The sequence below is a fragment of the Candidatus Hamiltonella defensa 5AT (Acyrthosiphon pisum) genome (assembly GCF_000021705.1).
Taxonomy (GTDB): domain Bacteria; phylum Pseudomonadota; class Gammaproteobacteria; order Enterobacterales; family Enterobacteriaceae; genus Hamiltonella; species Hamiltonella defendens.
The window spans coordinates 1,871,048-2,101,733 of record NC_012751.1 but is presented as its reverse complement, the minus strand read 5'-3'; the positions used below and the strand labels follow the sequence as shown (position 1 = coordinate 2,101,733).

The 230,686-nt window shown below is 40.0% G+C and carries 240 protein-coding genes, 4 tRNA genes, 1 other RNA gene and 19 pseudogenes (2 of these 264 cut by a window edge); 145 read left to right on the top strand and 119 right to left on the bottom strand.

Annotated elements, in window-relative coordinates:
• From atpD to gshA, 5 genes are all read left to right on the top strand, one after another.
• Positions 1-607, top strand: partial view of a F0F1 ATP synthase subunit beta gene (gene atpD / locus HDEF_RS10465; protein WP_015874591.1) — the 3' end only. 776 nt of this gene lie to the left of the window's left edge; 607 of the gene's 1,383 nt are visible here — the last part of the coding sequence; its start codon lies beyond the left edge, outside the window; its stop codon occupies positions 605-607.
• Between the two features lie 24 nt (positions 608-631).
• Positions 632-1,051 carry a F0F1 ATP synthase subunit epsilon gene (locus tag HDEF_RS10460; protein WP_015874590.1) on the top strand — a complete coding sequence of 140 codons (420 nt, stop codon included), beginning with the start codon at positions 632-634 and terminating at the stop codon, positions 1,049-1,051.
• Between the two features lie 279 nt (positions 1,052-1,330).
• Positions 1,331-1,642 (top strand): 50S ribosomal protein L21, encoded by a 312-nt coding sequence (gene rplU, locus HDEF_RS10455; RefSeq protein WP_015874589.1) that lies wholly within the window; start codon positions 1,331-1,333, stop codon positions 1,640-1,642.
• A gap of 20 nt (positions 1,643-1,662) precedes the next feature.
• Complete coding sequence (gene rpmA / locus HDEF_RS10450; RefSeq protein WP_015874588.1) at positions 1,663-1,920, top strand: 50S ribosomal protein L27; 258 nt, start codon at positions 1,663-1,665, stop codon at positions 1,918-1,920.
• Between the two features lie 109 nt (positions 1,921-2,029).
• Positions 2,030-3,592, top strand: coding sequence for a glutamate--cysteine ligase (gene gshA, locus HDEF_RS10445; protein WP_044612417.1), 1,563 nt, complete (start codon positions 2,030-2,032; stop codon positions 3,590-3,592).
• A 49-nt stretch (positions 3,593-3,641) separates the two neighbouring features.
• On the opposite strand, the gene HDEF_RS10440 is transcribed toward gshA, so the two are convergent.
• The 3 genes from HDEF_RS10440 to HDEF_RS10430 are packed head-to-tail and all read right to left on the bottom strand — an operon-like array spanning position 3,642 to position 6,068.
• Positions 3,642-3,941 carry a hypothetical protein gene (locus tag HDEF_RS10440; RefSeq protein WP_015874586.1) on the bottom strand — a complete coding sequence of 100 codons (300 nt, stop codon included), beginning with the start codon at positions 3,939-3,941 and terminating at the stop codon, positions 3,642-3,644.
• A 38-nt stretch (positions 3,942-3,979) separates the two neighbouring features.
• Positions 3,980-5,239 carry an HlyC/CorC family transporter gene (locus tag HDEF_RS10435; RefSeq protein WP_044612416.1) on the bottom strand — a complete coding sequence of 420 codons (1,260 nt, stop codon included), beginning with the start codon at positions 5,237-5,239 and terminating at the stop codon, positions 3,980-3,982.
• 46 nt (positions 5,240-5,285) lie between these two features.
• Positions 5,286-6,068 carry a cytochrome C assembly family protein gene (locus tag HDEF_RS10430; RefSeq protein ID WP_015874584.1) on the bottom strand — a complete coding sequence of 261 codons (783 nt, stop codon included), beginning with the start codon at positions 6,066-6,068 and terminating at the stop codon, positions 5,286-5,288.
• A 178-nt stretch (positions 6,069-6,246) separates the two neighbouring features.
• On the opposite strand from HDEF_RS10430, the gene ffh reads away from it, so the two are divergent.
• The 5 genes from ffh to rplS all read left to right on the top strand — a co-directional run bounded on the left by ffh (position 6,247) and on the right by rplS (position 9,776).
• Entirely contained in the window at positions 6,247-7,608 is a 1,362-nt protein-coding gene (ffh, locus tag HDEF_RS10425) for a signal recognition particle protein (RefSeq protein ID WP_015874583.1), read from the top strand.
• A gap of 141 nt (positions 7,609-7,749) precedes the next feature.
• The gene (rpsP, locus tag HDEF_RS10420) at positions 7,750-8,010 is read left to right on the top strand and encodes a 30S ribosomal protein S16 (RefSeq protein WP_015874582.1); all 261 of its coding nucleotides are present in this window, start codon (positions 7,750-7,752) and stop codon (positions 8,008-8,010) included.
• A 27-nt stretch (positions 8,011-8,037) separates the two neighbouring features.
• Positions 8,038-8,562, top strand: coding sequence for a ribosome maturation factor RimM (gene rimM, locus HDEF_RS10415; RefSeq protein WP_015874581.1), 525 nt, complete (start codon positions 8,038-8,040; stop codon positions 8,560-8,562).
• Positions 8,562-9,362 carry a tRNA (guanosine(37)-N1)-methyltransferase TrmD gene (gene trmD / locus HDEF_RS10410; protein WP_015874580.1) on the top strand — a complete coding sequence of 267 codons (801 nt, stop codon included), beginning with the start codon at positions 8,562-8,564 and terminating at the stop codon, positions 9,360-9,362. The genes rimM and trmD overlap by 1 nt, the downstream gene beginning before the upstream one ends.
• Before the next feature lie 66 nt (positions 9,363-9,428).
• Positions 9,429-9,776 carry a 50S ribosomal protein L19 gene (gene rplS / locus HDEF_RS10405; RefSeq protein WP_015874579.1) on the top strand — a complete coding sequence of 116 codons (348 nt, stop codon included), beginning with the start codon at positions 9,429-9,431 and terminating at the stop codon, positions 9,774-9,776.
• 74 nt (positions 9,777-9,850) lie between these two features.
• On the opposite strand, the gene HDEF_RS10400 is transcribed toward rplS, so the two are convergent.
• The 7 genes from HDEF_RS10400 to rapA form a co-directional block, all read right to left on the bottom strand.
• Positions 9,851-10,318, bottom strand: a complete 468-nt coding sequence (locus HDEF_RS10400) for a hypothetical protein (protein WP_044612415.1) — start codon at positions 10,316-10,318, stop codon at positions 9,851-9,853.
• A gap of 45 nt (positions 10,319-10,363) precedes the next feature.
• Entirely contained in the window at positions 10,364-12,046 is a 1,683-nt protein-coding gene (ltrA, locus tag HDEF_RS10395) for a group II intron reverse transcriptase/maturase (protein WP_015873279.1), read from the bottom strand.
• A gap of 545 nt (positions 12,047-12,591) precedes the next feature.
• Positions 12,592-14,157, bottom strand: a complete 1,566-nt coding sequence (locus HDEF_RS10390) for a glycosyltransferase family 32 protein (RefSeq protein WP_015874577.1) — start codon at positions 14,155-14,157, stop codon at positions 12,592-12,594.
• Positions 14,123-15,037 (bottom strand): dermonecrotic toxin domain-containing protein, encoded by a 915-nt coding sequence (locus tag HDEF_RS10385; protein ID WP_044612414.1) that lies wholly within the window; start codon positions 15,035-15,037, stop codon positions 14,123-14,125. The genes HDEF_RS10390 and HDEF_RS10385 overlap by 35 nt, the downstream gene beginning before the upstream one ends.
• 108 nt (positions 15,038-15,145) lie before the next feature.
• Complete coding sequence (dut, locus tag HDEF_RS10380) at positions 15,146-15,604, bottom strand: dUTP diphosphatase (RefSeq protein WP_044612413.1); 459 nt, start codon at positions 15,602-15,604, stop codon at positions 15,146-15,148.
• The gene (gene coaBC / locus HDEF_RS10375; RefSeq protein WP_015874574.1) at positions 15,588-16,793 is read right to left on the bottom strand and encodes a bifunctional phosphopantothenoylcysteine decarboxylase/phosphopantothenate--cysteine ligase CoaBC; all 1,206 of its coding nucleotides are present in this window, start codon (positions 16,791-16,793) and stop codon (positions 15,588-15,590) included. Before coaBC ends, dut begins: the two co-directional genes overlap by 17 nt.
• Before the next feature lie 45 nt (positions 16,794-16,838).
• Positions 16,839-19,772: an RNA polymerase-associated protein RapA gene (rapA, locus tag HDEF_RS10370; protein ID WP_015874573.1), complete on the bottom strand. Its 2,934-nt coding sequence runs from the start codon at positions 19,770-19,772 to the stop codon at positions 16,839-16,841.
• A gap of 841 nt (positions 19,773-20,613) precedes the next feature.
• Between rapA and HDEF_RS10360 the strand changes: the two genes are divergently transcribed.
• A complete protein-coding gene (locus HDEF_RS10360) occupies positions 20,614-20,904 on the top strand; it encodes a DNA-binding protein (RefSeq protein WP_015874571.1) in 291 nt (96 codons plus the stop codon).
• Positions 20,905-21,009: 105 nt separating this feature from the next.
• Complete coding sequence (locus tag HDEF_RS10355) at positions 21,010-21,693, top strand: helix-turn-helix transcriptional regulator (protein ID WP_015874570.1); 684 nt, start codon at positions 21,010-21,012, stop codon at positions 21,691-21,693.
• Between the two features lie 232 nt (positions 21,694-21,925).
• On the opposite strand, the gene HDEF_RS10350 is transcribed toward HDEF_RS10355, so the two are convergent.
• Together HDEF_RS10350 and HDEF_RS12350 are read right to left on the bottom strand one after the other, a co-directional pair.
• A complete protein-coding gene (locus HDEF_RS10350) occupies positions 21,926-23,371 on the bottom strand; it encodes a hypothetical protein (RefSeq protein ID WP_015874569.1) in 1,446 nt (481 codons plus the stop codon).
• Positions 23,372-23,650: 279 nt separating this feature from the next.
• Positions 23,651-23,848 (bottom strand): annotated as a pseudogene (locus tag HDEF_RS12350) (Tn3 family transposase); the annotation flags it as partial.
• Positions 23,849-24,091: 243 nt separating this feature from the next.
• On the opposite strand from HDEF_RS12350, the gene yigL reads away from it, so the two are divergent.
• Positions 24,092-24,904: a sugar/pyridoxal phosphate phosphatase YigL gene (yigL, locus tag HDEF_RS10340; protein ID WP_015874568.1), complete on the top strand. Its 813-nt coding sequence runs from the start codon at positions 24,092-24,094 to the stop codon at positions 24,902-24,904.
• Here the strand turns inward: yigL and rsmD are convergent.
• Complete coding sequence (gene rsmD, locus HDEF_RS10335) at positions 24,865-25,488, bottom strand: 16S rRNA (guanine(966)-N(2))-methyltransferase RsmD (protein ID WP_044612603.1); 624 nt, start codon at positions 25,486-25,488, stop codon at positions 24,865-24,867. The genes yigL and rsmD overlap by 40 nt on opposite strands.
• A gap of 302 nt (positions 25,489-25,790) precedes the next feature.
• Here rsmD and ftsY point away from each other — a divergent pair.
• From ftsY to ftsX, 3 genes and pseudogenes are all read left to right on the top strand, one after another.
• Positions 25,791-26,729, top strand: a pseudogene (gene ftsY, locus HDEF_RS10330) (signal recognition particle-docking protein FtsY); the annotation flags it as partial.
• Entirely contained in the window at positions 26,726-27,412 is a 687-nt protein-coding gene (gene ftsE / locus HDEF_RS10325; protein WP_015874565.1) for a cell division ATP-binding protein FtsE, read from the top strand. The pseudogene ftsY and the gene ftsE, both read left to right, overlap by 4 nt.
• Entirely contained in the window at positions 27,384-28,334 is a 951-nt protein-coding gene (ftsX, locus tag HDEF_RS10320) for a permease-like cell division protein FtsX (RefSeq protein WP_015874564.1), read from the top strand. Before ftsE ends, ftsX begins: the two co-directional genes overlap by 29 nt.
• A gap of 353 nt (positions 28,335-28,687) precedes the next feature.
• Here the strand turns inward: ftsX and icd are convergent, their stop codons facing one another.
• From icd to HDEF_RS10290, 6 genes are all read right to left on the bottom strand, one after another.
• Positions 28,688-29,941 carry an NADP-dependent isocitrate dehydrogenase gene (gene icd / locus HDEF_RS10315; protein ID WP_015874562.1) on the bottom strand — a complete coding sequence of 418 codons (1,254 nt, stop codon included), beginning with the start codon at positions 29,939-29,941 and terminating at the stop codon, positions 28,688-28,690.
• Positions 29,942-30,010: 69 nt separating this feature from the next.
• Positions 30,011-32,041, bottom strand: coding sequence for a DNA helicase Rep (gene rep, locus HDEF_RS10310; protein WP_015874561.1), 2,031 nt, complete (start codon positions 32,039-32,041; stop codon positions 30,011-30,013).
• A 115-nt stretch (positions 32,042-32,156) separates the two neighbouring features.
• Positions 32,157-32,867: a hypothetical protein gene (locus HDEF_RS10305; RefSeq protein ID WP_015874560.1), complete on the bottom strand. Its 711-nt coding sequence runs from the start codon at positions 32,865-32,867 to the stop codon at positions 32,157-32,159.
• Positions 32,868-32,976: 109 nt separating this feature from the next.
• Positions 32,977-33,987, bottom strand: coding sequence for a 16S rRNA (guanine(1207)-N(2))-methyltransferase RsmC (rsmC, locus tag HDEF_RS10300; RefSeq protein ID WP_015874559.1), 1,011 nt, complete (start codon positions 33,985-33,987; stop codon positions 32,977-32,979).
• A 29-nt stretch (positions 33,988-34,016) separates the two neighbouring features.
• Positions 34,017-34,532 carry a bifunctional 3-hydroxydecanoyl-ACP dehydratase/trans-2-decenoyl-ACP isomerase gene (gene fabA / locus HDEF_RS10295; RefSeq protein WP_015874558.1) on the bottom strand — a complete coding sequence of 172 codons (516 nt, stop codon included), beginning with the start codon at positions 34,530-34,532 and terminating at the stop codon, positions 34,017-34,019.
• Positions 34,533-34,602: 70 nt separating this feature from the next.
• Entirely contained in the window at positions 34,603-36,339 is a 1,737-nt protein-coding gene (locus HDEF_RS10290; RefSeq protein ID WP_171770489.1) for an AAA family ATPase, read from the bottom strand.
• 203 nt (positions 36,340-36,542) lie between these two features.
• Here HDEF_RS10290 and HDEF_RS13450 point away from each other — a divergent pair, with 203 nt between their 5' ends.
• From HDEF_RS13450 to HDEF_RS13440, 3 genes are all read left to right on the top strand, one after another.
• Positions 36,543-37,808: a C80 family cysteine peptidase gene (locus tag HDEF_RS13450; protein ID WP_015874556.1), complete on the top strand. Its 1,266-nt coding sequence runs from the start codon at positions 36,543-36,545 to the stop codon at positions 37,806-37,808.
• Positions 37,809-37,974: 166 nt separating this feature from the next.
• Entirely contained in the window at positions 37,975-39,885 is a 1,911-nt protein-coding gene (locus HDEF_RS13445; protein ID WP_015874554.1) for a hypothetical protein, read from the top strand.
• 448 nt (positions 39,886-40,333) lie between these two features.
• On the top strand, positions 40,334-41,857 hold the full coding sequence (locus tag HDEF_RS13440) for a calcium-binding protein (RefSeq protein ID WP_015874553.1): 1,524 nt from the start codon (positions 40,334-40,336) through the stop codon (positions 41,855-41,857).
• 110 nt (positions 41,858-41,967) lie between these two features.
• Here HDEF_RS13440 and HDEF_RS10280 read toward each other — a convergent pair whose 3' ends face one another.
• Complete coding sequence (locus tag HDEF_RS10280; RefSeq protein WP_015874552.1) at positions 41,968-42,459, bottom strand: hypothetical protein; 492 nt, start codon at positions 42,457-42,459, stop codon at positions 41,968-41,970.
• Positions 42,460-42,698: 239 nt separating this feature from the next.
• Between HDEF_RS10280 and pdxJ the strand changes: the two genes are divergently transcribed.
• The 3 genes from pdxJ (at position 42,699) to HDEF_RS10265 (ending at position 44,030) form a co-directional block, all read left to right on the top strand.
• Positions 42,699-43,427 (top strand): pyridoxine 5'-phosphate synthase, encoded by a 729-nt coding sequence (pdxJ, locus tag HDEF_RS10275; RefSeq protein ID WP_015874551.1) that lies wholly within the window; start codon positions 42,699-42,701, stop codon positions 43,425-43,427.
• A complete protein-coding gene (gene acpS / locus HDEF_RS10270) occupies positions 43,427-43,807 on the top strand; it encodes a holo-ACP synthase (protein WP_015874550.1) in 381 nt (126 codons plus the stop codon). Before pdxJ ends, acpS begins: the two co-directional genes overlap by 1 nt.
• 133 nt (positions 43,808-43,940) lie before the next feature.
• Positions 43,941-44,030 (top strand) — tRNA-Ser (locus tag HDEF_RS10265).
• Positions 44,031-44,228: 198 nt separating this feature from the next.
• Here HDEF_RS10265 and HDEF_RS10260 read toward each other — a convergent pair.
• The 6 genes from HDEF_RS10260 to HDEF_RS10235 all read right to left on the bottom strand — a co-directional run bounded on the left by HDEF_RS10260 (position 44,229) and on the right by HDEF_RS10235 (position 49,565).
• Positions 44,229-45,404, bottom strand: a complete 1,176-nt coding sequence (locus tag HDEF_RS10260) for a RhoGAP domain-containing protein (protein ID WP_015874549.1) — start codon at positions 45,402-45,404, stop codon at positions 44,229-44,231.
• 199 nt (positions 45,405-45,603) lie between these two features.
• The gene (gene fur / locus HDEF_RS10255) at positions 45,604-46,056 is read right to left on the bottom strand and encodes a ferric iron uptake transcriptional regulator (RefSeq protein WP_015874548.1); all 453 of its coding nucleotides are present in this window, start codon (positions 46,054-46,056) and stop codon (positions 45,604-45,606) included.
• 89 nt (positions 46,057-46,145) lie between these two features.
• Positions 46,146-46,682, bottom strand: a complete 537-nt coding sequence (gene fldA / locus HDEF_RS10250; RefSeq protein WP_015874547.1) for a flavodoxin FldA — start codon at positions 46,680-46,682, stop codon at positions 46,146-46,148.
• A 334-nt stretch (positions 46,683-47,016) separates the two neighbouring features.
• Positions 47,017-47,994 (bottom strand): TIGR01777 family oxidoreductase, encoded by a 978-nt coding sequence (locus HDEF_RS10245; protein WP_048901581.1) that lies wholly within the window; start codon positions 47,992-47,994, stop codon positions 47,017-47,019.
• A 653-nt stretch (positions 47,995-48,647) separates the two neighbouring features.
• Positions 48,648-49,049 carry an IS3 family transposase gene (locus HDEF_RS10240; RefSeq protein WP_015873612.1) on the bottom strand — a complete coding sequence of 134 codons (402 nt, stop codon included), beginning with the start codon at positions 49,047-49,049 and terminating at the stop codon, positions 48,648-48,650.
• 216 nt (positions 49,050-49,265) lie between these two features.
• Complete coding sequence (locus HDEF_RS10235) at positions 49,266-49,565, bottom strand: IS3 family transposase (protein WP_015873611.1); 300 nt, start codon at positions 49,563-49,565, stop codon at positions 49,266-49,268.
• A 117-nt stretch (positions 49,566-49,682) separates the two neighbouring features.
• Between HDEF_RS10235 and HDEF_RS13935 the strand changes: the two are divergent.
• Positions 49,683-49,799: pseudogene (locus tag HDEF_RS13935) on the top strand (BRO-N domain-containing protein); the annotation flags it as partial.
• Between the two features lie 217 nt (positions 49,800-50,016).
• On the top strand, positions 50,017-50,280 hold the full coding sequence (locus HDEF_RS12670) for a phage integrase Arm DNA-binding domain-containing protein (protein WP_015873964.1): 264 nt from the start codon (positions 50,017-50,019) through the stop codon (positions 50,278-50,280).
• 551 nt (positions 50,281-50,831) lie between these two features.
• Here the strand turns inward: HDEF_RS12670 and HDEF_RS13850 are convergent.
• Positions 50,832-51,489: pseudogene (locus HDEF_RS13850) on the bottom strand (IS5 family transposase); the annotation flags it as partial.
• Positions 51,490-51,751: 262 nt separating this feature from the next.
• On the opposite strand from HDEF_RS13850, the gene HDEF_RS10215 reads away from it, so the two are divergent.
• Entirely contained in the window at positions 51,752-52,858 is a 1,107-nt protein-coding gene (locus HDEF_RS10215) for a porin (protein WP_015874539.1), read from the top strand.
• A gap of 163 nt (positions 52,859-53,021) precedes the next feature.
• Entirely contained in the window at positions 53,022-54,092 is a 1,071-nt protein-coding gene (hemE, locus tag HDEF_RS10210) for a uroporphyrinogen decarboxylase (RefSeq protein ID WP_015874538.1), read from the top strand.
• An 87-nt stretch (positions 54,093-54,179) separates the two neighbouring features.
• Here the strand turns inward: hemE and prfC are convergent, their stop codons facing one another.
• The 4 genes from prfC to rnm form a co-directional block, all read right to left on the bottom strand.
• Positions 54,180-55,766, bottom strand: a complete 1,587-nt coding sequence (gene prfC, locus HDEF_RS10205) for a peptide chain release factor 3 (protein WP_015874537.1) — start codon at positions 55,764-55,766, stop codon at positions 54,180-54,182.
• 576 nt (positions 55,767-56,342) lie between these two features.
• Positions 56,343-57,209: a 23S rRNA pseudouridine(2605) synthase RluB gene (gene rluB / locus HDEF_RS10200; RefSeq protein ID WP_015874536.1), complete on the bottom strand. Its 867-nt coding sequence runs from the start codon at positions 57,207-57,209 to the stop codon at positions 56,343-56,345.
• A 68-nt stretch (positions 57,210-57,277) separates the two neighbouring features.
• Positions 57,278-57,898: an L-threonylcarbamoyladenylate synthase gene (locus tag HDEF_RS10195; protein WP_015874535.1), complete on the bottom strand. Its 621-nt coding sequence runs from the start codon at positions 57,896-57,898 to the stop codon at positions 57,278-57,280.
• A 7-nt stretch (positions 57,899-57,905) separates the two neighbouring features.
• On the bottom strand, positions 57,906-58,787 hold the full coding sequence (gene rnm, locus HDEF_RS10190; RefSeq protein ID WP_015874534.1) for an RNase RNM: 882 nt from the start codon (positions 58,785-58,787) through the stop codon (positions 57,906-57,908).
• Positions 58,788-59,089: 302 nt separating this feature from the next.
• Here rnm and HDEF_RS10185 point away from each other — a divergent pair, with 302 nt between their 5' ends.
• The 4 genes from HDEF_RS10185 to HDEF_RS10165 all read left to right on the top strand — a co-directional run bounded on the left by HDEF_RS10185 (position 59,090) and on the right by HDEF_RS10165 (position 66,536).
• Positions 59,090-59,404 carry a BON domain-containing protein gene (locus HDEF_RS10185; RefSeq protein WP_015874533.1) on the top strand — a complete coding sequence of 105 codons (315 nt, stop codon included), beginning with the start codon at positions 59,090-59,092 and terminating at the stop codon, positions 59,402-59,404.
• A 781-nt stretch (positions 59,405-60,185) separates the two neighbouring features.
• On the top strand, positions 60,186-63,035 hold the full coding sequence (locus HDEF_RS12795) for a C80 family cysteine peptidase (protein WP_015874532.1): 2,850 nt from the start codon (positions 60,186-60,188) through the stop codon (positions 63,033-63,035).
• Positions 63,032-65,275, top strand: coding sequence for an FG-GAP repeat domain-containing protein (locus HDEF_RS10170; protein ID WP_044612407.1), 2,244 nt, complete (start codon positions 63,032-63,034; stop codon positions 65,273-65,275). Before HDEF_RS12795 ends, HDEF_RS10170 begins: the two co-directional genes overlap by 4 nt.
• A 28-nt stretch (positions 65,276-65,303) precedes the next feature.
• Positions 65,304-66,536 (top strand): calcium-binding protein, encoded by a 1,233-nt coding sequence (locus tag HDEF_RS10165; RefSeq protein WP_015874530.1) that lies wholly within the window; start codon positions 65,304-65,306, stop codon positions 66,534-66,536.
• A 191-nt stretch (positions 66,537-66,727) separates the two neighbouring features.
• Here the strand turns inward: HDEF_RS10165 and hofQ are convergent, their stop codons facing one another.
• Genes hofQ through pilM form a run of 5 tightly spaced genes read right to left on the bottom strand, consistent with a single transcriptional unit; the run spans position 66,728 to position 70,417 of the window.
• A complete protein-coding gene (gene hofQ / locus HDEF_RS10160; protein WP_015874528.1) occupies positions 66,728-67,987 on the bottom strand; it encodes a DNA uptake porin HofQ in 1,260 nt (419 codons plus the stop codon).
• A gap of 46 nt (positions 67,988-68,033) precedes the next feature.
• Positions 68,034-68,441, bottom strand: coding sequence for a hypothetical protein (locus tag HDEF_RS10155; RefSeq protein WP_015874527.1), 408 nt, complete (start codon positions 68,439-68,441; stop codon positions 68,034-68,036).
• Positions 68,434-69,033: a hypothetical protein gene (locus HDEF_RS10150; protein WP_015874526.1), complete on the bottom strand. Its 600-nt coding sequence runs from the start codon at positions 69,031-69,033 to the stop codon at positions 68,434-68,436. The genes HDEF_RS10155 and HDEF_RS10150 overlap by 8 nt, the downstream gene beginning before the upstream one ends.
• A gap of 11 nt (positions 69,034-69,044) precedes the next feature.
• Positions 69,045-69,581 (bottom strand): PilN domain-containing protein, encoded by a 537-nt coding sequence (locus HDEF_RS10145; protein ID WP_015874525.1) that lies wholly within the window; start codon positions 69,579-69,581, stop codon positions 69,045-69,047.
• Entirely contained in the window at positions 69,581-70,417 is an 837-nt protein-coding gene (gene pilM / locus HDEF_RS10140; protein ID WP_015874524.1) for a type IV pilus biogenesis protein PilM, read from the bottom strand. Before pilM ends, HDEF_RS10145 begins: the two co-directional genes overlap by 1 nt.
• Before the next feature lie 390 nt (positions 70,418-70,807).
• Between pilM and pstS the strand changes: the two genes are divergently transcribed.
• The 9 genes from pstS to HDEF_RS10095 all read left to right on the top strand — a co-directional run bounded on the left by pstS (position 70,808) and on the right by HDEF_RS10095 (position 78,481).
• Positions 70,808-71,827, top strand: a complete 1,020-nt coding sequence (gene pstS, locus HDEF_RS10135) for a phosphate ABC transporter substrate-binding protein PstS (protein ID WP_015874520.1) — start codon at positions 70,808-70,810, stop codon at positions 71,825-71,827.
• Positions 71,828-72,067: 240 nt separating this feature from the next.
• Positions 72,068-73,024: a phosphate ABC transporter permease PstC gene (gene pstC, locus HDEF_RS10130; RefSeq protein ID WP_015874519.1), complete on the top strand. Its 957-nt coding sequence runs from the start codon at positions 72,068-72,070 to the stop codon at positions 73,022-73,024.
• Positions 73,025-73,927, top strand: a complete 903-nt coding sequence (gene pstA / locus HDEF_RS10125; RefSeq protein ID WP_015874518.1) for a phosphate ABC transporter permease PstA — start codon at positions 73,025-73,027, stop codon at positions 73,925-73,927.
• Positions 73,928-74,082: 155 nt separating this feature from the next.
• The gene (gene pstB, locus HDEF_RS10120) at positions 74,083-74,847 is read left to right on the top strand and encodes a phosphate ABC transporter ATP-binding protein PstB (RefSeq protein WP_015874517.1); all 765 of its coding nucleotides are present in this window, start codon (positions 74,083-74,085) and stop codon (positions 74,845-74,847) included.
• 13 nt (positions 74,848-74,860) lie between these two features.
• The gene (gene phoU, locus HDEF_RS10115) at positions 74,861-75,574 is read left to right on the top strand and encodes a phosphate signaling complex protein PhoU (RefSeq protein WP_015874516.1); all 714 of its coding nucleotides are present in this window, start codon (positions 74,861-74,863) and stop codon (positions 75,572-75,574) included.
• Between the two features lie 142 nt (positions 75,575-75,716).
• Positions 75,717-76,367: a type III secretion system export apparatus subunit SctR gene (sctR, locus tag HDEF_RS10110; RefSeq protein ID WP_015874515.1), complete on the top strand. Its 651-nt coding sequence runs from the start codon at positions 75,717-75,719 to the stop codon at positions 76,365-76,367.
• Complete coding sequence (locus HDEF_RS10105; RefSeq protein ID WP_015874514.1) at positions 76,364-76,633, top strand: EscS/YscS/HrcS family type III secretion system export apparatus protein; 270 nt, start codon at positions 76,364-76,366, stop codon at positions 76,631-76,633. The genes sctR and HDEF_RS10105 overlap by 4 nt, the downstream gene beginning before the upstream one ends.
• Position 76,634: 1 nt before the next feature.
• Positions 76,635-77,420 (top strand): type III secretion system export apparatus subunit SctT, encoded by a 786-nt coding sequence (gene sctT / locus HDEF_RS10100; protein ID WP_015874513.1) that lies wholly within the window; start codon positions 76,635-76,637, stop codon positions 77,418-77,420.
• A gap of 2 nt (positions 77,421-77,422) precedes the next feature.
• A complete protein-coding gene (locus tag HDEF_RS10095) occupies positions 77,423-78,481 on the top strand; it encodes an EscU/YscU/HrcU family type III secretion system export apparatus switch protein (protein WP_015874512.1) in 1,059 nt (352 codons plus the stop codon).
• A 71-nt stretch (positions 78,482-78,552) separates the two neighbouring features.
• On the opposite strand, the gene aspA is transcribed toward HDEF_RS10095, so the two are convergent.
• From aspA to HDEF_RS10065, 6 genes are all read right to left on the bottom strand, one after another.
• On the bottom strand, positions 78,553-79,983 hold the full coding sequence (gene aspA / locus HDEF_RS10090) for an aspartate ammonia-lyase (protein ID WP_015874511.1): 1,431 nt from the start codon (positions 79,981-79,983) through the stop codon (positions 78,553-78,555).
• A 266-nt stretch (positions 79,984-80,249) separates the two neighbouring features.
• Positions 80,250-80,326, bottom strand: a tRNA-Ile gene (locus tag HDEF_RS10085).
• Positions 80,327-80,468: 142 nt separating this feature from the next.
• Positions 80,469-80,978 (bottom strand): methylated-DNA--[protein]-cysteine S-methyltransferase, encoded by a 510-nt coding sequence (locus HDEF_RS10080; protein ID WP_015874510.1) that lies wholly within the window; start codon positions 80,976-80,978, stop codon positions 80,469-80,471.
• Between the two features lie 146 nt (positions 80,979-81,124).
• Positions 81,125-82,432, bottom strand: coding sequence for an AppA family phytase/histidine-type acid phosphatase (locus tag HDEF_RS10075; RefSeq protein WP_015874509.1), 1,308 nt, complete (start codon positions 82,430-82,432; stop codon positions 81,125-81,127).
• Positions 82,433-82,691: 259 nt separating this feature from the next.
• The gene (locus HDEF_RS10070; protein ID WP_302476659.1) at positions 82,692-83,213 is read right to left on the bottom strand and encodes an IS630 family transposase; all 522 of its coding nucleotides are present in this window, start codon (positions 83,211-83,213) and stop codon (positions 82,692-82,694) included.
• On the bottom strand, positions 83,137-83,514 hold the full coding sequence (locus HDEF_RS10065) for an IS630 transposase-related protein (protein ID WP_012737971.1): 378 nt from the start codon (positions 83,512-83,514) through the stop codon (positions 83,137-83,139). Before HDEF_RS10065 ends, HDEF_RS10070 begins: the two co-directional genes overlap by 77 nt.
• Positions 83,515-83,929: 415 nt before the next feature.
• Between HDEF_RS10065 and HDEF_RS10060 the strand changes: the two genes are divergently transcribed.
• Positions 83,930-85,195 carry a hypothetical protein gene (locus HDEF_RS10060; protein WP_044612404.1) on the top strand — a complete coding sequence of 422 codons (1,266 nt, stop codon included), beginning with the start codon at positions 83,930-83,932 and terminating at the stop codon, positions 85,193-85,195.
• A gap of 267 nt (positions 85,196-85,462) precedes the next feature.
• Here HDEF_RS10060 and HDEF_RS10055 read toward each other — a convergent pair whose 3' ends face one another.
• Complete coding sequence (locus HDEF_RS10055) at positions 85,463-85,969, bottom strand: ADP-ribosyltransferase (protein WP_015874505.1); 507 nt, start codon at positions 85,967-85,969, stop codon at positions 85,463-85,465.
• Positions 85,970-85,999: 30 nt separating this feature from the next.
• Positions 86,000-86,728, bottom strand: coding sequence for a hypothetical protein (locus tag HDEF_RS10050; RefSeq protein WP_015874504.1), 729 nt, complete (start codon positions 86,726-86,728; stop codon positions 86,000-86,002).
• A gap of 307 nt (positions 86,729-87,035) precedes the next feature.
• Between HDEF_RS10050 and HDEF_RS10045 the strand changes: the two genes are divergently transcribed.
• Positions 87,036-87,347 (top strand): hypothetical protein, encoded by a 312-nt coding sequence (locus HDEF_RS10045; protein ID WP_015874502.1) that lies wholly within the window; start codon positions 87,036-87,038, stop codon positions 87,345-87,347.
• 837 nt (positions 87,348-88,184) lie between these two features.
• Here HDEF_RS10045 and msrB read toward each other — a convergent pair.
• The gene (msrB, locus tag HDEF_RS10030) at positions 88,185-88,574 is read right to left on the bottom strand and encodes a peptide-methionine (R)-S-oxide reductase MsrB (protein ID WP_015874500.1); all 390 of its coding nucleotides are present in this window, start codon (positions 88,572-88,574) and stop codon (positions 88,185-88,187) included.
• A gap of 12 nt (positions 88,575-88,586) precedes the next feature.
• Here msrB and HDEF_RS10025 point away from each other — a divergent pair, with 12 nt between their 5' ends.
• On the top strand, positions 88,587-88,898 hold the full coding sequence (locus HDEF_RS10025; protein ID WP_015874499.1) for a DUF167 family protein: 312 nt from the start codon (positions 88,587-88,589) through the stop codon (positions 88,896-88,898).
• 372 nt (positions 88,899-89,270) lie between these two features.
• Here HDEF_RS10025 and HDEF_RS10020 read toward each other — a convergent pair whose 3' ends face one another.
• Entirely contained in the window at positions 89,271-89,459 is a 189-nt protein-coding gene (locus HDEF_RS10020; protein ID WP_234809502.1) for a DUF3955 domain-containing protein, read from the bottom strand.
• A gap of 201 nt (positions 89,460-89,660) precedes the next feature.
• On the opposite strand from HDEF_RS10020, the pseudogene HDEF_RS10015 reads away from it, so the two are divergent.
• Positions 89,661-89,987: pseudogene (locus HDEF_RS10015) on the top strand (helix-turn-helix transcriptional regulator); the annotation flags it as partial.
• Between the two features lie 161 nt (positions 89,988-90,148).
• On the opposite strand, the pseudogene HDEF_RS13845 reads toward HDEF_RS10015, so the two are convergent.
• The 5 genes and pseudogenes from HDEF_RS13845 to HDEF_RS09990 all read right to left on the bottom strand — a co-directional run.
• Positions 90,149-90,594 (bottom strand): annotated as a pseudogene (locus HDEF_RS13845) (transposase); the annotation flags it as partial.
• Positions 90,595-90,703: 109 nt separating this feature from the next.
• Positions 90,704-90,970 carry a helix-turn-helix transcriptional regulator gene (locus HDEF_RS10005; protein WP_015874496.1) on the bottom strand — a complete coding sequence of 89 codons (267 nt, stop codon included), beginning with the start codon at positions 90,968-90,970 and terminating at the stop codon, positions 90,704-90,706.
• Between the two features lie 472 nt (positions 90,971-91,442).
• Positions 91,443-91,929: pseudogene (locus HDEF_RS13430) on the bottom strand (transposase); the annotation flags it as partial.
• A gap of 27 nt (positions 91,930-91,956) precedes the next feature.
• A complete protein-coding gene (locus HDEF_RS09995) occupies positions 91,957-92,151 on the bottom strand; it encodes a hypothetical protein (protein ID WP_015874495.1) in 195 nt (64 codons plus the stop codon).
• Positions 92,152-92,321: 170 nt separating this feature from the next.
• Positions 92,322-92,570 (bottom strand): hypothetical protein, encoded by a 249-nt coding sequence (locus tag HDEF_RS09990; protein WP_015874494.1) that lies wholly within the window; start codon positions 92,568-92,570, stop codon positions 92,322-92,324.
• A gap of 695 nt (positions 92,571-93,265) precedes the next feature.
• Here HDEF_RS09990 and HDEF_RS09985 point away from each other — a divergent pair.
• Positions 93,266-93,697, top strand: coding sequence for an iron-containing alcohol dehydrogenase (locus HDEF_RS09985; protein WP_015874492.1), 432 nt, complete (start codon positions 93,266-93,268; stop codon positions 93,695-93,697).
• Between the two features lie 80 nt (positions 93,698-93,777).
• Positions 93,778-95,166 carry an MFS transporter gene (locus tag HDEF_RS09980; RefSeq protein WP_015874491.1) on the top strand — a complete coding sequence of 463 codons (1,389 nt, stop codon included), beginning with the start codon at positions 93,778-93,780 and terminating at the stop codon, positions 95,164-95,166.
• A 250-nt stretch (positions 95,167-95,416) separates the two neighbouring features.
• Here the strand turns inward: HDEF_RS09980 and HDEF_RS09975 are convergent, their stop codons facing one another.
• Positions 95,417-96,151, bottom strand: coding sequence for a class I SAM-dependent methyltransferase (locus tag HDEF_RS09975; RefSeq protein WP_015874490.1), 735 nt, complete (start codon positions 96,149-96,151; stop codon positions 95,417-95,419).
• Between the two features lie 894 nt (positions 96,152-97,045).
• Here HDEF_RS09975 and HDEF_RS09970 point away from each other — a divergent pair.
• From HDEF_RS09970 to HDEF_RS09890, 17 genes are all read left to right on the top strand, one after another.
• Positions 97,046-97,429, top strand: coding sequence for a phage portal protein family protein (locus HDEF_RS09970; protein ID WP_100103955.1), 384 nt, complete (start codon positions 97,046-97,048; stop codon positions 97,427-97,429).
• Positions 97,426-98,073: a phage head morphogenesis protein gene (locus HDEF_RS09965; RefSeq protein WP_202820383.1), complete on the top strand. Its 648-nt coding sequence runs from the start codon at positions 97,426-97,428 to the stop codon at positions 98,071-98,073. Before HDEF_RS09970 ends, HDEF_RS09965 begins: the two co-directional genes overlap by 4 nt.
• 154 nt (positions 98,074-98,227) lie before the next feature.
• Positions 98,228-98,524 carry a type II toxin-antitoxin system RelE/ParE family toxin gene (locus HDEF_RS09960; RefSeq protein ID WP_015874485.1) on the top strand — a complete coding sequence of 99 codons (297 nt, stop codon included), beginning with the start codon at positions 98,228-98,230 and terminating at the stop codon, positions 98,522-98,524.
• Positions 98,521-98,820 (top strand): addiction module antidote protein, encoded by a 300-nt coding sequence (locus HDEF_RS09955; RefSeq protein ID WP_015874484.1) that lies wholly within the window; start codon positions 98,521-98,523, stop codon positions 98,818-98,820. The genes HDEF_RS09960 and HDEF_RS09955 overlap by 4 nt, the downstream gene beginning before the upstream one ends.
• A gap of 213 nt (positions 98,821-99,033) precedes the next feature.
• A complete protein-coding gene (locus HDEF_RS09950) occupies positions 99,034-99,729 on the top strand; it encodes a phage protease (protein WP_202944089.1) in 696 nt (231 codons plus the stop codon).
• Position 99,730: 1 nt separating this feature from the next.
• On the top strand, positions 99,731-100,015 hold the full coding sequence (locus HDEF_RS09945) for an HI1506-related protein (protein ID WP_015874482.1): 285 nt from the start codon (positions 99,731-99,733) through the stop codon (positions 100,013-100,015).
• A 6-nt stretch (positions 100,016-100,021) separates the two neighbouring features.
• Complete coding sequence (locus HDEF_RS09940) at positions 100,022-100,450, top strand: gp436 family protein (protein ID WP_015874481.1); 429 nt, start codon at positions 100,022-100,024, stop codon at positions 100,448-100,450.
• Positions 100,450-100,899 carry a phage virion morphogenesis protein gene (locus tag HDEF_RS09935; protein WP_015874480.1) on the top strand — a complete coding sequence of 150 codons (450 nt, stop codon included), beginning with the start codon at positions 100,450-100,452 and terminating at the stop codon, positions 100,897-100,899. Before HDEF_RS09940 ends, HDEF_RS09935 begins: the two co-directional genes overlap by 1 nt.
• A 27-nt stretch (positions 100,900-100,926) precedes the next feature.
• A complete protein-coding gene (locus HDEF_RS09930; protein ID WP_015874479.1) occupies positions 100,927-101,430 on the top strand; it encodes a phage protein Gp37 in 504 nt (167 codons plus the stop codon).
• The gene (locus HDEF_RS09925) at positions 101,427-102,005 is read left to right on the top strand and encodes a phage baseplate assembly protein V (RefSeq protein WP_015874478.1); all 579 of its coding nucleotides are present in this window, start codon (positions 101,427-101,429) and stop codon (positions 102,003-102,005) included. The genes HDEF_RS09930 and HDEF_RS09925 overlap by 4 nt, the downstream gene beginning before the upstream one ends.
• Positions 102,002-102,337: a GPW/gp25 family protein gene (locus tag HDEF_RS09920; protein WP_015874477.1), complete on the top strand. Its 336-nt coding sequence runs from the start codon at positions 102,002-102,004 to the stop codon at positions 102,335-102,337. The genes HDEF_RS09925 and HDEF_RS09920 overlap by 4 nt, the downstream gene beginning before the upstream one ends.
• Positions 102,334-103,215, top strand: a complete 882-nt coding sequence (locus HDEF_RS09915; RefSeq protein WP_015874476.1) for a baseplate assembly protein — start codon at positions 102,334-102,336, stop codon at positions 103,213-103,215. The genes HDEF_RS09920 and HDEF_RS09915 overlap by 4 nt, the downstream gene beginning before the upstream one ends.
• A 1-nt stretch (position 103,216) precedes the next feature.
• On the top strand, positions 103,217-103,726 hold the full coding sequence (locus HDEF_RS09910) for a phage tail protein I (RefSeq protein WP_015874475.1): 510 nt from the start codon (positions 103,217-103,219) through the stop codon (positions 103,724-103,726).
• A gap of 50 nt (positions 103,727-103,776) precedes the next feature.
• Positions 103,777-104,154, top strand: a complete 378-nt coding sequence (locus tag HDEF_RS09905; RefSeq protein ID WP_012737971.1) for an IS630 transposase-related protein — start codon at positions 103,777-103,779, stop codon at positions 104,152-104,154.
• Positions 104,066-104,599: an IS630 family transposase gene (locus HDEF_RS09900; RefSeq protein ID WP_086934965.1), complete on the top strand. Its 534-nt coding sequence runs from the start codon at positions 104,066-104,068 to the stop codon at positions 104,597-104,599. The genes HDEF_RS09905 and HDEF_RS09900 overlap by 89 nt, the downstream gene beginning before the upstream one ends.
• A gap of 54 nt (positions 104,600-104,653) precedes the next feature.
• Positions 104,654-105,574 carry a hypothetical protein gene (locus HDEF_RS12790; protein WP_015874474.1) on the top strand — a complete coding sequence of 307 codons (921 nt, stop codon included), beginning with the start codon at positions 104,654-104,656 and terminating at the stop codon, positions 105,572-105,574.
• A gap of 95 nt (positions 105,575-105,669) precedes the next feature.
• On the top strand, positions 105,670-106,116 hold the full coding sequence (locus HDEF_RS09890) for a tail fiber assembly protein (RefSeq protein WP_086935017.1): 447 nt from the start codon (positions 105,670-105,672) through the stop codon (positions 106,114-106,116).
• Positions 106,117-106,201: 85 nt separating this feature from the next.
• Here the strand turns inward: HDEF_RS09890 and HDEF_RS09885 are convergent, their stop codons facing one another.
• The 3 genes and pseudogenes from HDEF_RS09885 to HDEF_RS09875 form a co-directional block, all read right to left on the bottom strand.
• A complete protein-coding gene (locus tag HDEF_RS09885) occupies positions 106,202-106,447 on the bottom strand; it encodes a BrnA antitoxin family protein (protein ID WP_234809406.1) in 246 nt (81 codons plus the stop codon).
• Positions 106,431-106,680, bottom strand: a pseudogene (locus tag HDEF_RS09880) (BrnT family toxin). The gene HDEF_RS09885 and the pseudogene HDEF_RS09880 overlap by 17 nt, the downstream one beginning before the upstream one ends.
• A gap of 238 nt (positions 106,681-106,918) precedes the next feature.
• Positions 106,919-107,641: a relaxase/mobilization nuclease domain-containing protein gene (locus tag HDEF_RS09875; protein WP_044612398.1), complete on the bottom strand. Its 723-nt coding sequence runs from the start codon at positions 107,639-107,641 to the stop codon at positions 106,919-106,921.
• A 75-nt stretch (positions 107,642-107,716) separates the two neighbouring features.
• Here HDEF_RS09875 and HDEF_RS09870 point away from each other — a divergent pair, with 75 nt between their 5' ends.
• From HDEF_RS09870 to HDEF_RS09855, 4 genes are all read left to right on the top strand, one after another.
• Positions 107,717-108,094 carry an IS630 transposase-related protein gene (locus HDEF_RS09870; RefSeq protein ID WP_012737971.1) on the top strand — a complete coding sequence of 126 codons (378 nt, stop codon included), beginning with the start codon at positions 107,717-107,719 and terminating at the stop codon, positions 108,092-108,094.
• A complete protein-coding gene (locus HDEF_RS09865; protein ID WP_086934965.1) occupies positions 108,006-108,539 on the top strand; it encodes an IS630 family transposase in 534 nt (177 codons plus the stop codon). Before HDEF_RS09870 ends, HDEF_RS09865 begins: the two co-directional genes overlap by 89 nt.
• Before the next feature lie 54 nt (positions 108,540-108,593).
• On the top strand, positions 108,594-109,514 hold the full coding sequence (locus tag HDEF_RS12785; protein ID WP_015874474.1) for a hypothetical protein: 921 nt from the start codon (positions 108,594-108,596) through the stop codon (positions 109,512-109,514).
• 95 nt (positions 109,515-109,609) lie between these two features.
• The gene (locus HDEF_RS09855; protein ID WP_086935017.1) at positions 109,610-110,056 is read left to right on the top strand and encodes a tail fiber assembly protein; all 447 of its coding nucleotides are present in this window, start codon (positions 109,610-109,612) and stop codon (positions 110,054-110,056) included.
• 85 nt (positions 110,057-110,141) lie between these two features.
• Here HDEF_RS09855 and HDEF_RS09850 read toward each other — a convergent pair whose 3' ends face one another.
• The 3 genes and pseudogenes from HDEF_RS09850 to HDEF_RS09840 all read right to left on the bottom strand — a co-directional run bounded on the left by HDEF_RS09850 (position 110,142) and on the right by HDEF_RS09840 (position 111,581).
• Positions 110,142-110,387 (bottom strand): BrnA antitoxin family protein, encoded by a 246-nt coding sequence (locus HDEF_RS09850; protein ID WP_234809406.1) that lies wholly within the window; start codon positions 110,385-110,387, stop codon positions 110,142-110,144.
• Positions 110,371-110,620, bottom strand: a pseudogene (locus tag HDEF_RS09845) (BrnT family toxin). Before HDEF_RS09845 ends, HDEF_RS09850 begins: the two are co-directional and overlap by 17 nt.
• 238 nt (positions 110,621-110,858) lie before the next feature.
• Complete coding sequence (locus tag HDEF_RS09840; protein ID WP_044612398.1) at positions 110,859-111,581, bottom strand: relaxase/mobilization nuclease domain-containing protein; 723 nt, start codon at positions 111,579-111,581, stop codon at positions 110,859-110,861.
• Positions 111,582-111,656: 75 nt separating this feature from the next.
• On the opposite strand from HDEF_RS09840, the gene HDEF_RS09835 reads away from it, so the two are divergent.
• The 4 genes from HDEF_RS09835 (at position 111,657) to HDEF_RS09820 (ending at position 113,996) form a co-directional block, all read left to right on the top strand.
• A complete protein-coding gene (locus HDEF_RS09835) occupies positions 111,657-112,034 on the top strand; it encodes an IS630 transposase-related protein (RefSeq protein WP_012737971.1) in 378 nt (125 codons plus the stop codon).
• Entirely contained in the window at positions 111,946-112,479 is a 534-nt protein-coding gene (locus HDEF_RS09830) for an IS630 family transposase (protein ID WP_086934965.1), read from the top strand. The genes HDEF_RS09835 and HDEF_RS09830 overlap by 89 nt, the downstream gene beginning before the upstream one ends.
• A 54-nt stretch (positions 112,480-112,533) precedes the next feature.
• Entirely contained in the window at positions 112,534-113,454 is a 921-nt protein-coding gene (locus HDEF_RS12780) for a hypothetical protein (protein ID WP_015874474.1), read from the top strand.
• Positions 113,455-113,549: 95 nt separating this feature from the next.
• On the top strand, positions 113,550-113,996 hold the full coding sequence (locus HDEF_RS09820; protein WP_086935017.1) for a tail fiber assembly protein: 447 nt from the start codon (positions 113,550-113,552) through the stop codon (positions 113,994-113,996).
• Between the two features lie 85 nt (positions 113,997-114,081).
• Here the strand turns inward: HDEF_RS09820 and HDEF_RS09815 are convergent, their stop codons facing one another.
• From HDEF_RS09815 to HDEF_RS09805, 3 genes and pseudogenes are all read right to left on the bottom strand, one after another.
• Positions 114,082-114,327: a BrnA antitoxin family protein gene (locus tag HDEF_RS09815; protein WP_234809406.1), complete on the bottom strand. Its 246-nt coding sequence runs from the start codon at positions 114,325-114,327 to the stop codon at positions 114,082-114,084.
• Positions 114,311-114,560 (bottom strand): annotated as a pseudogene (locus HDEF_RS09810) (BrnT family toxin). Before HDEF_RS09810 ends, HDEF_RS09815 begins: the two are co-directional and overlap by 17 nt.
• Before the next feature lie 238 nt (positions 114,561-114,798).
• Positions 114,799-115,521, bottom strand: coding sequence for a relaxase/mobilization nuclease domain-containing protein (locus HDEF_RS09805; protein ID WP_044612398.1), 723 nt, complete (start codon positions 115,519-115,521; stop codon positions 114,799-114,801).
• A 75-nt stretch (positions 115,522-115,596) separates the two neighbouring features.
• Here HDEF_RS09805 and HDEF_RS09800 point away from each other — a divergent pair, with 75 nt between their 5' ends.
• Both HDEF_RS09800 and HDEF_RS09795 read left to right on the top strand, forming a co-directional pair.
• On the top strand, positions 115,597-115,974 hold the full coding sequence (locus tag HDEF_RS09800; RefSeq protein ID WP_012737971.1) for an IS630 transposase-related protein: 378 nt from the start codon (positions 115,597-115,599) through the stop codon (positions 115,972-115,974).
• Positions 115,886-116,419, top strand: a complete 534-nt coding sequence (locus HDEF_RS09795) for an IS630 family transposase (RefSeq protein ID WP_086934965.1) — start codon at positions 115,886-115,888, stop codon at positions 116,417-116,419. Before HDEF_RS09800 ends, HDEF_RS09795 begins: the two co-directional genes overlap by 89 nt.
• Before the next feature lie 15 nt (positions 116,420-116,434).
• Here HDEF_RS09795 and HDEF_RS09790 read toward each other — a convergent pair whose 3' ends face one another.
• Both HDEF_RS09790 and mobA read right to left on the bottom strand, forming a co-directional pair.
• Entirely contained in the window at positions 116,435-116,989 is a 555-nt protein-coding gene (locus HDEF_RS09790) for a relaxase/mobilization nuclease domain-containing protein (protein ID WP_044612397.1), read from the bottom strand.
• A 3-nt stretch (positions 116,990-116,992) separates the two neighbouring features.
• Positions 116,993-117,301 carry a plasmid mobilization protein MobA gene (mobA, locus tag HDEF_RS09785; RefSeq protein ID WP_012738248.1) on the bottom strand — a complete coding sequence of 103 codons (309 nt, stop codon included), beginning with the start codon at positions 117,299-117,301 and terminating at the stop codon, positions 116,993-116,995.
• A 145-nt stretch (positions 117,302-117,446) separates the two neighbouring features.
• Between mobA and HDEF_RS09780 the strand changes: the two genes are divergently transcribed.
• A complete protein-coding gene (locus tag HDEF_RS09780) occupies positions 117,447-117,611 on the top strand; it encodes a hypothetical protein (RefSeq protein ID WP_234809405.1) in 165 nt (54 codons plus the stop codon).
• An 813-nt stretch (positions 117,612-118,424) separates the two neighbouring features.
• Here the strand turns inward: HDEF_RS09780 and HDEF_RS09775 are convergent.
• Together HDEF_RS09775 and HDEF_RS09770 are read right to left on the bottom strand one after the other, a co-directional pair.
• The gene (locus tag HDEF_RS09775; protein WP_015874472.1) at positions 118,425-118,661 is read right to left on the bottom strand and encodes a hypothetical protein; all 237 of its coding nucleotides are present in this window, start codon (positions 118,659-118,661) and stop codon (positions 118,425-118,427) included.
• On the bottom strand, positions 118,658-119,293 hold the full coding sequence (locus HDEF_RS09770) for a ParA family protein (protein ID WP_015874471.1): 636 nt from the start codon (positions 119,291-119,293) through the stop codon (positions 118,658-118,660). The genes HDEF_RS09775 and HDEF_RS09770 overlap by 4 nt, the downstream gene beginning before the upstream one ends.
• Before the next feature lie 290 nt (positions 119,294-119,583).
• Here HDEF_RS09770 and HDEF_RS09765 point away from each other — a divergent pair.
• A pseudogene (locus tag HDEF_RS09765) lies at positions 119,584-120,291 on the top strand (IS6 family transposase).
• Positions 120,292-120,369: 78 nt separating this feature from the next.
• Here HDEF_RS09765 and HDEF_RS09760 read toward each other — a convergent pair.
• The 5 genes and pseudogenes from HDEF_RS09760 to HDEF_RS13420 form a co-directional block, all read right to left on the bottom strand.
• Positions 120,370-122,505, bottom strand: coding sequence for a hypothetical protein (locus tag HDEF_RS09760; RefSeq protein ID WP_015874469.1), 2,136 nt, complete (start codon positions 122,503-122,505; stop codon positions 120,370-120,372).
• Entirely contained in the window at positions 122,429-123,337 is a 909-nt protein-coding gene (locus HDEF_RS09755; RefSeq protein ID WP_015874468.1) for a hypothetical protein, read from the bottom strand. Before HDEF_RS09755 ends, HDEF_RS09760 begins: the two co-directional genes overlap by 77 nt.
• A 1,204-nt stretch (positions 123,338-124,541) precedes the next feature.
• Positions 124,542-124,967 carry a type II toxin-antitoxin system VapC family toxin gene (locus HDEF_RS09750; protein ID WP_044612395.1) on the bottom strand — a complete coding sequence of 142 codons (426 nt, stop codon included), beginning with the start codon at positions 124,965-124,967 and terminating at the stop codon, positions 124,542-124,544.
• Positions 124,964-125,221: a FitA-like ribbon-helix-helix domain-containing protein gene (locus HDEF_RS09745; protein WP_015874465.1), complete on the bottom strand. Its 258-nt coding sequence runs from the start codon at positions 125,219-125,221 to the stop codon at positions 124,964-124,966. The genes HDEF_RS09750 and HDEF_RS09745 overlap by 4 nt, the downstream gene beginning before the upstream one ends.
• A gap of 108 nt (positions 125,222-125,329) precedes the next feature.
• Positions 125,330-125,971 (bottom strand): annotated as a pseudogene (locus HDEF_RS13420) (recombinase family protein).
• Positions 125,972-126,417: 446 nt separating this feature from the next.
• Between HDEF_RS13420 and HDEF_RS13415 the strand changes: the two are divergent.
• From HDEF_RS13415 to HDEF_RS09720, 4 genes are all read left to right on the top strand, one after another.
• Positions 126,418-127,032: a cupin domain-containing protein gene (locus tag HDEF_RS13415; protein WP_234809404.1), complete on the top strand. Its 615-nt coding sequence runs from the start codon at positions 126,418-126,420 to the stop codon at positions 127,030-127,032.
• The gene (locus tag HDEF_RS13410) at positions 127,029-127,541 is read left to right on the top strand and encodes a winged helix domain-containing protein (RefSeq protein WP_234809403.1); all 513 of its coding nucleotides are present in this window, start codon (positions 127,029-127,031) and stop codon (positions 127,539-127,541) included. The genes HDEF_RS13415 and HDEF_RS13410 overlap by 4 nt, the downstream gene beginning before the upstream one ends.
• A 488-nt stretch (positions 127,542-128,029) precedes the next feature.
• Positions 128,030-128,674: a glycerophosphodiester phosphodiesterase family protein gene (locus tag HDEF_RS11040; protein WP_048901577.1), complete on the top strand. Its 645-nt coding sequence runs from the start codon at positions 128,030-128,032 to the stop codon at positions 128,672-128,674.
• Between the two features lie 683 nt (positions 128,675-129,357).
• Positions 129,358-130,911 (top strand): phosphoethanolamine transferase, encoded by a 1,554-nt coding sequence (locus HDEF_RS09720; protein ID WP_015874461.1) that lies wholly within the window; start codon positions 129,358-129,360, stop codon positions 130,909-130,911.
• Between the two features lie 503 nt (positions 130,912-131,414).
• Here the strand turns inward: HDEF_RS09720 and HDEF_RS09715 are convergent.
• Positions 131,415-131,744, bottom strand: a complete 330-nt coding sequence (locus HDEF_RS09715; protein WP_015873791.1) for a type II toxin-antitoxin system RelE/ParE family toxin — start codon at positions 131,742-131,744, stop codon at positions 131,415-131,417.
• 1 nt (position 131,745) lies between these two features.
• Positions 131,746-131,973 (bottom strand): type II toxin-antitoxin system Phd/YefM family antitoxin, encoded by a 228-nt coding sequence (locus tag HDEF_RS09710; RefSeq protein WP_015873792.1) that lies wholly within the window; start codon positions 131,971-131,973, stop codon positions 131,746-131,748.
• Between the two features lie 182 nt (positions 131,974-132,155).
• Here HDEF_RS09710 and HDEF_RS09705 point away from each other — a divergent pair, with 182 nt between their 5' ends.
• Positions 132,156-132,476 (top strand): DUF7146 domain-containing protein, encoded by a 321-nt coding sequence (locus HDEF_RS09705; protein ID WP_407078888.1) that lies wholly within the window; start codon positions 132,156-132,158, stop codon positions 132,474-132,476.
• A 236-nt stretch (positions 132,477-132,712) separates the two neighbouring features.
• On the opposite strand, the gene HDEF_RS13840 is transcribed toward HDEF_RS09705, so the two are convergent.
• The 3 genes and pseudogenes from HDEF_RS13840 to HDEF_RS09695 all read right to left on the bottom strand — a co-directional run bounded on the left by HDEF_RS13840 (position 132,713) and on the right by HDEF_RS09695 (position 135,146).
• Positions 132,713-132,850, bottom strand: coding sequence for an EF-hand domain-containing protein (locus tag HDEF_RS13840; RefSeq protein WP_086935046.1), 138 nt, complete (start codon positions 132,848-132,850; stop codon positions 132,713-132,715).
• 632 nt (positions 132,851-133,482) lie between these two features.
• A pseudogene (locus HDEF_RS09700) lies at positions 133,483-134,508 on the bottom strand (IS110 family RNA-guided transposase).
• 146 nt (positions 134,509-134,654) lie between these two features.
• On the bottom strand, positions 134,655-135,146 hold the full coding sequence (locus HDEF_RS09695; protein ID WP_015874455.1) for a GNAT family N-acetyltransferase: 492 nt from the start codon (positions 135,144-135,146) through the stop codon (positions 134,655-134,657).
• Between the two features lie 148 nt (positions 135,147-135,294).
• Between HDEF_RS09695 and HDEF_RS09690 the strand changes: the two genes are divergently transcribed.
• The 3 genes from HDEF_RS09690 to HDEF_RS09680 all read left to right on the top strand — a co-directional run bounded on the left by HDEF_RS09690 (position 135,295) and on the right by HDEF_RS09680 (position 136,848).
• Entirely contained in the window at positions 135,295-135,855 is a 561-nt protein-coding gene (locus tag HDEF_RS09690; RefSeq protein ID WP_015874454.1) for a recombinase family protein, read from the top strand.
• A 364-nt stretch (positions 135,856-136,219) separates the two neighbouring features.
• Positions 136,220-136,456 carry an antitoxin gene (locus HDEF_RS09685; RefSeq protein WP_015874453.1) on the top strand — a complete coding sequence of 79 codons (237 nt, stop codon included), beginning with the start codon at positions 136,220-136,222 and terminating at the stop codon, positions 136,454-136,456.
• Positions 136,453-136,848, top strand: coding sequence for a type II toxin-antitoxin system VapC family toxin (locus HDEF_RS09680; RefSeq protein ID WP_012738245.1), 396 nt, complete (start codon positions 136,453-136,455; stop codon positions 136,846-136,848). Before HDEF_RS09685 ends, HDEF_RS09680 begins: the two co-directional genes overlap by 4 nt.
• Before the next feature lie 278 nt (positions 136,849-137,126).
• Here the strand turns inward: HDEF_RS09680 and HDEF_RS11225 are convergent.
• Positions 137,127-137,751 (bottom strand): annotated as a pseudogene (locus HDEF_RS11225) (recombinase family protein).
• Positions 137,752-138,222: 471 nt separating this feature from the next.
• Complete coding sequence (locus HDEF_RS09670) at positions 138,223-139,590, bottom strand: hypothetical protein (RefSeq protein ID WP_015874452.1); 1,368 nt, start codon at positions 139,588-139,590, stop codon at positions 138,223-138,225.
• A 588-nt stretch (positions 139,591-140,178) separates the two neighbouring features.
• On the opposite strand from HDEF_RS09670, the gene parA reads away from it, so the two are divergent.
• A complete protein-coding gene (gene parA, locus HDEF_RS09660; RefSeq protein WP_015874450.1) occupies positions 140,179-140,808 on the top strand; it encodes a ParA family partition ATPase in 630 nt (209 codons plus the stop codon).
• A complete protein-coding gene (locus HDEF_RS09655) occupies positions 140,805-141,056 on the top strand; it encodes a plasmid partition protein ParG (RefSeq protein ID WP_015874449.1) in 252 nt (83 codons plus the stop codon). The genes parA and HDEF_RS09655 overlap by 4 nt, the downstream gene beginning before the upstream one ends.
• Before the next feature lie 20 nt (positions 141,057-141,076).
• Here the strand turns inward: HDEF_RS09655 and HDEF_RS12315 are convergent, their stop codons facing one another.
• The 3 genes from HDEF_RS12315 to HDEF_RS11170 all read right to left on the bottom strand — a co-directional run bounded on the left by HDEF_RS12315 (position 141,077) and on the right by HDEF_RS11170 (position 141,872).
• Positions 141,077-141,319 carry a hypothetical protein gene (locus tag HDEF_RS12315; RefSeq protein ID WP_123875510.1) on the bottom strand — a complete coding sequence of 81 codons (243 nt, stop codon included), beginning with the start codon at positions 141,317-141,319 and terminating at the stop codon, positions 141,077-141,079.
• An 83-nt stretch (positions 141,320-141,402) separates the two neighbouring features.
• Positions 141,403-141,507, bottom strand: a complete 105-nt coding sequence (locus HDEF_RS13835; RefSeq protein WP_086935016.1) for an IS3 family transposase — start codon at positions 141,505-141,507, stop codon at positions 141,403-141,405.
• A gap of 56 nt (positions 141,508-141,563) precedes the next feature.
• The gene (locus HDEF_RS11170; protein ID WP_052543469.1) at positions 141,564-141,872 is read right to left on the bottom strand and encodes a DDE-type integrase/transposase/recombinase; all 309 of its coding nucleotides are present in this window, start codon (positions 141,870-141,872) and stop codon (positions 141,564-141,566) included.
• Between HDEF_RS11170 and HDEF_RS09640 the strand changes: the two genes are divergently transcribed.
• Positions 141,858-142,223, top strand: coding sequence for a transposase (locus HDEF_RS09640; protein WP_012737981.1), 366 nt, complete (start codon positions 141,858-141,860; stop codon positions 142,221-142,223). The genes HDEF_RS11170 and HDEF_RS09640 overlap by 15 nt on opposite strands.
• 17 nt (positions 142,224-142,240) lie before the next feature.
• A complete protein-coding gene (locus tag HDEF_RS09635; RefSeq protein WP_158530960.1) occupies positions 142,241-142,645 on the top strand; it encodes a transposase in 405 nt (134 codons plus the stop codon).
• Between the two features lie 30 nt (positions 142,646-142,675).
• Here the strand turns inward: HDEF_RS09635 and HDEF_RS09630 are convergent, their stop codons facing one another.
• On the bottom strand, positions 142,676-143,068 hold the full coding sequence (locus HDEF_RS09630) for a transposase (RefSeq protein WP_015874447.1): 393 nt from the start codon (positions 143,066-143,068) through the stop codon (positions 142,676-142,678).
• Positions 143,069-143,139: 71 nt separating this feature from the next.
• A complete protein-coding gene (locus HDEF_RS09625) occupies positions 143,140-143,499 on the bottom strand; it encodes an IS630 transposase-related protein (protein ID WP_015874446.1) in 360 nt (119 codons plus the stop codon).
• An 80-nt stretch (positions 143,500-143,579) separates the two neighbouring features.
• Here HDEF_RS09625 and HDEF_RS11790 point away from each other — a divergent pair.
• A pseudogene (locus HDEF_RS11790) lies at positions 143,580-143,780 on the top strand (BRO-N domain-containing protein); the annotation flags it as partial.
• A 282-nt stretch (positions 143,781-144,062) separates the two neighbouring features.
• Here the strand turns inward: HDEF_RS11790 and HDEF_RS09615 are convergent.
• The 6 genes from HDEF_RS09615 to HDEF_RS09590 all read right to left on the bottom strand — a co-directional run bounded on the left by HDEF_RS09615 (position 144,063) and on the right by HDEF_RS09590 (position 150,893).
• Positions 144,063-144,833 carry a heme ABC transporter ATP-binding protein gene (locus tag HDEF_RS09615; protein WP_425475051.1) on the bottom strand — a complete coding sequence of 257 codons (771 nt, stop codon included), beginning with the start codon at positions 144,831-144,833 and terminating at the stop codon, positions 144,063-144,065.
• Between the two features lie 50 nt (positions 144,834-144,883).
• Positions 144,884-145,882: a FecCD family ABC transporter permease gene (locus tag HDEF_RS09610; protein ID WP_015874442.1), complete on the bottom strand. Its 999-nt coding sequence runs from the start codon at positions 145,880-145,882 to the stop codon at positions 144,884-144,886.
• Complete coding sequence (locus tag HDEF_RS09605) at positions 145,879-146,700, bottom strand: heme/hemin ABC transporter substrate-binding protein (protein WP_015874441.1); 822 nt, start codon at positions 146,698-146,700, stop codon at positions 145,879-145,881. Before HDEF_RS09605 ends, HDEF_RS09610 begins: the two co-directional genes overlap by 4 nt.
• 16 nt (positions 146,701-146,716) lie before the next feature.
• On the bottom strand, positions 146,717-147,772 hold the full coding sequence (locus HDEF_RS09600; protein WP_015874440.1) for a hemin-degrading factor: 1,056 nt from the start codon (positions 147,770-147,772) through the stop codon (positions 146,717-146,719).
• 77 nt (positions 147,773-147,849) lie between these two features.
• A complete protein-coding gene (locus tag HDEF_RS09595; RefSeq protein WP_015874439.1) occupies positions 147,850-149,898 on the bottom strand; it encodes a TonB-dependent hemoglobin/transferrin/lactoferrin family receptor in 2,049 nt (682 codons plus the stop codon).
• Between the two features lie 287 nt (positions 149,899-150,185).
• A complete protein-coding gene (locus HDEF_RS09590) occupies positions 150,186-150,893 on the bottom strand; it encodes a class I SAM-dependent methyltransferase (protein WP_015874438.1) in 708 nt (235 codons plus the stop codon).
• Positions 150,894-150,946: 53 nt separating this feature from the next.
• Between HDEF_RS09590 and gloB the strand changes: the two genes are divergently transcribed.
• Positions 150,947-151,696 carry a hydroxyacylglutathione hydrolase gene (gloB, locus tag HDEF_RS09585; RefSeq protein WP_015874437.1) on the top strand — a complete coding sequence of 250 codons (750 nt, stop codon included), beginning with the start codon at positions 150,947-150,949 and terminating at the stop codon, positions 151,694-151,696.
• 172 nt (positions 151,697-151,868) lie between these two features.
• Complete coding sequence (locus HDEF_RS09580; protein WP_015874436.1) at positions 151,869-153,104, top strand: transglycosylase SLT domain-containing protein; 1,236 nt, start codon at positions 151,869-151,871, stop codon at positions 153,102-153,104.
• Between the two features lie 10 nt (positions 153,105-153,114).
• Here HDEF_RS09580 and HDEF_RS09575 read toward each other — a convergent pair whose 3' ends face one another.
• Positions 153,115-153,921: an endonuclease/exonuclease/phosphatase family protein gene (locus HDEF_RS09575; protein ID WP_015874435.1), complete on the bottom strand. Its 807-nt coding sequence runs from the start codon at positions 153,919-153,921 to the stop codon at positions 153,115-153,117.
• Positions 153,922-154,068: 147 nt separating this feature from the next.
• Here HDEF_RS09575 and HDEF_RS09570 point away from each other — a divergent pair, with 147 nt between their 5' ends.
• The 6 genes from HDEF_RS09570 to HDEF_RS09545 are packed head-to-tail and all read left to right on the top strand — an operon-like array spanning position 154,069 to position 159,548.
• A complete protein-coding gene (locus HDEF_RS09570; RefSeq protein WP_015874434.1) occupies positions 154,069-155,052 on the top strand; it encodes a metal ABC transporter substrate-binding protein in 984 nt (327 codons plus the stop codon).
• Positions 155,049-155,939: an ATP-binding cassette domain-containing protein gene (locus HDEF_RS09565; RefSeq protein ID WP_015874433.1), complete on the top strand. Its 891-nt coding sequence runs from the start codon at positions 155,049-155,051 to the stop codon at positions 155,937-155,939. Before HDEF_RS09570 ends, HDEF_RS09565 begins: the two co-directional genes overlap by 4 nt.
• A complete protein-coding gene (locus HDEF_RS09560) occupies positions 155,940-156,815 on the top strand; it encodes a metal ABC transporter permease (RefSeq protein WP_015874432.1) in 876 nt (291 codons plus the stop codon).
• Positions 156,815-157,645, top strand: coding sequence for a metal ABC transporter permease (locus tag HDEF_RS09555; protein ID WP_015874431.1), 831 nt, complete (start codon positions 156,815-156,817; stop codon positions 157,643-157,645). The genes HDEF_RS09560 and HDEF_RS09555 overlap by 1 nt, the downstream gene beginning before the upstream one ends.
• Entirely contained in the window at positions 157,642-158,193 is a 552-nt protein-coding gene (locus tag HDEF_RS09550; RefSeq protein ID WP_015874430.1) for a metal-dependent hydrolase, read from the top strand. The genes HDEF_RS09555 and HDEF_RS09550 overlap by 4 nt, the downstream gene beginning before the upstream one ends.
• Positions 158,193-159,548, top strand: a complete 1,356-nt coding sequence (locus HDEF_RS09545; RefSeq protein WP_015874429.1) for an L-cystine transporter — start codon at positions 158,193-158,195, stop codon at positions 159,546-159,548. The genes HDEF_RS09550 and HDEF_RS09545 overlap by 1 nt, the downstream gene beginning before the upstream one ends.
• A gap of 1 nt (position 159,549) precedes the next feature.
• Here the strand turns inward: HDEF_RS09545 and ispE are convergent, their stop codons facing one another.
• Together ispE and lolB are read right to left on the bottom strand one after the other, a co-directional pair.
• A complete protein-coding gene (ispE, locus tag HDEF_RS09540) occupies positions 159,550-160,425 on the bottom strand; it encodes a 4-(cytidine 5'-diphospho)-2-C-methyl-D-erythritol kinase (RefSeq protein ID WP_015874428.1) in 876 nt (291 codons plus the stop codon).
• A complete protein-coding gene (gene lolB, locus HDEF_RS09535) occupies positions 160,422-161,072 on the bottom strand; it encodes a lipoprotein insertase outer membrane protein LolB (RefSeq protein WP_015874427.1) in 651 nt (216 codons plus the stop codon). Before lolB ends, ispE begins: the two co-directional genes overlap by 4 nt.
• Positions 161,073-161,237: 165 nt before the next feature.
• Here lolB and hemA point away from each other — a divergent pair.
• From hemA to yjgA, 6 genes and pseudogenes are all read left to right on the top strand, one after another.
• Positions 161,238-162,541, top strand: a pseudogene (gene hemA, locus HDEF_RS09530) (glutamyl-tRNA reductase).
• A gap of 44 nt (positions 162,542-162,585) precedes the next feature.
• A complete protein-coding gene (gene prfA, locus HDEF_RS09525) occupies positions 162,586-163,668 on the top strand; it encodes a peptide chain release factor 1 (RefSeq protein ID WP_015874426.1) in 1,083 nt (360 codons plus the stop codon).
• 1 nt (position 163,669) lies between these two features.
• Positions 163,670-164,527: a peptide chain release factor N(5)-glutamine methyltransferase gene (prmC, locus tag HDEF_RS09520; RefSeq protein WP_015874425.1), complete on the top strand. Its 858-nt coding sequence runs from the start codon at positions 163,670-163,672 to the stop codon at positions 164,525-164,527.
• 105 nt (positions 164,528-164,632) lie between these two features.
• Entirely contained in the window at positions 164,633-165,325 is a 693-nt protein-coding gene (locus HDEF_RS09515; protein WP_015874424.1) for a DUF1190 family protein, read from the top strand.
• Between the two features lie 20 nt (positions 165,326-165,345).
• Positions 165,346-166,506 (top strand): glutathionylspermidine synthase family protein, encoded by a 1,161-nt coding sequence (locus HDEF_RS09510; protein ID WP_015874423.1) that lies wholly within the window; start codon positions 165,346-165,348, stop codon positions 166,504-166,506.
• Between the two features lie 31 nt (positions 166,507-166,537).
• A complete protein-coding gene (gene yjgA / locus HDEF_RS09505) occupies positions 166,538-167,089 on the top strand; it encodes a ribosome biogenesis factor YjgA (RefSeq protein WP_044612591.1) in 552 nt (183 codons plus the stop codon).
• A 56-nt stretch (positions 167,090-167,145) separates the two neighbouring features.
• On the opposite strand, the gene HDEF_RS09500 is transcribed toward yjgA, so the two are convergent.
• Positions 167,146-167,222 (bottom strand) — tRNA-Pro (locus HDEF_RS09500).
• A gap of 143 nt (positions 167,223-167,365) precedes the next feature.
• Here HDEF_RS09500 and hemB point away from each other — a divergent pair.
• A complete protein-coding gene (hemB, locus tag HDEF_RS09495; RefSeq protein WP_015874421.1) occupies positions 167,366-168,382 on the top strand; it encodes a porphobilinogen synthase in 1,017 nt (338 codons plus the stop codon).
• Positions 168,383-168,388: 6 nt separating this feature from the next.
• Here hemB and rfaH read toward each other — a convergent pair whose 3' ends face one another.
• Positions 168,389-168,877 carry a transcription/translation regulatory transformer protein RfaH gene (gene rfaH, locus HDEF_RS09490; protein WP_015874420.1) on the bottom strand — a complete coding sequence of 163 codons (489 nt, stop codon included), beginning with the start codon at positions 168,875-168,877 and terminating at the stop codon, positions 168,389-168,391.
• Positions 168,878-168,998: 121 nt separating this feature from the next.
• Between rfaH and ubiD the strand changes: the two genes are divergently transcribed.
• Together ubiD and fre are read left to right on the top strand one after the other, a co-directional pair.
• Positions 168,999-170,486, top strand: coding sequence for a 4-hydroxy-3-polyprenylbenzoate decarboxylase (ubiD, locus tag HDEF_RS09485; protein WP_015874419.1), 1,488 nt, complete (start codon positions 168,999-169,001; stop codon positions 170,484-170,486).
• Positions 170,487-171,209 (top strand): NAD(P)H-flavin reductase, encoded by a 723-nt coding sequence (gene fre / locus HDEF_RS09480; RefSeq protein WP_015874418.1) that lies wholly within the window; start codon positions 170,487-170,489, stop codon positions 171,207-171,209. It begins immediately after the preceding gene.
• A gap of 45 nt (positions 171,210-171,254) precedes the next feature.
• Here fre and rpoH read toward each other — a convergent pair whose 3' ends face one another.
• Complete coding sequence (gene rpoH / locus HDEF_RS09475; RefSeq protein WP_015874417.1) at positions 171,255-172,112, bottom strand: RNA polymerase sigma factor RpoH; 858 nt, start codon at positions 172,110-172,112, stop codon at positions 171,255-171,257.
• 197 nt (positions 172,113-172,309) lie between these two features.
• Between rpoH and lpcA the strand changes: the two genes are divergently transcribed.
• The 9 genes and pseudogenes from lpcA to asnB all read left to right on the top strand — a co-directional run bounded on the left by lpcA (position 172,310) and on the right by asnB (position 181,866).
• Positions 172,310-172,930: a D-sedoheptulose 7-phosphate isomerase gene (lpcA, locus tag HDEF_RS09470; protein WP_015874416.1), complete on the top strand. Its 621-nt coding sequence runs from the start codon at positions 172,310-172,312 to the stop codon at positions 172,928-172,930.
• Positions 172,923-173,712, top strand: a pseudogene (locus HDEF_RS09465) (class II glutamine amidotransferase). Before lpcA ends, HDEF_RS09465 begins: the two are co-directional and overlap by 8 nt.
• A complete protein-coding gene (locus HDEF_RS09460) occupies positions 173,709-174,671 on the top strand; it encodes an ABC transporter permease (RefSeq protein WP_015874415.1) in 963 nt (320 codons plus the stop codon). Before HDEF_RS09465 ends, HDEF_RS09460 begins: the two are co-directional and overlap by 4 nt.
• Positions 174,658-175,557: a putrescine export ABC transporter permease SapC gene (gene sapC, locus HDEF_RS09455; RefSeq protein ID WP_015874414.1), complete on the top strand. Its 900-nt coding sequence runs from the start codon at positions 174,658-174,660 to the stop codon at positions 175,555-175,557. Before HDEF_RS09460 ends, sapC begins: the two co-directional genes overlap by 14 nt.
• Positions 175,557-176,549 carry a putrescine export ABC transporter ATP-binding protein SapD gene (gene sapD / locus HDEF_RS09450; RefSeq protein WP_015874413.1) on the top strand — a complete coding sequence of 331 codons (993 nt, stop codon included), beginning with the start codon at positions 175,557-175,559 and terminating at the stop codon, positions 176,547-176,549. The genes sapC and sapD overlap by 1 nt, the downstream gene beginning before the upstream one ends.
• On the top strand, positions 176,549-177,364 hold the full coding sequence (locus HDEF_RS09445; RefSeq protein WP_015874412.1) for a peptide ABC transporter ATP-binding protein: 816 nt from the start codon (positions 176,549-176,551) through the stop codon (positions 177,362-177,364). Before sapD ends, HDEF_RS09445 begins: the two co-directional genes overlap by 1 nt.
• 94 nt (positions 177,365-177,458) lie before the next feature.
• Positions 177,459-178,238, top strand: a complete 780-nt coding sequence (gene fabI / locus HDEF_RS09440) for an enoyl-ACP reductase FabI (protein ID WP_015874411.1) — start codon at positions 177,459-177,461, stop codon at positions 178,236-178,238.
• A gap of 234 nt (positions 178,239-178,472) precedes the next feature.
• Positions 178,473-180,188: an LPS biosynthesis-modulating metalloenzyme YejM gene (gene yejM, locus HDEF_RS09435; protein WP_015874410.1), complete on the top strand. Its 1,716-nt coding sequence runs from the start codon at positions 178,473-178,475 to the stop codon at positions 180,186-180,188.
• A 13-nt stretch (positions 180,189-180,201) separates the two neighbouring features.
• A complete protein-coding gene (gene asnB, locus HDEF_RS09430; protein ID WP_015874409.1) occupies positions 180,202-181,866 on the top strand; it encodes an asparagine synthase B in 1,665 nt (554 codons plus the stop codon).
• A 50-nt stretch (positions 181,867-181,916) separates the two neighbouring features.
• On the opposite strand, the gene HDEF_RS09425 is transcribed toward asnB, so the two are convergent.
• A complete protein-coding gene (locus HDEF_RS09425) occupies positions 181,917-182,465 on the bottom strand; it encodes a DUF721 domain-containing protein (protein WP_015874408.1) in 549 nt (182 codons plus the stop codon).
• 104 nt (positions 182,466-182,569) lie between these two features.
• On the opposite strand from HDEF_RS09425, the gene secA reads away from it, so the two are divergent.
• Both secA and HDEF_RS09415 read left to right on the top strand, forming a co-directional pair.
• Positions 182,570-185,290, top strand: a complete 2,721-nt coding sequence (gene secA / locus HDEF_RS09420; RefSeq protein WP_015874407.1) for a preprotein translocase subunit SecA — start codon at positions 182,570-182,572, stop codon at positions 185,288-185,290.
• Between the two features lie 170 nt (positions 185,291-185,460).
• A complete protein-coding gene (locus HDEF_RS09415; RefSeq protein WP_044612393.1) occupies positions 185,461-185,811 on the top strand; it encodes a hypothetical protein in 351 nt (116 codons plus the stop codon).
• 4 nt (positions 185,812-185,815) lie between these two features.
• Here HDEF_RS09415 and HDEF_RS12650 read toward each other — a convergent pair whose 3' ends face one another.
• From HDEF_RS12650 to smrB, 11 genes are all read right to left on the bottom strand, one after another.
• Positions 185,816-185,953: a hypothetical protein gene (locus HDEF_RS12650; RefSeq protein WP_157791467.1), complete on the bottom strand. Its 138-nt coding sequence runs from the start codon at positions 185,951-185,953 to the stop codon at positions 185,816-185,818.
• Positions 185,954-185,961: 8 nt separating this feature from the next.
• Positions 185,962-186,612 (bottom strand): adenylate kinase, encoded by a 651-nt coding sequence (gene adk, locus HDEF_RS09410; protein ID WP_015874406.1) that lies wholly within the window; start codon positions 186,610-186,612, stop codon positions 185,962-185,964.
• Positions 186,613-186,781: 169 nt separating this feature from the next.
• Entirely contained in the window at positions 186,782-188,710 is a 1,929-nt protein-coding gene (gene htpG / locus HDEF_RS09405; protein ID WP_086935014.1) for a molecular chaperone HtpG, read from the bottom strand.
• Positions 188,711-189,882: 1,172 nt separating this feature from the next.
• Positions 189,883-190,491, bottom strand: a complete 609-nt coding sequence (gene recR / locus HDEF_RS09400; RefSeq protein WP_015874400.1) for a recombination mediator RecR — start codon at positions 190,489-190,491, stop codon at positions 189,883-189,885.
• 3 nt (positions 190,492-190,494) lie between these two features.
• The gene (locus HDEF_RS09395) at positions 190,495-190,821 is read right to left on the bottom strand and encodes a YbaB/EbfC family nucleoid-associated protein (RefSeq protein ID WP_015874399.1); all 327 of its coding nucleotides are present in this window, start codon (positions 190,819-190,821) and stop codon (positions 190,495-190,497) included.
• Positions 190,822-190,862: 41 nt separating this feature from the next.
• Positions 190,863-192,785 (bottom strand): DNA polymerase III subunit gamma/tau, encoded by a 1,923-nt coding sequence (gene dnaX / locus HDEF_RS09390; RefSeq protein WP_015874398.1) that lies wholly within the window; start codon positions 192,783-192,785, stop codon positions 190,863-190,865.
• 43 nt (positions 192,786-192,828) lie between these two features.
• On the bottom strand, positions 192,829-193,386 hold the full coding sequence (gene apt, locus HDEF_RS09385) for an adenine phosphoribosyltransferase (RefSeq protein ID WP_015874397.1): 558 nt from the start codon (positions 193,384-193,386) through the stop codon (positions 192,829-192,831).
• Between the two features lie 148 nt (positions 193,387-193,534).
• Positions 193,535-194,152, bottom strand: coding sequence for a TfoX/Sxy family DNA transformation protein (locus HDEF_RS09380; protein WP_015874396.1), 618 nt, complete (start codon positions 194,150-194,152; stop codon positions 193,535-193,537).
• Between the two features lie 272 nt (positions 194,153-194,424).
• Positions 194,425-195,018 (bottom strand): aminoacyl-tRNA hydrolase, encoded by a 594-nt coding sequence (pth, locus tag HDEF_RS09375; protein WP_015874395.1) that lies wholly within the window; start codon positions 195,016-195,018, stop codon positions 194,425-194,427.
• A 37-nt stretch (positions 195,019-195,055) separates the two neighbouring features.
• Positions 195,056-196,003, bottom strand: coding sequence for a ribose-phosphate pyrophosphokinase (locus HDEF_RS09370; RefSeq protein WP_015874394.1), 948 nt, complete (start codon positions 196,001-196,003; stop codon positions 195,056-195,058).
• 192 nt (positions 196,004-196,195) lie between these two features.
• Positions 196,196-196,717, bottom strand: coding sequence for an endonuclease SmrB (gene smrB, locus HDEF_RS09365; protein ID WP_015874392.1), 522 nt, complete (start codon positions 196,715-196,717; stop codon positions 196,196-196,198).
• Positions 196,718-196,925: 208 nt separating this feature from the next.
• On the opposite strand from smrB, the gene ubiI reads away from it, so the two are divergent.
• Positions 196,926-198,140 carry an FAD-dependent 2-octaprenylphenol hydroxylase gene (ubiI, locus tag HDEF_RS09360; protein ID WP_015874391.1) on the top strand — a complete coding sequence of 405 codons (1,215 nt, stop codon included), beginning with the start codon at positions 196,926-196,928 and terminating at the stop codon, positions 198,138-198,140.
• Here the strand turns inward: ubiI and ygfZ are convergent.
• Complete coding sequence (ygfZ, locus tag HDEF_RS09355) at positions 198,092-199,102, bottom strand: tRNA-modifying protein YgfZ (RefSeq protein ID WP_015874390.1); 1,011 nt, start codon at positions 199,100-199,102, stop codon at positions 198,092-198,094. The two genes, ubiI and ygfZ, sit on opposite strands and share 49 nt — an antisense overlap.
• A 121-nt stretch (positions 199,103-199,223) precedes the next feature.
• Here ygfZ and HDEF_RS09350 point away from each other — a divergent pair, with 121 nt between their 5' ends.
• The 4 genes from HDEF_RS09350 (at position 199,224) to HDEF_RS09340 (ending at position 201,140) form a co-directional block, all read left to right on the top strand.
• On the top strand, positions 199,224-199,547 hold the full coding sequence (locus tag HDEF_RS09350) for a hypothetical protein (RefSeq protein WP_015874389.1): 324 nt from the start codon (positions 199,224-199,226) through the stop codon (positions 199,545-199,547).
• 221 nt (positions 199,548-199,768) lie between these two features.
• Positions 199,769-200,104: a cell division protein ZapA gene (gene zapA, locus HDEF_RS09345; protein WP_015874387.1), complete on the top strand. Its 336-nt coding sequence runs from the start codon at positions 199,769-199,771 to the stop codon at positions 200,102-200,104.
• A 77-nt stretch (positions 200,105-200,181) separates the two neighbouring features.
• Positions 200,182-200,362: non-coding RNA, 6S RNA (gene ssrS / locus HDEF_RS11220), on the top strand.
• A gap of 166 nt (positions 200,363-200,528) precedes the next feature.
• Positions 200,529-201,140, top strand: a complete 612-nt coding sequence (locus HDEF_RS09340) for a 5-formyltetrahydrofolate cyclo-ligase (RefSeq protein WP_015874386.1) — start codon at positions 200,529-200,531, stop codon at positions 201,138-201,140.
• Positions 201,141-201,153: 13 nt separating this feature from the next.
• On the opposite strand, the gene serA is transcribed toward HDEF_RS09340, so the two are convergent.
• The 5 genes from serA to asd form a co-directional block, all read right to left on the bottom strand.
• Positions 201,154-202,395 carry a phosphoglycerate dehydrogenase gene (gene serA, locus HDEF_RS09335; RefSeq protein WP_015874385.1) on the bottom strand — a complete coding sequence of 414 codons (1,242 nt, stop codon included), beginning with the start codon at positions 202,393-202,395 and terminating at the stop codon, positions 201,154-201,156.
• Between the two features lie 6 nt (positions 202,396-202,401).
• On the bottom strand, positions 202,402-203,058 hold the full coding sequence (gene rpiA, locus HDEF_RS09330; RefSeq protein WP_015874384.1) for a ribose-5-phosphate isomerase RpiA: 657 nt from the start codon (positions 203,056-203,058) through the stop codon (positions 202,402-202,404).
• A 54-nt stretch (positions 203,059-203,112) separates the two neighbouring features.
• Positions 203,113-204,363, bottom strand: coding sequence for an O-antigen ligase family protein (locus HDEF_RS09325; protein ID WP_407078903.1), 1,251 nt, complete (start codon positions 204,361-204,363; stop codon positions 203,113-203,115).
• A 31-nt stretch (positions 204,364-204,394) separates the two neighbouring features.
• Complete coding sequence (locus HDEF_RS09320) at positions 204,395-205,252, bottom strand: glycosyltransferase family A protein (RefSeq protein ID WP_015874382.1); 858 nt, start codon at positions 205,250-205,252, stop codon at positions 204,395-204,397.
• A gap of 104 nt (positions 205,253-205,356) precedes the next feature.
• Complete coding sequence (asd, locus tag HDEF_RS09315) at positions 205,357-206,466, bottom strand: aspartate-semialdehyde dehydrogenase (RefSeq protein ID WP_015874381.1); 1,110 nt, start codon at positions 206,464-206,466, stop codon at positions 205,357-205,359.
• Positions 206,467-206,556: 90 nt separating this feature from the next.
• Between asd and HDEF_RS09310 the strand changes: the two genes are divergently transcribed.
• From HDEF_RS09310 to HDEF_RS09300, 3 genes are all read left to right on the top strand, one after another.
• A tRNA-Ser gene (locus HDEF_RS09310) sits at positions 206,557-206,644 on the top strand.
• Between the two features lie 359 nt (positions 206,645-207,003).
• Entirely contained in the window at positions 207,004-207,759 is a 756-nt protein-coding gene (locus tag HDEF_RS09305; protein WP_015874380.1) for a YciC family protein, read from the top strand.
• A 1-nt stretch (position 207,760) separates the two neighbouring features.
• Entirely contained in the window at positions 207,761-208,303 is a 543-nt protein-coding gene (locus tag HDEF_RS09300) for a septation protein A (protein WP_015874379.1), read from the top strand.
• Positions 208,304-208,355: 52 nt separating this feature from the next.
• On the opposite strand, the gene HDEF_RS09295 is transcribed toward HDEF_RS09300, so the two are convergent.
• Positions 208,356-209,078 (bottom strand): TonB family protein, encoded by a 723-nt coding sequence (locus HDEF_RS09295; RefSeq protein WP_015874378.1) that lies wholly within the window; start codon positions 209,076-209,078, stop codon positions 208,356-208,358.
• A 76-nt stretch (positions 209,079-209,154) separates the two neighbouring features.
• Positions 209,155-209,733 (bottom strand): Ail/Lom family outer membrane beta-barrel protein, encoded by a 579-nt coding sequence (locus HDEF_RS09285; protein WP_015874377.1) that lies wholly within the window; start codon positions 209,731-209,733, stop codon positions 209,155-209,157.
• 605 nt (positions 209,734-210,338) lie between these two features.
• Here HDEF_RS09285 and cls point away from each other — a divergent pair.
• The 4 genes from cls to HDEF_RS09265 all read left to right on the top strand — a co-directional run bounded on the left by cls (position 210,339) and on the right by HDEF_RS09265 (position 214,529).
• Positions 210,339-211,805 (top strand): cardiolipin synthase, encoded by a 1,467-nt coding sequence (cls, locus tag HDEF_RS09280; RefSeq protein ID WP_015874376.1) that lies wholly within the window; start codon positions 210,339-210,341, stop codon positions 211,803-211,805.
• Between the two features lie 489 nt (positions 211,806-212,294).
• Positions 212,295-212,717: an H-NS family histone-like protein gene (locus HDEF_RS09275; RefSeq protein ID WP_015874375.1), complete on the top strand. Its 423-nt coding sequence runs from the start codon at positions 212,295-212,297 to the stop codon at positions 212,715-212,717.
• A gap of 241 nt (positions 212,718-212,958) precedes the next feature.
• Positions 212,959-213,810 (top strand): formyltetrahydrofolate deformylase, encoded by an 852-nt coding sequence (gene purU, locus HDEF_RS09270; protein ID WP_015874373.1) that lies wholly within the window; start codon positions 212,959-212,961, stop codon positions 213,808-213,810.
• 95 nt (positions 213,811-213,905) lie between these two features.
• Positions 213,906-214,529 carry a response regulator gene (locus HDEF_RS09265; RefSeq protein WP_015874372.1) on the top strand — a complete coding sequence of 208 codons (624 nt, stop codon included), beginning with the start codon at positions 213,906-213,908 and terminating at the stop codon, positions 214,527-214,529.
• Between the two features lie 543 nt (positions 214,530-215,072).
• Here HDEF_RS09265 and HDEF_RS09260 read toward each other — a convergent pair.
• A complete protein-coding gene (locus HDEF_RS09260; RefSeq protein WP_487249503.1) occupies positions 215,073-215,636 on the bottom strand; it encodes a hypothetical protein in 564 nt (187 codons plus the stop codon).
• Between the two features lie 477 nt (positions 215,637-216,113).
• Between HDEF_RS09260 and HDEF_RS09255 the strand changes: the two genes are divergently transcribed.
• The 12 genes and pseudogenes from HDEF_RS09255 (at position 216,114) to HDEF_RS09215 (ending at position 221,833) form a co-directional block, all read left to right on the top strand.
• Entirely contained in the window at positions 216,114-216,629 is a 516-nt protein-coding gene (locus HDEF_RS09255; protein WP_015873970.1) for a thermonuclease family protein, read from the top strand.
• A gap of 30 nt (positions 216,630-216,659) precedes the next feature.
• Entirely contained in the window at positions 216,660-216,761 is a 102-nt protein-coding gene (locus HDEF_RS13830; RefSeq protein ID WP_095034718.1) for an excalibur calcium-binding domain-containing protein, read from the top strand.
• Between the two features lie 110 nt (positions 216,762-216,871).
• Positions 216,872-217,249, top strand: a complete 378-nt coding sequence (locus tag HDEF_RS12645) for a hypothetical protein (RefSeq protein WP_015873969.1) — start codon at positions 216,872-216,874, stop codon at positions 217,247-217,249.
• A gap of 187 nt (positions 217,250-217,436) precedes the next feature.
• On the top strand, positions 217,437-218,228 hold the full coding sequence (locus tag HDEF_RS09245) for a BRO-N domain-containing protein (protein ID WP_015873968.1): 792 nt from the start codon (positions 217,437-217,439) through the stop codon (positions 218,226-218,228).
• Positions 218,229-218,505: 277 nt separating this feature from the next.
• Complete coding sequence (locus tag HDEF_RS09240; RefSeq protein WP_015873966.1) at positions 218,506-219,276, top strand: BRO-N domain-containing protein; 771 nt, start codon at positions 218,506-218,508, stop codon at positions 219,274-219,276.
• Positions 219,277-219,393: 117 nt separating this feature from the next.
• Positions 219,394-219,711, top strand: coding sequence for a phage antirepressor Ant (locus HDEF_RS09235; protein WP_015873965.1), 318 nt, complete (start codon positions 219,394-219,396; stop codon positions 219,709-219,711).
• 101 nt (positions 219,712-219,812) lie between these two features.
• On the top strand, positions 219,813-220,040 hold the full coding sequence (locus tag HDEF_RS09230) for an excisionase (protein ID WP_044612359.1): 228 nt from the start codon (positions 219,813-219,815) through the stop codon (positions 220,038-220,040).
• A complete protein-coding gene (locus HDEF_RS12775; protein WP_174888364.1) occupies positions 220,015-220,269 on the top strand; it encodes a phage integrase Arm DNA-binding domain-containing protein in 255 nt (84 codons plus the stop codon). Before HDEF_RS09230 ends, HDEF_RS12775 begins: the two co-directional genes overlap by 26 nt.
• A 15-nt stretch (positions 220,270-220,284) precedes the next feature.
• A pseudogene (locus tag HDEF_RS13585) lies at positions 220,285-220,500 on the top strand (phage integrase central domain-containing protein); the annotation flags it as partial.
• A complete protein-coding gene (locus HDEF_RS12770; RefSeq protein ID WP_268802504.1) occupies positions 220,501-220,956 on the top strand; it encodes a tyrosine-type recombinase/integrase in 456 nt (151 codons plus the stop codon).
• A 54-nt stretch (positions 220,957-221,010) separates the two neighbouring features.
• Positions 221,011-221,388, top strand: a complete 378-nt coding sequence (locus HDEF_RS09220) for an IS630 transposase-related protein (RefSeq protein WP_012737971.1) — start codon at positions 221,011-221,013, stop codon at positions 221,386-221,388.
• Positions 221,300-221,833 (top strand): IS630 family transposase, encoded by a 534-nt coding sequence (locus HDEF_RS09215; protein WP_086934965.1) that lies wholly within the window; start codon positions 221,300-221,302, stop codon positions 221,831-221,833. The genes HDEF_RS09220 and HDEF_RS09215 overlap by 89 nt, the downstream gene beginning before the upstream one ends.
• Positions 221,834-222,061: 228 nt before the next feature.
• Here the strand turns inward: HDEF_RS09215 and HDEF_RS09210 are convergent, their stop codons facing one another.
• The 3 genes and pseudogenes from HDEF_RS09210 to HDEF_RS13825 form a co-directional block, all read right to left on the bottom strand.
• Positions 222,062-222,565, bottom strand: coding sequence for a reverse transcriptase domain-containing protein (locus HDEF_RS09210; RefSeq protein ID WP_048901576.1), 504 nt, complete (start codon positions 222,563-222,565; stop codon positions 222,062-222,064).
• A 68-nt stretch (positions 222,566-222,633) separates the two neighbouring features.
• Entirely contained in the window at positions 222,634-222,783 is a 150-nt protein-coding gene (locus HDEF_RS12640; RefSeq protein ID WP_015873581.1) for a hypothetical protein, read from the bottom strand.
• Positions 222,784-222,899: 116 nt separating this feature from the next.
• Positions 222,900-223,186 (bottom strand): annotated as a pseudogene (locus HDEF_RS13825) (transposase); the annotation flags it as partial.
• 154 nt (positions 223,187-223,340) lie between these two features.
• On the opposite strand from HDEF_RS13825, the gene HDEF_RS14005 reads away from it, so the two are divergent.
• From HDEF_RS14005 to lpdA, 6 genes are all read left to right on the top strand, one after another.
• A complete protein-coding gene (locus HDEF_RS14005; RefSeq protein WP_484484298.1) occupies positions 223,341-223,421 on the top strand; it encodes a hypothetical protein in 81 nt (26 codons plus the stop codon).
• Positions 223,415-223,597 carry a hypothetical protein gene (locus tag HDEF_RS13655; RefSeq protein ID WP_320408666.1) on the top strand — a complete coding sequence of 61 codons (183 nt, stop codon included), beginning with the start codon at positions 223,415-223,417 and terminating at the stop codon, positions 223,595-223,597. Before HDEF_RS14005 ends, HDEF_RS13655 begins: the two co-directional genes overlap by 7 nt.
• Positions 223,575-223,802, top strand: a complete 228-nt coding sequence (locus tag HDEF_RS13650) for a DUF1493 family protein (protein ID WP_320408665.1) — start codon at positions 223,575-223,577, stop codon at positions 223,800-223,802. The genes HDEF_RS13655 and HDEF_RS13650 overlap by 23 nt, the downstream gene beginning before the upstream one ends.
• 742 nt (positions 223,803-224,544) lie before the next feature.
• A complete protein-coding gene (gene aceE / locus HDEF_RS09190; protein ID WP_015874369.1) occupies positions 224,545-227,211 on the top strand; it encodes a pyruvate dehydrogenase (acetyl-transferring), homodimeric type in 2,667 nt (888 codons plus the stop codon).
• Between the two features lie 26 nt (positions 227,212-227,237).
• On the top strand, positions 227,238-228,833 hold the full coding sequence (gene aceF / locus HDEF_RS09185) for a pyruvate dehydrogenase complex dihydrolipoyllysine-residue acetyltransferase (protein ID WP_015874368.1): 1,596 nt from the start codon (positions 227,238-227,240) through the stop codon (positions 228,831-228,833).
• A 16-nt stretch (positions 228,834-228,849) separates the two neighbouring features.
• Positions 228,850-230,283 (top strand): dihydrolipoyl dehydrogenase, encoded by a 1,434-nt coding sequence (gene lpdA, locus HDEF_RS09180; protein WP_015874367.1) that lies wholly within the window; start codon positions 228,850-228,852, stop codon positions 230,281-230,283.
• 187 nt (positions 230,284-230,470) lie between these two features.
• On the opposite strand, the gene nadD is transcribed toward lpdA, so the two are convergent.
• Positions 230,471-230,686, bottom strand: partial view of a nicotinate-nucleotide adenylyltransferase gene (gene nadD / locus HDEF_RS09175; RefSeq protein WP_015874366.1) — the 3' end only. Its footprint extends 468 nt past the window's final position; 216 of the gene's 684 nt are visible here — the last part of the coding sequence; its start codon lies beyond the right edge, outside the window — the gene reads right to left on this strand; the stop codon is at positions 230,471-230,473.

The following is a 230,686-nucleotide window of genomic DNA, read 5'->3' as shown; positions in this document are numbered from 1 at the left end:
GGGGCGCATGCCTTCTGCGGTGGGTTATCAGCCGACTCTAGCGGAGGAAATGGGTGTCTTGCAAGAACGCATTACTTCCACCAAAAAAGGTTCGATTACTTCTGTTCAAGCCGTCTATGTTCCTGCAGATGATTTAACCGATCCTTCACCTGCCACGACATTTGCTCATTTAGATGCAACTGCGGTTTTAAGTCGTCAAATTGCATCTCTGGGGATTTACCCTGCCGTGGATCCATTAGATTCAACGAGCCGACAGCTTGATCCCTTAGTTGTGGGTCAAGAGCATTACGATGTTGCTCGAGGTGTACAATCGATTCTTCAACGTTATCAAGAACTCAAAGATATCATCGCGATTTTGGGGATGGATGAATTATCAGAAGAGGATAAACTGGCGGTTTCTCGGGCGCGTAAAATTCAGCGTTTTCTCTCTCAACCTTTCTTTGTCGCGGAAGTCTTTACGGGGGCGCCAGGGAAATTTGTCTCTCTCAAAGACACCATTTCTGGCTTTAAAGGGATAATGAACGGTGACTATGATCATTTACCGGAGCAGGCGTTCTATATGGTTGGCACCATTGAAGAAGCCTTGGAAAAAGCGAAAAAATTATAACGCACCGGATTGGAGATAAATATGATGACACCCACTTACCTTTTAAATGTTGTCAGCGTCGAGAAAAACATGTTTTCTGGTGTTGTACAAAAAATCCGGGTCACAGGCAGCGAGGGGGAATTGGGTATTTTCTCTGGACACGCCCCTTTATTGACTGCCTTGAAGCCAGGGATGGTGTGTATGATAAATGAGCAAGGCGAAGAAGAATTCATTTATTTATCAGGAGGGATCCTTGAAGTTCAGCCAAAGCTAGTCACTATCTTGGCGGACACCGCCATTCGAGGGGAAGATTTAGATGAAGAGAGGGTGTTAAAATCAAAATGCGATGCAGAGGCGAATCTCAACAAACCGCATGCTGATATTGATTACACTAAAGCCTCAATTGAATTATCCAAAGCACTTGCAAAGTTGAAAATTATAGAACTGATAAAGTTAAAAAAATAATTATTTTTTTAACTTTAAAGTTAATATATGGCACTGTTAATAAAGTCCATTAATTTATGCAGTTTGTTTCGGGCTGGAGACGGGGCTCTGGGAGTTTAAAAAAATAGGCAGTTCTCCTTACTCTATTCTTATTTACATTTCCAATAGATTTATGGCGCGATGGCTATGCCTTCTTTCGATTCTGTTCTTGTTATCTGTTTTATATTTGCGTAAAATGCCCGGCTTATTATTAATGTATGGGGCTTTTTTATTTTTTCGCTCAGAAATCGGGGCTTTAATATGTACGCAGTTTTTCAAAGTGGTGGTAAACAACATCGTGTAACTGAAGGCGAGACTGTTCGTTTGGAGAAGCTGAGCAATGTAACCGGTGAAAAAATTAATTTTAATCAAGTCTTGATGATCTCAGATGGTGAAACGATCAAAGTCGGCGCTCCTTTGATTAATGGAGGCTTGGTTCAGGCGGAAGTGATGGCACACGGTCGTGCTGATAAAATTAAAATCATTAAATTTCGTCGTCGTAAGCATTATCGCAAACAGCAGGGCCATCGCCAGTGGTTTACAGATGTGAAAATTATTGGAATTATAAGTTAATACTTCAAGAGGAGTGATGTATGGCACATAAAAAAGCGGGTGGGTCAACTCGTAACGGTCGCGACTCTGAAGGTAAACGTCTGGGCGTCAAGCGTTTTGGAGGAGAAAAAGTTCTGGCAGGTACTATTATTGTTCGTCAGCGCGGCACTAAATTTCACCCTGGGGTTAATGTAGGTTGTGGAAAAGATCATACATTGTTTGCTTTATCTCATGGCAAAGTGAAATTTGAAGTTAAAGGTACTAAGAACCGCAGTTTTGTCAGTATCGAAACGGAATAAAATTTTGAACCCTGATCCAGTAATGCTATAAAAAAGCCTCAAAAATTTTGAGGCTTTTTTATTAATGTGTTATCCGATCATATTTGTTTTTTCAAAAAGGTAGGTGAATGTGATCCCAGACGTATCACAAGCGCTTTCTTGGTTGGAAGCACATCCAAAGGTATTAAAAGGCATCCGACGAGGTATTGAAAGAGAAACACTAAGAGTGACACCCAATGGTCACTTGGCAATGACAATTCATCCTAAAGTGTTAGGGGCTCCTCTCACTCATCCATGGATCACCACTGATTTTTCTGAAGCCCTATTAGAATTTATTACTCCTGCTGATCAGGATATCCAAAAATCGTTGATGTTTTTACGCGATCTTCATCGTTACACCGCGCGTCAGTTAATGAATGAACGTTTCTGGCCTTTAAGCATGCCATGTTTTATTGAAACTGAAGAAGATATTCCGTTGGCTCAATACGGTTCTTCTAACCTGGGGCGTTTTAAAACGCTTTATCGCGAAGGCTTAAAAAATCGCTATGGGGCATTGATGCAAACCATTTGTGGTGTTCACTATAATTTTTCTCTGCCATTGGCATTTTGGCAAACAAAAGAAGGCATAGAAGACGAAAAAAAAGGGAAAAATGTCATTTCCGACGGCTATCTTCGCTTAGTGCGTAACTATTACCGTTTTGGCTGGGTGATTCCTTATTTATTTGGTGGATCCCCTACAGTGTGCTCTTCATTTTTAAGAGAAAAAAAATCCTCTCTGGCGTTTGAAACATTTGGGAAAAATACGTTATATCTGCCGTATGCCACCTCTTTACGTTTAAGTGGTTTAGGCTATACCAGTGCCGCTCAAAGCAATTTAAAAATGAATTTTAATGATTTGAATATTTATGTGAATGATTTAAAAAAAGCCACTCGAATTCCTTCCAAAGAATATGCAAAAATCGGTTTAAAAAATAAAAATCGTTATTTGCAGTTAAATACCAATGTATTGCAAATAGAAAATGAATTATATGCTCCCATTCGACCTAAGAGGAGTACTGAAATAGGTGAGCTTCCTTCCGATGCTTTATTGAAAGGAGGGATTGAATATCTTGAAATCCGTTCTTTAGACATCAACCCATTTTCACCTATAGGGATAAATGAAACGCAAATTCGTTTTTTGGATCTTTTTTTAATTTGGTGTGTATTGGCGCCCTCCAATGAGATGAGCGACGAGGAATTACTTTATACTCAGAAAAATTGGGAAAAAGTGATATTGGAAGGGCGTAAACCCGATCAAGTGCTGAATATCGGTACCGAAAGAAACCCTCAGTCTATCAAAAGAATAGGAAAAACCTTGTTTCAAGGTTTAACACGAATAGCAGAAATCATCGATGAAAAAGATAAAAAATATCAAAAAGCGTGCGATGAACTGCTGATGTATCTTGAAGATCCTGATTTGACTTTTTCTGCTCGTTTTCTTAAAGAAATAAAAGCAAACCAAGGCGAGAGCATTGGGCTTAAGCGTGCCGAAAAATATTTTGAACAGCTTAAAAAAGAGCCCCTTGAGCTACTTACAGAAGCTCAATTATGTGATGAGTCTCGTTCATCATGTCAACGCCAAGCTGAACTAGAGCGGGGGGATACTATCAGTTTTGAGGAATATCTGCGACTTCACTCCGGTCGTTATCGTTAATTCAGGAAGAGGGCTCATATTCCTCAGGTAGACAATTTATTTTTCACAATCATTTCTGAGTATCTTCTTTATACCATGGCTGATTATCTTTAGCATCAGCAAAAAATTCTTCTTCAGGTTCTTTATGATAACTGCTAGCCGCAAGATCAATATATCCCATTCTTTTTTCGATTTCTTTTTGTCTTTTACTGTCAGCTTCGTTTAGACCAACAGTAATATTAATAGATTCTATCTCTTCTTTTAATCTGGTTATCTGATTTTTTATATTTTCAAAATCAGCACCTGATATTTTCGGATTATCATATCTTTTTTCTAATATTGTTACCCCAATTTTCCTATCTGCTATCATAAGCTAGAGTAATAAAAAGTTTCGATAAGCTTTTATTTTTAAGATAAGGCTTTGATTCTGACTTGTCTGATCCTGTTTTCCTGTACCTCCATCACGGCAATTTGGTAAGAACCAATACATAACTCAGTGTTCACAGGCGGGATTTCACCTAACTCTTCTAACAACAGGCCGTTGATTGTGCGTGATCCGATCGGTAATGACCAATTAAATGCTTTATTTAAATCACGGACACTGGCACTGCCATCAATTAATACAGAACCATCACTTTGAAGATTCACCTCTTCCGCTAAATTGGGAGACATCGAGGTCGTAAAATCTCCCACAATTTCTTCAAGAATATCTTCTACTGTGACCAGCCCTTGAATATCACCATATTCATCAACAATAATGCCCACTTTTTCTTTATTACGTTGAAATTTAATCAGTTGTATATTTAAAGGGGTTCCTTCAGGAATAAAGTAAATTTCGTCGGCCGCACGTAATAAATTTTCTTTATTAAATTCTTTTTTTTCTGTCATCAGCCGGTAAGCTTCTCTGACTCTCAGCATACCAATTGCATCATCCAAAGATTGACGATAAAGCAGAATGCGGCCATGTGGTGAATGCGTGAGCTGACGCATAATGGATTTCCAGTCGCTATTCACATCAATACCCACTATTTCACTTCGGGGAACCATAATGTCGTTGACGGACACTTTTTCTAAATCAAGCACCGAAATCAACATGTTTTGATGACGCCGTGAAATCTGTGAATGGGATTCATTAACAATACTACGAAGTTCTTCTTTACTGAGCTGATCAATATGATGAATAGATTCCTTGATTCCAAATAATCGCATGAGTAAATGCGTGGTGCCGCTTAAAAAGCATAGCATCGGCATCATGATTTTTTGCAATGGAATTAGCAGGAAGCTGCTTAAAAAGGCCGTTTTTTCGGGGTATAAAGCCGCAATCGTTTTTGGCATCACCTCAGAAAAAACCAATATCAAAAAGGTTAACAACCCAGTGGCTATGGCAACGCCTATATCACCATACAAACGCATCCCAAGAATGGTCGCCAAAGAGGAGGCAAGAATGTTTACCAGATTATTGCCGACCAGTACTAGGCTGATCAGGCGAGCAGGACGTTGCAATAATTTTTCTACTCGAAGTGCTCCGCGATTTCCTTGCTTGGCAAGATGGCGTAAACGATAACGGTTCAGGGTCATCATCCCTGTTTCAGAGGCAGAAAAATAAGCAGAAATGATGATCATAACGATTAAAATAAAAATAATGGTTCCAGTTGAGACTTGCTCCAACAGAGGTTCCTTCTGTATATAGGTTAATAGTAGAAATCAATGTTTTTTAAAAACTTGAAGTTAAACGATGACCAGAATAAGCCAATGTGAGCAAAAATGCTCCAATAAAACTTAACCACAATGCAGGCCGCCCTCGTAAACCTGAACGATAATGACCCCAAAGTAACAGGATATAAACACACCAAGCCATTATTGAAAAGATACCTTTCTCTATATTCACTCTGTCAAACAAATTATCTTTGTAAAAAAGACCGCTGAGCAAAGTGAGTGTCAGTAAAAGTGTGCCAATTTGAGTAATATGAAATACATGACGCTCAATGTTCATTAATGGAAGCATATCAGAAATAAAATTGATTTTTTTGTGCTTTAATAAATAATCTAGAAAAACCAGTTGTAGCGCATACAACATCGCAATAATCAGAGTAGAGTATGCAAAAAAAGCGAGCCCAAGGTGAAAAAATAATGTCGTATTAAGCGATAAATGAATGATAAATTCACCAGGCATAAAATTTGAAAAAATAATATTCACCATGTCAAAACTATACACAATCGGTAAAAAAAACCAACCGCGACTAAGGAAAGCAGTGAGCGTCATCATGAAACAAACAAGGATACTAATGATAGAACAAATGTTCATTAAACTCAGGTTTTGCCCACTATGAACATTGAAAATTTGATATTTGAGTGCCACTGCATGACAGAATAAAGCGCTTATGGCAAACACCAAAGCCCATCTTCGATAGTTGCTGTTGCGCCCTAGTAAGCTTGGCACAATCAAACTCAGGCTAAATGAATAGGCTGTCAGGGCGATAATCGAAAAAATAGACATGGCGAATCCAATCAACACCGGCTAAATTAATGAAAAGAGTTGTGAAGTATAGCTTTACCTGAGTTGCCCTCCAACTTTTATGTCAAGTTAAATCAAAGATGATTTATGCTATTATCTCCCTTTTTTTATTTTCAATACGATTCCCACAGGGCGAATTGATTTATTTGAGCAGAAACCCATGTTTAATAATTTAACTGAAAGATTATCACGCACGCTACGTAATATCAGTGGTCGTGGCCGACTAACAGAAGAAAATATTAAAACCAGTCTGCGCGAAGTACGTGTTGCTTTGTTAGACGCAGATGTCGCTTTATCCGTGGTACGCGATTTTATTCAACGGGTGAAAAAAAAAGCAATGGGCCACGAAATTAATAAAAGTTTAACACCTGGCCAGGAATTTATAAAAATTGTGAAAAATGAGATGACCTCCGCAATGGGCGAGTTCAATACCGAACTTAATTTAGCGACGCAACCGCCTGCGGTGATATTAATGGCTGGTTTGCAAGGGGCGGGTAAAACAACCAGTGTCGTCAAATTGGGCAAATTTATCACTGAAAAACAAAAGAAAAAAGTTTTGCTGGTCTCGGTGGACGTTTATCGGCCTGCGGCCATCAAGCAATTAGAAACCCTTGCACAATCGGTGAGTATTGAATTTTTTCCTTCTCACTTTGAAGAAAATCCCGTTGATATTGTCACTCAAGCTTTAAAACACGCCAAACTTAAATTTTATGATGTCTTAATTGTGGATACAGCGGGTCGTTTGCATGTTGACGAAAATATGATGAATGAAATCAAACAGCTGCATTTGTCTCTTGATCCTGTTGAAACGCTTTTTGTGGTAGATGCAATGACAGGTCAGGACGCCGCAAATACCGCTAAAGCCTTTAACGAAGTACTTCCACTGACAGGTGTCATCTTAACTAAAGTGGATGGAGATGCTCGAGGTGGTGCCGCATTATCTATTCGACATATCACGGGGAAACCCATTAAATTTCTTGGGGTCGGCGAAAAAACAGAGGCACTAGAACCTTTTTATCCTGAACGAATTGCTTCCCGAATTTTGGGAATGGGGGATATCTTATCTCTTATTGAAGATATTGAAACTAAAGTGGATAAAGTTCAGTCTCAAAAGCTGGCGGAAAAACTGAAAAAAGGTGCCCAATTTGATTTAAACGATTTTTTAGAGCAACTGAAACAAATGCATAACATGGGAGGGATGAGCAGTATGTTGAGCAAATTGCCTCAAATGGGTCAATTACCCGATCAAGTCAAATCCATGATGGACGATAATTTAACCACTCGCATGGAAGTCATCATTTGTTCTATGACCAAAAAAGAACGCATTAAACCCGATATCATCAAAGGTTCTCGAAAGCGGCGTATTGCAGCGGGCTCGGGTACAAAAATCCAGGATGTAAACCGTTTGCTGAAACAATTTTATGAAATGCAAGGCATGATGAAAAAAATGAAAAATGGAGGATTATCTAAAATGATGAGAGGAATGAAAGGGATGATGCCATTCAACCTTTTTGGGGGGTAAATTTAAGAATACAAGATTGAAATCATTTCAGAGAGTCACGAACATTGCTTTTTGTTATTAAATCAGTCAGAATTCTCGACTTTTTACTAGGAGTTTAGGTCGATTAAGCTTCAGAGAATATTCTTTATATGAGAGGGCAGTATGGTAAAAATTCGCTTGGCTCGCCATGGTTCTAAAAAACGTCCTTTTTATCAAATTGTTGTGTCTGACAGTCGCAATGCACGTGATGGACGTTTTCTTGAAAATGTGGGGTTTTTTAATCCTGTCGCATCAGGTAAAGCAGAAAAATTACGATTAAATATAGATCGCATTGAACATTGGAAAAATGTTGGGGCAGAGCTTTCTGAACGTGTTCAGGCTCTTGTCAAAGCCGAGAAAAAAAATCTTCAGACGGCTTCTTAATCTAGAGATAAATTTCAGGCGCTACTAATGACAACCCACTTAAAGCAACCTGTTATTGTCGGCAAAATAGGTTCAACCTATAGTGTTCGGGGTTGGCTTAAAATGTTTTCATTCACTGAAAAGACAGACAGTATTTTTGATTATCAACCTTGGTTTATTCAACATAAAAATCATTGGCAATTTATCGATATTGAAGATTGGAAGTGTCATCAGCAAGATTTTTTATTAAAAATCAAAAATATTGATGAAAAAGAAAAAGCCCAGCATTTTGTGAATGCTGAGATTACCGTCGATGCTTCGCAATTGCCTGTGCTCGAAGAAGGTGACTATTACTGGAAAGATATTATTGGATGTCAAGTCATTCATATTTCTGGTGACGTTATCGGAACAGTCGTTTCCATGATAGAGACGGGTGCGAATGATGTCATGGTAGTCCAAACACAGATTCAAGATCACAAATCCTGTTTAGTTCCTTTTCTTTGTGATCAAGTTGTAAAAAAAGTCGACAAGGTCATGCAGCAAATTCAAGTAGATTGGGATCTCGATTTTTGATGATTTCAACCGAACTTCAAAGCGTCAGCGAAAATAAATTATGGATAGGGGTAATCAGCCTTTTTCCCGAAATGTTTCGCGCAATAACGGACTATGGTGTTACTGGTCGTGCTATCAAAAAGGGGATTATTCATATCCAGTATTGGAACCCTCGTCACTTTGCTCACAATTTCCATGCCAGTGTTGATGATCGTCCTTATGGTGGTGGCCCAGGCATGCTGATGATGGTGCAGCCTTTAAGGGATGCCATTCATTCAGCAAAAAAAGAAGCGATTCATACAGGCAAAAAAAAAGTGATTTATCTTTCTCCTCAAGGAAAAAAACTGGATCAACAGGCGGTGCGTCAACTGGCGCTTTACAAAAATATGATTTTGGTCTGTGGGCGCTATGAGGGTATAGATGAACGTTTAATCGACACTGAAATTGATGAGGAATGGTCTGTAGGTGATTATGTTCTTAGTGGAGGCGAATTACCGGCCATGACCTTAATTGATGCTGTCTCTCGTTGTATTATGGGCGTTTTAGGTCATGAAGCTTCTGCTAATGAAGATTCTTTTTCTGAAGGCTTGCTTGACTGCCCTCATTACACCCGACCTGAAAATGTTGATGGAATGGAGGTCCCAAACGTATTGCTTTTAGGAAACCATGCTAAGATTCGCCTTTGGCGTTTAAAACAATCTTTGGGGCGAACATGGCTTAGAAGGCCGGAATTATTGGCAAAACTCACTCTGACTGATGAGCAGATTTTATTATTAGACGAGTTCCAGAAAGAACAAAAACTGAATGATAATCATCGATAAATAACATTAATTTTTTAACCCCTCTTTTTTAAAATATCAGTTTATCTAGGAATGAAGAGAGACATTATGAGCGATATCATTAAACAAATTGAAGAAGAACAAATGAAGAAAGATGTTCCCGCCTTTCGCCCTGGGGACACATTAGAAGTGAAAGTATGGGTAATCGAAGGCACAAAAAAACGTCTTCAAGCTTTCGAAGGTTTTGTGATAGCCATTCGCAAGCGTGGATTAAATTCTGCCTTTACCGTGCGTAAAATTTCTAATGGTGAAGGTGTTGAAAGAGTTTTTCAAACTCATTCGCCTATTATTGACAGTATTACTGTCAAGCGTCGTGGTGCTGTTCGTAAAGCAAAATTATATTATTTACGTGAACTTACTGGTAAAGCCGCTCGTATTAAAGAAAGACTCAATTGATTTTTTTATATAAAACGGTGATAAAAAAATACGCCACCGTTTTTATTTTTTTGTACTCGATTTTTCAAATATATTTATCTAGTGTAATTCCAGGAATGTTCATTTCCTATTTCTATTTTAAATTTTCGATAAAAGGGTAAATAATAATCAACAGCTTTATTTATTTCTGTTTGATATAATTTCCAGTTTTTAGGTAAAGGATCCATAATAGAAATGAGTCTCATTGAATCACTTAAATGGTAATAATATTTAATTTCTTCTTTTAATACATCATTAAAAAGCTGGGGTCCCACTTGATGAAATATTTTTTTCATATAATCATTTACTAAATCTTTATTGGTTTCATTTCCGTTATTATCCTTTTTTAAATAAGGCCTTTCCTCAGTATAAAATATCTTGTTTTCAGAATAACGTTTCTCCATTTCTTTAATAATTTTTTTAAGAACAGGATTATCAGGGTGACTGGCAAAATTACTTGTATTATACCCTTTAAAATTAGTTGAATGATTAGGTAAGCAGGCCGCAAGTGCCCACTCCCTCAAGAACCGTACGTGCGAGTTACCCCGCATACGGCTCACGCAACTTACTCACTTCAACATTTTTCCTTTTTTGCTATGTAATTGTCTGTGGCAATTAGCATGTAACAATCTTAGATTAGCCAGCTTGTTGTCACCCCCTTCAGCTTTAGGCTGAATATGATGAACATGCAATTGTTCACCATTGTCCAACTCTTGATCACAGAGAGGACAATAACCTTTCTGTCGCTTATAGAGGTTAACTTTGACACCGTAAATAAAAGGCTGTTTACGTGCCTGCCTATTACGCCAATAGTCACGCAATTCCGGATTGTCGGGGGAAGCATTTTTTGGAACTAGCCAATGACGCTGTATTTTTGTCCATGCATGCTTCCAAAGAAATCCACCGGTTGATTTATCCATAAATACTGAATAGTCTTCTCTACCTGGTATCTTGCCTAAGTAGTGTTTTCTTCGCCACCACCAGTGTTTATTGGGATGACGTCGATACAAATATCTACGTTGGCGGATCCACATCCATTGGTCTAATGCACTGAATGTTCTTTTTGAAGCACCAATACGATAGTAATTACACCATCCTATTATCTTGGCATTCAGTTGTCTTATTCCTTCTTGTGTCGGCATACCGATAATACCTTTCCAGGTCATTCTCATTTGCTGTTTGTACCTTTTCATCGACTCCTTTGAGGGCTTCGTTAACAATATATATCCCCGTTTTCTGTGGCGATTGTCATAATGTCGTATATTAAATCCCAGGAAGTCGAATCCTTCCTTCAAGTGTTTGATACTGGTTTTTTCTTCAGAAAGAGCTAACTCTCTCTGAGCTAACCAAATTTGCAACTTTATTTTGGCAGTTTCGCACTCTTCACGGGATTTACCGAATACGACAAAATCATCCGCATAACGAACTACTGCATAAGGTTGCCCTTGTTTTGGCGTGCCGTTTTTCCAGTATTGAATACCCAGTAAGGTCTCCATTCCGTGGAGTGCAATATTGGCCAGTAGTGGACTGATAATCCCGCCTTGCGGAGTACCTGCAACATTGGGTATATAGTTGCCATGTTCCAGCACACCGGCTTGTAACCATTGTTTAATCATGTTTCTTTCGGGGAATCCCCCGATTTTTTTTATGAGAAAATTATGGTCAATGTTGTCAAATGCGCCTTTAATATCTGCATCTAGTACCCAGTGCCGTGTCCCTCGTGCTCTGGCAATACAGAAAATTTTTTGTATTGCGTCATGGGCACTTCGCCCCGGTCTAAATCCGTAGCTGACTGGTTCAAATTTTGCTTCCCAATAAGGTTCCAGCGCCGATTTAACTATCGCTTGTCTACAGCGGTCGAGAATGGTTGGGATCCCAAGAGGGCGTTTTTTTCCATTCTTTTTTGCTATGTAAACTCGTTTTACTGGATAAACCTTTTCTGAAGTTGTTTGGCTTAATAACTTATAAAGATGTTCTCGTCCTTTATGGTCATTAATTACCTGATTATCTACTCCAGCCGTGTGTTTTCCCCGATTGACCTGAGTGACTTTCCTGATAGCCAGAAGATGGTTAGCTCTTGATTTCATCATGAGTTTTTGCAGATTTCTGACTTTCTTTAAGTCACCTGTTGCTGAAGCCCTATATATTCTTTGCCTTAGATTATTAATCATGGCTGTCACAACACGCCAGTTAATAGCATGCCATTCCAGTTGTTGTTCATAGTTTTGATTTATTACGTTTGCCATAGGCATCTAACTCTTCTAAATCAATTCATAACCTTGGTAAAGGATTATATGGGTAAGTCACCCGTTCCACGTCAGCCTCTTTTCAGAGTAAAGTAATTACCTCTATCAATCCTGTTATGATTTCCAGTTGCCTTTCGGCTGATTGCCTTCGCTTTTTGGAACGTCTTATGCCCACTGTCTCTTAGTATTTACATCAACACTAAAAGATTAATGGGGTTACCGTGTTTCACACCATGAAGATACATTGAGTGGGCTGCCTCCTCTATGCCGGGGAACGGGATCCGTCGTAAAGAACGAACACTCTTCTTTACCCGTTTCTAACTGTCGTTAAACTTCCCCATAACACGTCACATCTGATTTCGTGTTTTACTTGCTTACGACATTTTAATAACGGAGATTCACTTTATTCAACCCATTTCAGTTTTGCCTTGCCCCTATTTCTTATTCAGCTTAATACTTTAGTTAGGCTTTCATTCTCGCTTAGCACAAGAGAATTACTCCTCTTGCACCGAGTAAGTGGCAATAAGGTTTCGGATCAACCTTACCCTTTTTCAAGGGACTTCTGTGGTGCAACTTTCACGTCGCACATGTTCCACCTGTAAATTTAATAAAATGTCTTTCGGTCCTGCAATTAAAATAATTTTACTTACATCATTAGGGATCATATCATCGGTATCCAGATAAATGCCCCCATATTCGTCTATGATCCAGTAACGAAGAACATCAGATGCGGCTGAATAATTTTTAGCTGGCTCTTTAAGAAAAGCCTGGAATTGTTTTCCAGATAATGTTTTTTTAAATTGATTAAAAAAAGATTCATTTTCAAGATTGCTCACACTCAAATTTAAAATACCCCGTAACTGATTTTTAACATTATGAAATGTACTGGGAAGAGAAGCCGAAATATGTACGATAGATTGATAATCACTGGTATTCCAGGTATTACGTGTCATATTTTTTATTAATTCTTCAGGAATGTTTTTATCTCCTAACCATATATAATGAATTTTTTTAGGAATAGGTTTTGCTGATAAATTAATACTTGGGAGCTCTGGTAATGGAACTGTGTTTAATTGAATATTTGAAAAATTTTCTGATAAAACAGGTTTTTCATCAACAATAAATTGCTTTCGGTTTTTAATCGGTTTTTGAATATTTTTTGTTTTATCCTTTAATTGATCCGATTTGCCTTCATACGGGTTTATATTTCGTGTTTCAGATTTTATTTTAGTGAATGCTGGACCTCCTCCTTTTAAAGCTAATTTCACCCATTCTCCATTTTTATTAAGAATCACAAATTGGCTTGTTTGTTGAATTTTTTTATCTGCATTGATTTTATATAATTGATAATGTCCATTTTTGTCGCTGTATTTATTAATATAAAAAAGATGATCACCTATATGAATAGACTTCATGTCAGTCAAAATATCAGAGGGTTTATTTGAAACCAAAGCCAGTGTTTGTTTTTTAGGAGGGCCAGAAGGGGCAATATGATCAATTGGTGATTCTTTTTGTAACTCGGTTTCTAATGATTCTGATGTTTGAGAAAATGCGTAAAAAAAGAGAATATTCACAACGCCATTAATAGAACTAGATAGTGCTTGATTAAAAGCTGCTTTTCTTTCTTCAAAAGAATCTGCATTAAAACTTTTTTCAACATTAATTCCTATTTCAGTTAACCAAAGGCTGCTGTTGACGATGAGCCCAAGCTCAGGTTGAATGAGCTGTAAGGGTAATAGTACGGTACTCAATGCGGAAATATTCAAAAGAGCTGTATCCCATCTGATTTCAGCATTTGATTTTATTTGAGTATCGGCATCCTTCTCCATTCTCATTTTTTGTTGTTTTGTTAAAAAACGAAAGGCGTCCTCTGTGATATTTGAATGAGCATATTTTATATATTGATCATCCCAGATACCTTTCTCTATGATTTCAGTGACACTTTTATGAAAAAGTCCTTTCTGTCTATCATTTAAAGAAAAATGAGATAGTAATTTATTTTTTTTATTTTCATCCAAAGACTGTATTTTTATCCAGGTTTTGATTTCTTCTAGATTATTAAATTCAAGAAATGCGTTTTCTTTATAGTTTTTTTTTACTTTTTTTTTGCAATTCAATTATATTATTTGGAATATAAAGAATATATTTGGTTTTATTTTTATTAATAATGATAAGTATATCGGTAGATATATAATCTTTTATTTTAAAAGGGAAAATATCATATTGATGATTTGAAAAATTATCATATGTCAAATCACTAATGGATAAAGGTACAAAATAATCAGTATTTGGTTGATATTTATAAGCAAGATTATCCACTAATTTTAATGATAAATGATACCCTTCTTCAGATAAATCGTTTGTACTGTATTGTTTTACTAATCGTGCAATAAAATTTGCTTTTGCAACTATTCGATATTGATTTTCATATTTTGTCCAATAATCAGTCAGAGCGGTTTCATATATTTTTGAAAAATTGATATCCCATAATAAGTTCATTAGTTCAGAGGGCCTTATTCTGACTTCATTTCGGTGATCATAACATTGAGCACCGGCGCCTTCTTTATAAACACCGACATAATCATCTAAAAAATCAGGATTTTCATGATTAAAGGCACTAAAATTTGTCAGTACAGTTTGAGTTAAAGTTTCTGATTTTGTTAAGTCCCCACAGTGTTCCCATCCAGTAATGGTATCATGGTTATTTGAAGCACTTTTAAATCTATTTAAATAAGTTTTATTAGGATTAATATCTATATTAAATTTTTTTTTTATATTTTTCTTAATATAAGAAGAAGCCATTTCAATGATATTAGGCATATTTAATACGACCTCGTACGCCATTTTTTGATATTTTTTAATTTCTAATAAATCACTTTCATTAAAATGAATATGAGATTGAATGCTTGTGGGCACTTTAATATCTATTTCTTTAGCAAAAGACTTTGATATAAAGAATAAAATGATTGGGTAATACCATATTCCATTATTGATCACTAAGAAGTACTCCATATGACATATCCGACACTATTTTTTAATTTTAAATCTGAACAAAAACATAAAAAATAAATCAAGCTTTGATGTTTATTTATTTTTCAGATTGAATTACTGCCGGCCAGAGTGACCAAAACCTCCCGATCCACGTTGACTAGATGTAAATTCAGACACGATATTCAATTCAACCTGTACAACAGGAACAAACACCATTTGAGCAAGCCTGTCACCAGGATTGATCAAAAAATCGATTTGACTTCGATTCCATACAGATAACATCAATTCACCTTGGTAGTCAGAGTCAATGAGCCCTACTAAATTTCCTAAAACGATCCCGTTTTTATGCCCCAACCCGGAACGCGGTAAAATCATAGCGGCTAGATGAGGATCGGCGATATGAACCGCCAATCCTGTCGGTAGAAGCCGGGTTTCTCCTGGAGATAAATGTTGAGGCGCCTGGGTACAAACCCTCAGATCTAAACCAGCAGATCCGCTGGTTGTATAAGTGGGTAAGGGAAAAACATCACCAATCCGTTTATCAAGGATTTTAATATCAATTTTTTTCATCATAACGAGTCAAAACCTCTTTGATTAAAAGCTGTGCAAGAATATTTTTATCTTCCAGTGGCAACGTTTTTTCTCCGTTTTCCCAAAAAAGATGTAAAGCATTTCTATCAGAATCAAACCCTTGATCTGAAAGCGAGACATCATTTGCACAGATGAGATCTAGATTTTTTTGAATTAATTTTTGTCGAGCATATTTTTTCATATCATGAGTTTCGGCAGCGAAGCCAACGACAAAAGGACGATTTTGTGTCATATGAGCGACCTCAGAAACAATGTCTGGATTTTTGACCATTTCCAGCCTGATTTTGTCTTTGTGTTTCTTCATTTTTTGTTTGGAGCATACTTGAGGTCGATAATCCGCCACAGCGGCACAGGCAATAAAAATATCTTGTAAGTGTGCTTGATCTCGCACATTTTGTTGCATTTCAAGGGCGCTGATGACATTGATTCGATGAACACTGGCAGGGGTTTCTAAAGAAACAGACCCAGAGATTAAGGTCACTTGAGCGCCCAGTTGAGCGGCCGCCTTTGCGATTGCAAATCCCATTTTCCCGGAGCTTTGATTACTGATAAAACGCACGGGATCAAAAGCTTCTCGAGTGGGCCCTGCCGTGATCATGATGCGCAACCCGTGACCATCTTTTTGGGTTGAAAAATGATTTTTTACCAAAGCCACAATATCGCGAGGCTCCAGCATACGACCTGGTCCGTTATCCCCACAAGCCTGATCGCCACTGTCTGGTCCCCATAATAAAATGCCCCTTTCGGCCAGAATTTTTAAATTGGTTTGAGTGGCTTTCGCTCGGTACATTTGTTGATTCATCGAGGGAAGGACGACGACAGGAACGGGAGCACTTAAACAGAGCGTGGTTAATAAATCATCGGCCATGCCGACGGCAACACGTGCCAAAAAATCCGCAGTGGCGGGCGCTATGATCAATAAATCAGCCCATTTTGACAATTGAATATGCCCCATGGCTGATTCAGCCGCAGGGTCAAATAAGTGATCAGAGACGGGGTGTCCAGAAACGGCTTGTAAAGTCAAAGGAGTAATAAAATATTTGGCTGCCTCTGTCATAACAACACGAACCTTTGCCCCATTTTCACGCAACCGTCGCACGATATCTGGAGATTTATAAGCAGCAATACCCCCACTGATGCCAAGCAAAATATGTTTTCCAGAAAGCGGCATTATTTCATGATCCCCTATTTTTTAAAAGACAATGTGATCATACCTTTATTCATGTGTGACCAAAATTAAACGAATGGCATCAAGGCGAAAGACAGCTTGACTAATATGGTTGAGAGTGTGATCACGGCTTTTTTCCAGAGACGCTATTTCATCATCCCGAATATTAGGGTTCATCATTTTTAATGCTTTTAATCGGTTTAATTCACAGCTTAATTCATTATCAGCTTCTTTTTTTGCTGACTCAATCAAGGCATCGGCCTCTTTAGTGATGATGGATTTTGATAATTCCAATATATTCTGTACTTCTTTTTGTACAGCTCTAATACATTGATGAGCGGTATGACGATCAACTTTATTGAGCATGGCATTCATCTTCTCAAACGCCACTTGATTCGCTAAATTATTTCCTTTTTTATCCAGTAACATGCGTATCGGCGTGGGAGGTAAAAAACGCGCCAGTTGCAAAGATTTTTTGGCTTGCACCTCGACGACATAAATCAACTCTATCAGTAGAGTGCCTACAGGCAAGGTTTTATTTTTTAAAAAAGCAACAGAACAACTGCCAATTTCACTAGATAAAATCAAATCGATTCCATTTCGAATGATGGGATGCTCCCAGCTGAGAAACTGTGCATCCTCTCTTACCAAAGCGGTCTCGCGATCAAACGTGATTAAATTTCCCTCCGGTGATAAACCAGGAAAATCAGGGAAAAGCATATGATCAGAGGGGATCAATAGCATCATATGCTCGCTCTGATCCTCTTGATGAATACCAATAATATCAAACAGATTCATGGCCAATTCGATTAAATCAACATCATTATTCTGTTTTAGAATCGCTTGCGCGTATTTTTCCCCGCTTTCTCCTCCACTTGAATGCAACTCAAGCAAACGATCGCGCCCTTGCTCTAATTCTAATGTGATGGCTTTTGCCTGTTTCTGACATTCCTCGATCAATTGATCGAAACCTTCTGATTCATCTGGTGCACTCAAATATTTTTTTAATCTTTGCTCAAAACTGGTATAGAGTTTATGCCCAACGCAGCAGCTTTTTTCTAAGGCATTCAAGCCTTCGTGATACCAACGCAGTAAAATGCTTTGGGCACTGTTTTCGAGATAGGGAACAAAAATATCAATGTCATTTTTCTGACCAATTCTATCAAGGCGCCCTATTCTTTGTTCCAGTAAATCTGGATGAAGAGGCAGATCAAAGAGCACCAGGTCATGTGAAAATTGAAAATTGCGGCCCTCTGATCCTATTTCTGAGCACAGAAGAACTTGGGCTCCTTTTTCAATTAAAGAAAAATAAGCCGCTGCGCGATCCCGTTCAATCAATGATAAACCTTCATGAAAAACAGCCGAACGAATCCCTTGGGCTGTTCTTAATATATATTCCAGCTCTAATGCTGTGCGTGGATGAGCACATATGACCAGTACTTTTTTATCGCGATATTCGAGTAAAAAGTTTATTAGCCATGTGACTCGAGGATCAAAGTGGAACCAATCTTCTTTATCTGCCTGTTTTTGATACGCCCTTTCTAGATAGAGCTTATCTTGAATGGAAGTCGCTGTATTCAATGCTTGAATACAGGTTTGATACTGAGAGGGGAAAGGCAGCTTAATGGCATGTAATTTTCTTTTTTTAAAGCCCTTGATGCTATTTCGGGTATTCCGAAATAAAACACGGCTGGTTCCATGGCAATCTATCATAAAATCAATGAATTTTTGGGCCTGGGTTTGGTCTTCCTCTTTAAGACGGTCTGTTTTCTTGTTTTTTTGAAAATTTTCTCCAAGCTCATGGATGAGCCTTAACAAAGGCCCGAGATCTGTTTGATCAACAGTTTGAGTTAAAAAATCGGTTAATTGCTTTATTTTTTCTGTCGCCAGAGGTTTTCTTTCCAGAATAAGCGTCACTACCTCTGCAATCAGACGATAATTTTTTTGCTCATCAACAAATGTGTTGTAATCATAAAAACGATTTTTATCCAGTAAACGTAATCGAGCGAAATGACTCTCTTCACCAAGTTGTTCTGGGGTAGCCGTTAAAAACAGTATGCCCGGAACACGATCCGCCAGCTGTTCAATAGCCTGGTATTCTGGGCTGGCGTTTTTTTCACTCCAGGACAAATGATGGGCTTCATCTACAATCAATAGATCCCAATCTGCATTGACAAGATCCTTGAGTAGCGTTTCCTTTTCTTTAATCAAATCTAACGAACAAATCACCCATTGCTCTGTTTCAAATGGATTCATACCGTCACATGCGGATTCAGAATATCGATTTTTGTCGAAAAGAGAAAAATGCAGATTAAAGCGGCGCAACATTTCCACCAGCCATTGATGTTGCAGACTTTCAGGCACGACAATCAAGACACGTTCAGCTCGGCCTGACAAGAGCTGTTGATACAGGATCATGCCTGCTTCTATTGTTTTGCCCAGACCTACTTCATCGGCCAAAAGAACACGTGGCGCGTGGCGCTGTCCTATTTCATGCGCAATATGTAATTGATGAGGGATCAGACTGGCACGAACGCCTCGTAAACCCTGAGACAAAAACCGAAGCTGTTTGCTCTGATGTGTGAGTGCCCGAAAACGCAAAGCAAAATGCGTAATATTATCGATTTGCCCTGAAAAAAGACGATTTTTGGGATGACGAAAAGTCAGTTTGCTGTTTAAAAATGTTTCACGGATCACCGCTGTATTTTTTTCTGTATCTGTTCTTGTGCCGATGTAGCTGATCAAATGGTTTTCTTCAACCACATCATTTACTTGCAGTGACCAACCCTCTTGATGCTGAATCAGATCACCCGGATGAAATAAAACCCGTGTAATAGGTGAACCCTGCTTCGCATAACGCCTTTTCTCGCCCGTTGCAGGAAAAGCCAGGGTCACCATACGTAGATCAATTTCAGTAATAGTACCTAAACCCAGTTCCGTTTCTGTATCGCTTACCCAGCGTTGGCCCAAAGAAAAAATCATAAATGACCTGTTTTCTTATTTTTGTAATGGAAGAAATGATATTTTTAATGAGCAGTATATTAATTAAAATACTCATGATCGTCATTTTTAAAAATCGCGATTTTTTCGGTTTCTCCTTTCTGTATGCCTCAAATTTACAGTATTCGTTAAAGTTTAAAAAGAGGTGCATAAATAGAATGTTGTCACAAAAATAGACTCAATCACCACGTTCCGAAAAATTTGTTGGGATAAGGGGTAGAATTTTTTGTTAATCAGGAGTGTTTCTCTAATGGGTGTCTGTAAAATTCATTTGTTCAAGAGCACTCTAAATAAAAATTTTATTGAAGATAAAAAATGAGCGTTGGCCATCAACCGCTTTACCTGAGTCTCTTCTTAAGTCACCTTCAATAAACAAATTGAAATAAAAACGATAAGTAGTTATATTTAGTCAGTTGCCTAATACAAGGTAATCAAGGTTTAGTAGCCTGAATACGAAATCGGACTACCGCTTAATGCGGTTTTTTTATGTCCGTTATAAACCACAGTTACGTCTGCATTATGGTGGGGCGTAGCGGGGGAGCCGAAAGGTTCACCGGTTTCTTTCGTTCCGGTCTACTAACCTTGTTACGTCTCACCACCCCGTTTAGTAGCGGTTTGGTGAAATTTTAAAATCAACGAAAGAGGCCAAAACTATGGCTACCATTAAACTCCGCTTTAAATCCATCAATTTATACTTGATTATCTCCCAAAATTTTAATCAGCTTGTGCAAGGCATAGCGAGACGCTTTATACTTCAAGATAATATCCATATCCTTTCCTTTTTATTCATAGAAAACATCTCGACTTTTCATGGAGGAGCGGCATGAAAATCTTCGATCCTCATGATTATCCTGAGTTACGTGATATTTTTCCTGAATTAACGCCTGTACAGTTTGAGCATTCGTTGTTATATGCCTTTGGCCTGTCTCAAAAAGAAATATCGACGGTTCGTGATGTGTCATATAAGGTGGTTAAAGCGTCAATCTCAGAGGCCAAATCTCAGTTTGAATCGAAATCCCTGACAGGATTATTGACGGTGATACACGTGAGATTAGTGCTTTTTGCTTTGTATCGGTGCCAGAGACACAGTGGTATAACGGTGAGTCAAGAATAAAAATGTCTAGGTGCCTTTAAGGCACCTATATTTTTTTTAGAAGATTTGATACTGATAACTCAAAGTTATTCAATCTCTTTTCAAGATAAAACCGATGAGTTTAGTATGAGTTTCAATCCAAAAGACATTTCAAATCAGATGATTTATCTATTGAACAATCATCCTCATCCCTGCCACATCCGTGATAAAACCTCTCATTATCTTTATATGAATCTCGCGATGCGTGAATTATTGAATTTACCCAAAGGGGTTCCTATTGAAGGGAAAGGCATATCTGAAATAAAACCCGACATGCAAGGATTTTTTGAAGGTATCTCTCAGCAGGAAAAGGGGGTCATACAAAAAGAAACTTCTGTTTCTTTACTGATAACGGAGCATTTTGGAAAAGACCATCGGATTCAACCCTGTATTTTTGACATTCATCCCTTCTTTAATCAATCAGGTCAACTTATCGGGACAATGGCAGAAGCCAGACAATGCCAATTTTTTTCACCATTGGAGTATATCCAGGGTAAATCACCGAAAACATTAACAACACAACTACCCAATACGATGTTTACTCAACGCGAACTCGAGCTCATTTTTTATTTTTATCATACTGTAAGTCAAAGAGAAGTAGCTGAAGTTTTAAATCTCTCTCATAGAACGGTTGACAATAAATTGCGCGGGATTGATGAAAAAATGGGCGTTTTTAACCAGGAGGGATTCAAAAAATATGTTGAAGAAAGAGGACTCAATAAGGTTATTCCCGATCATTTATTAACGTCGAGTATTAAGCTGATTGATTGACTATATATAACCATAAGCTGTTTATTGAAAATATGATCTGACCTTAAATTTGATGACAAGGTACTGAGAGTTGAGCGAAAACAAGTTTCATTTAAAAGTCTGCCCAACTCTTATATAAGTTCAGTATCATATTGAACGTTTTTTGGCAAAATAAAAGAACACAAAAGGCTTGCTTTACGCTTTGATAGCTTGACCTTCTTTTCTTTCTTCGCCATTGCTTGGCTTAAGATTCTTAATTTACTTTGTTAACAGTGCCATCCAAAACTTTTTTTTCAACATCATCTAATAGAGAACGCAAATCACTGGTTGTAATCCTGTTCTCTTGTTTACAAAGTTCATCTGTTTTTTTATAAACTTTATTTGTAATGTAACTTATTGATTTATCATACATTTTTGTTTTATTATTAGATAATTTTAAATGCATTTTAAATTTCGTAAAAATATTTTGTGATATAGGATATATTACTGGATGAGCTCCAGCACCATTAACAACCCATGTACCGTTTTTATTTTGCGTGCATTTAACTCCATTTTCTTTACATACTTTTCCAATTTCAAAAAGAAATTTTTGTCCTGTCTCCGAAGATTCACCGTATTTTTTTTTAAAATCATCTATTTTTTGAGCATAAACGCTAGCTAATCCTGCATCGATAAGTTGATTTCTAGTCGTTTGATTGTATTTTGCCTCATCAAAAATAGATTTTCCTTCGGGCAATTTTAATAATTTACTTAATTTTAATAATTCACTGTTGAACAAAGCTGAATTATTTACTGGATTCCTGTTAAAAGCGTCTCTATTAAAATTACTATTAACCTTACTGGTAATTTTTGTATCTTTAGATTCAACTACTGATGATGTATTTAAAAATTGATTAAAAACTTTCATTTCTTCTTTCGTCAGACTAAACAAATCATTTTGACGTTCTTCTGGAAGTTGACTGAATGCTTTTTTAACTAATTTTAAATGACTACCTATTTCATTATTTGATCGATTAATCTTTGAAAAACATTCATAATATTCATTAACACACTTACAATATTTTTCAATTGCTTGAGCTTGTTTGACTAATTCTTTTGTGCTTAATTCTGGATTGATTTCGATCTTTTCTGTTTTAGCAGGAAACGATGTATTGTTATAACCACTTTTTGGCACAAACTTGGGTTGTCGATATATATGAGTTTTTATGAACTGCCAATCGCGATTTATACTTTTTTCAGCTTCTAAACGAATATGTCTTTCTTTTGAAAGTTTAAATTCATCAAAACTTTTATTTATTTTGATTAAATCATTTTTTAAAAGATTGTTTTTATTTATTAACTTTTGAATATTCTCAACGTCTTCTGTTACTTTTTTATATAATTGAGATATTTGAGTCTTCTGATTTAAATCTTGAGTATCAGCCGAATTATTATGCGCTTCACCTGTTGAATTTTTTATCGTCTCATTAAGAGATATTTTTAATTTTACTAAATCTTCTTTTTGATTAGAAAGCGTCGTGTGTTTTTCGTCAGAAGTTTTTAATTTGTCTAATTTAGCATCAATTTCTTTTTGACTAATTTCTATTAAATTGTTTAAATTAACTAATTTTTCAAGTAATTTAGTTTGTTTTTTAATTGCCCCAGAAAGATGATAACTCTCTTTCGTGCCAAATATATTACCTAAGATATTGATCTTCATTCTGATGTCCTGTTTTGTATTTTATCAAGTTAAATCTCAGAGAGAATTTTAAACTTACTTAAAAAATACGCTTTTAAAAAACGCTCAAATGACACTGTTAATAAAATTTAATTTAATTTAATCAAATAGAACGGTTTGGCTGTTTAAGGTTGAATCTTCAAATCTTCGGTTATTATTTAAATTTTTCCTGTTTGTTCGGTCCCGTATAATGCTCTATAGCATATCGATGCAGGTGTTCCAGGTTTTGTGTTTCTGTCTCTTCCTCCCTCCTCTTCCTCTTCCTCTTCCTCTTCCTTGAGTCAGCCTTTGCATAAAAACGGCTCGGGCAACTGCATTGCGGTTTTCAGCCTTATTTAAAGCGGATTGTACCAGGCGGCGTAGGCCGATCGAGAAATCATTCGAGCATAAACAACGTTTCTTGATGCGACCAATTTCACGTAATGATAATGATTTTGCCAGGCCATTCTGTTTGGGATAGCAGCCAACTCAGCGACTTTTCCAGTCGTAGAGAGAAATGTGTCATGATAAGCTGGAGGTGTATGGTAGTTGGAAGAGCGTAATTGCGTAAATATTTCTAATACGCGAAACATGAAGTTTTATTTGAATAACATCGATTACGATCCTAAGCTTTCAATCTGATATTCCATTTTTCACAGTATTAGGCTTCTTTATCCTCCCATCTTTTGTTAAACGAATTTAATTAAAGGTAAAAATATAGATATGTATCATATTGTTGCTTCTGATTTAGATGGTACCTTGTTGCTACCTAACCATACTTTATCGACTCATACTAAAAAAGTACTCAAATCCTTGGCTAAACTTGGTATTCACTTCGTTTTTGCGACAGGGCGACATCATATCGATGTTTCACAGATCAGAGATAATTTAGGGATAAAAGCCTTTATGATCACCTCTAATGGAGCGCGTGTTCATGATCCTGAGGATAAATTGATTTATACTGATGATCTTGATAAAGATATTGCTAGTGCTCTCTATGAAATGGAATACCATAATCCCGATATTCTCACGAACGTTTACCTAAATGATGGTTGGTACGTCAGCCGTGAAAGCCCTGAACAGGCTGATTTTTTTCGTGAATCTCTCTTCCAGTACAAGGTTTTTTCACCTGATAAGCTAAATACAGAGGGTGTCTGTAAGGTGTATTTTGTTTGTTATGATCACCAAAAATTGCTGTCGCTTGAAAAGGCAATTAATCTGCGTTGGGGTGAGCGTGTCAATGTCAGTTTTTCATTGCCCCATTGTTTAGAAGTGATGGGTGGGCGTGTATCCAAAGGTCATGCATTAAAACAGGTGGCCGAAATACTGGAACATTCTCTTGAAGAGTGTATTGCTTTTGGTGATGGCATGAATGATTTAGAAATGTTATCGATGGCGAAAAAAGGCTGCATTATGAGTAACTCGTATCCACGTTTGAAACAGTCATTGCCTAACATGGAAGTCATCGGATCCAATATGGATAATGCGGTTGCAAATTATTTGCAGCAGCTTTTTTTAAAAGCACCTCTACGATGAAAAAACAACTCACGAATAAATAATCGGTAAGCAACATGCCTCGTTATTTTTTCCTTTTGTAATCTCCAATGAGAAGGAATCATCGCCAAGGTATGACTGGATTCGGATTCAATATAAATCCACGCTTCATCAGCGAACCAGCTTTGTTGCTCTAGTAATGGAATGGCGTATGACAGAAGCCCTTGATGAAACGGAGGATCAAGAAAGATCAGATCAAACGGTTTCTCACAGGGGCGGGCCAACCAGTTCAATGTATTGGTATGTATCATCTGTGCATTTTTTGCTTCTAATATGGACAAATGTAAAAGCAATTGTTTTGCAACACGTTCATTCGACTCTAATAGCACGGCTTCTGCTGCATGGCGAGACAGTGCTTCAAGCCCTAGAGCCCCACTTCCAGAAAAACAGTCAAGACAACGAGCATCTTTGATCATAGGAGCCAGCCAATTAAACAAAGTCTCTCTCATGCGGCAGCTGGTTGGCCTTAATCCAATACTGTCAGAGATGGTCAATTTTCTTCCTCGCCATTGACCGCCGATAATTCGAATCTGTCCTTGACGTTGAGCTTGTGATGGTTTTGCCATAAAAAATAAAGAAAGCCTTGTCATGCTTAAGAGAAGAAAATGATAGACTTTATCTTTCATACCCCAGTAGGTTTGATTAAACAAAAAATGTCATCACAGGAGTATACTCAAAAATGGCAAAAGAAAAAAAATCTCATTTTTTTTCCTGGCTTGGCCGTGGCCGCCAAAATAAAGAAAAAGACGTTATCGATCAAACACACCAGAGTGATTCAATCGATCTTTGCAATGAAAAGACTTCCGATGCGCCTTTTATTGAAATACCCCCCCCATCTTCTCAAAAAAATGATATTGATACTCAAAATCCGCCCGAAAAAGCAGGATTTTTTACCCGATTAAAAAATAGTTTAAAAAAAACCAAACAATATTTGGGAACAGGTTTTATTGAATTATTTAAAGGCAAAAAAATAGATGATGATCTTTTTGAAGAACTAGAAGAACAATTATTAATGGCAGATGTGGGCGTGGAAACGACTCAAAAAATCATTGATTCGTTAACAACGCATTCCAGTAAAAAACAATTAAAAGAGGCGAGTGGGCTGTATGTAAAATTGAAAGAAGAAATGTTGTCCATTATTTCAAAGGTCGAGCAGCCCTTAAAAGTGAGCAATAAAAGCCCATATGTGATTTTAATGGTCGGGGTCAACGGCGTAGGAAAAACCACCACGATTGGAAAATTAGCACACCAATTACGTCAACAAGGTCTTTCTGTTCTATTGGCGGCCGGTGATACCTTCAGAGCAGCAGCAACGGAGCAGCTAAAAATATGGGGAGAACGCAACCAAATTCCTGTCGTCGCACAACATGACGGCGCAGATTCCGCTTCAGTTATTTTTGATGCTGTGCAATCGGCCAAAGCCCGTGGCATTGATGTTGTTTTGGCTGACACTGCAGGGCGTTTGCAAAATAAAACGCATTTAATGGAAGAGCTCAAAAAAATTGTGCGAGTGATGAAAAAATGGGGAGAGGAATTTCCTCATGAAGTCATGCTCGTACTCGATGCCAGTACGGGTCAAAATGCCATCAATCAAACAAAACTCTTTCATGAAACGGTCCCGTTGACCGGACTTGTATTGACTAAACTTGACGGTAGCGCTAAGGGCGGCATCATTTTTGCGATTGCTGACCAATTTGGTATTCCGATTCGCTATATTGGTGTTGGAGAAAAAATAGAAGATTTAAGGCCTTTTAATGCAGGCGATTTTATTGAAGCGCTTTTTGTGAAAGAGGATGAATCAGTATGATTCACTTTCTTGAAGTCAGTAAAGTCTATTTAGGGGGAAGGCAAGCTTTACAAAATGTGAGCTTTCATCTCACAAAAGGACAAATGGCCTTTTTAATGGGACATTCTGGTGCAGGAAAAAGTACTTTACTGAAACTGATTTGTGGCCTCGAACGTGCGAATGCAGGCCGTATTTTATTTTCAGGCCACGATATTACTCGTTTAAAAAATGCTGAATTGCCATTTTTAAGACGACAGATTGGGATGATTTTTCAAGAGCATCATTTATTATTTGATCGTACCGTCTATGACAATGTGTCGATGCCATTGATCATTACAGGCAAGTCGACTGAAAATATGCGTCGTCGTGTTTCTGCGGCCCTGGACAAAGTGAATTTGCTCGATAAAGCAAAAAATTTTCCTGTTCAGCTCTCAGGAGGAGAACAACAGCGTGTCGGCATCGCTCGTGCCATTGTTAATAAACCCATGGTTTTGCTCGCAGATGAACCTACAGGTAATCTGGACCCCAGCTTATCTCAAACTATTATGCAACTGTTTGGAGAATTTAATCGTGTGGGGGTGACTGTGTTGATCGCAACTCATAATATAAAGCTGGTTAATCATTCGCAGCATTTACTGTTAACCTTAAACCGGGGGCGAATGTCAGTATCGACAAATGATGAAAAAGAAAAAAATAATATTTAAAACCTTCGAAGCTGCCTGGCTTGAGCAATGGCGATATTCATGGAGACAGACTTTATTAGGTCTGCGGCGTCAGCCACTATCGACTTTCCTGACGATAATGGTTATCGCCTTCTCTCTTACTTTACCCAGCCTTTGTTATATTTTTTGGAAAAATGTTCATCATGCAGCAAGCTTGTGGTATCCCAAACCTCAGCTGACCGCTTTTTTAGATAAAACCCTGGATGAGTCAGCCTCGAAAAACCTGGGCGCTATTTTAAAGCAGGAACATGGGGTAGATAAAGTACAGTATTTATCTCGAGAAGAGACTTTGGCTGAATTTCGAGAGGCCTCCGGTTTTTCAGATGCTTTGAAAATGCTGGGGGAAAATCCTTTGCCTGCGGTTGCAATCATCACGCCTCAAGCACAGTTTCAAACCACAGACGCGTTGAATAAATTAAAAATTAAAATCAATAAAGTGGTGGGTGTCACTGAAGTCCGTATGGACGATAGCTGGTTTATTCGTTTAGTGGCCCTGACAGAATTGATTAAAAAAACCGCTTTAGTCATCGGTTTATTAATGTTGACCTCTGTTTTTTTGGTCATAGGTCACAGCATCCGATCCAGTCTTTTTAGTCAAAGAGAAGCGATGAATGTCATGAAACTGATTGGAGCAACGAAGAGTTTTATTTTACAACCTTTTTTAAATGTAGGCGTTTTACTCGGTTTCACTGGTGCACTTCTCTCTTTTATTTTATCTCAAGCATTGATTTGGAAATTAGATGTGTGGGTCACTCAATCCGCCCGATCCTTCGACACGATTTTTGTTTTTCGGGGCTTAAATTGGAATGAAGGTCTGTTATTGCTTTTGAGTGCGGCCATGATGGGTTGGGTATCTGCCTGGCTTGCAACAGTACAACACTTGCGTAAATTTACAGTCAGTTGAAGTGAGCGATAGTTTTTTTAATAGACCTGTGAACCTCTATGAGGTCCTTCCAATTGAAGACACAATGAAAACAGACGCCCTGGTTTTTTAAAGGGTTATTAGTGGTGATCCCGGTCTAAAGCAAGATAAGAAATGACAAAGAAATTCGGCCTTTGACATGTATAAACCGTTTTTTTTTCGATGTAGACCTCAGACATCATTTAGAGCGCAATCCTAACCTGGCAGCACAAATCATGATGGGGTACGCTTCTTAAAAAGCCCCCTTATCTTGACCCCTATCAAAATAAAAATGGGCAGTTCTATACAAATCCAGACTACCCTGAATACCATGAGTTCAGCGGGTAGCATGCTTTTTACATATTTTTAATGATATTTTGAGCAAATTCACTGCATTTATTTAATGTGGCACCTTCCATCAAACGATGAAAATCGTATGTCACGGTTTTCGCAGAAAAGGTGCGTTGCATCGCTTCAATGATTAAATCGGCGGCTTGCGTCCATCCCATATGCCTCAACATCATCTCAGCTGATAAAATCAGCGAGCCTGGGTTGACTTTATCTTGCCCCGCATATTTCGGCGCCGTTCCATGAGTGGCTTCAAATAATGCACATTGTTCGTTGAGATTCGCCCCAGGCGCAATCCCAATGCCGCCCACCTGTGCTGCTAATGCATCAGAAATATAATCGCCATTGAGATTCATACAGGCGATCACATCATATTCTTTGGGGCGTAGTAATATTTGCTGTAAAAAGGCGTCCGCAATCACATCCTTAACAATAAGGCTTTTTCCATTTTTAGGATTCTTGATTTCAAGCCAAGGGCCGCCATTAAATAATTTTCCGTTAAATTCTTCACGTGCCAATTCATAGCCCCACTCTTTAAATGCCCCTTCCGTGAATTTCATGATATTGCCTTTATGCACCAGGGTGACAGATGCACGATCGTTGTCGATGGCGTATTGAATGGCCGCTCTGATCAGTCGTTCACTCCCCTGCTTTGAACAAGGCTTAATGCCAATGCCGCAATTTTCGGTGAATCGAATTTTTTGGATCCCCATCTGTTTTTGCAAAAATTCAATCACTTTTTTGGCGTCTTCTGAACCGGCCTTCCATTCAATCCCCGCATAAATATCTTCCGTGTTTTCACGAAAAATCACCATGTCCGTTAATTCAGGCTGCTTAAGTGGGCTAGGTGTGCCCGTGTAATAACGAACTGGACGTAAACAAACATAAAGATCGAGCTTTTGCCGTAATGCGACGTTTAAAGAACTCATGCCACCTCCTATTGGCGTTGTCAGTGGTCCTTTAATCGCAACATGATATTGACGAATCAAATCCAGGGTTTCGTCGGGTAACCAAACGTCTTTTCCATAAATTTGAGTCGATTTTTCACCGGCATAAATTTCCATCCAGGCGATTTTTCTTTTGCTATTATAAGCCCGCTCAACCGCCGCATCGACCACGTTGATCATAGCTGGCGTGATATCAACGCCAATCCCATCCCCTTCAATAAAGGGAATAACAGGATGATCTGGAACGATTAACTTGCCATCAAAACAAATCTTTTGGGCTTTATTTTTAGGTGGAACAATGACTTTGCTGTTCATGAATGTCTCCTGCTCAATGTCAAATGTTTCAATGTCTGAATCATTATTTGATAATGGCTTTTTGGCCTTTTATTTTTTTCTGGCTTTTTTCAATTGTGCTCTAAGAGCGGCTAAATGCCCCTCGCTTCTTTCCATTCTTTCCTCTGTGCTGATTTCTTTTTGCCTGGATTCCCAATCGAGATCATCTTGCGGCAACTCAAGCAAAAACCGGCTGGGTGTTTGTGGAATACATTCACCATATTGGCGCCGCTCACGGCAAAGGCTGAAATACAATTCATTTTGTGCCCGCGTGATGCCGACGTACGCCAAACGCCGTTCTTCCTCGATACTGTCTTCATCGATACTGGTTTGATGAGGCAATAAACCTTCTTCCATGCCCACCAAAAAGACATACGGAAATTCAAGCCCTTTCGAGGCATGTAAGGTCATCAGTTGTACTCGATTTGCCTGTCCTTCATTTTCTTTTTTTTCCAATACGTCATTTAACGTAAAACGGGTGACCACTTGAATTAAGGTCATGGGCTCATACAGATCGGATCCCCTCAACATCTCTGTCATCCATTTAAAAAGCAGATCGACATTTTTAATCCGAACTTCCGCGGCTTTGGGGCTGGGTGCGCTGTCCTTAAACCAATGTTTATAATCGATCCCGCTCAATAATTCTGAGATGGCGTCCAAGGGATCTGTATCTGCCAAACGCCTGATTTTTTCCATCCAATGGGAAAAACGCTGCAGTGAGTCAAGGCTACGCGCAGACAAAAATTGACTCAAACCCAGATCAAAGCTGGCTTGAAAAAGGCTTTTACGACGCTGATGCGCCCATTGGGACAGCTTTTGAATTGTCGTTACGCCAATTTCACGTTTTGGTGTATTCACCACACGTAAAAAAGCACGGTCATCACTGGGATTGGTTAACAATCGAAGATAAGCCAAAAAATCTTTAATTTCAGGCCGCGCAAAAAAAGAGTCTCCCCCTGAAATATGATAAGGCAGACGATGTTGCAAAAGCAGCTTTTCAAATAATCGTGATTGATGGTTCCCACGATACAAAATGGCATATTCGCCATATTGTGTTTTTCTCATTAACTGATGAGTGATGATCTCGTTGACAACGTGCTCCGCTTCATGATCTTCATTGTCAGCCGTGATCACTTTCAAATGCTCGCCATAAGCCAAAGTTGAAAACAATTGTTTTTGAAATACGTGAGGATTATTGGCGATTAACACATTCGCGACTTTAAGAATACGGCCTGAGGAACGATAATTTTGCTCTAGCTTGATCACCTTAAGTTGCGGAAAATCCTCTTTTAACAAAGATAAATTTTGCGGTTGGGCGCCGCGCCAGGAATAAATAGACTGATCATCATCTCCGACCACCGTAAAGCGTGCGCGCTGACCCACCAACAATTTCACCATCTGATATTGACTGCTGTTGGTATCCTGATATTCGTCCACCAGCAAATATCTCAGACGATTTTGCCAGCGCTCTCTAACGTCTTTATTGTTTCGAAGCAACCGGGTGGGTAATACAATCAGGTCATCAAAATCAAGCACACGACAGGCTTTCATGTGGTCATCATACAAGCCATAACAATAAGCTAATTGTTTCTCCTGATCTGTTTGAGCTGATGACAGCGCAGCCTCAGGGCACGTCAAATGATTTTTCCAGTGAGAGATAGCCTTGACTAAAGCCTCTAATTGAGTTTTATCATTATTCAAACATGTCTCGGTCAATTCTTTCAACAAAGTCCATTGATCCTGAGCGTCGAATAGAGAAAAAGTGGGACCGATGTTTAATTGAGCAATCTCCGCTCTGATGATTTCCAGACCCAAAGCATGAAACGTAGAAATGATAAGGCCAAACGTTTCTTTGCGACCTAAAATATCAGCGACTCTCTCTTTCATTTCTCGAGCGGCTTTGTTCGTAAAGGTGACCGCCGCGATCTGCCGTGAAAGATACCCACAACGACGAATTAAATGGGCAATTTTATGGATGATGACCCTTGTTTTGCCGGATCCTGCCCCTGCCAAAACCAGGCAGGGACCTGTGACAAATTCAATCGCTTCTTTTTGTTGTAAGTTTAAGCGCTGTTTGTTCATGCATTTTCTTTTTTTGACGGATCTTGAATAAAAGAAGGGAATGCTTAAAGCATATCATAGTGAAATAATAACGACATCAGCAGACAGCTGATGTCTATCTATCATCAAAAATAAACTATTGCTGATGGGCTGATGAAAGATAAGAAGGAAGGGTGGATTCATCAGCATGATCAAAAGAAACAGTGCAAGTTGGCGCTTTTTCTGAAAGTTCAACATTTGAAAAATGGGGCGTTAAATCTGCCAGCTCTTGGGTTTCCAAGCCTATGAGTTCATCATCATATCGCTTTTTTTCTTCATTTTTTTGGCTGGCAAAAAAGGGAAATATGTAATCAAACACCGAGCGTAAAGTAGAGCGGTTATCTTGAGCTTGATGATCAATCACCGCAATTTTTTCCTTTGAAGGCATCGGCTGTTCTCCCTCTTTAAACTCATGATAAGTGACTTTGTTACGGTTAGGAGGTATCCAATAAGTAGAAAAAATTCCTTTTACCATGGGTTGGTCATCTGTGTTTTCATAATAGCTGTAATTCGTGTCATCAACACTGATTAAAAATTCATTATGGATATTTAGAAATATGTCTTTTGGTACTTTTTTCAAATAGACCTTTTCTGTGACAGACGACAATTTTCCCTCTTCCCAAATACTTTTTCTAATCACATAATTTTTTTTACCGTTGAAACCCTCGTTATAAATAATTTCACTCAAAACTTTAGGTTGATTTTTTAAAATCGGTGCTTCCAAAGCAACCGGCTCATTTTCTGAAATGGCTTGTTTTGATGAGAAAAAATAAGGGAAATTCGGGAGAATATGATTAAATATAGACATAGCATTTTGCTCCTTTAATAAAAATGAATAAGTTAATATTTAATGACTAAAGCACTTTGATTATAGACATTTTTATTTTTTTATTTTTTAAGTTGAGCACATCAAAGAATTAAAGCGTGGCTTGATATACTTTAAAGCGAGCGTTTTGAGTCAATACTTCATAATGACCAAAAGTACGATTCAATAATTTAGGATAAGGTAAAAAAGCATTGGCGACGAGCCTTAATTTTCCGCCTTTATAAAGATGTCCAGGGGCTTCCTCAATACATTTTTCTATCATTTTAATGTCTGTTTTTAGGCCTTTATGAAAAGGAAGATTGGATAAAATGAGATTAAATCGTTCTGGAATATCTGAATATAGATCGCTGGGAACCACCCTTGCCTTGATATGATTCACAGCCAAATTGGCCCTGCTCGATTCAAGAGCCGCCGCATTCACATCGCTGAGTGTCAGTTCAATTTGAGGAGATTGACGAGCCAAAATTGTGCCTAATACACCCGCACCACAGGCCAGATCCAGCACCTTACCGCTCAACGGAATATCAAACGAAGACAGCAATAATTGACTGCCTTCATCTAATTGATTGGCACTAAATACGCCTGGGAGCGTTTTTATTTGCACATCTTTCACCTGATATCGGCGCCATTGGCTTTCCATATTGAAAACCGGTTTTTGTTTTAAACAACCATAATATAGACTGCAACGACGCGCGGCATCCATTTTATGCAAACCGACATTTTCAGCCAAAAGGTCTTTAGCACTGCCTATACCACTGCGATTCTCACCGACAATAAATATATTGGTTTGGCTGGGGAACAAGGAACATAAATGTTCTAATTGAAATTGCGCTTGGGCTTTATTTTTAGGCCAATAAAAAATGACCGTATCTGTCTTGGAGACAAGATCTTCAGACGGTAATACACCAAATTGAATATCATTTTTTAATACAGGGCTCAATAATCGCCAGTGATGATATTCTTGAGTATGAACCCTGATTTGTTTGGCGTTGAACTGAGCGGGAAGCAGATCTTGTAGATCACCCGAAAAAATCACAGATCGCTCAGCAAATTCACGAGTATGGCGCAATAGTATTTGACTCGGCGGGGTTAAATCCGACATTCGTTGCTGGTTCCCTTACATCATCTTTACTAAAACGAAGTATTTTTAAATAATCCCACTTTGAGATCATCGGCGGTGTAAATTTGCTGGCCGTCTGACAACACTTTACCGTCTGCTATCCCCATAATTAATTTACCCGTGATCACTTTTTTAAAATCAATACAATAAGTGATTTTTTTTGAATCAGGTAAAACCTGGCCCTTAAACTTGACTTCTCCGACCCCTAACGCACGTCCTTTGCCTTCATTCTCTAACCAGCCAAGATAAAATCCGACCAATTGCCACATGGCATCTAAGCCCAGACAACCTGGCATAACAGGATCATCAATAAAATGGCAACCAAAAAACCACAGATTGGGATGGACATCTAATTCTGCTTCCACGTAACCTTTACCATGCATACCCCCATCCTTGGTCATGGTAATGACACGGTCAATCATTAACATGTTGCTGGCGGGCAGACGAGGTCCTTTTGGACCAAATAACTCGCCACGTGATGAAGCTTCTAAATCTTTTTTGGAATAGGCACCATCTTCATTCATCATATTTTTTAATTAGCCTTATATTGGTTTTAAACACTTAAATCAGACTTTAACCCTTTTTTGCAATGGTCTCTCAATGTCTCTGAAACCATTCTAGACATCGGCCCAGAAATCCTCGACGATCATGATGATGGACTTGTGCTATACGTTGCCGGATTTTGTGTAATAAATTCGGTTTATCTGTGTCGGAATAAGGTATACCTGTCAACAAGGGCAACGCATCCGCTACGGTATCTACCGCCCACAGGTGAAAATTCCCCTGTTTGGCTGCCTCAACAACAGAATCATTTAAACAAAGATGGCGAACATTTTGACGAGGTAAAATCACCCCTTGAGACCCCGTTAAGCCTCGACGATCGCAAACCTGAAAAAATCCTTCTATTTTTTCGTTGATTCCCCCAACAGGCTGAACACGACCAAATTGATCGATGGAACCTGTCACCGCACGCGCCTGATGGATAGGCTGTTGAGCCAAAGCACTCGCAAGCGCGCATAATTGTGCTAAGGAAGCACTATCACCATCCACTTCAGCATAGGATTGCTCAAAAACAAGAGAGGCTGAAAATGGTTGAGCATGATCCAGTGCTAACTCAGAAATTAAAAAGGCCTGCATAATCATCATGCCTTTAGCGTGAATCTCGCCCCCCAATTCTACTTTTCGTTCTACATCCACAAATTCGCCATCACCCAAATGCACAACACAACTGATGCGAGTCGGTTCTCCTAACGCCTGAGGATGGCCAGGGTATTCAATGACAGCCAATCCATTGACCTGGCCTATCACATCGCCTGTGGTTTCAATCAAAATTTGATCTTCTTCGATATCGTTTTGTATACATTCACAAAGATAATTTTGCCGCCAATGACGAGTGCTGATCGCATTATTGAGAGAATCCGCCGTTATCTTGCCCTGTTTTTCGTATAGTGATACTTCAGACAAACACTGCTTTATCCACACAGGGCAAAGAGGTAAACGTTCCTTGTCGCCTGTTTCACGCACGGCTTCCCGGATGAATATGGGCCAGGCGTCAGACACCAAAGGCATATCTGTCAAACTATGAATGTAACGACACCAGAGGTTTATTGCTTCAGGATTCTTTAAAGACAGCTCAGTTTCAAATTCACCATAAAATGAAAACAAATTCAGTTCAGATTCTACTTGAAAAAAATCTTCTAACCGCCGTGCATCCCCTACCAGTACCAGTTTCACATCCAAAGGCATGGGTGGAACCGTCACTGAAAGAGGACGCTTCTCGTCTGGTGAAAGCCATTCGAAACGCTTTTGAATGATCATTTGTTTTAATCGACGCCATATCAGGGGTTGAGCCAATAAAGTGCTGACAGAAATGACCAATACTCCTCCACCATTGACACGATGGATAACACCAGGTTGTAGATCAATCTTGTTTTGATGAAATTTAACGGCACCAAACATTTGTTCTGGTTCAATCCAATTTTGAAAAAGGCAAACGGCTTGAGATGCGAAGGTATCCTGATCTCGACAGGTCGAAAACCAATGAATTTCATTGTCTTCAACAGCATAACGACCGCTAGAGCACTTTAAAGGTTCAGTATATTGTTTTTGAACAACCTGGCTGATAAGGGATAAATACTGATCATGCTCCTGTGCTTTAATGATCATAAAGCGCTCTTGGGATTGAGGACGACAAAATAAAGCCAGCGCATTGCTTAATCTTGGCTGTACATCTTCAAAAGAGATAGGCGCCAAATCAGACACCCGAAGAAATAACGCCTCGTAGGGAAGCATATTCGGCAGTAAGGACTGCCATTTAAGATGTTGATGAGTCAAAATAGTCGATACTTTCATGTGTTAGGTGAAAAAAAATAAAGCACGATTATACAAGATTACAATAAGCGAAAACAGAGAATAGCAAAGGCTTATTGAACATCCCAAGTGCTTCTACTATGCTCAAAATAAGGAGCAATACCTCGCAATAAAATAAATGATGCCTGCATCAGCAGTTCTCTATTTTTTAAGGATGAAAAATAACCATGCCCCAAGATCAATTCCCCCCACATTCTTTTATCATTCATGATCAATCTGACAGTCATATTCGTCGTACTAAACGAAATACGAATGAACTGGTACCCTTTGTATCCGTTAAACAATGGAAGATTCAGCCTGTCATCACAAGGCCGGCACTATCTGGTGGTTTGACCCGATATGCGGGACAACTCATTATTCAGCTACAAGATGACGATACTGTGCTTAAGGCTGCAGTAAATCTCACTGAAAAACACCCAGGCTCAGTTTTAGTCCAACTGGATAAACGCAATAATTATCGTGTATTACATGGCTCTCCAAATACGCTTCAAGGCAAATTGCGTTGGCAATTAGTCGGCCACGGCAGTAGGCCTCGTGCTCTCTCTCGCTCTCGCTCTATTGGATCCTTCTCTGGTATGAAGCCTGCCAGTTTAGCCAGGCTTTTAAAAGATTTTAACCAAAAATTTAACCAGATACATGGTATTAAAATGATTCCAAATCGCATCAGTTTAGTGGGATGTCAACTGATGAGTCACAAACGCAAAAATTTTGCCACTCAATTTGCCAGGGAGATAAAGCGCCAGGGTATTCAGGCGGAGATATCGGCCAGAACACAAACACTCTATGTTTCTGGTGTTGGTAGAAAGTTTACCGATAATACGAGATCACAGGGAGCGACTCAGACGGCAGGGGATACAATTCTATTAGGCTGGAATAAAAATGGAGAGCTGATACAGAAGAAGCACAGCAGCGCTTTTCGGTTGTTATCTCCTGTATTGGATGATTGGTCACCCCAGAATTTTACTGATCCCAAAATAAAAAGTGAAAAATTCAGGTATCTTGTTTATGCTTCTTCAATTCAAGATTTAATTTTTCGCACAGGCATTTTTTCAAAAAATAAAGATATTAAAGATACATTTAAGCAATCTGATTTTATTTCATCCAGTATCATGTCAAATGACACAATCAGAGGCTATTCGGTGGGATTGATATTGCAGGTCCCCAACCAGAATATTTTAGCTGCCGCACCACACGAAGCCATTGTTGAGCCTAATTTAGAAAATTTAGTCAAGCAATTTGGTGACCAGGCCTCCCGCATAAAAATAAATTTGCTTAAAAAATTCAAAGAATTGACTAACGGCGAGACAACATTAACTCGCACAGACAACACCACTCTCCTTGAGTTAACACGCAACGGTCTATTATCAAATCAATTATTTTCTTATCCACAACGAGTCGCCACGCCAGATACCATTATCAATAGAACCCTCTGAGGATCAACAGGTTTCATCCTCAGCGTCTCTTTTATCGAAAAATATTAATATATTACGTGAGTCGGCTGGAAACGTTGCCAAAGAATTAGGGATTCCATTAAAGGTCATCAAAATCTCTCATCACACTGATGATACTAGTGGTCATCAAAGAGATACGACAACAAAAATGAATCAAGAAAGTTCGATACATCTTTCAGAGACTATACGTAATAAAAAAGATCCCGGATCTTCTTTAAACGAGAAGTTAAAACGAGTTTCAGTCTTGGTGAATGATATTTCTTCCGACAAGTGGACCTCATTTAGTAAAAATGATCTCAAACTATTAATGGATTTTTTTCACTCTCCCTCAGGAGAACTCGATTGGAAAAAATTTTACCAGACATCCTCTGATCCCCTGCTTTATTCTCAATTTATGGGTCAGGTACAAAGTTTGAGGCAATTAAGTGAAACTCATGATCAATTCATTCGATCAACAGGGCAGACTGCTTTAAAACGGACTGCTGAGTGGGAAATTTTTATCGTCGAAAATATGGTCAATTGGAAAGAACGGATACAGCTATACAGTAATATGAGTGGATTTCACGCTAGAATTCATTCTTGTATGCAAACGATTTATATAGGTGATGGCAGTATATTGGCGCAACAAAAAGCCCAAAAAGTGAGTTTGGCTTATTTAAGCGTACTCAGTCTGGATGATAGAGAGTTACGTTTAAAATTACTGAATCAATTTCAAATTCATGCTGGGATAAATCAACAGGAAATATTTTTTCAAATCGATAATAACGACGAAAAAACTTTGGTGAGCCTGATTAATCAGCTAAAAGCAGAGTCTGCTTTTGTTGCAAAAGGCTCACAGAATATCTATCAATTTTTTGAAACATTGGCTAATGAAACACAAGGGTATTATCAGCTGCGTATGGGTAAAAATATCTTAACGATAGCGAAACGCAAGATTGGATATGAAAAAACAAATTGGTATGTCTATGATGCTAATTTTGGTGAAATATGCGTTACCACTGATAATTTTCAAAAAATCAATATTCCCCTTAGAACAATGTTAATTGAGTACTTAATGCGCTTAAGGGATGCGCCTCAAAAAGACGGGTTATTTGTATTTGATGTTTATCAGTTGAATCTTGACAAAATTTCAAAATCTATTCCTTTTCAAAACCTGGAAAGCTTTATCAGAGACACGGATGTGTTATCAGATCGTTCTTTGAATCAGAAGCATAAATCCCAGAAAAACAGGGGCAGTTTAGGTGTTTCAAACACATATCATGCCATCGATAAGTTGGGCCAGGCAACACAGGCTCTTTCTTGGATCGGATCTTTAAGATTCCTCTCTCATTACTCTCGGCGTCGTTCTTCTGGTCAATTAATGGAATCTGAAAAACAAGCGCTGGATTTAGAGGCGAAGCTGGTTATGGCGGGTCTTTTTTATGATGCGGGGGGGGCTATTTTAGAGTTGGGTTTTAGAAAACTGGGCTCTCACCTTATTCAAAAGCTTTCTTATCAATCCGCTCAGATTTTTGCTTCTAGAATGAAACTTTTTCGGTATGCAGCGGGACTGAAACTGGCTCAATATGGAGGATCTATTTTAAATATTCTGGGCGCTTTTTTTGATATTTATCAAATCGATATAGCAGCCAGTAAACTTAAAACAGAAACTGACCCTGATATCCAACAAGATTTAAAGGTCAGTATTGGCCTTTCTTCTTTAGGCGCTTCGAGCAGCGTCATAAGCGGCTTGGGATTATTAGCCCTAAGCGGGAAAATGGCATTAGCGGCCGGCACTATTGGTATCGCCTTGGGGATTTTAACCGCTGTAGTTGGGAGAATATATTACTCAGCTCGTGAAATTGAAAAAATAGAGAGCTACACTAAATTGACATTGTTAGAAAAATTACTCACTGGCCTGTTTCATTTTTTGGGCGCAGAAATTGACGTAGAGGTCACCAATAAGGTCAACAAAGCAGCAACAGCAGAAGAGGCTAAAAAAAATATTCATCACCAGTTAAGAGCAAATTTTCAATCATTATTGAACTCAGATGATGAAATAGAGTCGGGTCTATTATAGTACAGGACCCATAATTCTGGAGGAGTATCACTATAAAAAATTAACAGGAAAAAATTTAGCTTCAAGAAGGAGCATTCAACATACATTAAATCTGCAATATCCAGCCAATCAAACCATAAGAGACAAAATATTACCCTCTGAAGCTCCAGCCATCCTGTCACACTATAAAGGCCGTGTAATAAAAACGGGGAGCAATCAAACTATTTATTTTGATCTCGCTTTAGAAAACAGTGAGTACACATTTTATGACATCAAAGGGCTTTCACCTACTGACGACAAGATAGTTCTTCATACCGATTCTGATTCTGATTCTGATTCTGATTCCGATAAAAATGGTACTTTTTCTGTCAAAAGACCGATAGAACCTTCAAGGTCTTTATCACCCTCTGTTTCTATTATAAAAACAAACAGACTCGATTCTACAACAGCGGATAAGATTTATTTTTTTTTGGGCGCGGGAAACGATAAAGTGGTAGGTCATAGCCAAAAAAGAAATATTTTTGACATCGGTGATGGTATCAAAAATTTTAAGGGAGGCAATGAATCTGATACTTTTATCTTTACTGGAACTATTGTGCCCGATAAACCGAGCGTATTGGATGGCGTGAAGGGTTTTGATTTTTTGATAGCAAACACAAAGCCGTCACAATCACAAGGCGGATACTATATTCATTTGAAGGAAGAGTACTTTGGTTTCACTGATTCGTCGCAAAAAATAGCCATATTAAAAAATATTCATAACGTAGAGACCTGTTCAGAAACAGACGATGTTATTTTGGGCAACAATCAACCCAATATTCTTAATGGAAATGGAGGGTATGATAAATTGATGGGTTTTTATGGCAATGATATTTTAGTGTCGCAGGCCGGTGAGCTTGATGGAGGAGAAGGCACAGATTTTTATCGTATTTTACAAAATACACGTTCTGATGACGCGACACTAATCATCAAAGAAGAAAATAACCCAGAAGAATTTAGCCCTGTTTTTTTAGATTATACGGTGAACCAGATCATCAGTATTAAAAGGATCAAACAAGATGTATTCATTGAATTACGAAATAAAAATAGCAGCATAACCACGCTGACATTGTCTGATCTCTATATTTTTTCAACTCAACAGCAAAAAGGAACTTTAACCGCCCAATATATTTTTTATACCCAGGATGGCATGATTTTTACAGGTCTGCCTTCTGAAATCACGTTCAATTTCGATAACGAAGAACCGGAACCCCTCACCTTAATAGCGCAATATGTTCCAAATTTTGATAAAAAATGTCACCTTCCTAAAACTGACAGTGAAGAAACGCCGTTAATCATTCAGAAAATGTCCTATCAGCACACACCCGGGGTGATCGCACTCAAAGATGAAAAAAAAATATTGCCGGATTTTTTGAAATTAGTCCCGCAAGAAAGTGGGTTTGATGATGATTTACAAGGAGATGATCTCAGCAACATTTTACTGAGTACAACAGGTCAAGATAGATTAGAAGGAAAAGGAGGAAGAGATATTTACGTCGTCGAAGACAGGCCGATAGCAAGAGAGGTGCGCATTGATAATTATGATGCCCCTGCAACGGGCGACCCTGAGCAGGACATTTTGCTTTTGCCTTTTTCACTGAAAGAGATTGCAATAACACAAGAAGAGGACGATGTGATAGTGAGTCATTTCAATTCACCTGCAGAACATGTTACGCTACGTCTGATAAATTTTATGCTAGATAAAACCTATAGGCATCTTTCCGTTGTGGACAAAGAAGGAGCTGTGCACACAGTGAGCATCAACTTTCGGGATGAGGCCGGTCTCATTTCATATCAACTGTTCCCCAACCTCAAATTGAAAAACGAGTTTAATCACCTGAATCACCTAAATCAATTGAGGCAAATCACTTCTGAATTTTCAGAGATAGAGGAAGTCTTTCATGTCCCTGGAGACAAAGTTTTGCAGACAGTGACACCGGTGATTTCATCTTGAACTCTCTGCTTCACCTTTAGGGTGGAACCCTCTGATGTGATGAGAATATGAAAAAAGAGGATAATAAATATCCTCTTTACCTTGATCATTTGGAGCGCTGTTAATTTTTATTAATCAAATTTTCCAAATTTTTCACAAAATGCACGCGCAATTTCTTCAAGTATGTTTTTTTGCCGCATCTCCAAAAGCTCTTTATTGCGTTTTTTGTTATTAATATCTTTTTCTAATTCCTTTATTTTTTTATCAAGATTCTTCTGAGTACCAGAAATTCTTCCCTGTAATCCTGAAATCTTTGTAGTCTTTTCCTGATCACTTTTACTGAAAGAGACTTTTTTTCGGGAATATTTTCCATCTAACTCGCTCTTGTGAACACCTAACTCTTTCTGTAAACCTCTTGCATTCTTCAAGTTTTCTTCAAGAGTGGTGAGTTCTTGTTCTTCTTTTTTTTTGGGAGTGAGTGCTTGAGTGCTACTATTACTCAAGGACTTGATTTGTGATGTAAAAGATTTTTTTTGTTTTCCCAATTCATAGAATTCCTTTTCTAAAGCATTTGTTTTTGCAGCTAAAGCGCTTGTACTGTTTGATGATCTAAATATAGCCATGATTTTTTATCTATTTTTTAATTTGAAAAGAATTTCTTAGTTAGTAAGAATTATTAATGAAAAGAAATATAAACTGTATAAAAATAAAAAAATATCAATAAACGCTCATTTTATGGGGATCAGTGGTTTTAACTGAGATGGCCATTCTAGAGATGGCGATCAATAAGTGACATTAAAGTGACGGTAACGTTAAAATACCCGCCTTATTTATGCTTTTATTTTTAATCAGAGAAACATCAATGAAAGATCTCCTGTTGGGTGTCAATATTGATCATGTTGCCACGCTGAGAAATGCCCGAAGATCCGTTTATCCCGATCCCGTTCAAGCGGCTTTTATTGCGGAACAAGCAGGCGCCGATGGCATTACGGTACATTTGCGCGAAGATAGACGGCATATCACAGAACGCGATCTTCACCTTTTATCTCAAACGATTCAGACACGTTTAAATTTAGAAATGGCGGTCACAAATGAAATGCGAGAGATGGCTTATGCCATCAAACCGTATTCCTGTTGCCTGGTGCCCGAAAAACGAGAAGAAATTACAACAGAAGGCGGTTTGGATATGACAGTACAAACCGATAATATTGTTGAAACGATCGAGGTGTTATCAAAAGCAGGGATTGTGATATCTGTTTTTATTGATCCTGATAAGCATCAGATTGATTTGGCCGCACAAGCGAAAGCACAATATATTGAACTTCATACTGGCACTTATGCCAATGCGTCCGGCAATCAAAAAAGCAGCGAGCTCAAACGCATCGTGGATGCGGCGGCTTATGCATCTCAAAAAAAACTGAAAGTCAATGCAGGGCACGGCCTGAGTTACCATAATGTGAAAGCGATTGCGGCCATATTAGACATAGAGGAACTCAATATTGGCCATGCGATCATTGGCCGAGCACTGATCTCGGGTTTGGCGCCGGCGGTCAGCGAGATGAAAAAACTGATGAAAGAAGCGCGACAATAATGGCCATCTTGGGCATGGGCACAGATATTGTTGAAATCGCTCGCGTTCAGGCCATTATCGCCCGCAGCGGCGACAAGCTTGCTCATCGCATTTTAACTCCCCTCGAATTATCTGAATATCAACAACATCAACAGCCTGTTCGGTTTATTGCAAAGCGTTTTGCGGCTAAAGAGGCCGCAGCGAAGGCACTAGGAACGGGCTTTCGCAATGGCCTGGAATTGAGGCATTTTCAAGTGATTCATGACGAACTTGGAAAACCACATTTACTGGTATCAGATAAAGCCAATGAGATGGCGGTCAGGCTCAGCGTTAAATCCTGGCATCTTTCGATATCAGATGAAAGGCACTATGCAATAGCATTGGTGATCGTTGAAGGGTGAAACTCAAATTTGGACAATGAAAGAAACAGAAAAACGTAACAGGCCGAGGTTTTAAGTCAGACCGAACAAATAATTCTTGACCCTAATAAAGAGGATCCCTATATTACGCCGGCATTAGAAAAGTGTCATGAACGGTGAGGTGTCTGAGTGGCTGAAGGAGCACGCCTGGAAAGCGTGTATATGCGAAAGCGTATCGAGGGTTCGAATCCCTCTCTCACCGCCAAATCATGTATCACTGAAAAATACCTCTGTAACAATCAATCAACATGACGTTTCCAAATCCCCAACTATATATTCGCCTCTGACATATCTACTACAGCCGTAGTTCAATTTTCGGCTTATTGGCCTTGAAAGCATCTATATCTCGTCGGAGAGGTCACTTATAGACAGAAAAATAATAGCGTATGAAGGTTTAATTTAACTATAGGCTTGTAATAGTTATATTAGTGAAAATTGCTTCTAAAGTATCTTTGTGAAGAATTTTTTCAATCATTTTAGGTATTTCTTTAGATTGTTCCAGCAACAAATTTGGGTTTCCAGATTCACATTTAATAAGATTTGGAATACATGTTGTGAAAGATGTTACATTAAATTTGCTATTCTCATTATTGGATGCTTTTTCGAAAAATTTGCCTAACGTTTTAAGTATCATCAAGAATTCTTCTGGATACTTAGAGTTGATTATCTTAGAGAGCTCTTCCCCTATTTCCTTATGGGTTATTTTATTAGAGAGTATTGTTTGAACCTCTTCATATTTTAAAGGGGTGACTCTTTCCATAATTCTTTTAAAAAAACCAATCGCAGTGTCTCGATTATCGATTTTATCAATATCAACTTTCTCACCAGAATTAACCTGTTGTGTAAGCTCATTAAGGTGTGAAGAAGAACCTGATTCCCTAAATAATCCATCCAAACCTTCAGTTTTTATAAGTTCATCTATTTTTTTTAATAATTCGTTCAGAGTGTCTTTGCTTACGGTTTTACCTCCAGCAATTTCGGTTTTTGAAATCGTTGTCGCATCATTACTTTTGGTTTTGGTGCGTGGAAAACAACTCCGAAATAAAAAAGAAAAGACCTCTTTTATACCCTGCCATAATCGGGATAATTTATTTTTTTTCTGTGCTGAGACTGTTTCTGGACGCTCTTCTTGTTGTTGTACTGGTTCGCTTACCTGTGCTGAAGATGCCGGTGGGAATTCGATTGGTCTTGGTTTTCTGAATTCGAACTTGTTTTCTTTTTCTATCTTGGGGTTGGCAGTTGATGATGAGCTTGCACCAGTGGGTTTAAACGTCCTGAAGTCAGAACGAAACACCCACGCTTCTTTTGTACTTTCGATTTTTTCTCTTGTTACCGTTATTTTTCCTCCTTCTCCTCCTTCTTCTCTTTTTGTTAATTTTGAAGATGCTTCTGCGCTTTGACGAGACCCCGGATTCTTTGTTGTATTTTTAACAGCTTTAACAGCTGTAAACAAATTAGAGCCGCTAGTGGAGTCTGGAATATGATTCAGACTTCCACATCCCTCACTGCGATGTAATGTATTTGTTTCACTGAGGTGACCAGATGAGTGGCTTCGTTGAAGAGTCGGATTTATTGACATATATTTCCCTCATTAAAACTATCAATTCATTTTTATATTAAAATTTATTAAAACATTATTTGAAATTTGGTTTTCAATATTATTCGTTGATCAAAAAATAATTTTTATAAAAACTACGGCTCAGTTCAATTCTGATAATTTTAATTGTAAAAATATAGATAAACTACTATAAATCGCTCAAAATTTTTGATTTTATTTTTTACACATCACTGTTTTTTTCTTTTAAATCTTCCTCTTTGGAACATTCGTCTCTTTCGCAATGCCCATATAAACATAAACTGCGGTCGGTTAATTTGATACCGTGCTTTTTGGAAATTTCCCGTTGACGACCTTCAATACATTTATCAAGAAACTCAATCACTTTTCCACAATCCAGGCAAATTAAGTGATTGTGATGCTGTTGTTTTATTTCAAACACACATTTCCCACCTTCAAAATGATGGCGTGTGACAATCCCCGCATCATCAAACTGATTGAGAACCCGATACACAGTTGCCAAACCGATTTTTTCATTCATATCTATCAGTTTTTTGTAGAGATCTTCCGCGCTGACATGATGACAGACTGGATCTTGCAAGATCTCCAGTATTTTTAGACGTGGGAGGGTGACTTTAAGGCCCGCTTTTTTTAAAGCTATATTATTGTCTTTCATCTCGGTTCAATCCTATACATACTGTGCTTAACTCGGGCTCTTTAGTATAACCGTATATCTCTATCTGCTCTGTGTCCTCAAGGCTTATTTTACGCCGTTTTATCCGTCTTTAATATTTCGAGCCCCAACTCTAAAGAAACCTGCTTGAGCCAGTTATCCACGCGATCTTGCGTGAGCTCACTTTGTCTATCTTCATCGATGGCTAAACCAATAAAGTGCTCATCATCGAACAGCCCTTTTGAGGCTTCAAAATAATAACCTTCGGTTGGCCAATGCCCGACAATCTTCGCCCCATGAGGCTCGATAATATCGCGTATCATCGCCATCGCATCACAAAAATATTCGGCGTAATCTTCCTGATCACCGCAACCAAATATGGCCACCGATTTATTTTTGAAATTGATCTCCTCCAGGGTTGAGAAAAAATCATCCCAGTCACATTGGGCTTCCCCGTAATACCAAGTCGGAATACCTAAAAAAAGAATATCAAAGTTTTCTAAATCTTTTTGATGACTTTTGGCGATGTCATAAACCTTCGCCTGCTCACCAAATTGCTTTTGAATCAATTTGGCAATGTTTTCAGTGTTGCCTGTGTCACTGCCAAAAAAAATACCGATATTGGACATAGTACTTATTACACCTTAATGGAATCAGTTGAATGATTTTTTAATCAATGAATTAACAAAACAATATCATATCAAAACCTCAGAATTTCTCTCACAAAAGGGATCGTGCGTTTGAGTTGTGCACGAATGGATGCTTTTCTTAATTGCCAAATTCAAATGCAAGTTTTGGACAATATCATTGTGAATGAAGATATTTTTTATTTATTCAATTTTTTATTGCAGTCTAATTCATTAATACCAATCAGTGAATTTGATGATTCAGGAGGCGAAGTTCATGGTAATTGCTGAGCATCCTCCAGATGCCCAAAAAATGAGCGACGGTTATAGTACATATTTAATCATGTTCATGAAAAATCGCTTTTTCCAACATGGGATATTGAAAAAAGAAGTTCGCTTTTTGTAAATATTCAGGAATGACTTCTTGACCAGAAAGTAATAGCTCATCGCCCATTTGCCCAAATAATAACTTAATGAAAAAAATGGGGGTTTGAAGAAAACAAGGTCGATTCAAAGCTTTTGCCATATTTTTTGCCAACTGCTTTTGTGTCACGACTTCAGGGGCAACCATATTGATTGGGCCTGAAATTGATGGAGTTTTAATGATAAGCCGTATTGCTCGCACTAAATCCTCAATGTGAATCCAGCTGATTTGCTGTTGTCCGCTACCCAGTATGCTGGCCAAGCCAAGTTGATAAGGCATTTTCAATTTTTTCAGCATGCCATGTTGTTTTTTCAAGACGACCCCAAACCGCATAAGGGTATAGTTAATTTTATTTTCTAGTTTTTTCTGGACGGTAGATTCCCATACACGAACAACTTGTTGTGAAAAACAATTTTCTTGGAGTGTTATCGGTGTGTTTTCTGTATTTTTTATTGTATTTAAACCATAAATACCGACAGCGCTGGCATTAAGGAATCGCAATGATTGTGGTGAGCTTGAATTTAATGCCCAGCTGGCCAGCTGGTCAGTAGTTTCTACACGGCTTTGTAAAATTTTTGTTTTTTGCTCGCTTGTCCAACGTTTATCAGCGATATTTTCACCACAAAGATTAATGACGATTTGATAATCCGTTGCTGACTCTGATTTCAGTCCCTTCCAGTCGACGGCATGATGTTGAGGAAAACGTCTTTTTAGCTGGTCCATATCTCGACCCAATACGGTGATCTCAAACTCATCCGAAAATGATGATACTAAACTGCTTCCAATAAAACCGGTGGCACCGGCAATCAATATTTTCATGATGGCTGTCTCTTCTTTTTCCTGTTTCAGATGGACTTTTTTATTTTTCTCGAATAAAACTCGCGCTCGCATATTTCAATTAATACGGCGATGTTAATAAAGTCATTTAAATTACGATATTCGATCCTCTAATACAAACTTATTAAAAATAATTCATTTAAAATCAATTATGTAACTTATTTTTTTGATTAAAAAACAGGCAGCAAAAGACCATGAAATGGGATAAAAGACGATATTTAAAGTGTGATTTAACAATGAGTTAAATTTTATTATGACCTGTGATTTTGCTCAAAATCAGCACATTCAGTGCTTTTTTCAATCTTTCATTTTCCAGTCACTTTCCTTTCTTAAACGCCCTTCCAGCCGGACGCCGTCATCATATAAGCAGTGAGGGCACGGCGGTCATTAAAAATGATATTTGACCCCGATGGTACCTCAGGTGTCTGCGTACTCTTTTTTCCCGATTTGATGAACCACATGGCCCCATACATGTAAATGTTCTGGTCAAATAATTTCGGAGAAAACTCAAGAAGTTTTACACCACTGAAAGTTTAAATGCTTTCATCAATGGTGTTTGGTGATCATTCACACTGTGCGGCCTGACTCGATTGTCATCATGAGTGAGGCAAGGCAGTACATGAGTTTGTGCTTGTTGAACAGTGTTGTAGCCCTACTTTGGGCGCCATTCTGACTTTAAACAGCCAAAAAAACGCGCCATGGGGGCATTATCCCAACAGTTTCCCCGGCTGTTTTATCTGATACTGCCACAGATGTGGTCGATACGATAAGCGACTATAATGACTCCCCTGGTCTGAATGAAAGAGGACATTTTTCGGTCTTCCCCGTGATTCGCAAGCTAACATGAGTGCCTGTTGAGTCAGTTGACTGTGGGGAGAAGTGGAAAAAGCCCCCCCCAGGATTTTTCTTGCATATAAGTCGAGTACAACCGAGAGATAAAGCCAGCAAGTACCGGACCAAATGTCAGTAACATCGCCACACCCCACCTGATTGGGTGCCTTGACGGTAAACTCACGATTCAAGTGTTCAGGAGCATAAACGGCTTTTTTACCACTGGGTTGATAACGAGGCTGGCGTGGCTTGCTTTCAATGCCTGCCTCACGCATCATGCTCTCCTTCCTGCTTCAGCGCGGCCGATAACGTGCGGGACCCTGCCGCGCCCCGGCTATTTCTGTGTCATTCCATCAGCCGTATTTTCAGGCGTTCACGTTCAGGGGTGCCTTTTTTCTGCCGATGACATTGATAATAGTCAGTACTTCGATTGAGGCCAAAGACATCACATCATTCTGTTTTAGGGTAATCCTCACTTCAGTCATTAATGAGGCTTATCGATTGTAAAAGTCTGACATTAAGAGAGCTGAAGCCTTTTTGAGGATATCTTTCTCCCGTTCAACCTTGCGGAGTCTGGCTTCCAGCTCTTGAATCCGTTGTTGGTCTGCTGTCATTGTTTTACCCTGGGAAATAGTTTGTCCTCTTTTTTCGCTCATTGCCCGCTTCACCCCATCACGGAGGGCGCTGATACTCACACCCATGGCTTCACTGCCTTGACGAAACGGGTAATTTTGTTCGATAACCAGATGGGCTACTTCGCGTTTCAATTCTGGTTTAAATGTTGGCTGAGACATTTTCTTGTACTTCCTTTGTTCAGTAACGCTTTCGGGATTAATTTACTGGCTGAATTCATTAAGCCAGAACACACCGTCAATTTGACGTTCAACGGAATACACAACAGCTTGTGTGAAAAAACGGTAAGAATTTTCTCCCTGTGTGGGGCGCATTTGATAGCGATGTTTGCCAACACGCCTGTCGCCAAAGAATTTCGAAAATGGTGTTTAGATATTCTCGATAAAGAAGTCGGAGTGCCAGAACACCAACCTCAATCCCCGGAAGTATTCAACGGCAACGACCTCAATAACCTGGCTTGATTCGTTTTGGAGATGAGTCACGGATTTCATGTTGACCACTCATGGCGTCACGGCATTTGGTTTGCTCTGCAATGAACGCTTTATTGGAAGCGGCGGCACATCAAACCGACAATACCTTGGCATCGACCTTATTCATGCATAAAAAACCTTAATGGAGAAAATACAGGGCCCGAACAGGAAAAACGGCCGGGACCTCTCTCCTCATCTGCATGTTCGTCATCAGGGCTACTACTGCTACCGAGACCCACGGACGGGGAAAGAATATGGATTAGGAAAGGAAAAGCGAATGGCCATCAATGAAGCCATTTCCGCCAATCGGCAGATTTGTGACGCCCCTGTGAGCCTGAACGACAGAATCAACGAAGTGAAGGCGCTCTCGATGACAGAATGGATGGAACAATTTACAAAAAAATGACAGCAACGCTCAGCTTGTATCAAATCAGGAATGAATTTAGCCTTACTTACAGGTCAAAGACTCGGAGATATCGAACGAATGCAGTGGCAAGATATTCATGATGGGAAGTGGCGGCTTCAGCAAGAAAAAACAGGGATGAAATGAGCGATACCATTAACGTTAAATGTTGGAGGCGATTGAAGAAACGGAAGCTGATCGGCCAGGTTGCATAGTGATGAAAAAAATAAAGATTGTGCGCAAAAATTATGGGGCCACCCATCGGCGAATATATAGATCAATATCGAAACAGCAGAGAAATTGTGATTTAAATTCTAAAAAAGACAAAGATAAATAATAACATGATGACTCAATTGTGATTTATTGTGACTTTTTCATTCTAATATGTTGATTTTTTATTAAAAAACTGCCGTTATATATCCGATAGCTGAAATCTTTCTATTTAATAAAAAAGTCAATCGTTATATTGATATTTATGTTGAATAAAATTTTTTATATTAATTATGGAAAAAGGAGTAGGCTCTTTTAGCATATAGGGTTGCAATTCCTCGCTATTCTTTAATTTTTGCGAAAACATGGCTATTTTTATAGAGCGCCTTATCAAACTTTCGAGGGAATTTTCTATGTTTTCTCGGGTTATCACAGATTGCATTCCCTGCTCCTTCGCTTGCTCAATGATGGCATAACTGTCATAAACCCGTTCTGACAGTCAATAATCTCCTCTTAAATCCTTGAGCAGAGAGGTAGCCGCTTTACAATCCGCCACCGTACCCGCTGTTAAAGACCCTCTGAGTGGCATTCCGTGTGCATCGAAAATCAGGTTTAACTTGCCTTTTTTCACGCCCATTCCATCGTTATCGCCCACTGTTTCTGTACCATGGAGATGAATCTTTATGTACGTCGCATCCATCATTAAACACTTCCCATCTCTTTAAAAGTCAGCTCTGAAAGAATCGATATCCATATACCTTTGTCTTTCAAACGGCAAAAACGGCGGTGCGTATTTTTCCAGTCGCTGTGATCCGGCGGCAGATCCCTCCACGGAGCGCCGATTCTGAATATCCAGAACACGGCATTAGCATTAATAAATAAGCGACCTTTGCTATCCCGCCCCACTTGCCTTTCCTACCTGGCAGAAAAGGCTCTATGTCTTTCCCAAACACTATCCGTCATTTCATGCCGGCAATGCCCTAATAAAATTAATTTATTCATTTTTAAATAAAATCACTGTTTTAATATCTCGATATTATAGCCCCCTAAAAAAAGTTCCCTAAAATTAATATTTTTTTATACTTTTACGTGTTTTTGATATAAAATGGTTTGTAATTAGTCTCGTTTTTAAACTAAATTAAGGCGGCAACAGATGCATTCTTCAAGCATGAATGACCCTGGGGCCCAGTTTTTAGCAATTGTTTGATAAAAGTAATTGTGCGCAATGGCAAGTATTAAAATAAAACTAAATGAGGTAATAAAAATGAAACGTCATCTTCTTGCAGTCATGATTCCTGTTTTATTAGCGTCCGGTACTGTAAATGCCGTAGAAATTTACAATAAAGAGGGAAATAAACTCAATTTATACGGTATGATCGATGCTCGTCATCAATTTTCTTCATATGGTGGAGAAGATGGAGATAAATCCTACATTCAGTTCGGCCTTAAAGGTGAAACTCAGATTAATCATGACATCAAGGCTTATGGGCAATGGGAATACGAAATCACAGCCAGCGATACTGAATCTCAAGGCAGCAAACGGAATAAAACACGTTTGGCTTTTGTTGGTATCGAGACTGCATATGGATCCATTGACTACGGCCGTAATTATGGCGTTTTATACGACATTGCTTCATATACGGACGTCTTACCGGTTTTTGGTGACAACTTCGCTATCACAGATAATTACATGAATAAACGGGCAACTGGTTTGCTGACTTATCGTAACAAGGACTTTTTTGGCTTGGTAGATGGGTTGAGTTTTGCCATTCAGTATCAAGGTAAAAATGAAAATGGCAGAAGAAAATCAGATGTTCCTGATAAGGAAACTTTGCAACAAAATGGCGATGGGTGGGCGGTTTCTTCTACTTATGATGTAGGCTATGGCATTGATTTTGGTGCGGGATATTCTATTTCTAATCGAACCAATCAACAAAGGAATTTGAGTCCAGGTAGACAGGCTCAAGCTTGGGATGTCGGTGCGAAGTACGACTTAAACAATATCTATTTGGCGGCGGTGTACTCAGAAACCAGAAATATGACCCCTTATGGCAATGATAGTGATTTAAAAATTGCTAAAAAAGCACAAAATATTGAATTAGTTGCTCAATATCAATTTGATTTTGGTTTGCGTCCTTCTTTGGCCTATGTTCAATCCAAGGGTAAAGGTTTAATTGTTTCAGACGAAAAAACCACAAATAAAGATTTATTAAAATATATTTCAATTGCTTCTTACTACAATTTCAACAAAAATTTCTCCACTTATGTCGATTATAAAATCAATCTGTTAAAGAAGGATGATGATTTTAATAAGCAAAATGGGATTAATACCAAAGATGTGATTGGTGCCGGTATAGTTTATCAGTTCTAAATGAGGCAGAAACCCGCCAAGGTGATTTAGGCTTTATCCTCAACACTTAAATCCTACTATAAGGCAGAGTTTTAACTCTGCCTTTAGCTTATCTGATATCCTCTCTCTTACTTGATTTTTCAAAAGCTTCCACCTTCGTAACAGAAAAATTTAAGGATTTTTGATGAAAATCTTAAAAAATGACGCTTATATTCGGGCGTTATTGCGAGAATCCGTTGATATAACGCCTGTTTGGATGATGCGTCAAGCTGGGCGCTATTTACCTGAATACAAAAAAATACGAGCGCAAGCGGGCGATTTTATGTCTCTGTGTAAAAACACACAATTGGCTTGTGAAGTCACCCTTCAGCCCTTACGTCGCTACCCATTAGATGCGGCTATTTTATTTTCTGATATTTTGACGATTCCCGATGCCATGGGATTGGGACTTTATTTTACAACAGGCGAAGGCCCAAAGTTTCATTTTCCTATTCGCATGAAAGCGGACATAGAAAAACTCCCTATTCCTGATCCAGAAAAAGAATTGCGATATGTGATGGATTTAGCACGCACTGTTCGAAAAGAATTGGCAGGCACGGTGCCTTTGATTGGATTTGCAGGCAGCCCTTGGACAATAGCGACCTATATGGTCGAAGGTGGGAGCAGCAAAATCTTCAGTCGATTGAAGGCCATGCTTTATACCGAACCGGCCACCTTGCATCTATTGTTGAATAAACTGACTCAGACTGTGATCCTCTATCTGAATGCACAAATTCAAGCAGGCGTTCAATCTATTATGATATTCGATACCTGGGGCGGGGTATTAAGCGGAGAAAATTATCGTATTTTTTCATTAAATTACATGCATCAGATTATTGAGGGCCTAACGCGGGAAAATGAAGGTTGCAAAATACCGGTGACCTTATTTACTAAAGGCGGCGGACAGTGGTTAGAAGCCATCGCAGAAACGGGTTGTGATGCGATAGGACTCGATTGGACAACCGACATTGGAGAGGCCCGTCACCGTGTAGGAGACAAGGTTGCATTACAAGGAAATATGGATCCCGCTGTTTTGTATGCCCCAGCACCTATTATTGAAAAAGAAGTCGCCTCTATTTTAGGGGCTTTTGGAAAAGGAACGGGGCATATTTTTAATTTAGGCCACGGCGTTCATCAAGACACCCCCCCAGAGCACGTGCGTATATTTGTAGATGCGGTACATCGTTTATCAAAAAATGACGCTGCGTCAGGATAGGCTTTGCTTCAAATATTCTGATGAGTTTATTGTTTCCCGGGCTGTAAAAGTTTTTAACCCCTGTTTTATTCTTGTCATTTTTACATTTCACTGTTCTCGTATTTTTCTAAAAATGATTTTGGGATGACGTTCTTGAACCATTCGAAGATTGACTAAGGTCGGCGCCAGATAGCTCAGATGATTACCTCCATCTAACGCTAAATTGTTCTCGTTTTTCTTTGTAAATTCCGCCCATTCTTTCTTCTCATAGCAAGAGACCCAACACACTGTGCAGATGTTCACCACATCATAAACTGCAGAAACATGGTATTCGTTTTTTAAACGCGAAACGACAACATCAAATTGCAGTGCTCCTACAGCACCTAAAATCATATTGTTATTCGAAAGAGGCCGAAAAATTTGTACGGCCCCTTCTTCTGACAGTTGGATCAAGCCTTTTAAAAGCTGTTTCTGTTTAAGAGGATCGCTGAGGCGAATTTGACGAAATAATTCAGGCGCGAAATGAGGAATGCCTGTAAATTTTAGGGTTTCACCTTGCGTGAAGGTATCGCCAATTTGAATGGTGCCGTGGTTATGCAAGCCAATAATATCACCAGGAAAAGAGTCTTCAGCCTGTGTGCGATCACCTGCCATAAAAGTGAGTGCATCTGAGACCATGAGCTCTTTTTGAGTACGCACTTGAAATAATTTCATGCCCTTTTTATAAGATCCAGAAACAATACGCATAAAAGCGATGCGATCTCGATGTTTCGGATCCATATTTGCCTGTATTTTAAAGATAAATCCCGTTAATTTTTCTTCTTCTGCAAACACCTTACGTTGCTCAGCTTCACGCTCTGTCGGCGATGGAGACCATGTCACCAAAGCATCCAGTATATGATCCACCCCAAAATTGCCCAGTGCAGTGCCAAAAAAAACAGGCGTCAATTGACCAGATAAAAAAGCGTTTAGATCAAATTTATGAGATGCCCCTTTGATGAGCTCAAGTTCCTGTCGTAATTGGGTTGCAACATCTTCTCCCAGGACAACTTCCAACTCAGGATTATTTAAACCCTCGATGCTCTTTATTTTTTGAATAGTGTGACCTTTTCCTGTTTGATACAGATAGGTTTTATCTTCATACAAATGATAAACACCTTTAAAATATCGGCCCGATCCCACAGGCCAAGTAATAGGCGAACAGGCAATTTTTAATTCTTTTTCTATTTCATCCAAAATATCTATGGGATCACGAATATCACGATCTAATTTATTCATGAAGGTTAAAATGGGGGTATGACGTAGCCGGGTGACTTCCATCAACTTTCGAGTCCGTTCTTCTACCCCTTTCGCGGTATCAATCACCATTAAACAGCAGTCTACTGCTGTTAAAGTGCGATAAGTGTCTTCAGAAAAATCCGCATGGCCTGGGGTATCCAGCAAGTTAATCATGCATCCTTTATAAGGAAACTGCATCACCGAAGTGGTGATGGAAATGCCTCGTTGTTTTTCTATTTCCATCCAATCGGATTTTGCGTACTGATTCGAGCCTCGGCCTTTGACCGTGCCCGCAATTTGAATGGCTTGTCCAAATAACAAGACTTTTTCTGTGATAGTGGTTTTACCTGCATCAGGATGGGAAATAATGGCTAGAGTTCTACGTTTTTGAATTTGTTTAATAAATTTTGAATTCATTAGGTCTAAACCTTAATAAACATGCATGGGCTAAGTGGTGAAAAGAATGAATAATTTCCCGATTATATAATTTTATTGAAAACAAATCTTAAACCGCTTTCTTTGTCAATGCGGGGCACATGATTAAATATTTGCCCCCTTACTCCCCTAAGCATCCCATTGAACACGCATAGGCTCACGCTAAAAGTAAAAGAAGAGAACTTCATTGTGACATCGATTCCTTGTTTGCTTGAATATATCAATGAATCATTTTTAAATCGCTTAATCATATGAGCCAGTCAGTGAATGTGAGCGCTGTGGCTGGATACAGGAAGGGGGAGAACAGATAATCCCCCTGGAATATCTCTTTAGGGATGACCTGGAAATTTTAACCATTCATTTTGGCACTGTAAAAACGCAAGGGATATCAAACCGCAGTGCCGCCTAGCTGATTCACTTGTTTTCAATATAGTGTCTTTGCGAAGGAAATGTGTTCACAAAATAATCGTTCACCGAGTGGCTCTTCTTAAGCTTCTCGACTGACGCAAATGATTCAGATTAACCCACGGACCCATGGCATTACAGTTTTCTTACAGGCTAATTTTTCTTTTTAAAACTCCGTGTAGAGGACATCACATGTCGTTTAACAGCGCGACGAATTTGACGAGGTTTAAAAAATCGCTGCTCTTTTTTTTCAATAAGCAGTGTATTGGTGATGTCTTTTTTTAACCCCACCAGCTCCCGTAAATAATGAATAGTACTGATATCCATCTCTTTCCATCCGCCACGAGGCAACCCTTTTGGCAATTTTATATCACCGTATCGTATTCGAATCAGACGGCTGACCTGTACGCCAATCGCTTCCCAGAGCCTGCGCACTTCACGATTTCGGCCTTCAGTCAGAATGACGTTGTACCAATGATTCAACCCTTCACCTCCTCCAAAGGTGACGCGACGAAAAGCAGCCATACCATCTTCTAGTTGAATGCCTTGGGTGAGCTGTTTGATGCTTGGCTCATTGACCTGTCCAAAAATGCGTGAGGCATATTCACGCTCTATTTCTTGGCTAGGATGCATCAAACGATGCGCTAACTCTCCATCCGTAGTGAATAACAGTAAACCAGACGTATTGATATCTAACCGCCCAATTCCTATCCAACGTGAATGATGTAATTTGGGAAGACGATCGAAAACAGTCGGCCGGCCTTTGGGATCTTTTCTTGTGCAAATCTCACCCTCAATTTTATAATAAGCTAAAACACGACAGGGTATTTTTTGTGGTTCTGTAATAGGAAGTATTCGCCCATCCAGGCGAATTTGGGTGGAAGGCATAACAGAAACGCGATCACCGAGTGTGGATATTTTACCATTCACACTCACAAGCCCTCGTTGGATTTTTTCTTCGATTTCTCGTCGTGAGCCATATCCACTCCGCGCTAAAATTTTTTGCAGTTTTTCACTCATAAAAAGCCTCTGTGTCGCCTTCACAGGCGTCGTGATAAAAAAAGAAGATAGACTTAAATTGGTATAGATTATAAAAAAGGGCTTGTATCCCCTCCTCCTGATCGAACTAATACCGGATTGCCATCTGTAAGATCGATGATCGTAGTCGGTTGCTCAGCGATACAACCTCCATCAATAATGAGATCGACTTTTTTTCCTAACTTTTGTTTGATCTGTTCTGGATCAAATTGTGCAAAATCATCGCCAGGTAAAATAAGCGTCGTTGACATCAACGGTTCGTTTAATGCATCTAGCAATGCTAAGGCAATATCATTAGAAGGCACTCTTAAACCAATGGTTTTCCGTTTTTCATTCATTAAACGACGGGGGACTTCTTTCGTTGCTTTTAATATAAAGGTATAGCGCCCAGGCGTGTTGTTTTTAATTAATCTAAAAGCACTGTTATCAAGGTAAGCATAAAGCGCAATCTCAGATAAATCACGGCAAACCAGGGTAAAGTGATGATCGCTTGTTCTTTCCCGAATTTGACAAATACGCTCCTGCGCGGATTTCTTTTCTAAGAGACAGCCTAAAGCGTAGCCAGAATCCGTGGGATAAACCATCACACTTCCTTTTTTGAGAAGATCAATACTTTGATTGATTAAGCGTATTTGAGGATTTTTAGGATGAAGGTGAAAAAATTGACTCATGATCTACCTATATCATCTTTGAAGGTTGACTTACTGTGATATTCCAGTGATCCCATATCGGCTCAGATCCTGCAGGCAACCATAAATGACGGCCTAATTCTATCCAGGAGCAGGGGTGATGGAAATCTGATCCCTGAGAGGCTAATAAATGATATTCGTTGGCATATTGCGCTAATAATGTACGTTCATGCGTTGCCTGCTGACATTGTGCGACTTCCATGGCATCCCCGCCTTGATCCGCAAAATATGCCAGAAGCACTTTTAATAATCGATTTGAAAAACCATAACGCGCAGGATGCGCTAAAACAGCATATCCTTCTGCTTTTTTAATGATTTCTATCGCTTCTTTTATGCTGCCCCATTCAGGCAAGACATAGCCTGGTTTGCCTTCTACCAAATATTTTTTAAAAATTTGCTTGATATTAGAGCCTTTACCTAAATTCAGTAAATAGCGAGCAAAATGGGCTCGAGTCACCAGCCCTTTGCCTGCTAAATCCTGAACTCCTTTCCAAACATTGGGGATCTTTATTTCTTCGAGCGCTGCACTGATCTTTTGAGCTCTTTCATAACGCCGTTCTGATTGCTTGTCTAAAAATGCTTTTATAACAGGATGATTTATATCAATACCCAGCCCCACAATATGTATTTCATATTTTCTCCATAAAGTAGAAATTTCCACACCATCAATTAATTGAATTGGGAGTTGCTGTTCCTGGATGGTTTTTTTTGCTGCCATTAAACCTGAAGTCGTATCATGATCCGTGATAGCCAGAATATGAACCCCCATTGTAACGGCTCGATGCACTAATTGCATGGGTGTTAATAAACCATCAGATGCACTGGTATGGCTATGAAGATCATAAATGATACTTGTCTTTTTTTCTATCATGATGAAAACCAAACGAATTTTAAAAAAGAATAATTATATTCTCTAAAATGAATGAAATTTTTTAAAATAGATCTTTATTTTTAAAAATAAAAAATAATGCATATAGAGAAATCATTTTATTATTGTTCTTGATTCAAAATCATATTAAAAAATGAGTATTTTTATTTAAAATCATATAATAAATGATTAATAATAATTTGAATAATCCTATTTTTTAATTAATACTTAATATTCCTTTTAGTTATAGATAGAAAAAATAATTTTTTAGTTGATGAAAAAAATAAAATATTGGAGCGTTTTTTATGAAACTGATTAAAACTTTAACTTTGTTATTGAGTGTTATTTTATTAACTTTTGCAGTTTCTTCTTGTGTGCCTACTAAAAAATCAGAAGGAACGGGGGGATATTTGGACGACACTGTGATTACCACCAAAGTCAAAGCGGCTTTGTTAGCAGAAAAAAATTTGCAATCAACGGAAATTAATGTCGAAACTTTTAAAGGTAAAGTGCAATTAAGTGGTTTTGTTAGCAGTCCTCAAGCAATTCAACAGGCAATAAAGGTGACTCGTGGTGTTTCAGGCGTCAAGTCAGTTTCCAATAAAATGCAAGTGAAATAAAGATAGAAAGTGTAATGATGTGATGGCTGCCTGGTCAGCCCAGCTTCGTCTGCAAACAATGAGAAATAGGGCGGTGTCTTGTAGCCCATCACGTTTACGCCATTGATATGCTTATTCAACCGAAGGTGCTGGTTTTATCGTTTAAAAACGATCATTGATCCTATCTCTAAGAAATGGCAGGATTTTTGGTAATGTGGCGTCAAAAAATTCTCCAATCGCATCATGGAAATATTAGGATGATAATGGGTGTATTCAAAATGATAAAGCGGCAGATAATATGGATTGTTAATTAAATGGTCTTTAAAGTCATGTATAGCTATGTTAGGATAAAAAACTTATGGAATAGTTAAAATTTTACTGAAAGGGAAAGCAAAATATGTTACATAAACGTCACATCCCCACACGGTTTCAATATATTAACCCACTCAATACTTTTAATTACCGAAAGGCGTATAAGCCCACCAACCTTAATTGATTATCCCTTAATATATCAGCGGTTTATAAAGCTGTCCGGAATTTCAAAACATCATCGGCATACAATATTCACACCATCGTCACAGATCGGGGCTTCTCGCCAGTTTGCTCATTACAAGGAATTAAGCTATGGAAAATGGGAAAAAAAATTTTTTATCTAACAAATTCACATCATTAAATGACATAAATAACGACTCGGGTCGAAATCTGGCTGTCAATTCTGCTGATCCCGCTCTTTATCCTCCTATGCAGGAAGCTCCTCTTAACCTCTCTATGCATCGGGTGCCTACAACGCAGACAAGACCTAATGATACCAATCATAGCCCTCAGTCAGAACCCGATTGTTAACCCCGTCAATCTCACTCCTGAATTCTCTATTTCATCAATCCTTCCAACACAAAGAATAACCAAAGAAAGCACGAGAAAAAGAAAGTTAGAAAAAACAGATCTATCAGATATGAATCAAAAAATACCGAAAGTCACAGAAAAAGGACAAATGCCATCATTTTTTATTGATATAACAGAACCAAAATCATATGGTTTAGAAAAATCTGAATATGGAAATAACACTGTATATCATCAATCAAGAAGTACGAATAATCCAAATTATCCTATCACAGCCTTAAATTACAACAATAATATGCTTTCGAGCTACATGCAAAAAACAATCAATGATTCCAGCAAAACGCTTGAAGAAAGAAAAAAAGAAATATACAAAAAAGTAATAGGGGAAAACCTATATGGTAATATCAAGCTTAATTTACAAGGCCTGTCCTCTTTTAAAATGCCAGGTAGCACTGTAAAAAAACTATTTTATGTGAATGGTAAATTGATTGCAGATATCATTAATCGTAAAAATGATAGTGGTCACGTTATCAAGCGCGTAATAGAACCTATGTCTGGATCAGCGATCTATTCTAATTGGATAAGATTATTAGGATTTAAAGGAAAAATCATAATAAATGATACTAATCCTTTTGTGATCTTAACTCAAAAAGCGATTATTAATTATCCCGATGAGGTATTGAAAAATATTGAAGTTATTAAAAACGATATATTAAATATAGCCCAAAAACATGGATTAAACTTTAATAGCGAATTATTTATTGAATCAAATTCTTCAAACATAAACCAAACTATAAAAAAAATTTTTCGTGAGAATATAATATATTACTTTGAAGAAAGTTTAATTATGTTAACTTCTTCCGTAAGCGATAATGGCAGACTGATTTTGGATATACCTCAGGATCCAATTCTAGCCAAACATTTCAATGCCTATGCAGCGGCATTATATTATATTGCACAAAACTCATTTCATTTTAAAGATGATTCCAGCATTGATGTAAAGCTTAATACACCAGATACATATGTGTTTAATCTTCCGATTTCAATTTTTGTTGAACAAAAAAATAAAACACGCATATTTCCATCGATAATTAATCATCAAAAAATAAAGTTTATTAATCACATTCATAAAAATACAAAAAAAGACACAGAATTTTTTAATGAAGATGGCTGGGCGTTATTAAAAAGAAAGAATATCGGTGCTGGTGATTTAATCATATTAAGCGATTATCTCAATAACAAATATACAAATGAAAATGAATTTTATCAAAAAATTAAAGATGATGTAATACCGGCTATTAAAAGAGGTGCTCAAGTACTCGTAATCAATAAATTTCAAAAAGAAATAGAGACTTTTTTAAAACGCCAAGGGTTTCAGGTTGAGAAAAATGAAAATAAAGGTAATCCTACCTTATTAGCATTAAGTGCCAATATTGATACAACTCAAACTCAAACTCAAACTCAAACTCAAACTCAAACTCAAACTCAAACCCAAACCCAAACCCAAACCCAAACCCAAACCCAAACCCAAACCCAAACCCAAACCCAAACCCAAACCCAAACCCAAACCCAAACCCAAACCCATAAATTGCAATCTACCTACATCGATTTTTTATCCGATTTATACATTACCCAGCCTGGATTATCCGAGCCAAACAGAATGATTAAAAATACTGAGACCCGTTTTGCAGGACAAATCATTGTGGAGCTTGAAGAGGACAGGGTGGTGAGCGAAGCGGCGAAAAGACTGGCAGGCAAACATGCCGAAAAAAGCCTCATCATCCAGTTGAAGAAGGACGGGGAATATGAGGTGGTGAAAGGTAACCCGTATCTGCTTCGTGGCGATTTACGCTGGCAAGTGGTGGGGCATAGTCGTGAGGGAGCAAATGAGGGGTATCCCGGCACCTTTGGAGGTGCCAGCGCCGAACAACTGTCGAATCAACTCATCGCGTTGCATGCACAACTCAAAAAGCAGTTTCGTATCAATCCCCGACCCAAATACATCAGCCTGGTGGGGTGTTCATTGGCGGCAGCCGGCGTGGAAGACAAGAGCTATGCCCGGCATTTTGGGAAAGCCCTCAAGCATCAGGCAGGATGGCAGATAGATATTGGCGCTCGTCGGCTCCCTGTGACGGTGAATGCCGAGGGTAGAAAACTCTCGGTGGTCAATGAAGCGGCCAGTGAGGAGATGCCGGATAAAGTGGTGCTCAGCTGGACGCCAGAAGGCGAATTAGTCGTACAGAAAACCCGTTTTTCTGACAGGGCCTCTGGGGTGTTGGCCCCGGAGACGCTGTCGAGTTGGGAGCCGCCCCTGGACTCTCTGGTGGAACCGAGGTCTGCCGTGGCGTCATTACAAACGGGATTAGGGGATGTGCCCCCGGCGTTGGACCGGTCATCGGACGCAGGGGAGATTTCCCTGAGCAGAAAGGCATTACATCAGATGGGGGCCATGGTCGAGGGCCAGCCCTTCTCTCCCGAGCATTTTACAAAAGAAAATGGGGTGCAAAAACTGCGGTTTGATGCGCAACGTCTGGCGTTTTATTTGCATCATGCGGATGGCGGTGAGCTGAGCACCCAACAGGCCGTGCGTTTTTTGAAACAACAGCTGGACGTCAAAAGCCCGCCCTCTCTGCTAGAGGGGGACGATAAGGCGTCGACCATGGTGGCTTTAGAGCAACTCAACCGGATTAATGAACATGTCCAACGAGGGGCGCCGGCGCCGATGACATCGAGCCTCGACATCCCGCCGGCGCTTTGGGGGTCGTTGAAAAGCGTGCTGGCTCCCGCCGGGGGGGGCGTCTCAATCGATTGAGCGCTCGAGCCGGTTTTGGGATGCAAGGGTACGGTTACCTGAGGGGGTTGCGGGATTTAAAAGACTATCGGGATCTCTTGAACAAGGGGGGGCTAACAGAAACACAAAAAGAAGAATTGATTTTTCAACATCATTTGGCCATCGCCTCTTTCAGCTCGAATATCGGGATTGATGCGACCCAATCTGGGTTAGGTCAATACGGCAGACGTTTAGTGCAAAATGGGATTTCATCGGGCGTTGGAATGAACGTGGCGCGTTTTGGGGGGCCCGTATTAGGGGCATTATCCAGTGGGTTTGATATGGTTCAGGCCTATCGCGCTTTCAGTGAGCTGCCCAGCACGGCCGAGCCAAAAGCGCGTCAGGATTTGATTGTGAACGGTGCGCTTTCCGTTGCGGGAGCGACGTTAAATATAGGGATGGCGATTGCTTTTGCGGTGGGTGGCCAGGCGTCGCTGTTAGCGGGCCCGGCTGGGCTCATCATGGGAGGGGGATTGGTCTTGGGGGGAATGATTTATTCGGCGGTGCGTCAAGTAGAGGAATTGAAAAAATGGGTTCAGTTGAGCGTTTTAGAAGAACTCGATAGTGGCTGGCGTCTTTTTAGCGGTGAATATTTAGCCCCCGAGCTCGCCAATCAGGCCAGTCGCCATCAAATGTTGGCCCATGCCCAGGCAGAGCCTCAGAAAGCACAGACAGCTCAATTCCAAACGTTATTACTGAGCCATGGCCAGATAGAGAAGGTGTATGGCAGCCTGGGCCAGATATTACTGACCCCTCAACGCTATAAAAAAATTGTCGCGCATCATGCTGACATGGAGGAAGACCGCGTGCACCCCGATGAGATAACCCAGGGGAAACGGGCCCTGTCAGACAAACTCAACCGGTTAAAGTCGAATTTGCTCATTTCTGGAGAAATGACGGTCGAAGACAGTGACTATGAATACTATTCTCCTACGCTGACATCGAGAGACGACAGGAGTGATGCCGATATCATGATGACCCTGTCGGCGGGGCATCGTCAATCGCTGGGTCGATTCGTGGACGAAAACACACAATCGTTGACGGCGTCTCTAGAGATGAAAGGCAGACATCGCGCACCGAGCGCGCTGGGGGATTTTAACGGCGATGGCCGTCCTGATATCGGTTATTTCAGCCCAGAGGGGCTGTTTTTCTTGTTTGCAGATGAAAACGGTGCCTATGGTCCCGTCAAAAAAATGGACACGAAAAACACTTTTTACCATGGGCTTTATGCAAACCATGTGCGTCATCTGGTGGGGGACATCAACGGGGATGGTCTGGACGACATCATGTTTTTCTTGAATAGCAGGGATGCTGTCCAGATTTTGCTGGGGCAACCCACGGAAGACTTTGTTTTCAAGGAAATCAAAGGCGTCAAATTACCCGCGCTGTCACAGGCCGCGCCGGTATTGACGGACGTCAATGGAGACGGGCATCCTGATTGGGTGTCGTTTGTGAAAAACAGCCTGTATGTTCATTATGGTGATGCCGGCAAGATGCTGGGTATGCCCGAGGAGGTATCTCATCCCGATGCCCCTCTTCATTCTGCTCAATATCTCCATCATCTTGCGGGGGATATCAATGGGGACGGCCTGGGAGATATTCTTTCTGTGACCAGGGACGGTCAATTAGAGACGCGATTGGGGAGCCGGACGCCTGGACAGCCCTTGAGACGTTTAGCGAATCAAACGCAGGCGGCGGTGCAGGGATTTGGAGGCGTTTTTAATCCGTCGCAATTACAGCTGCATGATATGAATGGGGATGGTCGTTCAGATTTGGTGGTCATTCAGGATGATGGGAGTTATACGATGTCTTATGGGCAGGCAGAGGGAACCCTGGGGGAGGCGAGCGACGACAAAAGCCGTGAAGAGCAAGGGGCAAAGGTCGCGTATCGGCCTAATCTGCTGGCGAAGCAGAACGAACAGAAAATAGTGGGTATCCGCCAGGGCCGTGTTCATGTCGAGTTAATCTCCTTAAACGAGCAAGGGGAGGTGCATGCGCATCCTTTTGAGAGCCGTCGTGAGAGGGACCTGATTGCCTACTACAAATTGGGTGATGGTGAGGATGAAATGACAGGCCAGCCATCGAGGCGGAACTATTTCGACGTCGGGGGGGGGGACCAAAAAGTTCACGGGAGGGTCTTGCGCCGATACTTTTTTACTGCAAGGGCAGCAGGCACCGAGTCAACCCGGCCATTTCAACGGTGCGGGCCCTATCCGTGCTGAGGAGGGCGCGAAAGATGACCAGGACACCGTGATAGCGGCGGTCAAGCCGGCTAACGGCAGAGGCTATCAGATTGACCTGCACAAAGGAGAGGTCAAATATGTCGGCGAGGATACCAAGATAGCGACATTAGAGAATATCGAACATGCGATAGGTCACCGTGAGACGAATGATATTCTGATTGGTGACGACAGGAATAACCATCTGGAAGGCGCCGGTGGGTCAGATACCCTGTCAGGTCACGGTGGGAATGACATTTTAAGCCTGAGCTCAGGGACCGCGACAGGAGGTGAGGGCATCGACAGCTATCGCATTTTACAAAACAACCGCGCCGCAGACACGCTGACCGAAATAGAGGTCAAAGAGACCGTGGGTCAACATGACACCAGCAACATCATATTAGATTATAACGCGGCCAATGTGATGAGCCTGTCTCTCAAGGACACAGAGTCGGGGGGCGACATGGTGTTGACCCTGAGAAATGATAACCAGAGTCTCACTGAGGTGAGATTCAAAAACATGTACGGCCCAGCACAAGGAAAGACGCGAGCCCTGCAGCATCATTATTTTTTGTACACCCGGGATGGCATGTTCATCACCGGGTTTCCTGAAACGCTCATGCAACAGGCGGATGGCCGATGGCCTGTGCCTCCCCTGATTTTAGATAACTTTCACCAAAAAGAGCTTTTGATGGGCACCGGCATGGCCCATCATTATGTGGTAGAGAATGCGGTTTTAAAACGGGACATCGTCATTCATCGTCATGTCATGCCTCATCATAAGGACGACCCTCTGATACAGGATAGAGTAGAAGTCCCCTGGTTGTTGCAAGAGACGGTATTCACCACAGACAAAGACGACGTGGTGCTGAGCCCTGTCGGCGATACCCACGCTAGTGTCCGTATCAAACATTTCATCAAAGAGGCGCCTGACCGTCCTCTCTCGTTAGTCGACCTCAATGGGGATGTCGCCGCTGTAGAGGTGAACGAAGAAGGTCTGGTCTCTATTGGCAGACCTGAGGGAACGGACCAAAATGACACGGTGAGGGTACGTCATGACAGCGCGCTGAAAAATAAGCGCCTGGATTTAGGGGCGGGCTCTCCTGTGCCAGTGAGCAAGGTCTCGGAGTCTGACTTGACAGCAGGAAGATTGCCTGAATCCATGGCGGGTTTTGCGTCATCACAAAGTGACTCACTGGCGTCTCAGGCAGAGCCTCTACACCGACACTGGAATCCACTGCAGGACAAGTCGCTCACACTGTAGTACACGCTTGATTGACTATGGCACTGTTAACAAACTCACTTAAAGACGCAAAAGTCACTCATAGCGAACAAAAAAATAAAACGGCTCACGGCTTTCTCGAATCAAATAAGCAAAAATAATGAGTTTTATTTTTACAAACAGACTTTGTTAACAGTGCTATATCTAATAAACTGAAATATATGAGAATCACTCTAATGAATCAGTTTGGGTGTAATAAAAATGACCAGTTCACGCCGTCGTTGTTGATTAACATCTTGTCTAAATAAAGCCCCCAAAAAAGGAATGTTTCCAAACCCCGGTACCTTATCGATTCGATGATTGTTTTTTTTCTGAAAAATGCCTCCAAGAACAATCGTTTCACCATGCTTTACTATAATTTGTGTGGTGATTTCCTGTTTATCGATCGCAAGAGTTTCTGCATTCCCACGTTTAATCGCCATACCTGGCATATTCTGACTGATTTTTAGTTTTAATCTAATTTTATCATTGCCTAATATGGTAGGAGTGACTTCCATCCCTAATACCGCTTCTTTAAATTCAATGCTGACATTCTCTTTTTTACCATTGATTTGATAAGGAATGTCGGTGCCCTGCTTGATACTGGCTGTTTGCTGGTGAGAAGTTATCAAGCGGGGACTCGCGATAATATCTACTTGATTTTCTTGTTCTAATGCACTGAGCTCAAGATCTAAAAGACGGCTATTAATGCTTGCAACCTGAAAATTTGCAGCAATTGCAGTGTTTTTTAGCGGTAAATTAATATTAAAATTTTTAATTCCAAGAGGGTTGCCCTTTTCCAAGGCATTCATGCCCCATCTAATACCTAATTCATATAAATTTTCACTGCTCATTGTCACAATATGAGCTGATAATTCTATTTGCCGTAAAGGAGAATCTATTTCTTTTAACCATTTTGTTAATCCTGCCAAAGATTGTGCTGTATCATGAATAAAAAGGTTATTGGTTCTTTTATCTGCTATCACATTCCCTTCTTGAGAAAGCAAAAAACCTCTGTTGGCACTTAAATTTTTTGCTACTTCCTCCGAGTCTGCATGTTGGAATGTAAAAATTAAATAATTCATTTTTTTTGATTGGGATTTTTTTTCGTTTTTTATCTGTAATTTTTCTATTTGTTTATTAATGATTTCCTGTTCTGTAAAAACCATAAGAATATTATCTTTACGCTCAATTCGTAATTGACTCATCCGTAAAATCACATCTAATGCATGTGACCAAGGAACCTCTATTAATCTTAGGCTTAGATTTCCCTGTACCCCTTTTGCAATGACCAAATTCAATTTTTGATAATCTGCTAAAGCTTGTAAAATAACAACCACAGGCGTGTCTTTAAATTCCATATTGACAAAAATATCTTTTTGTTCTTTAGAAAAACTCAAGCTGCTTAATAAAAATAAATAGGCTACGATAAAAATTTTTATTATTTTAATCATTAAATTTTAAACCTTTTTGATGATTTTCAATAATCTATGATATTCCTTAATCAAGGAAAAGTGCTATTTCTGATAAATTTTTTTCACAATGTTTGTGGATGTCTTTTTTTTCAGGATGATAAACGGAAATATAATTCATATTCATTCGATTTAGAGTAATTTTATTTATTTCCCAATTTGTTAAGATAAATTCTTTTGTTTTTAATTGATGCCATTCCCCATTTTGATTAATCACCCAAGCTTTATAATTATTTTCTTTACCTAATACACCTTTTAGTTTCCATTTTTTTATTTTATCCAAACCTTGATTGCAAGGTATTAATAAAAAAGGTTTAAACGGATCTCTTCTTGGTTCTTTATATTTAATATTTTCATTAGCAAAGCTATATTGAGTAAATACATGAACAATAAATAAAAAAATAAATTTATATTTTTTGTGGTTATTATTATTCATTCTTAATTCTCGTATTTATAGGTAAAATTTGTGTGATCTGAATAGTCATTTCAAGATTTTCTTTTTCATCAATGAGATCATGAAAATTTTTTGATTTATTAAATATATCTATTTTTTTAATTAAAATCGGAGGATTGTTTTTTAGTAATTCCACTAAAAAGTTGATGATTCCATAATAATCAGTATTAATGCAAGCTATCCAATTTTTATGTATAAAATTTTCTTTAATTTCTATTTTTTGTTTTTCCCAGTTGATAAGTTGGATGTTTAAATGATTAAATTTTTGATAAAAATCATTTTTTAAGCTGTTTTTTTTGTGTTCCATTTTCAATGAAAAAATGTTTTCTAATTTTAATATTTGTATTTCTTTTTCTAAAGAAAATAACTCAGGTAATAAAGATAATTTATTTTCAATTTTTTCGATCATTTTTTTTTGATTTAAAATTTCGTCTTTTTTTAGCTTCAATAGATTAAATATTATATGTAAATCAAATATATATACAATATAAATCAATATACCTAAAAAAAACCATTGATATAAAAAAATCTGCCATATTGGTCTATTAAAATAATTTTGAAATTTTTTATTCATGATTGATCGCTTTATAATGATAAAAACTCATTTATTGCTATAGTAAAATAAAATACCCCTTTTTTTTTCTGACTTACTTTCTGTAATTCAATATTATGGATCAATATTTTTTGACTTAATCCTTCTATAAAAAGTGCAATACTATTGTAATCATGACTGATTCCATCCAAAATCAATGTTTGATCTTTTTGTTTTATCTCTAATAACCAACAACGCTCTGGAATAAAATTTGATAATTGATTTAATAATGTTAAATAACTTTTTGTTTTTTGATATATATTTTCATAAATTTGTATGCTTGATTGTATGTCTTTCAAATCAATTAATCTTTGTTTAGTTTTATTATATGTATTTTGTAATTTTTCATGTTTTTTTAATAAAAAATGTAAAGTTATTTCTCTTTTTTGATATTCATTTTGCAAAAAAAAACGAATAAATAGAGTGACCGTTATGATGATGAGTATTTGTAGTAAAAAAAAACCGCTCCAAAAATAGCCACTTTTTTTTAGTTTATTCTCCCTCCAAGGTAAAAAATTAACCTGAAACATTAAAAATCCTTTGGACGTACAGCCAAACCACCTGCTAATGCAAAAGACATAGGTAACGCAGGTAATGGAGGTTGAAACTGTTTAAATGCTAAAAAAGGAGACCATGGAATGGTATTTTTAGGTGGATCTACCTCTAGCAGACCCGTGTAATAAATTTGAGACATCGGACGATATCCGTCTGAATAAACACAGCGGAGCTCTTCGATTATATTTTCTTGCGTTCCAGAAATTAAACCGTAGCGAAAAGGCGTGTTCAACGGTGATGTCCATAGCCATTCATTTTCCAACTGATGTAACAAAATATGTTCCTGTGATAATTTTGCTTCTGCAGCCATATAGCGTAAAGCACAAGGTGAAATGTCAATCACATTCGGTTTGAGTCCCGCATTTTCAAGACAATTTTTCCAGGCATTGATTTCTTGTTGATGAGCCGCTGTCATTAATAATGACGTGCGATTTTTTATTGGAGCTCGATAATCCAATGATAAGGTTTGATCATTAATTGCAAACTGCTTTTTGGCATTAAATTGAATAAATTCTCTGCAGGCTGGCTCTCTTAATCTTTTATCTGGCTTAGGAATACTTTTTTGTAAAATTCTTTGTGCAGGTAAATTAATACGTAATGAAATATTTTTTGGAAGGAGTTGAGCCAATAAACGAAAAACCTCAGTTAATTTTTCAGGCTTTTGTAAATTTCCGTTTTGTAGAACACCTTTATCAAGAGGATGATACCACCAATAGCGCACCTGCCAGCCATAACGGCGTTTTAAAACAGCAAGCGCGCGGACTCCGCTCATTTGAATATCTAAACCTACCTGCCATAGTGAAAAAAACATTTTTAGAGATCTCCATATCTTTTAAAAAATGAAAAAAAAATTTATCGGGGTTTTCTGTTAGGCCTTTATACTACGATGAATTTATTTATAAAATGTGATTGGGGGACTTAGTGCAGAAGCTTCTAAGAGGATCTGAAAATATTTTTTGTGATTTCTTTTCTTTACATAAAAATGCGAGTTTTATCGAAATTTTCTTCTGAAAGGGCCTCTGAAAAAAATGGGGTGTGGGTGTTTTTTTGAATTTTAGTTATGATTTGAATCATCAGGCTACGATTTTACAAAAAATCTATTATTTTTTTATTGCTTGCACATCTTTCTGTTTATGAAGACAATTTGTTGAAGCAAGTTTTTTAACTTTCATTTCAGATTCCAAAATATAAAAGGCCCATTATGAAATTACGGCATATCACTTTTCTTTGTGTTTTCAGTAGTATTTTTTTAATCACGGCCTCAGCATTTTCTAGCACGAACTTGACGGGGGCTGGCGCGACATTTCCTACTTCTTTGTATTCAAAGTGGGCAGATTCCTATCAAAAAAAGATGGGCGCTAAAATTAACTATCAGGGTATCGGCTCATCCGCAGGTATCAAACAAATTATTGCCAATACAGTTGATTTCGCGGCTTCGGATATTCCTTTAACGGAACAACAATTACTGAAAAATAATTTATTTCAATTTCCCACTGTGATTGGCGGGATCGTCCTGGCCATCAATATTCCTGGTATTAAATCAGCTCAGCTTATATTAGATGGTAAAGTGCTCGGAGATATTTATTTAGGTAAAATTAAAAAGTGGAATGATCCTGAAATTATAGCGTTAAATCCTGAGATTAAGATGATATTGCCTGATCAGGATATTGCCGTTGTGCGTCGTGCAGATGGCTCAGGCACGACTTTTGTTTTTACGCATTATCTTTCTAAAAAAAATCCTGAATGGAAAGCAAAAATAGGCGAGGGCTCTAATATTAATTGGCCAATTGGCTTAGGAGGGAAAGGTAACGATGGGGTCGCCGCTTTTGTTCAACGTGTACCTGGTTCGATTGGTTATGTGGAATACTCTTACGCGAAGCAAAATAATTTAGCCTACACTAGATTATTGTCTGCAAATAATCGGTCTGTTACACCAAATTTAACCAGCTTTGAATCGGCGGCAAAGGATGTTGACTGGACACACTCTTTTGCTCAGGATTTAACAGATCAAAAAGGAGATAATTCATGGCCAATCACAGCAGCAACGTTCATTCTGATAAAGAAAACCCCTAAAAAGACCAATGATAGACGTATCGATGTTCTCAAATTTTTTGATTGGGCTTATAGATATGGCGCTAAAGAGGCGCATGATCTTGATTATGCGACCTTGCCCGACTCTGTCATTAATCAGATACGTAAGGCATGGGAAACTCAGCTGTAAGAATAAAAATGGTCAAGCTTTTTTTAAAGCTTAATTAATTCTCAAACAAATATAAAAAATAAGCGAAAAAAGGCAGTATTTTTTGTCTGTGATCTGTCTTGTATAAAAATGTTTTTAATAGAGAAAAAACAAGTATTTTGAACTCATTTTTAACAACTGCAGTCGGACATAAAAAATTTCATGTCTATTTTACACTTGATCTTTGTAAAAATAATGGTTTGCTTGCGATGGAAATTATACATGGTTAAGTCCAGTCTTTCGGTGAAATTACCCAATAAATACGGGGATATTGTTTTTAGTACTTTGGTAAAACTGGCCGCTTTTTTCACTCTTTTTTTGTTATCCGGGATCATCCTATCGTTGCTTTTGACTTCTTGGCCTAGCATAGAAAAATTCGGATTTTCTTTTTTTTGGACCAAAGAATGGAATCCTCCTGCTGATCATTTTGGTGCTTTAGTTCCCATTTACGGAACGATAGTGACATCGCTCATCGCTATTGTGATTGCCGTCCCGGTCAGCTTTGGCATCGCGTTGTTTTTGACAGAGTTAGCGCCCAATTGGTTAAAAAGGCCATTAGGATTGGCAATTGAACTTTTGGCGGCTATTCCTAGTATTGTGTATGGAATGTGGGGCTTGTTCGTTTTTTCACCGATATTCGCTCAATATTTCCAAGAGCCTGTCGCTGATGTTGTTTCAGGAATTCCTATTATTGGAATGTTGTTTTCAGGCCCTGCCTTTGGCATTGGTATTTTAGCTGCAGGGGTAATTTTAGCTATTATGATCATTCCCTATATTGCTTCTGTGATGAGGGATGTTTTTGATCAAACACCTATTATGATGAAAGAATCTGCCTATGGTATTGGATGCACAACCTGGGAAGTCATCTGGCATGTTGTGTTGCCATTTACAAAAAACGGAGTGATTGGTGGGATCATGTTAGGCCTTGGGCGAGCACTCGGCGAAACAATGGCAGTCACCTTTATTATCGGGAATACCTATCAATTAAACAGTTTTTCATTATTCATGCCGGGCAATAGTATTACCTCCTCCATAGCAAATGAATTTGCTGAAGCTGAATCGGGTTTACATACTGCCGCGTTGATGGAATTAAGCCTGATTTTGTTTTTCATTACATTTATCGTGCTCACCCTATCTAAATGGATGATTTCACGCATATCTAAAAAAGAAGGGCATTAGATGAAGGAAGCTCATCAGAATATAAAAATAAAGCATCCGCTGACTTTGATGGCAACTCGAACTAGAAAGCAAGCTTGGCGCCGTAATAAAAATAAAATGGCTTTGTTACTTTCAATGATTACGATGATTTTTGGATTGTTTTGGTTAATATGGATCCTTTTTTCTACTGTAGTCAAAGGTATGGATGGCATGTCTTTCGCTTTATTTACTGAGATGACCCCACCTCCGAATACAGAGGGAGGGGGTTTAGCTAATGCGATTATGGGCAGTATTTTGTTAATTTTAGGAGCCACTTTGGTAGGCACCCCATTGGGGGTCATGTCAGGCATTTATTTGGCAGAATATGGTCGTAAATCTCGTTTGGCAGAGATGATTCGTTTTATCAATGATATTTTATTGTCAGCTCCTTCAATTGTGATCGGCCTTTTTGTTTATACTTTTGTCGTGACTCGAATGGAGCATTTTTCTGGATGGGCGGGGTTGATTGCGTTGGGATTACTACAGATCCCAATTGTGATACGTACCACTGAAAATATGCTCACTTTGGTACCCGATAGTTTGAGAGAAGCGGCTTATGCAGTGGGCGCTCCTCAATGGCGTATGATTTTTTCTATCACGTTGAAGGCGTCTATTCCCGGTATTTTGACCGGTATTCTTTTGGCAATTGCTCGTATTTCCGGAGAAACCGCACCCCTACTGTTTACTTCGTTGTCTAATCAATTTTGGAGCACAGATTTAAGTCAACCAATTGCTAATTTGCCGGTTACCATATTTAAATTTGCGATGAGCCCTTTTTCTCAATGGCAACAGTTAGCTTGGGCGGGCGTGTTATTGATTACGTTTTGTGTGTTATTTTTAAATATATTAGCGCGCATCATTTTCTCTAAAAAGAAGAAAGCTTAAAAACTATGATATTAGGCTTTTATCTTGAATTATGAGTGGATATTAAATATGACGACTTTATTTTTAAGAAAGAAACAAATTTTTACGGAACTCTTATGCTTACTATACAAATGCACTACAAAAAAATGTCATCAAAGAGATGAGTCTTAATTATTATGCTTACTGACATCAGCAAAATTCAGGTGCGTTCTCTTAATTTTTATTACGGAAAGTTTCAGGCGCTAAAAAATATTTCTTTAGATATTACTCGAAATCAAGTCACGGCCTTTATAGGGCCCTCAGGCTGTGGCAAATCAACTCTATTACGCACCTTTAATAAAATGTATCAATTGTATCCAGAGCAAAGAACAGAAGGCAGTATATCGTTGGATGGTCAAAATATTCTGACCGATAAACAGGATATTGCCTTGTTGCGAGCAAAAGTCGGGATGGTTTTTCAAAAACCAACGCCTTTTCCCATGTCTATTTACGATAATATTGCATTTGGAGTCCGGCTCTTTGAGAATCTTTCACGCGTTGAAATGAATGAGCGAGTTGAATGGGCGCTGACTAAAGCCGCACTCTGGAATGAAATTAAAGATAAACTACAACAAAGTGGCTATAGTTTATCCGGGGGACAACAGCAAAGATTGTGTATTGCACGGGGGATTGCCATCCGACCCGAAGTCTTATTGCTCGATGAGCCCTGTTCTGCTCTTGATCCGATTTCTACCGGTAAAATAGAAGAACTGATCAGTGAATTAAAATCAGACTACACCGTAGTCATCGTGACTCATAACATGCAACAGGCAGCTCGCTGTTCTGATTACACCGCATTTATGTATTTAGGTGAATTAATTGAATTCAGTGATACAGATATTTTGTTTACTACGCCGAAAAAAAAACAAACAGAGGATTATATTACAGGAAGGTATGGCTAACTTAGGGCACTTTATGAACGATCTTAATTTAGACAAACATATTTCAGGACAGTTTAATGCTGATCTTGAGGGAATTCATACTCAGGTACAGTCCATGGGACAATTAGTCAAAAAACAATTGACTGATGCTATTAGAGCGATGCACGACCAAGATATGCAATTAGCAAAAAAAGTGATCAAAGCAGATAAAAAAGTGAATGAAATGGAAATGAAAATCGATGAAGACTGCGTCCTTATTATCGCAAGACGTCAACCTATTGCAAAGGATTTACGTTTAGTGATAGCGATTATAAAAATTATTTCAGAATTAGAACGTATTGGAGATGTCGCTGAGAGAATTTGCTCTACGGCGTTTAAAACATTATCTGATCAACAAAAATCAGTTGTTTTAGCCAGTCTTGAATCTTTAGGTAAACACACTATCCAGATGCTCGGCGACGTTCTCGATGCTTTTACAACCATGAATCTTAATATGGCCATCAAAATTTATCAGGAAGATGAAAAGGTAGATCAAGAATATGAAGGAATAGTGCGCCAATTAATGACCTATATGATGGAAGATACCCGCACTATCCCCAGTGTGATCACTGCGCTTTCTTGCGCTCGTTCCATCGAACGGATAGGAGATCGCTGCCAAAATATTTGTGAGTTTATTGTTTATTATGTTGAAGGACAGGATATTCGTCATAAGGGTGGGAATGAATTAAAAAAGCTGTTATCCAGGTAACATCATCATTCATAAATAATATAGCTTGAATGATCGATATCCAGTTATCACCCTATGCTATTTGTTGATCGTCTCCAATAATATACAGTCATTTTTAATAGATTTTTGAAATGATCTTGCAAAAGGTCTATTGGGATAGGTCATGGAATTAGTCAATAGCTCCTATGAATTAATTACTTTACTCTTTTTATTATCTATTTTTCCATTACTGGTCGTGATGGGGACTTGCTTTTTAAAGTTGTCGGTCGTTTTTTCTTTATTACGTAATGCATTAGGTGTGCAACAAACACCTCCGAATATTGCTATCTACGGTTTGGCTTTGGTATTGACGATTTTCATCATGGCTCCGGTCGGTTTGGAGGTGAATGAAAGCTTAAAAGGAGAAAAATTATCACAGGATTTTGGCACTTTTGTCGAGCAAATTAACAGCAAAGCGCTCGATCCTTATCGTCAATTTCTTCTTCATAACACCTCATCGGAGCAAATCAATTTTTTTTCCGATATGATTAAAAATAATTGGCCAAAAAAGTACCGTGATAAAGTTGCTTCAGATTCATTGCTGATATTAATGCCCGCTTTTACCGTAAGCCAGCTTATTGAGGCCTTTAAAATAGGTCTATTACTTTATCTTCCTTTTGTGGCCATCGATTTGATCGTGTCCAATATTCTATTGGCGATGGGCATGATGATGATGTCACCTATGACCATTTCATTACCTTTCAAAATACTTATTTTCCTTCTGGTGGGAGGTTGGGACATGATATTGGGGCAATTGGCAGGATCTTACCGATGAGTAATGCCATTATTATTCAATTAACCACTCAGGTACTTTGGATTGTTTTAATTCTTTCGATGCCTGTTGTGGTAGTGGCCTCATTAGTGGGTTTGATGGTCAGTTTATTTCAAGCGTTGACACAGATTCAGGATCAAACATTACAATTTTTAATTAAATTATTGGCAGTTTGCCTGTGTTTGCTGATGAGCTATCACTGGATGGGAAGTACCATGCTGAATTATACCCATCAAGTTTTCTTACAAATTGGGAATATGCACCAATAAAATGGCTGAATATATTCCTTGGCTGACCGCCCTCGGACTTGCGATGGCTCGCCCCTTAGGGGTTTTGTTGATTTTTCCTGTATTCACGACTCACAGTTTAGGTAGTTCTCTGTTGCGTAATGGGTTATTGGTGGCGATCGCTTTGCCTATCACTCCCATCACCATTTCTTCTTCTTTAATACATTCTCACATATTAATTCATTGGTGCTTCGCTATCATGATGGAGCTGGTCATCGGTGTCACCATAGGTTTCTTTGCTGCGTTGCCATTTTGGGCGATTGAAATGGCCGCTTCTTTAATAGACACCATGCGTGGCGCGACTATGGCCAGTGCTATTAACCCTACTATGGGAATGCAATCCTCTGTTTTCGGCATTTTATTTAGCCAGGTTTTGTCTGTACTATTTTTAATTGCAGGGGGATTTAATTCATTATTGAGGGTAATTTATGGTTCTTATGACCTATTATACCCAGGAGAAAAAATTCTATTTTTTGGAGAAAAATTATTTAGCTTTATAAAAATGCAGTGGGGATTAATGTTCGAACTTTGTTTTAACTTCGCTTTACCTGCATTGTTAGTGATGCTAATAACAGACCTTTCGTTAGGGCTTATTAACCGTTCCGCACAACAACTTAATGTTTTTTTTCTTGCCATGCCTATCAAGAGCATTATGGCCCTTTTTTTATTGCTGATCAGTTTGCCTTTTGCATTTCACCATTATTTGAATGAAATTAAACATATTGAAAAAAATATGACCTATCTGGTTAAAATTTTAAAGAGCGGCTGATCATGCCTGAAAAAAACGAAAAACCTACAGAGAAACGCATAAAAGAATCCCGGGAAAAGGGAGAGGTCATTAAAAGTGTCGAAATTACTTCAGGCACACAATTGGCCATTATTCTCATTTATTTTTCATTAGTCGGGCCTAATCTAGTGAATTTGATGGGTCTTTTAATTACCAGTAGTATAAAAAAATTAGATAAACCTATAGGCATTGCGGTACTCGATCTGACCTCTGAAATAGCCAGTGTGTTTTTACAGATTATGGGAGTATTAGGAGGGGGATTAGCATTAGCGACCATACTGGTCGTTATGTCACAGGTTGGCCCTCTACTCGCAATCAAAGCAATCGGTTTTAAAGGCCAACATATCAATCCTATCAGTAATTTTAAAAATTTGGTCTCCCTCCGCAGCTTGTTTGAAATTTGTAAATCATTATTTAAAGTGATTTTAGTCTCTTTAATTTTTGCTTATCTACTTCGCGAATATGCACCTACCTTTGGATATTTATCGTATTGTGGCACTCATTGTGCTTTTCCGATATTTGGTACTTTAATGCAATGGTTGCTGGGATCTTTGCTCGCGTGTTACGTGATATTTGGTATCTTGGACTACAGCTTTCAGCATTATAACACCATGAAAAAAATGAAAATGTCCCGTGAAGAAATCAAACGTGAATACAAAGATACCGATGGTGATCCTGAAATAAAATCTAAACGTCGAGAATTACAACAGGAAATTCAAAGCGGAAGCCTCTCTAATAAAGTCAAAGGCTCAACCGCAGTGATTAAAAATCCCACTCATTTTGCGGTGTGTTTATTTTATCATCCAGAAGAAGCGCCACTACCTATCGTGCTTGAAAAAGGAAAGGGAACAAGGGCTCAGACCATTATTAAATTAGCCGAAAAATTTGATGTGCCAGTGGTTGAAAATGTGAGACTCGCGCAAATGCTACATAATGAAGTGAATTGTGATGAAATTATCCCCGAGCATCTTTTTGAACCTGTGGCGGCGATATTACGTTTTGTCTTAAATTTAGAATATCAAGCCGATGATGAATCAACATAATGATAAGACTTTAGTCAGCGTAGAAGGCCTAGTCTGAGCATATTTTCGTGAGCACAAATTTCTTGAAAAAATTAATCATCATAATGCCGCTTTGCGATGTATCTGGGGCGCATCAAATTTTCAACGGATAAAATATTATCTAGCTCCGCTTCTGTGAGTAAGCCTTTTTGTAATACAACCTCACGAACACTTTTACCCGTTTTTGCGCACTCTTTACCAACGATATCTCCATTATGGTGTCCAATAAAAGGATTAAGATAAGTCACTATACCGATAGAGTTGAGAACAGAATGTTCACAAACCTCCTTATTGGCAGTGATACCTTTTATACATTTTTCTTTTAAATTCTGACAAGCGTTCGTCAGAATCTGAATAGATTCAAACATAGCCTGAGCAATGACGGGTTCCATTACGTTTAATTGAAGTTGGCCCGCTTCTGCCGCCATGGTCACACAAATATCATTACCAATCACTTTGAAACAGACTTGGTTGACCACCTCTGGGATCACAGGATTGACCTTCGCAGGCATAATGGAAGAGCCTGCTTGTAGTTGAGGTAAATTAATTTCATTTAATCCCGCTCTAGGGCCTGAAGATAATAAACGTAAATCATTACAAATTTTTGACATTTTCACCGCTAAACGCTTTAGCGCACTATGCACCATGACATACGCACCGCAGTCTGAAGTGGCTTCGATTAAATTATCTGCAGCTACAAATTTTAATTGAGTCAGCTCACACAATTTTTTAATCACCAGCACCTGGTAACCTTCCGGTGTGTTTAAGCCGGTACCAATCGCTGTAGCCCCTAAGTTAATTTCTAATAATAGTTTTCTGGTGCGCTCTAGATTTTTTATTTCTTCATTAAGCAAAACTTCAAAAGCCTTAAATTCCTGGCCTAATGTCATAGGAACAGCATCCTGCAACTGGGTGCGGCCCATTTTTAGAATGTCGAAAAATTTTTTTGCTTTTTTACCAAAGCTTTGATGTAACTCTTTAATTGCGATGATCAATTTTCCAATAGAAACATAAACCGCAAGGCGAAACCCTGTAGGATAAGCATCATTTGTAGATTGAGATTGATTGAGGTGATCATTAGGATTAAGGTGCTCGTATTGGCCTTTTTGATACCCCATAAGCTCCAACCCAATGTTAGCAAGTACTTCATTCGTATTCATATTCAAGGAAGTCCCGGCACCACCCTGAAAAATATCTACAGGGAACTGATCCATGCATTTTTGGTTAATTAGAATTTCATCACAGGCTTTTATAATGATATCAGCAACTTCGCGAGAAAGTGTACCTAGCTCACTGTTCGCCATGGCGGCGGCTTTTTTTACCATCACCATTCCATGAATAAGTTCAGGCACGTCGCTAATCTTGTGACTACTGATCTGAAAATTGTCAATGGCCCTTACGGTATGAATCCCATAATAAGCACTATTGAGAACGGGTCGTTTACCTAAAAGGTCTTCTTCTATACGAAAGCTTTTTTTTGTCATCATTATCATTCTCTTAATGAGGTATCTGCATTCGAAGAGTCTGACGACTCTGCCAGTAAAAAAATAAGGTAATTTCACTTTAAATTTTCTATTAGCCTAGTCACATCAGTGACAAAAAGAAATCAGGTTTTAATAAATATTATGATTAAAAGCTCAACAATTTGTAAAAATTTCTTTCGCAATAGAGCTCTTGCAAAAAAACTATAGGCTGTGCTTTTGTATTGAAGATGAAAAAAGAAGGGATGAAATGTCAATTCATTTGTCATTGGTGGCCCCTGCTGGACTTGAACCAGCGACCTAGCGATTATGAGTCGCGCGCTCTAACCAACTGAGCTAAGGGGCCTAAATGAGGCCGGCATTATACGGTATTATTATCGAGGAGGTCTAGATCTAAGCAGTTCAGAATTTTTAGATGAGTTGGTTTCAATTCAGCCTTGCCACACAAAGATGATTCATGGCTTCCAGGTGTTTGCATCGTCAAAAAGTCACGCATCGTACAAACATCTTGCTTCGTTTGCTAACAGTTGGCGTTTTCGGTCAATGCCCCAACGATAACCAGACGGCGTACCATCGGTACGAATGATACGGTGACAAGGAATGACCACCGCCAGGTGATTGGAGGCACAAGCGTTTGCTACCGCTCGCACCGCATCGGGGCGGTGTATTTTTCTGGCCATATCTCGATAACTCAGTGTCTCCCCAAACGGGATATCTCGTAATGCCTGCCAGACGCTCAGCTGGAATAGAGTCCCCTGAATATCGAGCGGAAAAGCTATTTTATCCATAGGTGAATCAATAAAATGACTCACCTGTCCTAAGTGCGGTTTAAGTAATCCATGATTTTCCAGCAACGTCTCTCTGGTGAAAATCGCTTTGAGTTCATTCATCAGCAATGTCTCGTCATCTCCCATCAGGATAGCACATACCCCGAATGCGCTTTGAGCAACTAAAACTTTACCCAATGAACAACCCCCAACAGAAAAATAGATACTCATGGTAGGCTTCCCTCGAACAAAATTTTCTCAAAAGTAGTGGATAACGTGCTGTTTTCCCAACCTGCTTTCTTGCGTGAGAACTGTAACGATCCTGTTTTTGATTCGATTGAGCAGTTAAATTTGTTTAGTGCTGATTTAACAAAGTATTAATGATGCTTACTGCAGATGCTACATTCAGGAATGCGTACTGATTGAATGATTTTGTGAACACTTTTCAGTGAACACATCTGTTGCTCGTTTTGTTCTTCACATGCAGGCAAAGCCAGGTCCACTTGAACAGGCGGATTTTCTAGTGATAACTGGCTCATATTCCTCATTTGCTCTAATGTCTGATAGACGATAGATATCTTTATCCATTGTGTGTTGTCACTTATACGAACCCAACGTTCAAAAACAAGTTCTCCGCCTGGGGGAGTGTTGTCAGGCTGACCAGAAAGCTGCCATTTCATCCCTAACGCACCACCAATATTCGCAATATTCGTGTCGTGTCCAGCGATAAACAGCAAAGACGCAGGGAGTGTAATGCCGTCAACATTTTTACCTTTATTCCCCGGAGTCAGTGCCATCAGTATTAAATCTAACAAAGGCGTTGCGCGGTGGCGGGCAATATAAGGCATTCGCTGCAGAAGATCGAATTGAGCATTATGTAAACTCAGCAATTGATCCCACTCTTCCCTACTGGAAATTTTCCCCCAGGCGACATGAGACATCCCTTGGGCCTGTTGTAAAAGAAAAATCTCAGTCAACATTGAAGCAAGGCCAGGTGCACCACTGAGTGACACATTATCTCTATGAACCTGGAGGCCAGCTGGGAGAGCGTTTATAAGCGTGCAGGATTTTCCTGGTGGATTGTTTTTACAAAAATCAGAGTGTGCGAAATTTAAAACGTTCTCTAGAACAGAAAAAGCCGGCTGATTCTTTTGAGTAAAATGTTCCAAAGATCCCCCTGCACGCATAAGAACACCCAGCTTCACATGCCCCTCATCCATATGACAGACACCTGCTTTTATTGGATTAAAAAGAGGGGCTTTTTTGTTGAAAATTGGCGGGTCATGTATTGCTAAAGAACATGATGGCATAAACCCTGAAAGAAAAGCTTCTCCTGTTTTTCGTGTTCTCTGGTCTATATCAGCAAGAACAGAAACTTCGTCTTTTGTTGGGCATTTGCCTTCCTGAAACAGACCTTCATTGACAAGTCTGAGATGTTGATATCTCCCCATAAATGAAACCAGTTGCCCTCCACGGGGAGTCATCCATCCATAAGGAACCTCCCAAACAGGCCATTTATTAGGCGTCACCCTTTGCATTAAAGGCGTGAATTTGGTGGGCGCTCTTACGCCATGCCGACTGACAATGACGACACTTTCCAGCGTCAACCTACTGAAATGCTGAGCATGGAGCGGAAAAGAAATCAATAGGACAGTGAGATATACGATCCGATTGATGTCTGACAGTATGTTAATGACGATTTTCGCTCACCCCTGATTGGTTAAAGTGGATTTGTTTTGGTTTGATGATTTTTGTTGTTTGATGCCTTTCTGCCATTGTTTTTTCTGGCCTCACCACAAGTTTCGCACTTGATTTAGTGAGACAAAACAGGTTCACTCAGCCGATGCCTGCTATAACATCATGTTGATTGCCCTAATACTGATAATGAACCCCCGCTATTTTTTTGCGGCGAGTTTTCGCTATAGCTAAACGACATAAGAATAGTTACATAATATGTTCTGAAAACAAGGTATTGATGTCGCATTGAAGTTCTCTTCTTTTTCTTTTAGCTTGAGCCCATGTGTGCTCAATAGGGTTGAACTCGGGCGAATAAGGAGGCAAATATTCAATAGAATGACCGGCGTTGAGAATGGCGTGTTGAATATCTTTTCGCTTGTGGAAAGAAGCGTTATCCATCATCATCACGCACGGATGAGGAAGAGCGGGTAGGAGCAGCTGAGTGACCCAGGCATAAAAAACATCGCTGTTAATGGAGCAGTTAAAGAGGCCCACCGCGATGAGAGTGACCCCTAATAAGGCACCAATGACGTTAGTGCGGCCCTTAGCCTGCCAATCGTGAGTCCCAAAACAGCGTTGACCTCGTGTAGCGTATCCGTAGAGGCGGGGCATATCGTGAGCAAAGCCGCTCTCATCGAGATAAACCAGAGATTTACCCTGCTTTTGATACCCCGCGATTTTTTCCTGGAACCCCTGTCGTGCCTCTTCGTTTGCCTTGGGATGACGCAGAGTTTTTTTTATAGGTCAGACCCCATCTTTTCAATGCTTGCCAGATGGCTTTGGGGCACACCCCGAAACGGGCCGCCCGTTCCCGTTGATAGCTATCTGGATACTCTGCCACATCTTTGATAAACGCCTCTTTATCCATCTTGCCTCGACGCGGACCCGAGGGTTTCGGTTCTATTCGCTTGAGCCAACGCCTGAGAGTATCTGTACCTACGTGAAAACGCTTCGCCGTTGCTCTGATGCTCAGTCCTTCTTTCTCTCGAATACTCAGGACTTTTTGACGAAAATCCACTGAATAACTCATAGTGACCTCATGCTAATTAGTTCTTTATATTGTAACTAAAATTAAATCGCTTAGCTATAGCACAGTATCATCGGCCATCAATCAACAGAGCCTTGCTTTGTCTACCCAAGGTGCCATAAGCGCCCACAGTTCTTCAGGGCGAAACTCGTGGCTGTATTGAAATGTATTTTTCTATTAAATAAAACATTTTTAATCAATAAACTTAAAAAATATAAGAAATAATAATCGAAAATCACTTTAATGCACTAAAATAACGGTTAAAGTCAGTTCGCATTAAATTTTAATAAGAAATCTAGGATAGATAAAAAGCTTAAATAATGAAAATCATATATTTTGATTCAAAAAAATATTGATTCATCAACATGAATTTTTTAAAAAAAGCGTTTTTTTAATTTTAAGATAAGGAAAACAAACCGTGTTTATACATACCTTTTTTACACAACTTTTTTCTCCTGCCACAGCCATAAAACAACTCCCAGAAACTGAACTGAAATTGACACCCCAAATTTCAAAATATGAGAAAAAAATGAATTTTAATCTCGGTGAAAACAATCAATTAAACATTGAAATTTATGGGGAAAAAACTTTAAATTTTTGGAAATCACTGACGCCTCGCAGAGCAGTTTGGTTCAATACTGGTAAAGATAGTGACGGAGAAGATATTTATACCAACATACGTAAACTTCCTACAGACCAATTTGAATTAGAACTCAAACACCATATTAAGTCTAAATTCATCCGGGTTTTTAAGAATTTTCATCAAAATTCTGGTCAAATAAAAAGCTCGCATGCTACCTTGAAATTATACCTTCATGAAAACGAAAGTGATTATATTGATGCAATGATGAATCAAGAAAAAACATTGGGGAGTGATACCTATCACATCAATGTCTTCGCTGATAGTCTCGTCGATTACTGTGATTCAAAATTCGATCTTTTAATTTCCTCTTTTTCTGATGCTTTATCAAGGGGTTTGACTCAAAAAGAGAATTTGAGAAAAACGCTTCTCAGTAAAATTGAGAAGCGTTTCTCAAAAAAAAGCTGTGCTGCTCATCTTTCCGAAGCAGCATTCACTAAAAATAATTTATATCAAGATATTCCTATCGATACGTCTAATGTGCGTGATATGTTTTACACAAAATTTTTAGATAAAAATCTTCCCAAAGAGACACGTCAAGTTTTATTTGAAATTTACGAAACAATAAAAAATAGAGATAAAGCGAACCAAAATTTATATAAACAAGCTTCCAGCATAAAAGACGATTTAAGAGAAAACCCTAACAAAATTAATCAAATAATTAATGAAAATGTCCAACAAATTGAAACCACAAACAATGAAGTCTATGAAGTAAAAATAGACAGAGTTAAAAAAACAATTGACATTATACCAAAAAACATAAAACCTGATTTCACACTTAAAGAAGTGTATGACATGTTAAAAAAAGAAAATATTTCTACTTCTGATTTTAACATAAAAGAGTTAATAAATCTGGCCTGTCAGGAAGGTTTACGTGAAGCAAATCGTCGATCCTCTTTCATGTCCACAAACATCAATGAAATATCAGAAGCGATGTCAACTCTTGCTTGTCACGGTCACACAGTTCCTGTTTCGGATTTTGGCGATCACGGTTTTCAAGAAAAAGCCACTCACCAGTATACTCCAACTGTAGTGCCAATCTAAAATTAGCTCTGTTCATTGATCGACGTTGATCCCAAGACGGGGGAAATAGACTGGCCGGAAGTGCCGAAGGGCCAAGATAAATAGACCTGTAACCAGATTTGGGTACAGGCTCGTTTTATTTTTCTGACCGCTTAAGAATGGCGTTATTCGGTTACTCATCAAGAGGGCTGTCTTTATGAATGTCAGACAGTTCTATGAGTTTGAGGCATAGCACTGTTAACAAAGTTATTTTAATTATAGATTGAAATTAATATTATTTTTAAGATTTTAAAAAAGGCGTTTAAACAAAATCTTCAACAGGCTCCTATTTGTGTTTATCATTAGATTAGAAATATTTAAATCCAATGCATCTACTAATCTTTTCTCAGTTCCTGTTTCATCAGGTAAATTCTTCTCCTGCAGAACTCTAAATTTAACATCTTTTTTATTGATTCCAGAAAATAGAAGTGTCATTTCTGTATTATTCCTATAAAGAACTTCAGATTCACTATTATTAAACATAGATGCGTCACTAATATCCATACCTGATTTACCGAAAATGACTGATATTGACCCACGAGTTTCAGCCGAAAGAGATTTACTAAACCTTTGAGCGACTTGGAATTTACGGGACGTTGAAAGATATCCTGTATCACTCGTAGATTCTCCTTCTGAAATTTTATCAAAACTATCAGGACCGTTCACACCTCTGTAAGTCTTTTCCAGTTTTTGATTATCAGATTTTACCTCAAAAGCAGAACTAAGCCCCTGATGAACAGAAGGTATCTGCTTCATTCATAACTTCACCATTTCTCAGAGCTTCATTTACTGTAATGTGTGCGGCACCACAGTAAAACCATACTGCTGTTTTTTCGACATTAAGAGGAAATGATGCCTTCTCAAAGCCCTTTTCCCGTAATATTCAGTAAAAAGTTTTTCAAGGAAATTTTTGTCTAAACTTTTACTTTCTGTTTGAAGCTTTTTATTTTTGCCATTCAACGTAGTAACAACATTTTTAGGCACTTCTGAAGAATCAGAGATTGTTTTTGCTCCAATTGTAGGATCAACAGCCGCATTTGAAGAAACTGAACTGGAAGGATTAGGCACTAAAGTATGATTATCCCCGCTCTGAATAGAGGTATGATGAGTGCCACGTGTCGAATTATCTTTGACACTTTTTTCTTTTGCATTTAAAAATTCAGGATTTGTGGCTGTTTGGATTGCTTTTAAGTATCCTTCGTCTTTTTTTTTGCATTCTTTTGCGGCTTTGGCGTAAAATTTGTTTTCGCTGTTTGAAATAAGATTTAATGATTCTTTTGATCTGCTTTCAACTGTGAGCGTGTTTAACGCTAGGCCTGCCATTGATTTTCCGGTCTCTTTTGAATAGGCGCCGTTTCCTGACACAACAGATTTTATATAGGTCTTTAAGTTTTTGATCCCTACAAAAAATTTTTTGAACTGTTGCCAGATCCCTGTTTTTGCTTTTTGAGACTGAATTGAATTTTTAGTCGTTCGATTGGAACTTAGGCAATTTAGACATAAAAATAAACTCATAATACTTACCTTTTTTTATGTTTTATGCTGTTAAATAAATTTAGGGTATTTTACGTTTTTAAATTAAAAAAAATTACAAAAAGCGCTCATTTTTACGGGTGGTCAAAAAACAACTTATAAAAACATCGGGTTATATGGCGCTGTTAAAGATTGTTGTTATTAAATTTTATGGCTAACGCCTTATAAGTTGATTGAATCATCTAATTAATAGATTTATATAAAATGATTTTTATAAATCAAAAAGTATCATGTAATATCGAAAAAGCTATATTTTTATAATAAATATAAAGCAAATAAGTGGACATTAATGTTAAATTTTCGTGATAAAAAATCACCGGTTTTTGCCAATGAAGTTACAGCACATCAATATGGGGTTGTTGCCAAAGAGAAGGGTTTTTATGGAGAGCTTCCCCAGAAGATTAAACGAAAAGATGTTACCAATAAAGAGACTCTAAGCTTGACAGAAGGAAAACACGGAGAGGAACTGTATAATATTTTTTTTGCAAAACCCCCGAATGGAAAGTCGACAAAACGAATAATGGATAATTTTGGTTTGCATGCAACAGCGGTTAGGCGCGTAGATTATGATGAAAATCACAAAAAACATAATCATATCTGACATTTGTCTTGGCGTTGAAATAAACTTCAATGGTCTTCCAAGTGCGTCCCCTTTACATGAATTTTCGTACTGAACCCCGTGAAACTCTTGCCCCCTCTTGCTCCCGATGAATGCTGATGAGCACGAATAATCGTTACATCAATCATAGCCCATTCGTGATCGCCCTCTTTTTTTAACACCTCAACTATTTCATTGAAGTGCACTTTACTTAACCCAGCGGCTATAGCGATTATAGACACTTTTCCAGTCCCCATAATCAGGCGGTAAATCCCTCTACGGCGCACCCGTCCTTATAATCCAGCAGACCGCCTCTAAAAATAAACGGTCATCCTTTCCATGTCTGCCTTTAGGCGCGGGTAAGAATTGATATAGTGTTTCCCACATATTTTCATCAATAACCTTTCTCGACACCTTTCAATACTCCACATTTTAACTCAGAGGGCTTTTTACTATTCTCCATCCTATTATCAAAGTTTCAGGACACTATCTATGAAAATAAGATTTATTGGTAAAAATTTTCCGGGGAATTTTTGAAATTGACCGTAATTTTTATGTTGGTTATTTGCTTAATAATGATTAATTCTGTTGAATCTATTAGAATTTAATGTCAGACATATTGTCATCACCGAAAACACAGACTCTAAGCGACATTGAGGCGAATATTCGCATTTTTACTGTCAACTGGCTTCGGTTTTTTACCAATGAGGAAAAACCACAAACCGTATTCGAGGCTACAGCATTAGGGCGGGGGACCGAGAGTTCAGTAAGACACGGAAAACTGGATTCTCAGAGTAAAATCGGCAAATCAGGAATCTTAGGTTTAATAATATTATTTATTTAACCTTCTATGATTTCTCCTGACTTTTTATCAGTAAAACTCAATGCGGCAGAATTAATACAGTAACGCTGCCCCGTTGGCTTTGGGCCATCTGGAAAAACGTGACCTAAATGAGCATCACAATGGGTGCAACGAACTTCAATACGTTTCATACCATGAGAAAAATCATGATTGTATTTTATGACTTGAGCATGAATCGTTTCATTAAAACTCGCCCACCCACACTTAGAATCGAATTTATTGTCTGAAGAAAAAAGAGGGGTATCACAACACAAACAACTATAAATTCCCTCTTTTGTATTATTTAACAACTTTCCTGAAAAAGGGGGTTCTGTTCCAGATTGTTGCGTGACATGATTTTGTATATGGTTTAATTTTTTTGTTTTCATCTTTAATTCTTAATGTATTTGTACATGATAAAATTTGCAGATAAATCTTTAATATTAAATGTTTATATTCAACCTCAATCCAGGTTTGATAACATCGTGGGCATTCATCACAATGAAATTAAAATAAATCTGACTGCCTTGCCCGTTGATAATAAAGCAAACAAACATTTAATCCATTTTCTTTCTAAAAAGTGTAAAGTGGCCAAGAGCCATATTATGATTGAAAAAGGACAGCTATCACGTCATAAGCAAGTTCGTATTGTTGAACCTAAAGTCATTCCTGTAGAAATCAAACAAATTTTAGCGGATAGAAATAAATTATAATTGATTGTGCGAGTTTACCCCTGCTACGTATGGGTAGTGTTCAAAATGCTTGAATACATGTCATGTCCTCTAAAATAGACTTTTTTCTGAAAAAGACATATTAATATACCTTATGTATTTTTTATCATTGATTTTGCTTGCTTTTTCAACGTCGATTTATCTTCATGCAAACAATCTATGGCGTGTAATACTTTTGATTTAATTACTATATTTTTTCTAGTCACCCAACCCTGCACTTACTGGCCGGATTTAAAAAACCTATTTTAAAAAAAAATCAAAATGCTTATTTATGCCCAGTCCTTTGAAAAGGTAAAATGAGCGTTATTTACTTTTACTTGTTTTAACTGAAATTTGTAAAAATAAATAAAAACATCAATTATATTTCCTGAATTTGAGGGCCAGATCGAATAATGCGAGCACGATGGCTGCCAACGCGAAAAAATAACTGATTGGGATAAGACCAAACAGTGGTTCATGTAAAAAGCCATCAGTATCGACCCAAGATGTTTTATCTGAAAATAAAGCGTATACGAACCACCCTAAAATAGAGAAGGACAGCATTAAAAACCACATTAGACGCAAAAATTTTCGGTTTTTTAAAGATCCAATACACATACTATACCTTAGTACACAAATGTTTTTTAATGGGGGGTGATTTTTAATGCTAAAGAAAATCAACAATGGATGTCTCAAGATAAAAAGTTATTAATGATGAACAGTCTTGATCACTAATTAACATATTTGACCGATCAGCAGGACTTTTTTTATGCTAAAAAATTCAGTTTCATCTCTATCAGTGATTTTTTTAGTCATTTAAAGTCCTCCGTTCTGACATTAAATCCTCCTGTAGATACTTTTACAGAAAAAAAACTGGATATCATATTTTATGCCTTTCAGAAGCTGTCCAATAAAGAGATCGCGACAAAGTTGTGCTTATCTCATAGAACTATCGAGAATAGATTACAAAGAATTTATGAAAAAACAGGGGTCACTTCGCTCTCTGGATTGATAGAATATTGTCACACAAATGGACTCAATCACTATGTTCCGAAAAATTTGTTGAGACAAGGGGTACAATTTTTTTGGTAATGCGGAGGGTTTCTCTGTGGATGTATATAAAATCAGCCGTGTTAATCACATTCTAATAAAAACTTCGTTGAAGATAAAAATGGAATTAGGGAGAAGTGTAAACCCGATTTTTTTATCCACATAAGACTCTCTTCATAAACGCCAGTTCCTGCATAGTGTCGTCATGAAATATTGAGCCATAGCGACAGGCATCGAATTTGTACAGCATCGAGAAAAGAGGCGGTATTTTTTGCATAACGAGTAGTAGTACCCCGCCAGCGCTTGAGGTGTAGAAAAGCATTCTCCACGAGGTGCCGATGTTTGTAGAGCGCTTTATCATAGTAACGTTGAATTTGACGATTTTTTTAGGCGGGATGGCGATTGTCATGTCTGCTTCTTTAAGGATTTTCTCACTGTCATAGCCCTTTTCAGTCCAAACCATTCTCTGCTGTCATGCCTTGGATTAAATTCGTGGCTTGTTTGGAATCTGCTGGGGTACCTGATGTAATAGGTACTCTGACCAGCAACCCATGCGCATCCATGGCCAAATATATTTTGCTGTTGAGCCTCCTTTTGTGACCGCTGCTGTGTGAGGGTAAACTTGACTGTGTGTGGCATCAATCCTTAAATCAAATGCCTCACTCGCGAAATCACCTTGTACTACCTGCCAAATTGTTCGTTAAAGTGACTCAGCAAGCTTTTACTGAACTTCAAAATCCTGGAGCTGAGTAAATCAGTTATTTATATATAATCATTTTTATGAAGCTGTCTTGTATCACAAAATTAAAAAACGCCCTTAATGCACAAGATGATTCTAATTCATACTTATGCATGGCGTTGTTAAAATAATTATCGACAGTACTGACACTGATGTTTAATTCCAAAGCGATTTCACTTCTGGTTAAACCAGAACGAGACATAGATAAAACCTCAATTTCTCTTTTAGAAAGCTTGGGAAACAAGGTGAAATAAGGTGAAAAATCATTAATAGTAAATAATTTCATCAATTTTATCCCCCAGACATTAACAAAATTCTCAGGATACAAGCCTGAAAAACTAAAAAGTTAATGACGTAACTGCCAGAAAGCAACGGGAGAAAGGTAAAGGTGCATCTTATCTCAAAATATAGTCGGTTAAATTTTAAGAGGTAAGGTAACACCTGGAAAACAACGACCCTGAAATTTGCGCCCAATCTCATCAGGTCACTTACTATGTCGCTGTTAACAAGGTCAATATTAAGATAATCGCTGTTTTTTTGAGAGGGAGTTGACTTTTTTGATGTCAGAAAATGGAGCAGGGATAGTGGAAAGATGCCTAATTTACTTTGCTAAATATGCTATAGCCCCCGCGGCGAGTATTTCACAAGCCAGAGAGTTTGCCAGTCGATGCCGGAAATTTACCGATTGGCCCTCTTGCTGAGAGGTCAAGATGCCGAGCGGCTTTGTGTGTCTTATGCCGGTAATGTCTTAGACCTGTTCAGAGTTTTTTTAAGAACACCGCCAAGAAAGCCAAATTGACCACTTGCACGCTGGTATTGAGTTTTCGTTCGCCATTTTTCCAAAGCCGCCGGCATTTTTCGAACCAACTCAATGAGCGTTCAACCACCCAACGTTCAGGAATGACCGTAAACGTCTGCCATTGATGACGTTGGGCCAAGAGTTTGCTCAACAGAGCAAACCTATCACCTGTATAGCCTCCATCCGTCAAAAGGCATTTTCATTTCCTCAGATTGTCCTGATGCCCTGCGAGTGCATCGAGTGCCCCTTCTCTACCCGTCACATTGGCTGTTGTAACAACAACGGCCTGAGGAAGCCCTTTACTATCCACAACAATATGACGCTGTATCCCTTGAAATCTTTTTCCCCACATCATCGCCTTTGTCTTTGTCAGTATCGGTATTTTTGACGCTCTGGGCATCGACAATTAAAAATCGACTGAACGCATCACGGCCATTTTTTTGCCTGTATTCATATTTTTTTGAGCTGATAAATTAATCATTATTTTTATCATAAATACCCTCAAGATAGGATGATATAGCTAAAAAATTTAACATAATATGATCGTCTTTATAATCTCTACAAAATTCATACATATAATATTCATGAACATCTGCTTCTAGTAATTCTTTTGTTAATTCTTGATTTTCGATGAAAAAATAATCCATCATAGTAGCAATATCGTCCATGGCAATATATTCTGGCGTAGGTGTTTCTTTATATTTTTTTTAAAATCTTCTAAAGAAATTACTTTTTCTTTTAAATTATTGTCAGATCTAGAATTTATACCATCTATATGATCTACATAAGATGTATAATTTTCTATTACATAATTAATAATGACTTTTCTAAAATCTGATTAAAAATTAATCTCCTTATAATTTAACTTGCTTATAATGTTATAATTATTATCAACTTTTTTTTGATAGTCATCATGTTTTTTAATTTCCTGGAATTTTTTTTTAAATTTTTCAAATTTATCCCGGTTGCTCAAATCAGCAATTTCGGTACGTGAATCAATAATTTCATCTTTTTCATTTAATTTGCTAATGTAAATTTTGTATCCAAATTGATGAATTTTATATTTTTTGTCAGGAGAGAAATACATATCTCTTGTATAATTTTCATTTATCTTTAAAAAAGATTGTGGTAAAGAGGCATATACTGAAAATGCTATATTAAATAATTCTTTTTTATCTTCTGATTTTGCCTCATATAAAGATCTTTTGAGTCCAAGTGTTATTATTTGATAAAAAAATTTTTTATATAAATAATAAACTTATTTTCATTAATTAAATTTATATTAATATTTTCATCATTTTTAAAATTTTTTATTAAATAATTTATTTTTATATTCATGTTACCTCTTTTCATATTTATTTTTTCTGAAAATTATAAAACTTAAATCTAAACCAAATACAATCCTTTTTAGTTATTTAAAATAATAGTAAAATCTTATCAATGTCATTAGGTTTTATAATTTGATGTCTAAAAGTAAACCCAAGAAAAATTTTTACATTTTTTCTAAAAAAACTTTCAAAAAAAGCGCATTTTTGTTTAGTATTATAGTTTAATTTTACTTTACTTTATTTAAATTCTCGCTTGATTATGAAGTCAAATTATCATGATGATTTGCGCTCAGACCTATCTCTCAGTTGTCATCTTGTCATAAATAAACCAAAGCCAAACACGATTGCAGTCTATAAAGGAAGGAGTCACACTGAAATCTTATATCTGAACTCTTCAAAAAAAGAGCCATATCTTCCGGGAATTTGACACCGATGTATAAAGACCGAGGTTAATATGATGAGAAATTTTCTTTTTTCTTCACCAGGAAAAAATGAATTCGGGCTTTATCTGTCGGCGCTGGGCAGCAAGGTGTTTCTTATTGCAAACAACGCGGTCTGGACAATCGTTGAAGCCCGAGTGAAGACGTCTCTGAAAAAAGCCGACATCGCTTACCGTTATAAACGTTTTAATGGGGAGTCATCTCAAAAAGAAATCGCCCTCTTGGCGGGTTTCACATTCAACGAGCAAACCTCTGTCGTTGTCGGACCAGGAGGGGGCAAAACCCTGGATACCACCAAAGCGGTGGCAGACGAGCTGAAACCCAGTTTCGCCATTGCGCCCGCAGTGGCGTCCAGAGATGCGTCTTGCAGCGCGCTGCTGATTTATACAGACGAAGGGGTGTTCGACAGCTACCGTGTTTATCACAAACAACATCCGGAACTTTAGTCGCTTAAAATCAAGCTGACAGAACACGTTACCTCATCGAGATATGATACCGCTTTAAATAATATATGGAGTCACGCTCTATGCCCTCAGTAAAAGCAGATATGACATCGATACAACAACTTGATTTGGCGCCTCTGACAAAAAATCAAAAATCCCTGATATGCATGGTCATTATGGCCAGTATTCTGGAATTTTTTGACTTATTTTTGGTCGGTTTTGTTATTACCCTGGTGATGAAAGATCCACAGTGGTCATTAAACGCAATACAGTCTGGCGTTATCCTGGGCGGAGCAGGACTGGGAACCGTCATCGGGGCGATTGTTTGGGGTTGGCTCGCGGATAAATATGGTCGAAAAAAATCATTTATCTCATGTATTTTAATGCTGGTCATCTTTACTGGGCTCTCTGCCTTAACGCCTGCAAATGGTTGGGTCTTTTTTTCCATCATGCGCATTTGTGTCGGCATCGCGGTTGGCGGGCTGAACGTGACTTCTGTGCCCTATGTACAAGAATTTTTGCCATCCAAAAATCGGGGGTTATTCACGGGTTTGACTTCAGCGTTCATACCATTGGGGTTATTTTTGGGCTCTCTCGCCACGCTTTATCTGGCTGACCTGTTGGGCTGGCGAGGTCTTTTGATGATGGGTTGTATCCCAGTGGTCTTGCTGGCATGGACAAAATTTATCCCAGAATCCCCCCGATATTTAGTCTCAAAAGGACGCCTTCAGCATGCGCGTGAAGCCTATGCCTGGGCGATGACTATTCCGGTCACTCAAGTGGGAGATTTACCTGAACATGTCTCTGCTTCACAACCGTCTTATATCAAGATGATCAAAGACTATCGAAAACCACTGACTATTGTGGCTATGGGTTCATTTTGTTTTATCTTCGGCAGTTTTATTATTCAGTCCTGGGGACAAGCACTACTGAATGAATCTTTCAACTTTAGTATTCATAGGGTGGCCAATTTATTCATGATCCTTTCTTTAGGAGATTTAATTGGTCGATTACTGTCGGCATGGGCTTGTGATTATCTTGGGCGGCGTTGGACACTTTTTATCTGCGGTTTGATGGGAGCTTTAGGATGCACGATTGCTGCGTTTTGTATACAAATCACGACTATTTTGCCTTTTTTGGGGCTAAATATGATCTCTTCAGGTTGGGTTTTCTTTGTCGGGATTTTTATAGCGATGATGTTTGGTGATGGTGCATTTGGGGTTATCAATGCATTTGGTGGGGAAATTTTCCCTAATCCTATCCGCTCGACCTGTCTTGGGCTGGGTTATGGAGTCGGAGCCACGGCTAAAATAATTGGCCCTATTTTTTTAGGGGCGATTATCGGTAGTGAATCATTGTCTCAGAATATCGTTTTAACCCCCTTTTTGATTTTCGCGTTTATCTTTTTTCTTGGGGCTATAACGTATCTCTTTGCTCGAGAAACGCGTCATATTCAGCTTGAGGAGATATGACATTTCAGACTCAGGACACTGAATTTTGGAACTTGTCAAGCTGGTGGGCAGTTTTTTTAATGAGTTCAATTTATTAGCCAATGCATTTTTAGTTTTTTAAAGAAATACTTTTAATATTTTTAGCTCCTTTGTATTAACTGACTTTGTATCCCCAATAAGTCTATTTTTTTGAAAAATCAATCCAGATCCCGGCTTGGAAACCCAAAAGCAAAAAATCCGAACAACAGGATCAGATCTTAAAAAGATTTTGTTAAGTATTTTTTTGAGCGGAAAGAAAAAACATCATCGGGCGGTGTATCTCTTCGCTTAATGCTGAATTTTGAATCACTTGTTGTTCTGAGGGGCCCCATTCTTCAAGATGTTTTATTATAAAACCAGACTGAATTAACATATTTACATAAGTCCCAAGAGTGCGATGCTGCTTTATCACTTCTGCTCCTAGCCAGTTTGTCACCCTTTTCCCCTCTACTTGATACTGATTTACGGGCCAAAATTTTTGTCCCTCTTTATCGATTAGCCAACCCTGCTGCTTTCGTGCAGTATAAATGGGATGCTCTGCGGAAAAAACAAAATATCCCTTTGATTTTAAGGCTTGATACACCGTTTTTAATAAACCGGATAAATTTTCTACATAATGCAGGGCTAAAGAGCTATATACCAAATCATATTGATTTTCTAAAAAAACCAATTTTTCCAAATTGGCTATCTGATAGGTAATTTGAGCATCCTGGGTCATTTGTCGGGCTTTATCTAACATCTTTGTCGATAGATCCAGACCGAGTAACTGCTTTGCTCCTTTTGCTCTTGCCTCTCGGCAAAACCAACCGTAACCACAGCCAAGATCAACGATATCAAGACCTTTAAAATCCGGTAAAATGCGTTCAATGGCAGGCCATTCAGGGGCGCCCTTTAAGCCTTTCACTGAACGATCCAGCTGAGCATAGCCTTCAAAAAATTCTGGATGATCATAAATATTTTGGGTCATTCATTTTTCCTCATAGGCCTAAAGCTCCGGAAAAAGAGAACTTCAGTGTGACATCGATATCTTGTTTGAAAAATATATCACTTAATCATTATTAAGTTGCTTGGTTATAATTTCAAAAGCGTGAGTTGAGGATGTCAACGACTGGTCTTTAAAGGAATATTATCCGGACAATTTTTGTCATAAATCGCCAACCCTGAACCTTTCTTTTTTAATTCTAAATACGCCCTCAAAAAAACAGTATGGACCTCTCCCCCAGTCTCAGAACCTGTTGAGAGTCTTTACTAAAACACGTTGAAGCTTGATAATTTGGGCATGAGAAAAATATACCCCAGAGATATCACCCGTGAACAATTTGAGGAGATTAAGCAGCTGGTCTATCAGTTCTTCACTGATAGGCATTTGTTTATCCTCAATAAAGTTTTTATTAGAATGCCATTTACACAGTTTATTTTACAGACCGCAAGTCGATGCAGGATTTAGTAACTGATTTAGACATCCCATATCCTTTTCAACTACTGTTCCCGTAATGCTCTGCTTCTTAGATCCCTTAGGGGTAATACGCACCCTGATCGGAGCATACTTCTTATATTATAAGAAGTAAAATTTTGGCTTGAAAACAAAAATTGTTTAGTAACAGACAATTGTAATTTTTTGCTATCTATTGTTTCAATCGAGTTAAAGTCTTTCCATGTACCATATTCTTTGTATTGCCACTGAAAAATGGATTGATCATTATCCGTGTTGTTATGTATAAAATCATATTTTACAATAACAAATAAACCGCCTTTCGGAACGTCGTGACCCCACGCGAACCTTGATGAAATTGTTACATTGCGAACCTCAGGCTTAGAAGGTAATATTTTTATCGAATTACTTATAACCAAATCCCCTTTGATGCCCCGCTTACTTCCTTTAAGAACCAAGCTGGGGCTCTCAGAGCCGGCGAAAGAGGCGGATTTATTGAGTGTCTCTACAACCCCCGCTCAAGCCTCCGCAACAAACCGCGCACAGGGCTGTGCCTGTTCAAACAGGGCTATCAACAGAAATCAACCTGATGATATTGAGGTTTTAGCAGAGGAGATGTTAACCGATTGGGAACCGCAGATAACCCCTGTGACTGCTCCGGTGATGGAGGCGATCAAACGGGTTGAAGACTATGACCAGTTGAGAGCGCTGCTCCCCCAATTATTGGACAAGGCGGATGTAAAGAAGCTGACAGAATCCTTGGCTCAAGCGGGCCTGATGGCCTATGGAACCGGCGTAGAAGGTCAGGAATGATGACCCCTACAGCGCCGCCCCCGCCCAGGGAAGCGTTAGCCTATTTACGGGCAAAGGGCTATAAAATTGCTTGGGATTACCGTGACCTGTGGAAGGAAGAACACGTTCGCGCTTTCACTGTGGCCAAAGCCATGACGCAAGAGCTGCTGATGGAGATACGTCAAGCCGTTGATGCTGCTTTGGCGGAGGGCAAGACATTCAAACAGTTTCAGGATGAACTCGAACCCCTCCTTGGAAAGCGGGGATGGCTGGGAAAGGTATTGATGGAGGATGGCGCTATGATTGAATTGGGCACGCCCCGCCGTTTAAAAATCATTTACGACACCCACATGAGAACGGCCCGCGCCGCGGGGCAATGGGTGCGTATCGAACGGAACAAAGCGGCATTGCCGTATTTGAGGTATGGACTGGGGCCTTCAAGAGAGCATCGACTTCAACACGTACAGTGGGAAGGGCTGATTCTTCCTGTGGATGCGCCGTTTTGGGATACCCATTTACCCCCGAATGGTTGGGGGTGTCGGTGTCGTGTCCGGCAGATGACCGAACGGCAAGCGTCACAACGAGGGGGAGTCTCTGAGGCTCCAGAAAAAAAACCACTCTTTGGGAAAACAGGCGTACTGGCAAAGTGGAAGAAGTGCCGGTAGGCATAGACCCCGGCTGGAATGTTCACCCCGGCAAAGCCAGATTATCCCACACTCAAACTTTGGGAAAAGAAAAAGACATCGAATTCAGGTCTATTGTGGGCACAATCCGCTAAAAAGGCTTGTCTTCGTGTAACTTTTAGACTACATTAATGGCATGATCGAGTTGAAGCAGACTGAAACCTTTCGCAAATGGTATACCAAGCTCAAAGACGAGCGGGCGACCACGGCCATTTCTTTGCGGCTGGCGCGGCTGGCCTACGGTCACCTCGGTGACGCCGAACCGATTGGCAAGGGCGTAAGCGAGCTTCGTATTCACTACGGCCCTGGCTACCGGGTTTACTTCCAGTGGCGCGGCGATGCGGTCATCGTCCTACTCTTTGGCGGCGACAAAGGATCGCAGGGCCGTGACATCAAAACCGCACTTCGCCTCGCTGATGAATGGAGAGAATGACCATGACTAAAAAACTGACCCCCTTCGACCCTGCTGAGCACTTGAAATCTGACCAAGCCATCGCTGACTTCATGGCCGGTGCGTTCGAGACAAACGATCCAGGATTCATCGCTCACGCTCTGGGCATCATCGCCCGCGCCAAAGGCATGACGCAAATCGCCAGTCAGACTGGTCTATCACGCGAACAGCTTTATCGCTCGTTCAGCGCCGAGGGCAACCCGACGCTGCGTACGACACTGGTGCTGATGAAGGCACTCGGGATCGAATTGTCCGCGAAGCCGACCGCCGTTCATTAAAACTGGAAGAACGCTTTTTCTGGCTGCCTCGGGTGCTTGGCTAAATTTGCACAACGAGTCAAAAATGTCGCTCCCACCGATCAAGTGAAATTTTTCACCTGAACTCCCTTCTTTGCCCGCGCTACCTTGGCGGGCACGACAACACACACTTTTGCCTTAAACACGGAACTTCGGCCCCTTCTGGAAGCGACCGCTGCCCAGAAGGGAACCCCGTTGTGGGTCGAATTAATCCCCTTCGGTGAACAGATCACCGGACGGGATGGCCGTTCCTGGGTCAATGATCACCCCCAGGGGGGGGTGGATGCTTTTCAGGCCAACCAGGCCGACCTGCCTATTGATATTGAACATGCGACTGAACTCAAAGCCCCCAAGGGCGATCCCGCCCCTGCAGTGGGTTGGATTAAAGGGTTGGAAGTGCGTGATGGGGGGTCTATCTGGGGATGGGTTGAATGGAACCCTCAAGGCCGTTCGCTCATGGAGGAGAAATCTTACAGGTATTTATCCCCGGTATTCACCTTCGACACGCACACAAAACGTATCTTGCAACTGTATTCGGCGGGTTTAACCAATCAGCCGAACCTTCACTTAACCGCGCTGAACCAGCGCATCCAACCTGCCGGAGAACCCGCGATGACCTTACCACTGGCACTCTGTACCGCACTGGGTCTATCAGCGCAAGCGACTGAAGCTCAGGCGGTATCCGCCATTCACCAGATGAAAACAGACAAAGACAAGGCACTGAACAGGGCCAGTCACCCGTCTTTGGAAAAATTTGTGCCCCGCGCTGACCACGATGCCGCATTGAATCGTGCCCAGGCCGCTGAAATCAGGCTCAGGGAAATCGAACACAGGGCGCTTCATCAACTTTATTCGTTCAAAGAACCGGCAGGGCTTTCGCCGTGCGGGTGAGTTGTTTGCCTCAGAAGGGAAAATGATAGAACGCTCGAATTTCACTGAACACCAATGGGCACAAATTAAGGCAGAGCCCCTGTTGAGCGTGATGGAAGGGGCTGAAGCGCCTGTTGACGATACCCCCGGCGAACGGATTGAAAACATCGTGGAAGCCATCGGCATCATTGACCCAGACAAAAAGCCCCCCGTGAAAGACCTCGAAAATGTGATGGGTCAAGACATCACTGCCGCACAACGTGACAGGGCCTGGGCTATTTACCAAAAACGCATCGCAGAAGGGTAATGTTTCATGCTTTATGCCACCCTCGAAGAGATGACGCACCGAGTCGGTGAGGATTTTTTATATACGATAGCGGACCGAAATAATGACGACAGGGTAGACATGACCACGGTGGAACATGCCTTGTCTGACGCCAGTGGGTTGATGGATTCGTACCTGTCCACCCGTTACCCCCTTCCTGTTATTCATTTTCCCGACCTGCTCAAACGTCTGTGTGTTGATATTGCCGTTTATTGGCTGGCCCAGGACGGCGGCGGTACAACAGAAGAAAAACGCCAACGGTATGAAGATGCCGTGGCCTGGCTGGAACGCCTTGCTCAAGGCAAAGCGCAATTACCTGTCACCGACAGTGAGACAACAACGCCCACCGGAACAGAGGGGGCATGCAGTCACTCCCATCCCCGGTGGTTTAGCCGGCATCAATTGAGGGCTTTCTAATGGCGGGCGTGGGGGCGTCACTCGAACTTTGCGGCATTGAACGCCTGAACCCCCTGCTTGACCGCCTTGGGGGCATCGATCCTCAACAGGTGCTGAGCGTGTTGGGTAATCTGGTTGAAAAGCAGACGGTTGACCGTTTCATCGATGAAAAAGAAAGCCCTGACGGGGATAAGTGGCCGGAATGGTCGCAGGGATATGCAAAATCAAGACACCGCCATCAAAACCTCCTTCAAAGCAGCGGGGATTTAATCGACTCCATTCAATCGGTGTTCGGATTGGGCCGTACTGACATTGGAACAAACCTGATGTATGCCGCCCGTCACCAGTTTGGGGATACGAAAAGGGGAATTCCACAACGCGAATTCCTGGGTATCAGTGCTGACAACCTCGTGGAATTGCAAAACACCCTTCAGGATTGGGCCGATCAGTTGATTCAAGGGGCTTTATGAAATTGACCGCATTACGGCCAGGCGATTATGGACAAAATCAACGCCCAATTGCCTGAACTGAAAGCAGTAGCCCCCCACCCGGGGCGGTTTAACCTGGATGAATTAAAACGGATTGCCACTCAGTTACCCGCTGTGCGAGTGGCTTTGATGGGGATGCCCAGGGTTCATATGCTGGAGACGGGCGAAAATGAAGCCGTGCTTCGACTGGCGGCTTTTGTGGTTACAGGAGACCGCCGGCAATTACCCAAAGATGAAGCGGCATTGGCCATCGTTGAAAGCCTGCTGGTTTTGATCCCCGGGCAACGCTGGGGCGTTACAGGCACGATCGATGCGAAGGGCGTTAAAGCCGACAACCTGTTCAGCGGTCAGGTGGAACGCCAGGGCGTGGCGATGTGGGCCGTGACCTGGGAACAATCAATTCGAATCGGTCAAGACGTGTGGGACGGGGGGATTCTCCCGTCAACAGTGTATGTATCGGATGATGTTGAACACTTCGGTGATGAAATGGCTTATGACAAGGTGCTGGGATGATCAATCACATTTTACAACGCCTGGCGGAAGTGGAACGCCGACTCTCCAATATTTTTTTCATCGGCACGATTACTGACGCGGATTATCACAATGCGCTGGTCAAAGTCGAAGCAGGGCCACTTGAAACGGGTTGGCTTCATTGGATCACTGCCCGTGCCAGTCATGATGTGGATTACTGGGCACCGGAAATCGGTGAACAGGTGCTCCTCCTGTGCCCTGACGGTGAGCCAGAATTAGGGGTCGTGCTGCCCGCTTTATATCAAAACCCGTTTCCCGCGACAGATAACCGGCCCACCGTGCGTCGCACCCGTTTTGCGGACGGGGCGGATTTGAGCTATGACCGTGAAGCGCACGCTTTCAAAATCAGTCTGCCTGAGGGCGCAACGACTGCCCTGATTTCTCAAGGCGGCATTGCTATTGTGGGTGATGTGCATGTCACGGGACATATCAGGGCGACAGAAGACATCACCGATCATACCCGTTCCATGCAGGCGGACCGCGATATTTACAACGGCCATACACACCGTTCCCCTGAAACCGGGGCAGAGACCTCAACACCGGGAGCACCGCAATGAATGGGGTCAACAGGACCACGGGGCAGATTTTGAAAGGTCATGCGCATCTTCGCCAAAGCATCACCGATATTCTGACGACCCCTGTCGGCAGCCGTGTGATGCGCCGTGAATATGGGTGCCGTCTGTTTGAATGGGTGGATGCGCCTTTGAATGAAAACACGATGGCTGAAATGGTGGCGGCCACGGCGGAAGCCCTCGAACGATGGGAGCCCCGATTCAGGCTTTTACATGTGGGTGTCACCCGTGTGAAAGAGGGACATATCACCTTTGATCTGGTTGGGGAGTATTTGCCTGAGGGTAAGGAACTCAAACTGGAAGGACTGGTGGTATGACCAACGCGATTCATCTGGCGATATTGCCCGACCCTGATGTGGTCCAACCCCTGGATTATGACAGTATTTTGTCTGAAATGCTGGCTGACTTGCGTCATCGGGCACCTGAGTTGACCGCCCTGGTGGCATCCGATCCCGCTTACAAAATTCTGGAAGTCGCGGCTTATCGTGAATTATTATTGCGTCAACGGGTCAACGATGCGGGCCGTTCAGTGATGCTGGCCTATGCCAAAGGCAAGGACCTGGATCATCTTGCAGCACTTTTCGGTGTTTCTCGTTTGGTCATTGACCCCGGCAACCCTGATGCCATTCCCGCTTTCCCTGCCACTTATGAAGACGATGAAAGGCTCCGCCAAAGAATACCGTTATCATTGGAAGGTTACAGCACAGCGGGGCCCATAGGTGCCTATGTCTATCACACCCTGGCCGCCTCGGGTGACGTCAAGGATGTCTCGGTGACCAGCCCGTCGCCGGGTGAAGTGCGGGTCACCGTGTTGAGTATGGACGAAAAAGGGGTCCCTGATGCCGCGTTGCTTCAAGCCGTCACAGAGCGGCTCAACCACGAAGCGATACGGCCATTAACGGACCATATCACCGTACAGGCGGCGGACATCATTGAATACCACATCAGCGCCCATCTGACCTTTTATCCTGGCCCGGATCGATCTGTTGTCGCGGAACAATCCAGAATCAAGGTGACGGAGTATGCCACTCAACAGCATCAACTGGGCTTTGATGTCACCTTGTCCGGGTTGTATGCCGCCCTGCACCAGCCCGGTGTGCAAAACGTGCGGATGACCTCTCCTGCTGAAGATATTTTGGTTCGAGCGCATCAGGCGGCCTTTGCGACCGCTATCCACGTTTCTGAAGGGGGCTGAGATGAGGGAAACCCTCCTCCCCCCGAATGCCACTCAGGAAGAGCGGGGCATAGAAGCGGCTACCGCCAGACTGGGCAAAATCCCTATTGAAATCGGTCGGTTATGGAATCCTGAGACGTGCCCAGCCGATCTGCTCCCCTGGCTGGCATGGGCCTTATCGGTCGATCAATGGGACAGTGACTGGGATGAACGCACGCAACGAGAAGTGATCCAGCACTCAGCTCGAGCGCATCGCTACAAGGGCACCCTCTCTTCGATCCGAAGTCTGTTGCGCGGTCCTGGATTTGGGGAAGTCACGGTCATCGAAGGCGTAGGCAGAGAGCAACCTGTGTCTGGCGACCCTGAACTATGGGCCTGTTATCGCGTTATTTTTCAACGTCTTATCACGGCGGCCGAGGCAAAAATGCTCAAAAAATCCCTGAAAGCGTGGGCACCGGCGCGTTGTCATCTGGTCAGTCTCGAATATCCCCCTTTTCATTATGATTTTTCACAACAAGCCCGATATAGCTAAGCGATTTAATTTTAGTTACAATATAAAGAACTAATTAGCATGAGGTCACTATGAGTTATTCAGTGGATTTTCGTCAAAAAGTCCTGAGTATTCGAGAGAAAGAAGGACTGAGCATCAGAGCAACGGCGAAGCGTTTTCACGTAGGTACAGATACTCTCAGGCGTTGGCTCAAGCGAATAGAACCGAAACCCTCGGGTCCGCGTCGAGGCAAGATGGATAAAGAGGCGTTTATCAAAGATGTGGCAGAGTATCCAGATAGCTATCAACGGGAACGGGCGGCCCGTTTCGGGGTGTGCCCCAAAGCCATCTGGCAAGCATTGAAAAGATGGGGTCTGACCTATAAAAAAAACTCTGCGTCATCCCAAGGCAAACGAAGAGGCACGACAGGGGTTCCAGGAAAAAATCGCGGGGTATCAAAAGCAGGGTAAATCTCTGGTTTATCTCGATGAGAGCGGCTTTGCTCACGATATGCCCCGCCTCTACGGATACGCTACACGAGGTCAACGCTGTTTTGGGACTCACGATTGGCAGGCTAAGGGCCGCACTAACGTCATTGGTGCCTTATTAGGGGTCACTCTCATCGCGGTGGGCCTCTTTAACTGCTCCATTAACAGCGATGTTTTTTATGCCTGGGTCACTCAGCTGCTCCTACCCGCTCTTCCTCATCCGTGCGTGATGATGATGGATAACGCTTCTTTCCACAAGCGAAAAGATATTCAACACGCCATTCTCAACGCCGGTCATTCTATTGAATATTTGCCTCCTTATTCGCCCGAGTTCAACCCTATTGAGCACACATGGGCTCAAGCTAAAAGAAAAAGAAGAGAACTTCAATGCGACATCAATACCTTGTTTTCAGAACATATTATGTAACTATTCTTATATCGTTTAGCTATATAACGGCCAATACTCTTATGGGATCCACGCATGACCGACTTGACGGAACTGTCTCAATGGGAAGACGGCATTTATCAAATTGAAACCCGTGACCCTGTGTTAGGGGGACCCGAGGGCATTGCCAATCGACAGGCCCAACAGCTGGGCAATCGCACGACCTTTTTAAAAAAAGGACAAGACAGGCTCAACACCGAGTTCTATCACCACAGGGAGGAAGAGGATCCGCATCCCGTTTATGCGCTTAAAAAAAGCCCTGATTTTACGGGTGAGCCTAAGGCCCCGACGCCTGAATTCAAAAACAGCAGCCGTCAACTGGCGACCACCGAATTTGTCACTCGAGCCGTCAACGCGCTCACCGACGGGGCGCCAGAGGCCTTGGACACCTTAAAGGAGCTGGCCAAAGCCTTAGGAGAAGAGAGGGATTTCAGCACTCAGATTTTACAGCAACTCTCTCAAAAGCTCTCCAAAAATGACCACGGGGCAGACATCCCGGATAAAGCGCAATTTATCAAAAACCTGGGGTTGTCAGAAACGGTCGATTGTGCAAAAAATGCACTGGATAAACGGCACGGCGGTGAAGTGCAGGGACAAATTCAAGTGAACGACACCCTCAGGGTGTCAAAGAACGGAAAAACCGCGACCTATCAAGAAGATGGCAATATTGACGGAGAGTGCTGGGGCGGGCTCTTAAATCAATGGATCACCACCAAAATCACGGAAGCCGTACAAAGCCGGGCCCCCTGGGAGGAAGTCAATCGTACCTTTGTCCGGGACATCAGATTATCCAGTGTGCAACTCATGAGTGTTCAGACCTATGACCGACAACTTTCCGCAGGCGCCGTGGTCACTGGGTTTAAAACGAATGGTCTCTGGGAGATGAAAAGCTATGCCTATTACCGATTCATACAGAAAAATATTAATGGGCAGTGGATAACCGTAGGGCAGGGATAACTCAGATGAAACGCTATCGACATTTTAAAGAAACCCCGGCTGAGGATTTATCCGCCTCTCAAAAATAGCGACAACAGACCGTCAGTGCCTGGTATATTCAGGATGAGCAGGGCCGGGACTGGTATGACCTTCAAAAAACCTTTGCGCCCCACACGGTTAAAGTGGTGCTGGATGAAAAGAACACCGTGGTCTCCATTTCAAAAGATGCCTCTGCCTTGTTCCCCTTGAATGGCAGCGTGGTCGAACTCGACAGCCTCCCCGAGGGGGCGACCCATGACGGGGAGTGGATATTGGACGGCCATCAGGTGGTCAAACGGGTCGACACCGAAACAGAAAAAACCCAGAAAGCCCTGAGGAAAAAAGCCCGATTCATGGACGTTGCTACGAAAGCCCTCGCCCCGCTGGCCGATGCGGTAGAGTTGGGAGTGGCGACCGAACAAGAGGTCCAGGCTCTCAAGAGCTGGAAAGCCTATCGTGTCGCCCTCCATCGACTCGACCTCTCTCAGAGCGAAATCACTTGGCCTGAAGTGCCGAGGGGGTAGGATGAAGGGACCTTTACCCAGATTTGTGTTACAAAGGCCGGAGTGAGCGGGAGGGGGGCACTGTCACTCATTGCGGCTGTGTTCTTTAGCTCTGGATTTTCGATAACATCGCGCTCCGTAAAATACGATTGAGACGAGACTGATAGCCATCCCCTTCTGATTTAAGCCATTCCAGGACATCGGCATCTATGCGCACAGTCAGTTGTTTTTTAATAGGGCGGTAAAACTGTCCCCGTGATGCGCCTACCCAATCTTTTTCGCAGGTTTCAGGAATATCTGAAAAATCTATTGGCTTTTCTGGTTTTTGAGCAGATTTAAGGCATTTGTTCATACATCTTCCTTTCAATGCGGGTTGTACGTCGTGCTGAAATAATACGGATATGTTCTTCTTTGTTCTCATCATTCCAGGTATGTGCGCAATAAAATGATGATACGGTCAGACATCCCTATCGTTTGCCACCTCAAATCTCCCTTTTCAGTCCGATCTTGACGTGTTATGTGAAAAGGATCGTTAAATACTTGCATGGCCTCTTCAAAACTCACCCCATGTTTACGCTGATTCATTTTATTTTTGGTTTCGTCCCATGAAAATTTCAGGCGATCACTCCTTAATTGTAGTTATATAATTGTAGTATTGTAAGCGATTAAAATACAAAAGCCAATACGTTTGAGCTGTTGAGAACTTCGTCCCCCAAAACTTCAATAAAGCCGCCCAGATGAAATTTTTCATCTGAACAGGGTTTCCTCTGTTGGGCAATCTGTTGGGCAACGAAACATGTCTCGTCCTAACAATGAGGAAATATTATGCCCGGACAATTCCTGCACGGGGTTGAGTTAAAGGATCGCGCACCGCAACACACACATGGGCTCTTCGGAAACGAAAGGTCATGGAAAGAGTTCTGAAACGATTTTTTGCGTCAAAAGAGGGGCATTTCGCTTCTTTTTTGTCAGTTTGATAACGCAATTTTAACTCTTCTCGGGCCTCAGCGCGTTCTAATCGGCGAGTCATTCGAGCTTGATGATCACGCAAATGAAGTCGATCATCATAATGTGAACTCACCATATAGTTTGTTAAGGTCACCTCCCCTTGTTCATTTTTAAATTCCATCACTCGGGGCGCACTTTCAAATTCGCCAATGCGAGGCACTAATTTCGAAAGAGTGAGTTGAGGGTGTAAACTGCTGGCTTTTAAAGGAACATTGTTCGGACAATTTTTGTCATAAATAGCCAACCCAGAACCTTTTTTTTTCAATTCCAGATGGGCCCTTAAAAAAACAGCGTGTACCTCTTCCCATTCTTGAAGCGGCCCTTTTAAAATAGAAGTCAACTCTGTTCGGCACGTACGAACCACATACGAATAAAAACTTTCTTTATCTTCGTGATATTCAAACTGCGTCGATGCTCTCGGAGCCGAGGGATATTGAGATTCAGCTCGAATAATCTGATGATTTTGATCTCTCTTCCAACACCCATTATCCGGTTTCCAATCATATTTAAGCTCTAATTTTCGGCAGGCTTTGTGCAAAATTTTAACGTCGTTATATAGCTAAGCGATTTAATTTTAGTTACAATATAAAGAACTAATTAGCATGAGGTCACTATGAGTTATTCAGTGGATTTTCGTCAAAAAGTCCTGAGTATTCGAGAGAAAGAAGGACTGAGCATCAGAGCAACGGCGAAGCGTTTTCACGTAGGTACAGATACTCTCAGGCGTTGGCTCAAGCGAATAGAACCGAAACCCTCGGGTCCGCGTCGAGGCAAGATGGATAAAGAGGCGTTTATCAAAGATGTGGCAGAGTATCCAGATAGCTATCAACGGGAACGGGCGGCCCGTTTCGGGGTGTGCCCCAAAGCCATCTGGCAAGCATTGAAAAGATGGGGTCTGACCTATAAAAAAAACTCTGCGTCATCCCAAGGCAAACGAAGAGGCACGACAGGGGTTCCAGGAAAAAATCGCGGGGTATCAAAAGCAGGGTAAATCTCTGGTTTATCTCGATGAGAGCGGCTTTGCTCACGATATGCCCCGCCTCTACGGATACGCTACACGAGGTCAACGCTGTTTTGGGACTCACGATTGGCAGGCTAAGGGCCGCACTAACGTCATTGGTGCCTTATTAGGGGTCACTCTCATCGCGGTGGGCCTCTTTAACTGCTCCATTAACAGCGATGTTTTTTATGCCTGGGTCACTCAGCTGCTCCTACCCGCTCTTCCTCATCCGTGCGTGATGATGATGGATAACGCTTCTTTCCACAAGCGAAAAGATATTCAACACGCCATTCTCAACGCCGGTCATTCTATTGAATATTTGCCTCCTTATTCGCCCGAGTTCAACCCTATTGAGCACACATGGGCTCAAGCTAAAAGAAAAAGAAGAGAACTTCAATGCGACATCAATACCTTGTTTTCAGAACATATTATGTAACTATTCTTATATCGTTTAGCTATATAACGGCCAATACTCTTATGGGATCCACGCATGACCGACTTGACGGAACTGTCTCAATGGGAAGACGGCATTTATCAAATTGAAACCCGTGACCCTGTGTTAGGGGGACCCGAGGGCATTGCCAATCGACAGGCCCAACAGCTGGGCAATCGCACGACCTTTTTAAAAAAAGGACAAGACAGGCTCAACACCGAGTTCTATCACCACAGGGAGGAAGAGGATCCGCATCCCGTTTATGCGCTTAAAAAAAGCCCTGATTTTACGGGTGAGCCTAAGGCCCCGACGCCTGAATTCAAAAACAGCAGCCGTCAACTGGCGACCACCGAATTTGTCACTCGAGCCGTCAACGCGCTCACCGACGGGGCGCCAGAGGCCTTGGACACCTTAAAGGAGCTGGCCAAAGCCTTAGGAGAAGAGAGGGATTTCAGCACTCAGATTTTACAGCAACTCTCTCAAAAGCTCTCCAAAAATGACCACGGGGCAGACATCCCGGATAAAGCGCAATTTATCAAAAACCTGGGGTTGTCAGAAACGGTCGATTGTGCAAAAAATGCACTGGATAAACGGCACGGCGGTGAAGTGCAGGGACAAATTCAAGTGAACGACACCCTCAGGGTGTCAAAGAACGGAAAAACCGCGACCTATCAAGAAGATGGCAATATTGACGGAGAGTGCTGGGGCGGGCTCTTAAATCAATGGATCACCACCAAAATCACGGAAGCCGTACAAAGCCGGGCCCCCTGGGAGGAAGTCAATCGTACCTTTGTCCGGGACATCAGATTATCCAGTGTGCAACTCATGAGTGTTCAGACCTATGACCGACAACTTTCCGCAGGCGCCGTGGTCACTGGGTTTAAAACGAATGGTCTCTGGGAGATGAAAAGCTATGCCTATTACCGATTCATACAGAAAAATATTAATGGGCAGTGGATAACCGTAGGGCAGGGATAACTCAGATGAAACGCTATCGACATTTTAAAGAAACCCCGGCTGAGGATTTATCCGCCTCTCAAAAATAGCGACAACAGACCGTCAGTGCCTGGTATATTCAGGATGAGCAGGGCCGGGACTGGTATGACCTTCAAAAAACCTTTGCGCCCCACACGGTTAAAGTGGTGCTGGATGAAAAGAACACCGTGGTCTCCATTTCAAAAGATGCCTCTGCCTTGTTCCCCTTGAATGGCAGCGTGGTCGAACTCGACAGCCTCCCCGAGGGGGCGACCCATGACGGGGAGTGGATATTGGACGGCCATCAGGTGGTCAAACGGGTCGACACCGAAACAGAAAAAACCCAGAAAGCCCTGAGGAAAAAAGCCCGATTCATGGACGTTGCTACGAAAGCCCTCGCCCCGCTGGCCGATGCGGTAGAGTTGGGAGTGGCGACCGAACAAGAGGTCCAGGCTCTCAAGAGCTGGAAAGCCTATCGTGTCGCCCTCCATCGACTCGACCTCTCTCAGAGCGAAATCACTTGGCCTGAAGTGCCGAGGGGGTAGGATGAAGGGACCTTTACCCAGATTTGTGTTACAAAGGCCGGAGTGAGCGGGAGGGGGGCACTGTCACTCATTGCGGCTGTGTTCTTTAGCTCTGGATTTTCGATAACATCGCGCTCCGTAAAATACGATTGAGACGAGACTGATAGCCATCCCCTTCTGATTTAAGCCATTCCAGGACATCGGCATCTATGCGCACAGTCAGTTGTTTTTTAATAGGGCGGTAAAACTGTCCCCGTGATGCGCCTACCCAATCTTTTTCGCAGGTTTCAGGAATATCTGAAAAATCTATTGGCTTTTCTGGTTTTTGAGCAGATTTAAGGCATTTGTTCATACATCTTCCTTTCAATGCGGGTTGTACGTCGTGCTGAAATAATACGGATATGTTCTTCTTTGTTCTCATCATTCCAGGTATGTGCGCAATAAAATGATGATACGGTCAGACATCCCTATCGTTTGCCACCTCAAATCTCCCTTTTCAGTCCGATCTTGACGTGTTATGTGAAAAGGATCGTTAAATACTTGCATGGCCTCTTCAAAACTCACCCCATGTTTACGCTGATTCATTTTATTTTTGGTTTCGTCCCATGAAAATTTCAGGCGATCACTCCTTAATTGTAGTTATATAATTGTAGTATTGTAAGCGATTAAAATACAAAAGCCAATACGTTTGAGCTGTTGAGAACTTCGTCCCCCAAAACTTCAATAAAGCCGCCCAGATGAAATTTTTCATCTGAACAGGGTTTCCTCTGTTGGGCAATCTGTTGGGCAACGAAACATGTCTCGTCCTAACAATGAGGAAATATTATGCCCGGACAATTCCTGCACGGGGTTGAGTTAAAGGATCGCGCACCGCAACACACACATGGGCTCTTCGGAAACGAAAGGTCATGGAAAGAGTTCTGAAACGATTTTTTGCGTCAAAAGAGGGGCATTTCGCTTCTTTTTTGTCAGTTTGATAACGCAATTTTAACTCTTCTCGGGCCTCAGCGCGTTCTAATCGGCGAGTCATTCGAGCTTGATGATCACGCAAATGAAGTCGATCATCATAATGTGAACTCACCATATAGTTTGTTAAGGTCACCTCCCCTTGTTCATTTTTAAATTCCATCACTCGGGGCGCACTTTCAAATTCGCCAATGCGAGGCACTAATTTCGAAAGAGTGAGTTGAGGGTGTAAACTGCTGGCTTTTAAAGGAACATTGTTCGGACAATTTTTGTCATAAATAGCCAACCCAGAACCTTTTTTTTTCAATTCCAGATGGGCCCTTAAAAAAACAGCGTGTACCTCTTCCCATTCTTGAAGCGGCCCTTTTAAAATAGAAGTCAACTCTGTTCGGCACGTACGAACCACATACGAATAAAAACTTTCTTTATCTTCGTGATATTCAAACTGCGTCGATGCTCTCGGAGCCGAGGGATATTGAGATTCAGCTCGAATAATCTGATGATTTTGATCTCTCTTCCAACACCCATTATCCGGTTTCCAATCATATTTAAGCTCTAATTTTCGGCAGGCTTTGTGCAAAATTTTAACGTCGTTATATAGCTAAGCGATTTAATTTTAGTTACAATATAAAGAACTAATTAGCATGAGGTCACTATGAGTTATTCAGTGGATTTTCGTCAAAAAGTCCTGAGTATTCGAGAGAAAGAAGGACTGAGCATCAGAGCAACGGCGAAGCGTTTTCACGTAGGTACAGATACTCTCAGGCGTTGGCTCAAGCGAATAGAACCGAAACCCTCGGGTCCGCGTCGAGGCAAGATGGATAAAGAGGCGTTTATCAAAGATGTGGCAGAGTATCCAGATAGCTATCAACGGGAACGGGCGGCCCGTTTCGGGGTGTGCCCCAAAGCCATCTGGCAAGCATTGAAAAGATGGGGTCTGACCTATAAAAAAAACTCTGCGTCATCCCAAGGCAAACGAAGAGGCACGACAGGGGTTCCAGGAAAAAATCGCGGGGTATCAAAAGCAGGGTAAATCTCTGGTTTATCTCGATGAGAGCGGCTTTGCTCACGATATGCCCCGCCTCTACGGATACGCTACACGAGGTCAACGCTGTTTTGGGACTCACGATTGGCAGGCTAAGGGCCGCACTAACGTCATTGGTGCCTTATTAGGGGTCACTCTCATCGCGGTGGGCCTCTTTAACTGCTCCATTAACAGCGATGTTTTTTATGCCTGGGTCACTCAGCTGCTCCTACCCGCTCTTCCTCATCCGTGCGTGATGATGATGGATAACGCTTCTTTCCACAAGCGAAAAGATATTCAACACGCCATTCTCAACGCCGGTCATTCTATTGAATATTTGCCTCCTTATTCGCCCGAGTTCAACCCTATTGAGCACACATGGGCTCAAGCTAAAAGAAAAAGAAGAGAACTTCAATGCGACATCAATACCTTGTTTTCAGAACATATTATGTAACTATTCTTATATCGTTTAGCTATATAACGGCCAATACTCTTATGGGATCCACGCATGACCGACTTGACGGAACTGTCTCAATGGGAAGACGGCATTTATCAAATTGAAACCCGTGACCCTGTGTTAGGGGGACCCGAGGGCATTGCCAATCGACAGGCCCAACAGCTGGGCAATCGCACGACCTTTTTAAAAAAAGGACAAGACAGGCTCAACACCGAGTTCTATCACCACAGGGAGGAAGAGGATCCGCATCCCGTTTATGCGCTTAAAAAAAGCCCTGATTTTACGGGTGAGCCTAAGGCCCCGACGCCTGAATTCAAAAACAGCAGCCGTCAACTGGCGACCACCGAATTTGTCACTCGAGCCGTCAACGCGCTCACCGACGGGGCGCCAGAGGCCTTGGACACCTTAAAGGAGCTGGCCAAAGCCTTAGGAGAAGAGAGGGATTTCAGCACTCAGATTTTACAGCAACTCTCTCAAAAGCTCTCCAAAAATGACCACGGGGCAGACATCCCGGATAAAGCGCAATTTATCAAAAACCTGGGGTTGTCAGAAACGGTCGATTGTGCAAAAAATGCACTGGATAAACGGCACGGCGGTGAAGTGCAGGGACAAATTCAAGTGAACGACACCCTCAGGGTGTCAAAGAACGGAAAAACCGCGACCTATCAAGAAGATGGCAATATTGACGGAGAGTGCTGGGGCGGGCTCTTAAATCAATGGATCACCACCAAAATCACGGAAGCCGTACAAAGCCGGGCCCCCTGGGAGGAAGTCAATCGTACCTTTGTCCGGGACATCAGATTATCCAGTGTGCAACTCATGAGTGTTCAGACCTATGACCGACAACTTTCCGCAGGCGCCGTGGTCACTGGGTTTAAAACGAATGGTCTCTGGGAGATGAAAAGCTATGCCTATTACCGATTCATACAGAAAAATATTAATGGGCAGTGGATAACCGTAGGGCAGGGATAACTCAGATGAAACGCTATCGACATTTTAAAGAAACCCCGGCTGAGGATTTATCCGCCTCTCAAAAATAGCGACAACAGACCGTCAGTGCCTGGTATATTCAGGATGAGCAGGGCCGGGACTGGTATGACCTTCAAAAAACCTTTGCGCCCCACACGGTTAAAGTGGTGCTGGATGAAAAGAACACCGTGGTCTCCATTTCAAAAGATGCCTCTGCCTTGTTCCCCTTGAATGGCAGCGTGGTCGAACTCGACAGCCTCCCCGAGGGGGCGACCCATGACGGGGAGTGGATATTGGACGGCCATCAGGTGGTCAAACGGGTCGACACCGAAACAGAAAAAACCCAGAAAGCCCTGAGGAAAAAAGCCCGATTCATGGACGTTGCTACGAAAGCCCTCGCCCCGCTGGCCGATGCGGTAGAGTTGGGAGTGGCGACCGAACAAGAGGTCCAGGCTCTCAAGAGCTGGAAAGCCTATCGTGTCGCCCTCCATCGACTCGACCTCTCTCAGAGCGAAATCACTTGGCCTGAAGTGCCGAGGGGGTAGGATGAAGGGACCTTTACCCAGATTTGTGTTACAAAGGCCGGAGTGAGCGGGAGGGGGGCACTGTCACTCATTGCGGCTGTGTTCTTTAGCTCTGGATTTTCGATAACATCGCGCTCCGTAAAATACGATTGAGACGAGACTGATAGCCATCCCCTTCTGATTTAAGCCATTCCAGGACATCGGCATCTATGCGCACAGTCAGTTGTTTTTTAATAGGGCGGTAAAACTGTCCCCGTGATGCGCCTACCCAATCTTTTTCGCAGGTTTCAGGAATATCTGAAAAATCTATTGGCTTTTCTGGTTTTTGAGCAGATTTAAGGCATTTGTTCATACATCTTCCTTTCAATGCGGGTTGTACGTCGTGCTGAAATAATACGGATATGTTCTTCTTTGTTCTCATCATTCCAGGTATGTGCGCAATAAAATGATGATACGGTCAGACATCCCTATCGTTTGCCACCTCAAATCTCCCTTTTCAGTCCGATCTTGACGTGTTATGTGAAAAGGATCGTTAAATACTTGCATGGCCTCTTCAAAACTCACCCCATGTTTACGCTGATTCATTTTATTTTTGGTTTCGTCCCATGAAAATTTCAGGCGATCACTCCTTAATTGTAGTTATATAATTGTAGTATTGTAAGCGATTAAAATACAAAAGCCAATACGTTTGAGCTGTTGAGAACTTCGTCCCCCAAAACTTCAATAAAGCCGCCCAGATGAAATTTTTCATCTGAACAGGGTTTCCTCTGTTGGGCAATCTGTTGGGCAACGAAACATGTCTCGTCCTAACAATGAGGAAATATTATGCCCGGACAATTCCTGCACGGGGTTGAGTTAAAGGATCGCGCACCGCAACACACACATGGGCTCTTCGGAAACGAAAGGTCATGGAAAGAGTTCTGAAACGATTTTTTGCGTCAAAAGAGGGGCATTTCGCTTCTTTTTTGTCAGTTTGATAACGCAATTTTAACTCTTCTCGGGCCTCAGCGCGTTCTAATCGGCGAGTCATTCGAGCTTGATGATCACGCAAATGAAGTCGATCATCATAATGTGAACTCACCATATAGTTTGTTAAGGTCACCTCCCCTTGTTCATTTTTAAATTCCATCACTCGGGGCGCACTTTCAAATTCGCCAATGCGAGGCACTAATTTCGAAAGAGTGAGTTGAGGGTGTAAACTGCTGGCTTTTAAAGGAACATTGTTCGGACAATTTTTGTCATAAATAGCCAACCCAGAACCTTTTTTTTTCAATTCCAGATGGGCCCTTAAAAAAACAGCGTGTACCTCTTCCCATTCTTGAAGCGGCCCTTTTAAAATAGAAGTCAACTCTGTTCGGCACGTACGAACCACATACGAATAAAAACTTTCTTTATCTTCGTGATATTCAAACTGCGTCGATGCTCTCGGAGCCGAGGGATATTGAGATTCAGCTCGAATAATCTGATGATTTTGATCTCTCTTCCAACACCCATTATCCGGTTTCCAATCATATTTAAGCTCTAATTTTCGGCAGGCTTTGTGCAAAATTTTAACGTCGTTATATAGCTAAGCGATTTAATTTTAGTTACAATATAAAGAACTAATTAGCATGAGGTCACTATGAGTTATTCAGTGGATTTTCGTCAAAAAGTCCTGAGTATTCGAGAGAAAGAAGGACTGAGCATCAGAGCAACGGCGAAGCGTTTTCACGTAGGTACAGATACTCTCAGGCGTTGGCTCAAGCGAATAGAACCGAAACCCTCGGGTCCGCGTCGAGGCAAGATGGATAAAGAGGCGTTTATCAAAGATGTGGCAGAGTATCCAGATAGCTATCAACGGGAACGGGCGGCCCGTTTCGGGGTGTGCCCCAAAGCCATCTGGCAAGCATTGAAAAGATGGGGTCTGACCTATAAAAAAAACTCTGCGTCATCCCAAGGCAAACGAAGAGGCACGACAGGGGTTCCAGGAAAAAATCGCGGGGTATCAAAAGCAGGGTAAATCTCTGGTTTATCTCGATGAGAGCGGCTTTGCTCACGATATGCCCCGCCTCTACGGATACGCTACACGAGGTCAACGCTGTTTTGGGACTCACGATTGGCAGGCTAAGGGCCGCACTAACGTCATTGGTGCCTTATTAGGGGTCACTCTCATCGCGGTGGGCCTCTTTAACTGCTCCATTAACAGCGATGTTTTTTATGCCTGGGTCACTCAGCTGCTCCTACCCGCTCTTCCTCATCCGTGCGTGATGATGATGGATAACGCTTCTTTCCACAAGCGAAAAGATATTCAACACGCCATTCTCAACGCCGGTCATTCTATTGAATATTTGCCTCCTTATTCGCCCGAGTTCAACCCTATTGAGCACACATGGGCTCAAGCTAAAAGAAAAAGAAGAGAACTTCAATGCGACATCAATACCTTGTTTTCAGAACATATTATGTAACTATTCTTATGTCGTTTAGCTATAGAGGTTCACTGCACGATAAGAAAGGGGATGAATACGGTTGGCCGCCACATGACAATGGAGGTTATCGGTGTCACGATGAATCGCAAAAACATACTGATGATCAACCATCCCCATTTCCTTTAAACAAAACAAAGCACTGTCAAAAATGTGACTGTCTTCAGGTGTTTCTTCTTCCGGCCAAGACAAAATAAAATGATAAACCGGATCGAGACAACGACGATTATTCGAGGCCATCGCATTCATTTCAGAGGAGGCGGTTTCAATACTCAACGTGTTCGTTTGACATAAAACGCCTTCACAAAGAATCCGATGACTCCCATCGGGTAGGTGCGTGATGAGCTGCTGTGATTCAGGGGAAGCATGGCGATCAATATAATCAATTAAACGATCAAACACCGCGATTTTAGAAGTGGAAGGACGGTCAAAAAAAGCATCAGCGGTCACGGGAATATCACCTGGATTATCTTCACGGAAAGAGAGGTAAAACACCAGTTTAAGAAAACTTGATTTTCCATCACGGCGCTTTTTTGGAATGACAACGACCATCCTTTATTCCTTAAAATCAATTTTCAAAATCGCCTTTTTTAAGGCCACTAATATATCTGAGTACTCTTGGCTATGAACCCCTTTTCCTTCGTTAAAAAGCTGCTTTTGAAGCAGTCCTGTCTTTGATAATTCAGAGATAAGTTTCACATCAGTTTTGGGAGTAATGCGTCTTCCCAGGGCACAGCGGCGCAGAAATTCTCCCACACTTAAACCAGACGCTTCAGCCTTCTCTTGAATGAGTTTTTTTTCTTCTGGAGTACATAGGATACCCAATAATAATTGGGTTCTTTGGCGTTTTTCGCTTTGGCTCATGGAGTTTCCAATCAGGGGTGTCGGGGCACCGCCCTGACCAGGTTGTTAGTGACCGAAGGGAACGGTTGTTGGGACGCTTGCTTGCAAGCGGTTCAACAAAACATATCCTGTCCTAAAAAATATAAGACTAAATAAAGACGATGTCTTGCAAAATTTAAAGGCGCAAATAATCAAATTAGCTTTAAATAAAGGGTACGTTTCAGAAGATATTAAATCGGCTCTTGAAAGTGCAGGGATAAAAGTCGGATTGAAATCTATCCAGAAAATGATTTCTGATAAAAAATTAGAAAAAAAAGTGATTAAAAAATAATTAATATTATTATTTTTTATAACAAAATGAATAAATTTTTAATTTTATTTTTAAAAAAAATAAATACAAATTGACATTACAATTTTTGTTTTATTTTCATTAAATTTTTTTCATTATTATAAAATAATATAAAGTTATTACTGATAAAAATTTTATATAAAATTTCTCTATTTTTTTAAAAAATTTCTATTTTTAAAAAAATAAGTTTTATATATTATTAAGTTTATTAAAATACAACTCCTCGTCATTATTTTTACTTCATATAGATGTAAAATAAGTAGGTATATTTTTTTAATATAATTCTTCGAACGTTTTTCCATTGACTGAACTTTAATTTATCAAGTTTCAACATTGATTTTCCTTAATGCAATCTAAATTTTTCATAATTTGCTTTCTGATTTTTTATAGTAGATTTGATTCATTTTGGATGGTAGTTACATTATTTAATACTGTGGGTAGTTCGGTCGAATTACAGAAGGTGGGAGTAATTAAAAAAATGATTCATTTTATGAATTTTTAGGTATTATTTACCTTTAAACTTTATTACAGTCATAGCTTCCCTAGTATTAGCCATATATTGACACCCTCTTTTCAAGTCAGGATTGCGGAGGGGTTTTTTATGAATTTTATTTAGTGTCTTACACAAAAGTAAATATATAGAGCTGTATATGAAAGCATAAAAACGGCTTTACCTTAAAGGCGGCGACGATCTTTTTCGGAACAACACCGACACCGGATATCAAATGATGGGGTCAAGATAACGACAGATTATCGAATACGGGAATTTACATAAATTTTGGTACAGTCTCATTTTTAAAGAATTTTAAAATATTTTTCTAATGCTTCATCAATAATATCAGACTCAGTGACTCTACGATTTTCTTTCATTGAACGATAGAAAGCATTCTCTTTAAGTTTTTTTTCAAAAGATTTTCTGATGCGAATAGTTTTATTGGCTCTCTCGGAGACAGAGTATATTTCATTCGTTTTTTCTGTTACGGTTTCACCACCTCCGCTACGAAATTCATCCAAAGAAGGTTTCTTTTTCATGACAAAATCTCCTTATAAAACGAATTCATTTCTGAAATAGCGACAGTATCCTTCCCAAGCTCTTCTACAGTACTTCCTTCTCCAATTGCTCGTCGAAACGACACCCGTTCACATACACGAGCCGACAGCACTTCTAAATCATTTTCTTTTAAAAATTCAATCATTTCTTTTGCATCTTTTGTTCTAGGATCAATACGACTTAACAAAACTTTTGCCTTCAATGTTGGATTATAATCCGTAGCCAAATCCAGAACCTCTAATAAATCTGTCATAGCTGCCGCATCAAGATGAGATGCTCCGATTGGTATAATCGCCAATTCTGATAGTAATAAAGCGTTTCTTAGACCGGGCGCATCCCTCCCTCCTGCATCAATTACTGTATGCATAAAACCTTTTGAAAGGGATTTTCCTTCATCATAAATAGCTTTACCATGAAGACAAGTAGTAGTAAGCAATAAACTACCCCGTTTCACCAAACTTTCTCGCCGCCAAGAAGCCCAAGTGGCTGCACTTTCCTGCGGATCTCCATCTATTAATAGTGTCGATGCCAACGAAGACAAATAAGTAGCTAAATGCACAGCAGTTGTAGTTTTTCCAACACCACCTTTTGTATTAACTATCGAAATCCTCATTAATTGCCCCTTTTTTATGTAATTAAGCATGTATATACGTAATTTAATATATATTAATTTTATAAAAAATACATACTTACTTATTTATATAAGTAAGTATGTATTTATATAAGTAAGTAATGTATGATTCATTCGATTTTTTTGAGAGTGTTAATGCGATATACCGACGGTCAGGAAGATCAACTGGGAGCACTGGGGCTTGTTACTAACGCCGTCGTATTATGGAAGGCACTGTTGCAAAGATCAGCAAACTGATAGGCTTGTCAATAAATTTATCAAAGATACTGCCCATGAACATATTTAAAGGTCGCCATTTTAACCAGGACATCATTCTGTGGGCGGTACGCTGGTACTGCAAATAGGGCATCAGCTATCGCGAACTCCAGGAAATGCTGGCTGAACGCGGTGTCAGTGTCGACCATACGACGCTCTACCGCTGGGTTCAGCGCTATGCTCCGGAAATGGAAAAGCGGCTGAGGGGGTACTGGCGCAATAATCCTTCCGAGCTCAGCCAGTGGCCCATTGACGAGACCTACGTGAAGGTCAATGACCGGTGGGCTTATTTATATCGTGCCGTCGACAGCAGAGGACGTACCCTCAATTTTTATCTTTCCTCCCGTCGTAACCGCAAAGCCGCATACCGGTTTCTGGGTAAGATTTTAAACAATGTGAAACGCTGGCAGATCCCACGCTTTATCAATACTGACAAGGCGCCGACATATCGCCGGGCGCTGACGGTGCTCAAACGCGAAGGCCGGGGGCCGCCTGACGTTGAGCACCGTCAGATTAAATACCGTAACAACGTGATCGAATGCGATCATGGCGAGCTGAAACGGATCATTGGCGCCACGCTGGGGTTCAAATCGATGAAGACGGCTTATGCCACGATAAAGGGCATTGAAGTGATGCGGGCACTGCGCAAAGGCCAGGCAGAATCGTTTTATTTCGGTCATCCACCAAGTGAAATGCGTCTGGTGAACAGAGTATTTGAAATGTAAGTCTTTTTACTGAAATCAGGACTTACCCATCCTCATATTTGCAACAGTGCCGTTTTAGTCGCATTATTAGAAACCGGCTTAAATCAATTTTTTACTCGGTTTCTGAGTTATAGCGAACGTATTAATCGATATTGTTTCTTGAGAATCATAATTTTGAATTTTCAAACCGTCGAACGAAGGCCAAGACAGTGCAGTCTGAACTTCTGAGCCATCGGTACTTCTAAAGTGCGCTCCAATACCATCAGCGTTTGTCCGAAAATCAACCAAGGTGGGTGGTTGAGGTCGTTGAAATGGCTGATGTGCCTGTGTTTCAGTTTCATAGCTTGTAGACTCAATAGGATTGTCATTGACATAAATAACTGTCTTTCCCTCTTCTGGTTTGACATCCAGGCTCACACTGCCAGTATCCATCCCCCCTTGGTTATTAGGTATTTGAATAGGCATATTAATTCCAACAACATTGTTTTTGTTTCCGTGCGGAGTGAATGTCGCACCGGGGAAACGTAAATAAGCTGTTTTTTCACCTGATGAACGTGTCCCTATACTGTTCATTTCTGCATCGTTTGCGAGGCCTCCGTCATTGATAGGCGCAGTCCGTGGGGCTGAGTCATGGCTGTTAGTTTCAGGTAATGTATGAGGATTGCCCGCGTTGGGTAATCCTGAATGATTTACGGGAACACCCTCTGGCGGATTGTTCTTAAAACCATTTAATTGCATGTCGGTTGGCGGATGTTCCTCAGACTGTCCTATCGCTGTCGGTGCAGGCGTCTGACCTAACTGATGATACTGCTTTTGTTCTTGTTCTAACCGATGTTTTTTATCGCTCATCTCTATTGCCAGATTTCTTTCAGTGTCAATGGCTAAACTACTGGTTCTGAAGTCAATTATTTTTGTTTGCAGTGCTCTTTCGTGGTCATATAGTTGATAATCGATTTTTTTCTGATGTTGAGTCTGAGCATCTCGTAGCCTTCTTTCGTGATGAGATTGCTCTGCCTGTATTTTATTGCCTTGAGAAAAATAGGAAAAACTCTGCATAGACTGAGCCCTTCGTTGATTTTGTTTTTGATTATCGTTGTGGGCATTGATTGCGTCTCGCTGTCTTTGACTGTCTAACGCTTCTCCTAAGTCTTCATCTGTTCTCTCAAGTTCTTCAGCCTCGTTGGCTAATTTTTCCATTGTCGTTCTTACGTAAGAAAGAATATCTTTTTTTTCAGCGGGGCTATCGAGGTCAACCGTTTTAACCGAATCCCTTTGCCGCTGGCCTAACGCCTGCAGTTGTTTTTTGATATTTGATAGTCTTCTATCCATTTTCTCTTGTTTCTTTTCGAGGTCTTTGTCAATGTATTTTAAACACTCTTGATGACTTTTAAAGCCCGATGAAGGAAAATCTGCACGTTTGGCTATTTTAAGAAATGCCTTAAGATTTATTCCTAGGTTCTTGATATGTTGTTTAATACAATATGTGGGAGACCATAATTTCTCTTTATTACACCAAACGCGATAGCCTTCCTCGGGAAGCTTCCCAGTTTCGGCAAGTTCAGCGACGACGTCACAGGCCATGTTAAATAGAGCCAGTTTTTGTCTGTCATATTCCGAAGGATACCTACAAAGAGGACTCACTTTTTGAGCTTCGTGAACAAACTCCTTGACAAAATCTTTGTTATAAAAAATGGAAACAATTTCATCTGCTGTCGCAAACTGTGAGAGGAAAGCGAGGTTTTTCGCGAAATTCTTATATCTAAAAACACTTTTGTTTTCTCTTAACTCTCTTAACATCAAGTCAAGCACCTCTGAAACATCAGGCTTGGCGACCGGCTGATGAGGCTCTAAGGACTCTGTAGGCCTTTCGAAATCTGTTCCTTCATTTCTTGGTGTTGTTTGAGTCTCGTTGAGCTGTCTTAACGTCCTGCTTTCCCGCAGGCGTGTGTTCGTATCCTCGTTTTTGATATTTTCGAGGGCTTTCTCTGCTTTTTCTTTTCGGCTTTCTTCTGTGCTCACCGGTTTAGAGGTGTCATTATTCTCAGAGAGGGGTTGAAACAAATTATCCAATTCGACTTCTGATGAACTTGAAGTCAATGCTGCATGTGCTGTTGCATTCGATATGGCCGCGGTATTTTGATGAGCAGAGGTTCCGGCGCTATTGCCCATGGCGGGCTGTGCTAGTACCCGGTGTTGGGGTGCTCTCTGTGGCTGATGTACTGGTATTAGCCTCATTATGATGATATCCAGATGGGCCAGCTTCATTCTCTGGTGTATTGACTTGAGAGGATTTCAATTTACCAGAAAAATTAAATATTTCTTTATGTTCACTTCTTCTTTTTGAATCGTAATCTTCATTACCTAGTACTCCAGAATGATATAATCCGTCTGTCCCTTTAAAAGGTAACCGTTGAACGGAACCATGGTAGCCTGTCACTTTTGCATTGCAAAACCCCTTTTTGTTTAATGATTCAGAAAAATGATGAGCCAGTGGTTTTACAGTCACAGTGGTGTCTTTACCCTTAACTATTTTTTCAAACGGCTCTGAAGCTCTAGAATATGCTTCTTCGCTAGGATCTAATAACTCTAAAGGTTTGCTATCTGCTGAGTGACATGGAAGTAATTTAAAAGATATATGTGATTGACTTAATCCGCTTTTCGATAATACATCAACGATGTTATCTGTATGATAACAATATTTCTCACCCTTTTTGGGTGTAACGTAAATTCCTTTACGTCCAGCTGACCCGTGTCCCAATATATAAATCTTGTCGTTATTATCAATAAAATCTAATGGATTTTTTTCAATTGAAATAACATTTATTTGTTTACTTAATATCAATTTAATCTCTTCGTCTGACAAATCGCTACATTCTCGCTTTAGAACTGAAAGAAATTTTTCACTTTTTAAATTATCTTGAATAGATCTTATACAATCTTCTTTTACTTTTTCTGTATCAACAATTACGGTAAAATCCGGTTTTTTATTTAAAATATTTTTTATATTCTGACTGACTATTTCATATCCAGAATCTCGGTTAATAACTGGTGGTTGAGATTCTTCCAAAATAGGACTTGGAACATAAAAGTATTTATTTTGAGAGCTTGCTGATTTAAAAGAACGGATTATTGATGAATTATTTTTATTTGTAGAATTATTTAAAACAATAGGATTTGTAATGATTTTTTATTTATAAACGTTCATTTTTTGCCTTGATAAATGTAATAGGTTATGATTTTTTTTAAAAAATCAATTTATCAATACTTCATGAAGTATTGATCTTTTTTTAAAGTATTTTCGGGAAAAGTTCTTTGGATAAAATTATTAAATATTTTTACGTACCTTTATTTTTAATGTTATTTAAATGAAACAATTTTTCAGAGAATTTTAATCATTTAAAAAATAAAAAAATATTAAAAAACGCTCATTTTGTTATTTGACAAAAATAGAGGCCATGAAAAAATTCGATAAAAACCTGAGTTTTGTTCTAAAAGCGATAAAATGGGCACTGTCAGTTATATCATTATATTATATGATATAAATATACATATATACTTACATAAGTATTTATGTATTTACTTAAGAATGATTTTTATAGGGAGTTCAACCTTTTTTTAAAATATATGGAATATCAGATCAGAAGCTGTTTAGATGTGTTTATAAAATAAAAAATACATACGTATTTACGTACGACAATACGTATGTATTTACACTACTTCAAGCTAGATTAGATGTATGTATAAAAAGTTATAAATTAATAGACAGATAAAAATAAGCCCAATAAAGGGGCTTTTAAATCGACATTCTTAAAATAAGTAGACACATTGTCTATCAAACGATTTAGGAAACATTTTTTATGAGACTTTTTGGTTATGCCCGTGTATCAGGGGGCAGCCAAAAATCATTAATATACAAATCAAGGATCAGTAAAAATAAGACTGAATAGTTAATTTGAGATTTTTGAGGGGTTAGACATAAATAGCCGATGTACCAAAATTAACGACGTGACTCATTTTTACGCAGGAATCATTACGGTGATCGAAGTTGTGATGCTGTATCGAAAAAAACCAAGGTTTATTGACTCAATCTTCAATCCGATACCTTGATTTACAAAAATGAATAGTTGATACATGTATCCATCACTATTTAAATGTTAGCTGTAATGGTCAGCAGCCCTTTACGAGTTCGCCATTCCTAAAAAACCGGCGTTAGAGCGCAGGGGTTGGTATTGGTGACAAGTAGATCTGCTTGTCACTGTTCTGGGCCGTTGTCACTGCGCCGCCTCCCATGGATTGATGACGTTCACCCCAGCAGCTTCAAAAGGGCTGGTGTCGCGGGTGGCGACGGTGAAGCCGTTGGCGAGAGAGACGGCCGCAATGAAGGCATCGGCCGTTTCGATCGCCAAGCCGGCAGCGCGGGATTTGGCCAGCAGCTCGGCATGGGCTTTCGTACAAGCCATATCGAACGACAGCACCCGATTGGCGAACATCGGCAGCAGGCGCTTTTCCAAGTTCTCATGCAGGCTGTCCCTGCGCTTTCCTGCCGGAATCAGAGCGATACCTGCACGCAACTCGGCTACCGTGATCGCGGAAAGGTAGAGCGTTTCCAGCGCTTGCGCGTCGATCCAGTGAAGGACGCGGGCATCGGGTTCCTGGCGCTGCGTCTCCGAAATCACGTTCGTATCGAGCAGGATCATTTGAAGCTCGCCGCACGGGCCGGAGACTTGATGCCCGCGCTCTCAAATAAGGCGTGTTCTTCATCGCTCAGGCCGCCAGCCTCGCGCGCGATGGAAGCCAGGAAAGAGCCAAGTTTCACGCGGCCCTCGGGCTTCGCTGCCCGCTCCAAAATGTCGCGAATTTCGGCCTCAGTGCTGCGGCCATGCTGGGCGGCTTGGATTCGGATGGCCCGATGCACTTCATCGGGCAGATTTCTTACATTTACGTTTGCCATTTGGTATCTCTCCTGTTTCAGGATATCAATGATACCATTGTACATCGTAAGAACCAAAACACAAGTATTTTTCATGTTGCATGGTCAATTTGGGTAGCCAAAAATAGATTAGCCAATTTGGATTGGCCTTTGATTTATTGGCTGGGGCTTCTCGCCTCCCGTTTCGGAGGGGCCGAAACTAAACACCCCTTTCGTCAAACGACTTCTGGCAACCTCGATATATTTGTAAAGCGTGGGTTTTGAAATCCCCATCATTTGGCAAATCTGAGAGACAGTATGCTTTTTTTTATCGTACAGAGAAACAGCCAGAGCTTGTTTGTCTTGACTCAAGGCTTTGGGTCTCCCTCCGTGCCGACCTCGAGCCGCTTTGAGGCCCGCCTGAGTTCTTTCACGGATAAGGTTTCTCTCAAATTCTGCCAAAGCCCCGAAGAGATGAAAAATGAGCTTACCAGAGCTCGATGAGGTATCGATGGCTTCCTGAAGACTTTTTAGACCAATCTCTTTTGATCCCAAAAGGGTGACGATTTCGATCAGGTCTTTGAGTGATCGACTGAGACGATCTAAGCGCCAGACAACGAGGGTATCACCAGAGCGGGCATAAGCTAAAATGTGTTGCAAGCCAGGGCGTTCTGATTTAGCCCCGCTGAGCCGCTATTCGAAGAATTTTTCGCATCCAGCCAGATTGAGTGCATCGAGTTGCAAATGTAAATTTTGATCGTTTGTAGACACTCTCGCATAGCCGAGTAACACGTCTCCTCCCTAAAAATAGTTAATTTACTCGTTTAAATGAAATTTATCTTAACATAGATATATTTACTCAGTAAATGAACCGTTTAATTCAAGAAAATGGGTCATGGAGAGGAGCCAAATAAAAAGTCAATAAAACGGCCCTTTCTTTTACTGGCTTTTCCAAAAGGATTTTTTTAAACCTCAAAATTTTTTTCGGTATGTGGTATGACGTTAAAGACCATCAGAGTTATTAAAAATGAAATTAACAGGAAACCCTGTTTTTGGAGCGAGAGGGGGATAAAATGAATGACCCAAACCGAAATAATAACAACGTCAATATAATAAGAAATGCCAATCAATATTTGATTTGATATCATCATTTTAAATAAGATGCGATACCGCCAAAAAACCTTGATGGTAGGAGTATTTTATTCATTTTGATAGTAAAAACAGGGAGAATGTAGCACATGCATCTCATCATCAACTGGGAAGATTTTTTACAACACCATTGGCAAAAACATCCTGTCTTGTTAAAAAAAGCGATTTCTCATTTTATCAATCCGGTTTCGCCTGAAGAGCTGGAAAAACTGGTGACAGAACAAGCCCTCGAGAGCCAACTCATTCAAAGGAATCATGGAAAATATCAATTAGTGCATAAACCCTTTAATGGGTATGCCTCATTAGGTCAACGAAACTGGTCACTACGGGTGGAAGCGATTAATCATTCGCACAGACCCGCTGAAAAATTCCTGTCTCTGTTTCGTGTCTTCCCCGATTGGGTCAAAGAAGAGCTGACGGTGGTTTTTTCAGTACCCGGCGGTGGGATTGGCCCTCAGACTAAACCGTCTGACGTGTTGATGATACAAGGAATGGGACGCAGCCGATGGCGTGTAGGAGATCGAGGGTCATCGCCGGTTTTTGATGATGGTCAGAACGACTTTTCTGAAGCAATGGTGGATGAAGAGCTGAGTTCCGGGGATATGCTGTATATCCCCAAAGGCTCTGCCCATGAAGCCATTTCGTCCGAAGCCGCCATGAGAGTTACTGCCTTCATTTTTGGACAGACAACAGCCTGCGCATGATAAGGAAATGGACTGAGTCCCTTTCAGATGAAAATCATAAAGGCATTGAGTATGCCCCCTCGCCCGATTTACTCCTGCGTGAAGATCCCACCGAAATTCTGCCTCAAGACATCACCGCCGTCCAAGAGATGATGAGTCAATTCCTGGTCCAGAAGAGAGAGCATCTTGAAACCTGGTTTGTTCAGGAGATGTCTCAAACCGCCTATGAGTTACCGAAGTCGCCTGCGGCGCAGGTGTACGCCCCTTCACAGGTTCAGACCTTATTGCAACAGGGACATCCATTGCACCGGTTAATGGGGCTACGTATGTTGCACATCGGCGACCGCTATTTTGTCAACGGCGAGTCGCTTGACTCAGATCATGCCGACGCCTGGAATATTCTGGCACGTCACAGGATGATTGATGGCCAGATGCTCATAAAATTCATCAACGAGGACGATTTTTTGGCACAGTTAACCTTGCTGATGAATCAAGGGTATTGGTATTTCTCATCCATAAAAAAAGACTGATGCCGTTGATGAATGATTTTCATCAAAAATGACATAAATCACATAAATATAAGTATCATTTACTCTCATTTTGGTATGGTGAAGAAAATTCCCTGATGCTATAGTATACCTATACCTATGAAAGTCACCCTTTCATAGGGGTTTTTATATACACAGGCAAGAAGTCTTTTTAATCACATAAAGCCCAAATAAGCCTATGATAAATCAGCGATTTTTAAGTTTAATTCGACATAATATATAATTAGAAAAAATCACAAAATTTAATTTAAAGTTATTGCAATAAGTTATATTTATTTCATTAATTAACTGATTAATGAATCGTAATTTTTAGCTATTTTTAGAATTTTATATCTCAGTGCTAAACTCGTTTTTGTCATGCCTTACAAGGGTTAATTTGATAAATGACGGTCATTTTTGCTGAATCAATTCGTTAATGGAGCATCATCTTGGCTAGGCGAAACGTGCTCCTCTTTATACAAAGAGGTTTAATGTTATTTATTAATATCTTAAAGTATATATCATTGTTTCTTATTATATCTATAATAGGACTATATTCTTTTGTTGAATATAGGATATTTCAATTCAATAAAAACTCAATTGATATAATTGCTCATGCTGGCGGACAGATAGATGGACATATATATACTAACAGCCTTGAAGCGCTTAATAATTCATATAATGAAGGTGCAAAAATATTTGAATTAGATATTAGAGAAACAAAAGATGGGTACTATGTTGGAACACATGACTGGAAAACATGGGCTCAACAAACGGGATATTCTGGCGAATTACCACCCAATCTTGAAGAATTTAAACGATATAAAATTTTGAACAAATATACCGCAATGAGCTTTGAAGATATAAATAATTGGTTTTTATCACATCCTGATGTTGTATTTATAACAGATAAAGTTGATAAACCATTAAAAATGGTAAATTTATTTTATGATAAATCAAAAATAAAAATGGAGCTTTTCTCTAAAAAATCCATGAGAATGGGTGGAGGTATATTTGACGGTGCAATGGCTAACTATTACTCTCTTAGTCAGATAACAAAAACTCTACTTGTAAAATATGATTTTATTTCAATGATAGAGTTTTTTAAAAAAAACATTTCAATGATAGAGTTTTAAAAAAAAAACAATCTAAAATATGTTGTAGCAGGGAAACCATTTTCTTATGAAGATAAGTTTAAATTGAAATTAATAAGGTTAAATGGAATAAAGATTTATATGTACCTTTTTGGAACTAATGATGAAATTACACAACAAGTAATTGAATATCGTAGTTATTTAGATGGTGTTTATTATAATAAAATCCCAAATTAACTTGTTTCTTAATAAAAAAAAGCATTTTTTTGAGTTGGTTTTGTTGGTTTTGTTGGTTCTGTCGCATTAAGAAAAATTCAGCTTAACCAGTCACAACATAATGTGGTTATGGCAATTTAAAAAGCCTTAATGCGACAGAACCTTAAGGACGCGGAAGCAGTAATAGCCGTCATGGTTATTCGCCAAGCTCCTGACTTCGACGCGGTCATGGAAAAGGTCACCCTGTGGCGTAATCGCCTGTGAGATAATCTGTACCCTATTGTTTATATGGACTATATTGTCATTAAAGTGCACCAAGGAAAGGGTTATCTGAAATCAAACCGGACATATCGGAATTTTTTGAAGGTACCAATAAACAAGAGGAGATAGTTATACAAAAAGAAACTTCCATATCTTTATTGATAACGGGTCACTTTGGAAAAGAAAACCGTCTTCAACCCTATATTTTTGACATTCCCCCCTTCTTTAATGAGGAATAAATAATTTAAATGACTATTAATAATATTATTAAAAAAATTAATTTAAAATTCAATAAAATATTTTTTTCTTTTATTTCTCTTGTTATTTTGTTTTTTACAGCAAAGCTAATATTAAAATGCGCGGGTATTCTTCCATCAGAAAGAAATATTTTTTTACTTTTAATATTAATTGTTATTTTGACTTCATCAAAAAAAGCTTTTTGGTTTTTAGTTTTTCCTATGTGTACTTTATATTCAATATATTCACCAATAGGAATAATTTATGGACCGCCTAATTATTCATATGTGGCATCTGTTTTTGCAACAGATTTTCTCGAAATAAAAGAATTTTTGACTCATATACCTATAAAGAATTATTTTTATCCAATATTTATAATTTCTGGTATTTTTTTATATCGATTTTTTATCGTAAAAAACAACATTGAGTTTTATAAAAATAAAAAATTAATAAGTATTTTTGTTATTTTTTCTATGATAAATCAATCTCCAGCAGAATTTTTTAAAATTACGATAAGATCAATTTTAGAAGTTAAAAATGAAATTGTTGTGTTAAATAATTTTAAATCTTCTTCAGAATGGGGTAGATCCCATCTAGAAAATTCGAAATATGATAATTACATTCTTGTTATCGGTGAAAGTGCGAGAAAAGATTATCACCATGCATTTGGTTATCCAATAAATAACACTCCTTTTATGAGTAGTAATAATGGGATTTTAGTGAATGGATTAACGTCTGGAGGCTCAAATACTGTTTCTTCATTAAGGTTAATGTTAACGAAACCAGATTTTAAAAACTGGAAACCTAACTATCATTTAACATTGATTGATTTAGTAAAGTCAGCGGATATAAAAACTTATTGGCTATCAAATCAAGGATACTTTGGATACCATGATACTCCTATTTCTGCAATAGCTAAAAAAAGTGATTATAAATATTTTTTAAAATCCGGAAATTATTATAGTAAGAATACCAGTGACTTTTTATTGTTAGAAAAAATAAAAGAAATAATAAAAAAATCAAAAGAAAAGAAATTTATTGTAGTTCACCTATATGGTTCCCATTCTGATGCTTGTGATAGATTGATTGATTATAAAAAAATAACTAATGTTAGCGATAAAAAATATTCTTACATCAATTGTTATATATCATCCATTAATAAAACTGATGAGTTTTTACATAAATTAAATTCATTTATGATGAAAGAATTTTCTAAAAATCAGGGGTCTTACTCAATGTTATACTTTGCTGATCATGGATTAGCACACAATGAGACTGACGGTGTTATATACCTAAACAATAGTAGAGTAAGTAAGTTTCATTATGACATACCATTGTTCGAAACATCATCTGATTCTAGTAGTAGAAAAGAGTGTTATTCTTTTAAATCAGGACTAAACTTTATTGATGGCATAGCTAAATGGATTGGCATAAAGAACGAAAAAATAAATAAAAACTACAGTTTTTTCGATTGTAAAGATGATCCTAATGATTATGGTTTAAGGAATTATATAGCAAAGACGACTGACTATACAGATCCTGCAATAGATATTAGTGGTAAATGATAACTCACGAATAAAACCCCAAAAGGAGGCTTTTATCTGATAAGGCTTGTTTCAATCGCATCATATTTTTCATAGTAAGCCTTTTGCTTTACGCCGATAGTACGTGGCGTTGTTCGGTTACCCTGAGCCAGAGTTTTTTTCTGAATTTTAGGCGGTTCTGTCACTTTTAAGCATCCCCATCAGTACTCAAGTAGTTTCTGTGCTCTCGGCCATCAACCCCACGTTAACGCAAAAGGTGTTTGCACTGGACCTGGGAAACGCAGATAGGCGTCACTTTCTCGATGGATCAGCGGGAATATGCGCATTTTCTGACAGTAAAATAGAATAAACAAGAATGACACATGCAATATATTAGTATTTCATTATTTGAAATTACTGCCTATTTATCAAGGGCTAAAAAACTATCAGCTAGAAAAAATCCCAGTTCGGGAAACAGAATTTTTTGTATGCCAAGAGCATTTTTTAACCTATGACGGTCCGTCATAGATTGATTATGCGTCTAATTAAAAACTTATCATACGCTTAAATAGCAGTTGCTGAATGTCCTGCTTTTGGGACAAAACAGCATGAGCTGTAATAGTTTCATCTTCGACTGAATACAGCACACGATAACCATTTGCCGTATTACATTCACGATATTGAGCACAGCCTATTTTAAGCAATTCCGGGCAGATCTGACAGCCCAGGGGAAAATCACTCACTCGTTTTTCGAATTGCTCAATAATGGCGGTGATAACCTCTTTTCGTTTCGCCTCTATACGCCGTAATAAATAACTCGAAATATCATCGATACAGATTTTGACGGTATTAGTGTATTGAAATACAACGCCCATATCATAACCCCTCGAGCAGCTGGCCTCTTGAGTAGACCTTGCCGTCAGTTTTATCTTTCTCAGAGAGGGTAAGCAGCTTCAGTAATGCGATGGCGTTTTCCCGCTCCTTTTGCACATCGTATGACTCAATCACATACGCAGGAACGCCGTTCTGTGTGACAAGAATCGGTTCTGCCAGATCAAGCGTGGCGGCGTTTTTTTTCACATAACTGATTGTTTCGACTCTCATGATAAATCCCCCCCTTTTTATAATTAAGTTTAAATTTAGTCTAAATATGGTTTTAATGCAAGGTGTATCTGGACGGAATTACCTGAATGTTCAACTGGCGGCCACATTATGACAGGCGGTTGAAATCTGACCCGAGCGCGGGTGATCTTGTTGGATGCGCTGGTTGCCCACCAGAAACTGAGGTGACGGAGATTGGGGAGTTCCCGTCTATCGTGTGCGCTATCCGAGTCCGAGATGTTTGGGGCAATCTGGTAACGCTCCACCGCACATATCTCACCCAAAACGGTAAGAAGGCCAAGGTCGGCAACGCCAAGAAAATGATGCCCATTCCGGAATGTGTTCATAACGTACTGATCTGGGCTGACAAAGATAAGTCTGTAACTGGTAAGAAGTCAGCGAACGTGTTGAAAGCCAAGCTGGAGAAGCGCGGCATTCGTGTGTACCTCCTGCTGCCTAATCTCCCCAGCCTAGAGCGAAAGGGATTGACTGGAACGATGTCCTGATGAGTCAGGGAAGCCTCGGTTTCCCAAATACTCGCTACAGACGTGAACTATGCCTGTACAAAACAGGCGGCAGGCATTCAATCATTTTATGATTGAATGCCCAGAACGCTTGTCGGAATATTTATGAAAAACGCGCACTTACACAGAATTCCTGACAGTCTCTCAACTTTTAGGAGGCTACTTCCAATGGGTATGCTGAATATGATTTTTTGAATTTTAATTGATGAAAATTCAATTTAATTAACATTAGCTTTCAAAAATTCATGAAAGCTGACGTGGCCATCTTTATTTCGATCCATTTCCTTAAAACTCTTTTTTATATCGTCATCACTAAAATAATCACCTAATATTTCTTTTAATTCATTTAGAGTAATAGAACCATCATATCATTATTCTTGTCATGTTTTTTAAAACGGTTTCTAATTTTTTTAAGTTCATCTTTGATTAAGATTAAGCTTTTTTATCATTTCGTTGGTTCATATTGAATGAATATTAATAGTATGTAATACAAATAATAAGATTGGCCTGTCTTTACAAAATATCAAGAAGCCTATTTGGTGTTGCTCCCTAAACCCCCAAAAGAAACATTTTCGGTTTCACCAGATAACCGGATTGGTGACCCCCCTCATGTTGTCTTCCCTAAAACATTTCTGCCTCAAGCTCACACAGTGACCGCATTTATTTTTTTGGGGGATACTTCAGTCTTTTTTTGGTCATAGAGGGGTCGTTTGACGAAAGGGAAATTAAAGTACTATAAGGGCTTCCCCGATTAGTCAACCCCGGTTTTTTCTGTCTGGCTATCTATCACTGAAGTTAAAGGGATAAGACTGCGGTACTATAAACGGCCATGATGAATCATTATCGATTCGGACCCTGATGAAAGACGCTCGTAAGATTCTCGTTCGCTAAACGGATAATAATATCCAGTACTTTTACAGAAATACCTCACGGGGGTCTAACCCTTTTACATCAACGCTGACAGTTCAGATAAGATATTTTTACTGCGTCAATTAAATGACTTATTGTAGAACCTGAAGTCATCACCATAAAACAGGGACGCCCAACATAAACGGGCATTTTTGGCTGCGATTGCCACAGCAGTACGCCAGTAACCTCGGCGGTTGATCAGCGAACTCACCCACTGACTGAAAGGATCTTGTTTCTTCTCCACACCAATCATGACAGAACGTGCTCCTTGGACAAGCAAGGTGCGTAAGTAGGCATCACCCGCTTTGGTGATTTTTCCCAGTCTGGATTTTCCCCCACTACTGTACTGTGACGGTGTTAAACCGAGCCAAGCTGCCAACTGACGCCCATTTTTAAAATCATGAGCAGTGCCAATTAGCAACCAGCGCACTCGCCGTTGTTGGACCCACCCCTTTGAGTTTCATCAGATTTTGGCTGCGACTATCCTGCTTAGCGATTGTTGCCAGGATGCGATCATACTCAGCAATTTTCAACTCAATGGCATCAATATGTTCTAGCAGAGTATCGATGCACTGCCGGACCCATCCTGTTAGGTTTTCCCTGTGCTCTGCAACCAGGCGGCGTAACGATTCCGTACGTTGTGGTGCAATGAAACCAAATTCAGAGACTAATCCACGAAGACGGTTATAAGATGCAGTCCGCCCTTCAATAAATCCCTGTCGGGTACGGTGCAAGCATTGCATTGACTGTTGTTCTTCATCTTTAACAGGAACAAAACGCATATGTGGCCGACGAACCGCTTCACAAATCGCCAGCGCATCCGCCGCATCATTCTTCCCGGCTTTACCTGCTAAGCGATAAGGAGAAACAAATTTAGGCGCCATGAGTCGGACGTTATGACCATACCGCGTGAATAATCTTGCCCAGTAATGTGCGCCGGAACAGGCCTCCATGCCGATCGTGCAAGGAGGTAAATTAGCAATTAGCTCTGGCAATGCGGTTCGAGGCACTTTAGGCTTAACTAGACAGGAATACCATTTTTATCAACACCATGAACAGCAAAGACATTTTTAGCAAGGTCTATCCCAACGGTTGTAATAATCATAGTCTTCCCCTATATTCGAATTTTGGTTATCTTCCCCATAATGGCACAAAAGTGAGTACAGTAACCTTAATTTAGGGGAAGTCCCTTTCATTCGCCAAGCTTTACTGAACAACTGTAGTTGTCCAACACTTTCCTGTGGAGCTCGCTTAAAGTTTTAGCACCAGTGGATCTGCCTCGCGCCGGAAACCGGCACGCTCGTAGAATGCGTAGCTCTTGTCGCTTGGCCAGACGACCAGCAATTCCAATTGTTGAGCTTCCGCCCAGTTTTTAGCTTCAGCGAGCAGGCGCCCGCCAGTTCCTTTATTCCGAAATTCCGGCAATGTGTAAACATTTGTTAGATATCCCCATTGACCATTGATGTCGTCGGGGTGAGGAATTTTTGCCACTTTGATTATCGACAAGACTGCGACGATCTGGCTGTTACTTTCAGCTACAAAAGGCACGAATCTGCCCTGTTCTTCGATGTTCATCAGAGCGGATTGGAATGCCGCAATGAATTTTTTTCTAGCTGAAGAGTCAGTCACCGGCGAATCATCCGTGCAGAGCTTCCAGCGAAGAGCGGCCAGTGAGCCGATGTCCACAGGGGTCGACAAGCGAAACCTAAGTATATCGCCACGGTCATTCCTTTTATCAAGCATACAGTTCTCCTATTGTCAGATTGAGCTATACCCTATCCTGATGTCAGGCTCTCATCACAAAACTGTCAGAATAGAATCAAATTTTCTATTTATTGACACAAAGAAACAAAGGTTATAGAGTTATCTCTGACACTTTTGGGGATAATTAATGACGGGACAACGTATTGGCTATATTCGGGTCAGTACTTTTGACCAAAATTCAGAGCGGCAGCTCGAAGGCATCACAGTCGATCGCATTTTTACCGACAAAGCCTCGGGCAAGGATATCAAACGACCGGAACTGGAGGCATTGCTGAGTTTCGTCCGTAGTGGCGATACCGTGTTGGTGCATAGCATGGATCGTCTGGCCCGTAATCTTGATGATTTACACCGCCTCGTTCAACTGTTGACGCAACGCGGCGTCCGCATTGAGTTCTGCAAGGAACATCTGAGCTTTACCGGCGAAGACTCACCCATGGCCAATCTGATGTTATCTGTCATGGGCGCATTTGCTGAATTTGAGCGCGCCTTAATCAAAGAACGCCAGCGCGAAGGGATTGCATTAGCCAAACAGAGGGGCGCTTACCGTGGCCGCAAAAAATCACTCTCGGAGAGTGAAATGACCGAACTATATCGCCGCGTGGTTGCCGGCGATAAAAAAGCACAGGTTGCACGCGACTTGGGTATCAGTCGGGAAACATTATATCAATATTTGAAGAGAGGAGAGTAGACCATGACGGTTTTTAAAGCAGTTGAGTCTATACATTAATTATTTAATAAGTATATTATGAATTTATCTAAATTTTTGATTTTGATTTTATTTCTTTTTTATTTTTGAATCATCAGCATCAACTCTTAAATAACCTACAAACGCTAGTGCTTCTTAAACACCTAAAAATCAGGAAATAAAAGTGATTTTTCCTCGAAATAACAACAAGCCTGAGTGTTGGAACCCCTGAGATATATTAAGAATAAACTTTCAATGAGTTTCTCTTGTCTGCCCCATGAATTGCCCACCTTAAAGATAAAATTGACAATAATAAAAAAACGTAATAACGTGTTATAACTTTATGTGCTGAATTAAGGAACTTTTTATGTCGACATTTAATACGCGTCAATTTCGTGCAGGAAACTCACAAGCTGTACGTATCCCTGCTAAGATGGCTTTTCCGCCGCAAACAGAGTTAGTTGTTTATCGCGAAGGTAATCGTATTATCGTAGAGCCGAAAGAACGCACTCTCGGCGATATACCTCGAATATTACATACTTTAAATCAAAACTTTATAGGTAGGCGCCCTGAGTTTGAGGAAAATAAAAGGGACTGGTCATGAAAAAGTACATGTTAGATACGAATATCTGTATCTATCTCATTAAAAAATGTCCCCCCGAAATTGTGAAAAAATTCGATAATTATCGAAAGGGAGAAATCATAATTAGTGCAATCACTTGGGCTGAACTGTGTTGTGGAATTAAAAAAGAGGGTAGAGATACTGTTGAGAACTTACTATCGGTTTTGGATGTAGAACCATTTGGAATAAAACAAGCAGATAAATATGGAGAGTTAACCCATTTTTTCCCAAATCGAAAAGCAAACTTGGATAGAATGATCGCCGCTCACGCAATATCGTTGAATGTTACTCTTGTAACGAACAATATTGATGATTTTTGTTCTTATACTCGTGTGGGCCTAAGCATTGAAAACTGGGTTAGCTCTCATAAATAATTTAGCATCTGGAGTCATCAGGGGGGAAGCAAGCAGTAGCAGGCTATAAGACCCCATAGCCCGTACAGCTTTTCTCAGTCACCATTAATTCACAACGGTCAGCGCATTCATTGTGAAAGTCCCTTCGCCTCGACGAGGTAAATCTTGAATTTCAGGAGTAATAGGGATCTAACGCTCAGTGGAACGAAAACTCACGTTAGGCAAGAGTCTGTAAATTTTTTTGTGTAAATAGCCTTAACATCCCAATGATGAGAAATAGAGAACCAATGCAGACTTTTTTATCGATATAGGTTTTTTATTCGACATACCTGCGAGCAACTATAGTCAGTCACTTCAGCAGTTTCTTTAATGCTTGGTTTTTTACCTGTCTGTAGTATATACACTTTTTTGTGTCGTTCTTCGCCAGCTTGCTTACCTCGATATTTACCCAACTTATATGTGCCCGCTCAATTCCTTGATTTTGTCTCTATCGAGGGCTCAACCAGTTTTTATGTGACATTGCGGCCATCAGATCTATCAGCATATTGTTCATATCGGCAATCACGGCACGGGTGATCGGATCGTTCGGTGATGCTTCTAGATCAGACAAGGCTTGCCATGAAGTGGGGACATCCAGGCTGACAATTCGCAGCTCATGTTGCTCAATCTGCTTTTTCAGTGTCATCCCGTGTTGCTCAGTCGAGTCAAGCGGTCTATTTTTTCTACCAGTAAAATATCATTCCGATGACTGTCTATCAGTAATCGTCCTAGCTCCGGTCTGTCGAGTTTTATGCCGCTGACATTTTCCCTGTAATAGCAGGCGATTCTCTGGCCGCGTTCCTGAATAAATTACTCCAGCATCTCTTTTGCTCAATCAGCAAATTGATCTTTCGTTGATGCTCTTAAATAAGCTCTGATGAACATTTTTTCACCTTATTATCGCATTTAAGTTATTTCATAAAACATATCGCATATAGATTATGTCATTATGACCATTCATTCACTTTTTTAATTATTTCATCAGGATATACCCTTAGGCGATAACTTTTTACGTAAATATTAAACTTCAAAATAATTTAAATACTTTTATCTGTGGAATAGAATTTGTCATAACATTTTGTAGTAAATACAGAAATACGTTTTTCTGTGTTTCTTGTCCTTCGTTTTTTATTTGAGATGCTTTTAATCGTAAATACTACTTTAATTAATTACGATTTTAAGATTTATCGTAAAATGAGATTAATTTAAATGAGTGGTAAAAAAATCTAGGTGTGATTTATGGCACGAGTTATATTGGCGACGAGAAAATTAAGCCATAGAGAAACTTTATCATTATCAGAGGCGGATTTCTTCACATGTTTGATTTAATTACAACTGTAGTGGATACATGATTTTTTACCTTGCCATGCGCTGGATTATCACATGCTTGGACATCCAATATTTCGACATGTTGAGCAGTAATCGCTCATCACTTTTAAGGTTTTCAATAGAACTGATATTGGCTATTAATGCTTTATGAACATGAACATCAAACAAATCAACTGAGTTAACATTAATCAACTCAACATCGACGACTTTTTCTGTCTTATTGTTTTTCGTTTTAACAGTGAGTGATTTGATTATTTGACGGCCATTATCATCGGATTTTAGCTCATAAGCCATAATTTGACCGATGGTATTTTTAGTTAATTTAAATAATTTAGGTTCATTTTTATCTTTATTTTCTATGAATATATCTAAAATAGATTGTAGTTCACCAGCAGCTGGATGTTGATGACAGTTATGATGAATCGAATTCTCGATTTTATCTCCATCAAATTTATTAATATAAATTTTAGGGGTAGTCTTTTTTTCAAAAGACTTAAGATCATCATAATATTCATTCATAAATATACGAAAATCCGAATAATTATCAAATGCTTTTGCCCCAAAATTCGGGTCATAAAATGACCATATATGTTGATTTTCTTCCAGCTTATGCACAACGATAGACATCGCATGAACAGTTGACATAAAACTCAGATAAATATTTTCATTCACTTTATCCGGTCTCAAGGAGTCTATAAAATGTTTATACTCAATTTTTTCAGGTTCAAATATATCGTTTTTACGATTACGCTTCCATTCTAAGCCATTTTTTTTAAATGTTTCCTCATAAAGCGCTTTTGCCTTATCTACTTGATTTTGACGCTTTTTTATATTATAATTATTAAAATAAAAGTCACTGCTATATTGCAAGTTTAGTAAATCTTTGATGACTGGCCCCAGAAGCTGACGGCGATAACTTATCTGTAATCTTTTTTGGATACCTTTAATATCATTAACATCTCTTGATTCATTATCGACATAAGCATTAACTAGTTCTGTTAACCACTTCATATAAGCTTTACCCCCACCTGGCCCATGCATGTGTTCTTCTATCATGTAGTGAGCAGACAAGCTAACGCATAATCCTTCGATGAATTCGCGAGCTTCTTCTTTGTTACCTTGAGTTATAAGGACTACACCTATCTCAGGGATCAATTTAATCAACTTATCTAAAAAATCATTCTGGCAAAAGTCGAATGATAATTCTTTTATCTTTTTATAACTGCCTTTTGTTTTTAATTCAGTGACATTTTCATAATTAATCGTATTTAAGCAATTTATGATTCGTGTAAAATCAGTAAGATTTGTTGTATTTTTTTGATTTTTTCCTGTTTTAGGGAAACTCAATAAACCTACATCTGGTATAAAATTTTTGAAATTTTTTATAGAAATCATTATTAATTTTCCAGTAGTTAGACGGCCGCAATTTTTGATTGTCTGTTCAGTCTCAGATAATATTAAGCTCCTAAATATTTTTATATTGAGCTTTTTAGAGGAATGATTTGTGTTTTTTCAGTTTAATTGTTATGGAATTTTTATTCCATTAATGAAAGATAAACATTAAAAAACCGCTCATCTTTTATTTCACCAAAATAGAAGCCATGAAAACATCAGTAGATAACCTGAGAATTGATTTTGACTGATGCGTTATTCATTCAATTTGATGAAAAAAAGAGGGGGCATTGTATTCAAGTTAAAAGAGGCGGGCGGTTTTTAAGCGGCCAAAGAAATAGAACGGCCGGAACAAAAATCTGGGTAAAAGGCCTTAATTTTAGCCAATTAGCTTTTATGGCTAGTCTAAATTCAACTCATTGACTCGAATTTTCAACTTTAATTAGATATCTTACCAACTTATATTATCGTAAAAACAGATAGTCGTATTTCTGTTTTTCTTGACTCATGTTTTATTTTTTGTAAAAATTAAATCGCAAATACTACTTTAATGAATTGCGATTTTAAGATTTATCGTAAAGGGTATCAATTATGATTATCTCAGTTTTGAACCAGAAAGGGGGGGTGGGTAAAACCACGTTAAGTATTAATATTGCGGCTCAGCTCTCCTTAAATGGTAAAAGAACTCTTCTTTTGGATGCTGATCCTCAAGGAAGTTCTTTGGATTGGGCCGCTGCTAGAGATGAAGAATCCCTTTTTACCGTTGTCGGTTTACCGAGAGCCACTCTGCATAAGGAAATCAGGAAATTTGCAGAGGACTACGAACACATCATTATTGATGGCCCTCCTCGTGTTACCGAGCTTGCTCGTTCTGCGATTATGGCGGCAGACATGGTTATTATACCTGTTCAGCCCAGTCCATATGATGTGTGGGCTGCGCAGGAAGTCATTGCTCTTATCAATGAAGCTAAAATTTATAAAGAAAACATTAAATCCGTATTTGTTGTTAATCGCAAAATCGCAAATACGGCCATTGGGCGTGACGTGTGTGATGCGTTAGCGACCTATTCAACAGATGTTCTTCACTCAACTGTCACTCAAAGGGTTATTTTTGCTGAATCAGCGGCAGCTGGAAAAGCTGTTTTTGAATTAGAACCTCATAGTAGTGCTGCAAAGGAAATATCTGCTTTGGTCGATGAAATTTTGGAGTTGCCATCATGAGTAATAAAAAAATAATTTTTGGCGTTAAACCAGATAGACCTGATATTGATTCATGGGTTGAGACTCGAGCTATTGAAGAAACGAAAAAAGTGCCAGAAAAAATGAAAAGACTGACTATCGATATTCCTGAAAGTTTACATAAAGCGGTTAAATCCGCTTGTGCCTTGAGGGGGACAAAAATAGCAGATGAAGTTCGTGGTTTACTTAACCACGAGTTTCGCAGTGATTTAGTGAGGCAAAGAGAGTAAGGATCTCATGTAATCAGAAATCACGGTTTTAATCCACTGCCATTTTTGCTGATAAGATAAAAGGACATTTTTTGAGATACGCGCCGCTTATATTGCTCAAACCAAGCGGATATGGCTAAAAAAATGTGATTGTTTTGCGTTCGACTCGTGCGGGCCTGACAGCGTTCTATTCCACAAGTCTGCTTGACTTCCCGATAATAAATTTCAACAGACCAGCCGGCCTCTATGACCACAGTCACTTTGTCACGGGTTGTCTCACTCATGTTGCTGGCAACATAATCAATGCGACCGTATTGGGCCACAAACTTGAAAACAGTGTAATGGTCAAGTAAACCCGGACAAATTTTTAAGACACATTGATGAATGGTATTCGCTCAAACTCCATCGGAGAAAGATATCCGAGTACACTGTGGGGACGTTTACTATTGTAACAAGCCAAATAGTCCAGCACACCGAGCTTGGAATCATGGGGGTCTTTAAGGGCTTCGTAGTGTCAATATTCATATTTCAGAGTGCGGAAGAAGCGCTCAGTAGGGGCATTATCCCAGCACTGCCCTTGTCACTGTGGCTTGCCCGCATCCCGATGACCGACAGGTGTTGCCCGTATTCGCTACTGGTGTACTGACTGCCTCTATCTGAGTGGTAAATGAGCCCCTTATCGGGCTTTCTACGCCAATACGCCATTTGTAAAGCCGCTAAACAGAGCTCAGTCCGCCTATGTCCTGCCAGGGCCCACCCTAATATGGCACTGTTAACAAAGTTAATGTTAAGATATTCTCTGTTTTTTAGGGGGATAAAGAAATGAAAAACAGGCACTATCCGCTCAAAGAGTGTGATTTTATAAAAATAATCGAACCTCATATTATAAAATATGATAAACGTCCAGGTAGACCTGCAAGCATCAGTCATTATCAGTTTTTTTCAGCTGTTTTGTACGTATTGAGAACGGGTATCCCTTGGCGTGATGTACCTGATTTATACGGTCATTGGCATACGATTTATATGCGCTTTAAAAGATGGAGTGAAAATGGCTTGTTCTGGAACTTGCTTTATCGTTTACAACAAAAAAAGAAAATCAAAATGGACTGTACATGGGTAGACAGTACGACGGTCGCCATCCACCGACACGGCTCAGGAAGCCTTAAAAAAAGGGACCTCAATCGATAGGGCGCGGCCGAAAAGGCGTGAGCACTCAAATTCACGTGGGTCTTTCAGGCCGCTTTCTCCGGAGTGCCTGTCTATCTGAAGGACAGCGCTCCGATATGAAAGCCTTTACTGAGCTGTGGATAAAGGGAAATGGGAGGAAGGTGAGCTACATCATCGCTGATAAGGGAGTTGACTTTTTTGATGTCAGAAAATTAATCCGGGATAGTGGAAAGAGCCCTGTGATACCCCGACGAAAAGGGGCTGTTTGCACCGGCATTCAACCTAATGATAAAGAAAAATACAAAACACGCTCTGCGATTGAACGTTTCTTCTTCAGCATAAAAGAACAAAAAAGACTCGCTTTACGCTTTGATAAACTCGATATCACCTTCTTTTCTTTCTTCGCTATCGCTTGTCTTAAGGTCTTTAATTTACTTTGTTAACACTGCCATAGCTGAACGAAATAATTTTGGTTACGTCATGTAATGAGAAAATAAAGCATCGATACTGCAATTGACCGCTCTTCTTTTGCTTTTTGCTTCTGCCCATTTATGCTCAATGGGATTGAGGTCAGGAGAGTAAGGAGGCAAGTATTCCATCAGATGCCCTGCCTTGATAATGGCGCGTTGAATATCTTCTCGCTTGTGGAAAGAGGCGTTATCCATAATGATAACGCCCGGGTGAGGAAGAGCGGGCAAGAGCTCTTGTGTGACCCAAGCATAAAACACATCGCTGTTAATGGAGCCAGTCAAGAGCGTGACCGCGATGAGGGTCACCCCCAATAGAAGCGCTAATGACGTTGGTACGCCCCTTAGCCTGCCAATCGTGCGTCCCAAAACAGCGTTGACCTCGTGCACTGTAGCCATAAAGGCGCGGCATATCGTGGGCGAAGCCGCTTTCATCGAGATAAACCCACGATTTGCCCTGCTTTTGATAGTCAGCGATTTTTTCCTGGAACAGCTGTCGTGCCTCTTCGTCTGCCTTGGGATGACGCAGAGTTTTTTTTATAGGTCAGACCCCATCTTTTCAACGCCTGCCAAATGGCTTTGGGGCACACCCCGAAACGCGCCGCCCGTTCCCGTTGATACGCATCCGGATAATCCTCAACATCTTTGATGAGCGCTTCTTTATCAATTTTACGCCGACGTGAAGAACAAGGGGCTGGCTCGATACGCTTGAGCCATCTTGTGATTGAGGCTGTACTGAGATGAAATCGCTGAGCTGTTTGTTTGATACTCAGACCTTCTTTCTCTCGAATCTTCAGAACTTTTTTACGCAAATCCACTGAATAGCTCATTTCTCTCCCTTATCTAGTCTTTTACTCTCAACATTCATTTCTTGATTTTATCTCCTAATCAAAATTAAATCGCTTAGCCATACAACCAAAATCGGGATGAGTTTACAGAAGGTATGTCATTGGTCATTGATTCAGTGACCAATGGAATAAACAACAGTTTACGTAAAATTGAGACACGCATCTTCTCTCTGCGTGGGGCACATCTGATAGCGATGTTTGCTCACACGCCTGTCGCCAAAGAATTTCGAAAATGGTGTTTAGATATTCTCGATAAAGAAGTCAGCGTTCCGCAATACCAAACCCAATCCCCAGAAGTGTTCAACGGAAACGATCTCAATAACCTGACTCGATTCGTTTTGGAGATGAGTCACGGATTTCATGTTGACCACTCATGGCGTCACGGCATTTGGTTTGCTCTGCAATGAACGCTTTATTGAAAGCGGCGGCACATCAAACCGACAATACCTTGGTATCGACCTTATTCATGCATAAAAAACCCTCATGAAGAAAATACATGGCCAGAAAAGACAAACCGGCTAATCGGGACTTACTATATTAACTAACTAACGTTGCAAGAAAACTTGTGGGATCGCGCTATCAGGATGTGCCTGAACGCTGACATCTGCATGATACCAACGGGTTAAAATTTTTTCGGTTAATACCTCAGACGCGGTGCCTTCTGCAACGGCTCTACCTTCATGTAGTAATAAAATACGGTCAGCATAGAGTGCGGCCAAATTCAGATCATGCAAAACACAGCAGACTCCTAAAGCTTGATGCCGTGTTAATTGACGTAATAGACGTAAGCTGTGCTGCTGATAATAGAGATCGAAAGAAGATGTCGGTTCATCTAGCAGTAAAAAGCAAGGCGTAGGCTCATGGTGCCAAAGTTGAGCTAATGCACGTGCAATCTGTACTCTTTGCTGCTCTCCACCGGATAATTTTCGGTAGTCTCTCTGAGAAAGCGCGGCACACCCCGTTTGTTCCATAACCATTTGTACAATATGATCAAGTTGATGAGCACCATGAGGCGCCCTGCCCATCGCCACGACTTCTTTAACGCTAAATGAAAACAATAGGTGACTGGATTGGCACATCATCGCACGAGTTTTGGCTAATAAATGCTGGGGCCATTGAGACAGAGGCTGACCTAATAAATCGCAACGTCCCAATGTCGGCGATAAATAGCCACTGAGCAATTTCATTAAGGTAGATTTTCCCGCGCCATTCGGCCCGATAATGGCCACTATTTCGCCCGGCTGGATTTGCATAGAGAGAGTTTGGATTAAAAAACGATTACCGAGACGGTAATGTAAATTTTGCACGTTGAGCAAAATAGGCGTGCGCGAAGAAAGCGCATTTTGACAAAATCCTTTAAAACTCACTATGAACACCGAGCTTGTTTGAGTATCAGCCAGAAAAAGTAAGGGGCTCCGATCAGGCTTGTGATCAAACCGACTGGCATTTCTGCAGGGGCGACGATGGTTCGAGCCAGAGTGTCTGCGGTGATCAATAAACAGGCGCCGCCTAAGGCGGCCCCTGGCAATAACCAGCGATGATCGCTGCTTAAATGAATCCGTACTAAATGAGGCACAACCAAACCGATAAAACCGATGACGCCTGTTATTGACACTGAAACCCCCACCAGCAAAGCGCTTAATAATAATAGCTTTCGTTTCGTTCGGGCCACATCAACACCGAGGTAATGCGCCTCTTCATCACCCAATTGCAATAAATTCAGTTTATTGGCTTGAAATAATGTGATGGCGATGGCAGGGAGAATCAAAGTCGTTGCAATGAATAATGTGCGCCACTCTATTTGGTTGAGAGCGCCCATCATCCATAAAGAGAAATGTCTCAGTTGTTGATCTGTGCTCAAATAACTCAGGAGGCCGATGCCGGAACCACATAGTGTATTGATGGCAATGCCAGCCAATAATAAACGGCTTAAGTTGCAGCGCTCACCCGATCGACTTAAAAAAAGGATCATGAAAGAAATCAGTAAGCTGCCTATAAAAGCCGCAATTAAATGGGAGCAAATCCCTAAAAACGGTAAAGTGAACGGCATCATCGTGGCTAAAGCCACTAAAAATGCGTCGCCGCTGCTGATGCCTAATAAGCCGGGCTCCGCTAATGGGTTTCGAAACAGCCCTTGCATAACGGTGCCGGAGACAGCCAGTGCACTGCCGATCAATATCGCCAAAAGCACTCTCGGTAAACGAATATTGAGCCAAATTTGCCAAGCCATGTCTTCTAATGGGGCATGCCATAAATTGTAAAAAGAGAGTGTGAGCGCGCCCAAATTAGCTGATCCTATGCTGATCAATATTAATAATGTCAGGAAGGCGCCAAGTTTATAACGAGCGGTGTCGGTTTTTTTCATTTTGAATAGGATCTTACTGTCCGATATAACTGACTCATCACGTTGGGTGTTTGTAATCCAAAACCCAGCAAAGCCATAGCATCGAAAACAAGGACACGCCGGTTCTTGCCTGCCGGTGTTTTATCCATTCCTGGCAGTTGCCAAACCTGATCTAATCCTCCTAAAGACTGAACACTTTCCGTGGTGACCAGAAGGAGATCTGGCCTACTGGCGATAACACCTTCCGCAGATAATCGGCGGTAATGCTTGAACCCTTGCATGGCATTTTGGCTACCCACCGCTCTAATGACCGCATCGGCTGAAGTATCCTGCCCCGCAACCATGGGAGAGCCGCCTCCATAATTCATAATGAACAGGATTTTGACGGGCACAGGGGTATTTTTAATGGACTCGATTTTTTTTTGATATGTTTGAGAAAGTAATTCACCTTTTTCTATTTGATGAACCGCCTGAGCGATGGTCTGAATTTTTTTTGTCACGCTCTTTAATGTGAGCTCCGCTGGTACTTTGACGACCTTAACACCGTTATCTGATATCTGTTTCAGGACCAAGGTAGGTTGAGCCTGTTCGGTGACCAGTACCAGCGTGGGTTTCATCGCCAAAATCCCTTCTGCATTGAGCTGTCGCATATAACCAATGTTAGGCAGGGTTTGAATTTCTTTGGGTTGAAGACTGGTGCTATCGCGAGCCACTACTTGTGAACCCATGCCCAATGCGTAAACAATTTCAGAGACATCTCCACCAATGGTAACAATCCGCTCCGCCGATATAGCAAGAATAGGGGATAGCAATAAACCCACTAAAAACCAATATTTCATTTTTTAGGACTCTGCGTTAATAACTTAATAAAGAAAAGGTTTGACGACGCCATTGTTTTTGTTCGTGCTGCCCTTCAGCACGCTGACCAAACAATTGCACAATTTGATCGCCATTCGCATCGAACACTTCCAGGCTGGTGACAAAGCCGTCTTTGGTATTTTTTCGGGTAATCCAACTTTCGGTAATCGCATTGATATTAAGATGCAACCTAAAAGTAGAATTAGAAGCAGTCATCCAGGGATGTTGCGGCGTTAACATCACATATTCAATCGCACCCGTAAAAATTTGAGTACAAGCGCGATTAGGAACGAAAATCATGATGTTATTCTGTTCTTGTGACGACTCTTCAAGCAGAGAGATCAAAGCCGTGTTTTTCACTCTTCTAGCCAGATCCTGGTTTTTAACTGCATGAAACAGCTGCGTTCGTTTGACGCCATATTGATTTAATAATTTAAAAAACTGATGGACATCATCCATGGCCCGCCATTGCATTTCAATTTCTTGAATTAATTCATTGGAAGGCTCAAATGTTTTTTGCGAGGGTGTTTGATTGGGTTTTTCGGCAGAAATATGTGGAGCCCCTGGTGTTTCTGTCGCATATTTTTTGATCACAGCAAGCCAAGCGGTTTTATCGGTTTCATTAATACAATGCACTTCATGAACGCCATGGCCCTGCGTGTCGTAAAAGTGAATGCTGTATTTTGGGCCTGTTGAACCAGGTTCTTCAAGGCTAAAAACGTGACCAAATTGATTAAAAAACAAACGTAAATCTAACGCCCCAGGATTGAGGATCACACCTGAATGCCCATTTGGGATGATTCTTTGATTTTCGTAACGCCCAATCACTTCGTGTATGGCGTGTTGATTCCGTGTTATGGAAAGCGTTGTACCCACACTTTCCAATTCAGACAATAACGTACGCACATCTGCCTGTAAGTATTGTACACCCTGCCCAAGACGAGCCTGCATCGACTCTGCCGTGCTGATGTTGAGTCGTTCGTCAATCGCGGTATTTTTGTGTGAATGATTCTGCTGGGTCTGTAACGCTTCTTTATAGAAAGACGATAGCATGGTTATATTTTTATCCTGTTAGATGAGTGACAGATCCCATAGGTTTTTTATCTCTGTGGGAAATTTTATACAAAAAATTACCACTGATAGCTGATCAATAATTTCGCTGTGCGACCTAATTGTGGAACGCCTTGTGGTGAGTAGTACTCTTTGTCAAAAGCATTCGCCAATACCAGATTGGTCGTCACGCCTTGAAACTGATTCTGGCCTTTGTAGCTAAGATAAAAATCATGAACCGCGTAGCCTGGTTGTGCTTTGATTTCCTGTGAATGAGTCGTGCCAGGGGATTTCATAAAATCTGTGCTTTCTGCTAACGTCATTACCCAGCCAGCTGAAAGATCCTTTTTTGGTATGGGAATATCGAGAGAGCTTGTGAGTGTGTCAGGGTTGATAGAAGAAATATAAAGCCCTGTTTTTTCATTTTTACCGTGGGTGCGGTTATAGGCTAAATTCCACCCAAACCAAGGCGTTTTGTAGTTTAATACGGCATCCCAACCCCAAATATTGGTATCCGGAACGTTGACATACTGCGTAGTGCCCTTTCTAAAATTCACCTCTGTTGTGATGTAATCTGTTGCTTGAGTACTAAAATAGCTGGCTTTAAATTCTACACTGTCTTCTGTTAGAACCAGATCATCAAATTTCACCCCAAAACCATATTCCTGGGTCGCATTTTTTTCTGGTTTTAAGTTGGGATTCGGCTTGAAACGGTTACCCCGAAAATGTTGGGCATCATTGTACATCTCACCCATAGTCGGTGCCCGGAAAGCCTGTCCATAAGAAGCAAACAACATGAGCCAATCGGTGGGAGTGAGGGTGACAGCCCCTCGTGATGACCAATTATCCGCAGAGATATCTGCATTTTTGGGATTTTTAGCTTTATAGCGATCAAAGCGGGTGCCTATTAAGAGCGACACCGGTAAATCACGGAAAGTGATTTCATCCTGAACCCAACCAGACGCAAAATTGGTTTTTGCATCAGGAAAAGCCTTAGCGTGACCTTCGGGTTTTTGTTTTTGCTGATAAAATTCAGTACCGTAGGTCAATAAATGAGCGGCAGGGCTATGTGTCAATAAACGACTCCGGTTTTCTAATTTTGTACCCAGCGTTTTTTGTGTTCGTCCTTGATCTGCTCGTTTTTTGACTTTGTCATCAATGCTCACATCTGAATAATACAGGGTGGTTTTGGCATCCAGCCAATCTGATGTTTTTGGATTAAGGGCATAACTGAACTGTACATCTTTTTGAACTGTTTTGCGGTCCGTCATGGGATTTCTTAGTGAAGGGTTGACTTCTTGCGGATTCAAAATTTCCTCAGCATTGTTGCGATAATAGCGCACATTAGCACTGAGAGATTGTGAGTCGTCTATTTTCCAGGTGCCTTTTGCCATAAGGTTACGAATCCCTTCGTCATTTGGCGCATTGATACCATCACTTTCTTTGATATTTCCGACATCACGAACACTAAAAGTGATTAAACCATCCAGATCATCGGTTTTACCAAAGACCGTCGCACCTATACCAAGACTGCGATCGCCTGTGGCACCCATGCTGAATACGCGATATCCTGAGTTTCGACCAGGTTGCAATAGATCAACCGTATCCACAGTTTGATAAGAAATCACCCCCCCCAATGCGCCACTGCCGTACAATAATGCGGAAGGCCCTCGCACAATTTCTACTTGTTTGATGAAGCTGGGATCAATGAAATGACCACTCATGTGCCCTGTATCTAAATTTTGGCGCACACCATCTATCAGTGTAAGAATCCCTTTTCCTCCATATCCCCTCATATTAACATCTTGACCGTTTTTGCGACCAACCCCTTCAATCGTGATGCCTGGTGTGGAAAGCAATATATCGGCTGCGGACGAAGCGGTGTCACTTTTGGCATTATCTCTGTCAATCACAGTAATCATCATGGGCGTAGAAAAAGTATCGCGTGGGTTACCCGTGGCCGTCACGGTGATGGTTTCTGTTTTAAGAGACTGTTTATTAAAAGAGGGCTTCTTCTCTTCTGTTTCGATTTTATCTGGCATCCCGCTTTCTGCATAAGCTAAAGAAGGCAAAGAGATGGCAAGGGTTAAAGAGGAAAGACGTAATAATTTTGGCAATGTAAAAGACATAAGTCAGTTCTCTGTATAAATTTAAAAATAACCAGGTATCTATAGACAGATGGCATTGTTTTTTCGGTGCAATCGATCTATCAAAAGACGCTTCTAAATATGCTGGCGACCTTGATCCTGGCAAGAAATCTGGGAGGCTTTTTTTAGTTAAGAATGATTCTCATTATTATATATAATCATTTATCACTTCAAGTAAAAATTTTGCTTTTGTTTAAGAGAAAGTCATGAAACGAGGAGAAATCGGGATCATCATTATGCAAATCAGAAGAATTTTAAAAAATAAGGATTTAGATTTTATAATTTTCTGTGCTGACTGGGCTAAAACAACGTTTAGGCGTTCTCAATTTGAGTGCATCTAAACTTAATGGCATGGTTCGCTTACGAGCAATGATGAGGCTAAGACAACTAATGGCAGGTAAATGAATATTCATAGAATATTCCCCCCGATGATGCCAGGGAAGAACATGAAACCCGATTTGATGGACGATTTCATAATTAAGTAAACCTAGCCAATCCAATACACGCATTCTAGAAAACATTGGGCAGACATAAGGTTGCCTCCTCTTTATCACAGGCAGTAATTTTCCGATCCCTAACAAACTGAATGAATTAAAATGACTGATCACCAACCAACCGTCATCAACTAATATGCGGTCGACTTCTCGTAAAAAACGATAAGGATCCTCCACTGCGGATAAAGTATGAAAAAGCAGGCAAACATCCGACGATTTTTCAGAAAAAGGCAATTGGTTAAGGTCAGCAATGACTTGCATTTGATCACCCCGCTCCCCAACATTAATCTGATGGGGGATCGCACATTCGCGAGTGTCAATTTCTGTGCTAAGCGCTCCGATTTTGAGCAAATAAAATCCAAAAAATTTTGGCCACCAAGGTTGCATATGTTGTTGAATTTCAAAACGATAATTTGGGCCCAATGGAAATTCATTCCAAGAGCTGGGCGCAGGCATTTTTAGGTATGAACTGAGAAGTTTCATTGTGCTATGGTCTATTTTTGTTAACGTCAACAATACGTTTTGAGAGAGATTTTATGAGACTGATTCATATTCCAGCACTAGAAAGTAACTATATTTGGCTTTTGGCGGATTCCAATCAGCATTGTGTGATAGTCGATCCCGGCGAGGCTTCTCCTGTTGAATCTGTATTAACATATAAAGGCCTTTTACCCCAAGCCATTTTATTGACCCACCATCATCAAGATCACCTGGGAGGTGTACCTCAATTATTGCGGCGTTTTCCAGATATTCCTGTCTATGGTCCAAAAGAAACGAACAAAAAAGGCGCGACCATACTATTAAAAGAGGGAGATCAGTTATTTATTTGTTCTCAAACATTTTCTGTCATTGAAGTCCCAGGACACACTTTAGGCCATATTGCATACTATTCTGCTCCTTATCTTTTTTGCGGGGATACGTTATTTTCAGCCGGTTGCGGACGTTTATTTGAAGGTACGGCAGATCAAATGTATGACTCAATCCAAAAATTAATACAATTACCAGATGAAACCTTAATTTGTGCAGGACACGAATATACACTTTCTAATCTCAAATTTGCTCGCTCGATTTTACCTGATGATCCACAGATTGCTCTCTATCAGAAACAGGCAGAACAATTAAAAGCAAAAAATCAACCTACGTTACCCGCTCTCCTTAAGCTTGAGCGTCAAGTCAATCTTTTTTTGCGCTGTAAAGAAAGCTTTTTACAAAAAAAAATGGGCACTCACAAACATGATCCTCTGTCTGTTTTTTCTACTTTACGTGAAATGAAAGACCGTTTTTAAATCAGATTGATTCAATAACCGTAGAGTTTTGTCAATTTAAGGTAAATAAAGCGAAAACATAGAGCTTTTAAAGCAGATCCGATTGTGTTGCTTTCGCAAATACAGTAGATTTGCTCATTTTTTAATCAACAGATTAATTCTAACTAAAAAATATTCAGATTAAAGAGATTCTATGAAAATAAAAACTATATTTTTGGCTGCTGTTTTTTTAGCCAGCTGTCAGTCTATTAAATACCAGAAACAAGCTGAAAAACCTATTCAAAATTCTATAGATGTCTCCACTGAAAAGACAATGGTGACCCGAAATGTCAATCAAAGGTTGACAGTAAAAAAATCAGATGCTGACTTTAAATCTGATACCCAGAACATTCAAAATGTAGAGCAAAAAAATCTATGGTCTTTTGTTAAAAAGCATTTAAACGAACCGATTGAGGACAATGAGCGCATTCGTGAGCAAAAAGAAAAGCTCTTAAAAACCAAACAACATTTTTACAATCTGGCATTAAATGCTGAGCCTTACATGTATCTTATTGCTGAAGAGATTCAAAAACGCAACATGCCGATGAAATTGGTTTTACTCCCCATGGTAGAAAGTAATTTTAATCCAGCCGCCATTTCATCTGCCAAGGCTGCTGGCTTGTGGCAAATGTTGTCTAGTACTGCTAAATATTATGGTGTGAAACAAAATGAATGGTATGACGGCCGTCACGATGTACTTGCGTCTACCCATGCTGCCTTGGATTTAATGCAAAATTTAAATCGTAAGTTCAACGGAGACTGGTTGCTGACCATCGCCGCTTATAACTGCGGGGAATATTGTGTATTGAGACAAATAAAAGCCAATAAAGCACAGGGGAAACCGACTCATTTTTGGGCTTTATCTCTCCCTCGAGAAACCTCTTTGTATATCCCTAAGATGCTCGCTTTGAGTGACATTATTAAAAACAGTGAAAAATATGGGGTCAAATTACCAATATCTGATGAAAATAGGGGTTTAATTGTAGTCAATCTCGATCATCCTATGAAATTAACTCAAGCGGCTGAAATGTCTGGATTACCTTTATCTAAATTTAAATTATATAATTTTGGCTATAAACATAGCAGTACCCCATTGAGTGGGCCTCATTATTTTATGGTGCCTCAATCTCATGCCCAACAATTTAAAATCGCTTTAAAAACAAAGAAAAAATCAATGGAGGAAGCGACGCTTTTAGCAAATCATAAAAATGATGATATGCCCTCTGTATTTTATAAAGTTGCAGCAGGGGATACATTATCTGGTATTGCTCAGAGAATGAACATTAAGGTTCATGATGTAAAAAACTGGAATCAATTAGAAGATTTGAATTTTTTAAAAATCGGGCAGGTTTTACAGCTGAAAAATGAGTTAAATTATCTCAATGGCTAGGCTACTGATATTAATCAATGGTATTTGATGAAACATCGAATTGAACTAACAAAGGATTATGATCTGAGGCTTGTGTGGCTAATACAGAGGAATGGATCAGATTAAGGCCTCTAAAAAAAATAAAGTCTAATGGTCTCCCAAAAACCAGGCTTCGATTATCAACAGGAAATGAAACCTCTTCCAGGTTCATGTTTTGAGTAAATGCCTTTAGAGCTTTTACTCTCTTTTTACTCCAGGTATTAAAATCTCCCGCTAAAATCACAGGCCCTTTATGGGCCGCTATTTGTTTTCCAATGGGTTCAAGTTGTTGATTATAATTTTCAATACCTAGACTGAAATTAATCGCATGAATATTGATCACCATCAATAAATTTTCTTTATAAGTTGGGTAGACTGTGATTAATGCAGATTTTGAAAAACCCAATAGAGGCTCTCTTGTGCGTAGTGGATAACAATAAACAGGAAAGGCTGAGGATAATGTCATGACACCATAGGAATGCTTAGGCAATGAAAAAGCCGGGACTTGATCGGCCGTTAAGTAATAAGAGGCAACAAAATCGAGCATTTCTCGATTTGTTTTTACTTCCTGTAGCAACATCAGCTGTGTATTCTCTCCGTTTTTTTTAAGCACAGAAAGCCAACCTTTTCGTTGTTGTTTTAAAATATTCCACACCATGACCCGGAACGTTTTTGTGATTGTCAGAGGTAATTTGGGTATCCTGGAATATTTAGGTTGCGAGTTGAAATCTGAAACAATATGTTTCACAGGTTGACCGTTAACATACCTTATCGCATATGTTTTTTTTGTTTTTAGCACTATAATTTTCCCTTATTAATAAATCTCATGGGATTTTTTTATTAAATTTATGGTAAACAATAGCATTATTTAAAAAATTAATGTATTTCTAAAGTATTCCCTTCATTTAAATGACATTCTTTAAAATTAACAAAAAAAATAACATATATGTTTAATAAATATAAAAATACGGTTTTAAACCAGAAACCTGTTGATTACGTTTTAAATCATTTTTTTTATCGCCTTCGTTTTTTTTATCTCACATTATTATCGATTTCGTTGTTTTCAATCAGTACTTTTAACCATGCCGAAATATCGGCTTCTAAAAATCATAGGCTATTTAAAGTCATCACCACTTTCACCATTATTCAGGATATCGCCCAAAATATTGCAGGCGATGCGGCTGTGGTAGAGTCCATTACTAAACCAGGCGCAGAAATCCATGGTTATCAGCCTACTCCACGCGATATTTTGAAAGCACAATCCGCTGATTTAATTCTATGGAATGGGATGCACCTGGAACGTTGGTTCGAGCGTTTTTTTGAAAACATTAAACAGGTTCCTGCAGTGATTGTGACCCAAAATATACAACCCTTACCTATCCGTGAGGGGCCTTACCATGGCATTCCTAACCCTCACGCCTGGATGTCGCCTTCTAATGCTTTAATTTATATTGATAATATTTGCAACGCTTTCAAAAAACATGATCCCGAACATGCCGCTGTGTATCAACGAAATGCTGAGACTTATGCTCTTCAAATTCGTGCCCTAGATGCGCGATTGCGGGCACGTTTAGCTCGTATTCCAGAAAATCAACGCTGGTTAGTCACCAGCGAAGGGGCTTTCAGTTATTTGGCACAAGATTACGCTTTCAAGGAAGCTTATTTGTGGCCGATCAATGCAGAGGAGCAAGGATCTCCTCAGCAAGTTCGTAAAGTAATTGATATTGTTCGTCAATATCGCATCCCCGTTGTATTTAGTGAAAGCACCATTTCTGACAAACCTGCAAAACAGGTCAGTAAAGAGACAGACGCACAATATGGGGGTATTCTTTATGTCGATTCCCTCTCCAATAAAAATGGGCCTGTACCTACTTATATCGATCTGCTCAACATCACAGTGCAAACGATAGCAAAAGGATTTGGTCAATGAAAAGTGACATGTTTATCCGCCCTGAGCTTTTAGTAGAAAACGTTTCTGTCACTTATAAAAATGGTCATACCGCGATTTATGATGCGAGTTTTGCTTTATCAGGCGGTGTAATCTGTGCGCTAGTGGGCGTCAATGGCAGCGGTAAATCGACTTTATTTAACAGCATTATCGGGCTTATTAAACCAACATCAGGTCATGTGAGCTTGAATCATCAACCCATCAGTTATGCTTTGCGTAAAAACAGCATTGCTTATGTACCACAAACAGAAGAGATTGATTGGAATTTCCCTGTCCTGGTCAAAGATGTTGTCATGATGGGGCGCTATGGAAAAATGAATTTTTTTCGGATCCCCAGCCAAAAAGATAAAAATATTGTGAATCAGGCCATAGAGCGTATGGGCCTATCTGAATTAGCAACACGGCAAATTGGGGAGCTGTCTGGTGGACAAAAAAAACGGGTATTTTTAGCACGTTCACTGGCACAAGAAGCGTCTGTCTTGCTACTTGACGAGCCTTTCACTGGTGTCGATGTTAAAACAGAAAACGCCATTATTGATTTGTTGCGTATTTTACGGGATACAAATCACTTAATTTTGGTATCAACCCATAATTTGGGGAGCGTGCCAGAATTTTGTGATCACGTTATTTTTATTAACCGAACAATTTTGTGTGCTGGTAGGACAGAAACGACTTTTACACAAAAAAATCTGGAAATGACTTTTGGCGGTGTACTTCGGCATATTAATCTCTCTGGTTCGGCACTGCATGAGGATAATGATGGCCGCAGCGTGACGGTGATTACTGATGATGAACGCCCTGTAGTGTTTTATGGCCATACTAAAAATGATCCTCCAACTCAAACTAAATCCAAGGGGACATCTTCTTAAATGTGGGACATTTTACTGCAACCCTTTCATTACAATTACATGGTCAAAGCAATATGGGTGAGTACCATTGTCGGGGCAACCTGTGCTTTCCTTTCTGCTTATTTGATGTTGAAAGGCTGGTCACTGATGGGGGACGCGCTTGCTCACTCTGTTGTTCCAGGCGTCGCCGGGGCGTATGCCTTAGGGTTACCTTATGCGGCAGGCGCATTTTTTACGGGGATGCTGGCTGCTCTATCAATGACGCTGATGCGACATATCACTTCCTTACGTGAAGATGCGATTATTGGTTTTATTTTTTCGACATTTTTTGCGGCTGGGTTATTGATCCTTTCGTTGAATCCCACCTCAATTAATGTGCAATCTATTATTTTCGGCAATATATTAGGGATTGCTGATCATGATGTATGGCAGGTTCAACTCATTATTTTTATTTCTTTTTTCACGCTCTGCATCATTTGGAAAGATTTATTGGTGGTCTTTTTTGATGAAAATCATGCGGTTTCTATCGGCTTATCACCGTTTCGATTAAAAATTATCTTTTTTACACTTCTGAGTGCCTGCACGGTTGCAGCATTGCAAACGGTGGGCGCCATTTTAGTGATCTCTATGGTGATCACACCTGGCGCAACCGCTTATCTTCTAACAGATCGTTTTGGCTATTTGTTGATCATGGCGATCGTGATTGGTGCCGTGACCAGTGCGCTTGGTGCTTATTTCAGCTTTTACCTTAATGGTTCCACAGGCGGGATCATCGTCACTCTACAAACGTTGTTCTTTTTATTGGCTTTTTATTTTTCTCCTAAATATGGTGTACTGGCTCGCCGTTATCATGTCTATAAAAAAAATCGCCTCAGTCTTCCTCAAGGAAAATCTTGATGAATACTGTTTTCAATCTGATCACGGAACCTTTTATTTATCCTTTTATGCAACGGGCCTTAATGATTGCCGTAGTGACAGGCATGGTATGTGCCGTGCTTTCATGCTACCTGGTACTCAAAGGTTGGTCATTAATGGGGGATGCCATCTCTCATGCGGTATTACCCGGCATTGTGCTTGCCTTTTTATCAGGAATACCATTATCAATAGGCGCATTTGCTTCTGGCATTTTTTGCGCTTTTGCCACTGGATATATCAAAGAAAACAGTAGAGTCAAACAAGATACTGTAATGGGCATCGTTTTTTCAGGCATGTTTGCGTTGGGTCTTGTTTTATTTTCAACTGTGGATACGGATCAACATCTCAGTCATATTTTATTCGGTCATATATTGGGCGTTTCAATATCTGAATTTCATCAAACCCTCTGGATCTCTGGGGTGACTTTTTTTGTAATGCTATTAAAACGTAAAGATTTTATGTTGTACTGTTTTGATAATAATCATGCCAAAGTCATCGGATTACCTGTTACATTATTACATTATGGGTTGCTTTGTTTACTTTCATTGACGATTGTGGCTTCTTTTCAAGCGGTTGGAGTGATATTGGTGATAGCGATGTTGATAGCACCTGGTATGACTGCTTTGATGCTATGTCAACAATTTCATCAAATGCTGATCATCGCGAGCCTGGTTTCAGTGATTTCCTGTGTTTCCGGCATTTTATTGAGCTTTCATATCGATGGTGCTACAGGGCCTTGTATTGTGATAGTACAGGCAGTCATTTTTATGACTTCATTAATTTACAAGCAAATCAATGGCATCAAAAAATGACTGGGGAAGGACATTTAATTTTTTCTGTCGCTTGTGCCATTTTTGCTAAAAAAGCCGCATTGACACCTCAATTAGCGAATGGAGATTGGTGGCATATTATCCCAGCCGCACTGTTAACATCCTTATTACCTGATATTGATCATCCTTATTCCCTGCTAGGACAAAGATTAAGATGGATTTCACGCCCAATTGCCCTTGTATTCGGCCATAGAGGTTTCACTCACAGTCTTTTTGCGATTATTGCCGGAATCATTTTATTTCAGATCAATTTTGCAAGTCATGGTGTTTTCGCAACAGATGTGCTGCAGGGGATGGTGGTAGGATATTTAAGTCATTTACTAGCCGACATGTTAACGCCATCAGGTATTCCCCTTTTCTGGCCATATCGACAACGTTTTCGAATTCCTTTGATTAATACAAAAAGGAGTCAATTATCAGAACGAATATTTTGTGTATTGTTAGTTCTTATCGCACTGTATTGGCAAACTGATACAGCCACTTCCATACAGCTTTATGTTAAAAAACTTCCAATTTTTGGCGACTTCTAATGTATCTACTCATTATGATGAATTTGTTGGCATTTCTAGTTCTGTTACTACTGTTGGCTCAAACTTCTTATATGAACTGGAGTTTAACAAAAAAAGTTTTTACTGGTCTTGTGATGGGGGTTTTATTTGGGGTTTCGTTGCAATTTATATATGGCGCCAATTCAATTATTTTGCAGGAATCAATTAGCTGGTTGAATATTGTTGGGAGTGGTTACGTTCAATTATTACACATGGTCGTCATGCCCTTGATATTCAGCTCTATTTTAAGTGCGGTTTCAAAATTACATAATGTTTCTTCGCTTGGAAAAATAAGTTTGATCAGCATCGGTACATTACTTTTCACGACTGTCATTGCGGCCCTGGTAGGCATTTTTATTGTTCATTTTTTTGATTTAACGGCAGAAGGCCTCATCCAAGGTAAAGCAGAAACGACACAATTAAATACCATTCAAAGTAAATATATGTCGCAGCTCACCGAGTTTAGCCTACCTCAGTTAATCCTTTCATTTATCCCCAAAAATCCATTTTTAGCCCTGGCAATTGCCACATCTACCTCTATTATCAGCGTCGTCATTTTTGCCACTTTTTTAGGTGTAGCCGTCTTAAGAATGATCAAAATTGATGTAACGAGGGGTAAAAGCGTATTATCGGCGATTGATTGTCTTCAAGCCTGGGTCATGAATTTAGTCCGTTTGGTGATGCTACTCACCCCTTATGGTGTCTTGGCCCTGATGACAAAAATAGTCGCCACTACTGATGTCCATCACATATTGAAATTAGGTCATTTTGTGATTACCTCTTATGTAGGTTTGGGGGTGATGTTTTTAGTACATGCCTTGTTGCTCTTTCTTTCAGGTGTTGATCCCAGAAAATTTTTTCGGCACGCTTGGCCTGTTTTGACTTTTGCGTTTACCAGCCGTTCTAGCGCGTCGAGTATTCCTCTTAATATTGAAGTTCAAACTCATCGGTTGGGGGTGCCTGAGTCTATTGCCAATTTTTCAGCTTCCTTTGGTGCGAATATTGGACAAAATGGTTGCTCAGGACTTTACCCAGCGATGCTGGCCACCATGATTGCACCTACTATGGGAATTAACCCGTTAGATCCCTTATGGATAGCCACATTAGTGGCGGTGGTGACCATCAGTTCTGTGGGTGTTGCGGGTGTTGGAGGAGGCGCGACCTTTGCAGCCTTGATGGTACTACCGGCGTTAGGTTTTCCAGTGACATTGGTGGCTTTGCTGATTTCTATTGAACCCTTGGTGGATATGGGTCGCACTGCATTGAATGTGAATGGTTCTATGAGTGCTGGTGTCATTACAAACCAGTTCATGAAAAAATCAACACCTCCATCATAAATCAGGATATCTGTGATCTCACATCCAAAAAATCCTTTTTTAAAGGAGAAATTTGGGTACTAGATGCCACGAAACCATAGATCCCCTTGGGAACCTTCTCGAGTATGTCACGTGCCTCGGATTCTGTATTAAATTCACTAAAAATACAGGCGCCCGTTCCAGTCAGGCGTGCCGGCGCGTATTGTGAAATCCAGGAAAGCAGTTCATCAACCTTGGGAAAACGTTTTCTTACGACAGGTTCGCAATCATTATGATAAGGTGCGGCCAAAAGTGTTGAGAGTGAGCGTCTGGGCGTGTTCCTTTTTAACTCAGGATCAGAAAAAATCATTTTGGTTGAAATCTTCACATCAGAATATAAAACCAAATACCATTTTAGGGGCCATTCAACAGGTTGCAGACGATCTCCTACGCCTTCTGCAAAAGCTGAGTTTCCATAAATAAAAACAGGGACATCTGCTCCTAATTTTAAACCTAGCACTGCCAGTTCATCTTCGCTAAAATTGAATCCCCATAAGTGATTCAGGGCCAATAACACCGTTGCCGCATTAGAGGATCCGCCCCCTAATCCCCCTCCTATTGGTACGTACTTTTTAATGCTGATCTCAGCCCCTCTTGGTAAAGAGCCTGTTTGTGATTTTTTTCCTGGCTGCTGCTGTAATAAACGTGCCGCTCGAACTACTAAATTTTGATCATGGCTCACATTCGGGATGGGCGTCATTAAAAGGATTTGTTCATCCTGGCGAGGCACAATCGTGATTTCATCCCCATAATTGAGAAAAATAAACAGTGTCTGCAATTGATGATAACCATCAGGCTGCTGCCCTGTGATATAAAGAAACACGTTGAGTTTTGCTGGAGAAGCCCAAACCTGTTTCATTTTAATATCCAATGATTTATTTTGAGTGTCATTCTCTGATCTTGATGATTTGGAGAAATCAAATATAGTTCAAGCCGTTCAGGCAATATAGGCGTTATTTTTGTATTGTACGCTTGATAGTAGACCTTCCAGGTTTGTTCTTTTTTGTGATGAATCAGCGTTTTTAGGCGAGATTGGCGATTTAAAATGATCTCATCAGCATCGCTTGATGCGCCTACAATCCAACGAGACAAATGCTCCAAAGGAATCGGTATTCCCGTTAATTTGAATAAAATCTCTTCTGCATCACCCTTTATCTCGCCTTGATCTTTATATTTGGCCATATCAACACGTCCATTGGTCACTTTAAGTTCAAATTCAGTTTGGCCAAGAGGGCTCAGCAGCAATAAATGATAATTTTTAGGCGAATATTGTTGCCAGAAAAATCGAGCATAGGCCTTTTTTTCATCAGAAAAATAAGCCACTGATCCCTGAATTTGAAATTGCTGAATTTGTTTTAATTGATGCTGATATTCTTGCCATTCATCAGAAGCGATATGATTTTTTAATACAGAAGATGATTCGGGCGCTTTTAAAGCGCTACAGGCAGCCAGTAATAAAACGCTCAATGGTAATAACCGATAAAAACAGATTTTAAAGATCAGCATATTGACATTCTCTTTTCAAAAAAAACAGGGTCATGAATAGAGGGCTGTTTTTTTATAGATGACAAGGATCTCTTCTATCACGTAGAATCCCACTCAAACAGTAGACCTTACTTTATCTCTATAAAAGTTTTTAACTTTTCAGATCATCATCCGAAATTTCTTTTCATGACTTTACTCGCGCTAGGTGTTAATCATAAAACAGCGGCTGTTGCTCTACGTGAAAAAATGAGTTTCTTACCTGACTCTTTTGAACAGGCGTTCCATCATTTAATCCAAACAACCCTGGTAAAAAGCGGCGTGTTTTTATCCACATGCAATCGAACTGAGTTCTATCTTAGCGCACAAAATCAGTCAGGTTTAGAAAAAAACTGATTCAATGGTTATGTGAATATTGCCATCTGAAACCCGAAGAGCTGATCAAAAGCTTATACTGGTATTATGATGATCAGGCCGTTGAGCATCTGATGCGTGTTGCGAGCGGACTAGACTCTCTGATATTAGGAGAGCCACAAATTTTGGGTCAAATTAAAAAAGCATTTACTCAATCTCAACCGCACCAAATCATGTGTCGTGACCTAAAGCGGTTATTTCAAAAATCTTTCTCAGTCGCAAAACGAGTGCGAACTGAAACCGATATTGGTGTGCACGCTGTCTCTTTTGCGTTTGCGGCCTGCAGTCTGGCGCGGCAGATTTTTGAATCTCTTTCTGAAGTGACCGTACTGTTGATTGGAGCAGGAGAAACCATTGAGTTGATGGCGCGTCATCTATTTAAACATAAGGTAAAACGTCTTATTATTGCAAATCGTACTTTTGAAAAGGCACTTTGCCTCGGAAATGACTTCGGCGCTGATGTCATCAGATTCGAAGAGATACCATCCCGTTTATATGAAGCTGATATCACCATGAGCTCAACAGCCAGCCAGTTGCCTGTCATTGATAAAAACATGATTAAGCAAGCGCTTAAAAAACGACGAAATCAGCCCATGCTTTTTATAGATATTGCGGTACCAAGAGACATTGAGCCTGAAGTCGGTCATGTGCCAAATGTTTACCTCTACAATATCGATGATTTACAAAGTATTATTGAACGTCATCTTTCCCATCGAAAAAGGGCCGTTTTCAAAGCGGAGTCGATTATAAAAGAAGAAAGTCTTAATTTTATCTCCTGGGTCAGATCACAAAGTTCGTCTGAAATGATTCGCGAATATCGTTCTAAAGCAGATCAAATACGGATTGCTCTCACAGAAAAAGCATTAGCGGCGATCAAAAAAGGAGATAATCTAGAAAAAACATTGTATGCATTGACACATAAGCTGACGAATCAGCTGATTCATGCGCCAACCTCTTCTTTGAAAAAAGCGGCTCTTGATGGTGACATTGAGCGCTTTAAATTTTTGCATGAGAGCCTGGAACACTCTGGATTACTTCATTTTAAAAAACAGTCTACTAAAAAAAGACACCCTAATTAAAAAAACGATTTCTTATCCCCTTTGTTATAGGACTGGCACTAAAAATGAAGCCATCTTTTATTAAAAAATTAGAAGCATTACAAGAGCGTCACGAAGAGTTGCAAGCGCACCTTGCAGATCCTTTGACCATTCAAGATCAAGAACGCTTTCGTATGATGTCTCGAGAATATGCTCAGCTCAGCAACATTGCTGAGCTTTTTACAGAATGGCTTAAGCTACAAAATGACATGATAGCTGCGAAAAGCTTGTTGCAAGATCCTGAAATGCATGAAATGGCTACTGAAGAACTAGAAAAAGCCAAAATTCAAAGTGAGCAATTAACACAACAGTTACAAATTTTGTTATTACCCAAAGATATCGATGATTCAAGAAGTTGTTTTCTAGAAATTCGGGCAGGCACAGGGGGTGATGAAGCCGCGATTTTTGCCGGAGATTTGTTCCGAATGTATGCCCGATATGCCGAATCGCGTTCCTGGAAAATGGAAATCATCAGTGCTCATGAAGGTGAGCATGGCGGCTACAAAGAAATGATTACCAAAATTTCTGGGGAAGGGGTGTATGGGCAATTAAAATTTGAATCAGGCGGCCATAGAGTACAAAGAGTGCCTACGACTGAATCACAGGGGCGTATTCACACCTCGGCTTGTACTGTTGCGGTTATGCCAGAAATTCCTGAAGAAGAGTTGCCGAAAATCACTCTTTCTGATTTGCGTATTGACACATTTCGTTCATCCGGTGCCGGTGGTCAGCATGTCAACACCACAGATTCGGCGATTCGCATCACACACTTACCAACAGGCATTGTGGTTGAATGTCAAGATGAGCGTTCTCAGCATAAAAACAAGGCAAAAGCGATGTCTGTATTAGGCGCGCGTATGCACGCCGCGCAGGTTCAAAAAAGGCAACAGGCTCAAGCTTCTGAGCGGCGAAATTTGCTGGGATCTGGTGATCGCTCTGATCGTCATCGTACTTATAATTTTCCTCAAGGTCGGGTCACAGATCATCGTATCAATCTCACCTTATATCGTTTAGATGAAGTGATGTCCGGTAAGCTAGATATATTGATTCATCCTCTTTTACGTGAGCATCAAGCCGATCTTCTTTCCGCATTATCTGAACAGGAATGAGATGAATTATCAGCAATGGTTTATTAATACCATTCAGAGATTAGCTCAAAGTGACAGCCCAAAAAGGGATGCTGAAATTCTTTTGGGATATGTGACCGGTAAACCTCGTAGCGTATTACTTGGTTTTGGTGAGACAAAATTAACAGTGGAAGAACAGGCATCGCTTGAAATCATAGTGCAACGTCGGGCGCAAGGTGAACCTATTGCGTATTTAATAGGCGAACGCGAATTTTGGTCTTTGCCTATCTCGGTATCACCGGTGACCTTGATTCCCCGCCCTGATACCGAATGTTTAGTAGAGCAAGCGTTGAAACATATCCCTCGGGGAGCTTCACGTGTTTTAGATTTAGGCACAGGGACGGGGTGTATCGCCTTGGCTTTAGGGCATGAGCGTTCAGATTGCACGATTATTGGTACGGATATAAAAGAAGAGACCATCAAACTGGCTTCTCATAATGCAAAAAAACTGGGGTTGCCACATCTTTCTTTTTTTCAGGGAAACTGGTTTTCAGCCGTCAATGGATATTTTTCTGTGATTGTCAGTAATCCGCCTTATATAGATGCCGAAGATCCTCATCTTAATAAAGGCGATCTTCGCTACGAACCGCTCAGCGCATTGGTATCGGCAGATGAAGGTCTTGCAGATGTAAAGCATATTATCAGGGAATCTCCACATTATCTGACATCCTGTGGCTGGTTGTTACTTGAGCATGGATGGCAGCAGTCAGATAAAATACAAACATTATTCTATCAAACCGGCTTTTCTTCTGTGTCCACTTATAGAGATGATGGAGGGCATCCCAGAGTGACATCTGGTCAATGGGTTCCTGCATCCTTGAAGGCTAAAAACAGAAAATGATGACACGGTTAACAACGCGTTTATTTTTTTACTTTAGATTTTTTAAAGAACGCTAATAAAGCTTGTGATAAAATCCTTGAAATAAAAAATGTGAGGTAAATGACTATGAAACGGACCCATCATATCCATAAAGAAAAATTTCGTAAATCCTGGCGCGGTTATCGGCTTGCTCCGATTGCATTATCTATTAGCACGGTATTTTTTTTGACCGCGTGTGAAAAATCAGATCAAACCGTCTCTCTTTATCAAAATGCAGACGATTGCTCCAAAGCCAATCCTTCTATGAATCAGCAATGTGTACAGGCATATCAAGCCGCATTAAAAGAGGCGACAAAAACATCACCTAAATATGCCAGTCGTGAAGACTGTGTCGCTGAGTTTGGTCAATCACAATGCACTAAAGTGACATCTGAACAGGCGGACATACTGGCCACTTCATCCACAGCAGACAAAAATAGCACTGCACAACCGCAGCAAAGTGGCAGTATGTGGATGCCATTAATGGCCGGTTACATGATGGGGAAAATGATGGGAGGAGGATTCAACCAGCAACCTTTATTTACTTCTCAATCTTCCACTAGCCCTATGAAGGATAAGTTTGTGGATGCCACAGGAAAAAATTATGGAGCAGCAACCTATGGTCGTACCATGAATCTCCCTAAAAGCGCCCTTGCTCCAAAACCTTCTGTCACAAAAACCATCACTCGAGGGGGATTTGGCCAAACCGTTGATCAACAAGCCTCAATGAAACAGGGTGGTGTTTCTTCAAAATCCTTCTCTCGTGGAACCGGGGGATAATACGTGCTGGTTTTTTCGTTATGAAACGTGTCACCATTAAAGAACGTCCAGATTGGCGTGAAAAAGCGTCTGAATTTGGTTTTTATTTTCACAGCATGCACGGCAAAGCTTACTGGTCTGAAGAAGCTTACTATCAATTTACCCTCGCTCAGATTGAGGAACTAGAAAATACCACAGCACAGTTGCATCAAATGTGTTTAGAAGCTGTGGAAAAAGTCGTCAATAGTGAAGAACGACTGACCCAATTTTGTATTCCTCGGCATTGCTGGGATTTTGTAAAAGCTTCATGGGATACAAGGCAACCTTCTCTTTACTCGCGACTGGATTTGGCTTATGACGGTCAAAGCCCAGCAAAACTTCTTGAGAATAATGCGGATACGCCGACTTCTTTGTATGAAACGGCATTTTTTCAATGGTTGTGGCTGGAAGATCAAATACAAGCTCAACATTTAAGCAGGGAAGCAGACCAGTACAATAGTTTGCAAGAAAAGCTGATCTATCGCTTTGCTGAACTCAAATCTCAACATGGCTTTACTTTTTTACATTTTACCGCTTGTCAGGACAGTGAAGAGGATCGTGCCACAGTGCAATATTTAAAAGACTGTGCAAAAGAAGCGGATCTGGAAGGCCGCTTTCTTTTTATTGACGAGATTGGGTTGGGGGAAAAGGGCGAATTGACTGACACAGATGATCAGGTTATCCAACATTTGTTCAAGCTCTACCCTTGGGAATTCATGTTTAGAGAAATGTTCTCAACGAAATTAGAAGGCGCTCATGTCAGTTGGCTGGAACCTGCCTGGAAAAGTTTGATTTCTAATAAAGCCCTGTTACCTTTGTTGTGGGAGATGTATCCCCATCATCCTAATCTTTTACCTGCTTATTTTCTTAATGATCCTGCCATCAATTTATCCAGTTACGTGGTTAAACCTCTTTTTTCAAGAGAAGGGGCGAACATTGAGATCGTAAAAAAAGGGGAAAAAATCGCGCGATCTGCAGGGCCTTATGGGGCAGAAGGGAAGATTGTACAACAATTTCATCCATTACCCCGTTTTGGCGATAGTTATACTATGATAGGGAGTTGGCTGGTTAATGATCAACCCTGTGGAATAGGCTTACGTGAGGATAATGAATTAATTACGCAAGACCTTTCGCGTTTTTATCCACATATTATCTTGAATTGATGGTTAGCCGACCGGTGAAATATTGATGAATATCAATGAAAAATTTGAACATAGTCTGAATGAGAGAGTTCAAAGAAAAAATGATGATCATACGCAATCTATTGTTGTCAGTAAAAGTGAATTAAAACGGGATGCTGAGGCATTAAAAAAATTAGGCCGAGAATTGATTGGTTTAAGCAAACAGGCTTTAAAACATATTCCTTTGGATACAGATTTACTGGAAGCCATTGAGCTGGCTCAAAAAATAAAAAAAGAAGGCCACCGACGACAGATTCAACTGATTGGAAAAATGTTACGCTCTCGACAAGAGCAGCTACAATCGATTAAAGCCGCATTAAATGAACGACATCACCGTGATCGTGAAGATATTGCACTTTTGCATCAATTAGAAAATTTGCGCGATTCCATCGTAGAAGGAGGCGACAGTGCGATTGTGGACCTATTGCAACTGTACCCTTCGGCAGACCGTCAACATATTCGGAGCTTGATTCGAAATGCTCAAAAAGAAAAAGCGGCTGGTCAATCTCAAAAAGCTTTAAGACAAATATTTGAATATCTTCGTCTGTTATCAAAAACAAAATAATTGCAATGGATTGAGATAGATGAGGAAGGCAAAAGGGAGGATTTTATGGGCTATTTTGGTCGGCATGAGAGGATTTGAACCTCCGACCCCCGCCACCCCATGACGGTGCGCTACCAGGCTGCGCTACATGCCGAAATTTGCGGTGATCGTATCTTTTTTTTTTTTTTATGCAAGCTTTTAGCTGGTTGCCAAGAATATATTTATTTCAGGGATTAAAAACATCGTCATTAAGTATTGACTCTTAAATCAAGATGAACCATCACTCAGTAAATCAATATGAATGATTGCCTAAGCACTTTCCCCTATCGTCGTATGCGCCGTGGGCGCCGATATGGTTTCAGCCGTCGTTTACTGGCTGAACATCATCTCAGCTTAAATGACCTGATTTACCCCGTATTTATCATGGAAGGTCATTGTCGCCGTGAAGAGATCGTTTCGATGCCTGGCATTTTTAGGATGAGCATGGATCTCTTACTCAAAGAGGCAGAGCAGGTGGCTCAATTAGGCATTCCTGTGATGGCTTTATTTCCAGTGATTGATCCGAGCCTCAAATCATTACAGGCAGAACAAGCCTATCATCCCGAAGGATTGGTGCAACGCGCCATTCGCTTATTAAAAAAACATTTACCTCAGTTGGGTGTCTTAGCCGATGTGGCATTAGATCCATATACCTGCCATGGTCAAGATGGTGTTATCGATGAACATCAGGATGTGATCAATGATCTCACCAACAAGATTTTAGTACGTCAGGCTTTGTCTCAAGCAGAAGCAGGCGTAGATATTATCGCGCCGAGCGATATGATGGACGGGCGTATCAGAGTGATTCGATCTGAATTGGAAAAGCAGGGCTTTTATAATACACAAATCATGGCGTATTCAGCAAAATATGCTTCCTGTTATTATGGCCCTTTTCGTGAAGCCGTTGGTTCGAGCCATCACTTAAAGGGAGGCCATAAAAAAACATATCAAATGGAGCCCGCTAACACTGATGAAGCTTTACAGGAAGTGGCTCTAGATATACAAGAAGGCGCGGATATGGTCATGGTAAAACCTGGCATGCCTTATTTGGATGTTGTACGCCGAGTCAAGGAGACTTTTGGAGTGCCCACTTTTGCTTATCAAGTCTCTGGCGAATATGCCATGCATCAAGCCGCCATCCAAAACGGATGGCTACAAGAAAAAGACGTTATTATGGAATCATTACTTTGTTTTAAGCGTGCGGGTGCAGACGGCATCTTAACTTATTTTGCGAAACAGGTAGCACAATGGCTAAATGAAAATTATCAAAAATAAAAAAGCTTATTTTTTTTGAAATTGATGATTGTCAAAACTTTTTGAAACTTGTTGATGAAGCAGATTCATCAATAAAATAGAACGCATTTCACCATCAGGCTGAGAGTAGATTGCTTGTAATCCAACAAAGGGGCCGTCAGTAATTGAAACAAGATCGCCGGGTGTCGGAATACGAAAATCGACTGATTTATCGAATGTCCGCTGTTGTATTTGAGTGACAACGATATCTGGAACCACGGCCAGCTGGTTTCCAAAACGCACAAAATCTCTTACACCACGGGTGGCTTTGATACAGGTGGTGTGAATCATTTCTGGATCAAAATGGATAAATAAATAATTAGGAAATAAAGGCTCTTCTACTTGGATGCGTCTGCCTCTCAAGCATTTTTCGACTGTGACCAAAGGTGTCAGAAAGGACACTTTTTGTCGCTCTAAATGTTCTTGAGCTCGAAAAACCTGTCCCCGTTTGCAATACAATAAATACCAGGATTTCATCATACTTCAGCACGTTAAAATAGAGCGGATGGGTAATATTATACATACAGTACCCCTAAATAAAAACGCCAAAAAAATGGCTCATAAACAGTTTATTTTAATTTTTAAAATGTGAACAACCATGAAATACAAAGATCTCAGAGATTTTCTAGCCTTACTTGAAGCAAAAGGGGAACTGAAACGTATCCATCAAACTATTGATCCTTTTTTGGAAATGACCGAAATTTCTGATCGCACATTGCAAGCCCAAGGGCCCGCTCTTTTATTTGAGAAACCCAAAGGGCATGCCATGCCGGTTCTGTGTAACCTTTTTGGTACCACTCAAAGGGTTGCCATGGGCATGGGCCAGAAAGACATCAGCACCTTGCGTGAGCTGGGGCAACTGTTAGCTTTTTTAAAAGAGCCAGAACCCCCCAAGGGTTTTCGTGATTTACTTTCCAAGTTGCCAAAGTTTAAGCAAATCTTAAATATGCCGAATAAAATCCTGACATCCGCGCCCTGTCAGGAAGAAATCTGGAAAGACAATTTAGATCTCGGTTGTCTCCCTGCGATGCATTGCTGGCCAGGTGATGTCGCCCCGCTCATCACTTGGGGGTTAACCATCACACGAGGTCCTCATAAAGAGCGACAAAATTTAGGGATTTATCGTCAACAGGTGCTATCCAAAAACAAGATCATTATGCGATGGCTTCCACATCGTGGCGGGGCATTAGATTATCGAGAATGGTGTAAAACAAACCCTGGGCAACCTTTTCCGGTCGCTGTCGCTCTGGGCGCTGATCCCGCAACCATTTTAGGCGCAGTCACACCTGTCCCTGATACGCTGTCTGAATATGCGTTTTCGGGCTTATTGCGTGGCTATAGAACCGAAGTCGTGAAGTGCCTTTCTTCTGATCTTCAAGTGCCCGCCAATGCTGAAATCGTGTTAGAAGGATATATTCAACCAGGGGAGACCGCTGAAGAGGGGCCTTATGGTGACCATACGGGTTACTATAATGAAACTGAGCATTTTCCTGTTTTTACAGTCAGTCATATCACCAAACGACAGGACGCCATTTATCATTCCACCTACACGGGCCGCCCCCCTGATGAGCCTTCCATATTGGGGGCCGCCTTAAACGAGGTTTTTATTCCTATTTTGCAAAAACAATTTCCTGAGATTGTGGATTTTTATTTGCCTCCTGAAGGGTGCTCTTATCGTTTGGCTGTGGTCACGATAAAAAAACAATACGCGGGGCACGCTAAACGAGTCATGATGGGCGTGTGGTCATTTTTACGTCAATTTATGTACACCAAATTTGTGATTGTTTGTGATGATGACATTAACGCTCGCAATTGGAATGATGTGATCTGGGCTATCACGACCCGAATGGATCCTGCAAGGGATACCCTATTAATAGAAAATACACCGATTGATTATCTGGATTTTGCTTCCCCTGTTGCAGGGTTAGGCTCAAAAATGGGCTTGGATGCGACCAATAAGTGGTCAGCAGAAACTCAACGTGTCTGGGGGCGGACCATTAAGATGGACAAAAGCGTTTGTGATCGCATTGATGCCATTTGGGACGAACTGAATATCTTCAATCAACAATCGGTCAAGAAAAAATAAATGGCCACTCTAAACTGTAAAGTGAACTCAGTAGAAGCCATTAACGATACAGTCTATCGGGTAAAATTAACGCCTTTAGGCGAATTTTCATTTCAGGCTGGGCAGTATTTGATGGTCATCATGGGCGAAGGTGACCATCGTCCATTTTCGATGGCATCCACGCCTTTAGAAAAAAAAGAAATCGAGTTACATATTGGGACTTCAGATTTCAACACCTATGGCATGGCCGTGATGGATCGTATTTTTCAAAATAGAGCAATTGATATTGATATCCCGCATGGTCATGCCTGGTTTCGTCAAGGCAGCCGGCGCCCTCTTTTATTGATTGCCGGGGGAACAGGTTTTTCCTATGTGCGTTCTATCTTATTGAGTGCGTTATCGGAACAACCTCATCGTGAAATATCCGTTTATTGGGGGGGGCGTGAGTTAAAGCATCTTTATGATTTAGAAGCATTACAGGCCCTGAGTATCCAGCATTCAAGGTTTACTTTTGTGCCCGTTATCGAACAAGCTCGGCCAGGTTGGAAAGGGAAAACAGGGACGGTATTAAACGCTGTTTTAGATGATTATGAGCTGCTCACGGAACAAGAGATTTACATTGCGGGTCGTTTTGAAATGGCGCAAATTGCGCAAAAGCAATTTTGTGAAAGGCGCAATGGAAATTCAGCCAGAATTTATGGGGATGCTTTTGGTTTTCTTAAAACAGCCTCTGAAAATTTTTAGGAAAAATCAACCTCTCAATTTTTGATTTTTGTCCTTGCTGACAAATTAAATGTCTATGGATAAACGTAATTTTTTCATCGCATTTTTTTCTAATTGACGAACCCGTTCAGCAGATACACCATAGCGATCAGCTAACTCCTGTAACGTCGATTTGTTGTCATCATCCAGCCAACGGGCGCGAATAATATCCTGGCTACGTTCGTCCAAACCTTTTAATGCAACCCATAGACTGTCAGCCGCATGATCTCCCCAATTATTTTTTTCGATATTATCTGCAAAATCAGAATTTTTATCTTCTAGATACATCACAGGCGCTGGCGATTGACCCTCTCGGGATTCATCTTCTAATGGTAATTCAAATGCCATATCCTGTGCTGACATACGTGATTCCATTTCTCGAACATCTTTACTGGTCACGCCTAATTCTTTCGCCACCATGTCAACTTCGTTTTGACTAAACCAGCCCAAACGTTGCTTCGCTTTGCGCAAATTAAAGAAAAGTTTGCGTTGAGCTTTGGTGGTCGCCACTTTAACGATTCGCCAGTTACGTAAAACGTATTCATGAATTTCTGCCTTGATCCAGTGAACCGCAAAAGAAACCAGGCGTACACCCATGTTCGGGTTAAAACGTCGAACCGCTTTCATCAAGCCGATATTGCCTTCTTGAATCAAGTCAGCTTGCGGAAGACCGTAGCCAGAGTAATGACGAGCGATGTGTGCGACAAAACGTAAATGAGATAAAATAAGCTGCCTGGCGGCATTTAAATCGCCGTGAGAATGAAGACGTTCCGCTAAAGCCCGTTCTTCTTCTTCGGTAAGCATCGCATAAGAATTCGATACTCTAAGATAAGCTTCCAAGCTGCCCTGAGGCATTAAAGCCAGAGTGGGCATTTCTTTCATCATGTAAACCTCCTCTCATCAATTTTTAGTATGTGATACTAATCATTCTTGAGATAGTTTCTATTAAGGGTTAATTTAATCGCAGGATGCAATAAAATAAATGGCCGCATTGTAACATTGAAAAAAGAAGATTCAAGCATCAACCAATGAGCTTGTTCTGATGGCTTAAACACCCTTACCACATCAATAGAGAGAAGATCATGTGTATTGATTTAATTCGTTTTGAATTACAGCAAGCAGCGCAGATTTTAAATCAGTTTATGAGCGATGATAAAAATCTTGATCCTGTTAGACAGGCGGCTTTTTTGCTGGTTGATGCCTTTAAAGCAGGTAAAAAAGTCATTTCATGCGGTAATGGGGGCTCTCACTGTGATGCGATGCATTTTGCTGAGGAACTAACGGGGCGTTATCGCGAAAATCGCCCCGGGTATCCGGCCATTGCTATTTCTGATGTCAGTCATATTTCCTGTGTCGGGAATGATTTTGGTTATGAGCATGTCTTTTCTCGTTATGTAGACTCAGTGGGTTGTGAAGGCGATGTATTATTCGCTTTGTCTACCTCGGGTAATTCTAAAAATATCATTAAGGCCATCCAGTCAGCACGACAAAAAAAAATGAAAGTCATTATTTTGACGGGGCAGATGGGTGGTGCAATGTCAAACCTTGCTGATGTCAAAATTTGTGTGCCTCATCAGGGGTATGCTGATCGTATTCAAGAAATTCACATTAAAATAATACATATATTGATTCTTCTGATTGAACAAAAAATGGACATCAACAACGAATCTCTCACTTTTTTAAAGGAGGAAGGCCATGTGTGAATTGCTGGGTATGAGTGCCAATGTACCCACAGATATTTGCTTTAGCTTTACAGGGCTTATTCAACGTGGTGGGGGTACAGGCCCTCATAAAGACGGCTGGGGCATCACTCTATACGAAGGCTACGGATACCGCACATTCAAAGATTCTCAGGCTTGCTTCCATTCGCCTATTGCTCGTTTTATACAAGATTACCCTATTAAATCCCGCACCGTGATCTCACATATTCGACAAGCTAACACCGGCTCTGTCTCATTAGAAAATACACATCCGTTTACCAGGGCTTTAATACTGGACTTACGCTCATAATGGCCAACTCAAAGATTACGAACAGCTGGATACAGGCGCTATAACACCTATTGGGAACACAGACAGTGAATATGCGTTCTGTTGGATACTCAGCCAATTATCACAGCGTTATCATTCTATTCCTAAGTGTTGGTCATCTGTTTTTTATTTTATTGAAGAGTTATCAACCCAATTAACAAAATCAGGAATTTTTAATATGTTACTGTCTGATGGAGAATATCTTATGGCCTTCTGCGCAACCAAATTGTTCTGGATTACCCGTCGTGCGCCTTTTGGCAAAGCCACTTTATTAGATCAAGATATAGAAGTGGATTTTCAACAACAGACCAACTCTGATGATGTGGTGACTGTAATAGCGACTGAGCGACTCACCACCAACGAAACATGGAACAAAATGATGCCAGGGGAATGTCTGCTTTTTCGCTTTGGCGAAAGCACGAGGGCATCATCAAAACAAAAAGTACTGATATCATGATCATTTTGGCTTTACATCGCGTTTTACTGTTTTTTATGATTCTGCCGATACTGTTGCTCATCAGTTTTAGCCTAAAATTTTTTCCTGTTTTAGCGCCCCTGCACCATATGTCCCTGGAACAAGCTTTTTATCATTTTTTTAACGATCTATTACAATGGGATTTTGGTGTTTCAAAGACCAACGGGCAATCGATCAAAGATCAAATCGCAGTGATTTTCCCCGCTACCATGGAATTATGTTTTCTTGCGTTTTTGCTGGCCTTGTTTTTAGGCGTTCCATTGGGCATAACAGCAGGTATAACGAAAGGGAGGTGGCCAGATACCGTGATCAGTTTTTTAGCGTTCATCGGATTTTCCATACCTGTATTTGTATTGGCATTACTTTTCATCCTTTTTTTTTCCCTGCACTTGAATTGGTTACCTTCGTTCGGACATTTTTCAACTTTAAATCACATTCAACAGGTCACGGGCCTGTCTTTGATAGACAGCTGGTTTTCTACAACCAATAGAAAAGAGCATATGATGAATACATTAAAACATCTCATTCTGCCTGTCACTGTATTGGCCATCCCCTCCTGTACTGAAGTCATACGCTTATTACGTATCAGTACCTGTCATGTGATGAATCAAAATTATATTAAAGCAGCGGCAACACGGGGATTATCTCTTTTGACCATGGTTTTTTATCACATTTTACCTAATGCACTGCCTCCCATCATGACCAAGCTAGGCTGGCAGTTTTCAACCATGTTAAGTTTGGCGATGATCATCGAAGTCATTTTTGATTGCCCAGGATTGGGATCCTGGCTGATAAACGCGCTGACTGATAAAGATTATGCGGTGCTCTCGGCCGCTGTCACTGCAATAGGTTCGGCTGTGTTGATCATCCATCTGATTGCAGATCTTTTAGGCATCCTCATGGCCCCTCCACAAAAAAAGGAATGGTATGCCCTTCGATAGCATTGAAAACGTTTATAGTGAAAAAAAACCACCCGGTATTTTAAAGACGATCTGGCAGATTTTTCACACAGATATACTGAGTATGACTGGTTTTTATGGTGTTCTCTGTTTGGTGCTACTTTGTATTTTTGGACACCTGATTGCCCCTTATTCTGCTGATCTGGTTTTTGAAAATCAGATCTTATTGCCGCCTTCTTGGTCACATAATGGAAGCGTGTCTTTTTTTCTTGGTACGGATGATCGAGGAAGAGATATTTTGAGCCGTTTATTGTCAGGAGCAGCGATGACCTTTGGATCAGCATTACTGGTTACTTGTATCGCCGCGTTATTGAGCTTACTGACAGGCGCATTGGGGGGGATGAGTCGAGGTTTTACGGCGTTCATAATGAAACATATTTTTGATACTTTATTTGCTCTTCCTTCTTTATTGATAGCTCTCCTGATTGTGGCCTTATCAGCTCCCTCTTTATTCAACGCAACCCTGGCGGTTTTTTTGGCGATTTTACCGAGAATGACCCGCACTGTTTATCATCTGATCCGTGATGAGCTGGATAAAGAATATGTGATCACGGTTCGTCTGGATGGTGCCTCAAAATTATATATTTTGTTCAGCATTATTTTGCCTAATATTTCTGCAACTTTGGTGATGGAATTAACACGATCTTTATCCATGGCGATCCTTGATATTTCGGCGCTTGGTTTTTTAAATCTGGGTGCCCCTTTTTCCTCATCAGAATGGGGAGCCATGTTAGGCAGCTCGATACATTTACTGAGAGTAGCCCCTTGGGCGGTTTTTTTGCCTGGTATATTGATTTCAATCAGTATTCTTTTGGTTAATATAGTAGGCGATGGCTTATACAGAGCCATAAATAAGAGTGTGCACTGATGCCACTACTTGATATTCGTAATCTGACCATTACCATTATGACGACAGGTGGCCCTGTAAAAGCGGTTGACAGGGTCAGTATGATATTAACTGAGGGCGAAATAAGAGGTGTAGTGGGTGAATCTGGCTCTGGCAAAAGTTTGATTGCCAAAGCCATTTGCGGTGTGAGCAAAGAAAGCTGGCGAATCACGGCTGATCGTTTTCGTTTCAATGATATTGATTTATTAAAATTATCCCCTCGTGCACGGCACAAATTGATAGGCCGAAATATTTCGATGATATTTCAAGAGCCCCAGTCTTGCTTGAACCCTGCAAAAAATATTGGCACACAATTGATTCAATCAATACCAGGCTCAACCTACAAAGGCCGTTGGCGGCAAGTGTTTCGCTGGCGTTTGCGGCGTGCCTTTGAATTACTTCATCGGGTTGGTATTAAAGATCCGAAAAAAATGATGAAAAATTATTCTTATCAATTAACACAAGGAGAATGCCAGAAAGTCATGATCGCCATTGCATTGGCGAATCAACCCCGACTTTTGATTGCAGATGAGCCCACCAACTCGATGGAGTCAACAACCCAAGCACAAATTTTTCGTCTTTTAACACGTTTAAATAAAAATAATGGCACCACTATTTTATTGATCAGTCACGATCTACACATGATAAGCCATTGGGCAGATCGAATTAATGTATTATATTGCGGCCAAACAGTAGAAAGCGCGGGTCGGCATGAATTATTAAACACGCCTCATCATCCTTACACTCAAGCGCTGATCCGCTCAATGCCTAACTTCGGACATTCCCTGCCACATAAAAGCCGTCTGAATACTTTACCTGGCGTTATTCCTTCATTAGATCATTTACCCATCGGTTGTCGTTTGGGGCCTCGTTGCCCTTATGCACAAAAAATCTGTATTAAAACGCCTGAATTAAGACAAATAAAAAATCACGCTTTTGCCTGTCATTTTCCGTTAAACATGGAAGAGCAATAATGTCGGACTGTCTGCTTGAAGCGCGTAACCTCAGCAAAATTTTCTACTATCGTACAGGGTTGTTTTTTCAAAAATCTGATGAAGCATTGAAATCTGTCAGTTTTACTTTAAAAGAAGGTAAAACCTTGGCAGTGATAGGCAAAAGCGGCTCGGGCAAATCCACACTCGCCAAAATATTATCAGGCAGGATCGAGCAGACTGAAGGGGAGTTATTACTCAATGGCCATCCTCTTCAGTATGGTGATTATGCTTATCGTAGCAAACAAATACGGATGATCTTACCCAATCCGGATATATCACTTAATCCACGTCAAAGAGTGGGAGAATTATTGAATATCCCGCTTAAATTGCACACCTGTTTAACGGATTTCGAACGTAAAAAACAAATACATCAAATTTTACGGCAGGTCGGTTTATCTGTAGAACATGCGAATGATTACCCTCATATGCTCGCTTCAGGTCAAAAACAACGTATCGCCTTAGCCTATGCGCTTATTTTGCAACCTAAAGTGATCATTGCCGATGAAATTTTGATTTCACTGGATATGCCGATGCAAGCTCAAATGATTAATTTGATGCTTGAATTACAAGAAAAACAGGGTATTTCGTATATTTATATCACTCAACATCTTGGCATCATCAAACACATCAGTGATCAACTGATAGTCATGAGCGAGGGGGAAATTATAGAGCATGGTCACACCGCTGAAGTTTTGGCTTCGCCTTTACATCATGTTACTCAAAGCTTAATCACAAGCCATTTTGGTCAAGCATTAACGGCGGAGGCCTGGCGTCAAGACAATAAAGATTTTTAATATGCGAATGCATTGATTTTAAAAATAAATATAGGGTTCGCCTGTTTTTCTGGCAGCCTCATTCCGTCAAAATCATCAAATAAGGATAATCACTATGGGTTTTCTTGCCGAAAAACGTATTCTCATCACAGGTATTGCCAGCAAGCTTTCTATTGCTTATGGAATAGCTCAAGCCATGAAACGTGAAGGGGCTGAACTGGCCTTTACTTATCAAAATGAAAAATTAAAATATCGAGTAGAAGAATTTGCCCAAAATTTGGGGTCAACATTGGTTTTTCCTTGTGATGTTGCCGAAGATAAAAGCATCGAGGGTTTGTTCCTGGAATTATCTCAACATTGGCCTAAATTTGATGGTTTTGTGCACTCGATTGGTTTTGCTCCTAGAGATCAATTAGAAGGGGGGTATATTAAAGCGGTCACTCGTGAAGGCTTTCAAATTGCACATGATATCAGTAGCTATAGCTTCGTTGCTTTGGCTAAAGCCTGTCAAAATATGCTCAACGAAAACGCGGCTTTACTGACCTTAACCTATTTAGGTGCTGAGCGAGCGATCCCAAATTACAACGTGATGGGTTTAGCCAAAGCTTCTCTCGAAGCGAATGTCCGTTATATGGCCAATGACTTAGGTCCAAAACAGATCAGAGTCAATGGTATTTCTGCTGGTCCTATTCGTACATTAGCCGCCTCCGGTATTTCGGATTTTCGAAAAATGCTGACACAATTTGAAAAAACGGCCCCCATTCGTCGTACAGTGACCATCGAAGATGTTGGGAATTCAGCCGCTTTTTTGTGTTCTGATTTAGCAGCGGGCATTACCGGTGAGATATTACATGTAGATGGCGGTTTTAGTATTGCGGCAATGGGTGATCATTAATATCAAAAATCTATATCCGAGAGCGAACGCTATTATCTTATCCGGATTCAAATGTCATCTTGAAAAAGCAGAAAATCCGTATTTTTTGTCAAAGCAGAGACCAGATTTTTGATCAAGTACTGCAATGCCTGATGCCATTGATTGACATAGATGTTTTAATCAAAAAATAAATAGTTTCATTAAGTTAAGGATAAAAAATTGAGCAAAAAATTGCATATAAAGCCATTGACCATTTTGCTCATGAAGCGTCAGCATTATCGAGAAAAACTCTCTCAGATGATCAGCTGGGGGCATTGGTTTGTTCTCTTTAACATATTTTTAACTTTAATATTGGGCAGTCGATATTTATTTGTATCTGACTGGCCCACTTCTCTTTTGGGGCGTGTTTATGCCCTGGTCAGTTGGCTTGGGCATTTTAGCTTTATTGTTTTTGTGGTTTATCTTTTAACCTTATTTCCGTTAACCTTCATTATTTTCTCTCAACGCTTACTTCGATTTTTTTCCGTTATTCTTGCGACATCAGGGCTGGCATTACTGATTATTGATGGTGAAACTTTCACTCGCTTTCATTTACATATAACGCCTATGATATGGGCGTTTTTAATTAATCCTGAACAAACCCAACTGAGCCGTGACTGGCAGTATTTATTTATTGTCATCCCGATTATCTTTTCGATTGAGATGTTATTTAGTATTTTTTGTTGGCAAAAATTAAGAAAATTCACAAAAAAAATATTTGTTAATTTATTAATAGGGTTGTTTATTACTGCTTTCTGCACTTCTCATATTTTATACAGTTGGGCTGATGCGAATTTTTACCGACCTATTACTATGCAAAGATCAAATCTTCCTTTGTCTTATCCCATGACGGCACGAAAATTTTTGCAAAAACATGGTTTATTAAATCAACAAAAATATGAAAAACAGCTCATAGAAAATGACAAACTGAATGCGCCATCGATAGAATATCCCCTGAGTAAAGTGACTTTTGACGATAAAGGAAGTGGCTACAATTTATTGTTGATTGGGATTAATGGCATCAATACCCCTTATTTTGAAAAGGCAATGCCTAAAACAGCCGCATTTGCTGAGGCTCATCTTCAATTTAAAAATCATTACAGCTCAGGTAGTAAAGAAGAGACTGGATTATTGGGGCTATTTTATGGCATTTCATCCACTTATCTTGATAGTATCTTCTTTACTCGAAAACCCTCTGTACTCATTCGCTCGTTAGAGGCACAAGGCTATCAATTTGGATTATTTTCCTCTGATGGTTTTAAAAACCCTCTGTATAGACAGGCTCTATTCACAGACTTTTCTTTGCCTTCGCCTATGTTACAGAGCAACCGAAAAACCACTGAAGAATGGTATGAATGGTTTAGTAAAAAATTAAATACCCGCCCATGGTTTTCTTATATTCATTTTAACACTGCCTCAACCGCTCTAGAGCCTGATGAAACGCGTATAAAAAATATTGATCAACAGATTTCAGAGATGATAGATGTCCTGAAAAAAGATCCTCAGTTCACTAAAACGGTCATTATTATTACAGGCGCATATGCAGCTGCAGAAAATCAAAATAAAAGAATTCCTTCTAAGGTGCCTCTGATCGTTTATTGGCCCAAGATCTCTACTCAAATCATCCATAAATTAACCAGCCATCAGGATATTATGGCGACGATCATGCAAAAATTGTTGCATACTAAAACGGCAGTCAAGGAGTATTCGCAAGGTGAAAATCTTTTCACACCTGAAAGACTATATCCCTGGATATTAACAAAAAAAAATAAAGAACTACTCGTAGTGACGCCCAGGAAAACGATCGCTCTGGATGACAATGGCAGTTACCATACTTATGATCAAAATGGGATTTTGATCCAAAATGATACGTCAGAATTATCACTTTTATTGCAGGTTTTAACTGAAACAAAACGTTTTATTGCAGATTAACAGGAAAATGACTATGTGTTCTATTTTTGGAGTGTTGAACTTAAAAACAGACCCAGCCGAATTACGAAAAAAAGGGTTGGAAATGTCGCGACTGATGCGACACCGTGGCCCGGATTGGTCCGGTGTTTATGCTTCTGATAAAGCTATTTTGGTACATGAACGTTTATCCATTGTTGACACCAATAGAGGCGCTCAACCTCTTTATAACGCGAAAAAAACCCATATTCTTGCAGTCAATGGTGAAATTTATAATCATCAAGCATTACGGGGAAAATATAAAGAACGATATGAATTCCAAACGGATTCAGACTGTGAAGTCATTTTGGCGCTTTATCAAGAAAAAGGAGAACCGTTTTTAGATGAGCTTCAGGGAATGTTTACCTTCATCCTTTATGACGAAGAAAAAGGCACCTTTTTAATCGGGCGTGATCACTTAGGGATTATTCCCTTATATATGGGAGAGGACGAGAATGGCACACTATTTGTGGCTTCTGAAATGAAAGCGCTGGTGCCTGTGTGTCAAACATTAAAAGAGTTTCCTCCAGGCAGTTATTTTTGGAGCCAAAATAAAGAAATCACCTCCTATTATCAGAGAGACTGGTTTGATTATCATCAAGTCAAAGAGAATACAACAGATCCAAAACAACTGACGCAGGCATTAGAAGATGCCGTAAAAAGTCATTTGATGACGGATGTCCCTTATGGATTACTGCTTTCAGGCGGTTTAGATTCTTCTATTATTTCCGCTATCACCAAAAAATTCGCGGCACGCAGAGTGGAAAACAACCAGCATACTGAGGCTTGGTGGCCACAACTGCATTCATTCGCTGTAGGTCTGGAGGGCTCTCCTGATTTATCGTCTGCAAAGGAAGTGGCAAAAGCGCTCGGCACAGTTCATCATGAAATTCATTTCACTGTTCAAGAGGGTATAGATGCGATACGAGATGTGATTTATCACGTTGAAACCTATGATGTCACCACTATTCGTGCGTCTACGCCCATGTATTTAATGGCTCGCAAAATTAAAGCCATGGGGATCAAAATGGTGCTCTCTGGTGAAGGATCGGATGAAATTTTTGGAGGCTATCTTTATTTTCATAAAGCGCCTAATGCGCAAGAATTTCACGAAGAGACAGTACGAAAATTACTGTCATTACATATGTACGATTGTGCTCGAGCGAATAAAGCGATGGCAGCATGGGGTGTGGAAGCTCGAGTCCCTTTTTTGGATAAACATTTTCTGGATGTGGCGATGCGCATTAATCCAAAAGACAAAATGTGTGGTCATGGAAAAATAGAAAAACATATTTTACGCGAATGCTTTCAGTCTGACTTGCCTGCAAAAGTGGCCTGGCGTCAAAAAGAGCAATTTTCTGACGGCGTGGGTTACAGTTGGATAGACTCTTTAAAAGAAAAGGCAAATCAGCAAATCAGCGATCAACAGCTTGAAACAGCACATCTTCGTTTTCCTCACAACCCTCCAACATCGAAAGAAGGCTATTTGTATCGTGAGATATTTCAGGAATTATTTCCGCTGCCATCGGCTGCAGAATGCGTTCCAGGCGGGCCTTCGGTGGCTTGTTCTTCCGCGAAAGCAATGGAATGGGATGCGTCTTTCAAAGATAGCGCCGATCCTTCTGGTCGTGCAGTAGGGGAGATACATCAGTCCCCTTATTAAGCACGTCTCATCTGAAGAGGTTTGCTGGTACTGCTTGAGATTTTCCTCATTTAGATCGGCGGCGGGGATGTCGAGTTTTTTACTAACCCCGCTAAACGTTTTAAGGCATCGCTGAGCTTTTTCGGACTCCTGCTCGCCAGGTTCACTAATAACTCGGCTGTTTTCAAGCTCAGGCAGCGGCTGTTTGATTCATCGGTTTCTTTTTTTTTCATTCCTTCGAGTTTTTGTTTCGTATTGTGAAATTCTAACATTAAGATCGGATTAATCCTGATGTGGATTGAGCACAATGATGGTAAAATTTGTTTTCTCAATGCTGAGAGAAGGTTAAGCTGTTCATAACGTAAACGCATCATCCAGCTTCCATTAGCGATGTCTAATACTAAAATATTTTGTCGATAATTGGCGACACGGCACCATGGCTGTAAAGGGGGTGACAATAATTTTTTTACAACCGCATTCAACTTAAGCAATCCAAGGGCATGTTGCTCTATGTTTTTAGTTTGATCGGGTTGCGATAAAAGATATTCAAGCCTATCTTCCGGGCTTTCTTTTTGGAGCAAAATATTGAGTCGTTGTGGTCGGCTTTCACGTTTTGGCATGTTTTAAACCTGTTTGATGATAAAATCGTTTTGCTTCAACCAAAATACTGTACAACATTCATCTTCTTTCTTGAACCTTTTGTCTTTTAGAGATACTCATCATCATGTTAATCAAATTACTCACTAAAGTATTTGGCAGCCGTAATGAGCGTACTTTGCGTCGCATGCATAAAGTCGTTGATCTGATCAACAGCATGGAATCAAAAATTGAACAATTATCGGATGAAGAATTATCTGCTCAAACTTCTCAATTTCGCGAACGTTTAGCGGCCGGTGAGGCATTACAGAGTCTACTACCAAAAGCTTTTGCAGTGGTACGAGAAACCAGTAAACGTGTTTTTGATATGAGGCATTTTGATGTTCAGCTCCTCGGAGGCATGGTACTCAATGAACGTTGTATTGCAGAAATGCGTACAGGTGAAGGTAAAACATTAACAGCGACTTTACCGGCCTATTTAAACGCTTTGACCGGACGAGGCGTGCATATCGTGACGGTCAATGATTATTTGGCCAAACGAGATGCAGAAAATAATCGTCCGTTATTTGAATTTCTTGGGCTTACTGTAGGTATTAACCTCGCTGGCATGAACTCAAATAGCAAACGTGAAGCTTATCAAGCTGATATCACTTATGGTACTAACAACGAATATGGGTTTGATTATCTGCGCGATAATATGGTGTTTAGTCCAGAAGAGCGTGTCCAACGGGAACTATATTATGCACTGGTAGATGAAGTCGATTCTAATTTGATTGATGAAGCTCGAACACCATTGATCATTTCTGGTCCTACTGATGACAGTTCTGATAGATACATTCAGGTCAATACACTGATACCTCACTTGATTCGACAAGAAAAAGAAGATTCCGATACCTTTAAAGGTGAAGGGCACTTTTCGGTGGACGAAAAATCCCGTCAAGTCCATTTAACAGAACGGGGCCTCGTTTTAATCGAAAAAATGTTAATAGAAAATAGCATAATGAAAGAAGGGGAATCACTTTATTCCCCTGCCAATATTATTCTCATGCACCATGTCACGGCGGCATTACGGGCACATGTGCTTTTTATGCGTAACGTGGATTATATTGTTAAAAAAGATGAAATACTGATTGTGGATGAACATACGGGGCGCACTATGGAAGGTCGCCGTTGGTCTGATGGCTTGCATCAAGCAATTGAAGCCAAAGAAGGAGTTCACATTCAAAATGAAAATCAAACCCTTGCCTCTATCACCTTCCAGAATTACTTCCGGTTGTATGAAAAATTAGCAGGTATGACAGGAACTGCGGATACGGAAGCGTTTGAATTCAGATCTATTTATAAATTAGACACCATCGTTATTCCTACAAATCAGCCTATGATACGCCAGGATTTAGTGGATTTGGTGTATATGACAGAAAAGGAAAAAATAGAGGCAATCATTAAAGACATCCGCGCACGTAGTGCCAACGGGCAACCGGTTTTAGTCGGCACTATTTCCATTGAAAAATCAGAACTTATCTCTTCTGAGCTACAAAAAGCAGGTATCCAACATCAAGTTTTAAACGCAAAATTTCATGCAAAAGAAGCAGAAATTGTTGCTCAGGCCGGCCAGCCTGGGGCGGTCACCATTGCCACCAACATGGCGGGGAGAGGCACTGATATTGTATTGGGTGGCAGCTGGCAAAGTGAAATAGCGGCTCTGACTGATCCTTCTGAAAAAAAGATAATGGCGATTAAAGAAGCCTGGAAAATTCGTCATGATGCGGTACTTGCCTCAGGAGGATTACACATTATTGGTACAGAACGTCATGAATCCCGCCGTATTGATAATCAACTGAGAGGCCGTTCAGGTCGTCAGGGAGATGCAGGGTCATCCCGTTTTTATCTATCGATGGAAGATGCATTAATGCGCATTTTTGCCTCTGAACGTGTGTCCGGGATGATGCGTAAACTAGGGATGGCGCCTGGAGAAGCGATTGAACATCCATTTGTCAGCAAAGCGATTGAGAATGCGCAACGTAAAGTAGAGAGCCGAAACTTTGATATTCGTAAACAACTGCTTGAATACGATGATGTTGCTAACGATCAACGTCGAGCCATTTACAGGCAACGTAACGAGCTATTAGACGCCAGCGACATCAGTGAAACGATCAGCAACATACGTGAAGATGTCTTGCAGATGATGGTTGATCGTTATATTCCCCCTGAATCTTTAGAAGAAATGTGGGATGTTCAGGGTTTGGAGCAACGATTCAAAGAAGATTTTGAACTGAATTTACCTATGGCTCAATGGTTAGAAGAAGAGCCTCAGTTACATGAGAAAACCCTGCGTGACCGTATTTTACAGAAAGTGATTGAAAGCCATCATCAAAAAGAAGAGAAGATAGGCGCTCAAATGATGCGCAGTTTAGAAAAAAGCGTCATGTTGCAAACCTTGGATTCTTCATGGAAAGAGCATTTAGCAGCGATGGATTATCTTCGTCAAGGGATTCACCTTCGGGGATATGCACAAAAAGATCCCAAACAGGAATATAAACGGGAATCTTTCTCTCTGTTTTCCTCTATGCTGGAATCATTAAAATATGAAGTGATCAGCTTGCTCAGTAAAATTCAGATCAGTATGCCGGAAGAAGTGAAAGCGTTTGAACTTCAATATTTGAAAGAAATAGAACGGACAGGGAAGCAACAAGAATTGAGCCATCAAAATCACGAAGAAACATTACAATTGGCAGGCGACTCAAAACACAAAATCAATGGCGAAAAAATAGGCCGCAACGACCCTTGCCCCTGCCAGTCTGGCAAAAAATATAAGCAATGTCATGGGCGTTTAGATTTGAAAAAATAAAAAATTTTTCCTTTCTTTTGTTTTTTTTCTTAATTTTGTCGATTACTGACCCCAAAAATGTTTTTTAATTGTGACTTATTGTATGGTTGAAAACGTTTTTGATATCGATGAATGGCGTTTTATAAAAAAGCGTCACTTAAACTTTATTTTTAAATTTAAAAGAGGTCATTATGGTAGCCACAACAGGTCCCCTTCCCCTATGTATTAATGCTGCAACAAATACTCGTTCAACAAGCTTGGAGCCATCAAAAATTTCAGTTACTAGCGTTAATAATAATAAACATCAGACAATGCCCGGCTTACGCAACACAAACCAAAATGAACAGGAGTCTTATGAAAACTCTGACGTTGACATGAGAGCCCCGGATATCTCTGGATGCGGCAAGATACCAGGGGTACCCATGATCATGGGGGGAATAGCAGCGATTATTTTTTCTTTAGGAGCTGGTATTTTTCCTATTGGAATCTTTATAGGAATGGTATCGATCATGATTGGATTAGCTTGTTGCAAGGCGTTCTAAGATTTTAGCCATAAAGCAATAAATACAGCGTATTTTTACAACGGCTAAAAGTGTGAATATTTTGACTTTGACTATTCGCATACTGAATGACAATGGTTGTTAATATAGTAGGATATCGAGCCACTCGTGATTCAAATTTCATTAATCTATCTAACTTTCACCAAGGATACTCGACAGCTGTTGACTGACTTCATTCACTGTTCGAGTACCATCTAATTTGAAATATTTTGTATCCCCTCTCTTTGCGCGCTGACGATAATAATCGACTAACGCCATTGTTTGCTGGTGATATTCCAGCAATCGTTCACGAACCGTGGTTTCTTGATCATCTTTGCGTAGTGTTAAGGATTCACCCGTCATATCGTCTTTGTCTGTAATTTTAGGGGGATTGAATTTTAAATGATAAATTCGCCCAGAGGGCATGTGGACACGCCGGCCTGAAATGCGCTCAACTATAAATTCATCAGGCACCACCAATTCAAGTACATAATCAATTTTAATATCGGCTTCTGCCATTGCATCCGCTTGGGGAATAGTTCTAGGAAAACCATCCAATAAAAAACCTTCTTTGCAATCTTCTTGACGAATACGTTCTTTGACCAAGGCAATCACTAAATCATCAGTGACAAGCTTTCCTGCTGCCATGATACCTTGAACCTGCTGACCTAATTTTGTACCGGCTTTTACCGCGGCACGTAACATGTCACCAGTAGAAATTTGTACAATCCCGTACTTTTTCATAATAAATTGGGCTTGAGTCCCTTTGCCAGCGCCTGGAGCCCCCAGCAAAATAATACGCATGGCATTAATCTCCTTCACTGTTTATTAGATGAGTCATTAATTAAAGTCCGCGACTATAGCATTTCTTGTGGATCTGACAAAAGGGCATGAATAAAAAGGAAAGTGAAGTGATAAATAAAAATAGCGGCCGTTTTAAATAAACGGCCACTTCGCACAGTGTGTGCAGTGATTAAGCCATCAATAGTTCGTTCACAGCTCGGAGAAACTGATTGGGATCATCTAACGTACCTCGCTCGGTCAATAAAGCTTGATCCAATAATAAATTAATCCATTGAGCAAACAGGGTATCATCACTGACCTCTGAAGCCCGTTTTACTAATAAATGATTAGGGTTTAACTCAAAAATATATTTGACCTCTGGCGCTTTTTGACCCGCTGCAGCAAGCAGCTTTGCCATTTGAGTGCTCATTTCATCAGTATCTGTTGTCACAATCGACGGCGTATCACTTAAACGATGGGTAAAGCGAACCTCTTTGACCCTTTCACCCAACAAGGTTTTGACTCTCTCAATAAAAGGCTGTAACGCCTGTTCTATTTCCTTCTGCTCACCGTGATGGTCTTCATCAGCCAGCTTATTGAGTGATTCATCTGATTTGCTAATAGATTGAAAGCTTTTACCTGAAAAATCTGTCAAATAACTCATCATCCATTCATCAATACGATCAGATAACAGCAAAACTTCAATCCCTTTTTTACGGAATAATTCTAAATGTGGGCTATTTTTTGCAGCGGCATAACTGTCTGCTGTAATAAAGTAAATTTTTTCCTGCCCCTCGTTCATACGACCGAGATAATCTTCCAAAGAAACACTCTGAAGAGAGCTGTCTGTATAAGTTGATGCAAATCGTAATAATTTAGCGACGGCTTCTTTATTAACAAAATCTTCAGCGGGACCTTCTTTTAAAGCCATACCAAATTGTTGCCAGAATTGCTGATACTTTTCACTGTCTTCTGTAGACAGTTTTTCCAGCATTTGTAATGTACGTTTTGTCAATGCGCTTTTTAAATTTTGAGTCACTTCATTATCTTGTAAAATTTCACGAGAAATATTCAATGGTAAATCATTGGAATCGATTAATCCGCGAATAAAACGCAAATAATTTGGCATAAATTGTTCGGCATCATCCATAATAAACACACGTTGCACATACAGTTTTAAGCCGTGTTTGTGATCACGATTCCACATATCCCAAGGTGCTTGAGCGGGTATATAGAGTAGGCTTGTATACTCCTGTTTACCCTCTACTTTATTGTGACTCCAATTGAGCGGGTCGGTAAAATCATGAGTAATATGCTTGTAAAAGGCTTTATACTCATCGTCTGTGATTTCCGATTTACGACGAGTCCAGAGGGCTTGGGCCTTATTAATTTTTTCCCATGTAACAACAGTTTGGGTTTTGTCAGGGAGATTATTTTTTTCTGTTTCACTGCCTTCCTGGTTTTCGTCTTTATTTTTACACTCAAGCTCAACGGGTAATGAAATATGGTCAGAATATTTGCTGATGATAGAACGTAATCGCCAATCATTTAAAAATTCATCTTCTCCTTCTTTAAGATGCAGAGTAATTTCTGTGCCTCTATCTTCTTTTGTGATGGTGGCAAGGTTGTAATCCCCTTCTCCTTTTGACTCCCAAAATACACCTAATTCAGATGCAACGCCTGCACCACGAGTGCGCACTGTGACTGTGTCTGAAACGATGAAGGCAGAATAAAAACCAACACCGAACTGACCGATGAGTTGACTGTCTTTCGATTGATCCGATCCGAGTGAATCCAGAAAAGCTTTGGTTCCAGACTTTGCTATGGTGCCGAGATTATCGATGACTTCATCACGGGTCATGCCGATGCCATTATCGCTTAATGTCAATGTTCGTTTATCTTTATCAAAAGACAGGCGGACACGAAGTTCGGCTTCTCCTTCGTACAATTCTGGTGAGGAGAGCGCGCGAAAACGTAATTTATCCGCCGCATCAGAAGCATTGGAAATTAATTCACGTAAAAAAATTTCTTTATTGGAATACAGTGAGTGGATCATTAAACTAAGCAGTTGTTTTACTTCAGACTGAAACCCACGGGTTTCCTGGTCTTGCATACTCATGAAGTTACCTCAATCTAAATTATTGCTATGAAAGAGAAAAAGAAATGTTTTATCAATTGATTTCTAAACTAAAAAAAGGGTGTCTACGAGATGGGGTTAATAAAGAATTGTTTCAAGTGCTGGATATTAAAAATAATGATAGAAATTTTTTACATATCATTAAGTATATGATTAAATTTAATCATACTTTTTTAATAAGTAATACTTAAAATTGATTTACAATGATCATGCTTTGCGCCATAAAGCATTGATGCTTGAAGTTTTAAAATTCAGTTGATTTAAGCAACAGAAAATTAAAAATAATAAACTTTCATCATTATTCTTAATAAAGAAATAGAGTAATTTAAATTTTTTCATATGCTATAAAAAAAATCACTATTTGAATTTGGTTCAAATAGTGATCCCTGGTGTTTTAAATTTTATAAGTATTTCTTGACTGGTACAGCTTAATTAAATGATAATACCGGCATTGTGTTTTCCCTAGTATTAGCCAATTGGCACCTGATCTTATTTAATGGTCAGGTTTTTTTATTTCTTCCAAGCCTCATTCATTATAATTTTTTTATTAAAAGTTAATAGTTAAACTTAGGTCTAGTTTGACGCTATACCCTTAATATTTATTCATATAACATGAAGGCAACTTCAATGTCTGTGTTATTTTAATTCTTAAAACGTTTTTTTCATTTGAAATAAAAAATCCCCGCGTTAAGTAAAATGCCTAAGCGGGGATTCCTGGTGTTTTTATTTTTATAATAATTTCTTGACTGCTAAAACTAATTAAGATAGAAAAATTTAATTACCTGAATTTGCCGTAGTGTTATTTAAATTACCCTGGTTGACCCTGGTGGTGTTATTTTATTTTTTTTACTTTCTCTCAAATTCATGAAACCAAGTATACTTTTTTTATCAAAGATTTATAGTTGAACTTAGGTCTAGTTTGACCCTATACCCTTAATATTTATTCGTGTAGCATGAAGGCAACTTCAATGTCTGCGTTATTTTCTTGCTTATAATCAATAAAAATCAATTACAAATTTTATTTATTAAAGTCGATGATAAAAAACTCGATTTTCACAAAAAAATAATTTTTGGCCTTGGGCCACTGTTGATTTAATTTATCTTTTAAGAAGCAGTCCAAATAAACTCAAGTATATTTATAAAAACGACTTTACTCAGTTAAAATTCATGGGCCGTCGTCCCACTAGTGCATGAGATAAAGTAGTCTCATCGACCATCTCAAGATCACCCCCGATAGGTACACCATGGGCAATTTTAGTCGTAGATATTCCGTATTCCTCACACATTTGCGCAATATAGTTCGAAGTGGCTTCACCTTCGACTGTGGGGTTCATTGCTAAAATAACTTCCTTGATGGGTTCTGTAGATAATCGATGCTCAAGTAAAGGCAAACCAATATCATCGGGGCCAATACCATCTAAAGGTGACAAGCGTCCCATCAAAACAAAGTAACGGCCAGAAAATTGCCCTGTTTGCTCAATGGCGCAAATGTCGGAAGGACTTTCTACGACACAGATTTGACCCATTTTTTCTCGATAAACATTAGAACAAATATCACAGCAAGGTTGTTCAGTGAAAGTACGACACACACCACAGTGGCCAATTTCCGACATCGCTTTTAATAAAGACTCTGCTAAACGTATACCCTTACTGCGATCACTTTGTAGCAAGTAAAAAGCCATACGTTGGGCAGACTTTGGGCCTACCCCAGGCAAATGGCGTAATGATTCCATCAAAGCTTCAATAACCAAACTGGTTTGCATGAGCTAGAATGGTAATTTTAAATCTGAGGTTAAAGAGATGTTTTTAGAGAGTAATTGGATTTTTTTTGTTTTTTGTTCTGAAAGCTGTTTCACTCCGTGGTTGAATGCAGCAGCAACCAGTTCTTCAACAACTTTTTTATCAGTTTCTTTTACCAGTAAGCTTGAATCAATTTTAACCTCAATGCAATTGCAAGCGCCATTGATCACTATTTCGACTAAACCATTGCCACTTTTCCCAGTGATTTTTAATTTATCAATTTCTGCCTGAATTTCCTGCATTTTATCTTGCATTTTTTGTGCTTCTTTGAAGATTTCTTTATTATCAAGCATAATAAACCTCTCAACATAATATTAAATTATTCATATAAAAGTTAAATAGGGCGAATGCTATTTTTATCTAGCTCTGCATCAAAGAGCCCACAGAGAGTATGAATAGTATCGTCCGCTATGATTGACTGACATGCCTTTGTCAGCATTTCCTCATAAATCCGTTTCCTTAACTCCCATGGAGTCAATTGTAACTCATCATCATCTTCAATAATAATAATTTCAACCATATTATTATAAAAATGACTTAAGGCCTCAGTAAGAATTTTATGTGCTGAATCTGAATTTAGATGACGTTGAGCAGAGCGTAAATGCAAGTAAATTTTGTGATTTATCGTTTGCTTTTTAAAGGAATTTAAAGCAAGTTGATGCACCAATTTTGGCAAACCTAATTGTTCCACTTCCGCCGCCCAAGGATCACGCTTTATGACCTCCTCCAGCAATTTAGAGAGCAACTCCGGTGATTTTTCATATTCTAATACTGGAGATAAAACTTTCTGTGTCGATGATAATTCTTTTTCAGAGAACAACTTGCGTGTATTCGAATCGTCGATTTCTTTTTTTTTAGCTTTAGCAATGAATGAATTTGATTGAACGATTAATCCTTCTAAAGGAACGGATAGCTCATTTTTTAGATTCTCTTTTTTTTTAGACGTAGGCGCATACTGTAATTCTAGTAATTTTGTTCGTGTTTTTAATATTTTAGTTGTATTTAATACTTCTACTATAGGAGTCTCTGGAGCTTTGTTATTGAGGGCTTCCACATTTTCAGTCGTTTGTTTAGACAAATGTGGCATAGAAAAATTTTCGGTGCTATCAAAAAAGTTTTTTTTTATAGATTCAGACTTTGAATCTGGAAAAGATTTTTTGGGATGAAACGCTAACGCTCTTAGAAGCGTCATTTCCACTCCCATACGGTGATTAGGCGCATAAGGAAGCTCTTTACGCCCAATCAATAACGTTTGGTAATAAAATTGAATCTTTTCAGGAGCCAAAGTCCTGGCCAGTTTAGATAAACCAAGCTCAATATGTTCTGGCTCTACTTCATTGTATTCTTTATAAGAAGTCTCTGGTAATAATTGTTTGATAGCAATACGATGGAATAAATTTAACATTTCTATCAGTAAATTTTCCCAATCTTTTCCAACAGCAGCGGTTTGTTCTATCTCGAACATTATTTTTTCAGCATCAGCTTTAGCCAGAGCCTCAATAATAGATAATGATTGCCCATCATCAAGTATCGTTAGCATTTCACGAACAATTTGAGTGGTCACTTTCCCAGATCCAATAGCAACCGCTTGATCGGTAAGACTCAAAGCGTCACGCATACTACCAGAGGCCGCTTTCGCCAATAGTTTTAACGCTTCGGTATCACTATCAATTTTTTCAGCCGCTAATATTTTTTCCAGCTGATTCAGAATAACCAGTGCATTTAATGCTTTGAGATGAAATTGTAAACAACGTGAAATAATAGTGACGGGTAATTTTTTTGGTTCAGTGGTTGCCAGTAAGAATTTCACATGAGAGGGCGGTTCTTCTAAAGTCTTCAGCAATGCATTAAAACTATGCCGTGAAAGCATATGGACTTCATCTATCAAATAAACTTTAAAGCGGCCTTGGGTAGGGGAATACGGCAAGTTATCTAATAGTTCACGTGTATCCTCTACTTTAGTACGAGATGCCGCGTCAATTTCAATTAAATCGATAAAATGTCCCTGTTCTATTCCCTGACAATGAATACACTTACCACAAGGAGTGGCAGTAATACCGCTGGTACAATTCAGCCCTTTTGCTATTAAACGAGCAATAGAGGTTTTTCCTACTCCACGCGTACCAGATAAAAGATACGCATGATGAATACGCCCCAGAGAAAGGCTATTAACAAGTGCAGTTAAAACATGTTCTTGGCCGACCACTTCGGAAAAAGTTTGTGGCCGCCATTTTCGGGCAAAGACTTGATAGCTCATTTATCTTTAATCATTCAATTAATAATTTATTGAGTTGAGGGGTTTATTGAAATGAAACTAAGCTGTAACACTCAACACCTTGAGAAATTAAACGTTTTTTTCCACCTAATGCAGGTAACTCAATAATAAAAGCAGCATGGGCAACTTGCCCATCAAGCCTGCGGATAAGTTTTAGTGTTGCTTCAATAGTGCCACCAGTGGCTAGTATGTCATCAATCACCAACACTTTATCACCGGGATTAATACTGTCTTTGTGTACCTGTAATTGGTCAAAACCATATTCTAAATGATAATTTTCACTAATGGTTTCTCCCGGCAATTTATCAGGTTTACGTACAGGAATAAAACCCAGACCTAAAGCAAGAGCAAGAGGAGCACCAAATAGAAATCCCCTTGCTTCAATAGCTACAATTTTATTTATTTCAAGGGTTTGGTAGTGTTCTACCAAAATTTCAATACTTGCAGTATAAGCTTCTGGGTTAATCAATAAGCTGGTAATGTCGCGAAATTGTATTCCTGATTTTGGATAATCTGGAATGGTTTTTATATTATTTTTAATATATTGAATTTTATTTATAATCGTTGATCTTGCAAAATTCATGGTACAAAAAATCCTGTTTAAATTAATACTTAGCCTACTCAAAGAGTTTTTCATTAACCTCATAAAGTCAATCAAACTCCGGGGCCGATTTTATAAAAGTTTTTCTCGGTTTCTATTCAGACTGGTTTTGTAAACGTAAAAACAATTTTTAGCCTTTTTCGGGATTTTTTATTTCTTCATACCACTCAAGTAATTCATTACGCAAAACTGAAGGTAATACTGCACAATGATAACCACTTATTGCTCCAGCTAAAGCTAAGAGAACGTTAAAACCTAATGATTTATTTAAAGATTTTAATTTAAGGTAAGTACATTTTGCCCCTTTAATTTTTAACTCCTCAGCGCTTTTGATCCCCACTTTCCACAGTAATTTCTCAATAGTAATACTCAAATTAGGTAAATCTTTAAGCCTGACTGGCTGAGATTTTTTATTCAACATTTCAGCTTTTGAGCTTTCGTATGCCAGTTGAACAAAATAAAAAAGCAAATTTTGATCTTCCCATAATGTCGAATCAACGAAGTAATAACGCAATAAAATCGGCATCCCTCTTTTTGCATAAACTAAATTAGACATTTTTCTTGTTTGAAAAATATTCTCAATTTGATCATTCGCACGCAAATACAATTCTCCATCAGAAACAAGTGCAAACATGATCCCATCAACCAACAAAGCATATCCACCAAACTGTGAACGATAAGTGATGGAGCCAAGAAAAGTGAAACGTGATTTCACCTGTTGAATTTTTTGTTCTGATATATCCTTCATATTGTTTATATTCCTTATAACCGAAGATCTAACGAGTATTTTGATTAATTAATGAAGTAACGCTAATTATTAAGTTGCAAAGATACTTAATAAACACCGAGTCTCCAAACAAAAAATGCGTTTGTAAACATTTAGATTTCAATTATGCGAAATACTTTGAAAAATTGAATTAATTTTTGATATTAAAAGATCATTTTCTACCATTGTTCTACACGAAATGATAAAATTTTGTGTCAGTGTTTTAGACATGTATTTTTATGCCTGCATTAAGATTATTTTTTATTTAGGCTTGATGAATGTAAGTGATGTACCGCTTTTATCATATTTTCTTTAAATAAAATTTCAGTGAAAGTGAGGCACTCATCAATCGCATGATCAATTAATTTTTTTTCACTGACAGGGGGCTTACCAAGCACAAAGCCTACAACCTTGCTGGTGTCACCGGGATGACCAATACCAATTCGTAAACGATGAAATTCGCTGTTGTTGCCGAGTTTTTTCTGAATATCTTTTAAGCCGTTGTGTCCCGCATTTCCGCCGCCTGTTTTAAATTTGGCTTGCCCTGGTAAAAAATCTAACTCATCGTGTGCCACTAATAACTCTTCTGGCAAAATTTGATAAAATTTTGTTATGGCAAAGACCGCGGTACCACTCAAATTCATGAAAACATCGGGGATCATCAAAAGTACGTTTTGGTTTGCGATTTTTAATCGCCCTGTGTAACCAAAAAATTTTGGTGATTTTTTTAATGATAGGTTATGACGTTCTGAAAGCTGTTTCACATACCAAGCCCCCGCATTATGGCGGGTTTGGGAATATTCAGCCGTTGGATTTGCCAAACCAACAATAAGTTTAATATTGCTCATCTGTCATCCTGAAAAAAGAGAAAAAATCTGGGAGTGATTAATGTTGAAACATCGCTGAAATAGATTCCTCGTTACTGATTCGCCGAATCGCTTCTGACAGCATACCGGATAAAGTTAAAGTTCGAACGTTGTTTAAAGCTTTGATTTCCTTGGAAAGGGGAATAGTGTCACAAACGACCACTTCATCTACCAATGAATTTTTGATATTTTTCGCCGCCTCCCCAGAAAAAACAGGATGTGTCGCGTAAGCAAAAACCCGTTTTGCCCCCCTTTCCTTTAAAGCTTCAGCCGCTTTGCACAAAGTGCCCGCAGTGTCAATCATATCGTCAACCAAGATACAATCCCTGGCTGCCACATCTCCAATGATATGCATTACCTGAGAGACATTCGCTTTAGGCCGGCGTTTATCGATAATGGCCATGTCGGTGTCATTCAATAATTTTGCGATAGCACGGGCACGAACAACTCCCCCAATGTCTGGAGAGACCACAATAGGGTTTGCTAAATTTTGTTGCAACATGTCTTCGATTAAAACAGGGCTACCAAATACATTATCAACAGGAACGTCAAAAAAACCTTGTATCTGTTCTGCGTGTAGATCGACTGTCAATACACGATCGACTCCCACACTGGATAAAAAATCCGCCACCACTTTTGCAGTAATCGGGACACGAGCAGAACGGACACGACGATCCTGGCGAGCATAGCCAAAATAAGGAATTACCGCTGTAATACGCCCCGCTGAAGCGCGACGTAAGGAATCGATCATAACGACCAATTCCATAAGATTATCGTTAGTAGGAGTGCAAGTAGATTGAATGATGAAAATATCATCGCCTCTCACATTTTCGTTAATTTGTACGCTCACTTCTCCATCACTAAAACGACCGACCGTCGCTTGGCCTAAACTTGTATATAAGCGATTAGCCACACGTTGAGCCAGTTTAGGAATGGCATTACCAGAAAAAAGTTTCATATCAGGCACGGGAAAAACCTCAGCTAAGAGCAAAAGAAATATATGTTAACCTGATTTAATTGTGGTGTTAATTGAATTTGTAAACTGTTTAAAGGCGACACGCTCTGGAACTTATGAAAACAATGAGCAAAAAGAGGGGCGAAGTAAGGTCAGCAAAGCGGTTTAGTTAATTGATATTTTTAATCAATTATAAGATGCTGTCTATTTGATGAGTACCAATAAAGCGGCAGATCCACCCCACCTTCTTGGCGCTTGGTGAAAAGCCAATACCTTAGGATGCTGCATAAGCCATAAGGGAGTATTTTTTTTTAAAATATTTCGCCCGTAGCCGTGTATTACATTGACACATTCTATTTTTTGGCGTTTGTAAGCGATTAAACTGCCTAATGCTTCTTTGGCTTGTCTTTGCGTTAATCCGTGCAAATCAAGCAATATATCGGGAAGGTAATCTTCTTTCATCAGTTTTGAAATTTCATTCAGCTCAATATCTGGCTGAATATATTCAACTGGTTCCCCCTCCTTCCAAAATACCGGGCATTGATCAGAAAAATAAGAGATAGTATTCATTTGTTCTTGTCGGAAGCGTATTGCTTTTGTTTCATTTATTTTGGATCGTTCAAAATGAGAATGAAAAACAGTATCCTGATGTAGTTTTTTCGTACCCTTTATCGATTTTCTGAAAAGAATAGATTCCTGTTTTGTTAATAAAGATCGATTTTTCATCATTTTTAAAAAATGCCACGTTTTATAAAAAAATAGAGGTAAGAATTCAAATTGAATACTATTTAAGTTTTATTCTATAAAAATTCAACTATTGATTACAATCCCACTGAATTATTCACACGCTCGATTCTGTACGCGTTCGTTTTTAATTCACAGACTTCATTATTGTTATAAGAGGTTTAATAAATCGGCAAAGGAGAAAAAATAGATGCAATCTGTTGATATTGTTATTGCTGGTGGTGGCATGGTGGGTTTGGCTTTGGCTTGTGGCCTAAAGGGTACAGGCTTGAGTGTTGCTCTTTTGGAAAAGGATTCACTAGAGCACAAAAAAACTCTTTTTTCGAGGGATAAGGCTTTACGCGTATCTGCTATTCATGCAGCGAGCGAACAATTGCTTAAGTATATAGGCATTTGGGATCAAATTTTGGTGCAGGGCGCCTGCGCTTACACCAGTATGGAAGTTTGGGATAAAGATAGCTTCGGGAAAATCTTTTTTCACGCTCAGGAGCAGGGTTGTCATCATCTTGGTTACATCATTGAAAATCAGGCTATTGAGCAAGCACTTTGGCAAAAGGCCACTGAGTCAGATCATATCACTTTATTGGCCCCTGCCCATTTTCAACAGGTGGCCTGGAGTGAAGATGCCGCTTTTGTAACCTTGGCGGATGGGCGTTTGTTGAGCGCTCGCCTCGTTGTTGCAGCGGACGGGGCCCATTCATGGTTGCGTCAATATTCAGCGATCCCTGTTACTTTTTGGGACTATCATCAACATGCATTAGTCGCTGTGATTCGGACTGAACAACCTCATCAGCAAACGGCTCGCCAAATTTTTTATGAGGATGGAATTTTGGCTTTTTTACCCTTAGAGGAGGCGCATTTAAGTTCTATTGTATGGTCATTGCCTTTTAATCAATCGACTCATTTCTTACAATGTCCTGAAGCACAATTTAATCAATCTTTGGCGGTCGCCTTTGATATGCGTTTAGGGCTCTGCGAACTTCAAGGGCAAAGACAGACTTTCCCATTAAAAGCTCGTTATGCACGTAGCTTTGCAGCTCATCGTCTGGTATTGGTCGGTGATTCAGCTCATACCATTCATCCTCTGGCAGGGCAAGGTGTTAATTTGGGTTTTATGGATGTCGCAGAGTTAATTTCAGAAATACAACGCTTGAAAACGCAAGGCAAAGAAATCGGGCATTATCCTTATTTACGTCGTTATGAACGTCAGCGAAAGCAAAGCGCGGCTTTCATGTTAGCTGCCATGCAGGGTTTCGGTGTATTATTTTCAGGAGATAAGCCTATTAAAAAGTGGATCCGTAATACGGGAATCAGTCTGGTCAATCAATGTCCGAGCATTAAATCAAAATTTTTTCATCACGCTATGGGATTAGATGAAGGTTCAAATTTTTTAAAAGATCTATGAGATATCATTAGCCTCCCGTTCTCATCACCTTTAACCCTCAATATGGAGTCTTTCTGGAAATCATGATTTAATATCGCCTGCACCCATAAACTGCCATCTTGAAGTTTTACGGCTGCCAACACAACACCGGTTCTTCGGTAGTCCTCTTCCATCTGAATTTCGAGAGCTTCACCCACATCAGGGACCCGACATGCTTTGCCTGTCAGCCAATAAAGCGCTTTTTTATTCACGCCCCTATATTCTGTTCTTGCGACGACTTCCTGCCCTGTATAACAACCTTTGGTAAAGCTGATCCCCCCTAAAGCCTTCAAATTGGCAGCCTGAGGAATAAATTGCGTTTTATTTTTCGCGTCTATAATAGGGAAACCCGATTCAATATCTAATGCTAGCCATTGTTCACTGCTTCTAAATACGGCTTGATCTTGGAGTTTCTGGATCAAAAAATCACCCTCTTTGAACGCTTGTGATACCAGCAAAAAGCGTTCTCTGGGTGAAGAGAAATGCAATAGACTGTAATCATCTTCGTGCACAACAGGCTCCGTTTCTGTCGGTAATTTTTCAAAGCAGTTTTTCAATACTTTTCTTGCTTGATCACCTGCTATCCCTAATAAAACGGTGCTTTCAGCGATGTCTATCTCCACTTTAGAAAAGACAGCATACTTTCTAAGTTCCATTAGTTCATCATGTAATAGGCTTTTCCGAGTGATAAAAGCCAGGCCTTTTAAATAATGAAACAAGCGTACCGTGCTTAATATTTTTCCTTTAGGATCACAATGTGCCCCTAAGATATGTTGATTTTCCTTCAATAGGGGAACATCTAGAGTGATTTGCCCTTGAAGATATTTCACTCGATCTTTTCCTGTGACTCTGATCAACCCCCAGTCATTGAGCAAAATCACAGTGAATGGTAACTGCTCAGAAGGTAAAGAAGCTTGGTGAGAAAATAAAGATTGATAGATCATATGATATCCTTAGCCACTTATTCCTGCATTATTGAGCCGTTTTACTAAAAACTGTTTTTTATTTAAAAAGTAATTTTTCATTAACGAACGATGTATTTTTTCTAAAAAAAGGAAGGAACCCATGAGATATATTCAATTTATCATGATGATGATTTTACCATTGAAATTGTTTGCCAATCTAGCAAATGACCTGGAATGCGCTTCTGTTGAAGGCAAAGATATGATCTTGGTAGGCAGAATTATAAAATTTATCGATAAAGATGAATGGCCTGTCTCGAATTTTGTTCTTCGAAATGAAGATGGGAATAATTATTGCGTGCAATTTAAAGATGCATCTAATGGTATCAGATGGAAAATTATATATGATGCATTTCTGTCGGAACAAGACGTAATTTTAAAGACAGATAATCTTCATAGAGTCATTGGTGTTGCGGTGATCGGGTAGTTTTTTTGGTAAGGAGCGCAAGTATTAGGAGCCTAACAATACTATATTTAACCCGCTTTCTTTCTCGGCATTGAAAATCCTTGATTATTGTTTTAAATAAAATATGATTACTTAAGTGAATACTGAATAATACATATTGAAAAAATTCAGATATTGATTGAAACATGTTTCCGACACTTTAACTGAGCGACTTCATAGAAAAACGAGGCAAAAACGCAAGTATGTCTGTAGAACTACAACCCGTGGATATTGAAGTTTTTGGTCGTTTAATCCGAGTGAATTGTCCGGAAGAACAAAAAAAAGATTTACATGAAGCGGCAGAAGAGCTAAATCAACGGTTTCAAGATTTCAAAATGCGTACGAAGGCCATTGGAGCTGAGCAGCTGGTTTTTGTTATTGCCTTGAATCTTTGTTACGAATTGAATCAAGAAAAAACGAAAGCCTGTTCGTTTGCATCCAGCATGGATGAACGTATGAGATTACTTCAAAAAACCATCGATGACGCTTTGTGTGATCAGGTTTCTGTGTCGAAAATAACGGCTTCACCGTTTGAATAAATAAAAGATAATGGTTTTGAGCTTCTTGCAGCACAATTTTTTTGTCTTTTAGTTAATTTTTAAATCAGTACGACAATATATCTCTAGGATGTTTGCCAGCGGGTCAGTCCCCTGAGCCGATATTGAATATAAAAAAATATGGTGTTCTTAACTCGTGAGCATGCTTGGTTCGCCAGGAAGCCTAAAGGTTATGACGCTATATTCACCTTGAACCAAGGGTTCAAGGGCCAAAGCTCGCAGCGGCATCTTGGAGACCCCTTTTAATTTATTGATACGCTATATAGTGATAGCCATTCACAATGGTGAAAAAATAAAATACCCCAATCGTGTCTAAAATTATTATTTTTAATAAAAAATTACTGATTATTTAATTAATTTAAAAATCAGTACTTGCAGGTTTACTGGGTATAGGTGTTCGGTCATATTGATAAATTTTCCTCTGACAGAAGAGAATCTTCTTCTTAGACAAAAAATTCGATCTCAAATGCGTGAGCATCGACGCTTATTGAGTGAAGAAAAACAAAGATCAGCGGTACAATCCGTAATTCAACATGTATCGATACATGAAAAAATCTCTCTCGCACAACATATCGGTGTTTTTCTTTCTTTTGACGGTGAAATTCCTACACAGCCTCTCATCGAATATCTTTGGCAACAGAACAAAAAAGTGTATTTACCCGTAGTGGATCCTGTTCTGGAAGCTCATTTGCTGTTTGTCCCCTATCATAAAAGCACGCCTCTGATCAGGAACAAATGGAATATTTTTGAACCGCCATTAGAGCCGACACAGGTAATACCTTTTGAAAAGCTCAATATCCTGTTTGTGCCATTAGTGGCTTTTGATAAAAATGGACAGCGTTTAGGTATGGGAGGAGGATTTTATGACCGAACCCTTCAAAAGGCTGTATCAAAAGGCCCATATCCAATTGGTTTAGCACATGATTGTCAACGGGTGAATAATTTTCCTATCGCTAAGTGGGATATTCCACTGCCAGAGATTATGACACCGAGCAAAATCTGGCAGAGGCCATCTTAATTCAGCCTGTTTTTTAAAATAATAACCGCAATTTAATCGTCCCGTCGATCTCCTTCATTAAACGCGCTGTTTCTTTTATTTTATCGGATGTCTGAGTTTCAACATCAATCATCACATAGCCGACTTGCGCATTTGTTTGCAAATATTGATTTGAAATTCTTATTTTTTGCTCAAGAAAAATTTGATGGATGCGATTTAAAATACCAGGACGATTTTGATAAATATGTAATAAGCGGTGGGTGTTTTTGCGATGATAAGGCAAAGAGACGTGCGGAAAATTCACAGAAGAAAGTGTAGAGCCATTATCGTAATATTTCATCAGCTTCACTGCTACTTCATTGCCGATATTTTTTTGGGCTTCTTCTATTGATCCAGCGATATGAGGAGTCAGGATCACATTATCAAATTCACGAAGCTTCGACTGAAAAGGTTCGTCTCTACTGGAAGGCTCTTCAGGAAAAACGTCTATGGCTGCTCCCGCCAGATGCTGATTTTTTAAAGCATTGTATAGAGCATCAATATTAACGACCTTACCACGTGACGTATTGATGAGGAGTGTTCCCCGTTTCATTTGAGCCAATTCCTTATCTGAGATCATATTTTCAGTCATGGCTGTTTCTGGAACATGCAAGCTGATCACATCGCTGATGTTTAACAAATCGCGAAGATCAGCGACTTGTTGAGCATTGCCCACCCGCAATTTTTGCTCTATATCATAGAAAAAAACTTGCAACCCGACACTTTCTGCCAAAATCCCTAATTGCATGCCGATACGGCCATAGCCTATGATGCCTAACTTTTTACCTCGTACTTCATAAGAACTTGAAGATTGCTTGTACCATTCACCCCGATGTGCTTTTGCATTGGCAGCCGGGATCCCTCTCAAAATGATGAATAATTCACCTAATGCCATTTCTGCCACTGAACGAGTATTTGAAAAAGGCGCATTAAAAATGGGAATCCCCTTTTTTGCTGCAGCATTCAGATCAACATGGTTAGTACCAATACAAAAACATCCCACTGAGATAAGTTTTTCTGCAGAGGCAAAAATATCTTCGCAGAGCTCCGTTCGTGAACGAATGCCTATAAAATGAGTATCACGAATGGCCGCTTTCAATGAAAGCTTATCTAATACCCCTTGATGATATTCAATATGAGAATAACCTTCTGCTTTTAAATGATCGACAGCAGTTTGATGAACCCCTTCTAGTAATAAAAATTTAATTTCGCTTTTTTCAGGTGACAATGTTGCCAAAAGATATCACTCCATGATTTCGACAGTATTGGATGTTGCAATTAAAACAAGGTCTGCTGGCCGAAGTGCAAATAGCCCTACGGTGACGACCCCTGCAATTGCATTAATTTTATTTTCCAAATGGATGGGATGGGCCATATTTAAATGGCGGACATCCAATATAATATTCGCATTATCGGTGATTACCCCTTGGCGATATTCGGGTAATCCCCTTAGTTTTACTAGCTCACGAGCGACATAAGAGCGCGCCATTGGGATCACTTCGATTGGTAAGGGGAATTGACCTAATATGTTGACTTTTTTTGTATGGTCCACAATACAAATAAATTTTTTCGCCATGCTCGAAATGACTTTTTCACGAGTCAATGCCGCGCCTCCTCCTTTGATCATCTGCTTATGGTGATTGACTTCATCAGCACTGTCTACGTAGATATCAATAATATCTACCTCATTGGTATCTAGAACAGGAATACCGATATTGTTGAGTTTTCTGGTGGAATCCTCAGAGCTGGAAACGGCTCCTTTGACGAGTTCTTTGATGGAGCCTAGAGCATGAATAAAGTGGGTGACCGTTGAACCTGTTCCTATTCCGACTATCATGTCCGATTTTACATAATTTAAAGCCACCAAACTGACGGCTTTTTTCATTTCATCTTGAGTCATCGTCAATTCACTATTGATTTCATGGGAATAAAAATGAACGTAACATCATTCATGTTAATGAATTCCGATATCCACGTTTTTTTGATTGTGATGTGGTGTTTTAAAGTGGACAGAGCGACTGGCTAATATCGCAGTAAGAATCACAAATAAATGTCCTTCAGAAGAATCTAGCAAAAATGAATTAAAGAAATGGCAAGCCATATAACTCATCAGTACCGCGATAAACATATTCTTGATTTCACTCGGGTGTTGACAGGCCGAGCGAAAAAAACACCACATCCACACAAGAAAAACAGTCAGCCCGAGCAATCCTGATTGAAGGGTCTGAATTAAATATTCATTATGCGGATTATGAATGATGAAATTGCCTTGCTTAGAAACATGCTCAAATGCACCTGCACCGTGGCCTAAAATCGGCGCTTCCTTTATGAGTTGCCAGGAACGTAATGCAAATATTGTGCGTAAGCCCATTGAAGTATCGCAGGCCTCAAGTAAATTTGGCTGTGATGCGGCCAAACAGGTTTGGATTTCTTTTATGGCAGTATGCATACGGACGTTTGCCTTATTCGGCACAATGACAAGAACAGCGCCTAAAATAAGCGCAACTATGATCATTCTCAATTGATGCACTTTAGAGCAGGATAAAAAAATCCAGGTAAAAAAAGCAACTACTAAAGCAAGATACCCTGTTCTACCTTGCACCATGAAAAAGATATTATAAACCCCCAGGCAAGTCAGTAATGCATACCCGCCAGATTTTATTCCTTTATGATGAAAAGTTTGTTGCAACCAGATCAGCACGGCCAAGGCCATAAAAAAATTTTGGGTGATATGCATCTTAAAAACAGTGGGATTGCTCAGGTAGGCTGTGCCCAACGGAAGATCAAATTCCCAGATGAGAAAACTGGTAAATAAAATAATGGCATTCGCTAATAAAAATCCTTTTACAAACTGTTTGGACAACGATCGAGACATTAAAAAAAAAAGAGAAAGGGGCAAAATAAATAATAGTTTTTTGTATTTATAGATCATCTTGACTCCATAGACATCGTACTGAGTCAGGAGTGAGAGAAGCAACAATAAAAACAAGACAGCAGGTAACCAAACAAGAGGATTTTTAGCTAAAATTTTTATGAAATGGCGATTAGGCCTCAAAAAAACACAGAGTAACGCCAATACAAGCAAAAAATGCATTAAAACATTAGAGGTAGGTAAAGAAAAACCTAACAAGAATGCGATCACAGTTGCAAATGTAGTGAAGCGGTGTTGAGGTGTAAAGTAATTTAAAAATGGAGCGGAAAATATCATTGAGGATCCTAAATTTAAAGAATGTATTTTACACAGAGAAACATCTAAACAAATAGCGGAACCACCATAATGGCCTCCACCATCTTTTTTGAACAGGAATCGGAGCTGTTCGAGAATAAATAGTATCAATAGACCATGTAAAGTTCAGAAAGATTCGACTATGACCGTATTCTTTACCGAATCGAGCGATTTCAAGCTTTTTTCTTAAATCTATGGGGGTGTTATGAGAAAGATCTCTGTTCAAAGAATGATAACTTTTTTCTCTATCTATATTGCGATCGATACACCTGAATTTTTTAGCCAGATATTTTGGTTTTGAGCCATGATCTTTATGAAATTTGACAAAACGATAATCTTCAGCGCCATAATGACCCGCAAATTCCTCATCGTATCCGTACAGCCTGAAAAATCTTGCTCTGGATAAAAAGAAGACATTCGGATGCCCTCTACATGCTTTTTTTGTTTGAGGATCGGTTCGATAAATCCGATAAAAAGATCGCTCAGGATTTCCTGCATTGACCAGATATCTAAAGGTGTCTTCCGGCAGTTTACAATCGAGATCCATCAAAATAATTTTGTCTGATTTTGCATAAACAACCCCTAAATTTCTTGCGCCGGCTTGATTCCATTCAATATCCTCAGTGATTTTTAACCAAGTGATATTGAGATCAAAATGATTTACTTTGTATTTTAATGGAGAGCAATCATCCACAATCACAAATTCAACCTGGTCTTTAATATCATCAGGGTAGTTTTCATACTCTCTCAATAAAGACTCTACAGAATTGATATTGGCTTGATTGCAGTAAAAATGAGTGATGTAAGTGAGTTTGATATGTTGTTTATCTAACATATGCCTTTTTTTGACAATATCGCTGTCTTTCATTTTTCATCCTAAAGGGTTTACGAATACGGTAGGCCTGTTAAAGATTGAAAACATACCGATATTAGAGCTTTTTAAAAATCAACTAAATTCTATTTTTTTAACTTTCACAATAGCAAATTCAACATACGCCGAAGAGGCTCAGCGGCACCCCACAATAGTTGATCGCCAACAGTAAAAGCAGATAAATATTTGGGTCCCATACTTAGTTTTCGTAATCGACCCACGGGCACATCAAGAGTACCGCTTACCGCAGCCGGAGTGAGTCTGTCTAAAGTCGTTTGTTTTTTGTTTGGAATCACCTTGACCCATTCATGATAAGAACCCAGAATTTGTTCTATCTCTTTGATAGGAACATCTTTTTTTAGTTTGAGTGTAATCGCCTGGCTATGGCAACGCAAAGCGCCGATACGTACGCATATGCCATCAATGGGGATCATCGTTTTATTGTTCAAAATTTTGTTGGCTTCCACCTCCGCTTTCCATTCTTCACGAGTCTGGCCATTTTCTGAAGCGATATCAATCCACGGAATCAAACTTGTTGCTAAAGGGGCTTCGAAACAGTCCGTTGGAAGATCGCCGCTCCGTGTCAATGCCATGATCTCGCGCTCTATTGCGAGAATCGTTGCAGCGGGATCTTGTAGCTGTGACGCTACTTCTGTATAGCAAAGCCCCATTTGAGTTAATAATTCACGCATATGACGTGCCCCGGCCCCTGAAGCGGCTTGATAAGTTGCAAACGAAACCCATTCGATCAAAGAGGCATTAAACAATCCTCCCAGAGACATCAGCATTAAGCTCACGGTGCAATTGCCGCCGACAAAGGTTTTAATCCCTCTATTTAAAGCACATTCGATCAGGCTCAAATTCACAGGATCCAGCGCTATAACACTGTCTTTTTCCATCCGCAATGCAGAGGCGGCATCAATCCAATAACCCTGCCAACCTGTGGCACGCAATTTCGGATAAACTCTGTTGGTATATTCCCCTCCCTGGCAGGTCAGAATGATATCTAATGATCTTAATGTTTCGATATGATGAGCATCTTGTATTTTGCCCATTGTAGGAGAAAAATCAGGATTGGCTTGACCTTTTTGAGATTCTGTTGTGGAAAAAAAAATCGGGTCTAAGCGTTTAAAATCATCGGTTTCTTTCATACGTTGCATTAATACCGAGCCAACCATGCCGCGCCAACCTATCAAACCTACTTTTTTCATAAAATTTTCCTGATGAAGAGAATTGAAAATAATAAAATTATCTACTACTTTACAACACTGTAGACAGTGTTTATAGTGCGATCCGCGTTTGGAGGGGTGGCTGAGTGGCTGAAGGCAACGGTCTTGAAAACCGTCGACGGGCAACCGTTCGTGAGTTCGAATCTCACCTCCTCCGCCATAGTTATCAATTATACTCCCTTTGTAATCCGAAATACCCTTGGCTTTCAAATCATGAAACGTACAGTCAAGTTTGTAAGCTATTTCCTATCGTTACCTTGACTGCATTTTATTTACCCTCTTTCTACCCCCATCTGTAAACACGAGGCATACTGGCTACCTAAGGATTGACCGGGGTTTTACTCTGCAGTCCTTTATATTCATTTTTTTAATCAATCAAAACAAACGAAAAAACTCATAGCTGTGAATACCCTGTTTAAAAATCCAAAAATATTCGTATGATATGAACTTTTAAGGCGCACAAGGTACTTTAACGAGAGTATAATGCGTCGTTTTTTATGTTGATTTTTAGGAGCCTCTATGTCTATCACGGCAAATCGCTTATACCGTGACAGTTTTAATTTTTTGCGAAATGAATTATTCACGATTGTATTGCTGACATTATTCGCTGCATTAACAACCGTCATGATTAATCATTTATTTTTACCCACCCAGGAACAACTGAACATTTTAGAAACCACAAAAAACCAGATTGACGCTCAAAATATAGGGATTAAACAGATGATCTCTCAGATGAGCCCTGAGCAGCAAATGGCAATACTGAAAATATCCGCTTGCGCGACTTTTTCAATGCTATTGGGTCATGTTCTTTTAATAGGAGGGATGTTAAGTATCATGATAGAGATATCAAACAATCGCCCTGTCAGATTTTTGAAAACTCTGTCTACTTTCTTACCTGTACTGCCTAAGTTATTTTTATTGGTTTTTATTTGTACACTATTGATCCAACTTGGACTAACCGCTTTTATTATTCCTGGCATTATTATCGCACTGAGCGTTTCGTTCTCTCCTATTATTTTTATCAATGAAAAAGTAGGGATTTTTTCGGCCATAAGCCGCAGCAGTAAAATGGCATTTACTCATGCTCGTCTCATTATTCCAGCTATGTTGCTCTGGTGGAGCGCCAAACTCCTGCTTTTGCTGTTGCTTTCAATCAATCACCTTAATATTTCTTCTCACAATATGATGATACTGATATTTAACGCCTTAAATTATTTTTTATTGGCATTCTTACTGGTTTATTTATTTCGTTTATACATGTTATTGCGGGCATAAAATGAAAACACTTTTAGATTTGATCCCGTTAATCATATTTTTTATTTTTTATAAAAAATATGACATCTTTGTTGCTTCCGGTGCATTGATTGTTTCCAGTCTCTTCGTTTTGGCTCTGGTTTGGATAAAATATCGAAAAATAGAAACCATGATGCTGGTGAGTACAATTATTGTCGTGGTATTGAGCAGCATGACATTAATTTTTCACAGTGATATTTTTATTAAGTGGAAAGTGACCATCATTTATTTTTTATTCTCTGCGGCTTTACTTATCGGCCAGTGGATATTTAAAAAAACGTTAATACAACGCCTTTTGGGTAAAGAATTGAGTTTACCTGATCACATTTGGTCAAGAATGAACTTGTATTGGGCGCTCTTTTTTTTAATCTGTGGTATCACTAATATTTATATTGCATTTTGGTTTCCGCTATCAATTTGGGTCAATTTCAAAGTATTTGGTTTGACCGCGGCCACTTTTTTATTCACTTTGTTGACGGTTGTTTATATTTATCGGCACCTCGATCAAACTGATAAAAAAAAATGACATGAAAAAAGCCACTGAAAATTGGTTTGAAAGTTTTAGAACATCTTCCCTTTTATTCGACTGGCATTTGATTATTGTCGAGCTTAAAAATAATCACTGTCACACGGTTTTTAAAAGGATGCGCTTGAAATTTCCACTTTTTCATCGCCGTTTTGACGCTACGTTCAAAAATATGAGGGGGATCAGATTCTAGTAGACGTATATTTTTTACCCTGCCTTGATCATCAATGTCATATTGCACCTTCACTTTTCCCTCAATCCCGAGAGCCAAAGCTCGTGCAGGATAAACAGGTTTCACTTTTTTAAACGATACCGGCTCTGTATCTGCTCCTGTAGAAGAGGAAGCCGTTTGGCTGGATTCAACAACATCACCTTCTCTTTTTTGAATTGATTGAGTCAAAAAATCGGGATCGGAAGAGGCTTCGTTTTTTATCACCGGCATTTTGTTTGGGGCAGATTTTTTAGAGGGATGTTTTTTTGTTTTTTTTATCGGGCTATATTTATTTTTTTTAATCGGTAATGAGCGCAGTTCAGCAGAATCAACAAGATCCGCTGGTGTTGTAAACTTTTGAGAGGGCTGTTCGATAAAAGAGGGCTTTAAAAAAGAAGCTCCATGATAGTTCATGTGCACTTTTAAAGACGAAGACGCTAAATTTGGGGGTGGGATCTCAATAAAAAAATGCAAAAGCATAAAGATCAAAAAAACATGCAACCCTAAAGAAAATAAAAAAGGCCAAGCTTTTAAAAAAGGCGCCCACAAATTTTGTTTTAACATTCTTTATGGAAAATTTTTAACAAATGATAAAAAAAGCCACCTTCCGGTGGCTCATAAATAATATGGTTTTGCTTAATTAAAAGCGATAGCCTAAGCCAATTGACCAAACCTTCGCTTTTTTTCCATAGACAGATTTAGCATATTCAAAAGAACCATCGATAACAATATTTGTCATTGGATTCACCTGAAAACCTATCATACCTGCAAAGCCGTTTTTCTTGTTATCAGCTTTTTCATCAATATTTATGAACTTAGCTGCTTCTTTTACTTTTGAATGAACGAAACCTAATGCAGCATAGCCGCTCACCCATTCATTAAAGCGATAAGTTGGCCCTATTAAAAGAGAATAATAATTAAAATTTAATGAATAATTTATATCTGTTGACCCAATTTTCACCAATAGGTCGTCTTTTTTTCTTAAATAAGTGAAAGAAGTGATGATCCCTAGCTGGTTATCTATCTCATAACGATATTTAAGGTTAATCCCTTTAGGGCCAGCATCTTTATTTGTTTTTAACTTATTTTTCTCGTCGATAACCCCCAATGAACTCCAAGCGTAACCTACGGATAAAGAATTTTCTAATTCAGCATTTGCAGATGAAATGCCGACCATTGAGCCCATTGCTAATACACTGTATATTAAAGTTTTTTTCATAGCACACCCTATTTATTTTGTATAAAAATATTTTTATTGCTAAAGATAGATAAAAAGACAAAAATAAAAAACAGAGTTAAGATTGTCTCTTCGATATTATATAAGATAAATCGCATAGCTGTACATGATAAAATTTTCAAAACTTTTATCTCAGGTTTTATTTGACTTTCTTTTTCTTAAATTAACTTATTTTGAATAAAAAAATCTGGCAATTTTGGTTTTAAGATTTTTTACGCAAGAATTTTCAATCCGGTAACTTTATAGAATAGATAGTATGATAAAAAATTGGCTTAATTAAAAACGAATGCCTAAAAAATTGCCGTCACACCTTTTTTATTGCCATTAAACATTTTAGTTTATTCATAAAAAAATCGACAACGATATTTAACGTTAACCCCTTCAGAGTTAATATTTTTCTTAAATTAAAGGTTGAACTCTTTTTCATTAATTCCACATTAATTCGAAGCGTAACCGACGGATAAAGCATATGCTAATTCAGCATTTGCAGATGAAATACCGACAATGATGTTTAAAATATTATTTGTGTCATTAATTTACTCACTTATTTTGATAAATGCACAAAACAAAAGGATTGTAATTTATTTATGAACACATTTTACACCTTTATCAGCTCGATTGTGTTATTTGGATATTGGCTACTGATTGCAGGGATCACATTACGCATTTTAATTAAACGACGAGGCGTTCCCTCTGCTATGGCTTGGTTATTGGTGATCTATATTTTTCCTTTAGTCGGCATTATCGCTTATCTCTCTTTTGGTGAACTTAATTTAGGTAAGGCTCGGGCGCTGAGAGCAAAAGCTTTATGGCCATTAACAACAAACGCATTAAATCAATCAAAAGACGCCAGACAGCTCTTTTTTCCTCCACATAGTGCTGTCGCAGCGCCTTTATTTCAGCTCTGTGAACTTCGTCAAGGAATCGGCGCGATGAAGGCGCATCAATTAGAGCTCCTCACTACTAATGAGCAAACGTTAAAAAGATTGATAAGAGATATTCAACAGGCTCGACATGATATAAAGATGGTTTTTTATATCTGGCAAGTAGGGGGATGGGTAGATGACATTGCCGAAGCATTAATGGCGGCAGCACGTCGAGGTGTCAACTGCCGTCTCATGCTCGATTCTGCAGGAAGCCGAGCTTTTTTTCGTAGCCAGTATCCCGCAATGATGTTGAATGCGGGTATTCATCTTGTCGAAGCTTTAAAAGTGAATGTATTACGCATGTTTTTTCGTCGTATGGATTTGAGACAACATCGCAAAATTGTGCTGATTGATAACTACATTGTGTACACAGGCAGTATGAATATGGTCGATACTTCTCATCATACCAAGAAAAAAAACAAGGTGGGCCCATGGGTTGATCTGATGGCTCGAATGGAGGGTTCTATAGCGACCGCCATCGGCATGGTTTATGCTTGCGACTGGCAAATGGAAACCAGTAAACACATTTTACCTGAATTTTCCCGTCACAATATTGATCTTAAAGAGCATGATAAAACAGCAGGCCCTCTTCAGGTGATTGCCTCTGGGCCAGGATTTCCTGAAGACATTATCCATCAAGCCCTGTTAACGGCAGTGTATTCTGCACGTGAACAACTGATTATGACGACGCCTTATTTTGTCCCGAGTGAAGACTTGCTTCATGCCATTTGTACGGCCTCTCAAAGGGGAGTAGAGGTGATCATTATTCTTCCCTATCGTAGCAATTCTATGATAGTGAGTTGGGCAAGCCGTGCTTTTTTTGCTGACTTATTAAAAGCCAAAGTTAAAATTTATCAATTTCAAGGAGGAATGCTACACAGTAAAAGTGTTTTGGTAGATAAACAGCTGAGCTTAATTGGAACCGTGAATCTCGATATGCGAAGTTTATGGCTTAATTTTGAAATTACTGTTGCCATAGATGATCGTGATTTTGGAGAAAATCTGGCCAGTCTGCAAAATGATTATGTGAAAAATTCTGTTCTTTTAGAAAAAGATCAGTGGGAAAAACGATCTGTCTGGCAGAGCATCATTGAGCGATTGTTTTATTTTTTTAGCCCCTTGTTATAAAAATAATAAGATTGATAAAATACATAAAAAATCAACCTGCTGATCAGGATCAAAAGTATTTATAAAAAATCACTTGTTTATTTTTGTTATGAGTCATATTAATTTATGCGATTAATTTAACTACTTAAAAAAAATTAAGTTTGTCTTTTATTAAAAAAGCTCGACAGTAGATTTTTAGTTAAGTTAATTTAATTTAACAAATTTGAGACAATTTTTTTCTTAATCATATTAAAAAAGAAAAATTAACTTTAAAGCAAGATATTAATATAAAGGAAACTTATTATTTAATAATAAAATCATGTTTTTATAAAACAACATTTTATCAAAAAGTAAAAATTTATCTAAATTGAAAGTGAATTTGAAAAAATTTTAGCTTTAAGAAGCGTAAAACTTTTGAACTGACTTAAAGTTCGCTATTGCAGAAAAGAAAATAGCATTCTATTATTATTTACACACCCTCTAATATTATTTAAATATGAGATTATAACAATGAGTGAAGCTTTAAAAATTCTGAATAATATACGTACGTTGCGTGCTCAAGCCCGTGAATGTAGTCTTGAAACATTAGAAGAAATGCTTGAAAAATTGATGGCTGTAGTGAATGACCGAAAACAAGAAGAAAATAAGGCTAAAAAGGATAAAGAAGAATATAAACGTAAATTAGAAAAAATGAAGGCAATTTTAGTTGAAGAGGGTATTGACCCTAACGAGTTATTGCAAATAAGTACTTCTAATAAAGTAACAGCTAAAACAAAACGCGCCATTCGCCCTGCGAAATATCAATATATTGACGAAAAAGGTGAAAAAAAGACCTGGACAGGTCAAGGTCGTACTCCTGCGTTAATTAAAAAAGCGCTTGAAGAAAAGAAAAAATCATTAGAAGACTTCTTATTAAAAGACGGCTTATCATAAAGAATTTTATTCATTATAGTCATAAAAAATGATGAGGCATTATCAAAAATACTCTCTTTTTTCTAGAGGGTATTTTTTATTTTCTTAAAAAGAGAATTTTTCTCTAAGGCGAAATTTAAAAAAATTTTATTAATATATTTAAATAATTTAATCATATAAGTTGGGATTTTTTTATTTTCATTCAATTTTTTCCTAAATAAGTCCATAAATTTTAATATCAAGCAAATTCAGGATCTAAATAATTCATGTTAAAAAAAAAAGAGAAACAAAAGTATTACAAACCATTTGCCCTGATTCAAAAGGGTTAATTGCCAAAATTACGCATATTTGTTACGAACATAAACTCAATATTGTTCAAAACAGTGAGTTTGTAGATCATCTCACTGGTCGTTTTTTTATGAGGACAGAGCTTGAAGGGATCTTCGACAATGTGGCTTTATTGGCTGATTTGGAAAAAACATTACCTATAGGCATGCTTCAAAAATTACATACTGTCCGTCGGCAACGTATTATGGTTTTAGTGACAAAAGAAGCACATTGTTTAGGTGATCTTTTAATCAAAACTGCTTATGGTGATCTGGATGCAGAAATTGTGGCAGTCATCAGTAATCACAATGAACTTGGAAATTTAACGGAGCGTTTTGATCTGCCTTATCATTTTATTAGCCACGAGGCGTTGAATCGTGAACAACATGAGCAGCAATTGATTACTCAAATAGATCACTATCATCCGGATTATATTGTATTAGCAAAATATATGAGAGTGCTCACTCCTACCTTTGTCACACATTATCCTCATCGAATTATCAATATACACCATTCATTTTTACCTGCATTTATCGGGGCCCGTCCCTACCATCAGGCATATGAACGAGGGGTCAAAATTATTGGCGCCACGGCACATTATGTGAATCACTGTTTGGATGAAGGTCCTATTATCATGCAAGATGTGATTAATGTAGATCATTCCTATACAGCTGAAAATATGATGCTTGCGGGGCGAGATGTAGAAAAAAATGTATTAAGCAGGGCTTTATCTTTGGTATTGGCCCAACGAGTTTTTGTTTATGGCAATCGTACTATTATTTTGTAATGTTAAATGATTTTTTATAAACACGCCCCAGTAAACCTAAAGTGTACCTTCTATAAACTATGTGTGTTTTTTGATTAACTGATGAAGGAACGAATATGGCAAGTATATTGATAGTCGATGATCACCCTGTCGCTCGGTTAGCGATTAGAATGTTATTAGAAAAAGAAAACTACACTGTGGTCGGCGAAGTAGATGACGGTTTTAAAGCGTTACAGCAGGTAAAACAATTCAATCCAGATTTAATTTTGGTTGATATTGATATTCTTTCTCTCAATGGCATTGATCTGGTGCTCCGCTTACGTCATCAAGAGTATAAAGGCGGGATACTTGTTTTGACAGGGAAGGACAACGCTCACTATATCACCCGTTGTAAACAAGCGGGTGCAGACGGTTTTATTAGTAAACGCAATAATTTGTCTGAACTCAAAAATGCCTTACGTTCTATAGAATCGGGTTATAGTTTTTTTCCTTTGCAACGCGCAGAATTTTCTGACAGCAAGCCTTTTTCAGATGAAACAGATAGAATTAATCAGTTGTCTACGAAAGAATTACAGGTTTTATCCTGTTTAAGCAAAGGAATGAAAATACTCGACATTGCAGAACAAATGAAGATCAGTCATAAAACAGTGAGTACTTATAAAAGTCGTATGATGTATAAGTTGCAATTAAACAATATGGTAGATTTATATCATTTCAGCCAAAGGCATAATTTAGATTAATGTCACATTTTTTTCACTTAACAAACGCTTTTTGATTTTTCTCAAAAGGCAATATACAGAATAAAATATTTAAAAATCAAAAGATTAAAAAAATCTCACATAAAAGAAAGAATCGCAACTCAGCCCGATTTAAATATTCCCCCATCGATTTTGCATTGCGCCTATGCTAGATGGGATTTACTACAGATAAAAATCAATAGGTTATGTTTGAATGGTGTACTATTGTTGTACCGCTCGTCGGTTTTGGGGCTGACAGATTTAGAACTAGAGTACTGTAAAGCTTTAGCAAGCTGGGCAGACGTAAACCAGATTTGTTTGTTGTGAAAGATAGTTTTAAGAACAGTGTTACGGAATATCAGGTTGCTTTTCATACGTAATGATTTCCTTTGTAGTGAAGGATAATCACCACCGTTAAGATGCGAATCTAAATAGAATCAGAAATTCTGTTTATCAAGGGAAAAGCGGCTGAAATGATAACGAAAATAAAGATAGAAAATCCTCTGATTTAACTGTCTTAACAATTCATACAAAACAAAGAGAGTATCAAATTAAGCGGGATGGCTTACTAGCCAAGTATTTAGGAATATTTCCAGCCATAGTACACACCCATCTGTTATCAATTTTTTTCCATAATTTTTGTGTATCAAGTGTATTTAAGTCTAGGCACATGCCAACTTCGTTAGTCATAAATTTGAACCCAATACGTGCATAAGCATATTCAGCTACTTCATTAGCAGCAATGAGTTTAACTATTGGATTTTGTAATTTAGAACAATTTAAAACGTGCTCAATCAGTAAATAACCCGCATTCTGCACACCTGGGTGTCCTACTAAGCGCTCTATGATGATTACTTGAGGAAAAATATTAGCACTTATTAACCCAACACTTTTATTATCTAGCTGGTAAGAAAAGACTTTATTTGTTGATGATTTGATTTTGTCGCTTATACGATCTGCGTGTGTAAGAGCTTCGTGCGCTCTTATTGCAAAAAACTCTCCAAATTCTAATGAATTTTCTACAAGCGGTTTAATACTTAACTTGAAATTTTTTACTAACTTTCTCACTTCACATTTCGGTACCTCAATAATAGGGGCCTGTTGCTGTATGATGTAATGCTTGTCTGATCATTTGCTAACGAAATATTTTTTATTGATGCTTGAATACTGAACATGCTTTTAGACCTTATATATTTTCGTCGCCTCGCCTTGAAATGGCGTTTCATAGCTAAATCACTCAAAAACGATAATTAAAAATTAATTTTTTATTATCAATAATATATTCAATATTATTTAATAAAACTTCAAAAAAACGCTCATTTCAATTGATAAAAAAACTGGCCCGATAGCTTACTTAACTGCGTTAATATGAGTTAAGAAGTAAGAAAGGTTGTGTGGCAATTAAGGAAAAGATGTAATAGGGGAAAGTGGTGTGTTTATTTTTTTAAGCAGCCAGAAGCTAAATTTTTTCTACAGAAAATAATCCTTTCCCTTTCGGTTGAGGGCGCTAATTATCAATGTTGTTTTCGCTTTAATTTCTATACGAACTACTACTGTAGTATATATTTATCCAAAAGGACATATCTGATGAAAAACATCCTGATTCTGCTCATCACGGGTTTGCTGAGCGCTTTCTCGTGGGCGGACGACATCACGGGACGCGTGGTCAGCGTTCATGATGGCGATACGCTCATTCTGCTCACCCCTGAACAAAAGCAGATTAAAATTCGACTGGCAGAAATAGATACGCCAGAAATCGGCCAGCCTTATGGAAACCAAGCCAAAAAAGCGCTCGCTGATTTGGTTTTCGATCAAACCCTCACCGCTCGTTCAAACCAAAAAGACCGGTATGGCCGAGTCCTGGCTCAGCTGTATCTGGGAGAGGTGTGGATTAACGCGGAAATGGTCAAACAGGGCGATGCCTGGGTGTATCGACAACACAGTCGAGACCCGCGTTTGCTGGCCTTTGAAACCCAGGCCCGGGAAGAGAAGAAGGGATTGTGGGCCCTGCCAGAGTCACAACGCGTCCCGCCCTGGGAATGGAGAAAGTCGAGGTGGACCCAAAGGAAACATCCCCCTTTCCTCTCTGAACCCGCACCATGAACCTGGGGTGATAAACGCACATGCGCCCAAATGACCTCCTGTGAAGAAGCCCGTTTTTATTTGAAGCAATGCGGGCTGAGTGCGTTGGACAGAAACCAAAACGGCCGTCCTTGTGAAAAGCTCTGCCGTTAAGTGCAAGGCGTTTTTTTATCTCGGCACGGAAATCAAAGGAAACATCCTATAAGCTCACACAATCAGTCTTAAAGCTATACACTCATTTTTTTTAACTCAGGTTATTCACAATGATTCACATTGATATCCAAATTATTCAAGCATTTTCGAGAGCTTTCGTTGTTAAAAATTTCCGTAATCGGTTTGTACATGAGGCTATCAAAAAGCCAGCCAGACTACACCAACGCATATGTCACGGAATAGAAGACGTGTTTCCTATTGCATATAAGAATTGTTCGTTTCAGTTCTTGCCAGATGAACCGTGCTTAATTTTATGTGGTAATTTGAGATTAGAAAAAAGCACATGGAGCCAAGTACAATCAGTTGGAATTGGTGGTTTTTTAGTGATGAGTTTATCACAGTTAAAATTTTACGCTGAAACGGAAGGTAGGCCAAAATCTGAAATATGGGGGGCTTCACTCAATCATGGCACTGTTAAAAAAATTTAAATAATTATAAAGTTTTATAAAAAACCGCTCCAGATTAATCAAAATGACTTTCTTAACAATGCCATAATCGGTATCACGGGCATGCCCGATGTATTCCCTTTTTTTAATCTCAGCCCTGCTCGAAAATTTGACGAGTCAATCCTTTGTCCTTTTTTTACCTCAACCCTGTCACTCTGGAGAATGTGTGATGTCTCATATCCTTAAAACACCCCTGATGCTTTTTCAATCTGCTGAGGCCAATATTCAACTGCAAGGCATGCTTTACCAAGGCAAGCCGGTGTTTTTTGCGGTTGAATTGGCCAAGGCGCTGGGATATAAAAACCCACATGAAGCTTTACAGGATAACTGTAAGTTATTGATTAAACTTAATTCTAGCCAGACGCTAGAATTGAATTTAGGTTTTAAACCCAAGGGAATTATCCTTGCCCCAGAGTCTGACCTGTACCGCCTGATACTCAAAAGCAAATTGCCCTCTGCGGAACGGGTTCAAGACTGGGTCTGTGAAGAGGTGTTGCCTACCTTGCGACAGCAGGGGAGCTATAGCATGAATAAAACCCATCGTGACGCAGGGAGTGGCTTACCTGAGTTCCGTAAGGCCAGAGCCATGCAGATTCAAATGGAAATTGCTGAAAAAACATTTCAGTGGGCAACAGGGCTTTCCGACATTGCCCGCCAGGCAGTGATTGCAGGACTGATTAACCCTATCGCAGGGCATGAGGTCATTCCTCTGCCTGTGATTGAAGAACAGCACTATAGTGCGACGCAAGTCGGGAAGATATTTCATGTTTCAGCCAACAAAATTGGCCGTATCGCCAACGACAATCACATGAAGACCGATGAATACGGAGAATATTATCTCGACACATCTCGCCACAGCAGCAAACAAGTGGAATCCTTTCGCTACAACGAGAAGGCGGTGAAGAAATTCAAGCGCATTCTGATGGCTGAAAAAGAGGTCAAAAACCATGTTTTGGTTTAATCCGTTGACGAAAGAAAGTTTCCTGGTCTATATTGATAACGCACCTGCCAATTCAGGTGTCGAGATTAGCCTCCCGCCGAAGTGACCGCGACTTTATTGACACGCCGCGAGCGTGTTTTTTTATGTCGTCATTCATGCTTCATCTCTATGGTGGACTGGATAGGGCAACCGTAAGGTTGGCTGGTTGGTTACTCCGGTAAGGCTAACCCTGTTCAGTTCATCACCCAAGATTAGCCTCAAAGGTGGTGATTAATATTAAGTAACCATCGGAGTTCTTATGACCAATCAATTACTCACGCCCTTCTGTTTTGAATCTTTTGTCATTCGTGTTGTGATCATTAATAATGAAACTTGGTTCATTGCTCAAGATATTTGTTGTGCATTACAAATTCAAAATGTAACTCAAGCAGTTGAAAGACTTGATGATGATGAGCGATCTATGTTTAACATAGGCCGTCAGGGGCAAGTTAACATCATCTCTGAATCTGGCTTATACACTCTTGTACTTCGTTGTCGAGATGCTGTAAAAAAAGGAACCCTGCCTCATCGTTTTAGAAAATGGGTGACTCATGAAGTGCTCCCTCAAATTCGTAAAACAGGACAATATCTTCCTGAAAAATACCAACCTGAATCCCCAGAAGTGTTTAACGGCAACGACCTCAATAACCTGGCTCGCCTAGTCTGGGAGATGAGTGACGGATTTCGTTTTGAAAATTCATGGAGTCACGGCATTTGGTTTGCTCTGCGGCAGGTCACCGGGATTCCCTCTCCGAAACCGTTTCAAACCCGTCACATTCCTCTTATTGCCGAAGAATGCGTTCGGATTTTTCATCTGACGAATCGCTTCAAAGACGTCGTCGCAGACACAGAAAAACAGGTCATCCGTCGTGTTATTCGACAACGGGAAGACGCCGATAACGTCATTTCAGAAATGCACGCTTTACTGGAAGCGGCGGCACATCAAACCGAACACACCTTGTCATCGACCCTGGAAAAGTGGCAACAGCGTGAATTAAGGCAATTTCTTCACCGAGGCCAGACGACTTAAACATCGCCTTTTTTTGACTTTTTACTCTCACCTTTTATCGGGCGGGTTCTTTTCGCCCTTCATACGGCCTCATTCATCGGCCGTAGGCCTTGCCTATTGACTGATAAGGACTGGACTATGTCTCAAACACATCCCCTGATTGCCATCAAAGCGCACCTCATCAATGGGAAAACCGTTCAAACGGTCAATGCCCGTGACCTTTATCACTTTTTGGAAGTGCGGCTCTCGTTTTCAACCTGGATGAAAAATCACATCAACCGCTACGAATGGGTCGACAATACAGACTATCTCGTTTTTACCCATTCTGGACCTCATGCCGGACGCCCGTTCAAAGACTATGTCCTCACCCTGGAGAAAGCGAAAGAGATGACGATGCTGACATGCACCGAAAAAGTGCGCGCTCTTGAAAACAGGTTGAACGAAATCCTGTCCTGACCTAACACCTTTGTTCTTTTTTGGCGAATTGCTCTCGCCCTCAATCTCGCCTCATTCGAATGAATGGGGTTTTTTTATCTCAATTTTAAAGGAAACACCCCATGGAAATCACGCTTAAAGAGTGGAATCAAAAACAGCCTCGCCCCCGTTGCATCGAACAAGTCCGTCGATGGGTCCGCGCGGGCATCATCTACCCCGCTCCTCGTCTCGATGGCAGGGAATACCTCGTTCAGGCCAATGCCATCAAAATCAACCCCCTCAGCGTCAAATATCACACTGGACAAACCCTCATGGAAAAAATACATGGCCCGCAAAAGAAAAACGGCTAATCGGGACTTGCCTCCTCATCTGTACGTTCGCAACAACGGCTACTACTGCTACCGAGACCCAAGGACGGGGAAAGAATATGGATTAGGAAAGGAAAAGCGAATGGCCATCAATGAAGCCATCTCGGCCAATCGGCAGATTTTTGACGCCCCTGTGAGCCTGAACGACAGAATCAACGAAGTGAAGACGCTCTCAATGACAGAATGGATGGAACAATTTACAAAAAAATGACAGCAACGCGGGCTTCGTCCCAACACACTGAGAGATTACCGTTTAAGATTAAAAGCCATCAACAATACTTTTGGTGACAAAGAGATTAAAAAAGTCACCACGAAAGAGATGGCAGAATTTTTGAACAGTTACCCTGAGCAGGGAAAAACCGCCACGGCAAAATTAATACGGGGAATATTGATTGACCTTTTCAATGAAGCAATCGCAGAAGGACATTTAGAAACCAATCCCGTGGTGGCGACAAAGGCGCCTCGGGTACAGGTACAGCGAACGCGTTTATCTTTAGAGGAATTTTTGTTGATAAGGCAGTGCAGCCATCCCCGCTCAACTTGTATCAAATTAGGCATGACTTTAGCGTTACTGACAGGACAAAGACTCGGAGATATCCAACAAATGCAGTGGCAAGACATTCATGATGGGAAGTGGTGGCTGAAACAAGAAAAAACGGGCATGAAATTAGCGATACCATTAACGTTAAGTTTGGGAGCGATTCAAGAGACGTTTGAAGGCATTCTCAACGAATGTCGAAAAAAGATAGGAGGAGAAAAATATGTTTTAATTAAAGAGGGGAAAAATAACCCTGAATATGCTCGCTTATCGGTCGGATTTAAAGAATTAAGAAAAAAATCAGATTTAAAATGGGAAGGAAAAACACCGCCTTCATTTCATGAAATCAGAAGCTTATAGCTAAGCGATTTAATTTTAGTTACAATATAAAGAACTAATTAGCATGAGGTCACTATGAGTTATTCAGTGGATTTTCGTCAAAAAGTCCTGAGTATTCGAGAGAAAGAAGGACTGAGCATCAGAGCAACGGCGAAGCGTTTTCACGTAGGTACAGATACTCTCAGGCGTTGGCTCAAGCGAATAGAACCGAAACCCTCGGGTCCGCGTCGAGGCAAGATGGATAAAGAGGCGTTTATCAAAGATGTGGCAGAGTATCCAGATAGCTATCAACGGGAACGGGCGGCCCGTTTCGGGGTGTGCCCCAAAGCCATCTGGCAAGCATTGAAAAGATGGGGTCTGACCTATAAAAAAAACTCTGCGTCATCCCAAGGCAAACGAAGAGGCACGACAGGGGTTCCAGGAAAAAATCGCGGGGTATCAAAAGCAGGGTAAATCTCTGGTTTATCTCGATGAGAGCGGCTTTGCTCACGATATGCCCCGCCTCTACGGATACGCTACACGAGGTCAACGCTGTTTTGGGACTCACGATTGGCAGGCTAAGGGCCGCACTAACGTCATTGGTGCCTTATTAGGGGTCACTCTCATCGCGGTGGGCCTCTTTAACTGCTCCATTAACAGCGATGTTTTTTATGCCTGGGTCACTCAGCTGCTCCTACCCGCTCTTCCTCATCCGTGCGTGATGATGATGGATAACGCTTCTTTCCACAAGCGAAAAGATATTCAACACGCCATTCTCAACGCCGGTCATTCTATTGAATATTTGCCTCCTTATTCGCCCGAGTTCAACCCTATTGAGCACACATGGGCTCAAGCTAAAAGAAAAAGAAGAGAACTTCAATGCGACATCAATACCTTGTTTTCAGAACATATTATGTAACTATTCTTATGTCGTTTAGCTATATCGGCCAGGTTGCACAGTGATGAAAAAGATAAAGAGTTTGCTCAGAAATTATTGGGCCACAAATCGGCGAATATGACAGACCAATATCGAAACAGCAGAGGCAGTGAATGGGAGACGATTTGAATTTCTTTTTTAATTTTTGGGGATTCAATTGAGTCTCTAAAAAAACAGAGCTGAATAAGACCATTATGAGTGAATTGTGATTTATTGTGACTTTTTGTCTTTTAAATTATTGATATTTTTTAAAAAAATAAATCTTAAGAATATCGACTGAAAAAGTATTAATAACTTATTGTGTGGGATACTTGTGAAATAGGCTTTGAAATCAACTTCAACAACACCCCAGGCTTGCTGATACAAATCTTCTCGTATCGCTGTACTCGCTTGTTTAGCGCTACGTTTGGGTCTGTACCCATAGGCGCAATCATGAAAATTTGCTTCAAAGATTGGCTCTATAACTATCTTCATTGCCGTTTGCACTATGCGATCTTCCACCGTAGCAATTCCTGGTGGCCTTGTCCCACCTCTCGGTTTAGGTATCTCCACTATCCTTACTGGGGAAAATTGATAGCTCTGCTTGCGCAGCTGCTCCTGCAATCTGATAATCATTGCCTCTTCTCCTTGATTGACAATATTCGCAATTGCTTTCCCGTCTATCCCAGGTACTCCTTTATTGGCTTTAACTTGGTGCCATGCAGCCCAGAGCACATATTCTCGATATAGGTCACATCGCCGCACCCAACCTGATGAGGGGCAGCCACAGAAAACTGACGCGCTCACACGTCAGGAATAGCCTGATGTTCCTGTCTCGCCTTTTTATATTGATGAGTCGGTGGCTGATGGCTGACCGGTTCCAACTGACGCATGACTCTCGTTGCCCGATAGCGACTTGGCGGAATACCCCGTTCTGATACCATGGCAGACATCGTTCTTGCTCCTGACGTACCTGAGCTTGTCACTCTATCTGTTCAGGCTTGATTCTATTAACCCCCTTTACCCAATATTGATAACGGCTTCGATGTATCCCAAACACTTGACATCAGCGTGTCACTGCATGGCTCTTCTTAAGTTTCTCTACTCACGGGAAGTGTTCAGGAACTCTGACATTAAGAGAGCTGAAGCCTTTTTTAACAGGCTGTTCTCTTCTTCTATTCGTCTCATTTTCTTTTCTCATTCGCGGCTCTTTTGCTGTTCTTGTGTCATAGGAGACCCCGAGGGGCTTTTCCCTTCTCATTCCCCTTTTCACTGATTCACCCAGGAACTCATGGCGCTTTTACTCACGCCCATGGCTTTTGCTCCTTCTATCCCCCTATATCCTTGTTTTGTCACTCATTGAGCCCCTTCTAGCTTAAATTCAGGGCTGTAGGGGAGTTTGTGTTTCTTATCCATTTTTACACCTGTATTGATAACTTAAGTCTATCACCTGGTTTTTATCAGGTGGCCAAATTAACTATGCCACTACATATTGGGTATAGGATTTATCATGAATGACGTGGCTCAAATTGCATGGGAAACGACCCACAGCTATAACCTGATTGCAAAGGAAGGTGAAAAGTTATGGTAAAAGACACAATGGAAAGCGCTGTGTTGGAATGGTATGACAAGAATTATAATTCTAAGCCCCTTTTTTCAAAAGATAAGCCTGAGCTAACGCTTGAAACCAGTCTATCGACAGGTAAATATCCTTGTGCCAGAGAAACTGGTGACGAAATAATGAATGACTATCTTCGAACGATTTAACGTTGATAACAGCGAATTTGATTTTCTTGCATACTGGCCTTATGAAAAAGGATTTCTGCCTAACTTCTTAAGGCCTAAATCCCAAAAGCTCCCTGACGTTGAACCGAAGCCCTTAACCATTCATATGCTCGTTGAATCAGCGAAAGCCGGACGGTGGCTTTTCAGCTCCATGCAAGCGCTGCTATCTCGTCCAGAAAGGGCTTAGCGCGGTTAGGTTCCGTCTTTCGGAGCCTAAATCATCGGTCGGGGAATCTGCTAGCTGGCTACTCTTCAAGCTTAGAGACCATCTGCCCCTAGAAAACTGATTAAATAAACAGGGGGCACAAAAGGGGGCATTCTTGGTTATTTATCATTTTATTTTAATATAAAACAGAGGGTTGCAGTATTGTTTGAGTCCGGCCTTCGGCACCATAAGCAAATTAACAAAATTAACAAAATTAACAAAATTAACAAAATTAATAAAATTAACAGTAGTTATTATTGTCGGTCTAACAACGTAAAGCATCTTGGTTTGTGTCCAAAATAGCTTGATCCAGAATACTTCTCATTCTTCCAACTCTTCTCTCGTTATATCTTTTTTATAGCACCTGATTTTTTAAAATAAATAAAAATTACTCTATTATGCTTTTATCAAAGCATATTTTATGAAACAGCCGTGCTGCATTATTTAATGATGATTGCTCAATTGTTGGCCTAAGTGTTAAAATGCTTCCCATTTTTATCTGAGCTGATGATTTTTAGGTGTTATATCGACCATCAGGCGAAGAAAAGTAAAAACTAAAAGCGTAGAGTAAACATGGCTTGAGGGCTGTTACGGGATGAAATCTGCAAATGAGTGAACCACTTTAGAGATCCTGTTTAGAGAATAGGGGATGCCATCAAACTTCTTGAAAAACCTAAAGATAAATGTCGTTTAACTCAAAAAATAAGTATAAGGAATAATCAGCATGTCAGATCCTTTATCAAACAATGACGTGGATCCCATCGAAACACAAGACTGGCGAAAGTCGATTGAATCGGTGATCCGTGAAGAAGGTGCTGAGCGTGCTCAGTATCTGATAGATCAAGTTTTAAGTGCCGCTCAAAAAATGGGAGCCCCTCTTTCTCAAATATCTCTCCAAAAAAATTATATCAATTCTATCTCAACAGAAGAAGAACCCCCTTATCCAGGGGATTTAAAACTAGAACGCCGTATTAGAGCGGCGATTCGTTGGAATGCCATCATGATGGTTCTAAAAGCGTCGAAAAAAGATTTAGATTTGGGCGGGCATATTGCGTCCTTTCAATCTTTTGCGACCTTTTATGAAGTCTGCTTTCATCATTTTTTTCGTGCCCCTAATCAACACGACGGTGGAGATTTGGTTTTCTTTCAAGGCCATATCTCCCCGGGTATTTACGCTCGTGCTTTTTTAGAAGGTCGTTTAACCGAAGAGCAACTCGATCATTTTCGCCAAGAAGTCGAAGGAAAAGGTCTTTCTTCTTATCCTCACCCTAAATTAATGCCGGAATTTTGGCAATTCCCGACCGTTTCTATGGGCTTAGGGCCTCTTAATGCCATCTATCAAGCCAAATTTTTAAAATATCTTGAACACAGAGTCTTAAAAGACACCTCTAAGCAACGGGTATACGCCTTTCTAGGAGACGGAGAAATGGATGAACCCGAATCCAAAGGCGCTATTACCATCGCCGCTCGAGAAAAGCTTGATAATTTGGTGTTTATTATTAATTGCAACTTACAGCGTCTTGATGGCCCCGTAACCGGCAATGGGAAAATTATTGATGAGCTCGAAGGCATTTTTAGTGGCGCAGGTTGGCAGGTCATCAAGGTAATTTGGGGAGGGCGCTGGGATGATCTACTGAGTAGAGATACCAGTGGTAAGCTAGTCCAATTGATGAATGAAACTGTAGATGGCGATTACCAAACCTTTAAATCTAAAAATGGCGCTTATGTACGCGAACACTTTTTTGGGCGATATCCTGAAACGGCAGCTTTAGTCAAAGATATGAGCGATGATGAGATATGGGCGCTCAACAGAGGGGGCCATGATCCTGTTAAAATTTTTGCGGCCTTAAAAAAAGCACAGGAGACCAAGGGAAAACCAACCCTGATTCTGGCTCATACTATTAAAGGCTATGGGATGGGTGAGGCGGGTGAAGGAAAAAATATTGCTCATCAACTTAAAAAGATCAATATGGAAGGGATACGCTATTTGAGGGATCGTTTTAACATCGCTGTCAAAGACGAAGACATTGAAAAATTGCCTTACGTCACCTTTGAAAAGGAGTCTGAAGAAGAGAAATATCTGCATCATCAACGTCAATCTTTAGGCGGATATTTACCCTCTCGTTTGAAAAATTTCACGCAAAAACTAGAGCTCCCCTCACTGCAAGATTTCAGCGCTCTGTTTCAAGAGCAAACAAAACACATCTCTACGACCATCGCTTTTGTGCGCGTATTGAATGTGATGTTAAAAAATAAATTTATTAAAGATCGAATTGTGCCTATCATCGCCGATGAAGCACGTACCTTTGGCATGGAAGGGTTGTTTCGCCAAATTGGCATTTACAACCCCGGCGGTCAGCAATATGTCCCGCAGGATCGTGAACAAGTCGCTTATTATAAAGAGGATGCCAAAGGGCAAATTTTACAGGAAGGGATTAATGAGCTGGGCGCCGCTTCTTCCTGGTTAGCCGCGGCCACGTCTTATAGCACGAACGATCTCCCGATGATTCCTTTTTATATCTATTATTCTATATTTGGGTTTCAACGGATTGGCGATCTGTGCTGGGCAGCAGGTGATCAACAGGCACGTGGATTTTTGATAGGCGGCACTTCGGGCCGTACCACGCTCAATGGGGAAGGTTTACAGCATGAAGACGGTCATAGTCACATTCAATCGTTAACCATTCCAAATTGTATTTCTTACGATCCTGCTTATGCGTATGAAGTGGCTGTCATTATGCATCAGGGCCTTGAAAGGATGTATGGCGAAGCGCAAGAAAATGTTTACTATTATTTGACCACCTTAAATGAAAATTATCACATGCCCGCGATGCCAAAGGGAGCAGAAGAAGGCATAGGCAAAGGCATTTATTTGTTAGAAAGTCTGCCTGGTAAAAAATCCAGGCTTCAGTTAATGGGATCAGGGGCTATTTTGCGTCACGTTCGCGAGGCGGCTCAAATTTTATCTCAACAGTATGACATTGCCTCTGATGTCTACAGTGTGACTTCATTTACTGAATTGGCACGTGATGGTCAAGATTGTGAGAGATGGAACATGTTGCACCCAGCCGAAACACCGAAGGTGCCTTATGTTGCCCAAATTTTGCATCAAGCCCCGGTGATTGCCTCCACGGATTACATGAAATTATTTGCTGAACAAATTCGGCCTTTCATTCCCACTCGTCATTTTCGTGTTTTAGGAACAGACGGTTACGGGCGTTCCGATAGCCGTGAAAATTTACGACATCACTTTGAGGTCAATGCGGCTTATGTGGTCATTGCTGCATTGACAGAGCTCACCAAAATAGGGGTTTTTAATCCTGAAGAAGTTCAAGAAGCGATGATAAAGTTTAATATCGATCCGAATAAACCAAATCCCCGTTTAGCATAAAATCATTTTCAAAAGGTAACTCATCAATGGTGATTGAAATTAAAATGCCTGATATCGGTACAGACACCCCAGAAGTCATCGAAATCATGGTAAAGGTCGGCGATGTCGTGGTGCCAGAGCAAACGCTGCTTTGTGTTGAAGGAGATAAAGCGTCAATGGACATTCCCTCTCCACAAGAAGGCACGATAAAGGAAATCAAAGTTTCCGTCGGAGATAAAGTCGAAACCGGCAAATTGATCATGCTTTTTGAATCCAGCACAGAGGCTGTCCCAGAAAAAAAAGGGAAGACACAAGTACCAGCCCCTGCCATACCTGCTCAAGAAAACACAAAGACAGTGTCTTTACCGGATGTGGGATCTGATGAATTAGAAGTCACAGAGATTTTAGTCAAAGTGGGGGACTCGGTAACAGAAGAACAATCTTTGATCACCGTAGAAGGGGATAAAGCTTCCATGGAAGTGCCAGCCCCTTTTTCAGGCACAGTGAAAGAAATTCAAATAAAAACAGGGGATAAAGTCAAAACCGGTTCGATGATCATGATCATGAATACAATAGAGAAAATCACACCGGCACCCGATCAAAAAATTCAAAAAACGGCAGATGCACTGCCTGAGCAAAAACCAGAAATCCCCCCTTCCAAGCCCAGCGCACCTTCGAACACGACAACAAGCATAGAAAAAACAACTCCTTCCTTCACAGAGGAAGCTTATACGCATGCGACGCCAGTGATTCGCCGTTTGGCGCGTGAATTGGGCGTTAATCTTGAAAAAGTCGCAGGGACCGGCCGCAAAGGGCGCATCTTGAAAGAAGATGTCCAATCTTATGTTAAAAATGCAGTACAGACTGCAGAATCCGCATCTTCTGGCCAAGGAAACCTAACGCCCCTTTTGCCTTGGCCAAAGATCGACTTTAATCAATTTGGTGAGACCGAAGAAATAGCATTAACACGAATTCAAAAAATGTCTGGGGATAATCTCAGCCGTAACTGGGTCATGATCCCTCATGTCACCCAATTTGATGAAACAGACATCACGGACCTTGAAGATTTTCGCAAAAAACAAAACATCGAAGCGGAAAAAAGGAAGCTCGACGTTAAAATCACGCCTGTCGTCTTTATGATGAAAGCTGTAGCGCAGGCCTTAAAAACCTTCCCCCGCTTTAACAGTTCCCTGTCGTTGGATGGGAAAAAACTGATTTTAAAAAAATACATCAACATTGGGGTGGCGGTCGATACACCGAATGGCCTGGTCGTGCCTGTTTTTCGTGACGTGAACAAAAAAGGCGTGATTGAGCTATCCAAAGAACTGATGTTGATTTCTCAAAAGGCACGCTCAGGTAAATTAACCGCTTCGGATATGCAGGGGGGCTGCTTTACCATTTCCAGTTTAGGCGGGATTGGGGGAACGGCATTCACGCCGATTGTGAATGCCCCTGAAGTGGCCATTCTTGGCGTGTCAAAATCTGCCATCAAACCCATTTGGAACGGGAAAGAATTTCTTCCTCGTTTAATGCTGCCTTTATCACTGTCTTTCGATCATAGGGTGATTGACGGCGCGGCAGGCGCTCGTTTCGTGAGTCATATCAGCGTTATCATGGCTGATATTCGTCGTCTGATTATGTAACACTAATGAGGTTTTAATGAAGAATACTCAAGTCAAAACTCAAGTCGTCGTGATTGGGGCAGGCCCTGCAGGATATTCCGCGGCATTTCGCTGTGCAGATTTAGGGTTAGAAACACTATTGGTTGAACGTTACGCCACCTTAGGGGGAGTGTGCTTAAACGTGGGTTGCATTCCTTCTAAAGCATTACTCCATGTTGCTAAAGTGATCTCAGACACAAAAACACTAGAAGAACATGGGGTGAGTTTTGGCGCACCCAAAATTGATTTAAAGAAAATGGTGGGATGGAAAAACAACGTAATTCAAAAGCTTACCGGTGGATTATCGGGCATGGCGAAAATGCGTCAGGTCAAGGTGATAACAGGCGAAGCTCAATTTAGCGGATCTCACACTCTGTTGGTCAAAACCCAGAATGCAGAACAAACTGAAATCCGCTTTGATAATGCGATTATTGCGGCGGGTTCGAGCGCAATAGAACTTCCTTTCATTCCGCACGAAGATCCTCGCATTTGGAATTCGACTGATGCATTGAAACTAGAAACCATTCCAAAACGTTTATTAGTGATGGGCGGAGGGATTATCGGTTTAGAAATGGCGACCGTTTACCAAGCACTGGGGTCAGAGATCGACGTCGTTGAAATGTCAGATCAACTGATCCCTGCGGCTGATAAAGACGTCATCAAAATTTTCACCAAAAAGATCGAGAAAAAATTCAATATCATGCTTCAAACCAAGGTCACTCAAGTCAAAGCTCAAGAGGACGGCATTTTTGTGACGATGGAAGGCAATCAAGATCCTGAAGAGCACCGTTATGATGCGGTTTTGGTGGCTATTGGGCGGAAACCCAATGGAAAATCGCTCAACGCTGAAAAAGCAGGCGTGACGGTGGATGAACGTGGTTTTATCTGTGTGGATAAACAATTACGCACCAATATTCCCCATATTTTTGCGGTGGGCGATATTGTAAGCCAACCGATGTTGGCCCATAAAGGCGTACACGAAGGCCATGTGGCCGCGGAAGTCATTTCGGGGTTAAAACACTATTTTGATCCCAAGGTCATTCCTTCTATTGCTTATACTGAACCTGAAGTCGCTTGGGTCGGATTAACAGAGAAAGAAGCCAAACAAAAAGGCATTGAGTATGAAATCGCCATTTTCCCCTGGGCCGCTTCAGGTCGAGCCATTGCTTCTGATTGTTCAGAAGGTATGACTAAGTTGATTTTTAATAAAAAGACGGGTCGTATTATGGGCGGTGCGATTGTCGGCAGCAATGGCGGAGAATTACTGGGAGAAATCGGGCTGGCCATCGAAATGGGATGTGATGCGGAAGATATGGCGTTAACCATCCATGCTCACCCAACCTTATATGAATCTGTGGGATTAGCAGCTGAAATTTATGAAGGCAGCATCACCGATTTGCCTAATTCGAAAGCAAAAAAAAGTAAAGCATAATAAAACTCAGGGTAAGTAAAACTTAAGCTATAGCACTGTTAATCAAGTAATTTTAGTTAATTATATGCCTTAATTAGATACCAAAGCGTTTTTCATCTATTCCAGATTATTAGATAACCCTGCATTTGATATGATATTTTGATTTTAGAAGGAAGAAATTAACGGCCCGAGGGATGGATACATTTGTTCAGATAACGTATAACTTTTTTAATTGAATATACTCCCAAACTGAAGAGGGCAAAAGAGATTGACAAGATTCCCCAGACTGGCAACGACGTCGGATTTCACTTGAAGAAATAGGCCATAATGGAGTTTTCGCCAAATAAAAAAAGCCATAGGGTTGTTGATGTAACTTTTTTGTGACCTGATTTTGTTGTATTTGACGGGCTTTTAGTCTGGGTTT

Coding starts and splice junctions, on each gene's coding strand:
- HDEF_RS09930 (WP_015874479.1), top strand. CDS start 100,927: ATGGACAAAATCAACGCCCAATTGCCTGAACTGAAAGCAGTAGCCCCC.
- HDEF_RS12315 (WP_123875510.1), bottom strand. CDS start 141,319: ATGAGTGAGACAACCCGTGACAAAGTGACTGTGGTCATAGAGGCCGGC.
- lpcA (WP_015874416.1), top strand. CDS start 172,310: ATGTGTATTGATTTAATTCGTTTTGAATTACAGCAAGCAGCGCAGATT.
- HDEF_RS09695 (WP_015874455.1), bottom strand. CDS start 135,146: ATGCTTGATAAAAGGAATGACCGTGGCGATATACTTAGGTTTCGCTTG.
- HDEF_RS09885 (WP_234809406.1), bottom strand. CDS start 106,447: ATGAACAAATGCCTTAAATCTGCTCAAAAACCAGAAAAGCCAATAGAT.
- ltrA (WP_015873279.1), bottom strand. CDS start 12,046: ATGCCTATGGCAAACGTAATAAATCAAAACTATGAACAACAACTGGAA.
- HDEF_RS09670 (WP_015874452.1), bottom strand. CDS start 139,590: ATGATTTCTATAAAAAATTTCAAAAATTTTATACCAGATGTAGGTTTA.
- hemB (WP_015874421.1), top strand. CDS start 167,366: ATGAATGATTGCCTAAGCACTTTCCCCTATCGTCGTATGCGCCGTGGG.
- HDEF_RS13415 (WP_234809404.1), top strand. CDS start 126,418: ATGCATCTCATCATCAACTGGGAAGATTTTTTACAACACCATTGGCAA.
- HDEF_RS09775 (WP_015874472.1), bottom strand. CDS start 118,661: ATGAAAAAGAAACCTTCTTTGGATGAATTTCGTAGCGGAGGTGGTGAA.
- HDEF_RS13655 (WP_320408666.1), top strand. CDS start 223,415: ATGGTAAAAGACACAATGGAAAGCGCTGTGTTGGAATGGTATGACAAG.
- HDEF_RS09915 (WP_015874476.1), top strand. CDS start 102,334: ATGACCAACGCGATTCATCTGGCGATATTGCCCGACCCTGATGTGGTC.
- sctR (WP_015874515.1), top strand. CDS start 75,717: ATGGAATTAGTCAATAGCTCCTATGAATTAATTACTTTACTCTTTTTA.
- HDEF_RS10105 (WP_015874514.1), top strand. CDS start 76,364: ATGAGTAATGCCATTATTATTCAATTAACCACTCAGGTACTTTGGATT.
- HDEF_RS09800 (WP_012737971.1), top strand. CDS start 115,597: ATGAGTTATTCAGTGGATTTTCGTCAAAAAGTCCTGAGTATTCGAGAG.
- secA (WP_015874407.1), top strand. CDS start 182,570: ATGTTAATCAAATTACTCACTAAAGTATTTGGCAGCCGTAATGAGCGT.
- HDEF_RS09515 (WP_015874424.1), top strand. CDS start 164,633: ATGAAACGGACCCATCATATCCATAAAGAAAAATTTCGTAAATCCTGG.
- rpmA (WP_015874588.1), top strand. CDS start 1,663: ATGGCACATAAAAAAGCGGGTGGGTCAACTCGTAACGGTCGCGACTCT.
- HDEF_RS10240 (WP_015873612.1), bottom strand. CDS start 49,049: ATGATGCGTGAGGCAGGCATTGAAAGCAAGCCACGCCAGCCTCGTTAT.
- pdxJ (WP_015874551.1), top strand. CDS start 42,699: ATGAAAGATCTCCTGTTGGGTGTCAATATTGATCATGTTGCCACGCTG.
- HDEF_RS10350 (WP_015874569.1), bottom strand. CDS start 23,371: ATGAAGATCAATATCTTAGGTAATATATTTGGCACGAAAGAGAGTTAT.
- sctT (WP_015874513.1), top strand. CDS start 76,635: ATGGCTGAATATATTCCTTGGCTGACCGCCCTCGGACTTGCGATGGCT.
- dut (WP_044612413.1), bottom strand. CDS start 15,604: ATGATGAAAAAAATTGATATTAAAATCCTTGATAAACGGATTGGTGAT.
- ygfZ (WP_015874390.1), bottom strand. CDS start 199,102: ATGATCTATCAATCTTTATTTTCTCACCAAGCTTCTTTACCTTCTGAG.
- HDEF_RS09295 (WP_015874378.1), bottom strand. CDS start 209,078: ATGTTAAAACAAAATTTGTGGGCGCCTTTTTTAAAAGCTTGGCCTTTT.
- HDEF_RS12785 (WP_015874474.1), top strand. CDS start 108,594: ATGACCGACTTGACGGAACTGTCTCAATGGGAAGACGGCATTTATCAA.
- fldA (WP_015874547.1), bottom strand. CDS start 46,682: ATGTCCAATATCGGTATTTTTTTTGGCAGTGACACAGGCAACACTGAA.
- HDEF_RS09625 (WP_015874446.1), bottom strand. CDS start 143,499: ATGAGCTATTCAGTGGATTTGCGTAAAAAAGTTCTGAAGATTCGAGAG.
- HDEF_RS09320 (WP_015874382.1), bottom strand. CDS start 205,252: ATGAAAGACAGCGATATTGTCAAAAAAAGGCATATGTTAGATAAACAA.
- HDEF_RS09985 (WP_015874492.1), top strand. CDS start 93,266: ATGATGAGAAATTTTCTTTTTTCTTCACCAGGAAAAAATGAATTCGGG.
- pstC (WP_015874519.1), top strand. CDS start 72,068: ATGGTTAAGTCCAGTCTTTCGGTGAAATTACCCAATAAATACGGGGAT.
- ispE (WP_015874428.1), bottom strand. CDS start 160,425: ATGAAACAGGTTTGGGCTTCTCCAGCAAAACTCAACGTGTTTCTTTAT.
- HDEF_RS12645 (WP_015873969.1), top strand. CDS start 216,872: ATGATTCACATTGATATCCAAATTATTCAAGCATTTTCGAGAGCTTTC.
- HDEF_RS09415 (WP_044612393.1), top strand. CDS start 185,461: ATGGTAGCCACAACAGGTCCCCTTCCCCTATGTATTAATGCTGCAACA.
- HDEF_RS10155 (WP_015874527.1), bottom strand. CDS start 68,441: ATGAATAATAATAACCACAAAAAATATAAATTTATTTTTTTATTTATT.
- asnB (WP_015874409.1), top strand. CDS start 180,202: ATGTGTTCTATTTTTGGAGTGTTGAACTTAAAAACAGACCCAGCCGAA.
- HDEF_RS09285 (WP_015874377.1), bottom strand. CDS start 209,733: ATGAAAAAAACTTTAATATACAGTGTATTAGCAATGGGCTCAATGGTC.
- HDEF_RS09580 (WP_015874436.1), top strand. CDS start 151,869: ATGAAAATAAAAACTATATTTTTGGCTGCTGTTTTTTTAGCCAGCTGT.
- HDEF_RS13650 (WP_320408665.1), top strand. CDS start 223,575: ATGACTATCTTCGAACGATTTAACGTTGATAACAGCGAATTTGATTTT.
- HDEF_RS09550 (WP_015874430.1), top strand. CDS start 157,642: ATGACTGGGGAAGGACATTTAATTTTTTCTGTCGCTTGTGCCATTTTT.
- fabA (WP_015874558.1), bottom strand. CDS start 34,532: ATGATGAATGAAGATGGTGCCTATTCCAAAAAAGATTTAGAAGCTTCA.
- HDEF_RS09600 (WP_015874440.1), bottom strand. CDS start 147,772: ATGCTATCGTCTTTCTATAAAGAAGCGTTACAGACCCAGCAGAATCAT.
- fre (WP_015874418.1), top strand. CDS start 170,487: ATGGCCACTCTAAACTGTAAAGTGAACTCAGTAGAAGCCATTAACGAT.
- HDEF_RS09445 (WP_015874412.1), top strand. CDS start 176,549: ATGTCGGACTGTCTGCTTGAAGCGCGTAACCTCAGCAAAATTTTCTAC.
- mobA (WP_012738248.1), bottom strand. CDS start 117,301: ATGAGCCAAAGCGAAAAACGCCAAAGAACCCAATTATTATTGGGTATC.
- hofQ (WP_015874528.1), bottom strand. CDS start 67,987: ATGATTAAAATAATAAAAATTTTTATCGTAGCCTATTTATTTTTATTA.
- HDEF_RS09940 (WP_015874481.1), top strand. CDS start 100,022: ATGCTTTATGCCACCCTCGAAGAGATGACGCACCGAGTCGGTGAGGAT.
- lolB (WP_015874427.1), bottom strand. CDS start 161,072: ATGCTGATCTTTAAAATCTGTTTTTATCGGTTATTACCATTGAGCGTT.
- HDEF_RS10195 (WP_015874535.1), bottom strand. CDS start 57,898: ATGAGTCAATTTTTTCACCTTCATCCTAAAAATCCTCAAATACGCTTA.
- adk (WP_015874406.1), bottom strand. CDS start 186,612: ATGCGTATTATTTTGCTGGGGGCTCCAGGCGCTGGCAAAGGGACTCAA.
- HDEF_RS10355 (WP_015874570.1), top strand. CDS start 21,010: ATGAGTTTCAATCCAAAAGACATTTCAAATCAGATGATTTATCTATTG.
- HDEF_RS09970 (WP_100103955.1), top strand. CDS start 97,046: ATGCCCCGCTTACTTCCTTTAAGAACCAAGCTGGGGCTCTCAGAGCCG.
- prfC (WP_015874537.1), bottom strand. CDS start 55,766: ATGAATTCAAAATTTATTAAACAAATTCAAAAACGTAGAACTCTAGCC.
- HDEF_RS12670 (WP_015873964.1), top strand. CDS start 50,017: ATGGAGAAAATACAGGGCCCGAACAGGAAAAACGGCCGGGACCTCTCT.
- HDEF_RS12795 (WP_015874532.1), top strand. CDS start 60,186: ATGATACCAATCATAGCCCTCAGTCAGAACCCGATTGTTAACCCCGTC.
- HDEF_RS09255 (WP_015873970.1), top strand. CDS start 216,114: ATGAAAAACATCCTGATTCTGCTCATCACGGGTTTGCTGAGCGCTTTC.
- recR (WP_015874400.1), bottom strand. CDS start 190,491: ATGCAAACCAGTTTGGTTATTGAAGCTTTGATGGAATCATTACGCCAT.
- rsmC (WP_015874559.1), bottom strand. CDS start 33,987: ATGTCGGATTTAACCCCGCCGAGTCAAATACTATTGCGCCATACTCGT.
- HDEF_RS09925 (WP_015874478.1), top strand. CDS start 101,427: ATGATCAATCACATTTTACAACGCCTGGCGGAAGTGGAACGCCGACTC.
- rpsP (WP_015874582.1), top strand. CDS start 7,750: ATGGTAAAAATTCGCTTGGCTCGCCATGGTTCTAAAAAACGTCCTTTT.
- HDEF_RS10440 (WP_015874586.1), bottom strand. CDS start 3,941: ATGATAGCAGATAGGAAAATTGGGGTAACAATATTAGAAAAAAGATAT.
- HDEF_RS09510 (WP_015874423.1), top strand. CDS start 165,346: ATGAAACGTGTCACCATTAAAGAACGTCCAGATTGGCGTGAAAAAGCG.
- apt (WP_015874397.1), bottom strand. CDS start 193,386: ATGAATTTTGCAAGATCAACGATTATAAATAAAATTCAATATATTAAA.
- HDEF_RS09980 (WP_015874491.1), top strand. CDS start 93,778: ATGCCCTCAGTAAAAGCAGATATGACATCGATACAACAACTTGATTTG.
- acpS (WP_015874550.1), top strand. CDS start 43,427: ATGGCCATCTTGGGCATGGGCACAGATATTGTTGAAATCGCTCGCGTT.
- HDEF_RS10260 (WP_015874549.1), bottom strand. CDS start 45,404: ATGTCAATAAATCCGACTCTTCAACGAAGCCACTCATCTGGTCACCTC.
- HDEF_RS10045 (WP_015874502.1), top strand. CDS start 87,036: ATGTTAAATTTTCGTGATAAAAAATCACCGGTTTTTGCCAATGAAGTT.
- HDEF_RS12640 (WP_015873581.1), bottom strand. CDS start 222,783: ATGTCTGCCATGGTATCAGAACGGGGTATTCCGCCAAGTCGCTATCGG.
- HDEF_RS09955 (WP_015874484.1), top strand. CDS start 98,521: ATGACCATGACTAAAAAACTGACCCCCTTCGACCCTGCTGAGCACTTG.
- HDEF_RS12650 (WP_157791467.1), bottom strand. CDS start 185,953: ATGAAATTTGAATCACGAGTGGCTCGATATCCTACTATATTAACAACC.
- lpdA (WP_015874367.1), top strand. CDS start 228,850: ATGAAGAATACTCAAGTCAAAACTCAAGTCGTCGTGATTGGGGCAGGC.
- HDEF_RS09815 (WP_234809406.1), bottom strand. CDS start 114,327: ATGAACAAATGCCTTAAATCTGCTCAAAAACCAGAAAAGCCAATAGAT.
- HDEF_RS09570 (WP_015874434.1), top strand. CDS start 154,069: ATGTTTAATAAATATAAAAATACGGTTTTAAACCAGAAACCTGTTGAT.
- pstB (WP_015874517.1), top strand. CDS start 74,083: ATGCTTACTGACATCAGCAAAATTCAGGTGCGTTCTCTTAATTTTTAT.
- rfaH (WP_015874420.1), bottom strand. CDS start 168,877: ATGAAATCCTGGTATTTATTGTATTGCAAACGGGGACAGGTTTTTCGA.
- aceF (WP_015874368.1), top strand. CDS start 227,238: ATGGTGATTGAAATTAAAATGCCTGATATCGGTACAGACACCCCAGAA.
- HDEF_RS09685 (WP_015874453.1), top strand. CDS start 136,220: ATGTCGACATTTAATACGCGTCAATTTCGTGCAGGAAACTCACAAGCT.
- HDEF_RS09300 (WP_015874379.1), top strand. CDS start 207,761: ATGAAAACACTTTTAGATTTGATCCCGTTAATCATATTTTTTATTTTT.
- HDEF_RS09835 (WP_012737971.1), top strand. CDS start 111,657: ATGAGTTATTCAGTGGATTTTCGTCAAAAAGTCCTGAGTATTCGAGAG.
- rnm (WP_015874534.1), bottom strand. CDS start 58,787: ATGATAGAAAAAAAGACAAGTATCATTTATGATCTTCATAGCCATACC.
- HDEF_RS09920 (WP_015874477.1), top strand. CDS start 102,002: ATGAATGGGGTCAACAGGACCACGGGGCAGATTTTGAAAGGTCATGCG.
- fur (WP_015874548.1), bottom strand. CDS start 46,056: ATGAAAGACAATAATATAGCTTTAAAAAAAGCGGGCCTTAAAGTCACC.
- pstA (WP_015874518.1), top strand. CDS start 73,025: ATGAAGGAAGCTCATCAGAATATAAAAATAAAGCATCCGCTGACTTTG.
- HDEF_RS13830 (WP_095034718.1), top strand. CDS start 216,660: ATGACCTCCTGTGAAGAAGCCCGTTTTTATTTGAAGCAATGCGGGCTG.
- HDEF_RS09905 (WP_012737971.1), top strand. CDS start 103,777: ATGAGTTATTCAGTGGATTTTCGTCAAAAAGTCCTGAGTATTCGAGAG.
- HDEF_RS09720 (WP_015874461.1), top strand. CDS start 129,358: ATGACTATTAATAATATTATTAAAAAAATTAATTTAAAATTCAATAAA.
- HDEF_RS09680 (WP_012738245.1), top strand. CDS start 136,453: ATGAAAAAGTACATGTTAGATACGAATATCTGTATCTATCTCATTAAA.
- HDEF_RS09910 (WP_015874475.1), top strand. CDS start 103,217: ATGAGGGAAACCCTCCTCCCCCCGAATGCCACTCAGGAAGAGCGGGGC.
- HDEF_RS10020 (WP_234809502.1), bottom strand. CDS start 89,459: ATGCTGTCCTTCTCTATTTTAGGGTGGTTCGTATACGCTTTATTTTCA.
- HDEF_RS09555 (WP_015874431.1), top strand. CDS start 156,815: ATGAATACTGTTTTCAATCTGATCACGGAACCTTTTATTTATCCTTTT.
- HDEF_RS10025 (WP_015874499.1), top strand. CDS start 88,587: ATGTATTTGTACATGATAAAATTTGCAGATAAATCTTTAATATTAAAT.
- HDEF_RS10360 (WP_015874571.1), top strand. CDS start 20,614: ATGAAAATCTTCGATCCTCATGATTATCCTGAGTTACGTGATATTTTT.
- HDEF_RS09565 (WP_015874433.1), top strand. CDS start 155,049: ATGAAAAGTGACATGTTTATCCGCCCTGAGCTTTTAGTAGAAAACGTT.
- HDEF_RS09960 (WP_015874485.1), top strand. CDS start 98,228: ATGATCGAGTTGAAGCAGACTGAAACCTTTCGCAAATGGTATACCAAG.
- rplU (WP_015874589.1), top strand. CDS start 1,331: ATGTACGCAGTTTTTCAAAGTGGTGGTAAACAACATCGTGTAACTGAA.
- sapC (WP_015874414.1), top strand. CDS start 174,658: ATGCCCTTCGATAGCATTGAAAACGTTTATAGTGAAAAAAAACCACCC.
- HDEF_RS09275 (WP_015874375.1), top strand. CDS start 212,295: ATGAGTGAAGCTTTAAAAATTCTGAATAATATACGTACGTTGCGTGCT.
- sapD (WP_015874413.1), top strand. CDS start 175,557: ATGCCACTACTTGATATTCGTAATCTGACCATTACCATTATGACGACA.
- HDEF_RS09975 (WP_015874490.1), bottom strand. CDS start 96,151: ATGACCCAAAATATTTATGATCATCCAGAATTTTTTGAAGGCTATGCT.
- zapA (WP_015874387.1), top strand. CDS start 199,769: ATGTCTGTAGAACTACAACCCGTGGATATTGAAGTTTTTGGTCGTTTA.
- rluB (WP_015874536.1), bottom strand. CDS start 57,209: ATGAGTGAAAAACTGCAAAAAATTTTAGCGCGGAGTGGATATGGCTCA.
- HDEF_RS09870 (WP_012737971.1), top strand. CDS start 107,717: ATGAGTTATTCAGTGGATTTTCGTCAAAAAGTCCTGAGTATTCGAGAG.
- prmC (WP_015874425.1), top strand. CDS start 163,670: ATGAATTATCAGCAATGGTTTATTAATACCATTCAGAGATTAGCTCAA.
- HDEF_RS09595 (WP_015874439.1), bottom strand. CDS start 149,898: ATGTCTTTTACATTGCCAAAATTATTACGTCTTTCCTCTTTAACCCTT.
- ftsX (WP_015874564.1), top strand. CDS start 27,384: ATGATGAAAAAGAAAAAAATAATATTTAAAACCTTCGAAGCTGCCTGG.
- HDEF_RS09425 (WP_015874408.1), bottom strand. CDS start 182,465: ATGCCAAAACGTGAAAGCCGACCACAACGACTCAATATTTTGCTCCAA.
- HDEF_RS10430 (WP_015874584.1), bottom strand. CDS start 6,068: ATGTCTATTTTTTCGATTATCGCCCTGACAGCCTATTCATTTAGCCTG.
- HDEF_RS09655 (WP_015874449.1), top strand. CDS start 140,805: ATGAGTAATAAAAAAATAATTTTTGGCGTTAAACCAGATAGACCTGAT.
- HDEF_RS10280 (WP_015874552.1), bottom strand. CDS start 42,459: ATGGCTATATTTAGATCATCAAACAGTACAAGCGCTTTAGCTGCAAAA.
- HDEF_RS10460 (WP_015874590.1), top strand. CDS start 632: ATGACACCCACTTACCTTTTAAATGTTGTCAGCGTCGAGAAAAACATG.
- rsmD (WP_044612603.1), bottom strand. CDS start 25,488: ATGGCAAAACCATCACAAGCTCAACGTCAAGGACAGATTCGAATTATC.
- HDEF_RS09395 (WP_015874399.1), bottom strand. CDS start 190,821: ATGCTTGATAATAAAGAAATCTTCAAAGAAGCACAAAAAATGCAAGAT.
- HDEF_RS09935 (WP_015874480.1), top strand. CDS start 100,450: ATGGCGGGCGTGGGGGCGTCACTCGAACTTTGCGGCATTGAACGCCTG.
- HDEF_RS10005 (WP_015874496.1), bottom strand. CDS start 90,970: ATGAAATTATTTACTATTAATGATTTTTCACCTTATTTCACCTTGTTT.
- HDEF_RS09305 (WP_015874380.1), top strand. CDS start 207,004: ATGTCTATCACGGCAAATCGCTTATACCGTGACAGTTTTAATTTTTTG.
- HDEF_RS10305 (WP_015874560.1), bottom strand. CDS start 32,867: ATGTCTATATTTAATCATATTCTCCCGAATTTCCCTTATTTTTTCTCA.
- HDEF_RS09770 (WP_015874471.1), bottom strand. CDS start 119,293: ATGAGGATTTCGATAGTTAATACAAAAGGTGGTGTTGGAAAAACTACA.
- pstS (WP_015874520.1), top strand. CDS start 70,808: ATGAAATTACGGCATATCACTTTTCTTTGTGTTTTCAGTAGTATTTTT.
- smrB (WP_015874392.1), bottom strand. CDS start 196,717: ATGAAAAATCGATCTTTATTAACAAAACAGGAATCTATTCTTTTCAGA.
- HDEF_RS09995 (WP_015874495.1), bottom strand. CDS start 92,151: ATGGACGATATTGCTACTATGATGGATTATTTTTTCATCGAAAATCAA.
- gloB (WP_015874437.1), top strand. CDS start 150,947: ATGAGACTGATTCATATTCCAGCACTAGAAAGTAACTATATTTGGCTT.
- HDEF_RS14005 (WP_484484298.1), top strand. CDS start 223,341: ATGAATGACGTGGCTCAAATTGCATGGGAAACGACCCACAGCTATAAC.
- cls (WP_015874376.1), top strand. CDS start 210,339: ATGAACACATTTTACACCTTTATCAGCTCGATTGTGTTATTTGGATAT.
- ftsE (WP_015874565.1), top strand. CDS start 26,726: ATGATTCACTTTCTTGAAGTCAGTAAAGTCTATTTAGGGGGAAGGCAA.
- HDEF_RS09545 (WP_015874429.1), top strand. CDS start 158,193: ATGTATCTACTCATTATGATGAATTTGTTGGCATTTCTAGTTCTGTTA.
- HDEF_RS09265 (WP_015874372.1), top strand. CDS start 213,906: ATGGCAAGTATATTGATAGTCGATGATCACCCTGTCGCTCGGTTAGCG.
- HDEF_RS09640 (WP_012737981.1), top strand. CDS start 141,858: ATGAAAAACAGGCACTATCCGCTCAAAGAGTGTGATTTTATAAAAATA.
- yigL (WP_015874568.1), top strand. CDS start 24,092: ATGTATCATATTGTTGCTTCTGATTTAGATGGTACCTTGTTGCTACCT.
- rimM (WP_015874581.1), top strand. CDS start 8,038: ATGACAACCCACTTAAAGCAACCTGTTATTGTCGGCAAAATAGGTTCA.
- HDEF_RS12775 (WP_174888364.1), top strand. CDS start 220,015: ATGGCCCGCAAAAGAAAAACGGCTAATCGGGACTTGCCTCCTCATCTG.
- HDEF_RS09560 (WP_015874432.1), top strand. CDS start 155,940: ATGTGGGACATTTTACTGCAACCCTTTCATTACAATTACATGGTCAAA.
- HDEF_RS10050 (WP_015874504.1), bottom strand. CDS start 86,728: ATGAGTTTATTTTTATGTCTAAATTGCCTAAGTTCCAATCGAACGACT.
- HDEF_RS12790 (WP_015874474.1), top strand. CDS start 104,654: ATGACCGACTTGACGGAACTGTCTCAATGGGAAGACGGCATTTATCAA.
- HDEF_RS09610 (WP_015874442.1), bottom strand. CDS start 145,882: ATGAAAAAAACCGACACCGCTCGTTATAAACTTGGCGCCTTCCTGACA.
- aspA (WP_015874511.1), bottom strand. CDS start 79,983: ATGACAAAAAAAAGCTTTCGTATAGAAGAAGACCTTTTAGGTAAACGA.
- HDEF_RS09245 (WP_015873968.1), top strand. CDS start 217,437: ATGTCTCATATCCTTAAAACACCCCTGATGCTTTTTCAATCTGCTGAG.
- HDEF_RS09715 (WP_015873791.1), bottom strand. CDS start 131,744: ATGGGCGTTGTATTTCAATACACTAATACCGTCAAAATCTGTATCGAT.
- htpG (WP_086935014.1), bottom strand. CDS start 188,710: ATGAGTATGCAAGACCAGGAAACCCGTGGGTTTCAGTCTGAAGTAAAA.
- HDEF_RS10150 (WP_015874526.1), bottom strand. CDS start 69,033: ATGAATAAAAAATTTCAAAATTATTTTAATAGACCAATATGGCAGATT.
- HDEF_RS13445 (WP_015874554.1), top strand. CDS start 37,975: ATGAATCAAGAAAGTTCGATACATCTTTCAGAGACTATACGTAATAAA.
- phoU (WP_015874516.1), top strand. CDS start 74,861: ATGAACGATCTTAATTTAGACAAACATATTTCAGGACAGTTTAATGCT.
- HDEF_RS09760 (WP_015874469.1), bottom strand. CDS start 122,505: ATGAGGCTAATACCAGTACATCAGCCACAGAGAGCACCCCAACACCGG.
- coaBC (WP_015874574.1), bottom strand. CDS start 16,793: ATGCCGCTTTCTGGAAAACATATTTTGCTTGGCATCAGTGGGGGTATT.
- pilM (WP_015874524.1), bottom strand. CDS start 70,417: ATGTTTTTTTCACTATGGCAGGTAGGTTTAGATATTCAAATGAGCGGA.
- HDEF_RS10215 (WP_015874539.1), top strand. CDS start 51,752: ATGAAACGTCATCTTCTTGCAGTCATGATTCCTGTTTTATTAGCGTCC.
- HDEF_RS09460 (WP_015874415.1), top strand. CDS start 173,709: ATGATCATTTTGGCTTTACATCGCGTTTTACTGTTTTTTATGATTCTG.
- HDEF_RS09965 (WP_202820383.1), top strand. CDS start 97,426: ATGATGACCCCTACAGCGCCGCCCCCGCCCAGGGAAGCGTTAGCCTAT.
- HDEF_RS09380 (WP_015874396.1), bottom strand. CDS start 194,152: ATGAAGGATATATCAGAACAAAAAATTCAACAGGTGAAATCACGTTTC.
- hemE (WP_015874538.1), top strand. CDS start 53,022: ATGAAAATCTTAAAAAATGACGCTTATATTCGGGCGTTATTGCGAGAA.
- HDEF_RS09630 (WP_015874447.1), bottom strand. CDS start 143,068: ATGGCTACAGTGCACGAGGTCAACGCTGTTTTGGGACGCACGATTGGC.
- HDEF_RS10065 (WP_012737971.1), bottom strand. CDS start 83,514: ATGAGTTATTCAGTGGATTTTCGTCAAAAAGTCCTGAGTATTCGAGAG.
- fabI (WP_015874411.1), top strand. CDS start 177,459: ATGGGTTTTCTTGCCGAAAAACGTATTCTCATCACAGGTATTGCCAGC.
- rep (WP_015874561.1), bottom strand. CDS start 32,041: ATGAACAAACAGCGCTTAAACTTACAACAAAAAGAAGCGATTGAATTT.
- HDEF_RS10080 (WP_015874510.1), bottom strand. CDS start 80,978: ATGAGTATCTATTTTTCTGTTGGGGGTTGTTCATTGGGTAAAGTTTTA.
- rpiA (WP_015874384.1), bottom strand. CDS start 203,058: ATGACTCAAGATGAAATGAAAAAAGCCGTCAGTTTGGTGGCTTTAAAT.
- pth (WP_015874395.1), bottom strand. CDS start 195,018: ATGAGCAATATTAAACTTATTGTTGGTTTGGCAAATCCAACGGCTGAA.
- trmD (WP_015874580.1), top strand. CDS start 8,562: ATGATTTCAACCGAACTTCAAAGCGTCAGCGAAAATAAATTATGGATA.
- HDEF_RS13410 (WP_234809403.1), top strand. CDS start 127,029: ATGATAAGGAAATGGACTGAGTCCCTTTCAGATGAAAATCATAAAGGC.
- asd (WP_015874381.1), bottom strand. CDS start 206,466: ATGAAAAAAGTAGGTTTGATAGGTTGGCGCGGCATGGTTGGCTCGGTA.
- HDEF_RS13450 (WP_015874556.1), top strand. CDS start 36,543: ATGCCCCAAGATCAATTCCCCCCACATTCTTTTATCATTCATGATCAA.
- dnaX (WP_015874398.1), bottom strand. CDS start 192,785: ATGAGCTATCAAGTCTTTGCCCGAAAATGGCGGCCACAAACTTTTTCC.
- HDEF_RS10095 (WP_015874512.1), top strand. CDS start 77,423: ATGCCTGAAAAAAACGAAAAACCTACAGAGAAACGCATAAAAGAATCC.
- HDEF_RS09850 (WP_234809406.1), bottom strand. CDS start 110,387: ATGAACAAATGCCTTAAATCTGCTCAAAAACCAGAAAAGCCAATAGAT.
- HDEF_RS09350 (WP_015874389.1), top strand. CDS start 199,224: ATGAGATATATTCAATTTATCATGATGATGATTTTACCATTGAAATTG.
- HDEF_RS09240 (WP_015873966.1), top strand. CDS start 218,506: ATGACCAATCAATTACTCACGCCCTTCTGTTTTGAATCTTTTGTCATT.
- aceE (WP_015874369.1), top strand. CDS start 224,545: ATGTCAGATCCTTTATCAAACAATGACGTGGATCCCATCGAAACACAA.
- icd (WP_015874562.1), bottom strand. CDS start 29,941: ATGAACAGCAAAGTCATTGTTCCACCTAAAAATAAAGCCCAAAAGATT.
- HDEF_RS12780 (WP_015874474.1), top strand. CDS start 112,534: ATGACCGACTTGACGGAACTGTCTCAATGGGAAGACGGCATTTATCAA.
- HDEF_RS09750 (WP_044612395.1), bottom strand. CDS start 124,967: ATGATCCTGCTCGATACGAACGTGATTTCGGAGACGCAGCGCCAGGAA.
- ubiI (WP_015874391.1), top strand. CDS start 196,926: ATGCAATCTGTTGATATTGTTATTGCTGGTGGTGGCATGGTGGGTTTG.
- rplS (WP_015874579.1), top strand. CDS start 9,429: ATGAGCGATATCATTAAACAAATTGAAGAAGAACAAATGAAGAAAGAT.
- HDEF_RS09235 (WP_015873965.1), top strand. CDS start 219,394: ATGTCTCAAACACATCCCCTGATTGCCATCAAAGCGCACCTCATCAAT.
- msrB (WP_015874500.1), bottom strand. CDS start 88,574: ATGAAAACAAAAAAATTAAACCATATACAAAATCATGTCACGCAACAA.
- HDEF_RS10235 (WP_015873611.1), bottom strand. CDS start 49,565: ATGTCTCAGCCAACATTTAAACCAGAATTGAAACGCGAAGTAGCCCAT.
- HDEF_RS09590 (WP_015874438.1), bottom strand. CDS start 150,893: ATGAAACTTCTCAGTTCATACCTAAAAATGCCTGCGCCCAGCTCTTGG.
- HDEF_RS10055 (WP_015874505.1), bottom strand. CDS start 85,969: ATGAAGCAGATACCTTCTGTTCATCAGGGGCTTAGTTCTGCTTTTGAG.
- ffh (WP_015874583.1), top strand. CDS start 6,247: ATGTTTAATAATTTAACTGAAAGATTATCACGCACGCTACGTAATATC.
- HDEF_RS09690 (WP_015874454.1), top strand. CDS start 135,295: ATGACGGGACAACGTATTGGCTATATTCGGGTCAGTACTTTTGACCAA.
- rpoH (WP_015874417.1), bottom strand. CDS start 172,112: ATGATGAAAGAAATGCCCACTCTGGCTTTAATGCCTCAGGGCAGCTTG.
- HDEF_RS09790 (WP_044612397.1), bottom strand. CDS start 116,989: ATGGTCGTTGTCATTCCAAAAAAGCGCCGTGATGGAAAATCAAGTTTT.
- HDEF_RS09990 (WP_015874494.1), bottom strand. CDS start 92,570: ATGTATTTCTCTCCTGACAAAAAATATAAAATTCATCAATTTGGATAC.
- HDEF_RS11040 (WP_048901577.1), top strand. CDS start 128,030: ATGTTATTTATTAATATCTTAAAGTATATATCATTGTTTCTTATTATA.
- HDEF_RS09745 (WP_015874465.1), bottom strand. CDS start 125,221: ATGGCAAACGTAAATGTAAGAAATCTGCCCGATGAAGTGCATCGGGCC.
- HDEF_RS09710 (WP_015873792.1), bottom strand. CDS start 131,973: ATGAGAGTCGAAACAATCAGTTATGTGAAAAAAAACGCCGCCACGCTT.
- parA (WP_015874450.1), top strand. CDS start 140,179: ATGATTATCTCAGTTTTGAACCAGAAAGGGGGGGTGGGTAAAACCACG.
- HDEF_RS10185 (WP_015874533.1), top strand. CDS start 59,090: ATGAAACTGATTAAAACTTTAACTTTGTTATTGAGTGTTATTTTATTA.
- HDEF_RS09230 (WP_044612359.1), top strand. CDS start 219,813: ATGGAAATCACGCTTAAAGAGTGGAATCAAAAACAGCCTCGCCCCCGT.
- HDEF_RS09220 (WP_012737971.1), top strand. CDS start 221,011: ATGAGTTATTCAGTGGATTTTCGTCAAAAAGTCCTGAGTATTCGAGAG.
- HDEF_RS10245 (WP_048901581.1), bottom strand. CDS start 47,994: ATGCGAGCGCGAGTTTTATTCGAGAAAAATAAAAAAGTCCATCTGAAA.
- ubiD (WP_015874419.1), top strand. CDS start 168,999: ATGAAATACAAAGATCTCAGAGATTTTCTAGCCTTACTTGAAGCAAAA.
- rapA (WP_015874573.1), bottom strand. CDS start 19,772: ATGATTTTTTCTTTGGGCCAACGCTGGGTAAGCGATACAGAAACGGAA.
- HDEF_RS09605 (WP_015874441.1), bottom strand. CDS start 146,700: ATGAAATATTGGTTTTTAGTGGGTTTATTGCTATCCCCTATTCTTGCT.
- HDEF_RS10145 (WP_015874525.1), bottom strand. CDS start 69,581: ATGTTTCAGGTTAATTTTTTACCTTGGAGGGAGAATAAACTAAAAAAA.
- prfA (WP_015874426.1), top strand. CDS start 162,586: ATGAAGCCATCTTTTATTAAAAAATTAGAAGCATTACAAGAGCGTCAC.